Raw genomic sequence first — 224,528 nt, forward strand, 5'->3', positions numbered from 1 at the left:
CTATAACCTCACGGCCAAACTGTAATGAACGCTTGCACAAAAGGGGGCGTCCATGTACGGGGACGACGTGCTTGGGTTAGCGGTCCTTGCGGCGCATCAGATAGACGGCGGTCCCGACCACCGCCGCGCCAATCGCCGCCTTCTTCACCAGCCCGGCCTTGTTGTGCTGCCATTCTGACTTGATGCCCATCTCGGCCAGCACGTTCGGCACCTTGCCCTTGGCCAGGTCTTCGCCGATGCCCTCGACCACGTTCACGCGGTCGGCGGCCAGCAGGATCAGCCAGTGGCGCATGTCGTTCTCGGACCAGCGGAAAGCCAGGCGGCGCAGCATGCCGGACAGGCCCTTGGGCGGCTGGACGGTGCCGAAGATCGGCGTGATGCCCGGACGCTCGGTCGAGGTCAGGATCTCGACGGTTTCCGGCTGCTGCGGCAGCTTGCCTTCGTGCGCATGGATGAAGCGCGGCGGGGTGCGCTCCATCGGCACGGCCGGACGGTTCTTGCGGTCCAGGTCCGCGCCCCAGCCCTTGATGTGGGCCAGCTGTTCGCGCGAGGGCCGCTGCGGCACCATCGGGTAATCCTGCTGGTGCTCGTCGGCGTGGCCGGTGTGGTGGTGCTGGTGCGAAGTTTCGTAGACTTGTTCGTGGGTTGGCATGGGGTCTCCTTAATGCAGTGCGCTGGCCTGGACGGCGCGGACCTCGTGGGCGCGCGGCGGAATGAGGATGGTCTTGATGCAGCCGTCCAGCTTGCTCGAGAAGATGTGATAGGCATCGGCCACTTCTTCCAGCGGTACGCGGTGGGTGATGATTTCCTTCGGATTCAGGCGCCCTTCGCGGATGTGCTCGATCAAGCGCGGCAGGTGGCGCTTGACGCTGGCCTGGTTGGCGCGGATCGTCAGGCCCTTGTTCAGCACGTTGCCCATCGGGACCATATTGAAGGTCGGGCCGTAGACGCCGACGATCGAGATATTGCCGCCCTTGCGCACCGAGTTGATGCACCAGTGCAGCACGATGGAGGAACCGGCCTGTGCCTTCATCAGGCGCCCGGTCAGGGTCTGGGCGATTGAGCCGGCAGCGTCGCCGCCCACGCAGTCGATGCAGACGTCGGCGCCCATCCAGTCCGTCATCTTCTTGATGTGCTCGGCCATGTCATTGACCTCGCGGAAATTGACCACTTCGCACTGGGCCCAGCGCTTGACGAATTCCAGCCGGTACTCGACCTCGTCGACCACGATCACGCGTCCCGCGCCCATCAGCCAGGCCGACTTGGCGGCGATGATGCCGATCGGGCCGGCGCCGAAGATCACCACGGTGTCGCCTTCCTTGATGTCGCCCATTTCCGCGGCCTGGTAGCCGGTCGGGGTGACGTCGGTGAGCAGCACGGCGTCGTCGTCATGGATGTCGTCCGGAATCACCATCGGGCCGACGTCGGCCATCGGCACCCGCACGTACTCGGCCTGGCCGCCGTCGTAGCCGCCGGCCGTGTGCGAATAGCCGTAGATGGCGCCGACCGCGGTCGATTCCGGATTCGTGTTGTGGCAATTCCCGTACAGTTCGTGCTGGCAGAAGAAGCAGGAGCCGCAGAAGACATTGAACGGCACCATCACCCGGTCGCCCACCTTCAGCGTCTGCACCTCGGCGCCGACGTCCTCGACCACGCCGATGAACTCGTGGCCGAAGGTATGGCCGACACGTGTATCCGGCACCATGCCGTGATACAGGTGCAGGTCGGAACCGCAGATGCAGGTACGCGTGACACGCACGATGGCGTCACCCGGGTGTTCGATGACCGGATCGGGCTTGTGGTCGGCGCGGACGCGATAAGGTCCCCGGTAATTCATTGCCAGCATAAATCCTCCTCGATGGTTAGCGGCCCGACTGCCGAGATCAGGCCTTTCACGGAACCTTATGTCAAAACGCTAAGAAAGGCGATATGCGGATGGAAACGTGCGCAGGGTTTTCGAACAATTAACTATGCAATTGTTTTTAAAGGGAAATTTCTTAAACTCTGGAAAGAAAAGCGGCCGCACACGGCGGCCGTTTCGATGGGAAACGAGGGCCTCAGAGCTGCCTTGCCTCGAAGGTATTACACTGCTCCACCGAGCCGGTCTGCAGACCCTTGGTGAACCAGCGCACGCGCTGCGCCGAGGTGCCGTGCGTGAAGGAGTCCGGCACCACCTCGCCGCTCGCCTGGCGCTGCAGGGCATCGTCGCCGATGGCGCTGGCCGCGGCCAGGGCCGACTCGACGTCGCCCTGTTCAATGATCTGCTTGGCCTCGTTGGTATGGTAGGCCCAGACGCCGGCGAAGCAGTCGGCCTGCAGTTCCACCCGCACCGACAGCGCGTTGGCCTCGGTCTCGGACAGGCGGTTGCGCATGCCGTCAACCTTGCCCGAGATGCCCAGCAGGTTCTGCACGTGGTGGCCGACCTCGTGGGCGATCACGTAGGCCTGGGTGAATTCGCCGCCGACCTTGAAGCGCTGCTGCATCATGCGGAAGAAGGTCAGATCGATGTAGACCTTGCGGTCGGCCGGGCAGTAGAACGGCCCGACAGCGGATTGCCCCATGCCGCAGCCCTCGGTCTTGGTGCTGTTGTCGTACAGCACCAGCACCGGCGGCTGGTAGCTCGCGCCGTTGGCCTTGAAGATCTGGGTCCAGGTGGTTTCGGTATAGCGCAGCACCGTGCGCACGAACTGGGTTTCCTGGTCGTTCGCGGGGGGATGCGAAGGCGCCTGCTGCACCTGGGCCGGCGAACCGCCGGACAGCAGGTTCAGGATGGTGCTCGGCGACACGCCGAAGAACCATGACCCGAGCAGCGCAATGACGATCGAGCCGATCCCCACCGTGCCGCCGCCGATACCGAAGCCGCCGCCACCGGCGCCGCGGCGGTCCTCCACGTTATTACTCTGTTCGTCACCTTGCCAACGCATCGTCTTCTCCTTATCGCCCGGGCGGGCGCCTGAGGTTCACGGCCCCTCTTTGTTCCCGCGCATCCTTGTTGCGGAATTCCTCATCGACCGCCAGGCCCGCACGCTGCTCGTCATGCAGCTCGCGCTCATGGCGTTCGCGTTCGACCTCACGGTCCAGGCGCGCCTTCGACGCGGCCTCGTACATTCTCGTGCTCATGGTGTTCCTCCCGTTGCGCCAGTATGCGCAAGCAGGCACACCGGGTATGTTCGAACCTTCACATATGCTCGATTTTAATGGAAGGTCCGCTATGTTCGCTCGCGCACGGAGCGGCCTCGCGACGCCCGTCATGCTGGCGCCATGACCCTCGAACTTCGCTCTCCAGCCGCCCTTGCCGCCCTTGGCCGCCGCCTGCGCGACCGGGGCTTCCACTTCACCACCGTCACCCCGGCTACCCACCGGCGCGTCAACCGGCGCGCGGAAAACGCCTGGGCCCACGGCCTGCGCGACGTGTTCGGCTGGAGCCGGCCCTATCGCGAGGGCGTGCTGCCGGACGAGCTCGATATCCTGCTGGTGGAAAGCGGACTCCGCGAGGACATCGAACAGGACGGCAAGGCCGGCCACCGCGCGCGCATCCGCGCCTCGAGCATGGGCCGCCAGCTCTATTTCCACTCGGCCTTTCCAACCATTGACGACGACGCCGTGTTCTTCGGCCCCGACACCTACCGCTACGTGGCCGCCCTGAAGCGTGCGCTGGCCTCGCCGCTGCTGGGCCGCACCGTGCGCCGCGCGGTCGACATCGGCTGCGGCGCGGGTCCGGGCGCCATCGAGCTGGCGCTGTGCTGCCCGGACGCCACCGTCTACGCCGCCGACATCAACGCGGATGCGCTCGCACTCACCGAAGTCAACGCCGAGCTGAACGGCGCCACCAGGCTCATCCCCTGCCGCAGCAACCTGCTGGACGGCGTCGACGGCCACTTCGACCTGGTGATGTCGAACCCGCCCTACATCCTCGACCCGGACGAGCTGCCCTACCGCCACGGCGGCGGCGAACATGGGGCCGAGCTGTCGATCCAGATCGTCAAGGCCGGTCTTTCACGGCTGCACCCTGGTGGCAGTCTGCTGCTGTACACCGGGGTCGCCATCGTCGCCGGCGAGGATCCCTTCCTGGCGGCGATCCGGCCGCTGCTGGACGAGGCCTGCGGGAAATGGCGCTATGAAGAGTTGGATCCGGACATCTTCGGCGGCCAGCTGGCGTGCGAAGGCTATGAAAAGGTGGAGCGGATTGCGGCGGTGTGCTTGCATGCGGTGAAGCGGGGGTGATGCCTCCTGCAAGCGCAGGAAACAAAAAGGGCTCCCGAAGGAGCCCTTTTTGCTTGATGCTGGCGGAGAGGGTGGGATTCGAACCCACGGTACGGTCACCCGTACGCCTGATTTCGAGTCAGGTACATTCGACCACTCTGCCACCTCTCCTGGTAACCGGTCGCTGCATTCGCGAGAGCACGCATTATAGGGGGTGGTTGGGTTTCTCGCAAGGTGCTTTGCCGCGTATCTTTCAGCACTGGAAAGTCAGAGTAACGAACGCGCGCCCTCGGCGCGCGGCGCTGCCGCCCCTTCGGGCGGGCAGGACCGTAGGTCCAGCCCTTCGAATCCCACCCTCTCTCGCCAAAAAACAAAAGGCTCCCGATGGGAGCCTTTTGTTTTTAAACTGGCGGAGAGGGTGGGATTCGAACCCACGGTACGGTCACCCGTACGCCTGATTTCGAGTCAGGTACATTCGACCACTCTGCCACCTCTCCTGGTAACCGGTCGCTGTATTCGCGAGAGGCCACATTATAGCAGCCTCTTGCGAAAACGGAAGAGCTATTTAAGCAGCTGGGACCAGACGCTCCAGCCCGCCCATGTAGGGACGCAGCACTTCCGGCACGACCACGCTGCCATCCGCCTGCTGGTAGTTCTCCAGCACCGCCACCAGCGTACGGCCGACCGCCAGGCCGGAGCCGTTCAGGGTGTGGACGAGCTCCGGCTTGTTGCTGGCGTTGCGGAAGCGGGCCTGCATGCGGCGGGCCTGGAAGGCTTCGGTGTTCGACAGCGAAGAGATCTCGCGGTAGGTGTTCTGCGCCGGCAGCCAGACTTCCAGGTCGTAGGTCTTGGCGGCGCCGAAGCCCATGTCGCCGGTGCACAGGGACATCACGCGGTAGGGCAGGCCCAGGCTCTTCAGGATGAACTCGGCGTGGCCGACCATCTCTTCGAGAGCTTCGTACGATTTTTCCGGATGCGCGATCTGCACGAGCTCAACCTTGTCGAACTGGTGCTGGCGGATCATGCCGCGGGTGTCGCGGCCGTAGCTGCCGGCTTCCGAGCGGAAGCACGGCGTGTGGGCGGTGACCTTGAGCGGCAGCTGGTCCAGCGCCACGATTTCGTCGCGCACCATGTTGGTCAGCGAGACTTCCGAGGTCGGGATCAGGTAGAAGTTCTCGCCCTCGCCTTCGACGCCGCCCTTCTTCACGGCGAACAGGTCTTCGCCGAACTTCGGCAGCTGGCCGGTGCCGCGCAGCGAGGCTTCGTTGACCATGTAGGGGGTATAGCACTCGGTATAGCCGTGCTGGCCGGTGTGGGTGTCCAGCATGAACTGGGCCAGCGCGCGGTGCATTCTGGCAATGCCGCCCTTCATGACCGAGAAGCGCGAGCCGGTCAGCTTGGTCGCGGTATCGAAGTCAAGTCCCAGCGGGGCGCCGACGTCGACGTGGTCCTTGACCTCGAAATCGAACTGGCGCGGGGCGCCGACCTTGCGTACTTCGACGTTGCCGCTTTCGTCCTGGCCGACGGGCACGGATTCGTGCGGCAGGTTCGGGATCGCTTCCATGAAGCGCGCCAGCTTCTCCTGCACGCCGGCGAGGGCCGTTTCGTTGGCCTTCAGCTCGTCGCCGATGCCGGCCACTTCCGCCATCACGGCGCTGGTGTCTTCGCCTTTGCCCTTCAGCATGCCGATCTGCTTGGACAGGCTGTTGCGCTTGCCCTGCAGTTCCTCGGTGCGCGTCTGGATCGCCTTGCGCTCAGCCTCGAGGGCGTTGAAGCCGGCGACGTCGAGCTGGAACTTGCGGGTCGCCAGCCGGGCGGCGACGGTGGCTATGTCTTTGCGGAGAAGTTGGATGTCAATCATGTCGGGGTGTGCGTTGCGATTGGTTTTATCGAATGCGCAATTGTACCAAGCCGACAGCCTCCAGGTCCGCGAGTTTCTTCGATCGATTCCTCGACCGGTCCCGCGCTTAGTTCAGGGCGGCTTTCTCGGCGGCGCTCAGGCGATGGGCCTTGACCATGACCACCGGCACGTTTGCGTCGATGACGGCGGCGGCCGGCGCGGCGCGGACGACTTCCGGGGCCTGTGCCGAGGCCACGGCGTAGCTGGCGAAATTGGTCACGACGGCGGCGACGATGAAGACGGCTTCGAGGTTTTTACGCAGTTTCATGATGTGCTCCTTTGGGTTCGGTTGATTCGTTGGATGCTTCGGTATGGTTGAACTTTACCGATTCGAACCCCGGACCTCCACCGGCTTGCGATGGATTGCCCAAAACACGGCATGAACTGCGAAAAAGCGGCCCTATTCGTCCTTGTTCTCTCCACGCGCCTCGTCGTCCAGGCCGCGCAGCCAGGCCAGCTTGTCCGCGATCTTGGCCTCGATCCCGCGCGGCACCGGCTGGTACCAGCCCGGTTCCGGCATCCCGTCGGGCAGGTAGGTTTCGCCGGCCGCGTAGGCGTTCGGCTCGTCGTGCGCGTAGCGGTAGGCGTGGCCGTAGCCGAGTTCCTTCATCAGCCTGGTCGGGGCATTGCGCAGGTGGACCGGCACCTCGCGCGATTTATCTTTCTTCACGAAGGCCATGGCGGCGTTGAAGGCGTTGTAGCCGGCATTGCTCTTGGCGGCGACGGCGAGGTAAATGACGGCCTGGCCGAGCGCCAGCTCGCCTTCCGGCGATCCGAGCCGCTCGTAGGTCGCGGCGGCATCGTTGGCGAGCTGGATCGCGCGCGGGTCGGCGATGCCGATGTCTTCCCAGGCCATGCGCACGATGCGGCGCGACAGGTACTTGGCGTCCGCGCCGCCGTCCAGCATGCGGCACAGCCAGTACAGGGCCGCGTCCGGATGCGAGCCGCGCACCGATTTATGCAGGGCCGAGATCTGGTCATAAAAATTGTCGCCGCCCTTGTCGAAGCGGCGCGCGTTCAGGGTCAGCGCGTTCTCGACGAACTCGCGCGTGATATGCGTGACGCCGGCGGTGTCGGCCGAGGTCTTGGTTTGCTCGAGCAGGTTCAGGAAGCGCCGGGCGTCGCCGTCCGCGTAGCCGACCAGGGTTTCGACCGCGACCTCGTCGAACTGCAGGTCCTGCAGCACACGCTCCTGGGCGCGCTTGAGCAGCTGGCGCATCTCGTCGTCGTCCAGGGCCTTCAGCACATACACCTGGGAGCGCGACAGCAGCGCCGAGTTGACCTCGAAGGACGGGTTCTCGGTGGTGGCGCCGATCAGGGTCACGAGCCCGGATTCCACGAAGGGCAGCAAGGCATCCTGCTGCGACTTGTTGAAGCGGTGGATCTCGTCGATGAAGAGGATGGTGTGCTTGCCGCCGGCCAGGAAGTGCTCGGCCTGTTCGATCGAGGCGCGGATATCCTTCACGCCCGACAGCACCGCGGACAAGGCGATGAATTCGCAGTCGAAGGCGTTCGCGGTCAGGCGCGCCAGCGTGGTCTTGCCGACGCCCGGCGGGCCCCACAGGATCATCGAGTGCGGGCGGCCCGACTGGAACACCAGGTTCAGCGGCTTGCCCGGCCCCAGCAGGTGGCTCTGGCCGATGACTTCGGCGATGGTCTTGGGGCGCAGGGCTTCGGCCAGCGGTGCTGCGGGTTCGTTTCTGAAAAGGTCGCGGTTGTCCATGGGGCGTAGTGTAGCCGAACGGACGCCCGGCGGTGCTCAGCGCAGCAGCACGCGGCCATACACCGTGTCGGTGCGCTGCCCCTTGAGCTCCGGGTCGAAGCCGAAGCGGCAGCTTTCCACATACTTGATGAGCGCGTCGAAGGTCTGCGCCGGCAGGACCACGCCTTCGGTCTTGACGCCGCGCGGCTGGCCCTGCGCGTCGACCAGCAGGCGCACCTTGACGCCATCCGTGCCGCTCGGCTTGCCGTCGTAGGCCCGGAAGCCGGCAAAGCGGCCGCTGGCCGGGCAGCTGCCCGGCACCAGGTGCGGGCGGAGGCTGTGTTCGCCGTCGAGGCTCCAGACGTACTGCACCGGCAGCGAAGCCCCGCCGGCCCTCGCCGCCTGTCCGGGCGGGAAGCTGCAGGCCTGGAGGGTGCGGATCGCGGCGTCGTCGAGCAGCGCCCAGCCGCTCGATTTGGCGACCTCGACCGCGCTCACGCCGCCGCCGGGCGCCAGCTTGAAGCGCAGGGTGCTGATGCCTTCGAGTTCGTAGCGGATCGCTTCGCGCGGGTATTGCGGCCCCGGACAGGACCGGGGTGGCGTCACGGTGGTGGGCGCCGGCGGCGCCTGGGCCGCGGCGGGTGCTGCCTGAACCGTCGCCAAGGCCGCCATCGCCAGCGCGGCAAGGCCATGCCTCACTGGCTGACCACTTCGGCCCCTTTCGGCACCTCGAACTTGAACTGCTGGGCGCCCAGCTGCGGGTTGCGCTGGAAGCTGGTGAACTTCAGCACCGAGGTCTGGCCGAAGGAATCCTTCAGCTCCATCGCCTGCGGCACCCCGTCCTTCATGCCGATACCGATGCTTTCGAAGCTGGTGTCCTTGGCTTTCGGGGTGGCGGTCATCCACTCGAGGCCGTCGCGGGCGCCGGCCTCGGCAAGGGTGAAGTTCTTTTCCAGGTCGTTACTGCCGAACAGGATCGCGGCCGGCGAACTGCCCAGGGCGTTGCCGAGCTTGCGCGTGGTGACCTGGTTCAGGTCCTTGTCGTAGACGTAGAGCATGTCGCCGTCGGCCTGCAGCACCTGCTCGTAGGGCTTCTGGTAGGTCCAGATGAACTTGCCGGGGCGGGCGAACACGAAGGTCCCGGTCGACGGCGGCGGGGCCTTGGCGCCCGGCTTGCTGCGGAGCTGGGTCTGGGTGAAGTCGCCGCGGGCGGCCTTGGTGCCGGCGACGAAGGATTTGAACTGGTCGAGGGCGCCGGCGTTCGCGGCGCCGCTCAGGGCAAGGGTGGTGGCGGCCAGCAGGCCGGCCAGGGTGAGTTTCAGCTTCATGGTCATCGATATTGTCCTTATTAATATGTTCATGAAGGCGGCGAGGCGATTCGGGCGGCGGTTGGATGCGTGGGCACGTTCGCATTGAGGCCCCCGGCCTCAATGCCCCACCTTACCCGCACTTGGGTTCCCGCCTTCGCGGGAACGACGGGTGGTGTATTACTCCGTGCTGGTCGCCGGCACCAGGATGTCGCGGTTGCCGTTCGACTGCATCGGCGAGACCAGCCCGCTCTGCTCCATCTGTTCGATCAGGCGGGCCGCGCGGTTGTAGCCGATGCGCAGGTGGCGCTGCACCAGCGAGATCGAGGCCTTGCGGTTCTTCAGCACCACTTGCACGGCCTGGTCGTACAGGGCGTCGGATTCGCCGCCGCCCTCGCCCGCTTGCGCGCCGTCCGCGCCGCCGCCCCCCTCTTCGAGCGTGCCGCCTTCGAGGATGCCTTCAATGTAATTCGGTTCGCCTGTCGACTGCAGATGTTTTACAACTCGATGCACTTCGTCGTCGGAGACGAAGGCGCCGTGCACGCGGACCGGCAGGCCGGTCCCCGGCGGCATGTAGAGCATGTCGCCCATGCCCAGCAGGGTCTCGGCGCCCATCTGGTCGAGAATCGTGCGCGAGTCGATCTTGGACGAGACCTGGAACGCGATGCGGGTCGGGATGTTCGCCTTGATCAGGCCCGTGATCACGTCCACCGACGGACGCTGGGTCGCCAGGATCAAGTGGATGCCGGCGGCGCGCGCCTTCTGCGCGATACGGGCGATCAGTTCCTCGACCTTTTTGCCGACCACCATCATCAGGTCGGCCAATTCGTCGATGATGATGACGATGGTCGGCAGCTTCTCCAGCGGCTCGGGATTGTCCGGCACGATCGAGAACGGATTCGGGATGTGCTCTTCGCGCTTGGCGGCTTCGAGGATCTTGGCGTTGTAGCCGGCCAGGTTGCGCACGCCCAGCTTCGACATCAGCTTATAGCGGCGTTCCATCTCGTTCACCGCCCAGTTCAGCGCGTGGCCGGCCTGGCGCATGTCGGTGACGACCGGCGCCAGCAGGTGCGGGATGCCTTCGTACACCGACATCTCCAGCATCTTCGGGTCGATCAGGATCAGGCGCACGTCGTCCGGATCGGATTTGTAGAGCAGCGACAGGATGGTGGCGTTGATGCCGACCGACTTGCCGGAACCGGTGGTGCCCGCCACCAGCAGGTGCGGCATCTTGGCCAGGTCGGCGATGACCGGCTTGCCGGCGATGTCCTTGCCCAGCGCGACCGTCAGCGCCGAGGCGCTGTCGCCATACACCTTGGAGCCGACGATCTCCGACAGGCGCACGATCTGGCGTTTCGGGTTCGGCAGCTCGAGCGCCATGTAGTTCTTGCCGGGGATGGTCTCGACCACGCGGATCGAGGTCAGCGACAGCGAACGCGCGAGGTCGCGCGCCAGGTTGACGATCTGGCTGCCCTTCACGCCGGTGGCCGGCTCGATCTCGTAGCGGGTCACGACCGGACCCGGGTAGGCGGCGACCACCTTGGCTTCGACGCCGAAGTCGGACAGCTTCTTCTCGATCAGGCGGCTGGTGAATTCCAGGGTCTCGACGGCCACCGTTTCCTGGGCCGGCGGGGCTTCGTCCAGCAGGCCGATCGGCGGCAGCGGCGAATCGCCCGGCATGCCCTGGAACAGCACGTTCTGCCTTTCCTTCTCGGCGCGCTCGGAGCGCGGTACGCTGACCACCTGGGGCTCGATCTTGATCGGCGCCGGCGCGGCCGCAGATGCGGATGCCGCCGCGGATACCGGCGCGGCCGGGGGCGGCGTGAACGCCGGCTCGCGCGCGGCGGGCGCACGCGGCGTCACCACGCCATCCTCGTCGACCTCGTCGTCCAGCATCGGCTCGGCGCGCGGCTCGATCTTGGCGTCCGGCTTCGGCTCCTTCGCGGCCTTGTCGCCTTTCGCGGACACCCTGGACATCACCTTGGCCAGGAAGCCCGGCGCCGCGGTCTCGTCGCCCTCCTCCATCTGCGGCTCGGCCTTCGCGGCCGGGGCGGCGTGCTTCTCGACGTACTTGGCGCGCTCGTTCACCACGACTTCATCGCGGCGGCTGGCCGCGACCTCGCCGTGGCGGCGGTCTTCGCGGTCCTCGATGCGCAGGCGGAACCAGTCCACGCTGGCCTCGACCGAGGCGCCGATGCGCTCGGCCACCGCCAGCCAGGACACCTGGAAATACCAGGAGAAGCCCAGGCCGAACAGCAGGAGCAGCAGCAGCGTGGCGCCGGTGAAGCCGAAGGCGGTGTGCGCGCTGTGGCCGATCAGCTGGCCCAGCACGCCGCCGGGGGCGCGCGGCAGCTCGACTTTCAGGGTCCACATGCGCAGGTATTCGAGGCCGACGCTGCCCGCGAACATGAGCGCGAAGCCGATCCAGCGGATCACCGCCTCGCCCTGGTGCTCCGGCTCGGGCTCGGCGGCTTCGATCACGAAACGGTTGTGCAGTCGGCGGTAGCCCTTCCACACGGCGCGCGCGAAGCAGACGCACAGCCACCAGGCGGAAAAGCCGAAGATGAACAGCAGCAGGTCGGCCAGCCAGGCGCCGGCGCGGCCGCCCAGGTTGACCACGTGGGGCACGACGGCCTCATGCGACCAGCCCGGATCGGCCTTGTTATAGCTGAGCAGGATCAGGACGAAGTACAGCAGGGCCGCGGCCGTGGCCAGCCAGCGCGCTTCCGACAGCAGGCGCACCAGCCGGTTCGGCATCGGTTGCCGGGGCGGCGCGGGCTTGCGGGTATAGGTCGAAGTTGTCGATTGACTATTCTTGCTCATGCTGATTGAAACGGATGCTGCGGGGTTGTTTCCCCAAAGATCGACCATTCTAAGCGATATATTGCTGACAGGCCCCATGATTCATGCTTGGTTACACGATCGACTATAATGTCCGCCACACAAGCACTTGATAAAGCGGCTTTTCAGCCCCAGTTTCCCTCCTCACCAATAAGACGAATTCCTGCAATGACCACTCGCAAACACGCCAAAGTCCTGATCCTCGGTTCCGGCCCCGCCGGCTATAGCGCCGCCGTCTACGCCGCCCGCGCCAACCTGAATCCGATGCTGGTGACCGGCGTCGAACAGGGTGGCCAGCTGATGACCACGACCGACGTCGAGAACTGGCCGGGCGATCCGCTGGGCGTCCAGGGCCCGGAACTGATGCAGCGCCTGCTGCAGCACGCCGAGCGTTTCAATACCGAGATCGTGTTCGACCATATCCACACGACCTTCCTGAACGAGAAGCCGATCCGCCTGGTGGGCGATTCGCACGAGTTCACCTGCGACGCCCTGATCATCGCCACCGGCGCCTCGGCCCAGTACCTTGGCCTGTCGAGCGAGCAGGAATTCATGGGCAAGGGCGTGTCGGCCTGCGCCACCTGCGACGGCTTCTTCTACCGTAACCAGGAAGTCGCGGTGATCGGCGGCGGCAATACCGCGGTCGAGGAAGCGTTGTACCTGTCCAACATCGCCAGCAAGGTCACCCTGATCCACCGCCGCGACAAGTTCCGCGCCGAGCCCATCCTGGTCGACCGCCTGATGCACAAGGTCGAGGAAGGCAAGATCGTGCTGGAACTGAACCAGACCCTGGACGAGGTGCTGGGCGACGCCAGCGGCGTGACCGGCCTGCGCCTGAAATCCAGCGCTGGCGACGCCACCAAGGATCTGACCGTGCACGGCCTGTTCGTGGCGATCGGCCACAAGCCGAACACCGGCATCTTCGACGGCCAGCTGGAAATGCACAACGGCTACATCAAGACCCGCAGCGGCACCGAGGGCATGGCCACCGCGACCAGCGTCGAAGGCGTGTTCGCGGCCGGCGACGTGCAGGACCATGTCTACCGCCAGGCGATCACCTCGTCGGGCACGGGCTGCATGGCGGCCCTGGATGCCCAGCGCTATCTGGAAGCACTCGAGTAATTAACTTGGGCCCCCGCCTGCGCGGGGGCGACGTGCCGGCTATGAAAGAGTTCAGCGATCTCAAATCCTTGCGCGACCAGCTCAAGGAAGACCAGCGCCAGCGCGCCATCGAAAAGGCCGTCCGCGAGCGGCGCGAACGTATCGAGCGTGAACGCGCGGTCGAGTTCCATGCCGCCGTGAAGGACGTCACGCCGATGCCGGAGTCGGACCGCTACGTCTGGCGCCCGGCCCAGGAAGCCGAGCTGCGCGCCCTGGCCACCGGCCAGCGCGCCCCGCAATTCCGCACCGACGAGGAAGAAATCGCAGCGGTGCTGAAGGAATCGATGCTGTCCGACCAGTTCGACGTCGAGGGCCTGCTCGACGAAGATCCGACCCTCAGCTGGGCCGCGCCCGGCGTCGGCCCGGATGTCGTCAAGCGCCTGCGCAAGCGCCACTGGCAGGTGGAAGATGAACTCGACCTGCACGGCTACACGCGCGACCTGGCGCGGCGCATGGTCGATGCCTTCCTGCGCCGTTCGACCAGGAACGGGGTGCGCTGCGTGCGCATCATCCACGGCGTCGGCTACGGCTCGGCGGGCGGCGAGCCGGTCCTGCGCGGCATGGTGCACAGCTGGCTGGTGCAAACCGCCGAGACGGTCGCCTTTTGCGTGGCGAACCGTGCCGACGGCGGCAATGGCGCGCTGATCGTCCTGTTGCGCCCGGCTCTTGAAGAAGACCGCAAGGGATAGCAGCTAAAATCCCTTCATTGTCGCGTTCTACTGAAGAACCGACGACGTCTCATGGACGAAACCTGTAATATGCACGCTAAGCGGAACCGTGGTGGTTTTTGCATGAGAAGGGATGATGCGAATTGAAGTCCAGTACCCCCGTGCCGATGGGCACCCCGGCGCGTGTCGACCTGCTTACCTGTGCAGATGAACCGATCCACGTACCGGGTTCGATCCAGCCGCATGGAGCGCTGATCTTCTTCACCATGGGCGGCGAAGTGGAAGGCTGGAGCGAAAACGCCGCTGCGATGCTCGCCCTGCCGCTCGAAGCCGGCCGCCCTTTCGGCGCGCTCGGCCTGGCCGGCGAAGTCACTGAACTGATCCAGGAATGCCTGGACAACATGAGCGAAGGCGAAACCGCGCCGATGTTCACCCCCATCGTGCTCGGCGAGGCCGACTACGACTGCGTGGTGCACGCCCACGCGGACCGCGTCATCGCCGAGTTCGAGGCGCGCGAGCTCGCCTCCGACACCGTCGCCCAGTTCGCCGTCAAGGCCCACAGTTCGATCGACCGCCTGCGCCGCCAGAAATCGGTCGAGGCCCTGCTTGAAACCGCCGTGCGCCAGGTGCGCGAGTTCACCGGCTTCGACCGCGTGATGGCCTACCGCTTCCGCAGCGACGACAGCGGCGACGTGGTGGCCGAGGCGCGCCGCGAGGACCTCGCGCCCTTCCTCGGCCAGCGCTATCCGGCCGGCGACATCCCGCCCCAGGCGCGCCGCCTGTACGTGCTGAACACCCTGCGCATGATCGCCGACGTCACCTACCACGCCGTGCCCCTGCTCGGCGCGCCGGGCAGCGCGTCGCTGGACCTGAGCTTCGCGGTGCTGCGCAGCGTCTCGCCGATCCACATCGAATACCTGCAGAACATGGGCGTCGGCGCCTCGATGAGCGTGTCGATCATTGTCAACGGCCGCCTGTGGGGCCTGATCGCCTGCCACCACATGTCGCCAAAGCGGGTGCCCTACTCGATCCGGATGGCGGCCGACGTACTGGCCCAGGTGATCGCCTCCACAGTGCAGAGCCTGGAATCGCGCGAGGAATCCGGCCTGGTCGAACGCGCCGCCAAGGTGCGCACCAGCCTGGTCGAATCGCTGCTGCTGGAAGAAGACCCGCTCGAAGCCCTGATCGAGCACGCTGACGGCATGATGGAAGCCGTGGGTGCGCAGGCCATGATCGCCACCCAGTTCGGCCGCGTGGTCTGCCGCGGCATCGACCAGGACTGCGGCGAGCGGATCGTCGCCGCGCTGCCCGACACCACGCATGAACTCTTGACGCGCCGCTGCCTTGGCGACTGGCCGGAGGAGGCGCGTGACAAGCTGGGAAAGTGGGTTGGCCTGCTTGGGCTGCCCTACGACCCGCCCAGCAGCGGCTGGTGCCTGCTGCTGCGCCATGAGCAGATCGAGGAAGTCGCGTGGGGCGGCAAGCCCGACAAGAGCCGGCAGATCGGTCCGCTGGGCGAGCGCCTGACGCCGCGCGGTTCCTTCGACGCCTGGCACGAAACGGTGCGCGGCTGCGCCCACGAATGGGAAGACGGCGTCATCACGCACGCGCGCATGACCCTGGTCGAGCTGGCGCGGGTCTCGAACGCGCGCCGCGCCCAGACCGAAGCCACGCGCGCCCAGCTGCTGGCGATGCTGGGCCACGACCTTCGCGACCCGCTGCACTCGATCAACATGGCCGGCATGGTGCTGGAAAAGACCCAGACCGGCGACAAGAGCACCACCCTGGGCAAGCGCATCCAGTCGTCCAGCAACCGCATGCAGCGCATGATCGGCCAGGTACTCGACATGAGCCGCATCGACCGCGGCCTGACGCTGGGCGTGACCCTGGAGCCGGTGGACCTGGCGGCGCTGGTCGAGGACATGGTGGAAGAGGCGCGGCTGGCCTACCCGACCATCGTCTACGAGCTGGGCGTCGACAGCCCGGCCACGGTGATGGCCGACAGCGGCCGCCTGAGCCAGGTGCTGTCCAACCTGCTGAGCAATGCGCGCCACCACGGCGAGCCGAACCAGCCGATCGCGATCCGCCTGTGGCAGGACGGCGGCGAGGCCCTGGTCTCGGTGGCCAACGCCGGCGCGGCGATCCCGCACGAGATCGAGGCCAGCATGTTCAATCCCTTCAAGCGCAGCTCGCTGAACAACCCGCGCAACCGCACCGGCATGGGCCTGGGCCTGTACATCGCCCAGCAGATCGTGCGCGAGCACCAGGGCGAGATCGATTACCGCCACGACGACGGCGCCGCCGGCGGCCGTGTGCTGTTCACCGTCAGGCTTCCTTTGGCGCAGCCGGCATAGCGCGCTTACACTGTCGGGCTTGGCATGTTAGTCTAGCAACATCGCCACTCGCCCACATTGCATGAGACTGGTCACCGTCATTGAAATCACCGCCGTCCTGGTCGGCGCGTTCTCGGGCTTCATCGAGGCGCGCCGCAAGCGCATGGACCTGGTCGGCGTGTTCACCGTCGCCTTCATCGCCGCATTCGGCGGCGGCACCCTGCGCGACATCCTGCTCGACAGGCGGCCGCTGTTCTGGGTACAGCACCAGGAATACGCGATCCTGATCTTCGTGCTGGCGCTGGTGGCCTCGCCCTTGATGAAGACCTTGCGCCACATCGTTTCCGAACGCTTGATCGTGATCGCCGATGCCCTGGGTCTCGGCCTGTTCTCCGTCGCCGGCGTGTCTTCGGCACTGGAGGCCCACATGCCGATCTTCATTGCCTCGATGATGGGTGTGATCACCGGGATCTTCGGCGGGGTGCTGCGCGACATCGTCTGCAACGAAGTGCCGATGGTGTTCCGGGACGGCAAACCCTATGCGATCTGCGCCTTCCTCGGCTGCTGGCTGTTCCTGCTGATGGGGATGTATGGCATTCCCAGGGAGTTCGCCCTGTGGTCGAGCGCCTTCTTCATCAGCGGCCTGCGCCTGCTGACCTGGCGCTTCAATGTGCAGGTGGGCCGCTGATTTTCAGAGCACGGCCTGGAGATGTTCGACCAGGGTCTCGAGCGAGACCGGCTTGGGAAAGAACGCGACTTCGGCCAGGGTCGGGCCGACGTCGATCGGGTTGGCCGAGATCATCACGGCCGGCAAGCCGGGTTGCAGTGCGCGCAGGCGGCGCAGCAGTTCGTCGCCGTTCATGCCCGGCATCTTGTAGTCGGTGATGACCAGGTCGGGCAGGTCCGCCTGGAAGCTTGCCAGCGCCTGTTCCCCGCTATGGGCCACCGACACGCGGTAACCCTTGATCGCCAGGTAGCGCTCGAAAACGTAGCCGACCGCCTCTTCGTCGTCGACTACCAATATGTGTTTATCCGTCAACTCATTCACGCATCAGCCAGGCCTTCGGCCCGTGTAACATTTAAACAATGAATGTAACATGAGGCCGGCAGCCAGGACAAGAGCGATTCAGACGGCGTCCGGGCCGGTCTCCCCTGTGCGAATACGGATCACCTGCTCCACTTCCTGCACGAAGATCTTGCCGTCGCCGATCTTGCCGGTGCGTGCGGCCTTGATGATGGCGTCCACCACCTGCTCCGTCATGTTGTCGTCGACCACGACCTCGATTTTTACCTTTGGCAAAAAATCGACCACGTACTCGGCGCCGCGGTACAGCTCGGTATGGCCCTTCTGGCGGCCGAAGCCTTTCACTTCGGTCACGGTCAGGCCGGTGACGTTCACTTCGGCCAGCGCCTCGCGCACTTCGTCCAGCTTGAAGGGTTTGATCACACAGGTAATTTGTTTCATCGCTTACTCCTCATTGAATGATTATTCTTGGTCTGGAATCCGGGCCAGCTGGTCCATCCACACCGTGGCTTCCGAATCGCTGGGCGCGCGCCAGTCGCCGCGCGGCGAAAGCGAGCCGCCGTTGCCGACCTTCGGCCCGTTCGGCACGCAGGAGCGCTTGAACTGGCTGGTCTTGAAGAAGCGCCACAGGAAGATGCCCAGGTTTTTCTTGATCGCCGCGAGACCGTATTCGTTGCGCGCCGGGCTGCCGCCTTCCGGCCACGGGCCCACGCCGCGGTCGCGCCAGGCGCTGTACGAGAGGAAGGCGACCTTGGTCGGCGCGAAGCCGTAGCGCAGGATGTAGTAGAGATTGAAGTCCTGCAGCTCGTAGGGGCCGATGAAGTCTTCCGTCACCTGGGCCGGCTTGCCCTGCTCGCCGGTCTTGCCCGGCACCAGCTCCGGGCTGATCTCGGTTTCCAGCACCTTGATCAGGACGTCGGCGCCCGACTCCCCGATCTGCTGCGTGTCCGCCACCCAGCGCACCAGGTGCGAGATCAGGGTCTTCGGCACGCTGGCGTTCACGTTGTAGTGCGACATGTGGTCGCCCACGCCGTAGGTGCACCAGCCCAGCGCCAGCTCCGACAGATCGCCGGTGCCGATCACGATCGCATGATGGTGGTTCGCCAGCCGGAACAGGTGGGAGGTGCGTTCGCCCGCCTGCACGTTCTCGAAGGTGACGTCGTATTCTTCCTTGCCCTCGGCGTAAGGGTGGCCGAGGTCCTTCAGCATCTGGATGCAGCTGGGGCGGATGTCGATTTCGTGGGCGGTGGCGCCGACCACTTCCATCAGCTGGCGCGCCTGGTCCAGCGTGCGCTGGCTGGTGGCGAAGCCCGGCATGGTATAGGCGAGGATGTTGGTGCGCGGCAGGCCGAGGCGGTCCATCGCCTTGGCGCAGACCAGCAGCGCATGGGTCGAGTCCAGCCCGCCCGAGATGCCGATCACGACCTTCTGGTGGCCGGACGATTGCAGGCGCTGCAGCAGGGCCTGGACCTGGATGTTATAGACCTCGGTGCAGCGCTCGTCGCGCCGTTTGCCGTCCGCCGGCACATAGGGGAAGCGCTCGATGGTACGGCGCAGCGGCAGGTCCCGATCGAGCGGCAGTTCGAGCGCGAAGCGGGTGCTGCGGAATTTCCCGACCTCGCCGGCATGGCGGCGCACCGACTGCGCAAAGGTGGTCGTGTGCATGCGGTCGAGCGAGAGCCGCTCCAGGTCGACGTCCGCGAAGATCAGGTGCGACGCCTGCAGGAAGCGCTCGGACTGGGCCAGCAGGTCGCCCTTTTCGTAGATCAGGGACTGGCCGTCCCAGGACATGTCGGTGCTCGATTCGCCGAGGCCGGCCGAGGTGTACAGGTAGGCCGCCAGGCAGCGCGCCGACTGCTGGCTGACCAGCTGGTGCCGGTAGCCGCTCTTGCCCACCACCACGTTCGAGGCCGACAGATTGACCAGCACGGTGGCGCCGGCCAGGGCCGCGAAGGAGGACGGCGGCACCGGCACCCAGACGTCTTCGCAGATCTCGACGTGGAAGCGGAACAGCGGCAGGTTTTCCAGCTCGAACAGCTGCTCCGGACCGAAAGGCACGTCCTGTCCAAGCAGCGTAATACGGTCCACGGCCGCGTTGTCCGCCGCACTGAACTGCCGGCTTTCGTAAAATTCGCCATAATTGGGCAGGTAGCACTTCGGCACCACGCCCAGGATGCGGCCGCCGGCCACCACCACCGCGCAATTGAACAGCACATGGTTCACGCGCAGCGGCGCGCCGACGACCATGGCCAGCGGCAGGGTTTTCGAGGCCTCGACGACCTCGGCCAGGGCGTCGATGACGGCCTCGAGCAGCGCACGCTGGTGGAACAGGTCGTCGCAGCTGTAGGCGGACAGGCCCAGTTCCGGAAAGGCGACCAGCACGGCGCCCTGCTCCGCGGCTTCCTTCGCCAGGCGCAGCGTCTCCTGGACGTTGAAGGCGGGGTCGGCGACGCGGCAGCGCGGGCTGGCCACTGCAACGCGCGCAAAGTCGTGCGAGTACAGATTGAAGAATCGCTTGTCCATGTTCAGCTTTTCATTATTCGGAAGTCATCTTGAATTATCGCACGCATATCGCTTCCTCTTTGCTTGAAGTCGGCCAGGCCGCCTGGGACGCCCTGGTAGCCCGGCAGTCCAGCGCCAACCCTTTTCTCTCCTACGCCTTCCTGCACGCCCTGCACGAATCCGGCAGCGCCACCCCGGAGACCGGCTGGCAGCCGCAATTCATCGTCCTGTATGAAGGCGAGACCCTCGCCGCCGCCCTGCCGCTCTACGTGAAAGGCCACTCCTACGGCGAATACGTGTTCGACTGGGCCTGGGCCGACGCCTACCAGCGCAACGGCCTCGAGTACTACCCGAAGCTGCTGAGCGCGATCCCCTTCACGCCGGTGACGGGGCCGCGCCTGATGGCGGTCGACGCCAGCGCGCGCGCCGCCCTGGTCGCCGTGCTGCAGGGCATCCAGCAGGCGTCCGAGGTGTCCTCGACCCATATCCTGTTCCCGCCCGAGGAAGAGGCCCGGCAGCTGGCCGAGGCAGGCTACCTGCTGCGGAGCGGCGTGCAGTTCCACTGGATGAACGCGGGCTACGCGTCCTTCGACGCCTTCCTGGCCACGCTGGAGCAGAAGAAGCGCAAGAACATCCGCGCCGAGCGGCGCAAGGTGCTCGAGGCGGGCATCACCATGCGGCGGGTGCGCGGCGTCGATGCCACGGATGCCGACTGGCGCTTCTTCACGCGCTGCTACCGCCACACTTATGCCGAGCATTTCTCGAAGCCTTATCTGAACCTGGACTTCTTCCGGCGCATCGGGCGCGAGATGCCCGGGAATCTGCTGCTGGTCCTGGCCGAACGCGAGGGCGAACCGATCGCGGCCTCGCTGGTGGTACACGACGAGACCACGCTCTACGGCCGCTACTGGGGCGCTTTGGAACACGTGCCCTGCCTGCACTTCGAGACCGCCTACTACCAGCCGCTGGAATTCTGCATCGAGCAGAAGATCCAGGTGTTCGAGGGCGGCGCCCAGGGCGAGCACAAGATGGCGCGCGGCTTCCTGCCGACCCGGACCTGGTCGGCGCACTGGCTGAAGCATCCGAGCTTTGCGGACGCGGTCGAGCGCTTCCTGGAGCGGGAGAGTGGCGGGATCGACGAGTATATCGATGAGTTGAATGAGCGGAATCCGTTCAAGTCAGCCTAACGGAACGCGGCCCTTCTCGGCACGATGCTAAGCTTTTCCCACGGCTTTGAGCGCAAACTGAGGAGAACAGCATAAGCAAGACCGTCGGTGATTTCTTCGTCGAACGCCTGTACGAATGGGGTGTGCGCACCATCTTCGGCTACCCCGGCGACGGCATCAACGGCGTGCTGGGCGCCCTCCAGCGTGCGAAGCACAAGATCGAATTCATCCAGGTGCGGCATGAAGAGATGGCCGCCTTCATGGCTTCGGCCCACGCCAAGTTCACCGGCCAGCCAGGCGTCTGCCTGTCGACCGGCGGTCCCGGCGCGGCCCACCTGGTGACTGGGTTGTATGACGCCAAGCTGGACCACATGCCGGTGCTGGCCATCTGCGGCCAGGCCGCGCAGACCGCGCGCGGCGCCCACTACCAGCAGGAAGTCAATCTCGACCGCATGTTCCAGGACGTGGCCGACTACGTGCACGAGGCGGCCGTACCCTCGCAGGTGCGGCACCTGCTCGACCGTGCGATGCGCACTGTCCTCGGCCGCAACGGCATCGGCGTGCTGGTGCTGCCCAACGACCTGCAGGAAAAGCCGTATGAAGACCCGCCGCGCAAGCACGGCTCCGTGTTCTCCGGCGTCGGCTACAGCAAGCCGCGCATCGTGCCCCATGACGCTGACCTACGGCGCGCGGCCGAGGTCCTCAACGCCGGCAAGAAGGTGGCGATCCTGGTCGGCGCCGGCGCCCTGCACGCCACCGACGAAGTCATCGCCGTGGCCGACCGCCTGCATGCCGGTGCTGCCAAGGCCCTGCTGGGCAAGGCCGCCCTGCCCGACGACCTGCCCTGGGTCACGGGCTCGATCGGCATCCTCGGCACCAAGGCCAGCTGGGACATGATGACCCACTGCGACACCCTGCTGATGATCGGCACCGGCTTTCCCTACGCCGAATTCCTGCCCGAGGAAGGCAAGGCGCGCGCCGTGCAGATCGACATCGACCCGACCATGCTCGGCATCCGCTACCCGGCCGAGGTCAACCTTCACGGCGACAGCGCCGAAACCCTGCGCCTGCTGCTGCCGCTGCTGGAACAGAAGGACGGCGACTGGCGCCGCCACGTCGAGCAGCAGGTCAAGGAGTCCTGGGAACTGCTCGAGAACCGCGCGCTGCAGCCGGCCAATCCCGTCAATCCGCAGCGCGTGGCCTGGGAGCTGTCGCCGCAGTTGCCGGCGGATGCCATCGTCACCAGCGACTCCGGCTCCTGCGCCAACTGGTTCGCGCGCGATTTGCGCGTCAGGCGCGGCCAGATGTATTCCTTGTCCGGCGGCCTGGCCTCGATGGGCGCAGCGGTGCCCTACGCGATCGCGGCCAAGTTCGCGCACCAGGACCGGCCCGTGATCGCGCTGGTCGGGGACGGCGCCATGCAGATGAATAACATGGCCGAGCTGATCACGGTGGCCAAGTACTGGCGCCTGTGGAAGGACCCGCGCTGGATCGTCTGCGTCTTCAACAACCAGGACTTGAACCAGGTGACCTGGGAGCAGCGCGTCATGGAGGGCAACCCGAAGTTCGAGGCCACCCAGCAGATCCCGGACGTGCCCTACCACCGCTTTGCGGAGCTGATCGGCCTGAAGGGCATCTATTGCGACAACCCGGCGGAAGTCGCCACCGCCTGGCGCGAGGCCTTCGCGTCCGACCGTCCGGTGGTGCTGGAATTCAGGACCGATCCCGAGGTGCCGCCGCTGCCCTCGCACATCACGCTGGAGCAGGCCAAGGCCTTCATGGGCGCCATCGTCAAGGGCGATCCGAAGGAAGGCTCGATGCTGGCCGGGGTCGCGCGCCAGGTGTTGAGCAGCATTCTTCCGAAAGATAAAGACTAGCGCGATCCCAGTCTCGGCGCCACCGTCGAAGGCTGCTGCCACGGCGCCGGCGCTTCGGTGCGGGTAGCATAGTCGGCGCCGGACAGCAGGAACAGCAGGGCCATGGTCGCCAGGCCCGCCAGCGCCGTCATGCGCAGCAGCGGATGACCGGCGCGCAGGCGCATGAAAACCACCGCCACCAGCAGCGCCTTCACGACAGCCACCGCCAGGCCGGTCGCGGTATTGATCCAGCCCAGCGGGATCCAGGCCGTGGCGGCGCTCAGCGCCAGCAGGGCCAGCAGCGCCAGCCAGGTCAGGACCAGGGGACGAATGCCGCGTTCCATGCTAGCCCCCCGCCCTGCCGACCAGGTAGAGCAGCGGATACAGGAAGATCCACACCAGGTCGACGAAGTGCCAGTACAGGCCGGCGATTTCGACCGCTTCGCCGGACGGCGCCGCCGGCGCGGGGCGGCGCAGCAGGAAGGCCAGCACGATGCAGACCACGATGCCGATCGTCAGGTGCAGCGCGTGCAATCCGGTCAGGGCGAAGTAGAGGATGAAGAACAGCTCCATGCCGGCCTGCTCCTGCGGATGGCCGCCGTGTTGCGGATGAAAGTCCACGCCCGGAAACAGCTGCGCCTGGTATTCGCTGCGGTATTCGAAGCCCTTGATGACAAGGAAGGCGGTACCCAGCGCCGCCACCGCCAGCAGCAGTTTCATGGCCTGCGACCGCCGCCCGCCTTTCGCCGCATGGCCGGCCAGCGCCATCAGGAAGCTGCTGGTCAAAAGCACGGCGGTGTTGACGGTACCGAGCAGGAAGTCGGTATGGCGGCTGGCGGCCGCGCTGGCCTCTGGATAGTGCGTGCGCAGGTAGAGGTAGCCGAACAGCAGCGGCCCGAAGAACAGCAGCTCGCTGGCGATGAAGACCCACATGCCGAAGGTGGACGCGAAGTCCTGCTGCGCGCGGCTGGTGAACTGCTCGGCGTGGGGCTGCTTGACCGTGTCCATGGCGCTCATTTGCTAGCGTAAGCATAAGGCTCGCGCACCACCACCGGCTGCTGCGCGAAGTTATGTTCGGGCGGCGGCGAGGCGGTCTGCCATTCGAGGCCGGTGGCCTGCCACGGATTCGACGGCGCCTTGCGGCCGTAGCGCAGCGACCAGCCGAGGTAGCCGAGCGGCAGCAGGTAGCCGACCGCCAGCAGCACCGCGCCGGCCGAGGACAGCACGTGCAGCAGCTGGAATTCTTCCGGATAGCTGTGGTAGCGGCGCGGCATGCCGGCATAGCCCAGCAGGTATTGCGGGAAAAAGGTGAGGTTGAAGCCGGCGAAGATCACCAGCGCCGCCACCCGGCCCCAGGCTTCCGAATACATGCGGCCCGTGATCTTCGGCCACCAGAAATGGATGCCGCCCAGGTAGGCCATCACCGAGCCGCCGACCATGATGTAGTGGAAGTGGGCCACCACGAAATAGGTATCGGACAGGTGCACGTCCAGCGCCAGCGCGGCCAGGAACAGGCCGGTCAGGCCGCCCACCGTGAACAGGCCGACGAAGCCGAGCGCGTACAGCATCGGCGCGCCGAAGCTGATCCGGCCTTTATAAAGCGTGGCGGTCCAGTTGAAGACCTTGATGGCCGAGGGCACCGCCACCATGAAGGACAGCAGCGAGAACACCATGCCCGCGTACACCGACTGGCCGCTGACGAACATGTGGTGTCCCCATACCAGGAAGCCGATCACGCCGATGGCGAGGATCGCATAGGCCATGAAGCGGTAGCCGAACACCGGGCGGCGCGCATAGCAGGGGATGATCTCGCTGGCCACGCCCATCGCCGGCAGCACCATGATGTAGACCGCCGGGTGCGAGTAGAACCAGAACAGGTGCTGGAACAGCAGCGGGTCCCCGCCCAGCGCGGGGTCGAAGATCCCGACCTGGAACAGGCGCTCGATCGCGACCAGGATCAGGGTCATCGCCAGCACCGGCGTCGCCAGCACCAGGATCAGCGAGGTCGCGTAATTCGCCCACACGAACAGCGGCAGTCGGAACCAGCCCATGCCGGGCGCGCGCATGGTGTGCACGGTGACGATGAAGTTCAGGCCCGTCAGGATCGAGGAAAAGCCGACCACCAGCACCCCCACCAGGCACAGCACCACATGCGAGTTCGAGAACATGGTCGAGAACGGGGTGTAGAAGGTCCAGCCGGTGTCGACCCCGCCGGCCAGCAGCGACCACAGGACGATGGCGCCGCCCGCCATGTACAGATACCAGCTGGCCAGGTTCAGGCGCGGGAAGGCCAGGTCGCGCGCGCCGATCATCAGCGGCATCAGGAAATTCCCCAGCACCGAAGGGATAGACGGAATCAGGAACAGCCAGACCATGATCACGCCGTGGGCAGTGAACAGCTTGTTGTAGGTGTCCGCGCTGACCAGGTCGCCCTGGGGCGTGGCCAGCTCCAGGCGGATCAAGGCCGCCGCCACGCCGCCGAGGAAGAAGAACAGGGTGATCGACACCGCGTACAGGATCGCGATGCGCTTGTGGTCCTTCGTACCGAGCCAGGACCGCAGCGTGTAGCCCTCCTTCAGGTAGCTGGCGCCGGCCTTCTCGCCCTTTTCTTCGAGCTCAAGGTCGCTCTGCGCGCTCGTCATGTCCGCTCTCCCTGATGTATTCGATGATCGCCAGCAGGTCTTCCTCGCCGATCTGGCCGGCAAAGGAAGGCATGATGGCTTCGTAGCCCGCCACCACGTCCTTGCGCGGCACCAGGATGGCATCGCGCACGTAGGCTTCGTCGGCGACCAGCTCGCGGCCGTCCTGCAGGTGCACACGGCGCCCCAGCAGATTGGTGAGATCCGGCGCATGCACGCTCGACCCCGCGGCGTGGCAGCCGCTGCAGCCGTAGCGGCGGAACAGCGCGAAGCCGCGCTGCGCCATGCCGGGCTGGCGCGGCCCCTCGGCCAGCCAGCGCGCGAATTCGCTTGGTGGCTGCACCACGATCTTCCCGGTCATCATGGCGTGCTCGGTGCCGCAGAATTCGGCGCAGTACAGGCGGTACTCGCCGGCCTTGCTGGGCGTGAAGCCGATCGAGGTATAGCGCCCCGGCACCGCGTCCTGCTTGATGCGGAAGTCCGGCACGAAGAAGCTGTGGATCACGTCCTGCGAAGTGAGCACCAGGCGCACGGGCCGCCCCAGCGGCAGGTGCAGCTCGCCGACCTCGCGCCGGCCGTTGCGGTGCTCGGCCTTCCACATCCACTGCTTGGCCACCACGAAGACCGGGGTGGCGGCCGGGTCGGGCTTGTACAGGGCGGCGTAATCCACCGCGCCCCAGGCGTAAAGGCCGAGGAAGAGCAGCAGCGGGATCAGGGTCCAGGCGACTTCCAGCCCCAGGTCCTTCTCGCGCGCGCCGGCGCGGTTCGCCGGCGAGGCGGCGCGGTAGCGCACGCAGAAGACGACCATCATGACCAGCAGGATCAGGGCCACGGCGCCGGTCAGCAGCAGCAGGCACAGGGCCAGGCTGTCCAGGCGGGTGGCCGACTGGGCGCCATCGGCGGGCAGCAGGTGGAAGGGCACGCTCATGGCCGGCTCCCCGCGCGTCGATACCATATCCACCCGCCCAGGCCCAGCGCCGCCAGCAGCGCCGCCGTCCGCACTGCCATCATCGCCGCCGCGCTGTGTGCGCCGGCGCCAGGGTCGTAGTGGGAGCAGAGCAGCAGCAGGCGCTCGCCCAAAGAGCCGGCGGCGGGGGGCTGTCCGTCCTGCGCCGCCTGCAGGGCCGTGCGCAAGGCCGCCGGCTCGAAGCGCACGCCCGGAAAGTAGCGGACGATGCGCCCTGCCCCGTCGGCCACCACGAAGCCGGCGGCGTGGGCGAATTCGCCGCCGTCCGCGTCTTGCACGGCGCGGTAGCCCAGCGCCTGCTCCAGCCGCGCCAGCGTGGCCGGGCCGGCGGTCAGCATGCGCAGGTCGGCCGCGCCGCCCGGCAGCAGGGACGCATAAGCGGCGCGCTTGCCGGCCGCCGCCTGCGCGCCGTCGCGCGGGTCGATCGAGAAGCCGGCCAAACGGTAGCTGCCGGGCGCCATGCCGCTCAAGGCGAGCGCCTGCAGCACGCCTTCGAACAAGGTGCTGCACAGGTTGGGGCAGCTGTAGTAGCCGGGCACCAGCACCACCGGCGCCTTGCCGAACAGGCTGCCGAGGCGGATCGGCGCGCCGCTTTCGTCGCGCAGCATGGCGTCGAGCGGCAGTTGCGTGCCGATCGTGGGCGAGAACCCGGCGGCCGGCTGCGGCGGCAGGCGCAAGGCCTGGGCGCCGGCCGCCTGAGAGCAGCACAGGGCCATGCAGAACAGGAGCCGCAGGGCGCGCCTCATGGCTTGACCTCCTTTTGCCGGCGCGCCGCTTCGATCCGCATCGCCTCGTCCAGCGGAATGTGGGCGATGCCGGCGCCGCGGTCGACCCAGCCGGTGCTGTTCAGGCGGCGCTGCTTCTCGGCGAAATAGGCGGCGCTGTCCTGCTGCGGCGCCGGCTGCAGGCGCGGCGCAGGGATCCCGGCCGGCGGCTGCGCCGTGTTCGCGGCCGGTCCCAGGATGTGCAGCAGCCACCAGGAACCGCCCACGGCGAACACGATGCCGCCGGCGATGGCCAGCGCGCCGCGCCGGATCGCGCGGAAGTGGATGCCTTCGTCTTCGCTGTTGTCAGCCATGAACGTCCCTCCCCACCGAAGGCAGCACCAGCCACCAGCAATCCAGCACGTGGGCCGCCAGCAGCACCGCCGCCAGCACGCCCAGCACGCGCGGCGCCTGCTTCGCGCGGCGCGACAGCAGGATGACCAGCGGCCCGGCGCCATGCAGGGCCAGCAGGCCCCAGGCGACGGCATGCCAGCCGGGCGTGTCGCGCCGCAGGTACCAGGCGATCTCGCGCGGCAGGTCGGCGGCCCAGATGATCAGGAACTGCACGTAGGCCAGGTAGGCCCAGCTCAGCACGTACATCATCAGCAGGTTGCCGAGGTCCGGCAGGCGCTGGCGGGCGGCTTCCCTGTCGATCAGCAGCACCGCCAGCGCCAGCCCGGCCAGCATCTGGCCGGTGGCGGCCAGCCAGCCAAACACGCTCGAATACCATTCCGGCTGCAGCGACATGATCCAGTCGGCGGCGGCCAGACTGACGGAAAAGCCGTAGGCCAGCAGGCAGGCGGCGGCGCGTCCCGCCGAGCGGCTGCGGGCGCGGGTCTCGATCCAGGCGAGCAGGCTCCATAAGGCCAGATACAACACGCTGCGGACGACGAAGAAGACGGGGTTGAACCACCACGTGCGGAAACCGGTCGCAGGCTCCGGCACCTGCCCGTCGGCCCAGGGATACAGCAGCTGCATCCCCAGCAGCACCGGCAGGAACAGCAGGCAGGCCAGCGGCAGCCAGCGCGCGGCGCGCAGCAGCGGTGGGCGTATCGTCTCGCCCCAGGCGCCGCCGGTCAGCTGGTGCAGCCAGACGTTGGCCAGCCCGCCGAGCAGCGCGCCGGTGCCGAACCACCACAGCGCCAGGTAGCCGGCCAGCAGCGCGCGCAGGTCCGGACGCCAGGCTGTGCCGGCCACGGCCAGGACCAGCAGCGCGGCGGCGGCGACGGGCATCGTCATGCGCTTCATGGCGCGGCTCCCGGCTGCGCATCCAGCTGCGCCTTCAAGGCCGGCGGCAGGCTGTCCGCGGGCGCCTGCTGGCTCAGTTGCAGCGCGCGGATGAAGGCCACGATGGCCCAGCGGTCGGCCGGCTCGACCCGGTCCGCATAGGGCAGCATCACACCGTAGCCCTGGGTGATCACCTCGTAGATGTGGCGGTCGGGCGCCGCGCGCAGGCGGTCCTGGTGGAAGCTGGGCGGCGCCGGGAAGCCGCGCCGCACGATCATGCCGTCGCCGTCGCCCACCGGGCTGTGGCAAGGCAGGCAGTAGATCATGTAGCGGCCGCGGCCCCGCTCCAGCAGGCGCAGGTCGACCGGATAGGGATTGCTCTGCGCCTGTTCGGCCGCGATATCGGTGTTGACCGCGGCGACGCCCACCCGTCCGCCCGAGCTGCCGGCGAAGGCGCCGCGCGCACGCGGCTGGGTGCCCGCGGGCGGCATGCGCGCGCTGGCGCCGTCCGGGAACAGGGTGCTGCCGGCGAAGGTCGTGTAGCGCGGCTGGTCGTACATGTCCTGCTTGGCGCGTTCGCAGCCTGCCAATAGGCCGCAGCAGCACAGCAGGATGCTCGCGAGCGCCCTCATGCCGGCACCTCGCGCAGCAGCATGGGCTGCAGGCCTTCCAGCAGGCTGCGCGCCGGTCCCGGCGCAAACACGGGATCGTGGGCGGGCAGGCACAGGAAGAAACGGTTGCGGCTCGCCAGCTCGAATTCCTCGACCTCGAACAGCGGGTGATGGAGCCTGGGCAAGCCGTTTTGCACGAGCATGACCAGCACCGCCGCCACCGCCGCACCCAGGATCGTGATCTCGAAGGTGGCGGGAATGAAGGCCGGCCAGCTGTGCAGCGGCCGGCCGCCGGCATTGATCGGGTAGTCGACCACCGCCGCATACCACTGCAGGAAGTAGGTCCCCGCCCCGCCCAGCAGGCCGCCGGCCAGTGCGGCCGGCGCGGTGCGGTCGCTGTTGCTGCCGAGTGCTTCGTCCAGGCCCTCGATCGGGAAAGGGCTGTAGGCCTCGGCCCGCGTGTAGCCGTTTTCGCGCGCCTGGCGCGCCGCCGCGCACAAGGCCTCGGCGCTGGGGAATTCGGCCAGCAGGCCATAGCACGGCGCGCTCATGCCCGCAGTCATATCTTCCCTTTCGAACTGTCGCGCACCAGCTCGCGCATCTCGGCCATCGAGATCAGCGGCAGGAAGCGCACGAACAGCAGGAACAGCCAGACGAACAGCGCGATCGAGCCGAACAGCGTGATCCAGTCCCAGACCGTCGGATAGAACATGCCCCAGGCCGACGGCAGGTAATCGCGGTGCAGCGAGGACACCACGATCAGGAAGCGCTCCATCCACATGCCGGCATTGATGACGAGGCTGAGCAGGAACAGGGCCGGCACGCTGTGGCGCACGCGGCGGCTCCACAGCAGCTGGGGCAGCAGGATATTACAGGCCAACATCGACCAGTACACCGGCGCATAGGGTCCGGTCCAGCGGTTGATGGTCATGAAGATCTCGTATTTTTCGCCGCTGTAGAAAGCCGTGAAGATCTCGGACAGGTAGCCGTAGGCGACCATCCAGCTGGTCGCCAGCAGCACCTTGGCCGCATTCGCCAGGTGGCGGCCGGTGATGAAGTCTTTCAGCCCGAAGGCCGCGCGCAGCGGGATCGCCAGGGTCAGCACCATCGCGAAGCCCGAGAACAAGGCGCCGGCGACGAAGTAAGGCGGGAAGATGGTCGAATGGTAGCCCGGCGTGTTCCCGACCGCGAAATCAAGCGAGACGATGGTGTGCACCGACACCACCAGCGGCGTCGCCAGTCCCGCCAGCAGCAGGTAGGCGTTCTGGAAGCGCGCCCAGTGCCGGGCCTCGCCGCGCCAGCCCAGCGCCAGCAGGCCGTAGGCGATCTGCGCGCCCCGTTGCCCGCGCACGCCGGCGCGGTCGCGCAAGGTGGCCAGGTCCGGAATCAAGCCGACGTACCAGAACATCAGCGATACCGACAGGTAGGTGGCGATGGCGAAGAAGTCCCACACCAGCGGGCTGCGCCACTGCGGCCAGACGTTCATCACGTTCGGATACGGCACCAGCCAGTAGAAGAACCAGGGCCGGCCCAGGTGCAGGATGGGGAAGATGCCGGCGATGCTGGCCGCGAACAGGGTCATGGCCTCGGCGAAGCGGTTGATCGAGGTGCGCCATTTCTGGCGCAGCAGGAGCAGCACGGCCGAGATGAAGGTGCCGGCGTGGCCGATCCCGATCCACCAGACGAAATTCCCGATCGCGAAACCCCAGGCCACCGGGATGTCGACGCCCCAGATGCCGATGCCCTTCACCAGCAGCCAGCTGACCGCCACCAGCAGCGCCAGCACGCCGCCGCAGGCGACCAGGAAGGCGCTCCACCACTTCCAGCCGAAGCGCCCGGACAGCACGATGCCGGCGATCTTGTCGCTGACGTCGGCATAGTCCCAGCCGGCGCGCAGCACGGCACTGTCGCGCGAGCGCGGCTGACCGCCGCCGGGTTCAAGGGAGGAAGGCGGCGCGCTCATCCCAGCTCCGGGTCGGGGTTGATCACGCGCGTGAGATAGCTGGTGCGCGGGCGGGTGTTCAGCTCTTCGAGCAGCACGTAGTCGAGCGCCGAGGCCTTGGCCGCCACCACCGCGCTGTTCGGATCGTTCAGGTCGCCGAAGTGGATCGCCGACGTCGGACAGGCGGCCTGGCAGGCGGTCACCACCTCCCCGTCCGCGATGCGGCGGCCCTGCTTTTCGGCGTCGATGCGCGCGCGCGTGATGCGCTGCAGGCAGTAGCTGCATTTCTCCATCACGCCGCGCTTGCGCACCGTGACCTCGGGATTCTGCATGGCTTTCAGGCTTTCCTGCTTCTCGTTCGAATACTGCAGGAAGTTGAAGCGCCGGACTTTATAGGGGCAGTTGTTCGAGCAGAAGCGGGTGCCGATGCAGCGGTTGTAGACCTGCACGTTCAGGCCTTCGTCGTCGTGCACGGTGGCGCCGACCGGGCAGACTTCCTCGCAGGGGGCGTGCTCGCAATGCATGCAGGGCACCGGCTGGAACAGGCTGCGCCCATTTTGACGGTAGCGGTCGACGCGGATCCAGTGCATGCTGCGCCCGCGCATCACCTCTTCCTTGCCGACCACCGGGATGTTGTTCTCGGCCTGGCAGGCGACCGTGCAGGCGGCGCAGCCGATGCAGGCGCTCAGGTCGATCGCCATGCCCCATTTGTAGTCCTCGTAACGGCGCTCCGGATACAGCGAAGTCTTGCCGCCCTCTTCCTCCTTGCGCCGCGCCGCCGCGGGCCGCCCAAGCTCCTTCACGTGCACCGGCTCGCGCCCGTGCATGTCGACTTCGCGCTGGCGCAGCGCGAACACGTGGCCGGCATCGGTGCGCTCCATGCGCAGCAGCACCGGCGCCCGCATCGCATTCCGCGGGCGCAGGCGGTAGGCGTCGAAGCCGACCGCGTTGCCGACCGCCCCGGCGCCGCTGCGGCCGTAGCCGAGCGGCAGGGTGATGACGCCCTCGGCCTGCTCGGGCAGGACCAGCACCGGCGCCATCAGGCTGCGGCCGTCCACTTCCAGGCGCACGACCTCGCCATCGTGCAGGCCGGCGCGTTCGGCCGTGCCGGGGCCGACCAGGGCCGCGTTGTCCCAGGTGAGCGAAGTCAGAGGCCGCGGCAGCTCCTGCAGCCAGGCGTTGTTGGCGAACTCGCCGCCATCGACGGCCGGATCGGGCGCGAACACGGCCACCAGCGGCGGTGTGGGCAGGGCCGGCATCGCGATCGCCGGCACCTTGCGCACCGCCACCGCGGCCGCGGCGCTGTCCGGCACCAGGCCGCGGCGCAGCATCTCGCGCCAGGCTTGCTCGAAGTCCTCGCCCTTCTGCCAGGTCGAACGCACCAGCGTGCGGCCATCGCGGCTGCCCTCCCCCAGCGCCAGCGCCAGCACTTCGTGGGCCGAGCGCCCGCCGTACAGCGGCGCGATCAGCGGCTGCACGATACTGGCCGTGCCCTCGTGGGCGCGGGCGTCGCTCCAGGCTTCGTAGCCGTGCGCCAGCGGCAGGTGCCAGTTCGATTCGCGCGCGGTCTCGTCGCGGTACAGGCCCAGGTGAGCGCTCAGCGCCACGCGGCGCAAGGCCTTGGCGAAATCGAGCGCGGGCGGCGCGGTGTAGACCGGATTCGTGTCCAGCATCAGCAAGGTGTCGACCCGGCCTTCGCGCATGTCGGCGGCCAGTTCCGCCAGGCCCTCGGCATGCGTTGGCGCGCCCAGCGCCACCGGCTCGATATACGCCACGGCGCCATCCTCCGCGCCGAGGCGCTGGTTCAGCAGGTGCGCCAGCGCGCGGCTGGCCGGGCTCAGGGTCGGGCCGGCCACCACCAGCGCGCGCCCTTTCGCATCGCCCAGCGCCTTCGCCACCGCGGCTTCCCAGCGCGTCCCGGCCGCGCCGGGCGCCGTGCCGCCGCCAGGCGCCGCGCCCAGCAGGCCGGCGATGCGCCACAGCGCCGCCTCGATCTCGTGCGGCGCCCGTGCCAGGCGCTGGTCGGCATAGGCGCCGGTCAGGGTCGGCGTCGACTCCATCGCATACAGGCGCCTGGCGGCGGGGTCGAGGCCGAGCCGGCGCGGCGCCGTAAAGGCGCGCGCATGCGCCAGCGCGCCGCCATGCGAACCCTCGGCGCCGAACAGGTCGGCGTCCAGCGTCAGCAGCACCGCGACGTGGTCGAGCCGATACACCGGGTCGAGCGCGCGGCCGAAGGCCAGCGTGGAGGCGGCCGCGGCGCCGTCGTCGTGCAGCGGGTCCCACGCATGCCAGCGCATGGCCGGGTAGCGCTTCTGCAGCGCCGCCAGTTGCAGCGCCATGGTCGGCGAGCTCGCCGGGCCGCTGAGGATGCGCAGCCCGGCCCCGCCGTCGCGCGCGAAATGCGGGCGGCGCGCTTCCCAGGCCGCCTCGAAGGCCGCCCAGGTCGACAGTTCGGTGCCTTGTTGCACGGTCTGCGAGCGGTCCGGGTCCCACATCTGCAGGATCGAGGCCTGGGCGAAGACGTCGGTGCTGCCCTGCGCGACCGGATGCTCTGGATTGCCCTCGACCTTGGTCGGGCGGCCCATGTTGGTCTCGACCAGCACCCCGTGCGCGAAGCCGCGCCGCACGAAGGCGCTGGCGTAGAACAGCGGCAGCCCGGGCACGTCCTGCTCCGGCATGCGCACATAAGGGACGATGGTCTCGGCCGGCGGCCCGCTGCAGCCGGCGCCGGCCAGCGCCGCCGACGCCGCCATCAGCTTCAGGAAGCGGCGCCGCGCCGGCGCATCTTCACCATGCGCCTGGCCGTGGATGGGAATGACGGGATGGTGATGGTGCGTCATCGGTGGCAGGTCGAACAGTTGGTCAGCGCATTGGCGCTGCGCAGGCGGTACAGGCGGTCGAGCTGGCGCACCTCTTCCGGGGTCAGGGGCCGCTGCGGCGCCATCGACAGCACCTTGGACAAGGGCCGGATGTGCTGCGGCGCATTGCGGTGGCAGCCCAGGCACCATTGCATCTCGAGCGAGGCGGTGCGCCAGGTCAGCGGCATCTGGTCGACGCGGCCGTGGCACTCGACGCAGGCCACGCCCTTGTTCACGTGGATGTCGTGCTCGAAATAGACGAAGTCCGGCAGGTCGTGCACGCGCACCCACTGGATCGGGCGGCCGCTGCGCGCGCTTTCATGCAGCGGCGCGAGCAGGGGCGAATCGAGGAAGAGCTGGGAATGGCAGCTGAGGCAGATCGCCGTCGAGGGCATGCCGGCAAAGCGGGACTTCTCGACCGAGGTGTGGCAGTAGCGGCAATCGATGCCGTCGTCGCCGACATGGTGCTTGTGGCTGAAGGGAATCGGCTGCGCAATCGGCTCCAGCACGCCGTGGGCCGGCCGCATGCGCCAGTGCGCCGCCGCGACTGCCGCCACCAGCAGGCCGAGGATGGCAAGCAGGGCCAGTTTGACGGCGAGGACGGCGGGCTTGGAAAATGGCGCGGCCATTGCTGAGGCGTTTCAGGTCCGGGAATAGATTTGTATAATTAAAGTTGTATTTTCAACCACCCGGATTAGTATAGACTTCCGCCCGCAAAGGGCCCGCACGCTTGAACTATCGCTTGCCCAGCAAGTAGAAATCGAGCGCCTTGCGCGCGATCGGCGCCGCCGATGCGGCGCCCCACTCGCCGTTCTCGACCACCAGCGCCAGCGCGATCTTCGGCTTGTCGGCCGGCGCGAAGGCGATGAACAGGCCGTTGTCGCGCAGGCGCTCCGGCGTCATGCCGCGATTGTATTTGGCGCCATTCAGGCCGACCACCTGGGCGGTGCCGGTCTTGCCGCCGGCAAGGTAGCCGGCGCCGTGGAAGGCCTTGTAGCCGGAGCCGGCCTGCTCGCTCGTCACGCCGACCATCGCGCGGCGGATGAAGTCGACGTTCTGCTGCTTCAGCGGGATGCGCCCGGCGGCCCGCGGCGCCGTCGGCGTGCGCGCATGGCTGGCCGCATCCTCGAGCATCCTGACCAGGTGCGGCTTCATGACCGTGCCGTCGTTGGCCAGGGTCGCCACCGCATGCGCCAGCTGCAGCATCGTGTAGTTGTTGAAGCCATTGCCGATGCTGACCGAGATCGTGTCCCCGCCCACCCACTTCTGGGCGGCGCGATTGTTCCTGAATCGCGCGCGCTTCCACGCCTGCGAAGGCAGCACCCCGCTCTTTTCGTGTTCGAGGTCGATGCCGGTCGGCGCACCGAAGCCGAACTGCTTCATGAAGCCGCTGATGGCGTCGATCCCCATCTCGTTGCCGAGCTGGTAGTAATAGGTGTCGCAGGAGACGACGATCGAGCGGTACATGTCGACGTAACCGTGGCCGCCGGCGACGTCGTCGTTGAAGCGGTGCCCGCCCAGCATGAAATAGGCCGGGTCCTGGATGCCCTGCTCCGGGCGGCGCTTGCCGAGTTCCAGCGCGGCCAGGGCCATGAAGGGCTTGAAGGTCGAGCCGGGCGGATAGGTGCCGGACAGCGGGCGGTTCATCAGCGGCTTGTCGAGCGAGGTATTCAGTTCGTTCCAGCTTTGCGGATCGATGCCGTCGACGAACAGGTTGGGATCGAAGCCGGGCCGCGACACCCAGGCCAGCACCTCGCCGGTCCCGGGCTCGATCGCGACCAGCGCGCCGCGCCTGTCGCCGAAGGCCTGCTCGACGAGCTTTTGCAGTTCGATGTCGATGGACAGGATCAGGTTCGCGCCCGGCGCCGCCGGCGTGCGCGACAAGGTACGGATCGCGCGCCCGCCGGCCGAGCGCTCGACTTCCTCGTAGCCGGTGACGCCATGCAGCTGGCGCTCATAGCTCTTCTCGACGCCTTCCTTGCCGATATGGTCGGTGCCGTTGTAATTGGCCGCGTCCTCGCCGGCTTCGATCGCCTTCGCTTCGTTCTGGTTGATGCGGCCGATGTAGCCCAGCACGTGGGCGGCCACCTCGCCCAGCGGGTACTGGCGGAACAGGCGCGCCTGCACCTCGACGCCCGGGAAGCGGAAGCGCTCGGCGGTAAAGCGGGCCACCTCCTCGTCGCTCAGGCGGGTGCGGATCGGCACGCCGGCGAAGTTCTTCGATTCTTCGAGCAGGTGCTTGAAGCGCTTGCGGTCCTTGGCTTCGATCGTCACCAGCTTGGCCAGCTCGTCGATCACGGAGTCGAGGTTGGCCTCCAGTTTCGAGGGCGTGATCTCGAGCGTGTAGGCCGAGTAGTTACTGGCCAGGACCACCCCGTTGCGGTCCAGGATCAGGCCGCGGTTGGGAACGATCGGCACCAGCGCGATGCGGTTGTCCTCGGCCTGGGCCAGGTACTGGCTGTGCTTGACCACCTGCAGCCAGGCGAAACGGGCCGCCAGCAGGCCGAAGCAGATGAGTACGAACAGGCCGAGCCAGCCCAGGCGCGTGCGGAAATGGTGGATCTCGCGATCGCTGTCTCTTAGTTCGGTCATGGCGCGGCAGCATAGCAGATCATGCAATTTGGAAATACACAGAATCCCACCGTGGGACGAATGGGGGGATTGGTGCGATGAATTGCCACGACGGCGGTTGCCGGCGAACGCCGGCTCAGGCCGATGTCGGTGTCTGCCTATCCCGCGCGAGCAGCAGCGCCGGCACCGCCGCCGCCTCGACCGGGCGTGCGAACAGGTAACCCTGGGCTTCGTCGCAACCCAGCTCGCGCAAGAGCGCCAGCTGCATCTCCGTCTCCACGCCTTCGGCGACGATCCGCATCTTCAGGCCATGGCCCAGCGCCACGATGGCGCGCACGATGGCCGCGCTGTCGGCATCGCGCCCGAGATCGTGGACGAAGGCGCGGTCGACTTTCAGGCATTGCACCGGGAAGCGCTTCAGATAGGCCAGGCTCGAGTAGCCGGTGCCGAAATCGTCGATGGCCAGTTCGACCCCGAGCGCGCGGATGCCCGCCAGCAGGCGCTCGACGACGTCGATGCGGCTCATGGCGATGCTCTCCGTGATCTCCAGCTCCAGCGCGTCCGGCGCCAGCTCGGCGCCGGCCAGCGCCGAGGCGATCGTGCCCAGCAAATCCTTCTGGTAGAACTGGCGGATCGAGAGGTTGACCGCCACTCTCGGCTGGAAACCGTATTCGCGGCGCCAGGCGCTGGCCTGTTCGCAGGCGCTGCGCAGGACCCAGTTGCCGATGCCGACGATCAGGCCGGTCTGTTCGGCGATCGGGATGAAGCGCGCCGGCGAGACCTGGCCCAGCAGCGGATTGTGCCAGCGCAGCAGCACCTCGAAGCCGGTGATGCACCCGCTCGCGATGGCGATCTTGGGCTGGTAGACCAGGCTGAATTCGCCGCGCTCCAGCGCCCGGCGCAGCTGCTCCTCGACCAGCAGGCGCTCGTCGAGATGGGAATGGCTGGCGTCGGAATGGAAGTGCACCGGCTCGCCGCCGTCGCCGCGCGCGCGGTGCTTGGCAATGTCGGCCAGGCGCATCAATTCGTTGACCGAGCCGGCGTCCTGCGGATAGGCGGCGACCCCGATCACCGGCTCCAGGTGGAACTCGCGCTCGCGCACGCGCACCGGTTCGGACAGCAGCGCGTGCAGTTCGAAGGCGAGGCCGTCGACCGCTTGCCCTGCCTGCGCGCTCCGCACCAGCAGGCCGAATTCGTTGGTCTTGACGCGCGCCGGGCACATGGCCTCGGGGGCCAGGCGGCGCATGCGCGCGGCGACCTCGCGCACCGCCTCCTCGCCGGCGTCGATGCCCAGCAGGTCGCCCACTTCGTGCAGGCGCTCGAGCGCCACCAGGACCAGCACCACCTGCCCGCCCTCGCGGGCCGCGGCGTCGGTCGCCTCGCCCAGCGCGCGGCGCAGCCGGTTCTGGTTCGGCAGGCCGGTCAGCGGATCGAAATCGGCCAGCCATGTCAGCCGGTTTTCGCTGCTGGTCAGGCGCGCGATCAGGGCCGCCTGGCGCTCGGCTTCGCGCCCGATGCGCCAGGCCAGCAGCGCCAGCGTCGACGACAGCAGCAGCCAGGCCAGCACGCCCACCCACAGCCAGCCGCGCCAGACCGCCAGCGTGTCAGCCTTGTCGCGCCCGGTGATGATCACCAGCGGATAATCGCCGACCGCGCTGTAGCCGTACAGGCGGCGCTTGCCGTCGGTCGGGCTGGTGGTCTCGAAGGCGCCGGCCGGCATGCGCGGCAGGTGGACCTGGAACAGCGGCGTGTCCCGGAATGAACGGCCGATCGCACCCGGCAAGGTGGGGCTGCGCACCAGCATGACGCCGTCGCGCCGCAGCAGGGTCACCGAGCCGCCGCTGCCAAGGTCGCTGGAGGCGAAGATGCGCTGGAAGTAGGATACGTCGGTGTCGATGGCGACCCGCCTGGCGGCGCCGCCTTGCGCGGCCGGCAAGCTGCGGGCCAGCGTGATTGTCGTGCGCCGGCCGTCCCTGTCCGGCGCGCCGAGGGCGACTTCCGGTTCGCTGCCCGGCGCCGCGGCGGCGCTATCGCTGTCGCTGTCGACGGAGCGCGCCAGCCGCGTGTCGAGCGCCAGCATCGCGTAATGGGTCTGCGCCGCATAGGCCTCGGCCAGGTTCAGCAGGTTGGTCTCTTCGCGTTCTACCGTGCTGCGGTAGCTCGAGACCAGCAGTCCGGTGAGCGCCAGGGTGATGGCGACGATCAGCAGCCCCGCCACGGCGAGCGCGCGGGGAACGCGATGAGTTACGGGCAGGGGCGTGGTCGGGCTGTCCGGCATAGTTGTGAATACACGTTGATTCGTACCCAGTATAACGTGCGCGGCCCTTGGCGACGTCCGGCGCGTGCTAGGCCAGCAGCACGATTGCCGGCGAAATATCCGCGGCCGCCAGCACATAGCGCCCATACGGCACGCCGCGGATCGGCGCCAGGTCGCGGTCGCGCACGAAGCCGATCGCTTCGTACATACGCAGCGCCGATGCCATGACCGGACTCGTATGCAGGCCGACGAAAGGCGCGCCGGCTTCCTTGGCAAGCCGCAGGCAGCCCGCCACCAGCGCCCGCCCGGCGCCCTGCCCGCGCCGCGCCGGATCGACCACCAGCATGCGGATCACCGACCACTCGCCCGGGAAGAAGTCGGCGCGCGGCCGGCCCGGTCCGAGGTGCGCCACAGCGCCGGCGATGGCGCCATCCCGCTCGGCCACCAGCAGATCGGCGTTCGCCGCCAGCTCGGCCATCCGGCCGATGCCCTCGATGAAGCTGGGCCAGTCGTCGTAATCCCGCGAATACTGCGCGAACGCCGCCCGCGCCACCGCATTCACGGCTTCACGGTCCGCTTCCACGCAAGCACGGACTCGCATCAGGCCGCCCTCCCGATATCGCCCTTCACCCACCAAAGCGAAGGATTGTTGTCGGCCAGCTCGCGCAGCAGGTCCCACACCACCTTCACGCGGCGCAGGCGGTACAGGTCGGTCGGCGCGGCCAGCCAGAACGAGCGCTCGGCGTAGAAGCCGGGCAGCACCGGCACCAGGCGGCCGTCGTCCGGGATCGCGTAAGGCGGCGCCATCATCAGGCCCATGCCCAGCGCCGCGGCCTCGACCTGGGCACCCATGCCCAGCGAGCAGAAGCGCCGGCGCGGCGTGAAACCGAGCTCGTTCAGGTAGGACAGCTCGCGGCTGGCCAGGCGGTCCTGCACGTAGTCGACGAAGTCGTGGCGTTCGAGGTCGGCCTGGCTGCGGATGGGCGGATGCCGGTCCAGGTACGCGGGCGAGCCGTACAGGTAGAAGCGGAAGGAAGCCAGGCGCGTGACCACGTAGCGGCCGGTGGCGGGCGGATCAAGCATCACGCCCAGGTCGGCCTCGCGGTTGGCCAGGTTGGCGAAGCGCGCCAGCGACAGCATCTCGATCGACAAATCCGGATGGGTGTCGAGCAGCTTGACCAGCAGCGGCGCCACCACCCTGATCCCGAACACGTCCGGCACGCCGAGCCGCACCACGCCCTGGGCCCCGAGTTCGGTCCCGCCCAGCTGCTCGAGCGCGGCCAGCGAGGCGCCTTCCATCGCCTCCGCGTGCGGCAGCAGGGCGTGGCCCATTTCGGTCAGCTCGTAGCCTTCGCGCGAGCGGTCGAACAGGGTGGTGCCGAGCTGGCTCTCGAGGCGGTCGATGCGCCGCGCCACGGTCGTGTGCTCGACCTCCAGCCGGCGCGAGGCGCCCGACAGCGTGCCGGCGCGCGCCAGTTCGAGGAAGAAACGCAGATCGGTCCACTCAGGCAAGGTATGCATGTGATGATTGTCTGTTATCAGCAACAGTTATTGTGCACCAGTGCACATTTCGACGCCAATAATTTCCTCAGCTCAGCTTCAAAGCGGCACTTCACCAGAGTGAAACAGGTGCTCCCTCGGCGCGTGCATGCACCGGCTCAAAGCATGCATGTGCATTTTTGCACACCTGCTGAGCGCGTTGTTATCTATTCAACCAGTCTTGTGCGGGGCAAACTCCATCCCGTGCGCAAAACCTGAACGCATGCTGCTATCAAAAAATACTAGGAGACATACGATGCGTCGTACCGAAAACAAACTGATGTTGCTGAACCGTTCCGCCCTCTCCACCGCCGTCCTGCTGGCGCTCTATGGCGGTTCGTTCGGGGCAGCATATGCCCAGGAAGGCGCCGACAGCGCCGCCGCCACCGCCGCCGCAACCCCTGCCGCCGCCAGCGACAACATCAACCAGGTGGTCGTCACCGCCCGCCGCCGCGCCGAGCTGATCCAGGACGTGCCGGGCGCCGTCACCGCGATCTCGGCCGCCGAGCTGGAAAAAAGCGCGATCCCCGACATCACCGCCCTGACCGACACCGTCCCGAACACCACCCTGAAGGCTTCGCGCGGCACCAACACCACGCTGACCGCCTTCATCCGCGGCATCGGCCAGCAGGACCCGGTGGCCGGCTTCGAACAGGGCGTCGGCATCTACCTCGACGACGTCTACCTGGCCCGCCCGCAAGGCGCGCTGACCGACATCTACGACCTCGAACGCATCGAAGTGCTGCGCGGCCCGCAGGGCACCCTGTACGGCCGCAACACCATCGGCGGCGCGGTCAAGTACGTGACCCGCAAGCTGGCGCCGAAGCCGACCCTGGACGCCAAGGTCACCTTCGGCAACTACGGCGAGAAGGACCTGGTCGTCAAGGGCAGCATGCCGGTCTCCGACATCCTGCGCATCGGCGCCACCGTCGGCACCTTCAACCGCGACGGCTTCGGCCACAACGTCATCAACGGCCGCCAGAACTACAACAAGGACGTGATGGCCGGCCGCATCAGCCTGGAACTGACCCCGACCCCCGACCTGTTCATCCGCCTGTCCACCGACAAGACCGTCGACGATTCCGAAGCGCGCCAGGGCCAGCGCCTGACCCTGGGCCCGGCGCCGGGCAATCTCCAGCCGGCTTCCGGCACCTACGACACCCGCGCCAACCTGTACACGGTGCTGGGCCACGAGCAGCAGGTCACCACCGAAGGCAGCTCGCTGATGGCCGAATACACGATCGATCCGACCCTGTCGGTGAAGTCGATCACCGCCTACCGCAAGTCGAAGTCCTATGCGCCGATCGATTTCGATTCGCTCGAAGTGCCGCTGTGGGAAGCGCCGTCCTTCTACAAGGACAACCAGGCCAGCCAGGAATTCCAGCTGACCTACACCGGCCAGAAGGTGCAGGGCGTGGCCGGCGTGTTCTACATGAAGACCAATGCCTACAACGACTTCGACGTGCTGTACAACGCCGCCGGCGGCCTGTCGCTGCTGACCCACGACGACATCGATTCGAAAACCTGGGCCGCCTATGCCGACGCCAGCTACAACGTCACCGACGCCCTCAGCGTGACGGTGGGCGGCCGCTACACCGAGGACGAACGCCGCGCCGAGATCTTCAAGCAGACCTACCTGGGCCTGAACAGCTCGCCGCGCCTGGGCAACGCCGGCGCCGTCGCCTTCGGCAACCCGAACACCAACCTCGGCAAGGATGCGCTGCACCGCACCGACAAGAAGTTCACGCCCAAGCTCGGCTTCGGCTACAAGCTGACCCCGGAGCACAACCTGTACACCACCTGGTCGAAGGGCTTCAAGGGCGGCATGTTCGACCCGCGCATGGACCTGGCGGCCACCGGCGGCCCGACCTCCACGGTATCGCTGGCCAAGCGCGCCGGCGTGGCGCCCGAGGAAGTCAGCAGCATCGAACTGGGCGTGAAGTCGTCGATGAACGGCGGCCGCCTGCAGACCAATGCCGCGGTCTTCTACACCGACTACAAGAACGTGCAGATCCCGGGCTCGATCCCGACCTACGACGCCGCCGGCAACGTGAACGGCTTCGCCGGCTCCCTGACCAACGCCGGCAAGGCCAAGATCAAGGGCCTGGAACTGGAAGCGGTCGCGTATGTCACGCCTCAGCTCAGCGTCAACGCGATGTACAGCTACATCGACGCCAAGTACAACGAATGGATGGTGGCGAACGGCGCCAACCTGGTGAACATCGCCGGCAGCACCGAGTTCCAGAACACGCCGAAGAACTCGGCCAACATCGCCGTCAACTACGAATGGCCGATGGCGGTCATGGGGCGCTCGGGTTCCGTCAGCCTGTCGAACAGCCTGTCGTACAAAGGCAAGGTGTACCAGACCGAGATCGCCCGCAGCACCGGCGTGGCCGCGCTGGACGCCACCGTCCCCGGCAACCTGATGCTGGCCCAGGATGGCTATGCGCTGTGGGATGCGGGCCTGGTCTGGACCAGCAGCGACCGCAAGATCCAGGTCGGCCTGCATGGCCGCAACCTGACCGACAAGCGCTACAAGACCGCCGGCTATAACTTCTCCGGCTTCTTCAACACCATCACCGCGTTCTACGGCGACCCGCGCACCGTGCGCGCCACCGTCAACGTGAAGTTCTGATCCGCCCCCGTAAGACGGCCACAGGGGCGTCCCGCGGGACGCCCTCTTTTTAAGATCATAACGGGGTCCAATGTCCAATTACACTGAACTCAGCTTCACGAGCGAAGACGGCTTGCGCCTGTACGCGCGCGATTACGCCGGAAGCAGCGGGCCCGCGCGCCTGCCCGTGATCTGCATCCATGGCCTGACCCGCAACTCGGCCGACTTCGACGAACTGGCGCCCCTGCTCGCGGCCTTGTCGCGGCGCGTGATCGCGGTCGACGTGCGTGGACGCGGGCACTCGCAGCACGATCCCCGCCACGACAACTACAACCCGGTCGTCTACGCCGGAGACGTGGCCAGGCTGATGCACGAACTCGGCATCGCGCGCGCCGTCTTCATCGGCACCTCGATGGGCGGCCTGATTACCATGACCCTGGCCGCGCAACACATCGAGCTGGTGGCGGCGGCCATCCTCAACGACATCGGCCCGGTGCTGTCCGAGAAGGGCCTGGCGCGCATCGCGGGCTATGCCGGCAAGGGCGTGGCGCTCGGCAGCTGGAGCGAGGCCGCCGGCTTCATCAAGGACATCAACCTGTGCGCCTTCCCCGACAACTCCGAAGAGGAATGGGGCAAGTGGGCGCGCCGCGCCTTCGAGCAGGACGAAACGGGCAGCCTGAGTCCGCGCTACGATCCGAACATTGCGATTGCACTCCAAACCGGTAAACTGCGTCCGACGTCCCTGGCGGCGCGCATGGCCTTCCGCCGGCTGGCGCGCAAGCGTCCCGTGATGCTGGTGCGCGGCGCGCTGTCCGACCTGGTGGAAGCGCGCCAGGCAGACTGGATGCGCCGCGCCGCGCCGGACATGCAGTACGTCGAGGTGCCGCAGGTCGGCCACGCGCCGATGCTGACCGAGCCGGCGGCGCTAAAGGCGATCGCCGAATTCCTGGCGACCGTGCCCTGAACAGAACACAGCAAGAGAAACGAGGAGACCACATGAAACGCATCAAGCCCATGTCAGCCGCCCTGCTGGCAGCCTTCATCGCCACCGCGGGTTCCAGCGCCCTGGCCGCCCCGGACCTGAAGGTCGCCCTCATCGCCGGCAAGACCGGCGCCCTGGAAGCCTATGCCAAGGAAACCGAGACCGGCTTCATGATGGGCCTCGAATACCTGACCGGCGGGAAGATGGAAATCAACGGCCGCAAGCTCAAGGTGATCGTCAAGGACGACCAGGGCAAGCCGGACCTCGGGCGCACCCTGCTGGCCGAAGCCTATGGCGACGACAAGGTCGACATCGCGGTCGGCACCACCTCGTCCGGCTCGGCGCTGGCGATGCTGCCGGTGGCGAAGGAATACAAGAAGGTGCTGATCGTGGAGCCGGCCGTGGCCGACGAGATCACCGGCGCCAAGTGGAACAAGTACATCTTCCGCACCGCGCGCAGCTCGATGCAGGACGCGATGGCCGCCGCCTCCACCTTCAAGAGCGGCAGCGTGGCCTTCCTGGCCCAGGACTACGCCTTCGGCCGCGACGCCGTCAAGGCCGCGAAGGAAGCGCTGGCCGCCACCGGCAGCAAGGGGAAAGTCGTGCACGAGGAATACGCGCCGGCCGCCTCCACCGACTTCACCGCGCCGACCCAGCGCATCTTCGACGCCCTGAAGGACAAGCCGCAGCCGCGCGTGCTGCAGATCGTGTGGGCCGGCCCGAACCCGCTGAACAAGATCGCGGACATGAAGCCCGAGCGCTACGGCATCACGGTGGCCCCGGGCGGCAACATCCTGCCGGTGATGAAGACCTGGAAAGCCTTCGCCGGTACCGAAGGCACCATCTTCTATTACTACGGCTTCCCGAAGAACAAGATGAACGACTGGCTGGTCGCGGAGCACACCAAACGCTTCAAGGCCCCGCCCGACATGTTCACGGCGGGCGGCATGGCGGCGGCCGGTGCGGTGTTCGCGGCGCTGAGCAAAGTGCCGAACGCGAACGGCGACCAGCTGTCGGCGGCGATGGAAGGCATGTCCTTCGAGACCCCGAAAGGCCAGATGACCTTCCGCAAGGAAGACCACCAGGCGCTGCAGCCGATGTACCACTTCCGCATCAAGAAGGACCAGAAGAACGAGTGGGACATCCTGGAACTGGTGCGCGAGATCCCCGCCTCCGAACTGCCGCTGCCGGTGCGGAACAAGCGCTGACATGGCTGCCGCACCACAGCCATCCCTGTCCACCCGCGACCTGACGATCCGCTTCGGCGGCCACGTCGCGGTGAACGGGGTGACGGCCGAGTTTTATCCCGGCACCCTGACCGTGATCGTCGGTCCCAACGGCGCCGGCAAGACCACCTACTTCAACCTGGTGTCGGGCCAGCTGGCCGCGTCTTCCGGCAGCGTGCATGTCGCCGGCAAGGACGTGACGAAACTCGGCCCGGCGGCCCGCACCCGCCTGGGCGTGGGCCGCGCCTTCCAGCTGACGAACCTGTTCCCGCACCTGACGGTGCTGGAGAACGTGCGCCTGGCGGTGCAGAGCCGCGCTGGCATCGGCCTGAACATGTTCTCGGTGTGGTTCGGCCACAAGGCCGTCATCGAGCGCGCCGAGCACTATCTGGAGCGCGTCTCGATGGCCGCCAAGCGCGACCTGCCGGTCGGCACCCTGCCCCACGGCGACCAACGCAAGCTCGAGGTGGCGATCCTGCTGGCCCTCGAGCCCGAGATCCTGATGTTCGACGAGCCCACCGCCGGCATGAGCGTGGACGAAGTCCCGGTCGTGCTCGACCTGATCCACCAGGTCAAGGCGGAGCGCAACAAGACCGTGCTGCTGGTCGAGCACAAGATGGACGTGGTGCGCTCGCTGGCCGACCGCATCATCGTGCTGCACAACGGCGCCCTGGTCGCGGACGGCGAACCGCGCGAAGTCATGCAATCGAAAATCGTACAGGAAGCCTATCTTGGAACACCGGAACATGCCTGATCCCGCCGCTGAACCGATATTGACCCTGTCGGGCGTGCACACCCACATCGGCCAGTACCACATCCTGCAAGGCGTCGACCTGGTGGTGCCGCGCGGCGGCCTGGCGGTCCTGCTGGGCCGCAACGGCGCCGGCAAGACCACCACCCTGCGCACCATCATGGGGCTGTGGAAGGCCAGCGCCGGCAGCATCGTGTTCGACGGCCGCGACATCACGAAAATGAGCACGCCGGACATCGCGCGCGCCGGCATCGCCTACGTCCCGGAAAGCATGGCCGTGTTCTCGGAGCTGACGGTGCGCGAGAACCTCTACCTGGCCGCGCGCAACGGCCCGCTGGACCAGGCGCGCGTGGACTGGATCTGCGGCTTCTTCCCGGCCCTGAAGAAATTCTGGAATTACCCGGCCGGCAACCTCTCGGGCGGCCAGAAGCAGATGGTGGCGATCGCCCGCGCGATCGTCGAACCGCGCAAGCTGCTGCTGGTGGACGAGCCGACCAAGGGCCTGGCGCCCGCCATCGTGCAAAGCCTGATGCTGGCTTTCCGCGAGCTGAAGGACACCAATACCACCATCCTGCTGGTCGAGCAGAACTTCAACTTCGTGCGCACGCTCGGCGATACCGTCAGCGTGATGGACGACGGCCGCGTCGCCCACGCCGGCCTGATGCACGACCTGGCCAACGACGATGCGCTGCAGCAGCGCCTGCTCGGCCTTTCACTGGACTCTCACCAATGAGCGCTACTCTCCCGATGACCAAAGCGCAGGCGGACGCCCCGCTGCCGGCCGCGAAACGCGACCTCGCGCCGCTGCTGCTGGCGCCGGCGCTGGCGCTGGCCGTGCTGCCCTTCGTCTCCCTGCCGACCTGGGTGACGCTCACCGTCGCCGGCCTCGCGATGGGCATGATGATCTTCATCATGGCCAGTGGCCTGACCCTGGTGTTCGGCCTGATGAGCGTGCTGAATTTCGGCCATGGCGCCTTCGTCTCGGTCGGCGCCTTCAGTGCCACGCTGGTGCTGCTGCCGATGCGCGGCTGGCTGGAAGCCGATTCGCTGGCGGCGAACCTCGGCGTGCTGGGCCTGGCGGTGCTGGTGGCCATGCTCGTCACCGCCCTGATCGGCTGGGCCTTCGAGCGCATCGTCATCATGCCGGTCTATGGCCAGCACCTGAAGCAAATCCTGATCACCATGGGCGGCATGATCGTGTCGGAGCAGCTGATCAACGTGATCTGGGGCGCCGACCAGATCCCGCTGCCGCTGCCGGCCGCGCTGCGCGGCGCCATCTTCATCGGCGAGGCCGCGATCGAGAAATACCGCCTGCTGGCGGTGGCGGTCGGGCTGGTCGTCTTCGCGGCGATGTTTTTGACGCTCAACCGCACCAAGATCGGCCTCCTGATCCGCGCCGGCGTCGAGAACGGCGAAATGGTCGAAGCCATGGGCTACCGCATCCGGCGCCTGTTCATCGGCGTGTTCGCGGCCGGCTCCGCGCTTGCCGGCCTGGGCGGCGTGATGTGGGGCTTGTACAAGGAGACCCTGGTGGCCAGCATGGGCAGCGAGATCATGGTGATGGTCTTCATCGTCGTCATCATCGGCGGCCTGGGCTCGGTGGGCGGCTGCTTCATCGGCGCGCTGCTGATGGCGCTGCTGGCCAACTACGCCGGCTTCCTGGCGCCCAAGCTGGCGCTGGTGTCCAACATCGTGCTGATGATCGCCATCCTGCTGTGGCGTCCGGCCGGCCTGTATTCGAAGTCGCGGGGCTGAGCATGCTGATCAAACTTCTTTCCGGCGACCTGCCGCGCAGCCGCGCCCTCGGCGCCCTCCTCCTTCTGGTCCTGCTCGGCCTGCTGGCGGCGCCCTTCCTGTTCTCGGGCGCGCGCCCGCTGAACACCGCCGCCACGATCTGCGTCTACATCGTGCTGGTGGCGTCCTACGACCTGCTGCTGGGCTATACCGGCATCGTCTCCTTCGCCCACACGATGTTCTACGGGATCGGCGCCTACGGGGTCGGCATCGCCCTGGCCAGCGTCGAGGAACCCACCTGGGGCATCGTCTTCATCGGCATCGCCCTGGCCCTGCTGCTGACGATTGCGCTGGCCTTCGTGATCGGCCTGTTCGCGCTGCGCGTGCGCGCCATCTTCTACGCCATGATCACGCTGGCCGTGGCGTCCTCGTTCGCGGTGCTGGCCTCGCAGCTGTCCGATTTCACGGGCGGCGAGGATGGCCGCACCTTCAGCGTGCCGGAGATCCTGTCGCCGGCCTACACGCTGATGGAGAACGAGGTCCTGGGGCGTTCCATCGACGGCAAGCTGATCACTTATTATGTGGTGTTCTTCGGCTGCCTGCTGCTGTTCCTGTTCCTGCTGCGCCTGGTGAACTCGCCCTTCGGCCGCGTGCTGCAGGCGATCCGCGAAAACGAATTCCGCGCCGAGGCGCTGGGCTACCGCACCGTGGTCTACCGCATCTGGGCCAACGTGCTGGCCGCCGTCGTCGCCGCGCTGGCCGGCGCCCTGATGGCCCTGTGGCTGCGCTATGTCGGGCCCAAGACCTCGCTCGGCTTCGAGGTGATGACCGATATCCTCTTGATCGTCGTGATCGGCGGCATGGGCACGATGTATGGCGCGGTGGTCGGCGCCGCCCTCTTCATCCTGGCGCAGAATTACCTGAAGACCCTGATGGGGCAAGCCTCGGAGGCGCTGGCCGGCATGCCGATGCTGGCCGCCGCCCTGCACCCGGACCGCTGGATGCTGTGGCTGGGCGTGCTGTTCATCCTTTCGATTTACTTCTTCCCGATCGGGATTGTCGGCAAGCTGCGCTTCCGTCGCAAATAAGAACGCACCCGCGTTCCGACATCGCCCCCGCGTCCCTCGCCGTCGCCCCCGCGAAGGCGGGGGTCCAAGTTCGGCGAGCAGCCGCAATCGTGCACTGGCACTGATCCACCAACTTGGGTCCCCGCCTTCGCGGGGACGACGTTGCAAGTCCTCCCCTCCCCAGTCCTACTCCACGCCCCCGCCCGGCCTGCACGGCAATACCTTGCAGCGCACCTGAAGTCCAGTCCGCGACTTAGCTAAAGATCAATGCCTGTTGTCATCTCAACCATATGATGAACTCAGCATGGCCTCGTCGACTAGCCAGCGCGAGTGATTTCTCCATCCTACTGGCTTCCAAGAAAGGGCTTTCAATGAAACCCGTCAATAGTTTGTTTGCGGCAGCCACGTTCTCGCTGGCCGCACTCGGCGCCACGGCCGCGCAGGCCCAGAGCGTCGAGGTTCTCAACGAAGGATTCGGCAATGTCAGCGGCCTGAGCGGCTGGGCCCTGGTCAACAACAGCGTTCCGCCGGGTTCCGCCTGGTTCCAGGGCAATTCGGGCATCTTCCCGGCCCAGGCCGGCGCTGCGGATGCCTATGCCGCCGCCAGCTTCCTCAGCGCCGGCGGCAGCGGCGGCACGGTCGACAACTGGCTCATCACGCCGGTCCTGAACCTGTCCGGCGAATCGGTGCTGAGCTTCTACACCCGCCAGGCCGGCGACCCCGGCTTCAGCGACCAGCTGGAGGTGCTGTACTCGTCCGGCTCCGGCGCCGATATTTCCGGCTTCACCAGCCTCGGCCTCGTCGTCGCCGGCGACTACCCGGCCGACTGGTCGCAGTACAGCGCCACCGTGACGGGCAGCGGCGAAGGCCGCTTCGCCTTCCGCTACTTCGGCCCCGCCGACAGCTTGAACTATGTGGGCCTGGACACGGTCAGGGTGGTAACGGCCGTGCCCGAGCCGACCACCTGGGCGATGCTCGCGGCGGGTCTCGGCCTGTTCGGCCTGCGCCGCCGCAAATTTCACGCCTGATCGGAGATCGCCATGTCCAAGCAGAAGATGATGACCCTGAGCATGCTGGCCGCCCTGTGCGTGCTGGCCTCGCTGAGCATGCACGCCAAAGCGCAGGAAAGGAAGGAGAGCAAGGAAGGCATGGTGGTGGTGCGCGATCCGCAGACCGGCAAGATGCGCGCCCCGACCCCGGAAGAACTGCGCCAGTTGCGGGCCAAGGCCCCGCCGTCCGCCGCCGCCATGGCCGGCGCCCCGCAGGAAGGCAAGCAGCTGTCGCGGGGCGACGGCGCGCGCGGCGTGCGCCTCGGCGAGAAGACCCTGGTCTACGACGTCGTCACGCGCGGCGCCGGCGGCAAGCTGTCCGAGCAATGCGTGCAGGGCGAAGCCGCCGCCCAGGACGCCATGCAGCATCCCGCCAACGCCGAGCACAAGGAGCATCGCCATGAAGCCCGCTGATTCTGAAAAGCCCGGCCATCCGCGCCTGCAGCAGGCGGCCGCCGGCATCGTCGCCACCCTCGCCTGCGCCCTGGCCCTGGCGGTCGGCGCGATGACCACCGCGCACGCCGCCGCCAGCATCGTGATCGTCAACCAGAACGCTGCCGGCGTCGGCTTCAACGACCCCACCCCGGCCACGCCGGTCGGCGGCAACCCCGGCACCACGCTCGGCCAGCAGCGCCTGTATGCCTTCCAGCAGGCGGCCAACATCTGGGGCGCCACGCTCACCAGCAGCGTGCCGATCCGCATCGGCGCATCCTTCGTGCCGCTGTCCTGCACCGCCACCAGCGCCGTACTGGGCTCGGCCGGCGCCAACGAGATCTGGAGCGACTTCACCAACGCGCCGCGCGCCAACACCTGGTATCCGGCCGCCCTGGCCAGCAAGCTGGCCGGCGTGGACATCGCCACCCCGGGCGAGCCGCACATCATCGCGCGCTTCAACTCGCGCCTGGGCCTGTTCCCCGACTGCCTGCCGGGCAATGGCTTCTACCTCGGACTGGACCGCAATTTCGGCGACCAGATCGACCTCGTCACCGTGCTTCTGCACGAATTCGCGCACGGCCTGGGCTTCCAGACCTTCACCGACGACGAGACCGGCGAGGAAATCCTCGGCACCCCCTCGATCTGGGACTACTACCTGCTGAATAACACGACCGGCCGCACCTGGGTCGAAAGCACCGCCGCCGAGCGTGCAGCCTCGGCCGTGACCTGGCGCGGCCTGTCCTGGAACGGCGCACGCGTGACCGCCGCCGTGCCGCAGGTGCTGGATCCGATGTCGAACCTGGCGGTGTCGGGCGCAGCAGCAGGTTCAGCCGCCGGCAACTACGAAGTCGGCGACGCCTCCTTCGGTCCGCCGCTGGCCAACCCGCCGGTGCAAGGCCAGCTGATGCCGGTGGTCGACCAGGCCAACGGCACCGGCCTGGCCTGCGATCCGCTGAACGCCCTGAACGCGCTGGCGGTGCGCGGCAAGGTCGCGCTGGTCGACCGCGGCAGCTGCGACTTCGTCACCAAGGCGAAGAACGTGCAGGCCGCCGGCGCGATCGCCATGGTGGTGGCGGACAATGCGCCGGGCGACGTCGCCGGCATGAGCGGCAACGATCCGTCCATCGCCATCCCCTCGGTGCGCGTGACCCAGGCCAACGGCGCCACGCTCAAGGCCAGCCTGCAGCGGCGCTCGCGCACCCAGTCCGGCGTGGTCGCCAGCCTGGGCCTGAACACGGCCCGCCTGGCCGGCGCCGACGCCCAGGGCCGGATCCTGATGTACACACCGAGCATCTACTCGCCGGGGTCGACGGTGTCGCACTACACGACCGAGGCCAAGCCGAACCAGCTGATGGAGCCGGCCATCAACGACGACCTGACCCACGAGGTGACGCCGCCGCGCGACCTGACCTTCCCGCTGCTGCAGGATATCGGCTGGTGACCGGCGGCTGGTAAGCTGGAAAAGGAAAAGGGCCGGCCCCTCGCGGGTGCCGGCCCTTCCTGTCCTGCAGGCGGCAGACGATTACTTCGCCTGGGCTTCGTAGGTTTTCACGCCGTTGACGATTTCTTCCTTGGCGTCGTCCGGGCCGGCCCAGCCTTCGACCTTGACCCACTTGCCCTTTTCCAGGTCCTTGTAGTGCTCGAAGAAGTGCTGGATCTGGCGCAGGGTCAGTTCCGCGACGTCTTCATGGGTCTTGATATTGGCGTACTGCGGCGCCAGCTTCTCGACCGGCACGGCCAGGATCTTCGCATCGCCGCCGGCTTCGTCGGTCATCTTCAGCACGCCCAGTGCGCGGCAGCGCACGACCACGCCCGGGATCAGCGGGAACGGGGTGATCACCAGCACGTCGCACGGGTCGCCGTCGTCGGCGATGGTGTTCGGGACGTAACCGTAGTTGCACGGATAGTGCATCGCGGTGCCCATGAAGCGGTCGACGAAGATCGCGCCGGATTCCTTGTCCACTTCATATTTGACCGGGTCGCCGTTCATCGGGATCTCGATGACGACATTGAAATCGTTTGGCACGTCGCGGCCGGCGTTGACGTTGTTCAGGCTCATGGTTGGTCCTTGATTGGCTTGCTTTAGAAATAATAAAGGGGGCCATTATAGCGAATCGGCCTGGACTTGTGCGCCGCACAAGCCAGACCTTTTCCGCTTGGAATCAGAGTACGGTCGCCAGCGCGCACAGGCGGAAGTGGCGGCTCGCCTCTTCCTGCTGGCCCAGGGCTTCGTGCAGCTGGGCCAGCTTCAGGTGGGCTTCTCGCACCTGGTCCGGATCGACGGCATCGACCAGGGCCTGCTCCAGGTAGCGCTGGGCCTTGCCCCACAGCTTCTGGCGCAGGCACAGGGCGCCCAGGGTCAGCGCCAGCTCGGCGTCGCCAGGATGCGCGCGCAGCCAGCCCTCGCACTTCTCGATCTGGGCCAGCAGCGTGCCTGAACCTTCCGGGCCGGCGGCTTCGCGGTAGGCGCGCACCACGCGCTCGTCCCATTCGGACGCCAGGGCGTTCTCGACGATCACACGGGCTTCGTCGTGCAGGCCGCGGGCGTTGAAGGCGCTGGCCGCGCGCGCCGCGATGTAGGGCTTGCAACGGTCCGCGTTCGGCACCGTCGCCCACATGCGTTTCAGGCTTTCGGCATCGTGGCCGCCTTCGCCCAGCAGGGATTCGTAGGCCATCTCGCGCAGGCGGCTGGACAGGGCCGGATGCAGGGCGTTGCGCTTGTCCAGGGTGCGCACCAGGCGCAGCACCTCGGGCCAGTTGCGCGCCTGCTGGTTGGCCTTCATCGCCCACTGCAGGGCGTGGATGTGACGCTGGCCGCTCGCGTTCAGCTCCCGCACCGCTTCCAGCGCGGCTTCCGGCTTGTGCTCGTCGACCAGCAGTTCGGTGACCGTCATCAGGCGCGCGGTCTTGAGCGACTGGTCGTGCAGGACGCCGGCCAGCCAGGCGTCGCGGCGGGCCGGTTCGCGCATGCGGTGGGCGGCGCGGGCAGCAATCAGGGCGGCCAGGCCGGCGTTGTCCGGCAGCTCGGCGGCGCGCTTGGCGGCTTTCTCGGCGTGGCCGAAGCGGCCTTCGAACAGGGCCTTGAGGGCTTCGCGCAGGCCGCGGTTGGCTTCGCGCTCGCGCTTGCGCAGGCGGTACTCGGCCACCCGCGCCGGCATGCCGAGGGTGGCGCGCACCGCCCGGGCCAGCACGTAGAGCACCAGGAACAGCAGCGCCGCCAGCACCACGAACAGGTTCAGCGACAGGTCGATCCGGTGCGGCGGGTAGAAGAACACCACGTTGCCGGGGTTGAAGCGGGCGGTCACGGCGATGCCGATCGCCGCCGCCATCAGGGCGACTAACCAGAGAAGCAGGCGCATGGTCAGCTCCTCACGGTTTCGATTTGTAGTTGCGCACGGCGTTCAGGCTTTCCGACAGATCCGGCACCTCGATGGTGACGTTGTTGGCCTGGACCTGGCGCAGCAGCCCCTGCACCGACTGGGTCGAGCGGGCCTTGGTGTCGAAGTAGCGGCCCAGGGTCTGCTGGGCGCTGCCGATGTCGTCGCGGAAGGTGCCTTCGTTGCGCGACAGCAGGGCCAGGCGCGCATTCAGCAGGCGCAGCTTCAGGTTCTCGCGCACGAAATAGGCTTCGCTCGGGGACAGCATCAGCGCTTCCGGCTGGTCCACGGTGCGGACCCGGATCAGCTGGCGCATGTCGTCCCACATCTCGTGGCTCCAGTTGCGCCAGGTGTCGACCACGCGCCGGCCCAGCGACATGTCTTCGGGAGCGGCCGCGGCGGCGCCCTTGGCGGCCGCCATGCTGTTTTTCGCCGGCGGATTCACGCGGCTCGGCGCGATCGGTTCGGCCGGCTTTTCGTCGGCCAGCAGCGGCAGGTTGTCGATCTGCGAGATGACGTTATCGAGGCGCAGCGCGATGCCGGCCTGGTCGACCTGGGGCAGCGCCTTCAGCTTGTCGATGTCGCGCGCGATGGCGCGGCGGATCGTGATGAACTGCGGCTTGTCGGAGCGCGACAGCGAGCGGTCGGCGTTCTGCAGCGCGATCAGGGCGCCCTGCACGTTGCCGGCCAGCTGCAGCTGCTGGCTGGCGGTCGACAGCACCTGCTCGATCTCGGACAGCGCCCATTCGTCGCGGTTCTTCGAGATGTCCTGGTACATCTGCTCGAGCGCGGCCTGCTGGCTCTGCGACTCGGACTGGCGGCTTTCCAGCACGCCGACCTTGACCTGCAGCTCCTTGGCGGTCTCCTGGGTCTCGCGGACCAACTGGGCGGTCTCGGCGTTCGAGGCGTTGTCCTTCTGCAGGGTCTTGGCGACGTCTTCGCGCAGGCGGTTGAAGCGGCTGTGGGTCGACCAGGTCTGCAATCCCAGCAGCACGGCCAGGATGATGATGGCCACGTTCTGCGGCTTGTTCAGCAGCCCGCCGACGCGGGTCGCTTCCGGCACGCGCGGCTCGGCCGGCGCAGGCGTCACGTAAGCCTCCGGCGGGACCATCTGGCCGCCCTTGCTCGATTCTGGATGATTGGGCAATTCGTTCATGCTTGTGATTGTAACGCGGCAAGGAGACGTTCGTCGCCGGAACCGGTCAGGAGCAGGCGGCCGAAGCCGAGCGCGAGGGCTGTTTCATGGATGCGCGCATGCGGAACGATCAGGCGCTGCTGCCGCAGTTGCGTCGTCAATTCGCTTGATGCCAGTCCGTCCACCAGGGACACCAGCCCGCGCAAGGCTTCCGAACTCGTGATTATCCAGTCGTTCGGTCCGGCCAGCAAGCCGCGCAGCCTGGCCGCCAGTTCCGGCGTTGCCTCGGGAACGGCGCGGCGGTAGCTGGCCACCGCCTCGACCGTGGCGCCGGCCTGGCGCAGCGCGTCCGGCAGCAGCTCGCGCCCGCCCTCCCCGCGCACCACCAGCACGCGGCGGCCGGCCAGTTGCGCCAGGTCGAGCGCCTGCAGCAGGTGCTCGGAATCGCTGAAGGCGGGGTCTTTCGGGCAATGGATGCGGACTTCGCCGCCAATCCCGTGCTTGGCCAGCGCCGCGCGGCTGCCCTCGCCGACCACGGCGATATCGACGCCGGCCGGCCAGGCGTCGATGTGGGCGAAGGCTGCGTCGATCGCGTTAGGCGAGACGAAGGCCACCAGCGCATACGAAGCGAGCCCGCTCAACACGCGCCGCAGAGGGGCGTCGTCCGCCAGCGGCGAGATCTCCAGCAGCGGCAGCAGCACAGGCTCGCGGCCGAGGGCGGCCACGGCGCGCGCCAGCGGCTCGGCCTGCTGGCGGGGTCGGGTGATGACGACCGCCCCGGTCATCAGGGCGCGGCCGCTTCGGCCTTGCACTCGGCCAGGATGGCGTCGGCGTCCTGTTCGCGCAGCAGCGCGGAGACCTGCTCGCCCAGCTGTTCCGGCAGGTTGGCCGGGCCGCTGCCTTCGGCGAAGGCGCTGCGGCGGCCGTCCGGCGTCGCGACGATCGCGCGCAGCTGCAGCTCGCCGCCCTCGACGATGGCATGGGCGGCCAGCGGGATCTGGCAGCTGGCGCCGAACACGCGCGAGACCTTGCGCTCGGCGGCGACGGCGCGCGCGGTGTCCTCATGGTTCAGCGGCGCCAGCACTGCGCGCAGGTCGACGCCGTCGCCGCGCTCGCCCGAGACGATCTCGATCGCCATCGCGCCCTGGCCGGCGGCCGGCAGGCTCTCGTCCGTTTCGAGGTAGGCGCGGATGCGGCGCTCCAGGCCCAGGCGCTTGAGGCCGGCGGCGGCGAGGATGATGGCGGCATAGTCACCGCGGTCCAGCTTGCCCAGGCGGGTGTCGAGGTTGCCGCGCAGCGGCTTGATCACCAGCTGCGGGTAGCGCGCGGCAATCAGGGCCTGGCGGCGCAGGCTGCTGGTGCCGACCACGCTGCCGGCCGGCAGTCCGGCCAGACTGTCGAAGTCGTTCGATACGAAGGCGTCGCGGGCATCCTCGCGTTCGAGAACGGCGGCAAGTTCGAAGCCGTCCGGCAATTCCATCGGCACGTCCTTCAGCGAGTGCACGGCCAGGTCGGCGCGGCCTTCGTGCATGGCCACCTCGAGTTCCTTCACGAACAGGCCCTTGCCGCCGACCTTGGACAGGGTGCGGTCGAGGATCTGGTCGCCGCGGGTGGTCATGCCGAGAATGTCGATTTGGCAATCCGGATATAATGCAGCGAGGCGGTCGCGCACGTGGGTGGCCTGCCACATGGCCAGCCGGCTTTCGCGCGATGCGATAATGAGGCGAGAGGGTAGGCGCTGCGTCGTGTCCTTAGTCTTCAAAACAATTTCTTTCACTGTCGTTGTGCCTGGATCGGCCGACGCCGGTTGGCGGCATGCCTGCAACCACAAATTCTAGCATGCGGTCCCTTGCAGAAACCGTGGCATCCACCACGGCAACGTTGTACACGAGAGCCCCCTTCCGGGACCCCCGAACATCCAACCTGTGCTCGATTATGAACAAAGCTGCAAACCCTGATCCCCTGGCCGCCCCGCAAGTCCAGGCCCCCGCATCGATCCCGACCCCGTCCAGCGACAAGGACGCGCCACTCAAAGAAGATATCCGCCTGCTCGGCCGCCTGCTGGGCGACGTGCTGCGCAGCCAGGAGGGCGAGGCCGTGTTCGACGTGGTCGAAACCATCCGCCAGACCGCCGTGCGCTTCCGCCGCGAGGACGATCCGCAGGCCGGCGAGGAATTGACCAGCCTGCTCAAGAAGTTGACGCGCGAAGAGACCAACTCGGTGGTGCGCGCGTTTTCCTACTTCTCGCACCTGGCCAACATCGCCGAGGACCAGCACCACGTGCGGCGCCGCCGCGCCCACCAGCTGGCCGGTTCGAAACCCCAGCCGGCCAGCGTGGCCTACGCGCTGGCGCGCCTCGAAGATGCCGGCGTCGACCGCGAGCAGGCGGCAAGCTTCCTGCGCGACGCCTTCATCTCCCCGGTGCTGACCGCCCACCCGACCGAGGTGCAGCGCAAGTCGACGCTGGACGCCGAGCACGACATCGCGCGCCTGCTGGCCGAGCGCGACCTGCCGCTGACGCCCAAGGAGCGTGCCCACAACATGATGCTGCTGCAGGCGCGCGTGGCGACGCTGTGGCAAACCCGCATGCTGCGCTACGAGAAGCTGACGGTGGCCGACGAGATCGAGAACGCGCTGTCCTACTACCGCACCACCTTCCTGCGCGAGCTGCCGGCCCTGTACGACGACATCGAGGAGGAACTGCAGGTGTCGACCAAGGGCGCCACCTACCTGCAGATGGGCAGCTGGATCGGCGGCGACCGCGACGGCAACCCGAACGTCAACGCCGCCACCATGCAGCGCGCGCTGGTGCGCCACGCCACCACCATCTTCGACTTCTACCTCGACGAGGTGCACACGCTGGGCGCCGAGCTGTCGACTTCGACCCTGCTGGTGCCGGCCGACGCCGCCCTGGAAGCGCTGGCGGCGGCATCGCCCGACAACTCGCCGCACCGCAGCGACGAACCCTACCGGCGCGCCCTGATCGGCATCTACGCGCGCCTGGCCGCCACCGCGCGGCTACTGGGCGCCACCAACCCGCTGCGGAAAGAGGTCGGCCACGCCGATGCCTACGGCGGCCCGGCCGAGTTCCAGGCCGAGCTGCAGGTGCTGGCCGATTCGCTGAACAACAACCACGGCGCCATCCTCATCAAGCCGCGCCTGGCCGGCCTGCTGCGCGCCGCCGCCATCTTCGGCTTCCACCTGGCTTCGCTGGACATGCGCCAGAGCTCGGACATCCACGAGCGCGTGCTGGCCGAGCTGTTCAAGCAGGCCGGGGTCGAAGCCGATTACGCGGACCTCGACGAAGCCGCCAAGGTCCAGCTGCTGCTGGCCGAGATCGCCCATCCGCGCCTGCTCTACACGCCCTACGCCGAATATTCCGACGAGACCCAGTCCGAGCTGGGCGTGCTGCGCGCGGCGCGCGAGATCCGCGAACGCTACGGCGCGCGCGCGATCCGCAACTACATCATCTCGCACACCGAGACCGTCTCGGACCTGCTGGAAGTCCTGCTGCTGCAGAAGGAAACCGGCCTCCTCCGTCCAGGCGAGAAGCAGCACGACGTGATGGTGATCCCGCTGTTCGAGACCATTCCCGACCTGCAGCGCGCCAGCGAGATCATGGGCGACTGGATGGCGCTGCCGATCGTGAAGGAGCTGATCCGGCACCAGGGCCAGCTGCAGGAAGTCATGCTGGGCTATTCGGACTCGAACAAGGACGGCGGCTTCCTGACCTCGAACTGGGAGCTGTACCAGGCCGAGCTGAAGCTGGTGAAGATCTTCGAAGAGGCCGGCGTCAAGCTGCGCCTGTTCCATGGCCGCGGCGGCACCGTCGGCCGCGGCGGCGGCCCCAGCTACGACGCCATCCTGGCCCAGCCGCCGGGCACCGTGAACGGCCAGATCCGCCTGACCGAACAGGGCGAGATCATCTCCTCGAAGTTCTCGAACCCCGAGATCGGCCGCCGCAACCTGGAGCTGCTGGTGGCGGCGACCCTGGAAGCGGGCCTGATGCCGCATGGCGAAGACCGCGAACAGGTGGCGCGCCTGCAGCGCTACGAAGCGGTGATGGCGGAGCTGTCCGAGCGCGCCTACAAGGCTTACCGCAACCTGGTCTACGAGACCCCGGGCTTCACGGACTACTTCTTCGCGGCCACGCCGATCGCCGAGATCGCGGAGCTGAACCTCGGCTCACGCCCGGCCTCGCGCAAGTCGACCCGCCGCATCGAAGACCTGCGCGCCATCCCCTGGGGCTTCTCCTGGGGCCAGTGCCGGCTGCTGCTGCCGGGCTGGTACGGCTTCGGCGCCGCCATCGCCGGCTGGCTGGCGGATGGCGAGCGCGAAGAACGCCTGGCGCTGCTGCGCGAGATGTTCCAGCAATGGCCCTTCTTCGCCACCCTGCTGTCGAACATGGACATGGTGCTGGCCAAGACCGACCTGCCGATCGCCCGCCGCTACGCCGAACTGGTGCCGGACGCCGCGCTACGCGAGACCATCTTCAAGCGCATCGCGGCGGAATATGGCGAGACCCTGCGCTGCCTCGAGCAGGTGACAGGCAATGCCGAGCGCCTGGCCGCCAACCCGCTGCTGGCGCGCTCGATCCAGAACCGGTTCGCCTACCTGGATCCGCTGAACCACTTGCAGGTGGAGCTGATCCAGCGCCACCGGGCGCTGGCCAGGGATCCGGAGCAGATCGATTCGCGGGTGCATCGGGGGATTCACTTGTCGATCAATGGGGTGGCGGCTGGCTTGCGCAATACCGGCTGACTCACCTCTGCCGTCGTTCCCGCGAAGGCGGGGACGACGGATCAGCTTCGCCCCCTTCCGCAGCATCGCCGGCACCGCATTCTCGCTCACGCACACCTGGCTGCCCGGATTGCCCTTCATGCCGGTCGCCTTGTCGTGGTCGAGGATGGCGGTGAGCGCCGCGCGCTGCCGGGCCGTGCTCAGCGCGCTTTCTCGGCCGGATACGCCTCGGCGATCATCTTGATGATCTCCTGGCTCTGGCCGATATAGCTCTGGTAGCGCTCGTACAGCTGCGGCGTCGTGTTCATATCGCGCAGCAGGCGCTTGCCCTTCGGCGTGGTCGTCACGCGGAACAGCGACTGCTCGTCGTCGCCTTCGAGCTGGTCCTCGCGGTAGTCGCGCAGCTTGCGCTGGCGGGTGGACCAGCCGCCTTCCGAAGTCTGGATCTGCGGCAGCTGCATCTGGTACAGGGACAGGATGGCGGTCAGCAGCTTCTCGTTTTCGATGTTGGTCAGCCGGCCGCTCATCAGGAAACCCTCATAGCGGCTCTTGACCGGGATGAAGTACCAGTTCGCGTCGCTCTTCGCATAGGCTTCCTTGAACTTTGCCCAATCCGGCTGCCGCCCGGGATCGAGGCTGGCGAGATAAGCGTAGTTCGCGTCGAAGCCCCTGTACCCTTCCTTGATATTGTCGAGCTGCCTGACGTCGGCTTCCAGGTCGCCCTTCAGGCCCAGCAGGAAGGTCTTCACTTCCTGCTGCTTGTGGTGATGCTCGCTCAGCCCATGCAGCCAGATGCTCATGCTGACGGCAAACACGATGATCGCGATCTCGAGGGCGATCTCGCGGAGCTTGTGCGCGAGCTCGTGTTCCTTCTTGCCCATCAAATGGATGACGTTCTTGCCATGTTTTGCGACTTCGAGCTCAGCCATATCTTGCCTGCACGGGATGTTAAGTTAAAAATATCCTAACATGCTTAATGGCAATACGGCAATTTCCAAGCCCTGGAATCGCGCCCATGCAACACCGACTTCGCGCTGCCGCGCAAGCCGGCGCCTGCTTTCAACGCGCCAGGGCCAGGCGCACGGGCTGCGAAGCGTCTGCAGCCGGGGTCTCGAGCTTGAACACGCTCACCACCTGGGCCAGCCTGCCGGCCTGCTCCTCGAGCGCGCCGGCGGCCGCCGCGGCTTCTTCGACCAGGGCCGCGTTCTGCTGGGTCACGTCGTCCATGGTCGCCATCGACTGGTTGACCTGGCCGATGCCCTGGCTCTGTTCGCGGCTGGCCGAATCGATTTCGTTCATCAGGTCCGCCACCCTGCGCACGGCCTGCACGATGCCGGTCATGGAGGCGCCGGCCGCGTCCACCAGCTTGGCGCCGGTCTCGACCTGGCCGACCGATTCGCCGATCAAGACCTTGATTTCCTTGGCCGCCGCCGCCGAGCGGTGGGCCAGGTTGCGCACCTCGGTGGCGACCACCGCAAAGCCGCGTCCCTGCTCGCCCGCGCGCGCCGCCTCGACGGCCGCGTTGAGCGCCAGGATATTCGTCTGGAAGGCGATGCCGTCGATGACGCCGATGATGTCGGCGATCTTGCGCGAGCTCTCGGTAATCGAGCCCATGGTGCTGACCACTTCGCCCACCACCTGGCCGCCCTTCTCCGCCTCGCCGCTGGCCGACATCACCAGCTGGTTGGCCTGGCGCGCGTTCTCGGCATTCTGGCGCACGGTGGACGTGAGTTCCTCCATCGCGGCCGCGGTTTCCTCGAGGCTGGAGGCCTGCGCCTCGGTGCGGCTCGACAGGTTCATGTTGCCGGCGGCGATTTCGGCCGAAGCGCCGGCAATCGCGTCGGTGCTGCGGCGCACCTCGCTCATCGTATGGTTCAGCGACGAGACGAAGCGGTTGAAGGCGTCCGCCAGCATGCCGACTTCGTCGGAGGATTCGACCGGCATGCGGCGCGTCAGGTCGCCCTTGCCATCCGCGATCTCGCCCAGCATGGCGGCGGCGCGCGCCACCGGCGCGGCGATCGCGCGGCTGACCAGGAACACCACGAACAGGCCGATGCTGCCGCCGACCACGCCCGCCACGACGGCGGCGATGGTCGCCGACCGGGCCAGGCCGCCCAGCACTTCCGATTCCGGCACTTCGGCAATCACGTACATGTCGAGTTCCGGCACATAGGACGAGGACACGATGGTCTGCCCCTGGCCGCCGGCATAGACCGCGTGCGCGAACTTTTCCTTCTTCATCAGGCCGGCGATGACCTCCGGCGTATAGCCCGGCAAGTCCTGCACCTTGTGCTTGCCGTCCGCCAGGGCGGGGCTGCGGTGCAGGATGATGGTGCCGTTCGGGCGCGCCAGATAGACGAAGCCGGACTTGCCGATCGTGTAGGCGCGCACGTTGTCTGCCATTTCCTTGACCGACAGGCCAAGGCCGGCCGCGGCCAGCTTGCCGTCGCCGGCGTCGACGCGTGCGTTAATGAACAACATCATTTCGCCGGTCTTGGCGTCCGGGTCGAGGTTCAGTTCGTGCGACCGGCCGCCGGCCAGAAAAGCGTCCAGCCACTGGTCGCGCGGCGCGTTCTTTTCCATGGCGTGGTCGAGGCCATCCTCCGTCAGGAATTGCATCTTGCCCGGCGAGGCCCAGAACACGCTGCCCGCGTGATAGACGCTCTTCATCTTTTTCGCGTAGGCGGTCCAGGCCTCCATGCCGCTTTCCGGCAGGCCATCGCGTTCCCAGGCTTGCAGGAAGGTGTTGTTGGCGACCGCCAGCGAAGCGCTGACCGGACCGCCGATCTGGCGCAGGATATCGTTGCGGATGGTGCCGACCACCGCCGGCAATTCCTGCTCGACGGCACGGTCATGCATCCCCCGGCCGGTCAGCGTCACGCTGAGCAAGGAGGAAATCAGCGTGAACAGCAGCAGGCAGGCAGCCATGCTGAGCATGAGCTTGGTCTTGATCGACAAGCGGCGGGAAAACTGGGCAAGCATGAGAGACCTTGGGAATAGGTGAGAATTTGCAATAATGTTGCTTTGCAGCATCCTCACCCGTCTTCATGCCTGCGTCAACCGATTTACGGAAAACCGTTTATACAGTTTCAACGAAGTGTTGGAATTTCGTCAGATCGAGCCCTGCTCTTCCAGCCGGAAGGCCGCCACCACCTGCGCCAGGCGCGCCGACTGGTCCTGCAGCGCCATCGCGGCCGCTGCCGCTTCCTCGACCAGGGCGGCGTTCTGGCGGGTGGCGTCGTCGATCGCGCCGATGGTCTGGTTGACGCGGGCGATGCCTTCGCTCTGCGCTTCGCTGGCGCCGGCGATTTCGCCCATCAGGTCGGCCACGCCGCGCACCGCGTCGACGATGCCGGCCATGGCGACGCCGGCACTGTCGACCAGCTTGCCGCCGGCCTCCACCTGGTCCACCGATGCCGAGATCAGGGCCTTGATTTCCCTGGCCGCGGCGGCCGAGCGCTGCGCCAGGTTGCGCACCTCGGAGGCGACGACCGCGAAGCCCCTGCCCTGCTCGCCGGCGCGCGCCGCTTCCACCGCGGCGTTCAGGGCCAGGATATTGGTCTGGAAGGCGATGCCGTCGATGACGCCGATGATGTCGGCGATACGGCGCGAGCTGTCGCTGATCGCGCCCATGGTCTGCACCACTTCGCCGACCACTTCGCCGCCCTTCTCCGCCTGCCCGCGCGCCGCCAGCACCAGCTGGCTGGCGTTGCGCGCGTGGCCGGCGTTCTGCTTCACGGTGGCGGCCAGCTCGGTAATGGTATGCACGGTTTGCTCGAGGCTCGCGGCCTGCTCCTCGGTGCGGTTCGAGAGGTCGCCGTTGCCGGCCGCGATTTCGCTCGAGGCCCCGGCAATCGCCTCGGTGCTGCCGCGCACTTCGCTCATGGTATGGTTCAGCGAGGAGACGAAGCGGTTGAAGGCTTCGGCCAGCAGGCCCACTTCGTCGCGACCCTCGACCGGCATGCGGCGCGTCAGGTCGCCCTTGCCGTCGGCGATCTCGCCCAGCATGGCGGCGGCGCGCGCCACCGGCGCGGCGATCGCGCGGCTGACCATGAAGATCGCGAACAGGCCGACCGCGCCGCCCACCAGGGCCGCGGCCAGCGCCGCGATGCTGGCCGAGCTGGCGATGCCGCCCAGCGCCTCGGCTTCCGGCACTTCGGCGATCACGTACATGTTCAGGTCCGGCACGAAGGACGCGGCCACCAGGCGGCGGCCGCCCGGCGCCGCATAGCTGGCGTGGACGAAGCGCTGCCTGGCCAGCAGCTTGGCGCGCAGTTCCTCGCCGAAGCCCGGCAGGTCCTTGATGTTGTGGGCGCCGTCGGCCAGCCTGGTGTCGCGGTGCACGAGGATGTTGCCGTCATCGCGCACCAGATAGACGAAGCCTGACTCGCCGATTTTATAAGCGCGCACGGCGTCGGCCATGGCGTTGACCGACAGGCCGATGCCGGCCACCCCGGCCTTGCCGGCGCCGGCGTCGAAGCGGGCGTTGATGTAGAGCGTGGTGGTGCCGTCGTGGGCGATGTTCGAGCCCAGGCGCATGCTGTAGGGCTTGCCCCCGGCGAGGAAGTCGTAGAACCAGGCATTGCCGGCATCCGACCTGGTCATCACCATGTTCAGGCCCTTGTCGGTGTAGTACTTGCCGGTGGCGCCGGACACCCAGAACACGGCGTCGGCCTTGTTCTTCTGCTTGACCGCCCTGGCGTAGGCCAGCCAGGCCGGCAGGCCGGCTTCCGGCAGGTCCTCGTTTTCCCAAGCCTGCAGGAAGGTATTGTCGGCCACCGCCAGCGAGGCCGTCAGCGGCACCGCGATCTGGCGCAGGATGTCGTTGCGGATGCCGTCGACCACCGCCGGCAATTCCTGGTCGACCACCCGGGTGCGCAGGCTGCGGCCGGTCAGGTTGATGCTGAGTCCGACGGAGACGGCCAGGAACACCAGCAGGCACGCGGCCATGCTGAGCATGAGTTTGGTTTTGATGGACGCGTGGCGAAAGGTGGAGAGCAGCATGGCCTGGATTGCGGGGACTGAAACGGGAACCCGCCATGTTCCGGGTGTTGTTGCCAACAGTCAAGTTTTACGACCGCGGCGTTGCACCTGCCCTACAGCCGGAACGACAGGCCGAACGCCAGGCTCAGCTCGGGCGTGCGGCGGTTCAGGCCGCGAACCACCATCGCATCGGCCTGCACATCCTTGCTGATCAGGTAAGTCAGGCCGGTGTCGGCCAGGACCTGGGTGCCGCCATGCGAGGCGGGCGCGATCTGCGGCGCCGCCAGCTCGACGAAACCGTGCAGGCGCTCGCTGAATTCCTTGCCCATGGCCGCAGCCAGGATGCCGTAGCCGTAGCGGGCGCCGTCGTCGTCGCTGCCGAGCGCCACCCCGGGCATCAGGCCCAGCGACAGGCCGTTCGCCAGTTCCCACTCGGCGGACAGGCGCAGCGACGGGCGCACGCCATGGCCACGCAAGGCGCGGCTGCCGCTCGGCAGGTCGGCATGCAGCAACACGCCCAGCGACGGCGCGTTGTCCTGTTGGTCCTGCAGATGCCACTTCAGGCCCAGCGCGGTGTCGGCATAGCCGGCGGTGACCGTGTGCAGGCCGCTGGCCGGATCGGCATCGTGGATCACGCTGCGGCCATCGGTCTCGATGCGCAGCTCGGTGCTGTCGCTCAGTCCGATGCGCAACAGGCTCGGTGTCGTCAAGGTACGCTCATGCAGCGTCTCGTCGCGCCGGCGGTCCCACTGCAGCCCGGTCTCGAGCTGGACCCGGCCCTTGCCGATGACCTGGCTGGATTCGGCGACGTTCGGGCGATCGGTCGAGATCGCATCGTCGCCGCCGGCTGCCGCCGCGGCGAACGGCAGGCAGAGCGTGGCAAGGAGAAGGGCAAGCTTGCTTGGTGAAGGCATGGGGCGGAATCCGGGCGTGTCATCGGGAGCCGCCAGTATCCATGAGCATGGGGCAGGATGCCAATACTGTTGCACGTCCGTTGCGCGCGACCCATCTGCGAACCGTCGACATAAAAAAACTCCCCGGCCGCTTCCAGCCGGGGAGTCCTGGTTCTGCCGCCGATCCAGCCGGCCTGGCTTACTGGTTCTGCAGGAAGGTCTTCAGCTTGTCCGAGCGCGAAGGCTGGCGCAGCTTGCTCATCGCCTTGGCTTCGATCTGGCGGATACGCTCGCGGGTCACGTCGAACTGCTTGCCGACTTCTTCCAGCGTGTGGTCGTTCGACATCTCGACGCCGTAGCGCATGCGCAGGACCTTGGCTTCGCGCGGGGTCAGCGAGTCCAGCACTTCCTTGATCACGCCGCGCATCGAGGCGTGCATCGCGGCTTCCAGCGGCGCCAGGGTCGCGTTGTCCTCGATGAAGTCGCCCAGCTGCGAATCGCCGTCCTCGCCCATCGGGGTCTCCATGGAGATCGGCTCTTTCGCGATCTTCATGATCTCGCGGACCTTCGATTCCGGCATCTCCATCTTGGCCGCCAGGGTCGCCATGTCCGGCTCGCTGCCGGTTTCCTGCATGATCTGGCGCGAGATGCGGTTCATCTTGTTGATCGTCTCGATCATGTGCACCGGCACGCGGATGGTGCGGGCCATGTCGGCGATCGAGCGGGTGATCGCCTGGCGGATCCACCAGGTCGCGTAGGTCGAGAACTTGTAGCCGCGGCGGTATTCGAACTTGTCGACCGCCTTCAGCAGGCCGATATTCCCTTCCTGGATCAGGTCGAGGAATTGCAGGCCGCGGTTGATGTATTTCTTCGCGATCGAGATCACCAGGCGCAGGTTGGCGACGGTCATTTCGCGCTTCGCGGTGCGGGCGCGCTTTTCGCCGGCCGCCATCTGCTTGTTGATCTTGCGCAGATCGGCCAGCGGCAGCGCGACGCGCGCCTGCAGGTCGATCATGCGGCGCTGCAGTTCCATGATGGCCGGGGCGTTACGCGACAGCACCGCGCTGTACGGGTAGGCGCAATCGACTTCGCGCTGCACCCATTCGAGGTCCGTCTCGTTGCCCGGGAAGACCTTGATGAAGTGGGCGCGCGGCATGCCGCAGCGGTTCACGCAGATGTCCAGCACGGCGCGCTCGATGGCACGCACTTCGTCCATCTGGCCGCGCAGGGTGTCGCACAGCTTTTCGACGATCTTGGCGGTGAAGCGGATGCCCAGCAGCTCGGTCGAGATCACGTCCTGGGCCGCGATGTACTGCAGCGAACCGTAGCCTTGGGTCTTGAAGGCGTGGCCCATCTTGTCGAACTGCTTTTCGATGGTGGCGAACTTTTCCATCGAGGTCTTCTTCAGCGCGGCCAGCTGCTCGGCCGAATAGCCGGCGGCGCCGCTGGCGCCGGTGCCGCCTTCTTCCTCTTCCTCGTCCTCGAGTTCTTCCTCGTCCTCGTCATCCGAGGCGGCGGCGCTTGCCGCCGGCGCGGCGCTGCCTTCGTCGGGCGACATCAGGCCGTCGACCACGTCGTCGATCTTCAGCTCGTCGCTGGCGATCTTGTGCGACAGGGCGATGATTTCCGAGATCGTCACCGGGCAGGCGGAGATGGCCTGCACCATGTCCTTCAGGCCTTCTTCGATGCGCTTGGCGATCGCGATCTCGCCTTCGCGGGTCAGCAGCGAGACCGCACCCATTTCACGCATGTACATGCGGACCGGGTCGGTGGTGCGGCCGAAGTCGGAGTCGACGGTCGACAGCGCGGTCGCGGCCGCGGCCTCGACTTCGTCTTCGCTGGTCGGGGTCACGACGGCGTCCGACAGCAGCATCATTTCCGCTTCCGGGGCGCGCTCGTAGACGGCGATGCCCATGTCGTTGAAGGTCGCGATGATGCTTTCGATCTGTTCCGGATCGATGATGTTTTCCGGCAGCTGGTCGTTGATCTGCGCATGGGTCAGGTAGCCGCGCTCCTTGCCCATGTTGATCAGGTTCTTCAGCTGGGTGCGGCGCTTTTCCAGTTCCTCGGCCGAGAAGCCCTGCTCGGCGCCCAGCATGCCAGGCGTGCCCTTGGCCTTGCGTTCGCGCAGCTTGGAGGCCGCCTTCATCTCGGCGCGTTCGACCGCGTTCAGCGCGGCGATCTCGTCGTTCTCCGGCACGAACTCGCTCGGCTTGCGGCCGCGGCGCCCCGGGACCTTCACTTGCGGCAGCAGGTAGCCCGAGGTGTCGATCGCGGCCAGCGTGGCGGCGTCGGTGGTGGTGCTGACGGTGCCGGTCGGGGTGGCCGGGGCGGCGGCGCCCGGCTCGACGCGGCGGGTGCGGGTGCGCACCACGCGCGGGGCCGGGGCGACTTCGGCGGCCGGCGCCGGCTCGGCGGCGGGTGCGGCGGCCGAGGTGGTGTCGACGCCGGTTTCGGCAGCGGCGGCCGCTTTCATGGCTGCCAGCTTCGAGGTGCGCTTGCGCACGATGACCGGCGGCGCTGCGGGCGCGGTCGGGGTCGGGATGACGTCGGCATCGTCGGCGGCGACGGCAGCCACGGCGGCGACGGGCGCCGCATCGTGCACGGCTTCGGCCACGGTTTCGGCCACGGCGTCGGCGGCTTCGACGCCCGCCTCGACGGCTGCCGCAGCGGCGGACCGTTCGAACTGCTCAGGCTGGAGTTGCGCTGCCTGTTGTGCTTTTTCGTGCAGCCTTTCGGCTGCACCCTGCTCGGCCTGAACCGCTTTCAGCGAGGCCAGGCGCGAACGCGTTTTAACCACCGTTACCTTGGCCGCCGGCGCGCCGTCCGCCACTTCCGTTTCCAGGAAGTAGGAGGTCGCGGTTTTCGGCACTGCCAGCTGGGCCGTGCTCTTGGCCGGCGCCTTCTTGGCGGTCAGTGTCAAGGTCTTGGCGGTGTTTTTCATGATTCACATTCTCCAGTCGAGGCGAGATGCGCGCCTGCGAAGTCAATAAGCCACCTGGTCCGCTTGCGGACCCTTTGGCGAGGAATTACGGGATGGCCCTAACTAAGGGCAGACGGGCCGAATATCAAGCACAATCAAACGCCCTCTCCGGCGTCCAGCTGCGTGGACGGGTGGCAAGGAACATTCGGTTTGTGACTGAAATCGCGGCTTAGCATGTCGGAACGAAAAAAAGCCCGTCAAGGAACGGGCTTGAGCTATTTTCCCAAGAGAGAAATAGAGGAGACAGGCATATTATGCACTAGGGAAAGATTTAGTGATAATTGAAATATCCGATAAGGGATATAACGAATTCACATACTCCCAGGCTTTCATCCGGCCCCTGACCGTCTGCGTCGGCGCAAGCCCTACGCAAGGAAAGGGGCGGATCATACACGATTTCTTGCTGACGCGCCCGCCGCACACGAAGGAAATCACGGTCGGCCGGCAGCGACGACGAACCCTTACACGGCTCAGCGGTACATCCACCGCCTTGCCATGCTATCCTTCCGCTTCCCGTTCTTACCATGAAGTCAATGAATACGATTAGTAACGCCGCCGAAACCCCTGAGGCCAACGAAAACACTGCCGCCAACGCCACGCCCGAGACCGTGGAGGCCGTCGACAGCGCGGCCCCGGCCGCTGCCGAGCCCGCTGTTGCGCCTGCTGCTGCGCCCGCCGCGGATTCCCCGCGCGCCCTGCTCAAGCAGCTGCAACAGGAATTCGAGGCTTTCCGCAACTGCCTGCCGCTCGAAATCGGCATCGACAAGCAATTGCTCGCCCGCATGCCCAACCTGAACCGCAAGCTGATGCGCGCCGCGCTGGGCATCCACACCGGCTCGATGCGCTACCTGCGCGCAATGGAAAAGGCCACCGTGCGCTACGACCTGGACGGCAAGCCGGGCGCCGAGGTGACGGACACCCATCGCCTGCACGCCAAGGAACTGCTGCAGCAACGCTTCAAGAAAGAAGCCGAGCGCAAGAAAGCCGAGCGCGACGCCGTCATCCAGCAGGAAGCGGAACGCAAGCGCCAGGAAAAACTGCAGCAACTGGCGTCGAAGTTCTCGAAAAAATAATCATTCGAGCGACTGGAACTACTCAAGTGAGCGAAAACCTACCGGACACCGAGGACACATTGCCGCCCTATACGGGCATCGCCCTGTCCAAAGTGCGCCTGGTGCGGACCAGGGAGGATGTGCAAGCCGCCCTGGACGCCTTGCTCGCCTGCGACGCCATCGGTTTCGATACCGAGTCGAAGCCGACCTTCCAGAAAGGCGAAGTGTCGACCGGGCCGCACCTGGTGCAGCTGGCGGACGACACGAACGCCTGGCTGTTCCAGATCGGTTCGCCATCCTCGCCGGGGGTCGCCCTGTGCGTGGAAGTCCTGCGTCCGGTGCTGGAATCGCCGGACGTCCTGAAAGTCGGCTTCGGACTCGGCGACGACCTGCGCCGCCTTCGCGCCAAGCTCGGCATCGAGACCCGCAACGTGGTCGACCTCGCCACCGCCCTGCGCCGCGGAGAGAAAAACGCCTGGGGCGCGAAGACCGCCGTCGCGCGCTTCTTCGGCCAGAAGCTGCAGAAGTCGCGCCGCATCACCACCACCAACTGGGCCATGCCGCGCCTGTCCGAGCAGCAGATCCAGTACGCCGCCGACGACGCCCATGTCGCCCTGCGCATCTACCGCCACTGGCGCCAGCATTTCGCGGCCGCCGCGGAGACTGCCGTCGCGAATGCCGCCCGCCTTGCCACGCGCGATGCGGCCAAGACGCAGGCCGAGGCCCAGGCCTGAGCTTGCCGCTTGCCGGCGGCTTCGCCAGGCGCCGCCTATAATCGCGGCATGAAGCTTCTTTCCCTGCTGCTCTTCCTGCCCGTACTGCAAGCCTGCGCCCCCTCCGGCACCGACGCCGCCACCGGCGAGCACGTTTTCAAGCAGTGCGCCTCCTGCCACCAGGTCGGCGCCAACGCGCGCGCCGGCTTCGGCCCGCAACTGAACGGTCTGTTCGGCCGCCGCGCCGGCGCCGCGCCCGACTTTGCCTACTCCGAGGCGATGAAGGCCTCAGGCATCGTCTGGGACGAGCGCAGCCTCGCCGCCTTCGTGCGCGATCCCGGCAAGCTGGTGCCGGGCACCAGGATGCGTTTCTGGGGCATCGGCGACGAAAACGAGATCAAGGCGCTGCAAGCCTATCTGCGCACTTTCCAGGACATCCATTAGCGCTCGCTGCCCGCAAGCATCCCGGTCGTTTATTCGATTACAATATTGCGTGGTAGATAAACAACGCACCGGGACTGGACTATGCGTGGCTTAACCCGATTACCTGTTTTCCTGGCCGCCGTCGCCGTATGGACGGCGATGCCGGCCTCGGCCCAACAGCAGACGGTTCCCGCTACGCCTGCCCAGCGGCTGGCCGCCTGCATTTCCTGCCACGGCGGCGCAGGCAAGCTGCAAAGCGCGCCACCGGGCGGCACGCGCCAGTACTACCCGCGCATCGCCGGCAAGCCGGCCGGCTATCTCTACAACCAGCTGACGAATTTCCGCGACGGCCGCCGCCAGTACCCGCTGATGACCTGGATGGTGCAGCACCTGTCGGATGACTACCTGCACGAGATCGCGGATTACTTCTCCACCCAGCACGCGCCGGCGACCGTGCTCGAGCGCGCCGGCCTGCCGGCCGCCGAGCTGGAGCGCGGACGCCAGCTCGTCACGCGCGGCGACACCGCCCTCAAGGTCCCGGCCTGCATCGCCTGCCACGGCGAACGCCTGACGGGCGCCCTGCCCGCCATCCCCGGCCTCACAGGCCTGCCGCGCGACTACATCAACGCCCAGTTCGGCGCCTGGCGCAACGGCAGCCGCCACGCGCTGGCGCCCGACTGCATGAGCGGCATCGCCCAGCGCCTGAGCCTGGCCGACGTGTCCGCGATCTCGGCCTGGCTGGCCAGCGAGCCGCTGCCGGCCGATCCCAGCCCGGCGCCATCCCTGAAGCATCCCTTGCCGCTGGCCTGCGGCAGCGCACCGGCGCCGCAGCCATGAAGCACCGCCTCCCGCTGGCGCTTGCCAGCTTCGTGCTGCTCGCCATTGCCGCCCTGCTGCTGGCCTGGCCGCGCGCCCAGCATGTTCCGTCGGGATCAAAGCAAGCCTGGGCGCCCACCGCCGGCAACATCGCACGCGGCGCCTACCTGGCGAAAGCCGGCGACTGCGCCGCCTGCCACACGGCGCGCGGCGGCCAGGCCTATGCCGGCGGCCGCGCGGTCGACACGCCCTTCGGCCGCGTGATGGCGCCCAACATCACGCCCGACCGCGAGACCGGCATCGGCGCCTGGACCGCCGACGATTTCTGGAACGCCCTGCACAACGGCATCGGCAGGGACGGCCGCCTGCTCTACCCGGCCTTCCCCTACCCGAACACCACCAAGGTCTCGCGCGACGACGCCGACGCCCTGTTCGCCTACCTGCGCAGCCTGCCGCCGGCGCGCCAGCCGAACCAGCCGCACGCACTGCGCTTCCCCTACGACAGCCAGGCGGCGCTGGCGGCCTGGCGCCTGCTCTATTTCAAGCCCGGCGTCTTCCAGGCCGAGCCGGCGCGCGGTGCGGACTGGAACCGCGGCGCCTACCTGGTCGAGGGCCTGGGCCATTGCGCCGCCTGCCACAGCCCGCGCAACCAGCTGGGCGCGAGCGGCCAGGGCCTGCAAGGCGGCCTGATCCCGGTACTGGGCTGGTACGCGCCTTCGCTGGCCTCGAAGGACCCGCACCTGGCGCAGCTGCTGCAGACCGGCGTCTCGCCGAACGGCGCCGTCTACGGGCCGATGGCGGAGGTGGTCGGGCGCAGCCTGCAGCATCTGTCCGAAGGCGACATCGGCGCGATGACGGCCTACCTGGGCTCGCTGCCGGCGGAACGCGGCGCACCGCGGCCGGCGCCGCTGCCGTCGGAATCGCTGATGAAGCTGGGGGAGCGGATCTACGACCGGCATTGCGTCGACTGCCATGGCAAGGACGGCCGCGGCGCCCTCGGCGCGGACGGCGCGCCCGCCTATCCGCCGCTGGCCGGCAACCGCACGCTGGCCACGCGGGAGCCGGTGAACGCCATCCGCATCGTGCTGAACGGCGGCTTCGCGCCGTCCACGAAAGGCAATCCGCGGCCCTACGGCATGCCGCCCTTTAGCCAGGTGCTGGACGATGCCGAGGTGGCGGCGGTGGTGAGCTATGTGCGCGCCAGCTGGGGCAACGCGGCGCGCATGGTGACGGCGCCGGAGGTCAACGGCTACCGGGCGGTGCCGCTGGATTGAAGCGGGAGATCCATCCGGATCTTCAGCCGGGGCCAGGTGGCTTGCCAGTTCTTGCCGCGTATCCGGTCCAGATAAACGGCATGCTTTTCCCCCTCAAAGCGCCGGGTCGGCCTGACGATCAAGCCGAACAGATCGTCCAGGCCAAGCGGCGCCGCCACTTCGACCGCCCCTCGATCGTCCAGCCGCACGCCGACCGCGGTCGCGGTCTCCGGCCAGTAGCGCATGGCGTCGCCAGCCGAACGATAAGGCAGGTCGGCGTTACGGCCGTGCATGCGCGCCTGGTTCTTGACCGACCACGCGAGCGACGCGTCGCGGCGGCGCAAGGCCAGTTCCAGCGCCGCATCGCGCTCCGCCGAGGCTTGTGCCGGTTCGAACCAGATCACATCGATATCTTGCGGCAGTGGCGACGGCGTGCGGCCGTGCAGATGGTCCCAGACGCAGTTGCGGACAAAGCCCGCCGCGACCCAGCAATCGGACAAGGCGAGCTCCCTCACCAGTTCGAGGACGCGCATGCGCCGCGCGTCCGACCCGATCAATGCACGGAGTTCGGCGAAGCGCTCGCTCGGCATCGCAGGCGGCGGCGCCTTACACCATCTCCGCAAACCCGATGCGGTCGGTGGTCGCCGCACGCGCATCGCTCACATCCACCTTGTGCGAGGCCAGCAAGCCTTCAAGCACGCTGTTCATCGTGTGGCAGCCCGGCTCGCGCGCGGCGTTCATGTGCGCGCGGATCGCGCCCAGGTCGCCGGCTTCGATCATGCCGGCCACGGCCGGGCTGATGCTCAGGCACTCGGTGGCCAGGTGATAGCGGTTGCCCTGCCTGGACGGCAGCAGCGCCTGGCACAGCACGCCGCGCAGGGCGTGGGCCAGGGCCTGGCCCTGGGCGTCGGAATTGCCCAGCAGGCGCAGCATCTTCTGCAGGCCGAGTTCGGTCGAGCGCGCGTGCAGGGTCGCCAGCACCAGCGGGCCGGATTCAGCCAGGGCCAGCGCTTCCTGGGCGGTCTGGGCGTCGCGGATCTCGCCGATGACGATCACGTCCGGGCGCTCGCGCAGCGCATCCAGGGCGCCGAGGTAGTAGCTGTCGACGTCGCCGTCCACGCCGACTTCGCGCTGGGTGATGATGCACTTGCGCTGCGGGATCAGGGTCTCGACCGGGTCTTCGATGGTGATGATGTGGCCCGAGCGCTGGCGGTTGATCTCGTCGAGGATGGAGGCGATGGTGGTCGACTTGCCCTGGCAGGTGTCGCCGATGATCAGCACCAGGCCGCTGGTCATGCGCGCGAATTCCTGCTCGTCCGGATGCAGGCCCAGTTCGGCAAGCAGCAAAGGCTCCTTCGGGAAGCGGCGGATCACGCAGCCCAGGCGCTTCTTGCCCTGGAAGCTGAAGCAGTTGGCGCGGATGCGCGCCGTGTGCAGGTCGATCGAGCGGTCGAAGGCGCGTTCCTGGATGCGTTCGGCCCAGTTCGGCTCTATGACGTCGAAGAACTCTTCCAGCTCCTCCTTCGTGATCGGCGAATCCGTCACCGCCACCAGGCCCTTCGGCTGGCGCAGCATCAGCGGGCTGTTCTGGTGAATGATGATGTCCGAGAACACCAGCTTCGAGTTCAGCAGGTGCAGGATCTGCTCGACCAGGGTGCCGAAAACCGGATGGTCTTCGTTTTCGATGTACGAAAGAGTGGGGATCTGCGAGGACTGGTGGTATTCCATCGGGTGGTCGATGTTAAAAGTGGAACTGACGATGCATTAATTATAAAACCAGCAGCATCGTAAAGTTCCACTTGGAAAGATAATTTTTCGTGTGAAAAACTTACAACAACTCAGCTTTCCAGCCACGCCGCGATGCGGTCGCCGAACAGGGCCAGCGCCACGCCGACGATCATGACCGCCGCGCCCAGCAGCCTCAGGGTCGAGACCTTGCGCATGGCGACATTGACGAGGCCGAAGTGGTCGATCGCCATCGAGGTGATCAACTGGCCGGCGATGACGAGCACGACCAGGTTCAGCAGGCCGATGCGCGGCACCAGCATCACGGTGCAGAAAATGAAAGCGGCGCCGAGGAAGCCGCCGGAGAATTTCCACAGCGGCTGCTGCGGCAGGGCCGCCAGGGCGTCGGGCAGGCCGCCGCGGGCGAATGCGACCACGGCCAGCGCGGCGGTACCGCACAGGAAGGAGATCAGGGCGGCCACCACGGAGTTGGCGCCGACGGCCGCCGCCATCTGGCTGTTGATGGCGGCCTGGAAGGAGACGGCGATGCCGGCGCCGAATGCGACGAGGAACAGCAGGAGATTCATGGGGCGTGGAATGTGCGGAAAAAAGCCGGCGATTGTAACGAAAACGGCAGCGCTTGCGAAGGCGGACTTGCATATAATGCACGCTGTTTTCCTTCCTCTTGACGCAATGACCAGGCTCCAAGATCCTTCCGCCTCCGACCAGCCGCTCCGCTGGCCGGTCCTGTTCTTCATGTTCGGCCTGCTGGCCCTGAGCCTGATGGTGTGGCGCTGGGGCGGCACGATCGAGGATTCCCAGGCCTATTTCGACACCGCCCGCTGGTTCCGCGGTGAAATCGGCATCGAGACGCTGCGCGCGCCCTTCCCTTACCGTACCCTGGTGCCGGCGCTGGCCGCCGCCCTGCCCGGCGACCTGCGCCAGGTGTTCGCGGCGCTGAACTGGCTGTGCATGACGGCCAGCGCCTGCCTGATGACGGCCACGGCGCTGCGTGCCGGCATGGATAGCAAGCGCGCCACCGGCGCCGGCGTGCTCATGCTGTTCGCGCTGCCGACCTTCTGGTACGCGCCCTACCTGCTGGTCGACCCGGGCTCGATTCTGGCCCGCAGCGCCTTCGTGCTGGCGGTGCTGTCCGGCCAGCCCTGGCTGGCGGCCCTGGCTGGCCTCGCCGGCACGGCGGTGCGCGAGGAAAACATCCTGCTGCTGGTCTGGCTGCTCGCCAGCCGCCGTATTTCCGTCGCCGGCGGCCTGGCGGTGCTGGCCGCGGCCGGCGCCTGGCTGCTCGCCGTACGCTTCTGGCTGATCGCCGGCCTGCCTTCGTACACCTGGGAGCCCAGCTGGTGGACCGTCAATCACGCGCTGCACGACCTGCGCTCGCTGCTGTCGATCGCCGGCGCCGCGCTGACCGTCGTCCCCGCGGCCGTGATGGGCTGGCGCCATGCGCCGGCGGCGCTCAAGCCCCTGCGCAGCCTGCTGTTCCTGATGGCGCTGCCGCCGCTGTACGCGGCCCTGTGCGTGCGCGTCGAAGGCCGCATCGTCTGGGGCCTCTACCCCTTCCTGATCCCGTTCGCGGCGGCCTGCGGCCTCGATAAAGCAGTTCGTCGCAAAACCGATGCGCCGCCGGGCGGGCTTGCTTAAGATGGACCCATCGATCACCGACAACTAGACCAAGGAGAACACAGCATGACCACCAGCCTTTCCCGCCGCCGCCTGCTGGCCGCCTGCACCCTCGCCGCCGCCGCTGCCGCCATCAGCGCGCCGCCGGCCTTCGCCTTCGAATGGCGTTTCGGCAGCGGCGAGCAGGTGAAGGGCAACGGCAACATCAAGCGCGAGACGCGCCAGGTCGCCAACTTCAAGGGCGTGGGCTTTTCCCTGCCGGGCCAGCTCGAGGTCCGCACCGGCGGCAGCGAAGGCATCACCATCGAGACCGACGACAACCTGCTGCCCCTGATCGAAACCGTGGTCGAGAACGGCACCCTGCAAATCCGCAACAAGAAGAAAGTCAACATCAACACCCGCAACCTGAAGATCGTGGTGCAGACGCGCGGCGTCGACCGCCTGTCGCTGGGCGGTTCCGGCAACATCGACGCCGACCGCGTGCAGGGCTCAGGCCTGCAGTTCGACATCGGCGGCTCGGGCGGCATCAAGGTCGGCAAGGCCGAAGGGCAATCGGTCAACATCAACCTGGGCGGCAGCGGCAAGCTGAGCGTCCTCGACGGCGCCGCGCGCGAGCTGAATGCGACCATCGGCGGCTCCGGCAACATCGACATGGCCCGGGTGCGCTTCGACACCGCCAACGTGACCATCGCCGGTTCGGGCGACGCCACGATCTGGGTGAACAAGAGCCTGGACATGACGGTGGCCGGCTCCGGCGACGTCAACTACTACGGCGACCCGCAGGTCAACAAGACCGCGGTCGGGTCGGGCAGCGCCCGCCGTCTGGGTGCAGCACCGCGGTGATGGCGTAACGCGGGCACGGGGTGCCCGCCCTACGGAACGTGGCCATGGATGCCGTCCGACGGATGTAGGGTGGGGTAAATCAGTCCGGGGGACTGATTTACGTGCCCACGCAGCGATTCAGTGAGCGGCCGGCGCCGTGTAGGTCAAGGGCTTCACCGGCACCGTCACCGCAACATTCTCCCGCTTGCCCGCCGCATCCTGCACCACCAGCGTGAGCGGCACCTGCTCGCCATCCTTCAGCTGCCGCTTCAGCTCGAACAGCATCACGTGGTAGCCGCCCGAGGCCAGGTTCACGGTCTGGCCGGCCGGCAGCTCGATGGCGTCGACCGCGCGCATGCGCATGGTCTGGCCTTCCATCGCCATCTGGTGCAGCTCGACGCGGCCGGCGACCGGGCTCTTCACCTCGACCAGTTTCGCGGCCTTGGCCGACTTCAGCTGCATGAAGGCGCCGGCCACCTTGGCCTGGGGCACGGTGGCGCGGATCCACGGGTCGCTGACGCTGACCTGGGCCAGGGCCGGGAGGGAAACGAGGCTGGCCAGCGCCAGCGCGACGAGACGTCGGTTCATGTTCGGGTATCCGGTTAATACTTGCGTTCCGCAAGCAGGGTTTCGCGCTCGACCTGCACGGTGTCGGTGCCGTCGGTCAGCCATACCTGGCCGTCCTGGATCGTGCACTGCAGCTGCATGTTGCGCTTGGCCATGCGCTCCAGCGCGGCGCTGGACTCGGCGGCGATGTTCACGATGGTGATGTTGCGCGCGCGATCGATCTGCTTGGCGATCTGCTTGAACCAGATGTGGCTGACGGCGCTGTAGCTGTACACGACCACGTGCTCGGCGCGGCCGCTGGCCTTCATCAGGCGGCGTTCCTCGGGCTGGCCGACCTCGATCCAGGTATCGATCGCGCCGGTCAGGTCCTTCAGCCACAGCGCCGGCTCCTCGACGTCGAACAAGTCCTTGCCGTAGGCGAGCGCCTCATGCGCGTGCAGGGCGAAGGCGAGCAGGCGGATCATCACCCGCTCTTCGGTTTCCGAAGGATGGCGCGCGATGGTGAGCGCGTGCTCCTGGTAGTAATTGCGGTCCATGTCCGCAATATTCAGTTCTGCCTTGTAGATCGTTGCTTTCAGGGCCATGCTGTATTTATCTTTCTGTTCAGCTGAAGACGACGGTCTTGTCGCCATTCAGCAGGATGCGGTGTTCCACGAACCACTTGACCGCGCGCGCCAGCACCACGCTTTCGACGTCGCGCCCGATCGCCGTCAGCGCATCGACGCTCATCGCGTGGTCGACCCGCTCGACGTCCTGCTCGATGATCGGCCCTTCGTCCAGGTCGCCCGTGACGAAGTGGGCGGTGGCGCCGATCAGCTTGACGCCGCGCCGGTGCGCCTGGGCATACGGGCGCGCGCCCTTGAAGCTGGGCAGGAAGGAGTGGTGAATATTGATCGCCCTCCCCCGCAATGCCTCGCACAGTCCCGGTGTCAGGATCTGCATGTAGCGCGCCAGCACGACCAGGTCGACCTGGTGCCGGTCCAGCAGCTCGATGATGCGGCTTTCCTGCGCCAGCTTGTCGGCTTCGCTGGCGCCGGCCTCGAGCGGCAAGTGGTGAAAGGGGATATTGTAACTGGCCGCGAGCTGGTAGAACTCCATGTGGTTCGAAACGATGGCCGGAATCTCCACCGGCAGCAGCCCGCTGCGGTAGCGGAACAGCAGGTCGTTCAGGCAGTGGCCGATCTTCGAGACCATGATCATGACGCGCGGCTTGCGCCTGGCGTCGTGCAGCTGGCCCTGTGCGCCCAGGTGCGCGCACAGGGCGTCGAAGCCGGCGCGCAGGGTCGCGTCCGCAACGTTCGGCTCTTCGAGCGCGAAGTGGATGCGCATGAAGAACAGCTTCGATTCCGGGTCGCCGAACTGGCCGGAGTCGATGATGTTGCAGCCGTGCTCGGCCAGGAAGCCGGACACGCGCAGGACGATGCCGCGCTGGTCCAGGCAGGACAGGGTCAGGATGTATTCGGGGTGCGTCATGGGGCGCTCAAGGGTGGTGTGGATGGGGACGGTCGGAGCATTGTCGCATGAGTTGCCGATACGGTAAGGACGTCACGAAACTCGTCGTTCCCGCGTAGGCGGGAACCCAAGTTCGACGAGCTATCGAAACGCATCCAACCTGGGTCCCCGCCTGCGCGGGGACGACGTGCGCATCTTTCCGCTATAGTTGAACGAACGTTCACTTTTAATGAAAGGGATGCCATGCCTGATACCGTCCAGACCAACCAGCAGTTCCGCCTCGCCTCCCGCCCCGTCGGCCTGCCGACCGACGCCAACTGGCAGCTCAGCGACGAAGCACTGGCCCCGCTGGAAGACGGCCAGGTGCGCGTCAAGGTGCTCTACCTGTCGCTCGACCCCGCCATGCGCGGCTGGATGAACGAAGGGAAGTCGTATATCCGCCCGGTGGCGATCGGCGAGGTGATGCGTGCCGGCGCGGTGGGCGTGGTGGCCGAGTCGCGCTCGCCCCGGTTCACGGTTGGCGAGCACGTTAGCGGCGGCTTCGGCGTGCAGCGCTACTGGACCGGCGCGGCCGATGACAAAGCCAATCCGCTGGTGAAGATCGATCCGGCGCTGGCGCCCCTGCCCGCCTGGCTGAACGTGCTGGGCATGCCGGGCATGACCGCATATTTCGGCCTCACCGACATCGGCCAGCCCAAGGCCGGCGAGACGGTGCTGGTGTCGGCCGCCGCCGGCGCGGTCGGGGCGACGGTCGGCCAGGTCGCGAAGCACCTGGGCTGCCGCGTGGTTGGCATCGCCGGCGGCGCCGACAAATGCCGCTTCGTGGTCGAAGAACTCGGCTTCGACGCCTGCATCGACTACAAGGAAGGCGCGATCGGCCCGGGGCTGAAGCAGCACTGCCCGAACGGCGTCGACGTCTATTTCGACAATGTCGGCGGCGAGATCCTGGACGCCGTCCTCACGCGCATCAACATGAAGGCGCGGATCGTGATCTGTGGCGCGATCTCGCAGTACAACAACACCACGCCGGTGCGCGGCCCGGCCAACTACCTGTCGCTGCTGGTGAACCGGGCGCGCATGGAAGGCATGGTGGTGTTCGACTACGCCCAGCGCTATCCGGAAGGCGTGGCCAAACTGGCCCAGTGGCTGCGCGAGGGCAGCTTCAAGCACCGCGAGCACGTGGTCGAGGGCCTGGAGAACTTCCCGTCCGCGCTCCTGATGCTCTTTGAAGGGAAAAACTTCGGCAAGCTGGTATTGAAGATCGCCGAGGCCTGAAGGGGTTTGCCACTGAGCGCGCGGCCGGCGCAATCGAGATTCACGCCAAAAGAGCACTCGGCCGGAACTATCGCATTTCCTATGTCTCTAATCGCACGAGCGCATCCGTGACGCTCTCGGGTTGATTGTTCACCGACAGGCACAAGGAGATCGATATGGCCACAAGCAAGGACGGCGGCAAGAGCGCGAGCTCGGGCGGCAGCGAGCAGAAAAGCCAGCCTGCCAAGCGCGGTTTCGCTGCGATGGACCAGAACCAGCAGCGTCAAATCGCCAGCAAGGGCGGCCAGGCCGCCCACCAGAAGGGAACGGCGCACGAATTCGATTCGGAGGAAGCGCGCCGCGCAGGCCAGAAAGGCGGGGAAGTGGTCAGCCGTAACCGCGCCCACATGGCCGACATCGGCCGCAAAGGCGGGGAAAGCCGGCAATCGGCCAACCGCGCCGCGGCCGCCGCCAAGGGGGGCAACCGCCAGGGCGGCAAGGCGGAGTGAGACAGGAACAGCGGCAACGCAGGCTCCTGGCCTGACCAGGAACGGCATCCCCGGGTGCCATTCCGTTACCGGTTGAACTGCGCCGGCTTCCTCACCGGGTGCGCACTCTGGCGCGGCATCATGTGCTAGAGTGCGCACCGCATGTCCGACTTCAAATACCTCAACGCCTACCCCGCCCACCTGCTCGACCAGGTCCGCCGCCTCATCGCCGACGGCAAGCTGGCCGGCCACCTGCGCGGCCGCTATCCGCACGCCCACGCCGTCCGCACCGACAAGGCGCTGTACAGCTACGTGCAGGACCTGAAGGACGAATACCTGCGCAACGCCGAGCCCGTCGCCAAGGTCGCCTACGACAGCAAGATCGGCATCGTCCAGCAGGCGCTCGGCCTGCACACGGCCATCTCGCGGGTACAAGGCGGCAAGCTGAAAGCCAAGCACGAGATCCGTATCGGCAGCGTGTTCCGCGATGCACCGCCGGCGTTCCTGCGCATGATCGTCGTGCACGAGCTGGCCCACCTGAAGGAAAAGCAGCACGACAAGGCTTTCTACAAGCTGTGCTGCTGGATGGAGCCGGAGTATCACCAGTTCGAGTTCGACGTGCGGTTGTACCTCACCCAGCTGGAGCTGGGCGGCGAGCGCTTGTGGGACTGAGAACCTAAACGAGCGCCGCCAAATGTGCCAGTGCACGCTCTACACTCGGAACGTCGTTCCGGCTTCTTAAAATGACACCGCGTGTCCGGTAATCGACCCTGAGCAAAATCCCTGGGTCGATGATTTGCATCGCCCTCTTCAAGCGATAGCCGCAAAACATGCAATGAATGGCAGGCACTGGATACGCAAACATGATCGTTCCTTCTAAAGACATTCAGGAAAGCCGAGCGTCGACCTTCCAATCATGGGAAGGTCAAGCTTTTCGCTTCCTGTCCGGCGTCATTTCGACTATATTAGAAATATCGAATTCAAACGGGGAGCGGAAATGGAAAACAAAGGCGCTGTTGCCGCCCTCGCGGCCCTCGCCCAGGAATCGCGGCTGGCAGCCTTCCGTCTCCTCGTGCAGGCAGGTCCAGGCGGCCTGGCGGCCAGCAGGATCGCGGAAGCGCTCGGCATGCCGCCGTCGTCGCTCTCCTTCCACCTGAAAGAGCTGTCCAACGCAAACCTCATCGTGCCGCGCCAGGAAGGCCGGTTCATCATCTACGCCGCGCAGTTCGATGCGATGCATGCCCTGCTCGGCTTCCTCACCGAGAACTGCTGCGGCGGCAAGCCATGCACGCCGGCCGGCAACCGGGCGTGCGAACCCGATGCATCCACCTGCGGCGCCTGAGACCCTTTTCCTTTTGCGAGACCCGACGTGAACCTACTTTTCCTTTGCACCGGCAACTCCTGCCGCTCGCTCATCAGCGAAGCCGTCTTCAATCACCTGGCGCCGGACGGCTGGCACGGCATCAGCGCCGGCAGCCAGCCCACCGGCAAACTGAACGAACGGGCGCTGGCTCTGCTGGCCAGTAAAGGCATCCCGACCGAGGGCTACTTCAGCAAGTCCTGGGACAAGCTGCCGGTGACGCCGGACATCGTGGTGACGGTCTGTGCCGGCGCCGCCGGCGAAACCTGTCCGGCCTATCTCGGCCCGGTCCTGCGCACGCACTGGGGCGTCGAGGACCCGAGCCATGTCGCCGGGACGGAAGAGGAGATAGACGCCGCTTTCGAGAAGGCCTATGCGATCCTGCGCGCGCGCATCGAAGCCTTCCTGGCCTTGCCTCTCGACGAACTGAAAGGCGAAAGCGCTGGCCTCAAGGCGGAGCTGGACCGCATCGGCACACAGGAAGCCAATCGATGACTTTCGCAAGACGCATCGTCGCCGAAGGCCTCGGCACGGCCTTCCTGCTGGCCGTGGTGGTGGGCTCCGGCATCATGGCCGAGCGCCTGGCCGGCGGCAATATGGCCATTGCCCTGCTGGCCAACGCAATCGCGACCGGCGCCGGTCTGGTGGCCCTGATCCTGATGTTCGGAACCATCTCGGGCGCGCACTTCAACCCGCTCGTCACCCTGTCGGAAGCGTGGCAGAAAAACCTGCCGCCCGCGGAAGTCATGCCCTACATCGCCGTGCAGGTGGCCGGCGCCTTCGCCGGCGTGGCCGCCGCACACCTGATGTTCGATGTCCCGGTGTTCGCCGCTTCGGAACACGTGCGCACCGGCGCCGGACAGTGGTGGAGCGAATTCGTCGCGACCTTCGGGCTGATCGCGCTCATCATCGCCTGCTCGCGCAGCCGGCCTGGCGTGACGCCGTTCGCGGTCGCTGCGTACATCACGGCAGCCTACTGGTTCACCGCGTCGACTTCGTTCGCCAACCCCGCGGTGACCCTGGCCCGCAGCGCGACGACTACCTTCGCCGGCATTCGCCCCGCGGATGCCGGCGGTTTCATCCTGGCCCAGCTTCTTGGCGCCGCAGCCGCAACGCCCCTGTTCTGCTGGCTGTACCCGGCGGCGCATCGCGATGCGACGGTGGCCGGCACGGTGGCGCCCAGCGATTTTGTGAATGCAGCAGACCATCCGGAGGCCAGACATGGCTGAAACGCTACCGAATCTCCCCAACATCAAGCCGGCGCTTCTCGACCTGCCCACGTCCGAAAAGCTCGAGCCGGCCGGCGCCATGGACCACCCGCCGCGCATCCTGATGCTGTACGGCTCGCTGCGCGAACGCTCCTTCAGCCGCTTCCTGACCTGGGAGGCCGCGCGCATCCTGGAACACTTCGGCGCCGAGGTCAAAATCTTCGACCCGATGGCGCTGCCGATGGCCGGCAGCGTGCCGGAGACGCACCCGAAGGTGGTCGAGCTGCGCGAACTGTGCCTGTGGTCGGAAGGCCAGGTATGGTGCAGCCCGGAGCGCCATGGCGCGATCACGGCGGTGATGAAGAACCAGATCGACTGGATTCCGCTGGAAATGGGCGCGATCCGGCCAAGCCAGGGCCGCACCCTGGCGGTAATGCAGGTCTGCGGCGGTTCGCAATCTTTCAACGTGGTGAACACCCTGCGCCTGCTGGGACGCTGGATGCGCATGTTCACGATCCCGAACCAGTCCTCGGTGCCGATGGCGTACAAGGAGTTCGACGACGCGGGGCGCATGCGCCCGTCAGCGTATTACGACCGCGTCGTCGACGTGATGGAAGAACTGGTCAAGATCACGCTGCTGATGCGCGGGCGTACCGGCTATCTGACGGACCGCTATAGCGAGCGCAATGAGCGTGCGCGCAAGGCGATCGATCGTCAGATCGAAAAGCTCTAGCCGCCTCGCACATGACGAACTGTCAAGGCGCCCACGCAACAAAGTCACAAAAGGTATCCACGCGGAAATAGTTTCCATGCGGCATGCATGCTAGGATGTGCTCATCGGTAGCCCACACCCCCGGCGCCGCGTCTCCAACCGGCCCTGACCCCGCCGTTCTCCGCCTGGATTACCGGAGTGGCCATGCACCATCCCATCATTTCTTCCGAACAAGACCGCCTCAAGGCACTCGACTCGCTGGACGTTCTCGACACCCCCGCGGAACAACGTTTCGACCGCTTCACGCGCCTGGCATCGCGCGCCTTCGGCGTGCCGATCGCGCTGGTGTCGCTGGTCGACGGCGAGCGCCAATGGTTCAAGTCGCGCTGCGGCCTGGACGTGGCCGAGACGCCGCGTTCGATCGCCTTCTGCAGCCACGTCGTGGCCCGGGGCGACATGATGGTGATCGAGGATGCCGTGCAGGATACGCGCTTCGCCGCCAATCCGCTGGTGCTGGGTGCGCCGCACCTGCGCTTCTATGCCGGCCAGCCGCTGTTCAGCGATGGCCAGCCGGTCGGCACCCTGTGCATCATCGACCGCGCGCCGCGCCGCTTCGATGAAGAACAGCGCCAGGCCCTGCGCGAGCTGGCCGAGCTGGTCGAGAACGAGCTGCAACACGTGAAGGTCGCCACCGCGCGCCTGATGGCCGAGCAGGCCCTGAAGTCGCTGAACAAGGAACTGGAACAACGGGTCGCGGCGCGCACCGCCGAACTCGAGCGCAAGGTGGGCGAGCTGTCGCAGGAAATCGCGCGCCGCAAGGAGATCGAGGTTTCGCTGCAGCACAGCGAAGACTGGAACCGCACCATCGTCGCCGCCTCGTACAGCGGCTTCGTCGGCGCCGATGCCGATGGCCGCGTGATCGAATGGAATGCCTCGGCCGAGCGCATTTTCGGCTGGCCGCGCGCGCAGGCGCTGGGGCGCAAGCTGTCCGAGCTGATCGTGCCGCACGCCCTGCGCCATGCCCATGAAGCGGGCATGCGGCGCTGCCTCGAAACCGGCCATGGCAGTGTCTTGAACAGCAAGATCGAGCTGCCGGCGCTGACCGCGAGCGGCCGCCAGATCACGGTCGAGATGACCATCAGCAGCTACGAATGGAAGGGAAAACGCTGCTTCGGCGCCTTCCTGAACGACATTTCGGAACGCATCCGTACCCGCCAGCAGCTGGAAGAAAAGCAGGAAATGCTGGACGCAGTCCTCGAGTCGATCGACGTCGGCGTGATCGCCTGCGACGCGATCGGGAATCCATCGCTGTTCAACCGCGCGGCGCGCGACATCGTCGGACGCGACCTCAAGACGCTGGTGCCTGCCGAGTGGTCGGCATATTATTCGCTGTACCACACCGATGGCCGCACGCCGCTGGCGATGGACGAGATTCCGCTGGTGCGCGCGCTGAAGGGCGAGACGGTGCGCAACGAGGCGCTGGTGATCGCGCCGGACGGCGGCGCGCCGCACACCCTGCTGGCCAGCGGCCGCCCGCTGCGCAGCGCCGCCGGCCGGCCGCTCGGCGCGGTGGTGGCGATGAAGGACATCACCGAACTGAACGCCGCGCGCGAGCAGATCGAAGCCAGCGAACGCCGCCTGCGCGCCATCACCGAGAACCTGCCGGCGATGATCGGCAAGGTCAATGCGGAAGGCCGCTTCGTGTACCTGAACGGCCACGCGCTGGCGGCCTATGGCAAGAGCGCCGCCGAGCTGCTCGGCCAGGATGTCTCGGCCGCCTACCACCCCGAGGACTACGCGCGCCTGCTGCCCTGCCTCGAGCGGGCGGCGGCCGGCGAGCATGTCGACTTCGAATACGCCGGCGGCGCGCCCGGGCGCGAGCTGCACTACCAGTGCTGCTTCGTCCCGCAGCGCACCGCCGGCGGTGCCCCGGATGGCTATTACGCGATGGCCATCGACGTCACCCAGCGCAAGCTGGGCGAACTGCGCCTGGCCGACAGCGAAGAACGCCTGCGCACCATCACCGACAACGTGCCGGTGCTGATCGCCCACCTCGACAGCGCGCGCCGCTACGTGTTCGCGAATGCCGTGCACCAGTCCTGGCTCGGCAAGCCCGCGGAGCAAATCCTCGGCAAGACCATGGAGGAAGCCTTCGGCGCCGACTACGTCGAGCCCCAGGCCAGGGCCCTGGCCCAGGCCTGGAGCGGGCAGGCTTCGCAGTGCGAACATGAGATCGTGCGCAAGAAGCACACCCGCATCGCCCACACGACCTTCCTGCCGCAGCTGCGCGAGGGCCAGGTGGCCGGGGTCTACGTGCTGACCCTGGACGCCACCGCCTCGCGCCTGCACGAGCGCAGCCTGCACGCGCTGGCGCACACCGACACCCTGACCGGCCTGCCGAACCGGCGCCACTTCGAAAGCGCGCTGCAGGGCGCGCTGAAGCGCACCTCCCGTCCGGAGCGCGGCACCGCCCTGCTCTACCTGGACGTCGACCACTTCAAGCGGATCAACGACCGCTACGGGCACGCCGTCGGCGACGCCGTGCTGGTCGAGTTCGCGCGGCGCCTGGGCAGCGCGGTGCGCAGCTCGGACCTGGTCTCGCGCCTGGCCGGCGACGAATTCACGGTGCTGCTGAACGACGTCGCCGGCGAGGCCGACGTCGAGGCGGTGGTGCGCAAGATCCAGGCCGCGATGCGCCCGCCCTTCGAGCTGGACGCCGTGGTGCTGCAGGTCGGCACCTCGATCGGCGCCGCGCTGGCCGAGCAGGGGGCGGCGCCGCCCGAGCGCCTGCTCGACACCGCCGACCGCGCCCTGTACATGGCCAAGGAAGCCGGCCGCAATACCTGGGCCATGCTGCGCCTCGGGCGCAGCCATCATCTGGCGCTGGCCCACGGCTGACAAGAGCGTCTTACAACCCACATGGCGGCGTTGCGTCGTCTCGCCGTACTAGCGTACTGTCTTCGACGACGCGCCTTGCCCTGTGGCTCGTAAGACGCTCTTGGTTTTCAGGCGCGCCGCTGCCGCCAGTGCAGCGCCGCTTCGATCGCGATCACGGCGGCCGCGCTCCAGGCCAGCAAAGGCATCAGCGCGCACATGCCGATGCCAATCACCACGCCCACCGGCGGCGCCGCGCGCCAGGCGCCGGGCAGCAGCTTCGGCAGCCCGAGCGCGCCGGCGCGGCGGCGCTGGAAGAACATCACCCAGCCCGACACCAGCGAGAACAGCACCCCGGCCGCGAACACGAACAGCAGCAGCTGGTTCCAGACACCCAGCTCGCCGCGGTGGAAGGGAATGCCGACCGCGGTGGCCTTGCCGAAGGCCGTCTGATCGTCCCAGCCGGCCCGGTACAGCACCTGGCCGTCGTAGGCGTTCAGCACCAGGTCGAAGCGGCTTGCTGGATGGCGGCGGTCGGCCGAGCCGGCGCGCCACACCCCGTGCGGCCCGCGCGGCGGCGTCAGTTGCGGCGGCGCGTCCGGCACCAGCGCGCGGGTACGGTCCCAGGCCTGCTGGTAGCTCAGTTGCTGCCCCTGCGGCATCGAATGCAGGCGCGCCGGCGCCTGCGGCGAGGCCTGGCCGGACCAGTCGCGCAGCGCGCGCACGTTCTCGCCCGCGTATTTGCTCCAGGTGATCCCGGTCAGGACCATGGCGAGGCTCAGCACGCCCAGCAGCACGCCGATGAAAGCATGCCACTGCTTCCAGCCCGCCCTCCCGCGCGCGCCGGAGCGCGGCAGCGCCGGCTGGCCGGGCCGGGGCCACCACAAATAGAGACCGGTCAGCAGCATCACCAGCATCCAGCTGGCCGCCAGCTCGATCATCCAGCGCAGCGACTCGCCCTGCAGCAGGCGCGAATGCAGGCGCCGCGCCCATTCGCTGAAGCGGTCCTGGTCGCGCTGGCTGCCCAGCACCTGCCCGCGGTAGGGGTCGACGAACACCGTGATGCGTTCGCCGCCCTGCCCCGGCCGCGCTGCGGGCGCCGCCGTTGCGGCCGCCGCTTCGCCATGCCCGGCATGCGCACCGGCGCCAGGTCTTGGCGGGCCGAAGCCGACCCGGACCGCGTCCCCGGCGCGCGCCGGCGGCGTCACCGCCAGCACCTCGAAGCCGGCCGGCGCCGCCTTGCGCGCGGCCTCGACGGCGGCGTCGAGCGGCAGGCGCGCCTCTTGCGGCGCGACCCGTTCCAGCTGGCCGTACAGGGCGGCTTCGATCTGCGGCGTGAAGATGTAGAGCATCCCGGTCGACACCGCGATGAACGCGAACGGCGAGGCGATCAGCGCCGCCCAGAAGTGGATGCGCCAGAACAGGCTGCGGCGCCGCGCGGCGATCGTCACAGGTCCCATTTCAGCTCCGCCACCCAGGTGCGCTGGGGATAAGGATGGAAGTTCCAGTACTTGTCATTGTTCAGGTTGTCGATGCCGACAGCGGCCGCCCAATGCCGGTCGATCCGGTAGACCATGCGCAGGTCGGCGCTGAAGTACTTGCTGGCGCCCTGGTAGGCGAAGCCGTTCGGGTCCGAATTGTCCAGGGTCGAGTACTGGCGGCCGCTGTAGCGCGCCGCCAGCGTCGCCGCCAGCCGGTCATTGGCGCGCCAGGTCGCCTGGGCCGCCGCGCGCCATTCGGGAATGCGCGGCTGCCACTTGCCGACGCTGGCCGGGAACTTGTCGTTGCGGTCTATCTTCGAATCGGTCCAGGTCAGGCTGGCGTTCAGGTCCAGGCCGCGGATCGCGATGTCGCCGGCGCCCCAGGCGGCTTCGAGGCCCTTGGTATCGATGCGGTCGACGTTCTGGACGTTGGTGACATTCGGCGTGACCAGCACATTGGTCTGCGAGTACAGGGCGTCGCGGGTGCGCTCGCCGAAGGCGGTCAGGCGCAGCTGGCCGGTCTCCAGTTTGCGCTCGGCCGTCAGTTCACCGGTCCAGGATTTTTCCGGCTTCAGGTTTGGATCGTTGTTGATCAGGGCGCCGGCCGCGTTGATGCCGCCCTGGTACAGCTCGGACACCGTCGGCATGCGCACCGCGCGTCCCAGCGAGGCTTTCAGCAGCCAGTCGTCGGTCAGCTGGAACGCCAGCGCGGCCTTCGGCGACAGGTAATTTTCGCTGCGGTTGCCATGGACGACGGTGGCGCCGGCGTTCGAGGTCCGGCCCTCGCGCGCCTCCCAGTGCTCGAAACGCAGGCCCAGCACCGTCTTCCAGCGTGGCGCGAACTTCCAGCTGTCCTGGGCATACAGGGCGTCGATGCCGGTGCGGCCGCTGAAAGCCTGGTTGCGGGCGCCCGGACTGCCGGCGAGCCAGTCCGCCGTCGCGTTCTCGATGCTGCGCAGCCTGTAGGCTTCGCGCTGCCAGCCGAATTCCGCCACATGCGCGGGCGCCGGGCGCCACACGCCCTTGGCCGCGAAGGTATGCCAGCCGGTGCCGCCCTGGTCGACGATGCGCCCCGCCCCGCCGCTGGCGGCCGCCGGCAGCGCGACGGTGGGCGCGCGCAGCTGGTCGCGGTCATAGTTGTACAGGCTGGCGGCCAGCTCCCAGTCGAAGACGCCGTGGGTGTTGCTCTTCAGGGTCAGCCCGTGCATCAGGTGGCGCAGGCTTTCGTTGGACTGGTTGAAGTCCGTGGGCGCCAGCGTGTAGGCGCGGCCGGCGATGTTCACGGCGCCGCTGTAGACCGGCTGGCCGGCGCCGTCGCGCAGATAGCTTTGAGGACGTCCCTGCGCATCGTTGTCCCACAGGCCGAACACATAAGTCGCGCGCAGGCTGGGAGAAAAGTCGTAGGCCAGCTTGGCCTTCAGGTGTTCCTGGGTGGTGTGGTACTGGGTCGCGGCGCCGAGGATCAGCCAGTCGCGCCCCGTGCGGTCCTGGCCGGGCACGGCGCCCGTCACCGCCGCGCCGGCCGTGGATGCCGCCGCGGCCGGGTAGCGGGTCGGGAAGGTCAGCGGCTGACCCTCGCTTTCCAGGCGGCTCAGGTCCAGGTACCAGGACCAGGCGCCGGCGCGGTTGCCGAGCGAAATGCTGCCCTGGCGGCCGTGGTAGGTATCGTCGGTGCCGTACAGCTTGAAGGGCTGGTACGATGCCGCCAGCTTCGCGTGGGCCTCGAAGCGCGAAGGCATGCGGGTCACGTAGTCGACCACCGCGCCCACCGAGTTGCCGCCATAGGCCGCCGAGAAGGGCCCGTACAGCACGTCGACGCGCTCGATTTCTTCCGGGCTGACCATGCCCCAGCGCGGCGCGAAGCTGGCGCCGTTGCCGAGGTAGTTGGACAGCAGGATGCCGTCCGCGTACACCGCCGAGCGCGCGCTGTTGCCGGTGCCGGAAGCGCGGGTGGACAGCACCGCGTGGTTGTAGTCGCCGATGTAGCGCTTCCTCACCAGCAGGCTGGGCAGGTATTTGAGCGCGTCCTCGGCGTCGCTGGCGTTGATGCCGCGGGCGATCTCCTCGCCGGTGACGGTTTCGATGGTGGTCGGGATCCGGGTCGGCAGCGAGGTGGGCCGGTTGCCGGTGACGATCACGGTGCCCATCTCGCGTTCCTGGCGCGGCCCTTCCTGGGCCCAGGCGCTGGACATGGCGGCGGCCAGCGCCGTCAGCGTGCACAAGGCCGCCGTCGTTCTACTTGCATGTTTCATTCTTGTTCCTGGTTCAGTCGCCCGATGGGGCAATCGGCAAGCGTCGAGACCCATCCGGATGCGGACGGTTGGCGTGACGGTGCGCTGCGATGCGGAGCGGCGCAGGGCCGCGATCAGGCGGGAGGCGGCGCGCGCGATTGCGCCAGCGACCACGGGAACAGCGGGCGCGGGGCGTGGTAGTACAGGGGCGGATAGACATCGCGGCCGGCGGGGGCGGCGAAGGCGATGGCGGCAGGCGGCGGCAGGCCGTGGCTGGCCGCGTGGGACACGCAATAGCCGCAGTGGTTCATGGCCTTGTGCAGCTTGCCGGCGCCTGAAGAATCGGCATCGTCCTGGGCCAGGACCAGCGGCATGGTGGTCATGCCCATCGCCGTGCAGACCTCCACCGTCATGGCGGCGGTGGCGGGAGCCGCCATGGCATGCGACACCAGCGGCGCGAACGCATTGAACAGGATGGCCAGGCAGGCGATCCAGGCAATGCGTGCGCGCATGAAGCGATGCCGTGTCGGGGTATGCATGCTTGCATTATAGGCCACGAGCCCCTCCCTTGCGCCACGTTGCCAATGCACAACGAATATTGCCTTCCATTCGCCAGCATGAGAACTTATCTATCGACTTTCGGTATTCCTCCGTATAAAGTCAATCTCGCGCTTCCTGCGTCCACGTTCAGCCCTTTGCCTGCCCCCATGATGCCGCCACACCCGCCTGGCCGTTTTCCCTTCCTTCCCCTGTGCGCGCCCGGCATGCTGCCCGGCGCCGCCGCGGGCGCGCAGGACGGCGGCGCATGGCCGAGGATCCGGCGTTGATCGGCCATACCGGCCGCGCCGCGCCGGACCCGAGCGTGCGCCCGGTGCCGATGGTGCGACGATGAATCGAACCGTCAACACCAGGCGCTTTTCCCGCCGACTGGGCCGCGCGCTCGAAACCCATATCGTGCTGCCGCTGTTCGCGCTGCTGCCGCTGGTCGCGATCTGGATCGCCACCTTCCACTTCATCGCCGTCGAACGGGAGGGCGCCATCGCCGCCGCGCGCGACGAGGCCCGCAAGCAGGTCGACACCTACGAAGCGCAGGTGGTGCGCAGCCTGACCGCCATCGACCAGACCCTGAAGGTGCTCAAGTACGCGGTTGAGCAGCACGGTCCGGATGTGGCGCTCGACAAGCTGCGCGGCCAGGGCCTGCTGCCGCCGGCGCTGGTGTTCGTGGCCGCCATTGCCGACCGCGACGGCCATATCGTGGCCAGCAACCCGGGCTCGGCGCCGCACGACGTGGGCGCCGAACGCTATTTCACGGTGCACCGCGACGGCGCGACCGGCGCGCCCTTCGTCAGCGAGACCATCGCCGACCGCATCAAACCCGAACACCACCTGCATTTCACGCGCCGCATCGACGACGCCGCCGGCGGCTTCGCCGGCGTCGCCATCGTCGAAGTCGACCCGGCCTATTTCACCAGCGCCTACGAGCGCTCGCGCGCCGGCGAGCGCGGCCTCATCGGCCTGATCGGCAACGACGGCGTGGCCCGCGCGCTGCGCGTCGGCGACAAGGTGAGCTGGGGCCAGCGGGTCGCGCTGGAGCGCATGCACGACGACGCCATCGATCCCTACCCCACCGCGCCGGACGGCGTGCGGCGCTTTGCCAGCGTGCGCCGCCTGCATGGCTTCCCGCTGGCGGCCGTGACCGGCCTGGCCGAGAGCGAGGAGATGGCGCAGTATCGCGATCGCCGCGCCAACTACCTCGTCGCGGCGGTCGCCGCCAGCGCCCTGCTGCTGGCCGTGGTCGGCATGATCAGCGCCTGGGCCTGGCAGCTGTCCAAGGCCAGGCGTCGCGAGCGCCGCGCCCAGGAAACCTATGCCGCCGCCTCGGAGGCCAGCCTGGACGCCTTCTTCGTGCTGCGCAGCGTGCTCGATGAAGACGGCAAGGTGGTCGACTTCCTGGTCGAGGAAACCAATTCGCGCGCCGAGCAGGTCACCGGCATCCCCAAGGAACAGCTGCGCGGCCGCCTGATGAACGAGCTGCTCCCCTTCTACCGCGTGAACGGCATGTTCGAGGAACTGGTGGCCGTGGTCACCGATGGCAAGGCTGTCGAGAGCGAATGGCAGGCCGCCACCTCGCCGGCCGTCGGCCGCTGGCTGCAGCGCCAGATCGTGCCGGTCGAAGGCGGCGCGGTCGCCACCGTGCGCGACATCACCGAGCGCAAGCTGGCCGAGGAACGGATCCGCCACCTGGCCCACCACGACGAGCTGACCGGCCTGCCGAACCGCAGCCTGATCCGCGACCGCCTCGACCAGGCGGTGCTGAACGCCCAGCGCAACGGCAAGCACCTGGCGCTGGCCTTCGTCGACCTGGACGGCTTCAAGCTGGTCAACGATGGCCTCGGCCACAGTGCCGGCGACGAGCTGCTGAAAGTGGTCGGCCGCCGCATGGGCGCCTGCCTGCGCCGCAACGACACCCTCGGCCGCCTGGGCGGCGACGAATTCGTGATCCTGCTGCCGGACGTGTCCGGCGAGGCGCTGGCGTTGACGCCGGTGCTGGAAAAGATCCGCCAGGCGGTGACCGAGCCGGTGCTGATCGGCGACCAGGCGGTGCAGGTCAGCTGCAGCATGGGCGTGGTCATGTACCCGCGCGACGGCGAGGACCCGAAGACCCTGATGATGAACGCGGATGCGGCGATGTACCGCGCCAAAGACCTGGGCAGCAACAACTTCCAGTTCTATACGCGTGAAATGAACGCGAGCGTGGAGGAAAAGCTGATGCTGCTGGAAGGGATGCGCAAGGCCTTCGACGCCACCCAGTCGGGCGCCCCGGCGGCGGGCCAGGCCGGCCATTTCTTCCTGATGTACCAGCCCAAGGTGGACCTGCGCACCGGCCGCATCTTTGGCGTCGAAGCCCTGATCCGCTGGCGCCATCCGGAACACGGCATGGTGCCGCCGCCGCGCTTCATCGGCCTGGCCGAGGAGTCCGGCCTGATCGTGGCGATCGGCGAATGGGTGCTGCGCACGGCCTGCCGCCAGGCCCGGCTCTGGGTCGATGCCGGGCTGGATCCGCTGACGGTGTCGGTGAACGTGTCGGCGCGCCAGTTCGAAGAAAAGCACCTGGTCGAGCGCATCGCCGTGGCCCTGCGCGACACCGGCCTGGCCCCGGGCGCGCTGGAGCTGGAAGTGACGGAATCGCTGCTGATGCGCGACCTGCACCAGGCCATCGGCCGCATGCGCGAACTGAAGGACATGGGCGTCTCGCTGTCGATCGACGACTTCGGCACCGGCTATTCGAGCCTGTCGGCGCTGAAGTCCTTCCCGATCAGCACCCTCAAGATCGACAAGTCCTTTGTCCGCGACCTGGCCACCAGCGCCGACGACCAGGCGATCGCGCTGGCCGTGATCTCGCTTGGCCATCGCCTGCACCTGCGCGTGATCGCGGAAGGCGTGGAGACCGAGGAGCAGCGCGAATTCCTGGCCGCCAACGAGTGCGACGAGATGCAGGGCTATCTGTTCTCGCCGCCGGTGCCGGCCGACGCGATCACCGCGATGCTGCGGGCGCAGTTGCAGCCGGCGGAGCCCGCATGAGTCCGGCGGGACTGTCCCGGCTCCTGTTCGGCGCCGACCCCAAGCTGCGCCGGATGCTGTCCTACTGGGGCGCGACCGCGACCCTCTACTCCGCCTTCATCGTCATGCTGCTGAACGTGGGCAACCGGCACCTGATCGAGCGCCAGGCGGTGCTCGGCCTGGCCGTCTATGGCGCGTGCGGCATGGCCGCCACCTATCTGCTGGTGCGTTTCGGCAGCCGCCTCGGCCTGACGCCGACCGTGCTGGCGGCGCTGCAGGGCGTGTTCGGCATCAGCTGCAACATGTATGCCTATTCGATCGCCGGGCCGCTGCGCGGCGCCACCCTGATGGGCCTGATGGTGGTGGTGGTGTTCTGCACCTTCGCGCTGCGGCCGCGCCAGACCCTGGTCCTGGCGGCGGCCGGCCTGGCCTGCATGGGCCTGACCATGTGGTGGCACCAGGCCCGCGATCCGGTTCATTACCCGCCCGCAGTGGAAGCGGTCACCTTCGCGATCATGGCGGCCTGCTCGCTGACCGTGACCCTGCTGACCGGCGAGATGACCAAGCTGCGCGCCCGCCTGAAAGCCCAGAAGGAAGAGCTGATGAAGGCGGTCGAGACGATCCGCACCCTGGCCACCATCGACGAACTGACCGCGCTGGCCAACCGGCGCCACATGAACGAGGTGCTGGCGCAGGAAGAGCGCCGCCATGTCCACGGCGCCGGGGCGCCGGACCGGGCAAGCTGCATCGCCCTGCTCGACATCGATTTCTTCAAGCAGATCAACGACCGCCACGGCCACGCCGCCGGCGACGAAGTGCTGCGCGGCTTTGCCGCCGCCGCGCGCACCGAGCTGCGCGCGAACGACGTGCTGGCGCGCTGGGGCGGCGAGGAATTCCTGCTGCTGCTGCCGGATACCGGCGAAGCGGCGGCGAAGTCGGTGGTCGAGCGCATCAGCGCGCGCGTCGGCAGGCTGCTGGTGGACGGGGTGACGGAGGAACGCGGCATCAGCTTCTCGGCCGGCCTGACGGCGCGCCGCGGCGCGGAGGCGCTGGCGGATACCGTCAACCGCGCCGACAAGGCGCTGTATCAGGCCAAGTCTTCAGGGCGGGACCGGGTGGTCGTAGCGTAGGGTGGGCACGGAGTGCCCACCCTACGCCAAAGGTTCGATACGCGGCGGCGCGGCGGCTTGCAGCTTCGCCACCAGCGCATCCGGATCCGCCTCCAGCATCATCAGGCCGGCATGCGCCGGCCGCACGAAGCCCTGCTCCACCATGTGGTTCACGAAGCCGGCCAGGCCGTCATAGAAACCCTGCGCGTTCAGCAGGCCGATCGGCTTGGCGTGGATGCCCAGCTGGGCCCAGGTGACCATCTCGAACAGCTCTTCCAGCGTGCCCATCCCGCCCGGCATGGCGATGAAGCCGTCCGCCAGGTTCGACATCATCGCCTTCCGCTCGTGCATGTCCTTCACGACGAACTGCCGCGTCAGGCCGGTGTGGCCGACTTCGCGCTCGAGCAGCGCGCGCGGGATCACCCCGGTGGCTTCGCCGCCGAGGCGCAGGACCTCGTCGGCGATCACGCCCATCAGGCCGACCTTGCCGCCGCCGTAGACCAGGCCGATGTTACGCTCGACCAGCACCCGCGCCAGGCCGCGCGCGGCTTCCGCGTACACAGGGTCGAGGCCCGGCGAGGCGCCGCAATAGACGGCGATGGCTTTCATGCTTTCCCTTCCAGCGGCAGCTGCTTCAGATAGTCTTCCGAGAGGCGCTGGAACAGCTCGCGGGTCTCGCCGCGCAGGTAGGGGCCGACCATCGACAGCACCTGGTAGCAGCCGCGCGCGAGGGCGTCGGCGATTGCCTGCTGCTCGCTGTACTTGCGCGGATTGCGGACGTATTCGTAGGACAGCCAGTAGGTCGCCACCACCACCATGTTGGTCGCCATGGCGCCGATCTGGGCCTCGCCCGCTTCCAGCGAGCCTTCGCTGCGCAGGTCCTCGCACAGCTGGCGCGCGACCTTGATCTTGTGCGCCAGGATGGCCTTGAAGTGCAGTTCCAGCTTGCGGTTGCGCGACAGGAGGTCGTTCAGGTCGCGGTAGAAGAAGCGGTAGCGCCAGATCAGTTCGAACATCATGCGCAGGTAGAGCCAGACGTCTTCCAGGTTCGAGCGGCGCCCGGCCGGCACGGTCAGCATGCGCCCGATCTCGGCCTCGAACTGGGCGAAGATCGAATTGACGATGTCGTCCTTGTTTCGGAAGTGGTAATACAGATTCCCCGGAGAGATGTTCATCTCTTCGGCGATCACGGTGGTCGTGATGTTCGGCTCGCCGAATTCGTTGAACAGCCTGAGCGACAATTCGAGAATTCGTTCGCGGGTCCGGCGGGGAGCTTTCTGTTGCATGGAAGACGGCATGGTTGAACTCACCCGCAAGGATAACACCGACGGTCGGCCGCGGCCACATCGGCGGCGCGCCTTTGCCTCAATGCCTGGCGGCGCGCGTGCGCTGCAGCTGGAAGGCGGCGCGCAGGTCGTCGCGCAGGGCGCCGGCGGCCCAGGGCTTGACCAGGTGGCGGTCGGCCTGGCCGGCGGCGCAGGCGCGTTCGATCGCTTCGAGTTCGGAGGGCCCGGACAGCCCCGACAAAATCAGGCGCACGGTATGCGGATAGTCGCGGCTGACGCGGGCCATCAGTTCGCTGCCCTGCATGCCGGGCATGCTCTGGTCGGACAGCACCACCTGGATCGGATGGCGCGCCAGCAGCGCCAGCGCCTCCTCGGCCGAGCCGGCGCTGAGGATGCGCCAGGGTTCGCTCTCGAGGGCGTCGACCAGCACCTCGCGCATGAAGGCGTCGTCGTCGACCACCAGCAGGGTCGGCAGCGCCGGCGCCGCCGCTTCGGCGGGTGCGGCCGGCAGGAAGGCCTCGACCTCGGCGACGAAGCTGGCCGGTTCGATCGGCTTGCACAGGTAGCCGTCGAAGCCGGCCTGCCTGACCCGCTCGCGGTCGCCGTCCTGGACCAGGGCGCTCACGGCCAGCAGCGGGATGTGCGCGCAGCCGGCATCCGCCTTGAGCGTGCGCGCCACCGACCAGCCGTCCAGCGAAGGCAGGCGCAGGTCGCAGATCAGCAGGTCCGGGCGGGTGGCCAGGGCCAGCTGCAGGCCGGCCGCGCCGTCGGCGGCATCGCTGACTTCGTGCCCGGCTTCCCGCAGCAACAAGGCCATCAGCTCGCGAGTGGAAGGGTCGTCTTCGACGATGAGTATGCGCGCGGGCATGGCTGTCTCTCCGTGGGTGTTTTTGTATTTACTGTCTTTTGTATTTACTCTAACACCGCGGGGCTCAGGAAACCAGTGCGGCAAGCTCCCGCATGACGGCGGCCAGAACGCGCGGATTGCTGCCGAGGGCGACGTGGCCGACGCCGCCGAATTCCAGGTTGCGCGCCCCTTCCAGGCGGCTCGATTCCCGCGGCGAGACGATGTTGTCGTGATGGGTGTAGAGCGAGCTGACGAGAGCCCGTGTGGCGGCATCCTCGCCGTCCGCCAGCGCGCGCAGCCAGGCGCTGTCGTCGCGCATCTGCAGGGCGTTCCGTCCCAGGCCGAAGCGCGCCAGCGCGGTGCCGTGGTGCGGCGAACCGAGGGTGATCACGCGCGCCACCGCGGCCGTGCCATGCGCGCGCATCCAGGCGCGGGCGACCAGGCCGCCCATGCTGTGGGCGACGATCGCGATTTGTCTGGCGCCTGTCGCTGCCTGAAGCGCGTGCACCGCGCGTTCGACCAGCGGCACGTAGCCGTCGATGTCGCCGGCCACCGGCTCCAGGTCGACGCTCGCATGGCTGATGCGGGCGGCGTCCAGCAAGGGCGTCAGGTGCGCCCAGTAGCCGCTGTTGCAGCCGTAGCCGTGGATCAGAAGTACAGGTGGGTGGCGGCTATCCGGATAGATGCGGGTGGCGGCGCCGGCGCGCGGCAGCTGCCAGGAGGTGACCAGCATGCTGGCCCTGAATTCTTCGGCGAGCAGGCGCAGTCGGCCCATGAAGCCGAGGTGGAAACCGGGCGGCGTGGCGCTGGCGAAGCGCGCCGCCATCGCGAAGTTGTTCATGTTGATGAGCAGGCGCACCAGCACCACGCTGGCGGCGCCGGTCAGCGCCGCCTGCCAGCCGGCCATCCCGAAGCGCGCCATTGCCGCCCAGGCGATCAGGGTCGCCGCGCCCAGCTGCACCAGCAGCAGGGTGCGCGACAGCTGGCGGGCGCTTTTCATGGCTTCACGCGGCTTTGATCGGGATCGGTCCGGCGCCTGCGCCGGACGCGGCCGGCGCAGGCGCCGCTGCCGGACGCGCCGCCGGATGGCCGGTGAGCGTCTGCGCCAGCTGGCTGGCCAGGCGCGCCGTGATGCCGTAGATCGACAGCTGCGGATTGGCGCCGATCGAGGTCGGGAACAGCGAACCGTCGTGCACCGAGAGATTCGCCAGGCCGTGGTAGCGCCCGTCCGGGCCGGTGACGCCGGCGCGCGGATCGCCGGCCATCATGCAGCCGCCCATCACGTGGGCCGAAGCCACCCTGGCCAGGTGCGGCTTGTACGGCAGCGCGGCGATGCCCTGCTGCGCCTCTTTCCACGACAGATAGCGCGGCGCGCTTTCGTGCGCCACCTGCACGCCGCCGGCGCCGGCCGCGAACTGGATCTCGGACATGGTCAGCAGCGCGCGGCGGGCGCCATCCCAGAGCGGCTCGTTCAGCGGGTAATCGAGCAGCGGCGCGCCATTCTTCAGTTCCACCGCGCCGCCCTGCGAATCGGGATGAAAACCGTCGCGCAGCAGCGCCAGCGTGCCCTGCAGGTGCGGGAACTGGCGCATCATCTCCGCGTGCTGGACGCCGAAGCCGGTCATGGTGGTCGACAGCAGCACCGGATGCAGCGGCGGCGCTTCCAGCTTGTAGCCGATCGGGCCGTCGATCGCCTGGGTGTGCAGGAAGTGGTCCGAGTAGACGGTCTGCGGTGCGCCGGCATAGCCGTCGACGCGCTGCGTGAACAGCCCGGCCGAGATCAGGGTCGGGTGCAGGAAGGTGCGCTTGCCCAGCAGCCGGTTCGGATCGGGCGCCTTCGAGCGCAGCAGCAGCGCCGGCGAATTGATGGCGCCGCCGGCCAGCACATAGTGCCTGGCGCGCAGGCGCAGCCGGCGGCCGGTCGCGTGGATGCCGGCGGCGTCGATCGCACTGCATTCGAGGGCCTCGATCTTCTCGCCCTGGATCAGGAAGCGCTCGGCGCGGGCGCGCGTGACCAGGGTGGCGCCATGGTCGAGGGCCGACGGTATCGTCGAGACCAGCATCGACTGCTTGGCATTGGTCGGGCAGCCCATGCCGCAATAGCCGAGGTTCCAGCAGCCGTTGACGTTGCGTCGGATGAAACCGGTCGGGATGCCCAGCTTTTCCGCGCCGCGCCGCAGCAGGTCGTTGTTTTCGTTGGGCGGCGCCTGCCAGTCGCCGACGTGCAGGCGGGCTTCCATCAGTTCGAACCAGGGCTTGAGTTCCTGTTCGCTGTAGCTGGTCAGGCCGTAGCGCTGCTGCCAGAACCTGAGCGTGTCGGGCGGGGTGCGGAAGCTCGAGGTCCAGTTGACCGTGGTCGAGCCGCCCACCGTGCGGCCCTGCAGGATGTTGATCGCCTTGTCCTTGGTCTTGCGCGCGGCCGATTCCTGGTAGAGCGTGGGATAGGCCTCGGCTTCGCGCATGCGGAAGTCGCGCGAGGACTGCAGCGCGCCCTCTTCCACGATGATGACGGACAGGCCGCTGAGCGCGAGAATCTCGGCCGTCACGCCGCCGCCGGCGCCGCTGCCGACGATGACGACGTCGGCGTCGAGACTGCGGTCGGCATCCAGGCGGGCGCCGTCGACGACCTTCCAGCCGCGCGCCAGGCCGGCCTCGATCGGATCGGGGATGATGTTCGGGTTGCTCATGCCAGCTCCTTCAACGGACCAGGATAGCCGATCGCCGCCCAGTTGGCGGGATCGCTGTACCAGCTGCCCAGCACCAGGTCGTGCAGCGCCTGGTAGGCCGTGCGCAGCAGCGCCAGGCGGTGGGTGCGCCAGTCCTGCAGCCAGTTTGCCACCTCGGCGCCGGTGGCCTCGCTCCAGCCGTGCGGGATACCGGTCAGCAGGCGCCGCGCCGGTCCCAGTGCCAGGAGGCCGAACAGGTCCTGCACCTCCTGCTGGGTGGCCAGCGGGAGGCCGAGGATGGTCTGGTTCAGGCGCTCGGCGGTCGCCGCGATGGCCTGCTTGCGTGCGCTCGCTTCCGTCGGCAGCACCCCGGCCAAAATCGCCGGCACGATCGCCTGCATGGCGGCGCGCGCCTCGCCGTCGAGCACGAAGCCCTTGGGCGGCGGCGGATTGGCATAGCGGTAAATGCCGCCGCCGGCGGCAAGCACGAGCGCAGCCAGGGCGCCGGCCTTGAGGAAGGATCTGCGGCTAGTCTCCATGTCGAACCTTTAACTTGCTTTTTTGCCTAGTGTAAGCGAAAGATTCGTGTGGAAAACACCGAAAACTAGAGCCCTTCGTCTAGCCGCCCACATTCGGGGTCAGACCACTAACGGCAGCCCAGGGACCGAATATCGTGTGCCCCATGGCACGGAAAGGCAAAGTTTCTGTGCAATCCGTTCCTAGGCACCATTACCAAAAAAAGGGGTCTGACCCCGAATTCACGAATTCATTCGCGGTGTTTTTGCATGTGGCGGGCGATGCCGCGGAGGATGTTGACTTCTTCGGTTTCGAGCTGGGTGCGGGCGAACAGGCGTTTCAGGCGCGGCATCAATTTCTTGGGGTTGTCGGCATTCAAAAAGCCGATCGCGACCAGGGCTTCTTCCAGGTGGGCGTACATGCCTTCGATCTGGGCCATGCTGGCCGCTTCGCCCTGGAAGCCGACGCCGGCCTGGGTCCGGTTCTCCCCTTCCGCCGCCAGGCGGCATTCGTAGGCCAGCACCTGGGCCGCCTGCGACAGGTTGAGCGAGGAATAGGCCGGGTTGGCCGGGATGTTGATCAGCACGTTGCAGCCGGCGACGATGTCGTTCGGCAGGCCGGCGCGCTCGTTGCCGAGGATGAGCGCCGGGCGCAGCTCCGCCGCCGGGGCCACGTGCGCGGAAAATTCGCGCGGGCTCCAGACCGGCGGCGAAAATTCGCGCAGGCGGGCCGACACGGCGGCGGCGAAATTGCAGCCTTCCAGCGCCTCGGCGACGCTGCCGACGATGCGCGCGCCCTCCAGGACGTCGATCGCGCCGCTGGCGAAAGCCACCGCTTCTGGATCGCTCAGCGGATTTGCGCAGCGCGGCGCCACCAGCACCAGCTCGGAAAAGCCCATGGTCTTCATGGCGCGCGCGACCGAGCCGACATTGCCCGCGCGGCTGGTTTCCACTAGCACAAAGCGTAGGCGTTTGAAAAGAGAGATGTCAGTTTCGGTCGGGTTCATTGTAAAATAGCGCCATCGCGCGGTGACGAGCGGTTGAAATGCGGCCTGGATCAAGTATCCGGCGGCGATTTTAACGGTTTCGGCACCGCTTTGCTCTTTGTCATTCTCATCGCTATTTGATCGTTCACGGCTCGCAGGCATTCCACTGCGGCAGTGGGCGTCAGCATTCTTCAGGAAGCTCTTATGCACCCAATGCTCAATACGGCCATCAAGGCCGCCCGCCGCGCCGCCACGGTCATCAACCGCGCTTCGTTCGATCTCGACCGCATCACCATCAGCGAAAAAAACCACAACGATTTCGTCACCGACATCGACCAGGCATCGGAGCAGGCGATCGTCGAGACCCTGCTGAAGGCCTACCCCGACCACGCCATCCTGGGCGAAGAGTCCGGCCCGACCGCCAACCTGAACGACGATAGCGAATACGTCTGGATCATCGATCCGATCGACGGCACCACCAACTTCATGCACGGCTACCCGAACTACTGCGTCTCGATCGCGCTGCAGCAGCGCGGCGTGATCACCCAGGCCGTGGTCTACGATCCGGTCCGCAACGACCTGTTCACCGCCACCAAGGGCGCCGGCGCCTACCTGAACGAAAAGCGCATCCGCGTGCGCAATCCCGACCGCATCAACAAGGCCCTGATCGGTTCCGGCCATGGCGCCGACCCGCGCGCGCTGGCCGAATACCTGCGCATGTATGAAGTCGTGGCGGCGCGCTGCCACGGCGTGCGCTCGAGCGGTTCGGCGGCGCTGGAACTGGCCAACGTGGCCGCCGGCCGCGTCGACGGTTACTACGAAAAGGGCCTGAAGATCTGGGACATCGCCGCAGGCTCCCTGCTGGTGACCGAAGCGGGCGGCATCGTCGGCGAATTCAGCGGCGAATCCGAGTACCTGAACAAGGGCGACATCATTGCCGCCGGCCCGAAGGTCTTCGCGGGCATGGTCCAAGTGCTCAAGCCGTTTGCGTGATAGAGGGTCGGCAAACCTGCTGCGCGTTGCGGTTCCGGCCTGCGATGCGCGCGACGGTTTGCCGCCCCCTCCGAAACGATATTGGCCCGCGTGCAGCGGACTTGATCGCTTTCGCGTAAAATACCTGTCTGCTTCCGGCGCCCTGCACCGTTGCACTGCGCCGCGTCTCCCTGCCTCATCAGCCCGACGGCTGCGCTAAAATTTCCCTAGCGAAACATTTTGAATTATAATTCGAGCGGTCCTTGACATTTGTGTTGATGGCTGCGACACGGCGTACCGGCACCAGTACCGGCCGCCCTGCCTTGTGTAATCCGATCGGCCTGACTGGCGCCTTCGAAGCGAAAGCGACGCGCCGATCCCTACAGAAAATCTATGTCATTCAATACTCTCGGTCTGACCGACGCCCTCGTCCGTGCCGTAACTGAAGCGGGCTACACCTCGCCGACTCCGATCCAGGCACAGGCCATCCCCGCCGTGCTCGGCGGCGGCGACCTGCTGGCCGGCGCCCAGACCGGCACCGGCAAGACCGCCGGTTTTACCCTGCCCATGCTGCACCGCCTGTCGACCGACAAGGCCGGCATGGCGCTGACCAATAAATCCTCGAAGCGCGCGATCCGCGCCCTGGTGCTGGCCCCGACCCGCGAACTCGCGGCCCAGGTCGAGGAAAACATCCGCACCTACGCCAAGTACACCAACCTGAACTCGGCCGTGATCTTCGGCGGCGTCGGCATCCACCCGCAGATCAAGATGCTGGCCAACGGCGTCGACATCCTGGTCGCCACCCCGGGCCGCCTGCTCGACCACGTCGGCCAGGGCACCATCAAGCTCGACAAGATCGAGATCCTGGTGCTGGACGAAGCCGACCGCATGCTGGACATGGGCTTCATCCACGACATCAAGAAGGTGCTGGCGGTGCTGCCGCCGAAGCGCCAGAACCTGCTGTTCTCGGCCACCTTCTCGGACGAGATCAAGGCCCTGGCCGACAAGCTGCTGAACAACCCGGCACTGATCGAAGTGGCGCGCCGCAACTCGACCGTCGACGTCATCGAGCAGATGATCCACCCGGTCGACCGCGACAAGAAGCACCCGATGCTGGCCCACCTGATCAAGACCAACGACTGGAAGCAGGTGCTGGTGTTCACCCGCACCAAGCACGGCGCCAACAAGCTGGTCGAACAGCTGGGCAAGGACGGCATCGGCGCGATGGCGATCCACGGCAACAAGAGCCAGTCGGCGCGCACCAAGGCGCTGGCCGAGTTCAAGGACGGCAGCCTGACCGCCCTGATCGCCACCGACATCGCGGCGCGCGGCATCGACATCGACCAGCTGCCACAGGTCGTCAACTACGACCTGCCGAACGTGCCGGAAGACTATGTGCACCGTATCGGCCGCACTGGCCGCGCCGGCGCCACCGGCCGCGCTGTGTCGCTGGTCTGCGTCGACGAGCACCAGATGTTGAAAGACATCGAAAAGCTGATCAAGCAGACCTTGTCGCGTGAAGTGATCCCGGGCTTCGAGCCCGACCTGAACGCCAAGGCCCAGCCGATCCAGCTGCGCAGCGGCGCGCCGGGCCACGGCAACCGTGGCGGCCGTCCGGGCGGCGGTCGTCCTGGCGGCGGCAAGCCGCGCGTGGCGGGCGCCACCCCTGCCCCGAACGGCCAGCGCAGCAGCGCCCCGGCAGGCGGCGGAGCGCGTAACGGCGGCGGCGGCCAGCCAGGCAACCGTAACGGCGCCAACGCCGGCGGCCGTGGCAACGGCGGCGGCAACGGTGGCGGCGGCCGTAGCGGCCAGGGCCGCGGCCCGCGTCCCGCAGGCGCACGCAGCGGCGGCGATCGCTGATCGCTGATCGCTGATTCACGCGCACTGAATAAAGCCGCGCTACCTGCAAACGGGTAGCGCGGTTTTTTTGCGCCCCATCAAACCGGGGTCAGAGCCCGATTTTTGGAAATGTCCTGTTGGCTGTTTCTAAAATCCGGGCTCTGACCCCGGTTTGATTTTTGTCGTGTCGGAAATACTTGATAACTCAAGTACTTGCCAAGTGTCGAAAAACAGGGATATACTTGATCAATCAAGTACTCTTCAATTATCAGGAGACCCTCGTGGAAGACACCCTCACCACCGAATTCTGCCTGCGCATGGGCCGCGCCTGGGCCACGCTCTCGCGCCGCCTGGACAGCGCGCTCGGCAGCCATCACGGCATCAGCTTTGCCGACTACCAAATGCTGCTGCAGCTGCAACGCGCGCCCGGCGGCCGCCTGCGCCGGGTCGACCTGGCCGAGAAAATGGGCCTGACCGCCTCCGGCGTTACCCGTTCGCTGTTGCCACTGGAAAAGATCGGCCTGGTCGACCGCCAGAGCGATCCGCGCGACGCCCGCGTCGGCTACGCCATCATCACCGCCACCGGCAGCGAGCTGGTCACGAACGCGACGACCGTGGTCGACAACGTCAGCCGCGCGATGCTGGGCGCCCCTTCGCGGGCCCAGCTGGAAGCGACTTCGAACCTGCTGGCCCAGTTGGCAGGTACCGGACAATAAACGACATCCTGAAGAGACATGAATAATAAAAACCTGCTCCGCGATCCCAATTTCGCCTGGCTGATGAGCGGCGGCGTGATTTCCGCCCTCGGCGACCAGTTCACCATGATCGCCCTGCCCTGGCTGGTCCTGCAGCTGACCCGCGATCCGCTGGCGCTCGGCGCGATGGTCGCCCTGCTGGGCGTGCCGCGCGCGGTGCTGATCCTGTTCGGCGGCGCCCTGGTCGACCGCCATTCGCCCAAGCGCGTGCTGATGCTCACCAAGCACGTCAACACCGTGCTGCTGGGCCTGCTGGCCGCGCTGGTGCTGAGCGGCCGTGCGACCTTGCCGCTGGTGACGCTGCTGGCCGTGATTCTCAGCCTGGCTTCGGCCTTCAGCATCCCGGCCGGCACCTCGATGCTGCCGCATGCGGTCAAGCCCCAGCAGTTGCAGGGAGCGAATGCGATGATGATGGCGGTGCGCCAGGTGACCATGCTGGCCGGGCCGCTGCTGGCGGGCCTGCTGTTCGCGCTGGCCGGCGACGGCAGCAGCGGCATGCAGGACGGCCACGCGCTGGGCCTGGGCCTGGCCTTCGCCTTCGACGCCTTCAGCTTCGCGCTGTCCGCCTGGACCCTGGCCAAGGTCAGGCCCCTGATTCCCGGACCGGCCGCCGACCAGGGCCAGGCCGCGCCGGCGCCATCGGTGCTGCGTTCGGTCGGCGCCGCCCTCGGCGCGCTGTGGCGCGACCTCACCCTGCGCACCGCCTTCCTGTACTGGGGCCTGTGCGCCTGCATCACGGGCGGCGTCATGCAGGTGGGCATGCCGCTGCTGGCCAGCGAGCGCCTGCACGGCGCCGCCGCCCTCGGCCTGCTGATGGGCGCGCATGGCGCCGGGGCGCTGGCCGGCATGGCCCTGTCCGGCATTCTCAAGAGCCGCCGCCTGGGCAATCTCGGCCTGACCCTGCTGGTGGTGGACGGCCTGGCCGGCGTCCTGCTCCTGCCGCTGGGCCTGATCACCAGCAGCTGGCAGGGGATGCTGGTCCTGGGCACGATCGGCGTCCTCGGCGGCTATATCCAGGTGGCCGTGTTCACCTGGATCCAGCAGCGAGTGGCACCGAATATGCTGGGCCGCATGATGAGCATTTTCATGTTCGTCTTCATGGGTCTGGCGCCGCTGACGGCGGCGCTGGCCGGCTGGCTGGCCAGCTTCGTCGGCCTGGCGACCCTGTTCATCGGCGCGGGGCTGGGCCTGAGCATGGCGGCGCTGGCGGCCTGGCTGCTCACGCCGATGGCACGCCTGGCCGACGTCATCCCGGAGAAATCCGACACGGCTACGCCCACGCCGACACGCTGACAAGCCGGCATCCGACAGGCAATCGCGCCGTGGCCGCCCACGTCGCATTGCCATTTCGGCTACACTATGGCATGCCAAAATTTGCTGCCAACCTGAGCCTGATGTTCAATGAACGCGGCTTTCTCGAACGCTTCGCCGCGGCCCGTGCGGCCGGCTTCGACGCGGTCGAGTTCCTGTTTCCCTATGCCTTCGAGCCGGAACAGATCGCCGGCCGCTTGCGGCGCTACGGCCTGCAGCTGGTGCTGCACAATTTCCCACCCGGCGACTGGGCCGCGGGCGAACGCGGCTTCGCCTGCGATCCGCGCCGCATCGCCGAATTCCAGAACAGCGTGGAACTGGCCATCGACTACGCCACCGAACTCGGGGTGCCGCGCCTGCACTGCATGGCCGGCAAGCTGCCGCCCAAGGTCGAACCCGAGCGCGCGCACGCCACCTTCGTCAGCAACCTGCGCTTCGCCGCCGAGGCTTGCGCCCGGCACGGTATCGAAGTCCTGATCGAGCCGATCAACGACCGCGACATTCCCGGCTATTTCCTGACGCGCAGCCGCCAGGCCGCGGAGATCATCGCCGAATGCGGCGCGGACAACCTGTTCCTGCAGTACGACTTCTATCACATGCAGCGCATGGAAGGCGACCTTGCCCACACCCTGCGCGAGCGCCTGCCCATCATCCGCCACGTCCAGTTGGCCGACGTGCCCGGCCGCCACGAGCCCGGCACCGGCGAAATCAATTTCCCCTTCCTGCTGAAGCTGCTGGACGAGCTCGGCTATGAGGGCTGGGTCGGCTGCGAATACATCCCCCAGGGCGACACCGTCGAAGGCCTGGCCTGGCTTTCACAGTTTGACTTGATACGAGGCAAGGTAGCCAGCAGGCAACTTTGAAAGAATGGACTTTTCGGGCTCGGCCTTTTGCCGCCTAGAAAGGACCCATGAACATCAAACTGTTTTGGCGCCCTTGGCTGCTTGTCCTCGTCGCCAGCCTGCTGCTGGGCGGCTGCGCCAGCACCGGCGGACCGGTCAGCCTCGCGGAAGTACGGGAATTCGCCGACGCCTCGGCCCGCCTTGGGGGTTATGCCGAGCTGTCGAAACGCTACCGCGACACCTACGAGCGCGAGCAGCCCTATCTGTCGCCGGCCGCCGACCGCATCGCCAGGGAAAACGATACGCGCCGCAAGGCCGTCTACGAGGACTTCATCGCCATCCAGAAGAGCCTGGTGCTCTACATGCAGACCCTCAGCCTGCTGGCCGGCGAAGCCCGCTACGACCTGTCGACCCAGCTCGACGATCTGGGCAATGGCCTGAAGGCGAACAGCGAATCCGGCCTGCAGCAGCGCCACATCATCGCCTATACCGGCCTGACGCGCTTGCTGACCCGGGTGATCGCCTCCGGCTACCAGAACCGCAGCGTCGAGACCATGGTGCGCGACGGCGACGCCGACGTGCAGGTGCTGCTGGAGGCGATGATCAACCTGACCCGCCTGTACGCCAAGACCAACGAAAACGAGAAAAAGACCATCCTCGGCATCTTCGACGTCGAAATTCCCTTCTCGACCAGGAACTCGGACCGCATGCTGGTGACCCTGGCGAAGGTCCATTACCTGAACAAGTCGACCGAATACAAGCTGATCGACAAGCGCTACGACCTGGCGCTGCAGGGACTGACCAAGGTCGCGCTCGCGCACCAGAAACTGCGCGAACACCTGCACGACCTGCGCGCCGACGAGACGCGCAAGATGATCGCCGCCTATGGCCGCGACCTGCGCGCCTTGCGCGACGCCATCTCCGAATAAATCCGAGGAAACCACATGGCTAACGACAAACCCGCTACCCTGCCGGCGGCGCCCGGCAAGCCGGAACCGCAGACCCCGGCCCAGGCCCTCTCCACCGCGAAGCAGGTCGAAGAACTGGCCGATCGCCTGTCCGCCTGCGCCGACAGCATCCACGAACGGGTCATGCGCGACATCCGGCGCAACCAGGAGCAGCACCATGGCGAGGTGCCGGAAGCGGAGCAATCCGTGGCGCGCGCCCTGCTGGACGCCGAGATCGAGCTGCGCCAGCGCGCCAACCGCCTGTATGCCGACGCCGCGGCCTGCATCGTCGCCCCCCTCGGCCAGTCGCAGGCCCATCTGGTGGCGCTCACCGCGGATGCCGCCGACAAGATCAGGAAGATCACCCGCATCGGCGACGGCATTACCCTGGTCGCGCGCCTGCTGGGCCTGGCCGCCGCTGCCGCCACCGGCCAGGTCTTCCCCATCCTGGCCGCGGTGGACCAGCTCAAGACCCAACTGGACGTGGTGGCCGTGCACGCGGCGCCGCCGGCGTAAAGGCATCAAAGCGCTGCGGGTTTGCGCTACACTGGTCTCCGCGAGTTTGTTATCGGGGGGCCATCCAAATGAGCGTCAATCCCATCGTCCAGTCCCAGGCGCTGGACCCGGACCAGTTGCCCCTCCTGAAAGCCATGCTGGAACAGCGCCTGCGCGCGCTGGAAAGCATGGAGGCGGCGCCCGCCGTCGAAGGCGAACTGCCCGTCTCCGAAGTGGAATCTTCCCCGCTCGACCGCGCCACCGTGCGCCTGCTGAACGACCTCAGCCGCGAGGCCGCCGGCCACCACGCGGCCGAGCTGCAGGTCCTGCGCCATGCGCTGGCCAAGTTCGAGGATGGCAGCTACGGGCTGTGCGAAGTCTGCGGCCAGCCCATAGGCGCCTCGCGCCTGCTGGCCCGTCCCGAAGCGCGCCTCTGCATCGCCTGCCAGACGCGCGCTGAACGTACGCGCACCTGACACGACCTCATGGCTGCGTTGCATCGTCTCGCCGTACTGACGTACTGTCTTCGTGGTCTGCCACTGCGGCGATGCGCCTTGCACTGAGGCCGTCTCAGGCGCGCGCCGATGTATTAATGCATGTGCTGCCCGCCATTGATGGCCAGGTTGGCGCCGGTCATGAAGGCGGCCTCGTCCGACACCAGATAGGCCACCAGCCCCGCCACCTCGTCAGGCTCGCCCAGGCGGCCCATCGGGATCTGCGGCAGGATGCGCCCGTTCATGACGTCGGCGGGGACCGCCTCGGCCATCTTCGTGCGCAGGTAGCCGGGCGAGACCGTGTTCACGGTAACGCCATGGCGCGCCATTTCCAGCGCCAGCGCCTTGGTGAAGCCGTGCATGCCGGCCTTGGCGGCGGCGTAATGGGCCTGGCCGAAGGCGCCCTGCTGGCCGTTGACGGAGGAAATGTTCACCACCCGGCCCCAGCGCCGCGCCATCATCGGCTCGATCGCCTGCTTGCTCAGGTTGAAGACGCTGTCGAGGTCGGCCCGCAGCACGGCCTGCCAGTCATCCAGGCTCATCTTGCGCAGGCTGCGGTCGCGGGTGATGCCGGCGTTGTTGATGAGCACGTCCAGCCGTCCCATCTCGGCCAGCAGCTTCTGCATCATCCATTCGCAATCGCCGTAGTCGGTGACGTCGACCTTGTAGGCCTTGAAGCGGTAAGCGTCGTCGCGCTGGGCCGCCAGCCAGGCTTCCGGCGTGGGATTGGACGGCGAATACGTCGCCGCCACCCGGAAACCCTCGTCGTGCAGGCGCCGGCAGATCGCCGTGCCCAGCCCACCCATTCCGCCCGTTACCAAGGCTACTTTCGTCGTCGCTTTGTCATCGTGCATGGCTGTCGTCCTGTCGTCGGTAAGGCCGCACACGCGGCGGGAAATACCGAGTCTAGGAGCGCCATCGGGCTCAGCTTTTGACCTGGGTCAAACGAAAATCTTGCCTAGCGGATGATGTCCGGTGCGCTGCCAGGGTCGAAGTCGGCCCAGTCGCCGTCGACGATATTGCCGCGCGCACGCTCGATCTGGGTCGCGCCCAGGCCGCGCAGCACATCGACCGCCTTGCCTTCCAGGCCGGTGTCGTCGAAGGCCACGGCGACCAGCATGCCGGCATGGCGGTTCTCGACCGGTGCGCGGCCGCCCTCTTCGCGCTCGCCGGCTTCCTTCATCTTGGAAAAGCTGAACAGCGAGCCGACATGCGCGCCGACCAAGCCGCCGACGATGGTGCCCAACGGCCCGGTCACCGGCGCCGTCGCCGCGCCCGCCACCGCACCGACCGCGGCGCCGGTGGCCGCGCCCTGGGCCAGCCCCTCCGGCGTCTCCTTGGCGCCCGGCGACTGGATATGGTCGCCGCCGATCGGGGTCTGGTCGTGCTGGCCCGGCTGGCTGAGATAGAAGCGGCTGATGCGTTCGCTTGCGAAGCCGGCGTCGAGGAGCGCGCGGCGAGCTTGCTCGACCTCCTCCTGCAGCTGGAAGTGCCCTGCAATGATCATGGACATGTGTGATCCTCCTGGATTCGTCAGTACTGCAGAGCATGCGCGTGCGGCGTTTACTTCTCTGTTCGCAAACGCACGCTGTCTACTGCCACTGTCCGTAGACCAGCCCGTGCGGCTCCGCTTCCTGCCATTGCGGCTGCGGGAACCAGGTGCGCGGGTCGACGCGGAAATAGCGTTCGAACTCGGCGTAGAGCTCGGGATGGCGGGCCGCCAGCGCGTGCGGCTGCTCGAAGAAACTCTCGGTGGCGACCGCGAAGAATTCGGCCGGGCTGCTGGCGCCGTAGGGGTCGAGCACGTCGCGCTGGCCCCAGTATGTGTCGCGCTGCAGCAGCGCGAAATCGCGCGCCAGGGTTTCCGACCAGCGCTTGTAACGCGCGGCGCTGCCGAGGACGGGCGCGCCGTTGGTGCTGCCCGATTCGCTGTCCAGCTGGTGCGCGAACTCGTGCAGCACCACGTTCTGCGCGCCTTCCGGGTCATGGCCGGCGCGGCGCACATGGTCCCAGGACAGGATCACGCGGCCGTCGCCCCAGGATTCGCCGAGCAGGTCCTGGCGCGTCTCGGTGACCACGCCGCCGGCGTCCACCTGCTTGCGCGGCACCAGGAAGGCGCCGGGATACACCAGCACCGCATGCAGGCCGGGATAGACGCCGGTCGACCGGTTCAGCAGCAGCAGGCAGGCCTGGGCCGCGATCGTCACCCGCATCTCCTCGGTCAGCTCGAGCCCGGCGCAGCCGACGAAGGTCTTCTCGTGCAGGAAGCGCTTGACCAGGCCCTGCAGCTGCTCGCGCATGGCCGCCGGCATGCCGCGGTATTGCACGACGTTGCGCTCGATGATGGCCAGCTGGGCGCTGCTCAGCGGACGGGACAGCGCCTGGCGCAGGCGCCAGCGCGGCAGGCCCCAGGCCAGCAGCAGCCCGCTTGCGATGGCGGCACAGACGAGGGCGGCGCCGGTGTCCATCAGGATGCCGCCGATGCGTCGGACGCCGGCGCGCCCGGCGCGGGCGCAAAGTGCGCCTCGACCGCCTCCGCGCCGCCGATCCGTTTGCCGCCGATGAAGACTTGCGGCCAGGTCATTTCCCCGGACACGGCGCGCAGCACACTGGTATTGATCTTCTGGTCCTGGGAAATGTCCGTGTAGGTAATCCCTTTCGCCTTCAGCACGGCCTTTGCGCGCGCGCAGTAAGGGCAGCCGGGCTTGGAGAACATGACCACCGGCTCGCGCGGCCTGGCGTCCGGATTGATATGGCGGAGCATGGTGTCGGCATCCGACACCTCGAAGGGGTCGCCTTCCTTGTCCGGCTCGATGAAGATCTTGTCGACGATGCCGTCCTTCACCAGCATCGAATAGCGCCAGGAGCGCTTGCCGAAACCGAGCTCGCGCTTGTCCACCAGCAGGCCCATGCCTTCGCTGAAGTCGCCATTGCCGTCCGGGATCATGGTGATGTTGTCCGCTTCCTGGCTGCGCTGCCATTCGTTGACGACGAAGGGATCGTTGACGGTGATGCAGACGACGTCGTCGACGCCATTTTCGCGCAAAACCGGCGCCAGTTCGTTATAGCGTGGCAGATGGGCGCTCGAACAGGTGGGCGTATAGGCGCCCGGCAGGGCGAACACGACCACGGTCTTGCCCTTGAACAGCTCGTCGCTCGTGATGTCGCGCCACTCGTCGCCGGGGCGGGCCTTGAACGTCACTTGGGGTACGGGCTTTCCTTCCAGCGATGCGGCACTCGGTAACATGGGTTCTCCTTTGTTGGCAGCGCGGCGGTTGCCGCTTCCCGCCGCATATGGGAACCCTTATCGGTTTTTCAATTGCAAAAAAAAACCACCGCCCGTGGGCGGTGGCGTGCATCGTGCCGTTTCCTCGCATGGCAGCCGTCAAGGCCGCTTACGGGTCAGGGCAGATTCTTACTTGGCCATCTGGCTCGGGGCCGGGCCGAACAGGGCGGCGACCAGCGGATCGCGGGTGACCGGGCTACGGTTCACGCGGATGGCGTAATGGGTGTCGTCGGCCAGGATGTGGAAGTGGCGGCCGGTGCCGGCCATGCTCTGCTCGCGCAGGCCCGGACGCTCCTTGCGCGGGGCGGCGCCTTCGCGCTTCGGCTGGCAGATCGCGGCCAGGAAGGCCTTGACGCGCTCCGGATCCGGGGAGATACGGTAGACCGCCTTGCCCAGGTAGGTGGCGGTGCCCTCGATGTAGCGGGCCAGTTCGATCACGCCGGCTTCGCGCAGGTCGCGGATGTATTTGCGGGCGCCCGACGGCGAGAATTTCAGGAACCAGGCGATCTCGTCGGCAAGCATTTCATGCGTTTGCAGCTCGCCAATCAGCTTCTGCATGTTTTCGATACGGCGCTGGGTGGCCGAGGTCGACCGCACGCGCTCGATCGGCGCCAGCGAAATGGGGGCGCGCTCGGTCGGCTGGGGCGGGACACGTTCGATCAGTGCAGAGTTGCTGGACGTGTGCACTGCGCCGATGTCGCCTTGCACCGCATTGTGGTGAGTCGCTGCATGCATGTTGGTTTACTCCATGTTATGAGACTGTGTTCTGTATGGCCCGGACCGGCGTTTATCTGTATGACCCTGAGACAACTTGCCGGTTCCGCTTAACTGGATACAAGATTGCCTGCATCAGACCGGGCCTTCTGTGCGCCAGCCAACATTGCCGAAAATTTCTCAAAGTTATTTTTCCCACACCGTATTGACGCAGCGCAGGCGCTCAATTGCGAAAACCAGGGAAAGGCGACGGTTTTTATGGCATGCCCGGCCAAGGGCTCGCGATAAGGAGCGACGAGCGTCCGCGGCCGGCTGAAGGCTCTTGACTTGCCGATCCATCAATTATTACAAATAGAAACAATTCAATTTAGAAATACTTCCGCGCGATCAATCTTCCGTACAGGAAATAATTAGCCGACAAAGCGCGACGTTGAGGCATCTTAAACCACATTTCACGGCTGAGCAGACGTGAAATGGAACTGCCGCGTTGCGGAATTGTCACAGATACGGATAGCTTGGTGCGGTACCGCACGGACCCTTCGAAAGGCGGGCTTGTATTCTTGACCACAACATCACTGCTAGGCACGCGATGTCTGTACTTTTACAACCTATGGGAGTTACCTGTGAATAATATGAAGAAGATTGCTCTTGCTGCTGCCCTGCTCTGCTCGGCTGGTTCGACGCTGGCTCAAGAAGTCATCAATCCATCGTGGTACATCGCGCCGACCGTCGTCGGCATCAAGCCGGACCACGACTTCGGCGTCGGCGACAAGGACTGGGGCGGCGGGTTGAAATTCGGTAAGCCGGTGACCCCGCTGTGGGACATCCAGATCGGCGCCACCGAAGCGCGTGCCGACAACAATCTCACCAAGTACCGCCAGACCGTGGTCGGCGTCGACGCCCTGCTGATGCTGTCGCGTAAGCAGATTCGTCCGTTCCTGCTGGTCGGCGTGGGCGGCGAGCGTGACCGTGCAACCCGTCCGGGCTTCAAGGCGTCCGGCTGGTCGCCTTACTACACCGCCGGCCTCGGCGTGCAGGCCAGCCTGAACGACCGCTGGTCGGTGCAGCTGGACGGCCGCGCCATGAAGAGCAACCTGAACGACGACGACAAGTTCGGCTTCTCGAAGGCCCTGACCAAGTACGTCAGCTTCAGCCTGATCTACGCCTTCAACCCGCCGCCTGCACCGCCGGCACCGGCCCCGGTGATCGAGCCGACCCCGGTCGCAGAAGCCCCGGCCCCGGCGCCGGAACCGGCACCGGCCCCGCCGCCGCCGCCGGCCCGCTTCGAGAAGGTGACCCTGTCGGCGACCGAACTGTTCGCCTTCGACAGCGCCACCCTGTCGATGCCGCAGCCTAAGCTGGACGACATCGCCGCCGCCCTGCAGGCCGATCCGTCGATCAGCGACGTCGACATCGTCGGCTACACCGACCGCCTGGGTTCGACCAAGTACAACCAGAAGCTGTCGCAGCGCCGCGCCGACGCCGTGCGCGAATACCTGGTCGGCAAGGGCATCGACGCCAAGCGCCTGCAGGCGCATGGCAAGGGTGAGACCAACCCGGTCGTCACCGACTGCAAGCAGAAGAAGCGTTCGGAGCTGATCGAGTGCCTGGCGCCGAACCGCCGCGTCGAGGTCGAGCAGATCACCGTCGAACGCCGCGTGCAGTAACAGGGTCATCGGGAGCGTCCGCGCTCCCGCCATGGCCACATCGACGCGCCTTCGGGCGCGTTCCTGTTTGGAGGAAGCGATATGGATGTCAAAAACTGGGTGCCGTTCTCGAAGAAAGTCGTCCACGTGATGCGTTGCGCGGTGACCGAATGGATAGAACACCGCGCCGCGAGCAAGGGCGCGGCCCTCGCCTACTACTCCCTGTTCTCGCTCGCCCCCATCCTGGTGCTGGTGATCGCCGTCGCCGGCTTCTTCTACGGCACCGAGGCGGCGCAGGGCCAGCTGCTGGGCGAGCTGCGCCGGCTGGTCGGGCCGCAGGGCGCCGAAACCATCCAGGCCATCCTGGCCGGCGCGCGCAACAAGGACAGCGGCCTGTTCGCCACCATCGTCGCCTCGGTGCTGTTGGTGGTCGGCGCGACCAGCGCCTTTTCCGAGCTGAAGGACAGCCTGGACGAGATCTGGGGCGTGCCGCCGCCCAAGGATGCGGGCTGGTGGGACACGGTGCGCACGCGCCTGCTGTCGTTCGGCCTGATTCTCACCCTGGCGCTGCTGCTGATGACTTCGCTGGTGGTGTCGGCGGCCCTGGCCGTGGCCGAAAAATTCATCGGCGGCATGTGGCATGACGCCACCATCATCCTCGGCTGGGTCGCCTGGGGCTTCAGCTTCCTGGTGATCGCCGTCCTGTTCGGCGTCATCTACAAGCTGCTGCCGCGCATCAAGCTGTCCTGGCACGACGTCACCATCGGCGCCCTCGGCACCGCGGTCATGTTCACGCTGGGCAAATACGTGATCGGCCTGTACATCGGCAACAGCGGCACCACCAGCAGCTTCGGCGCGGCCGGCTCGCTGATCGCGCTGCTGCTGTGGGTATATTACTCGGCGCAGATCTTCTTCCTCGGCGCCGAGTTTGCGCGCCAGTACGCGATCCAGATGGGCAGCTTGCGCAAGGACGCCAAGGAGAAGGAAGTATCGCCGCTGGGCGATTTGCCGGATGGCCGGCCGGAGCGGCGGATTCGCGAGCGCAGGACCTCGGGGTCGCGGGACCGGCGTACGGGGGAGTCACGCGATCGGCGTCTCGGCGCGGCGGTCAATCAAGCGGCTTGAGAGGACCCGGCCGGGCCGAATCGTTCCATGACGAGTCTGACTGCCTCGGCCACGCCATCCTCGTTTTTCATCGCGGCCGCCATCGCCCCGGCCTTGGCGGCCATCGACGGCGAGGCAAGCACGTCTGCAATGCGTCGGGCCAGCGCCGCTGCCGTCACGCTGCGCCGCCTTGCCGGTTTGGCGCCGATACCCAGGCGGCGCAGTTCTCCACCCCAATGCTCCTGCTCACCGATATGGGCGACGACGATGGAAGGCTTGCCCGCCAGCGTCGCCGACTGTGTCGTTCCAGCCCCGCCGTGATGCACGACGGCGCGGCAGTGCGGAAAAATCAGGTGGTGCGGCGCGGTGGGGATATACAGGATCTGCTGGTCCGAAACGAAGCCGCAGTCCTGCGCCGAATGGCTCTGGATGATGGCCCGGCAGCCCGCCCTGTGCGCGGCCTCCGTCAGCAGCCGCAGAGCCCTGGCCTGGCCGCCCGGGTCCCTGGGCATCCAGCTGCCGAAACTCATGTAGACCGGCGCTTCACCTGCGTCGAGGAACGCACGCAGTGCCGCCGGAATGACGCCTTCGATGTCGAGGTTCGGCATATCGAGAAAGCCGCACACCCGCACCGATGCCTGCCAATCCGGCTGAGCCTGGCAGAGCTGTGGACTCACGCCAAGCAGGGTCAAGGATTCCGATAGCCAGACCCCGGTCATGATGTCCTTCGCCGGCGGCATGCCGAGCTGGCGGCGCAGGCGGTTCGGATAGTGTCCCAGCGCCCTGTTCAGCAGGAGCCGGGTCAGCTCCCACAGCAGGCGGTGGCCGGTCTTGCCCAGGAAAGGCAGGCCAGCCGGGTGCTTGAACGCGCTGGGAATCGTCGAATGCGACAGCACAACGCTGACGTAGGGCTTGCCCGCACGCTCTGCAGCAATCTGCAAGGGGTGCATGAAGAAATGGCCGATCAACACGTCGGACTCCGCGACCAGGCGCTGCGCCGCCGCAAACATGATGTCCTCGACAGGGGCGAAACACAGGCCGAGAATGCTCGCCATCTGCGTGAAGGGATTACGGATGCCATAGGCGAACTCGGCGATCCTTTCCTGCTGCACCGGCAGGAGCACCGGGGAAGCGAGCACGCTCACCCTGACGCCATGCACCGACACGAACTCCTCGTAAACTGCGCTGTCGACGCAAGTGATCACCAGGTGCACCTCGTTGCCGGCGGCCTGCAGTCCTTCCGCCAGCGCCAGCAAAGGTCGTATATCGCCGTGACTACCCCACGTCTGCATGCCGATTTTCATGTTCCGCCTCAGAAGCTCATTTCAAGCGTGGCGCGGCCCCATGCCTTGCCGGAGTAGGCCGCGGTCGTGTGATGCGAGCCCTGGACGTCCCGATAGGTATGGTCGGACAGCCAGTCCTGCTGCAGGAAGTTGGAGGCCGCCAGGCGCAGTTTGTATTCCGGCGCGATCTGCCACAGGGCGTACAGGTCAATGTCACTGCGACGCGAATCGTAGGTCCACTCGTGTAGCGAAACCCGGCTTTTGCTGGCGGCCCGGTAAGTCACGGTGCCGCCCATGGACAGCGCGCCGGCGCGGTAGTCCAGGCCGAAGGTCGAGGAAAACGGGGCCTGCTGGGCGAGGCGGTTGTCCGGACCGGGAAGGTCATCGACCCTGGACCAGTTGCGGCTGGCGCTCGCCCGCACATCCAGCGCCGGGGCCGCGGCAAACACGCTCCTCAAGGGAAAGCGCGTTTCCAGTTCCAGGGTATGTACCAGGGCATGCCCGGCATTGCGCGGACGCGCGACCCAGCGGCCTTCTTCCAGCATGACCGTCTGCACCACCCGGTCGGCGATGCGGCGCGTCGATCCGCTCAGCGACAGCCGGCTTCCCTTGTCCCAGTCATGTTCCCAGGAGGCGTCCAAGCCGGTCGCCAGCTCGGGCCTGAGGCCGGGATCGCCCATATAGTCGGGGCTGGTGGAAGAATTGAAAATGGCGAGAGAACGGCGCGGCACGAGTTGTCCGGTTTCCGGCGCCTTGTAGGTACGCGTCAACGCCAGCCGCACCTGATCGCTTTTCGTGCCAGGGATCTTGACCAGCGCGTGCAGCAAGGGGCTCAGGACGTTCGAACGCGACGCGCTCCCGGCCAGTCCGTCGCCGCTGGTGCGGGTGCGCACCGTCTCCCAGCGCCCGCCCAGGGAAAGCGACAACAAGGCGTTCAACCGCCATTCATCCTGCCCGTACAGGGCAAGCCTTTCGACGCGGGCCCGGTAGCGTTCATGGGACGGGATAGCGCTTTCAATCTGGTCACGGCCGGTGCCGTTGCTTGCCAGTCCCGTATCCCAGCCGGTGGCAAAGACGTGGTCTTCCCCGACCGGCGCCGAATACTTGCCGATCGACGTCACGCCGCGGTCGTGCAGGAGCGTGTTCACCTTGCGCGCGAACGTCGGATCGCCGTCCGCCGCAAAGTTCTGCTGAGAAGTTTCCTGTTCGATGTTACCGGCACTGCCCGCCAGACGCGTCTCCAGCTTGCGGCCATCGCCGAGCTTGTGGGTCCAGCTCACATCGGTCCGGAAAAGCAGGTTCAGGTTGCGTAGTCCAGTATCCACCATGGGATCGACCGGGGCCATCCCGGCCAGGTAGGCGGTCAGGTTCCGGTTGCCGTAGCGGTTACGGCTGGCATTGAAGAAAGACTGGAAACTCAGGGTGTCGCCGTTTGCCAAAGTCCAGTTCAGGCTTGGGGCCATGTTGAACAAGGCGTAGTCGCCGTCGTCCGAGCGTCGCGTGACATATTCGTAGTTCAGGACGCCGCCGGCGCCGCGATCCCATTCATCGGTGACGACCGGCCGGCGATAGGTATTGCGCGAGAAGCTCAGCGGCACAGCGTACGAAAAGCCGCCGTCGCGATCGGACAACAGCAGGGTCGCCTTGCCCTCGCCCATGCCTTGCGATTTGCCGGCGCCGAGTTTCAGTTCGCGCCGGGCTTTGGACACGGCGCGCATCTGCACGATATTAATGGACCCGGCGATACCCTGGGTCGACATGTCGGCGGTGGCGGTGCGCAGGATTTCGATGCGTTCGATCGTCTCCGGCGCAATCGAGTCGATCGTGAAGCCCGCGGGTGCACGTTCGCCGTTGAGCAGCAACTGCGTATAGCCATTGCCCAGTCCGCGCAATTGCACGAACGAGCCTGCAACCGTCACGCCGGGAGCACGCCTGAGCACGTCGGCAAGCGTGGCATCGCCATACCGATCGATGTCCTCCCGCTTGATGACGATGCGGCTGGCCACATCGTCGCGCCGGGGATCGTAGCTGTCGATACTGCCTTTTACCTGGACCGACTGCAGGGCCGGCGCAGTTTCCACGGTCCGCAGCGCCTGGTCATCGGCAACAGGGAAAGTACGGGCCACTGCCGGCGCAGTGGCGGTCACGACGGCAACGCCGGCAAGTTCCCACACAAGCATTCTCACAGCAGACCCCATCATTGCACTTTAGACAAATAATACCGGATCTACGCGAAAATTTATTCTTCATTGAAAAAATACTTCTCTCCAAGCGTACATTTCACTTCACTCGCCTAGCAACTCGGCCACCACCTCCATTCCCTCCACCCGTTCCGCCACCACCTTCACCACCACCACCATCGGCACCCCCAGCAGCAAACCCCACATCCCCCACAGCCAGCCCCAGAACAGCAGGCTGACGAACACCGCGGCCGGGTTCATCTTGGCGATCTTGCCGGTCATCCAGGTTGTGACGACCATGCCGACCAGGGTCGCGATGGCCAGCGAGGCGCCGGCCACCAGGATCACCATGCGCAGGGATTCGAACTGCAGGAAGGCGACCAGGCCCGTGGCCAGGGTGATCAGCAGCGGGCCGAAGTAAGGCATCACGTGGGCGACGCCGGCGAAGATGGCCCAGGCGCCGGCGTTCTCCAGGCCGACCATGCGCAGCACGCCCCACATCAGCAGGGCCAGCAGCCCGTTGGTGACGAGCAGCATGAACATGTAGTTCTGGATCGAGGTGTTGATGTCCTCGAGGATGTGCACGGTGACCTTCTTGCGTGTCAGCGAGGGGCCGGTCAGCTTGACCAGCTTGCGCTTGAAGGTGTCCCCCGCCAGCAGCAGGAAGAACACCAGGAAGACCACCATGGTGGCCTGCGAGATGAAACTGGCCAGGCCCACCGAACCGGCCAGCAGCCAGTCCATCACGCGGAAGTTGCTGCCGCCGGGCGCGTTGGCCGGCGCCGGGCGGCGCTGCTGGGCCGCGCGCCGCGTGTCGGCGCCCGACGCGTTGGCGGCCGCCTGCTCGATCTCGGCCGCCGCCGCCTGCACCTGCTGGATGGTCGAGGGCTGGCCGTCCGAGGCCTGCGTGATCAGCCTGGTGACCTTGTGGGTGAGCGAGGGCAGTTCGTCGACGATGTTGAAGAATTCGCCCTGCACGCGCTGGATGGTGAGCGCCATGCCGGCCAGGATCGCGGCCGAGACCAGGGTGGCGCCGATCGCGCGCTTGATGTGCCAGCGTTCCAGCCAGCGCACCACGGGGCTGAGCGTATAGGCGATGAAGATGCCGAGCAACAGCGGCACGAAGAAATTCTTGGCCCATTGGAGGCCGAATACGAAAGCGACGGTGGCCAGGATGCCGAGCGACATGCCGCGCGCGTTCACGTGCACGGGCAGGCGCAGGGCGCCGTGCACGGCCCCCAGCTCTTCGCCGGTGGGCGCGCCCTCCTCGTTCAGCAGGCCGGCTTCGCGCGCCGCGTCTTCGGGCGAACGCGGTTCGGGCGGTGCTGGCGGCGCGGGCTGCGGCGCGGGGGAATCGGACTGCCTGGTACTGGTGTTGCCGGGTGGAGCGAGCTGCATATCGTGTCCTGCAAAAAGAAAAGGCCAACCCCAGGGCTGGCCGTCGATTCCATTCCAGCCGACGCGCCGGGCGACCGTTAGCGGGTCGCCCACGCGGCCGGAGTGCGATCCGGCGTCAGCTCATTCTACTGAGTTACTTGACGCGGATGTCGTTCTTCACCGAGCTCACGCCCTTCACGCCACGAGCGATGTCGGCAGCGCGCTGGGCATCGCCCGGCTGGGCGACGAAGCCCGACAGCTGCACCGCACCCTTGTAGGTTTCGACGTTGATTTCGGTAGCCTTGACGTTCGGGTCGGCGGCGAAGGCGGCCTTCACCTTGCCGGTGATGGCGGCATCGTCGAGGTACTCGCCGGTGCTTTCCTTGGTCGGGCCCGATGCGCAGCCGACCATGGTGAAGGCGACGGTGGCGGTGAAGACGGCGGTAGCGATACGTTTGGTCATGTTCATGATGAGCTCCTTGTTGTCAATGCATCACACAGGTGATACGAAGTGGCCGATACGGCCGGTTATAAATCCTTGCACTACTTACTGAATTACTTTCCGAACTGGACTTTGGCATCCGAGACGCACTGGTCCTTGGCTGCGCCGGCAAAGGCGTCGCAGCGTTCCATGGCGATTTTCCAGGCCGCGGCCAGTTTGTCGTCGCGCGCCTCGTTGCGCGCCTCGATGGTCTTCTGGTCGGCCTTGGCGTCGGCGCGCGCTGCAACCAGCGTCGCCTTGGCCTGCGCCTGGCAGACGTCCTTGTCATTGCCCACGAAACCGTCGCAGCGTACTTTATCGCGGTCGTAGTTGGCGTCCGCGATGCGCAGGCGGGCACGGGTAAAGGCATTCAGCGTGTCCTCGTACTTGGCGCGCGCTTCTTCTTCCATGCGCACGCGCGCCGCCTTGGCTTCGGCGATGCACAGGTCCTTCGGGTTGCCGGTCACGGCATCGCACTGGGCGCGGGCATTCTTGTAATTGGCCGCGGCCAGCTCGCGCGCCTGCTGGTAGGCCAGCTTCACTTCCGGCGCGACCCGCCGGATCAGGGGTTCGGCGGCGCGGGCATGGGCCGCCCATAAGGTTGCCGCACCGAGCAGCAAGATGACATGTGGTGGGGTCCGCATTTTTTGTTCTCCTTTTTGCAATGCACAGATGACGTTTTACTCTGCTGTAAGAGAGTGTTCTGTACGGTGCCGAACATTGAATAAAAGTGTTGTATGGACATGGATGAGTTACAAGTAAAGACGGTGCGTCATCGCACAGACCTCAAGTGTCTGGCTGCTTAATCTGACCCTACATCTTTTGCCAGGAGAACAAGTCATGAAAGCTACCCGCTCTATTGCCGCGCTGGTCGCGGTCGGCGCCATTCTCGGCGGTTGCGCCAGCAGCAATCCGGATCCCTACTACGGCAACAACAACGGCTACCGCGACGGCTATAACACCAGCTACCGCGACAGCGCCTCGGCCGGCTACGGCACCATCGAATCGATCCAGGTGACCAATGTCGAAGGCCGTACCAGCGGCGCCGGCGCCATCGTCGGCGGCCTGGTGGGCGCGCTGGCCGGCAACCAGGTCGGCAGCGGTGGCGGCCGTACCGCGGCCACCGTGGCCGGCGGCGTGGCCGGTGCGGCGATCGGCAACAATGTCGAACGCAACCGCGATGCCAACGGCGCCCAGGGCTATGCCGTGAACATCCGCCTCGACAATGGCGAATACCGCACCGTGGTGCAGGACAACGTATATGACCTGCGCGTGGGCAACCGCGTGCGCATCGTCGACGGCCGCGTCTACCGCTATTAAGATGTGATCAAGCCAGCCGGCGCCTTGTGCGCCGGCTTTCGCTCGTCCAGAGGAAGGAGGATGCTATGAGACAACAACAAGGAAGCTGGCGTGCACTTGCACTGGCCGGCATGCTGGCCGCTGCTGCGGCCCAGGCTCAGCCGCAGGCCCAGGCCCAGGCCAACGACGACAGCACGGTCGCCCCGGCCGTGAAAGCGAAACAGGCCAGCGAGATCCAGCGCGGCGATCCGGCGCGCTGGCACCAGGGCGACCCGACGCAGCAGGCGCGCCTGCGCACCCTGCAGAAGGAAATCGGCGCGGCCTATGCGGAAGCGAAGAAGGCCTGCGGCGAGAGCCCGGCGGCCGAGCGCAGCGCCTGCCTGAAGGATGCGCGCGCCACCTGGGAGCAGGACATGAAGAATGCGCCGTCCCAGCTGGAAACGGCGCCGCAAGGATCGGTGCAGACCACCGTCCAGACCACCACCCCTGCCTCGCGCTGATCGACGCGCCAGGCGGCGGCAAAAAGACGGCGTCCAATCCGAAGATTGCGACGCCGCTCAAGCCCCACCATATTTTGTGAGAATTCGCTATCAGTATGCCATTTGCTGCGCGCGTTTGCGCTGTACGTACCATGCGGCAATACCCGCCAGCGCTGCGACGCCCAGTGCCTGTTTACCGAGCTTGCGCTTACGGATGAAGCCTAGCACGGTCAGGGCATAAGGAGCCAGCACCGATACACTAGTGCCGGTCGGTTTCAGCAGCGCGTCGGCGCGCGTGCGCAGGACCCAGGTCGCGTGGTCGAGCACCGAATGGAACATCACTTCGGGACGCGCCGCATGCGAGATCTGGGCGCGCGAATGCGCCACGCCTGCGCGGTAGAACTCGCCGTCGCGCAGCAGCGCGCGCTTCTTTTCTTCGTGGCTGCGATGATCGTTCTTGTCCATGTCTTTTTCCTTTACATCAGCATGTCGCGGTCATTGCGCAATTCCTTCATCGTCTCGGGAAAGGCGAGCTTGCCCTGCTTCAGCATGGACAGGCCCTTGGCCACGAGGATGCCGGTGATGACGAGGAAGACGATGAACATGACCAGCAGGATCTTCCAGCCCATTTCGTCCCAGGCCAGGGCGACGATGGTCGCGGTGCCGTAGGCAAGCGCGAACCAGGTAGCGAGTACGGCCATCGCGAAGATGGCGACCAGCTCGATCGCGTGGTTGCGCACCTCGGTCATTTCGAGCGCGGCGAGCTCCACGCGCGACACCACCAGGCCGAACAGGTTCTTCGCCAGGCCAGTGATACCACCCATGAGGCCGGGGCCATGCACGACAGTTTCCTTATTTTCCATGGCTGCCCCCGGCTCTTGTTATTTGCGGCCCAGAAGGATACCTACCAGCAGGCCGACACTGGCCGCCGCGGCCACGGTGCGCCACGGATTGTCCTTAACGTAGACATCGGCGTTCTTTGCCAGTTCCTTGCCCTTGACCATGGCTTGATCCTTGTACTCGCTGCTCTTGCCCAGGGCGGCGTCCAGCATGCGCATGCCGCGTGCGCGCAGTTCGTCGGCTTTGACGCCGGTCAGGGAAGCGGCCGAGGTCAGCAGCGACTGGGCGTCCTTGACCAGGGTTTTCATGTCGGCGGCGGCGTCGTCCATCTTGTTGTCGATGGAAGAAGCGGTGGCCTTGGCGCGGACGGCGTCGGTATTGGCGCGGATGGAATCGAGCATGTTGTACTCCTTGTTGTTTGCTAGGTGGGTTGAATGGGATTGCTTATGCCAGCAGGTCGCTCATGTCGTCGGCGTGTTCTTCTTCGACGGCAAGGATCTCGGTCAGCATGTGCTTGGTGGTCGGGTCCTTGTCGCCGATCGCCTGGATCATCTGGCGGTAGGATTCGATCGCCACGCGCTCGGCGATCAGGTCGGCGCGGATCATCGCCTGCACGTCTTCGGAATCGTCGTACTCCGCATGGCTGCGCTGGGTCAGCGTGGCCGGGTTGAAGTTCGGCGAGCCGTTCAGCTGGACGATGCGCTCGGCGATGCGGTCGGCGTGGTCCTGTTCCTGCTGTGCATGCTCGAGGAACTCGGCCTTGATGTGGCCGGTGTTCGGGCCGCTGACCGTGTAGTAGTGGCGCTTGTAGCGCAGCACGCACAGCAGCTCGGTGGCCAGCGCGGCATTCAGCATCGCGATCACCGCCTCGCGGTCGGCGGCGTAGCCTTCGGTCACGGCGCCGTCCTCGAGGTTGGCGGCGGCACGGCGGATTTCCTCGATGTCGAAGCCGTGTCCCAGTTTGCTAGTCGTCTCGTTCATGGTCTGTCTTCCCTTCTTCTCAATAAAGCCAATACAAAATCAGCGCGTCGCCGCGCGCGGCGGGATGGACGCGTTCTCGTTCGACAGCACGATCTCGACGCGGCGGTTCAGCTGGCGGTTGGCGGCGCTGTCGTTCGACGCCACCGGATAAGCCTCGCCGTAGCCGCGCATCGCCACGTGGTCGCGCGGCACGCCGAGGCTGGTCAGGGCCTGGGCCACGGATTGCGCGCGGCGCTCCGACAGGTCCTGGTTATGGGCCGTGCTGCCGGTGCTGTCGGTGAATCCTTCGACCAGCACGGTGCGGTCGGGGTTCTGCATCATGACCTCGGCCAGTTTGCGCACGGTCGCCATGCCGTTCGCGTTCAGCTCGGCCCGGTCGGTGGCGAACAGGACGTCGCCGATCGTGACCACCATGCCGCGTTCGGTCTTCTTCGCATGCAGCTCGACCAGGATCGCTTCCAGGCGCGCCGAGCGCTCGGCCAGCTGGGCAGCCTGCTGCTGGGCCGCGGCGGCCTGGGCCTGGGCGTCCTGGGCTTGCTGCTGGGCGTTCTGGGCCTGCTGCTGCGCAACGGCGATCTGTGCGTTGGCGGCGGCGGCTTCGCGCTTGGCGCGCTCGGCCTCGGCGGTGCGGGCTTCCAGCTGCACGCGGTCGCGCTGGCGGCTGGCATCGGCGATCTCCGCCTCGGCCGACTTGGCCTTGGCGATTTCCTGGGCGGTGGCGATACGCTGCTTGGCCACATAGGCCAGGCGATCGATGGCGTCGAGGCTCTCGCGCTTGGCGGCGGCCTGGTTGGCGCGGTCCAGGGCTTCGCTGGCCTGGCGGAATTCCAGCGGCGCGTAGCTCGCAACCGCCGGGTTGTTGCTGGCGGCAACGTAATCGGCGCGCGCCTCGTCGAGGGTGGCGGTGGTGGTCGGGACGGTGCTGCAGGCGCCCAGCAGCACCGCGCAGGCGAAGACCGCCGATTTCAGAAACGTCGATTTCATCGTGCTTCCTTTCTTATTGTGTGTGCCGAAATAGTTATTGCTGATCGGAATTCGCGCGATCCACTTCCTGGCGCAGCACGCGCAGGTCTTCGTTCAGGGCATTCGATGCCGCGGTGGCCTTGGCCGAGCTGGCCTTGGCCTGCGCAAGCTTGGCGTCGGCCTGGGCCTGCACCGCGAGTTCGCGCGCCGTCTTGTAGTCCTTGGCGGCCAGCGCCTGGTTGGCGCGCATCATCTTGTCGCGCGCCGCGGAGATTTCTTGCGGCGCCAGTTCCGGTGCGCCGGCCGACACCGCGTTATCGACGGCGTTGTGCGACACCGCGACGGCCGCCGTGGCCGGGGTCTTTTCCGGGTTGGCGCAGGCGGCCAGGCTCAAGACCGCGGCGGCCGCGCCAACCCGCACCAGCAGGTGCATCGATTTCATGTCCATCTGTGTTCTCCCACTGAAGAAAGATTGTGTTGGTAACGTTATAAGCCTCTTGCTTGAAGAGATCGGTTCGCTGCCGCACATAGAGCGGCCTTGGCGCAAGGCCTGGCCCGCCACGGTGCGGCACCGCACATTGACGGGATGAGCTTTACGTTAATCTGGTCTCAACAGACTCCCACCAGAAGGATTGCCATGACAACCCAACAGCATGAGGAGAACAGGCCGGCGGACGAGACGAACCGCGGCAACGCATCCGGCAAGCACAAGGACCAGCGCCCGAAGTCGCGGGCGCTGAAGGCCGTGCTCTGGATCGTCGGCATATTGATCGCCATCCCGGTCATCGCCATCATCATCCTCCTGAGCTTCGACTGGAACCGCGTCAAACCCTGGCTCAACGCCAAGGTCAGCGAGGCCATCGAGCGCCCCTTCGCCATCGTCGGCGACCTCTCCGTCAAATGGGAGCGGCCTTCCCAGAGCATCGTTCCCGGCCAGCGCACCTGGCGCGACCACATTCCCTGGCCGCACCTGTACGCAAACGACATCCACGTCGGCAATCCGGCCAACATGCAAAAGGGCGACACCGCCAGTGTGCGCCAAATCTCGTTTTCGCTGAATCCCTTTCCGCTGCTCAGCCACACGATCAACATCCCGGTGCTGCGCGTCGACGGTCCGCGCCTCGAGCTGCTGCGTACCGACGCCACGCACTACAACTGGGCGTACAAGCACGAGAAGAAGGCATCGAAGTGGGAGCTCGATCTCGAACGCCTGGTGCTGGCGAAAGGCGTCATCCACATCAAGGATGCGGTCACCGACGCCGACATCACGGCCGACGTCGACACCATCGCCAACGACCCGACCTACGGCATCGGCTTCAAGGTTCACGGCACCTACAACGATGCGCCGGTGACGGGCGGCGGCAAGACAGGGGGCGTGCTGACCCTGAAGGAGAACATGGATGCGCCCTTCCCGATCCAGGCCGACGTGCATTCCGGCCCCTATGCGCTGGCGGTCCAGGGCACGGTCACGCGTCCCGCGAAACTGGCCGGGCTCGACCTGCGCCTGAAGCTGGCAGGGCCGAGCATGGCGCGCCTGTACGCCTTCACCGGCGTGGTGCTGCCCGAGACCCCGGCCTTCTCCACCGAGGGCCACCTGACCGGCTCGCTGGGCGACGGCAAGGACGGCAAGCAGAGCAGCTGGACCTACGAGAAGTTCAAGGGCAAGGTGGGCGAGTCCGACATCAACGGCAGCCTGACTTTCCACACCCACAAGCCGCGCAACAAGCTGACCGGCACCATCCATTCGAACCAGTTGCGCTTTGCCGACCTGGGGCCGCTGATCGGCGCCGATTCCAACGCCAGCAAGCGCGAACGCGGGGTGGCCGCGGTGCAGCCGAATAGCAAGGCGCTGCCGGTGGAAAAATTCAACACCGCGAAATGGAAGGTGCTCGACGCCGACGTGCGCTTCACGGCGGACCGCATCGTCAAGACCGCCCAGCTGCCGCTCAACAAGCTGAATACCCACCTCACCATGGACAACGGCGTGCTGAAGCTGCGGCCGCTGGACTTCGGCCTGGCCGGCGGCACCGTGACCTCGAACATCACGCTGGACGGCAGCGGCAGCGCCGGCAAGGATGCGATCAAGGCCACGCTGGACGCCACCGGGCGCCACATCGAGGTCAAGCAGCTGTTCCCGCAGATCCAGAAGATCCAGCAGGCCACCGCCGGCGACATCTACGCCCAGGCCAAGCTGACCGCCACCGGCGACTCGGTCGGCGAGATGCTGGCGAAATCGAATGGCGAGGTAAAAGGCCTGGTGAGCGAAGGCGTGGTCAGCAAGCTGCTGCTCGAGGAAGCCGGTTTGAACGTCGGCAACGTCATCATCACCAAACTGTTCGGCGACAAGCAGGTCAAACTGAATTGCCTGGCCTCCGACCTCGACGTCAAGAACGGCGTGGCCTCGACCAATACCTTCGTGCTGGACACCGAGGAAGCGATCGTCGACATCAACGGCACCGTCAACCTGAGCAGCGAGCAGATGGACCTGCGCGTGAAGCCGGAGACCAAGGCGCTGCGCCTGTTCACCCTGCGCACGCCGTTCTACGTGCGCGGCACCTTCAAGAAACCGGACCTGCAGCTCGACAAGAAAGTGCTGGCCATGAAGGGCGGCGCCGCGGTTGCGCTGGCGGTGGTGGCCGCGCCGGCCGCCGCCCTGCTGCCGCTGATCAACACCGGTCCGGGCAAGGACAGCCCCTGCGCCGCGCTGCTGGCCGAAGCCAGGGCCAAGCCGCAGGCGCCGCCGCCGGGCAAGCAGAAACCTTGAGTGCGGTAGTGTGAGATGTCGTACAGACCTTGCTTTCGTGCGTTGTTATTCTGGTATCACTGCATCACGCAACAAAGCAAGGACGCAAGATGAAGCAATTCGGATGTACCGCGACGCTGCTGGCCGCCTTGGTGCTGGGATTGGCGACTGTCTCGGGATGTGCCGCAACCGGTAGTTCAACCGGCCAGGCCATCGACGACGCCGCCATCACGACCGGAGTCAAGGCAGCTATCAACGGGAATCCGAAGCTCTCGGTGTCCGAGCTGGATGTGGACACCGAGAGAGGAGTCGTCCAGCTGAGCGGATTCGTCAGCTCGGCGGACGACGTGGCAGCAGCAGCGAACGCTGCCAGAACCGTCAGGGGCGTGAAATCGGTCAGGAATGACCTGCGCCTCAGGTAATGAAACCCACCGTAAGGAGATCACTATGAAAACCATCAAACAAATCGTCGTTACCGCTTCGCTGGCTACCGCTGCCCTGGCCCTGACCGGCTGCGCAGGCATGTCCAACCAGGACCGTAACACCGCTGTCGGCGCAGGCGTCGGCGCGGTGGCCGGCTCGGTCCTGACCGGCGGCTCCGCTGTCGGCACCGTGGGCGGCGCAGCCGTCGGCGGCGTGATCGGCAACCAGACCAGCAAGACCCACTAAGTCTTCCTGGCTCGCGCAAGTCAAGCGCCCCGCTTCGGCGGGGCGTTGTCGTTTACGGGGCGGAATGGGAACAGAAAACCAGGGCCGGGACGGCCCCGGTTCAGACGAACAAGGGTGCGGGCACGCCGGCGCCGGCTTCGCGCACGATCTCGTAGCAGGTGCAGGCCGCCTGCGCCAGGCCCTCGGGATCGAGGATCTCGATATTCCCGCGGCTGTAGTCGATCAGTCCCTGCTGCTGCAGCGCGCTGGCGGCCTTGGTGACGCCGACCCGGCGCACGCCCAGCGCGTGGGCCAGGAATTCGTGCGTCAAATGGAAGCGGTCGGACTGCAGGCGGTCGCGCGTGACCAGCAGCGAACGCGCCAGGCGCGCCTCCAGCACGTGGTAGCGGCTGCAGACGGCAATCTGGATGGCCTGGGCCAGCAGCGTGTCCGTGTAGCGGTAGAGCACCCGCTGCAGGGCCGGGCTGCGCGCGAATTCGGTGCGGAACAGATTGGCGTCGATGCGGCTGGCGCTGCCGGCGCGCTGCACCACGGCGCGCACCTGGGTGGTGTCGTGGCCGAGGGCGACGGTGGCGCCCAGCATGCCCTCGCGGCCGACCAGGCCGACCTCGAGCGTCATGCGCACTTCGGCCACGGCCATCATCGAGACCAGGCAATCGTGTGGAAAATAAATGTGGCGGATGGGGTCGCCCGGTTCGCACAGCACGGCCCCCAGCTCCACCTGGACCTGGTCGAGCGCCGGCAGCATGCGTGCCAGGTCTTCCGGCGGAAGCGCGGCCAGCAGCAGGTTGGCGTTATGCTCGGCGACCATCGGTGCAGCAGGATAATTCATCGGACCCTCGCGGTTGGACGCCAGGGAAATTGCGCCTGGCGTCGCGGTATCATTTGCTAACAACTTTCAGTCAGCGTAACGGCGCGGGCAGGCGGAGTATGTACGGTGACGCACGGAACCGGGTGTTGTTGACAGGGACAATGGCTCCACCAGACTGAAGAAGAAAAGGAACCTCCCATGAACACGCACCCGACACCACCGACATCCCCTGCCCGCAAGGGCCAGCATCCGCTCCTGATCCTGGCGGCGCTGGCCGTCATCCTGTTCTGCGCGGTCGGCACCGCCGCCATCATGGGCTGGCTGCCGAGCTCGAAAGGACGCACCGCGAACGGCGGCCTCAGCGAGGCCGAGCGCGCCGCGCTGTCGGCCAGCCTGCAGCAGCCGGGCGCCCCCGCGCCGGGCGGCATGGCGGCCGGCGCGCTGCCGCCCGCCTACCCGGCCCAGCCGGCCGTCGGCAGCTATGTGCCGGCCACGCCTTCCTCCACAGCCCCGCTGCCGGCCATGCCGCCGGCGACGATCGCGCCGACCACCGCCAGCACCTACCCGCCGGGCTACGCCGTCCCGGCCGGCACGGCCTACGGCAGCAGCGCCGCCGGCGCCACGGCGGCCGGCTACGATGAACCAGCCCCGGTGCGTGAAAGCCATCCGAAGGCCAGGACCACGACCCGCGTGGCGCAGGCCGAGCCTTCGAGCAACTGGTGCGGCAACTGCGGCAACGTCGAATCGATCCGCCAGATCACGACCCGTGCGCAAGGCAGCGGCGTCGGTGCGGCCGGCGGCGCCATCCTCGGCGGCCTGCTGGGCAACCAGGTCGGCAGCGGCCATGGACGCCAGCTGGCGACGGTGGCCGGCGCGGTCGGCGGCGCCGTGATGGGCAACCAGGTCGAAGGCAACATGAAGGCCAACCACAGCTACGAGATCCGGGTCCGCCTGGACGACGGCAGCCTGCGCACCTTCCACCAGCAGAGCGTGCCGGGATGGCGCACCGGCGACCGCGTGCGCATCGTCAAAGGGGCGCTGCGCTCGGCATAAGGACGTTCCATGCATACCGGCCATGCAGGCCGGGTCGTTTCCAACGGGGCTGCGGCCCCGTTTTTAATTTCTTTTTCGCAATGTGCGCCAGCGCACGGAACGCGGCCGTCCGGCGGTCAAGAATCAGGGCAAACCACACGAAAGGGAGTCCACATGAACAGCATCGCATGGATGGGTATCATTCTCTGGGGTCTGCTTCTCACTGCCTTCGGCCTGCTCAGCGCCGGTCCCGCGCCCCAGCCCGGCGCCGAGATCGCGGCCCACGACGTGTTCTTCCTGATCACCGGCGGCATGTTGACCTGCCTCATCGGTTTCATCGGTTTGACGGGCTTCATGGGCTGGGTCCCGGCATTGCGAAAAGAACAAAAATCCGTGGCTTAATGTACGGCAGCGTACGGAGCACAGCCACGGATCCCGAGATACTGAATTCACGGCAAAGACATCGCCGGTTCAAACAAAAGAGGACACTATCATGCTCTATACTATCGCTGTCGTACTCATTATTCTTTGGCTGCTGGGCCTGGTAACTTCCTATACCGTCGGCGGCTTCATCCACATCCTGCTGGTCGTCGCCGTCATCATGATCCTGGTTCGCCTGATCAGTGGACGCGGCATATAAGGCCCGCCACGCATTAGCAGCAACACTGACCGATCCGTTTCGCGGTCGTGCCCAGCCAAGGGGTGCGACTACGAAACGGATACTTTCTTTGAAGGAGCACATCATGCATAAACACACTGCCTTCATCCGGTCCACCCTGTGCGCGACCGCCCTCGCCGTGGCCGCCAGCGGCTGCGCGGACATGAACGCGACCCAGCGCGGCACCGCCACCGGCGCCGGCGTCGGTGCGGGCCTGGGCGCCATCCTCGGCGCCAGCACGGGCGGCGGCGGCAGCGGCCGCGCCACCCGCGGCGCGGTCCTGGGCGGCCTGGCCGGCGCGGTGGCCGGCAACGTCTGGTCCAGGCACATGGAGCAGCAGCGCCAGGCGATGGAGCAGGCTACGCGCGGCACCGGCGTGCAGGTCTCGCAGACCGCCGACAACCGCCTCAAGCTCGAGATCCCGAGCGACATCTCGTTCGACACCAACCGCGCCGACATCAAGCCGAATTTCCGGCCCATCCTCGACCGCTTCGCGACCACCCTGAACGAGAATCCGGCAACCTATGTGACCATCATCGGCCACACCGACAGCACCGGCGGCGACGGCATCAACCAGCCGCTGTCGCTCGACCGCGCCGCCCATGCGCGCGACTACCTGGCGGCGCGCGGCATCGATCCGAACCGCATTACCGTCGAAGGCCGCGCGGCGCGCGAGCCGGTCGCCTCGAACGACGATCCGGCCGGCCGCGCCCGCAACCGCCGCGTCGAAATCTACGTCAACGAACCGGCCCGCGCCGGCTGATGCCGCGCCGGACGCCGCCCGCCCTGGCGCGGCGTCCGGTGAGTTTGCGTGACAATTGCAGCCTTATTGCAATGCAGCGCCGACTATGCGCCTGTCACCAGAATTCTTGTTTCCGCACAAGCAAAATCGCTGTCGCTAAATTGTTTCCAAGGCATGCATATGTGTATGCATTAGTTTTTCTTATGCATATACAGAAATATTGCCATCTCTGCATAGCACCATTACTATTGTTTATACCCGTTGTATTGACCACACAAAATCACGAATCCAATTTGACTTTTTCTCATCAGAAATGGTTTGATCGTCACCCTTGGCAGGAATAAATACCCGCCGAGGTTGACAAAGAGAAGCCCCGGCTTCGAGATAAAGCATTGGAGAGATTTTGACTAAGCAATTCGCAGTTAAGCACAGCGTCATCGCTGTCGCCCTCACCCTGGCAGCCCCAGGCTTCGTATTCGCACAGGCCGAGCAGCCCGTGACCCAGAAGGTCTACGTGACCGGCTCGAACATCAAGCGCGCCGACAAGGAAGACTCCTCGCCGATCACCGTGATGACCGCCAAGGAAATCACCGCCACCGGCGCCAACACCGTTGCCGAACTGCTGCACAACATCCCGGCTTTCGGTTCGGGCACCTCGAACGACATCACCGACGGCGGCTTCTCGAAAGGCGTTTCGACCGCCTCGCTGCGCGGCCTGGGCTCGTCCTCGACCCTGATCCTGCTGAACGGCCGCCGCATCGCCGCATCGGCCTACGCCGACCCGAACAACGGCAAATCGACCGTCTATGACCTGAACAACATCCCGGTGTCGGCCATCGCCCGCGTCGAAGTGTTCAAGGATGGCGCTTCGGCCGTGTACGGCTCGGACGCGATCGCCGGCGTCATCAACTTCATCACCAAGGACGACTACCAGGGCGCGCAGATTTCGGCCTCGACCTCGGCCAACGATGACGGGCAGTTCAACCGCAACAACATCAACGGCGTGGTCGGCTTCGGCGACCTGGAAAAGGATCGCTACAACGCCTTCATCAGCTTCGACGTCGCCAAGCGCGGCCACACCGGCATCAAGGATGTCAAGGACATCGAAAAAGACGAGCTGGCCAAGATCAACAGCCGCCTGAACGGCTACGGCAGCTACGTCTCGGCCAACCCGTTCATCTTCCGTGAACTGACCGCCGGCGCCGCCAACTTCTCGACCAGCGCCGCCAACGGCAAGTACGTCGTCAACAGCACCGCTGGCTGCCAGGGCAACGTCATCACCGGCGGCCCGCAGTACAACATCGCCTCGACCTCGATGCTGTACAACCGCCAGTTCTGCAACTACGACATCTACGACAACTACGAAGCGCAGTCGAAGGGCACCGACGTCAACCTGCTGTCGAAAGTCACGTTCAAGCTGGGCGAGAACGTCACCTCGTTCACCGAAATCGGCTTCTCGCGCGTCGAGCGCGAATACGTCGGCCTGCCGAAGACCATCTCGTCGACCGCACCGACCACCGTGTTCCGCGTCAACGGCCTGCCGACCAGCTACCAGCTGCTGCTGCCGTCCGGCCACCCGGACAACCCGTTCACCGGCTACCGCGCAGCGGCGGCATTCCGCTTCGTCGGCACCGACGCCAGCGGCGAGAACGTCAACAAGGCCTACCGCTTCCTGACCGGCCTGAAAGGCACCACCGGCGCCTTCGACTGGGAAACCGGCTTCCTGTACAACCGCACCGAGCGTGACGATCTGGGCCACGGCTACCTGTACCGTCCGGTCATCGACCGCATCGTGACCGAGAACCGTACCATCGCCGCGACCATCGCCGACCCGAACGCGGTCCGCGACGTCAACAACCTGGGCTTCTCGCAAGTCGCGCAGATCGACGCCAAGGCCTCGACCACCTTCGGCAAGCTGGCCGGCGGCGACATCGGCTTTGCCTTCGGCGGTGAAGTCCGCCAGGAAAAGATCGGCCTGACCTCGGATCCGGAACTGGCCAAAGGCAACATCATCGGCCTGGCCAACTCCGTGATGGACGGCCGCCGCATCGTCAAGTCGGGCTTCGTCGAACTGCGCACGCCGTTCACCAAGACCTTCGAGATGGACTTCGCCGGCCGTTACGACAAGTACCCGACCGCGAAGAGCTTCGTGCCGAAGGTCGGCGCCAAGTGGGAAGCGACCGAGCAGGTCACCTTCCGCGGCTCGTACGCCAAGGGCTTCCGCGCTCCGGCGCTGTCGCAGGTCTCGCCAGGCGGCGTGCAGTCGTTCAACAACGGCTTCGTCGATCCGATCCGTTGCCCGGACGGCGTGAACCCGCTGCCGGGTGCGGACAAGCTGGATTGCTCGCGCAGCATCTCGGCCATGTCGACCCCGAACGCCAACCTGAAGAACGAAACCTCGAAGAGCTACTCCTTCGGTTCGATCATCAACGCGACCAAGAACCTCGACATCCTGATCGACTATTACCGTATTCGTAAGGAAAACGAGACCGCCCTGCTGTCGGCAACCTTCGTGGCCGAGCACCCGGACCTGTACCCGGGCCTGGCGATCCGCGACAACAACAACCTGGTCGACGCGACCGGCAAGGTGATCCCGAATTCGGGCCAGCTGCTGGCGATCAACCGCACCTTCGTGAACCAGGGTTCGACCGACACCTCGGGCATCGACCTCGAAGTCGCACACCGCCTGAACCTGGGCGAGAACGGCCGCCTGTCGACCCGCCTGAACTACACCTACGCGCTGACCTACAAGCGTTCGGAGCGTCCGGGTGAAGTCGCGACCAACGTCGTCGGCACCAACGGCGGCCTGTCCGACTGGGCGACCTCGGTGGGCGATATCCCGCGTCACCGCCTGAACCTGGCGACGACCTGGACCCGCGGCGAGCACGCGGCGACCCTGTCGGCGGACTACGTGTCGTCGGTCTCGCTGATGCGCCGTACCGACAACACCACGACCTACCCGGTTCCGTTCTGCTACTACGGCACCAACACCGTGCCGGTGCCGAAGGGCGTGTCGACCGGCGGCCTGCCGAACTACCTGTACTCGAACTCGGACTGCAACGTCGACGAATGGCTGACCTTCGGCGCGTCGTACTCGTACACCGGCTTCAAGAACTGGACCCTGTCGGCCAACATCAAGAACCTGCTGGATACCAAGGCGCCTTATGATCCGCGTTATCCGAACGAAGGCTTCAACACCCAGCTGCACAACGGTATGGGCCGCTACTTCCGCCTGACCGCTTCGTACAAGTTCAAGTAATTTGCGCTTGGTATGAACAAGAGCCGCCCCGCGCAAGCCGGGCGGCTTTTTTCATGCCCGCGGTGTATGCTCGGCTGACGTCTTGATCGGGAGAGGCCATGGCAGAAGCACGCATCCGCATCGTCGGCGAAAAGATCCTCGCGGACGACCACTATCCGCTGAAGAAAGTGAAGTACGAACAGCTGCGCAGCGACGGCGGCCGGCAGCAACAGGAGCGCGAGATCTACGACGCCGCTTCCGGCGCCGCCGTGCTGCTGTACAACCGCGAACGCCGCACGGTGGTGCTGACGCGCCAGTTCCGCCTGGGGGCGTTCTTGAATGGCAGCGACGGCTTTCTGCTGGAGGCGGTGGCCGGCGTGCTGGAGGGCGCCGCGCCTGCCGACCGGGTGATTGCCGAGGCGCGCGAGGAAACCGGCTACGAGATCGACCATGCCGATCCGGTCCTGCAGCTGTTCGCCAGCCCCGGTGCGCTGACCGAGCGCATCCATTTGTTCGTCGCCGAATACGATCCCTCGAAGCGCAGTGGCCCAGGCGGCGGCAAGCCCGAGGAAGGCGAAGACATCGAGGTGGTCGAAATGGACTTCGACGATGCGCTGGCCCTGATCGACACCGGCGGCATTGTCGACGCCAAGACCGTGCTGCTGCTGCTGCACCTGGAGCGCCGGGTGCTGGGCCGGCACGAGGCCTCCTGAATTCTTTTCCCCCCATCGGTGGTGCTGCCGGGAAACCGGCGCGCCCGCCACAATGCATCCCATTACAGGAGAACATCCCCATGAAGAAACCCCTTGCCGTCTTGTCCGGCGCGATGGTCCTGGCTTGCGCGGCCCTGCCGGCCGGCGCCCAGACCATGAAGCCGGGGCTCTGGGAGCTGAGCAACACGGTCAGCTCCGGCGACGGCCAGATGCAGTCGGCCATGGCCGAGATGCAGAGGCAACTGGCCAGCATGCCGCCGGAACAGCGCAAGGCCATGCAGCAGATGATGGAACGCAACGGTGTGCAGATGAACATCGGCGCCGGCGGGGCGCTGACGACGCGCCTGTGCATGACGAAGGAAATGATCCAGCGGAAGGAATTCCCGGTGCAGGAAGGCGACTGCAAGCAGAAGCTCACCCAGCAGTCCGCCAGCAAGATGAAGATCGCCTTCAGCTGCACCAGGCCGCCCACCAGCGGCGAAGGCGAAATGACCCTGGACAGCGACACCAGCTACCGCGCCAAGATGCACATCAAGGGCACGGAAGGCGGCAGGCAACAGGTCGTGGACATGGACGTCGCCGGCAAATGGCTGAGCGCCGACTGCGGCACGCTCCGTCCAATCGGTATCCCGCAAGCGAAGTAGCAGCAACGACCCCCACGGGATTTCAGCCGGGACTGGCGCAAGCCGATCCCGGCTTTTTTTTAACCTACCTCAAACCGGGGTCAGACCCCGATTTGAGGCAATTTCCCACAAGCCGTTTCCAAAAACCGGGGTCTGACCCCGGTTTGATTCCACGCAAAGTTACGTGGTTTCGGTGTAGGCCATGTACAGGTCGCGTGCTTGTTTTGCGACTGGGCCGGCCGGCAGTTCGCGCGCGTTGTAGCGGACGCAGGGGGTGACTTTGCCGTAGTTGCCGGTGCTGAAGATTTCGCGGGCGGTGTCCAGCTCTTCCGGCTTGACCGTACGTTCTTCGACCGTCACGCCCGCCTCTTTCAGCAGCGCCATCACGCGGGCGCGGGTGATGCCGGCCAGGAAGGTGCCGTTCAGGGCCGGCGTCACCACCGCGCCGTCCCCGGTGACCAGGAACAGGTTCGAGGACGCGAACTCGGCCACGTTGCCGGCCAGGTCGAGCATGATGGCATTGTCGAAGCCGCGGGCGCGCGCGTCGCGCAGGGCGCGGGCGGTGTTGGCGTACAGGGCCGAGGCCTTGGCGTCGGTTGGCGCCATGGTCGGCTGCGGGCGGTGCAGGTCCGACAGGCAGGCCGAGAAGCCGGCGAAAGGCGGCAGCGGCGCGTCGAACAGGGTCAGCGCGAAGCCGGCTTTCTCGGGCACCGGGATCAGGAAGCCTTCGGAGGCGAACACCAGCGGACGGATATACAGCTCGGCGTCAAGCGGGAACTTCGCCACGCCTTCGCGCACCAGCGTTTCCATCCGGTCCACCGACAGCGGGCAGGTCAGCCCCAGCTTCTCGGCCGAGTCGATCACGCGCTGCAGGTGCGGGCGCAGGTCCGGCAGGTGGCCACGCAGGGCGCGCGCGCCGTCGAACACGGAGGAGCCCAGCCATACACTGTGGTCCATCGCGCCGAACAGCGGCGTATTCCCTTCGGCCCATTCGCCGTTGTAGTAAGTCAGATACATATCTTCTCCCTATGTGGACCCCACAAGTGTAACCCGGCAGGCGCAGCACCGCAGCGCCCCGGCCCGCTCAGTTCGGTGGCGTACACAGCGCAGGGGTGTCCGCGGGTACACTAGCCTTCATGCTCGACATCCTTGAACGCCTCGATCCCGACAGCGACCGCGTCGACCTGCTGGTCGGCCTGGTCGACAAGCTGCGCCCGCGCCGCGCGCTGGACGCCGCCTATGCGCGCGCCCAGGTGCGCACCCTGACCCAGCTGCTGAAGGGCGATCCCGCCCACGCCTGGGCCCTGCGCCGCTACCTCACCACCCTGCTCGAAACCCGCCGCCACACCAGCCTGTACTCCGACGTCGGCATCCTGTCGAACGACGGCTTCTTCACCGAGCTGAAAAAGCGCATCGCCTACCGCATGCTGCCGCCGGCCCTCGACGAAATCTACCTGTCCGACACCCTCGACCGCCTGCTGTGCCGCGAAGACGATTACCTCTGGATCCGCGCGGTGCCGAACGCCGACTGGCTGGAGCTGTTCGACACCGTCGCTGACGCCCCGCCGCCCGCGGATGCGTCGACCGGCCGCGCCCGCCACGTCACCCTGCTCGGCCTGCTGGATGCGATCCGCACCCTCTCCTGCCGCGTCTGCGCGCTGGGCCTGGAGCCGAAGCTGATCCATGCCCACATGGAGATCGAGGAAGTCGACTCGCCCTTCCTGATGCAGAACATCGAGGCCAACAACTACCTCGACCAGTACGGCCGCCTGCTGGCCGGCGAGCTCGATCGCATGGAAGACGCGCGCCACCTGCTGGTGATGCTGGACCAGTGCGAAGAAGTGGTGCTGAAAGTACGGCGACGTGCGCTGGCGGCCGGCACCAGCGTCTCCCTCACTTACCTGCTGCTCGCCATCACCCAGAGCGTCGACCGGCTGCGCAAGCTGCTGTTCCTGGTCGACACCAGCGGCGAGCTGCCGGGCGCGCCGAGCGTCGACCTGCTTGCGCTGGCCATCGAATCCACGGCGCCGGCCGAGCCGACGATCTCGCCGCGCCGCGCCGCCGCGATCGACCTGGCCCAGGAGCTGGCCGAAGCCCACAACACCAAGTACCAGGTGCGCGGCCTGGTGCGCGACAACATCGACCTGCTGGCGCGCAACGTGACCGAAAACGCCAGCCGCACCGGCGAGCATTACATCGCCGAGGAGCGCAGCGCGCTGCGCCAGATGTTCAACGCCGCCGCCGGCGCCGGCTTCATCATCAGCGTCATGGCGGTCATCAAGATCCTGATGTCCTACCTGCACCGGGCGCCGCTGATCGAAGCCGCCCTGTACAGCATGAACTACGCGTTCGGCTTCATGCTGATCCACGTGCTCCATTTTACGGTCGCCACCAAGCAGCCGGCGATGACCGCCGCGCGCATCGCCGCCGCCCTGCACGAAAGCGACCAGAAAAGCAGCCGCTACAGGCAGGCCGACGCCGACAGCATGGCGGCCCTGGTCAACAAGGTGTTCCGCACCCAGGTGGCGGCGGTGCTGGGCAACCTGGCCACCGTGATCCCGATCTCCTTCCTGCTGGCGCTCGGCTACTGGTACCTGACCGGGCACCACCTGGTGAATGTGTTCAAGGCCCGCCACCTGATCGAAGACAGCCATCCCTGGCAATCGCTGGCCCTGCTGCATGCTGCCATCGCCGGGGTCTGGCTGTTCGTCTCCGGCCTGGTGTCCGGCTATTACGACAACAAGGCCCTGTACACCCGCATGGCCCTGCGCGTGCAGCAGCTGCACGGCTTGCGGCGCCTGCTGGGCAAGGAACGCCTGGCGCGCTTCGGCCGCTACGTCGAAGACAATCTCGGCGGCCTGATGGGCAATGCGGTGTTCGGTCTCCTGATGGGCGTCACGGCCATGCTCGGCTTCCTGCTCGGCCTGCCGCTCGACGTGCGCCACGTGACCTTCTCCTCTGCCAACTTTGCGATCGGCTTCGTCGGCCTCGACTACCAGGTCGACCGGGAAACCATCGTCATCACGGTGCTGGGCATCGTCCTGATCGCCATGGTCAACCTGCTGGTCAGTTTCGGGCTGGCGCTGTGGGTCGCGCTGCGCGCCCGCAAGATCCGCTTCTACCACGGCTTCGCGCTGCTGCGCGCGCTGGGCCGGCGCCTGCGCATGGCGCCGCTGGACTTCTTCATCGGCCCCAAAGCCGATTTTCTGAACGAACAAGCAAAAGGTGCCGAATGAACTCCCCTAGCAAGCAAAGCCGGCAAGCCTGGCAATCCTGGATAAGCGCCCTGTGCCTGGGGCTGTGCCTGATCGCCTGCAAGTCCCTGCCCGAGGTCGACCCGGCCGCACCGGACAAGGCCACGCCCGCCGTCGCTACGACCCGCGGCACGCTGGCGCCGAAGCAGGCTTCGGCGCTGGTCTCGAAGCGCTGGGCCAGTGCCACGACCGACCTCAAGGCCATGGCATTGCTGGAGGAAGAAGCGACCGGGGTGCCGCTCATCGCCGGCAACCGCGTGACCCTGTTGTTCGACGGCCCAGCCACCATGCGCGAGATGATGGCCGCGGCGCGCGCCGCCACCAGCTCGATCAACCTCGAGACCTATATCTTCGACCAGGACCAGATCGGCAACGAATTCGCCGACGTGCTGATCGAGAAGCAGCGCCAGGGCGTGGCCGTGAACATCATGGTCGACGCGGTCGGTGCGATCGCCACCCCGGCCGCCTTCTTCGAGCGCATGCGCGCGGCCGGCATCCGGGTCCTGGTCTTCAACCCGGTCAACCCGGCCAAGGCCAAGGGCAACTGGGACCTGAACAACCGCAACCACCGCAAGCTGATGGTGGTCGACGGCCGCATCGCCTTCACCGGCGGCATCAACATCAGCTCGACCTATGCCAACAGCTCGCTGTTCCGCTCGAAATTCAAGAAGGAAACCGCGGACGGGAAAAAGGTCGGCTGGCGCGACACCCACGTCAAGATCGAGGGGCCGGCGGTGGCGCCGCTGCAGTGGTCCTTCGTCAACCTGTGGGTGGAGCAGGAAGGCGGCGAGCTGCCGAACGCCGAGTACTTCCCCACCCTGAGCGCCGCCGGCGACAAGCTGGTCCGCGTCCTGGCCGGCAATCCGGAAGGCGACTCGAGCATCTACAAGGCGCTGATGGTCGCCATCCAGGAGTCCAAAAAAAGCATCCACATCACCTCGGCCTACTTCGTGCCCGACCAGCAGATCGTCGACGCCCTCGGCGCCGCCGCCCGCCGCGGGGTGGACGTCAGGCTGGTGCTGCCGGGCGTGTCCGACCACAGCATGATCCGTTACGCCGGCCAGGGCTTCTACGACCAGCTATTGAAGGCCGGTGTGAAGATCTTCGAGCTGCAGGTGGCGGTGCTGCACGCCAAGACGGCGGTGATCGACGGCGCCTGGTCGACCATCGGCTCGGCGAATATCGACCGCCGCAGCTTCCTGCACAACTATGAGTTGAATGTGGTGGTGCTGGATCCGGCCTTCGGGCAGGCGATGGAGAGCGCCTTCAATGAGGATTTGCGGGATTCGAAGGAAGTGACGCTGGAGCGGTGGAAGCACCGGCCGTGGATGGACAGGATCCGGGAGTGGGCGGCAAGGTTGGGGGAATACTGGATCTGATATCGTCGTCCCCGCGAAGGCGGGGACCCAAGTCGGACGAGCAGTCGAAACGCATGCAAACCTGGATTCCCGCCTTCGCGGGAATGACGTTTGTGGGCAGCGGGCCTAGATCCCTGCCGCCAGCATCCCTTCATTCACCTCCGTCCAGATATTCCCGCTCCGCATGAACTTCTCGGTCGCCAGCAACTGGAACTGCTTGTGCACCGCATCCCAGCCATACCGGTCCACCTCGATCTTTTGCGGGTCGGTCCGGATCACATTGAAGGAATTCACCTCGCCCCGGCCCCGGGTCGAGGTCGCGGTCCCGGCCTGCACCACCAGCGCCGCGTACTCGCTGATCTTGTAGCGCGCCTGGGTGTTGCCGGCGTGGCTCTTGTGCAGGTGGCCGGCCATCAGCAGGTCGACGCCGGTCTCGGCGAAGGCGTCCATCGCCATCTGGGCGCGATCGACCAGGTCGTCTTCTTCGGCGCCCTCCGGCAGGTCGAAGGGATGGTGCGTGACGACCACCCGCACCACCCCGGGCGGGAGCCCGGCCAGAGTCTCGCGGATCTTCGCCACCTGTTCCCGGTTGACGCGCCCGTCCTTCCAGGTGAGCGAGCGCGCGGTGTTCACGCCCAGCACCGCCACCTCTTCGTCGATGTAGACCGGGTCGAGGTCGTCGGTGATGTAGCGCTTGTAGCGGTCCAGCGGCAGCACGAAGCGGCGGAACACGTTGTACAGCGAGATGTCGTGGTTGCCGGGGACGATGACCTGCGGTCCCGGCAAGGTGTCGAGCCAGGCCTTGGCTTCCTCGAACTGCTCGCTTTTCGCGCGCTGCGTCAGGTCGCCGGAGACCACCACCACGGTCGGCGCGATCTTGTGGACCAGGTCGCGCAGCGGGTCCAGGAGTTCGGCGTCGACGCGGCCGAAATGCAGGTCAGAGAGGTGTACGAGTGTGCGCATGGGGGTCAAGCTCCTTTCCCGAAGTCTTTGTCGTTGTCGTCGATACGATTGTCGCAGCCGGGACCAGCACCGTCAGTGCGCCAGGCCGCACCCGGTAGCGCAAGGGCGTGTCCATCTGCGTGACTTCGCCATCCAGGGCCACGTGCATCCGCTTGTGATGGGTGCCGATCTCGAAGCCCTCCGCTTCCAGCACGTCGAAGTCGCGCTCGCTGCCCAGCTTGCCCAGCAAGGCGTCGACGGCAAAGCGCAGCAGGCCGAGGCGGGTCGGATGCTGGGCCACGTACAGGCTCAGTAGTCCGTCGTCGAGGCGGTCGCGCTCGCCGATCGCCAGGCCCTGCATGGTGTAGCGGTTGTTGCCGATGAAGACGAAGGGCGTGCGCCGCGCCAGCGTTTCGCCCTTGACGGTCAGGCGCATCGACAGGAAGGGATAGCGGCGCAGCGCGGCCAGGGTCGCCCACAGCGCCGCCGGCCACTTGCCGCGGCCCAGGCGGCGCTGCTGCTTCTCGCGGTCGCGCACGATGTCCGGATACAGGCCGAGGCTGGAGTTGTTCAGGAAGATGCGGCCGTTGACTTCGCCGGCGTCGACCTGGCGCGGCACGCCGCCGGCCAGGTTGCGCACGGCCTCGTCGAGGTCGAGCGGAATGCCGAGGTCCTTCGCGAAATGGTTCAGGGTCCCGAGCGGCAGCACGCCGAAGTGCACGCCGCTGCCCGCCATCACGGAGGCGACCGCGTTGATGGTGCCGTCGCCGCCGCCGGCCGCCACCATCTGCGCGCCGTTCTCCAGTGCGCGCCGCGCGGCGGCGATCATCTCTTCGCCGTCCTTGGCCAGCACCAGTTCGGCGTCCAGGCCGGCCTCGCGCAGTTTGGCGCGCAGGTCCTCCGCGGCCTGGTCGTCATGGCCATGGCCGGCGCCGCCGTTGACGATCACGGTGACCGGTTTCGTGCGCGCGTTCATGCCGATACCTCCTGCCCGCGCGCACGCGCGATGCGGCGCCGGTGAAGGGTCGAGATGGCGGTGATACAGACCGCCAGCCAGGCCGCGCCTTCCGCGGCGGCGGCCAGCACGTCGGACAGGTAGTGCACGCCCAGGTACATGCGCGACAGCGCCACCAGCATCACCATCGCCACGCAGGCGGCGACGATGGCGGCGCGCGCCGGCCAGGTCCGCACGCGGCGCACCAGGTAGCAGGCCAGCAGGCCGTAGAACACGGTCGCGGCCGCCGTGTGGCCGCTGGGGAAGCTATACGTGGACAAGGTCAACAGGGGATCCTCCAGGCTGGGACGGGCGCGTTGAAAAATATTCTTGAGGGCGAGGTTGAGCAGCATCCCGCCCGGCACCGCCGCCAGCACCACCACCAGCCAGTAGTGCGCCTTACGGTACCAGAACCAGGCGGCCAGCAGCACGCCCATGACGCTGGAACCGGCGATGCCGTTCCAGTGCGTGATGAAGAGCATGAGCTCGGTGAAGCCGGCGGTGGCGCGCTCGCGGAACCAGTGCGCCAGCTGGACGTCGATGAGGGTGATCTTGTCGCCCTCGACCACGTCCTCGGCGATCTCACCGAAGGCCAGGGCCGCAAGCAGGATCAGCGCCACGCCGATGGTGAAATGCAGGCCCGTCTCCCCTTCTGGAGAGAAGCGCGCGGCGACGAAGCGGTGCAGTCTGGAGACGGGATTCAGCATGCCGCTCCAGATGGGGCGATTTGGTGAAAATACAACAGTTGCGAAAAAGAACTGGGGATGCGTACAGTAACTGTGGATTTATACAGTACTTGTGATATTCTAGCTTCACTGCAACACAACATTGACCAACATAATTCGATTAAGGGATCGTCATGACTACTCTGAACAGCTCCTTCGGCCTGGAATACGCACCGACCCCGTTCCTTGTCCGCCTTGGCCGCCGCGAGATTCTGGTTACCCGTGATTTCCGCAAGCGTTTCTATGCAGTCAACCCGATCATCGAATTCGACACCGGCGTCGTGCCGGGTCACCTGGAAGTGCTGCTGTTCCGCCGCTGGCTGCTGATCCTGTCCAAGGCGCATTAAAAGTCGGCGCACTGAAAAGCGCATAAGGTTCATCGTTTTAATTCGTTTTCTTTCGCTGAGCAGGAACCTAATCTAAGGCTTCCTCACTGCACCGAAAGAAAACGATGGTTCATAAAAAAATCGCCGCTGCGCTGGCCCTGTTCGCGCTTCTCGGCTCTACCCTGGGCCAGTCCGCCGCCTACGCCGCCGACATCACCCTGCTGAACGTGTCCTACGACCCGACGCGGGAGCTGTACCAGGACTTCAACCAGGCCTTCGCCCGCCAGTGGAAGGCCAGGACCGGCGACAACCTCACCATCAAGCAGTCGCATGGCGGGTCCGGCAAGCAGGCCCGCTCGGTGATCGACGGCCTGTCCGCCGACATCGTCACGCTGGCGCTGGCCTATGACATCGATGCTATCAGCGAACGCGGCCTTATCGCGCACAACTGGCAGGGCCGCCTGGCGCATCGCAGCGCCCCCTACACCTCGACCATCGTGTTCCTGGTGCGCAAGGGCAATCCGAAGGCGATCCGCGACTGGGGCGACCTGGTCAAGCCGGGCGTCTCCGTCATCACGCCGAATCCGAAGACCTCGGGCGGCGCCCGCTGGAACCACCTGGCGGCCTACGGCTATGCCCTGCGCCAGCCGGGCGGCAACGACGCCAAGGCGCGCGACTACCTCGCCAAACTGTACAAGAACGTGCCGGTGCTGGATTCCGGCGCACGCGGCGCCACCACCACCTTCGTGGAGCGCGGCATCGGCGACGTCCTGATCGCCTGGGAAAACGAAGCCTTGTTGGCCGTCAAGGAGCTCGGCCCGGACAAGTTCGAAATCGTCGCTCCCTCCGTCAGCATCCTGGCCGAGCCGCCGGTGGCGGTGGTCGACAAGGTGGTCGACAAGCACGGTACCCGCGCCGTTGCGGAAGCCTATCTGCAATACCTGTACAGCGCCGAAGGCCAGCAGATCGCCGCCAAGAATTACTACCGCCCGGTGGTCGAGCCCTACGCCAAGCAATACGCGGCGCAATTCCCGAAGGTCGCGCTGTTCACCATCGCCGACATCGCCGGCGACTGGACCAAGGCGCAGAAGACCCACTTCGCGGATGGCGGCGTGTTTGATCAGATCTATCAGCCTGGCAAGAAATAATAGTTGACCCGTCGTCCCCGCCTTCGCGCCTTCGCGGGGACGACGTTTTGACGCGTGCGACTTGAATTCCCGGACTTGGTCACGATTGTCGTGTTCACAAGCTAACCACAGGGGGCATTCATGTCAGTGCAATTACGCAAGATCGACGAACAGGTGGTGGTCATCACCGGCGCCACCAGCGGCATCGGCCTGACCACCGCGCGCCTGGCCGCCGAGCAGGGCGCCAGGCTGGTGCTGGCGGCGCGCAACGGCGAGGCGCTGGACCAGCTGGCCGGCGAGCTGCGCCGCAAAGGCACGCAGGTCGCCACCGTCACGGCCGATGTCGGCAAGGCCGAGGACGTAGCCCGCATCGGCAGCACGGCGATGGCGCGCTTCGGCCGCATCGACACCTGGATCAACAATGCCGGCATCTCGATCTTCGGCCGCAACGAGGACGTGGCGCTGGAAGACATGCAGCGCCTGTTCCAGACCAATTACTGGGGCGTGGTGCACGGCTCGCTGGAAGCCGTCAAGCACATGAAGGCGCGCGGCGGCGGCGCCATCATCAACCTCGGCAGCGAGCTGTCGGAACGCGCGGTGCCGCTGCAGGGCCTGTACTCGGCCTCCAAGCACGCCGTGAAAGCCTTCACGGACGCCCTGCGCATGGAGCTGGAAAAGGAAGGCGCGCCGCTGGCCGTCACTCTGATCAAGCCCGCCGCGATCGACACCATGTTCACCGTGCACGCCAGGAACTACATGGAGAAGGAACCGGCTCTGCCGCCGCCCATCTACGCGCCGGAAGTGGTCGCCAAGGCCATCCTGTACGCGGCCCAGCACCCGAAGCGCGACGTCTACGTGGGCGGCGCGTCGAAGGCGATCGCCTCGAGCGGCTTCGCCATGCCGCGCGCGCTCGACAAGTTCATGAACGCCTCGATGTTCGAGCAGCAGCAGTCCGACGTGCCGAGCTCGCCGAACCGCAAGGACGCGCTGCACGAGTTCGATCCGCGCAACGAGCTGCGCCAGCGCCAGGGCATGGACGACAAGCATCATGTGGCCGAATCCAGCGCCTACACGGCCGTCTCGCTGCGCGCGAACAAGATCATGCCCGCCCTGCTCGGCGCCGGCGCCCTGTTCGCCGCGTGGAAACTAAGCCGACGCAATCATCTGCGCAGCGCCTTCTGAACACCCGGATGGGAAAGGAACGACCATGTCAGTCAAACTCAAGAAACTGAATGAACAAGTGATGGTCCTGACCGGGGCGACCAGCGGCATCGGCCTGGTGACCGCGCGCCAGGCGGCCGAGGCCGGCGTCAAGCTGGTGCTGGCCGCGCGCGACGCCGATGCGCTCGACACCCTGGCGCACGAGATGCGCCAGCGCGGCGTCGACGCGATCACGGTGGCGGCCGACGTCGGCAACCCGGCCGACGTCGAGCGCATCGGCCAGGCCGCGATCGAGCGCTTCGGCCGCATCGACACCTGGGTCAACAATGCCGGCATCGGCGTCTACGGCACCCTGGAGCAGACCCCGCTGGAAGACATGCAGCGCGTCATGCAGACCAATTTCTGGGGCGTGGTGCACGGCAGCCTGACCGCGGTCAAGCACATGAAGATGCACGGTGGCGGCGCCATCATCACCATCGGCAGCGAAGCCTCGGACCGCTCGGTGCCGCTGATGGGCACTTACGCCGCCTCCAAGCACGCGGTGCGGGCCTTCACGGAATCCCTGCGCATGGAGCTGGAAAAGGACAAAGCGCCGATCTCGCTGACCCTGGTGAAGCCGGCCGCCATCGACACGCCCTTCCCGGCCCACGCCAGGAACTACATGGAGCACGAGCCCGACCTGCCGCCGCCGATCTACGCGCCGGAACTGGTGGCGAAGACCATCCTGCACGCGGCCGTGACGCCGGAGCGCGACCTGTTCGTGGGCGGACGCGCCAGGCTGCTGTCGGTGATGGGCAATGTGCTGCCGCGTCCGCTGGACGGCCTGATGCGGGCGATGGTGTTCCGCCAGCAGCAGCAAATGGACGTGCCGAACAATCCGGACCGGAAGGATGCCCTGTATGCGCCGGATCCGGCGCGCGAGCTGCGGCAGCGGAACAATTTGCCGCACAAGACCAGCGAGCGCAGCGTGTACCAGGCTTATCAGTTGCGCTCGACACCGGTGAAGGCGGTGATCGTCGGCGGGGCCTTGCTGGCGGCCTGGGGCATGATGCGCCGGCCGACGGCGCGAAACATATGGCACGCATGACCTGAAAAAAAACCGGGCAATGCCCGGTTTTTTTACGTTCGGCAAAACTTCACCGCTTATTTTCCCTTCGGCGGACGGGTCCCCAAAAAGTCCACATCCTCATCCGTCAGGGGCAAATCCGGAATCGATTCGATGTGGTCGGTATCGATATCCGCGCCGTCCTTGATGTTCAGATCGCGCCCCGCGGCGGCGCGTTCGCCGGTGCCGCCGAAGTCGCTGTCGCTCTCCAGGTTGGGATCGCCCATGTCGGCGCCGGCAGTGTCGTGGGCGTAGCCTTCCTCGTTGTCCGAGGTCGTGCCGCGGTCCAGGTCCAGGATCTGGTCATCGTCCAGGTTGCTTGCGAAGCCGGGGCCGCCGACCACGTCGCTGCCGCTGTCGGTCACATCGCTCGGGCCAAGGGCGTCGATGCCGTGGCCTTTGCCCAGGCTACGGTCTGGTGCGCCGGGAAAGTTATCCGGATCTAGTGTGCTCGAGCCAGTCATAGTTCCTCCAATTGAATGCAAAAAATCATGGGGTCAGGCTACCCCAATTTCAAAACGCATGGCGCATGCCGATATTCACCGCGGAACTGCCGTTCGGGTGGGCGATCAGCACGCCATTGCCATTGGTCGTGATCGTGTGCGAGAGCGCCGCGTAGAAGTCGGTCTTGCGCGAAACCACGTAGCTGGCGCCCACCGCGATCTGGTTGGCGTCGCGGTTCGCGAGGTCGCGGTCGTTCTTGTGGATGAAGGACGCCAGGAAAGTCGTCGCGCGCGTCATCGGCACCGCCACGCCCACCAGGGTGTCGCGGCTGTCCGTCGACGAAGTGCTGGCCACGCCCGCGCCGTAGGGATTGTCCGGGTTGTACAGCGGCGAGCTGCCCCAGCCGCGATTCGCCGCGTAGGCCGCGTAGGCCGTGCCCCAGCGCATGCGCAGGTTGGCGGCGATCAGCGAGTTCTTGGCATCCATGTTGGCGCCGGCCAGGTCGTACAGGTGGACCTGGGCCACGTGGCGGTTCTGGTGCGCGGCGCGCAGTGCGAAGGCGCCCATGTCGACGCCCACCGTCATACCCCAGGCACGGTCGCCGGTGGTGTCGCCGCCGAGGGTGTCGACGGTCCAGGAGCTGCCGGTCGACAGGCCCGCGCGGCTGGTGCTGAAGTAGCGCACGTTGTTGTTGGTGGGCATGCCGTTCTGCAGCAGCAGATTGCTGGCGCGGCCCGCCGTGCCGGTGTGGAAAGGATCGCCGACGTCGGCCAGCGCCAGGTATTCGAAGTTGTACTGGCGGCCCAGGCTGAAGCCTTCGATGCCGCCAAGGGGTGAACGGCCGAGCTGGCCGTAGACGCGGCGCGGCGGCGTCGCCCAGTCGGCGCCGCGGGTCCGGGTCGGTACGCCGGTGAAGACGGCGACATCGTGCCCGCCGTCCGGCGTCGAAGCGGCCTCGGCCGGCTGTGCGGAAGATGCGGGCGGATCTCCGGCGGCGGCCGCGTCCTGGGCGAACGCGAGTCGCGCGGCTCCGCAGAATACGATGGCGATGATGGGCGGCGTTTTCATGATCGATTCCTCTATGCGCCTACAGTAGCCGGTCTCTACCAGTCTACTCTGTCCAATATCGCACACATACATACTCAAGTTGGCTCGACTTTTTGTCGGCGAAATCCGACGCTACAGCCACGATCCGGTTTAGAATCGTCCTACCGCTGTAACTAAACTACAGGAAAACAAGCCCAATGAGACAATTGACCCGTACCCTTGCTACAACCGTACTCGCCCTCAGCGGCGCCTTCGCCTACGTTCACGCCGCCGCCGCGGAACCGGACGGCGCACCCGCGCCGGTGAAGCATGTGGCCTGGTCGAAGAACGCCAACCTCTACGAAGTCAATATTCGCCAGTACACGAAGGAAGGGACGTTCAAGGCCTTCGCCGCCCACCTGCCGCGTTTGAAAAAGATGGGCGTCGACATCCTGTGGCTGATGCCGGTCCAGCCGATCGGCGAGAAGAACCGCAAGGGCACGCTGGGCAGCTATTACGCGGTGCGCGACTACACGGCGGTGAATCCGGAGTTCGGCACCCTGGCCGACTTCAAGGCCCTGGTGAAGCAGGCGCACGGTCTCGGCATGAAAGTGCTGATCGACTGGGTCGCCAACCACACCGCCTTCGACAACCGCTGGACCGTCGAGCACAAGGACTGGTACCTGCTGAACGACAAGGGCGAGATCTTCCCGGTCACCTACACGGAAGGCGCGGAGCCGGAATACTGGACCGACGTCACCGGCCTCGATTACCGGAATAAAGCCCTGTGGAAGGGCATGACGGATGCGATGGCCTACTGGGTGCGCGAGACCGACGTCGACGGCTTCCGCTGCGACGTCGCCGGCAAGGTGCCGACCCCGTTCTGGAACCAGGCGCGCGATGCCCTCGACCGCATCAAGCCGGTCTTCATGCTGGCCGAGGCCGACAAGCCCGAGCTGCAGGAACACGCCTTCGACATGAGCTATGGCTGGGACACCAAGGACTTGTTCAAGGATATCGCCAAGGGCAAGAAGGACGCGAAGGCGCTGAAGGACTTCCTCGAGCATCCGCCGAAAGCCTTCCCGCCGGGCGCCTACCGCATGCGCTTCACCTCCAACCACGACGAGAACTCATGGGCCGGCAGCGACGTCGAACTCTACGGCCCGGCCTTCAAGGCGATGGCCGTGCTGGCCGCCACCCTGCCCGGCATGCCGCTGATCTACGGCGGCCAGGAAGCCGGCCTGGACAAGCGCATCGAGTTCTTCGAGAAAGATCCTATTAACTGGAACAACTACCCCTACGCGGACTTCTACGCCAGCCTGCTCAAGCTGAAGCACGACAACCCGGCGCTGTGGAACGGCCAGTACGGCGGCGGCATCGAGGTGATGGAGACCGGCAACGACAAGGTCTTCGCCTTCCTGCGCAAGCGCGAGGGCAATGCGGTGAAGGTCAGCGTCAACCTGTCGAACGCGGCCCAGAAGTTCGCGCTGCCGGGCGGGAAACAAGCTTCGCTGGCAGCCTGGGATTACCGGATCGAGGCGCCCGCCTCGAGCCGCTGATCGCCTTCGGCACGCCACGGGTCGCCCGCCTTCACCAGATAGTGGACGACCAGGTAGCGCCAGGGCAGCACGAAGGGAATCAGCAGCGCGAACGCGCAGGCGAAGGCATTCGCCTGCGTCGCCTCGTCCATTCCGCCGCCCAGCCAGGCCGGCAGTCCGACCGCCAGCAGCCACACCATCTTCCACACGAATTCCCACAGCAGCACCGGCAGCATCTGCAGCGGATAGCGCAGACCGAAGATGGCCAGGGTCCAGAAAGCGATCAGCATGCAGTTCACCACGCCCTGCATCAGCTCCCACGGGCCCCGGTGATGCAGGATGCCCGGCCAGATGAACATGCCGAAGCCGGCGACGATGAACAGATACATTGCGCGCAGCAGGTAAAGCCGGAACAGGGATACCTTGACCATGATGGCCTCCTGGGTTGTCATTCGACTTGCTTCAGAATCTGTTCGACGCTCGCCGTGCGCGACTCCAGCCGCGCCAGCGCCGCGCCGATGGCCGCCAGTTGCGCCGCCGTCTCGGCCTGGGTCTGCGCGGCCTGGGCCGCCAGCTGGCGGTAGGCATCGTCCTGCGCAAACCTGGCCCGCGCCTGCAGCACGGCCGAGACATGCTTGATCGCGAACACCAGCAGCACCGTCAACAGCGGCAGGCACAGGGTCAGCAGATAATTACTTGTGGACATAGGAACCTCTACTCTTCCTTGTTGTTCAGGGTCTTGACCGCTTCCGCGATCAGTCCCGGGGCCAGCGGCAGCGCGAAATCCGCCACCTCGAAATAATTCAATGCCTTGCCGTCCGCCGACAGCTCCATCCGGCTGGTGACGAGGCCCGCGTCCGCCAGCTTCTGCAGGTGCAGGTGCAGCAGCGGACGGCTCAGGCCGATGTCGCGCGCCAGCTGGCTGACGTAGTTCCGCCCGCCCGTCGCCAGCGCCGCGACGATGCGCAGCCGGTGCGGATTCGCGAGCGCCGCCAGCATGGCCAGCAGGCGGTCGCCGTCGATTGGTTTGGTTTCGTCTTTCACGTGTCAATAATTCCTTACACGTGAAAACAAGTCAAGCGATTTTTCGCCATCACAGGCGCGCGGGGATTCGTCCCACGGTGCTTGTCCGGTCTTCCAGCCGCATCGCATAGTTGCTCCATGACTAAGACACGCACCGCCCTTTCCGCCGCACTGCTGCTCGCCTTCCACGCCAGCGCCTCTTCGCAAACCCAGCCCATGCAGCAGGTGACGATCACGGCCAGCACGATCGAACAGCGCGCGCAATCGACCACCACCGCCATCGTCGTCGGCCGCGAGGAGATCCTGCGCCAGGGCGACGCCAGCCTCGTCGAGGTGCTGAAGCGCCAGCCCGGCATCAGCATCGACGGCGCGCCCGGCAAGCCGGCGATCCGCATGCGCGGGCTGGGCGCCGGCTACGTCGCCATCCTGCTGAACGGACTGCCCGCCCCGGGCGGCTTTTCGCTGGAGACCATGGATCCGGCGCTGGTCGAGCGCATCGAGATCATGCGCGCGCCCACCGCCGAGACCAACGGCCAGGCCGTGGCCGGGGCCATCAACATCGTGCTGCGCAAGCCCGGCAAGGCGGCGGCGCCGCAGACCGAGCTGAAAGCCGGCAGCTTCATCGCCGACGGCCGCCGCCTGTCGCCGACCCTGAACGCCCAGCATTCGGGGCGCCTGGGCGCCGTGGCCTACACGCTCACGCTCGCCTACAGCCACAAGCAGGAGAGCTTTCAAGGCCTCGCGACCGAGGAAAGCCTGGCGCGCCCGCTGCTGCGCCACCTGGCCTGGATCGACCGCCAGGTCAACGACCGGCTGGAACTGACGCCGCGCCTGGACTGGCAGCCGTCGCCGCGCGACACCCTGTCCTCGCAAAGCTGGGTGCGCTGGAAGCGCATCAATAACGCCAAGCTCGAACGCGAGGACACGGCCATCGGCGAATCCACCAGCTTCCCGCGCGGCGCGAGCAGCTACCGCGCGCGCTCGCCCGCGCAGGGCTATGCGGACCTGTCCTGGACCCGCAAGCTGGACGCGGGCGCGCGCTTCAGCGCCAAGCTGTCCGGCTATTCGAAGTCCATAGCCGCCGATTTCCTGTACCGCGGCACGGACGCCCTCGACACCCTGCTCGAGACCCACCATGTCGATTCCGGCCAGCTCGAGCGCGGCCTCAACCTCAACGGCAGCTACCGCCGGCCCATCTTCAAGACCCATGCGCTGGCCCTGGGCTGGGACCTCGGCCGCACGCAGCGCGAGGAATTCCGCCGCGAGCACCAGGCCGACGCCGGCGGACGCCCGCTGCTGGACAGCGACGAAGACTTCCAGGCGACGGTCCGGCGCAGCGCCTTCTGGATCCAGGACGAGTGGGACCTGAGCGAGGCCTGGTCGGCCTATCTGGGCCTGCGCCGCGAAGACTTGCATACCGCCGGCGCGGGCAGCGCGCACGCCGGCGTCGACGTCGATGCCGGCGTCTGGAGCCCGATCTTCCAGACCCTGTTCAAGCCCGGCGGCGCCGGCAACAAGGGCGACCAGTTCCGCTTCGCCCTCAGCCGCACCTACAAGGCGCCTGACATCATCCAGCTCATGCCGCGCCGCTACACGGTGGACAACAACAACAGCGCCACCAACCCGGACCAGCAGGGCAACCCCAACCTGCGCCCGGAGCTGTCGCTGGGCGTGGACCTGGCGTGGGAACGCTATTTCGGAAAAGAGGACATGCTCAGCGTGAGCGCCTTCGCCAAGCGCATCCGCGACATCACACTGGACCGCGTGTTCGAGCAGAACGGCGTGTGGATCGTCACGCCGTCGAACGAAGGCGCGGCCCTGGTGCGCGGGCTGGAATTCGAAGCGAAGACGCATCGCGGCGCGCTGGCCGGACGCATGAACCTGGCGCGCAACTGGTCGCGCCTGGAAGCGGTGGCGGGGCCGGACAACCGCATCGCCGGCCAGCCGGCGTGGACCGGCAACCTGGGGCTGGATTACGCGGCGAGCCCGCTTGCCGACCTGGGCGGCACTTACACGGTTCGCAGCGGCTTCGCCTCGCGCCAGAGTCCCCTGCTGGCCGACTACGGCGGCCCCAAACGCCAGCTCGACCTGTACGCCGTGTGGAAGCGCGACGCCCGCTCCAGGCTGCGCCTGTCGGTGTCGGACCTGCTGCACCCCAACTACCTCGGCCGCAGCGTGTATGCCGGCGACCCGGACCTGAGGACCAGCTACGTATACCGCAACCGCACCGTGTGGCGCGTGCAATGGGAGCAGAGCCTTTAAAGTCCGAGCGCTTCCGCCACCTGGGCGCGCAGCAGATACTTCTGGATCTTCCCGGTGACCGTCATCGGAAAGCCCGGCACGAAGCGGATGTAGCGCGGCACCTTGTAGTGCGCGATCTGCCCCTTGCAGAAGGCGCGGATCTCGTCCTCGGAGGCGGCCATGCCCGGACGCAGGACGATGCAGGCGCACAGCTCCTCGCCGTATTTCTGGTCCGGCACGCCGACGCACTGCACGTCGAGCACCTTCGGATGCCGGTACAGGAACTCCTCGATCTCGCGCGGATAGATGTTCTCGCCGCCGCGGATCACCATGTCCTTGGCGCGGCCGACGATGGCCGCATAGCCGTCGTCGTCGATGACGGCCAGGTCGCCGGTGTGCATCCAGCCGGCGGCATCGATCGCCTCGCGGGTCTTGTCCTCGTCGCCCCAGTAGCCGAGCATCACCGAGTAGCCGCGCGTCAGCAGCTCCCCTTTCACGCCGCGCGGGACGATGCGCCCTTCCGTATCCACGATCTTGACCTCCAGGTGCGGATGCACGCGGCCGATGGTCGACACGCGCAGCGCCACCGGGTCATCGGTCGAACTCTGGAAGCTGACCGGCGAGGTCTCCGTCATGCCGTAGGCGATCGTGATCTCGGCCAGGTGCATCTTGTCGATCACGCGGCTCATCACCTCCGCCGGACAGGGCGAACCGGCCATGATGCCGGTGCGTAGCGTGGACAAATCGACGCTGTCGAAGTCCGGATGATCGAGCAGGGAAATGAACATCGTCGGCACGCCATGCAGGCCGGTGCAGCGCTCGGCCTGGACTGTCTTCAGCACCGCGGCCGGCTCGAAGCTCTCGCCCGGGAAGACCATGGTGGCGCCATGCGTGACGCAGGCCAGGTTCCCGAGCACCATGCCGAAGCAGTGATACAGCGGCACCGGGATGCACAGGCGGTCGCGGTCCGTGAGCTTCATCGCCTCACCGACGAAGAAGCCGTTATTCAGGATGTTGTGGTGGGTGAGCGTGGCGCCTTTCGGCGAGCCGGTGGTGCCGGAGGTGAACTGGATGTTGACCGGGTCGTCGAACTGGAGGCTGGCTTCGATGGTTTTCAGGTCGGCCAGTTGTGCTTCGTCTGGCTTCGTGAGCAGGTCGTCGAAATTCCACATACCCGGGGTCTGGCCTGCCCCCAGCCTGATCACATGTCTTAGATGCGGCAGGGCCCTGGCTTGCAAGCTGCCCGGCTGGCTATCGGTCAGCTCCGGCACGACATCGCCGACGATGGCGAGGTAGTCGCTGGACTTGAAGCTTGGGGCCAGGATCAGGGCGGCGCACTGCACCTTGGCGAGCACGTATTCGAGTTCCGAGCGGCGGTAGGCCGGATTGATGTTGACCATCACCAGCCCGGCGCGCGCGGTGGCGAACTGCACCAGCACCCACTCCGCGCAGTTCTGCGACCAGATGCCGACCCGGTCGCCGGGACGCAGGCCCAGCGCCAGCAGGCCGGCCGCCAAGTTCGTGACCCGCTCGTCCAGCTCCGTGTAGGTCCATCTGACTTGCTGGTGCGGCACGACGAGGGCCTCGTTGCCGCCGTAACGTTCCGCGATATCCGCGAGGAAGCTGCCGATGGTCTGCCCGATCAGCGGGACATCGTGGGCGCCGTGCACGTAGCTTGGTCTGGCTTGCATCTCGTCGTCTCCCTTTTCAGGCCTGGTCAGGCCTGGTCAGCGCCGCAGCGCAGTGAATGCCGCCGGCTCCCACTCGCGCAGCGCCAGCAGCAGGCCGCTGCCGCGGCGCTTGGGCAGCGGCGAGGCCAGGCTCTCCTGGTGCAGCTCGGCGAAGCGGGCGCGCAGCTGGCGCAGCTCGGCCTGCATGCGCGCCAGCGCGCTCTCCGTCAGCATACCGTGCGTGAAGGCCAGCGACTGCTCCGGTTTGTCGAAGCCGCTGTCGAGGAAATCGTCCAGGCCCTCGGTACGGAAATAGCGGCGGATCGGCCCATCCGGCAGCCAGTCGAAATCACGCGCCACGTTCAGCCGGATGCGGTTGCCGGGCATCAGGGCGATCAGGTGCAGGCGGTCCAGGTGCAGCAGCTTCTGCAGGCACTCCGCCTCGGTCAGCTTGTACACGGCCAGCATGTCCTGCAGGGTCCAGTGGTTCAGCGCGCACACCGCGATTAAAAGCAGCCGCGTGTCGGAGACCAGATCCTTTTCCTGTGCCGTCGTCAGCGTCCTGAGGCGCGTCCCGGTCAACGCGGCTTCCTGGGCCAGCTCGGCCAGCGTGAAGCCCAGCATGTTGCCGATCTCGATTAAGCGGTCGACGCCGAGCGTGTCCGAGGTAAGGAGGCGCTTGACGCTGGCTTCCGACAGCTGCAAGGCGGCGGCGACGTCGCGGTAGGTCTTGCCCTGCAATTTCAGCTGGCGCTTGATGGTGTTGAGGAGTTGGGAAACTTCGGACATTGCGGTTGGGTTTCTTCTATGACAATATCAGTGTTAAATTACATCATAACAACAATGGAGACGCCGAATGGATTTTGCCGATTACCTTGGGTGTGATGCGACTGCCCTCGCCCAGCTTGTGGCGCGGGGCGAGGTGAGCGCCGGCGAGCTGCTGGATGTGGCGCTGGCGCAGAATCGGCGGGTGCATGGGGATGTGAATGCGCTTGTGCGCTTGATGGAGCCGGAGGCGCGTTCGCAGCTCGCGGCCGGTCCGCTGAGCGGGCCGTTTGGCGGCGTGCCTTTCCTGCTCAAGGATCTGGTGCAGGACTATGCCGGCATTCCCACCACTTACGGCAGCCGCACGATGGCTGGCGTGGTCCCGTCCAGGCACGCGCACGTGGTCGAGCGCTACCTGAAGGCGGGGCTGGTCATCTTCGGCAAGACCAACCTGCCCGAGTTCGGGATTCGCGCGGTGACCGACCCCGAGCTGTTCGGCCGCACCAACAATCCCTGGGATTTGACGCGCACGCCTGGCGGGTCCAGTGGCGGCGCGGCGGCGGCTGTCGCGGCGGGCATCGTGCCGATGGCGGCCGGGAACGATGGCGGCGGGTCCTTGCGCATTCCGGCGGCCTGCTGCGGCCTGTTTGCCTTGCGTCCCTCGCGCGGGCGGGTGTCGCCTGGCCCGGAGATCGGCGAGGTGTGGTTCGGGGCCTCGAGCGAAGGCGTGATTTCGCGCAGCGTACGGGATTCGGCCCTGGCGCTGGATGTGCTGCAGGGCGCCGAGCCGGGCGATCCGTTCGTGATCGCGCCGCCTGCGGCGCCTTATGTGCAGGCGATGCAGCGCGAGCCGGGGCGCTTGCGGATCGGTTTCACGTCCGTTTCGCCGATCGGGACGGCGGTGCATCCGGAGGCGGTGCTTGCGGTCGAGCGCACGGCCAGGCTGTTGGCCAGTCTCGGCCATCATGTCGAGGAAGCCGCGCCGCGGATCGATGGCGCGGCGCTGGCGCAGAGCTATCTGCACCTGTATTTCGGGCAGATTCCGGCGGCGGTGGCGCGGGCCAGGGAGCTGGGTGGAAACGCGAATGACCTGGAGCTGATGAACCGCATTCTCGTTACCCTTGGCTCGAGCGTGTCCGCCACCAAACTGACCACGCAGCTCAACAAGTGGAACGAGTTTTCACGTGCGTTGGCGGCATTCCACGCGCAGTACGACTTGCTGCTGACGCCGACCTTGGCCGCGCCGCCGGTCAAGCATGGCACCGGTGATCCTTCGGGCTTCGAGAAGTCCTTGTTCGGCTTCCTGCACGGCACCGGCATCATGGGCCTGCTGGCGAAAATGGGGCTGCTCGACGCCACAGTGCAAAAGATCGCCACCGACAACCTGCGCCATGTGCCCTTTACCCAGCTGTCGAACCTGACCGGTACGCCCTCGATGAGCGTGCCGCTGCACTGGACCGCAGACGGCCTGCCGCTGGGCGTGCAGTTCGTCGGCCCCTTCGGCAGCGAGGACCGCCTGCTGCAGTTGGCGCACCAGCTCGAACAGGCGCAGCCCTGGTTCGCGCGCCTGCCGGCCTCCGTGACCGGCAGCGACATTCACTGCCCGCGCTCCACGGTCTCGGGCAGGAACCAGGGCAGCGCCATGCCGACGATGTAGATGCAGCCAAAGGCCATCGCGGTCGGGGCGATGCCGCCGAAGGCCTTGATCATCGAACCGGCCGCGATCGGGAAGAACCAGGCCACCAGGCGCGCCGAGTTGAACACGAAGCTGACCGCGGTCGAACGCACCGCGGTGTTGAACAGCTCCGACGGATAAATGGCCAGCCAGGCGAAGGCGCAGCCCAGGGTAAAGAAGCCGTTGATGGGTGAGAACACCAGCACCTGCAGCGGCGTCGTGGCGAAACCGTAGATCAGGAAGGTCGTGACCAGGGAGCCGGCAAAGGTGAGGAACAGGAACCAGCGACGGCCCATGCCGTCGGCCATGAAGCCCGAGACCATGTAGGCGACGATCGCGCCGACCGTGTACAGCAGGGACACGTAGGAATCCCAGTGGAATCCGCCGCCCTGCGCCGCGGCGAGCGTACGGGTGTATTCGGTCAGCCAGCTCGACACCGCCCACCAGCCGGCGATGCTGACGACGGACAGGATCGAGGTCAGGACAATGCGGCGCACTGCTTCGCGTTCCGTGAACAGCTGTTTCAGGGTGAAGGGACGCTTGCCACCCTTCTCTTTCGACGCCTTCGACGCTTCGGTCGCGCCCCACTGCTCGTTCTTGACGGCGGCGATCCACTCTTCCGATTCGTCGACGTCCTTGCGGATGTAGAGCACGAACAGGGCCGGCACGGCGCCAACCAGGAACATGATGCGCCAGGCGTCCACGCCGAGCGGACCGACCAGCTGCAGCAGATACCAGATGAACGCGGCCGCCAGCGTGCCCCAGCCGAAGCCGGATTGCAGGAAACCCGCGCCTTTCGCCTTCGCTTCCGGCGGCCAGGTCTCGGCCACCAGGGCGATGCCGGTGCTCCATTCGCTGCCCATCGCCAGGCCGGTGATGAAGCGCAGGGCGCACAGCATGGCGATGCTGTCGGAGAACGCGGTCATCCCGGTGAACAAGGCATACAGCAGGACCGACCACATCATCACCGTCTTGCGGCCGACATAATCGGCCAGCACGCCGCCGATCAGGCCGCCGATGCCCCAGCCCAGCAAGGTCGTGCCGATCACCAGGCCGGCGTAGAAGGGTTTCGAGGCCGCCTGCGCCGGCGTCATCAAGGACGCCAGCAGCGGCGACAGTACCACCACCAGCGCCAGCGCTTCATAGCCGTCGAAAATCCAGCCCAGGAAAGCGCCCCTCAGGGTCTTCCAGTGCTTCGGGGTCAGCCGCGCATTCCACTTTCCTTGCGCCTGCGCGAGTTGCTGCGTTTGGGTTGCTTCCAACATCATCGTCTCCTCTTCCGCATTCGGAATGTTTATTTTCTGAGCCAGTGTTCCTGTGCGAAGCGGCGGCTTTCCAGCGCTTCGATCGCTGCTCTGTTCTCCGCCAGGATGCGGTCGATCTCGTCCAGACCCTGGCTCAGCGTGGCCTTGTGGCGCTCCTCGATCCCGAAGCCGTGGTGTTCGACATGCGCGCCATCCTCGACGCTCAGCTGCTGGGCCTCGAGGTCGATGCAGACCTGCAGCCGGGGGTTCGCCGCCAGTCGCGCGAACAGGCCATCGACGACATCGGCTGGCAGCCGTACCGGTAACAGGCCGTTGCGGATGCAGTTACCGTAAAAGATGTCGGCAAAGCTGGGCGCGACCAGGGCGCGGATGCCGTACTGCTGGATCGCCCACACCGCGTGCTCGCGGCTGGAGCCGCAGCCGAAGTTCCGGCGCGCCAGCATGATCTGCGCGCCCTCGTAGGCGGACTGGTTCAGGGCGAAGTCCGGATTCGGCGTCCGCCGTGCATTGTCCTGGCCGGGGGCGCCGGGCTCGCGGTAGCGCCAGCTGTCGAACAGGTAGTCGCCGAAGCCGAGCCGGGTGATGATCGCCATGTACTGCTTCGGCAGGATGGCGTCGGTATCGACGTTGTCGCGGTCGATCGGCACCAGGTTCGAGCACAGGGTGTCGAAGGGCTTCATTGCAGTTCTCCCGGCAGGCAGAAATGCCCGGCGATGGCCGTCGCCGCCGCCACTGCGGGGCTGACCAGGTGGCTGCGGCCGCCATGGCCTTGCCGCCCTTCGAAATTGCGGTTCGAGGTGGATGCGCAGCGCTCCCCCGCCGACAGGCGGTCGTCGTTCATGCCCAGGCACATCGAGCAGCCGGCGTCGCGCCATTCGAAACCGGCGTCGATGAAGATGCGGTCCAGTCCTTCGGCTTCGGCCTGCTGCTTGACCAGGCCGGAACCGGGCACCACCAGCGCCTGCTTGATGCTGGCGGCGACGGTCTTGCCGCGCACGACCTGGGCTGCCGCACGCAGGTCTTCGATGCGCGAATTGGTGCAGGAGCCGATGAAGATCTTGTCCAGTCTGATGGCACGGATGGCCTCGCCGCCACGCAGGCCCATATAGGCCAGCGCATTCTCGGCCGCCTTGCGCGCGGACGGGTCGGCGATGCTGTCCGGGGTCGGCACCGTTTCGTCGATCGAAGCCGTCATCGCCGGGGTCGTGCCCCATGTGACCTGCGGCGCCAGCGTGTTCGCATCGAAGCGCAGCTGCTTGTCGTAAATAGCGCCGGGGTCGGAGTTCAGCGTCCTCCAATAAGCTGCGGCCGCATCCCATTCGGCGCCGCTCGGCGCCAGCGGGCGGTCCTTGAGATAGGCAAGCGTGACCTCGTCGACGGCGATCAGCGCGGCGCGGGCCCCGGCTTCGGTCGCCATATTGCACAAGGTCATCCGTGCTTCCATGCTCAAGGCCGAAATGGTGCTGCCCGAAAATTCCAGCACGTGGCCGGCGCCGCAATCGGTGCCGAAGGCGCGGATGATCCCCAGCGCCAGGTCCTTGGCGAACACGCCTTCCGGCAAGAGCCCGTCCACCTGGATGTTCAGCGACTTGAGCTTGGGCATGCTCAGGGTCTGGGTCGACAGCACCTGCTCGATATCCGAGGTGCCGACGCCGAAGGCCAGCGCGGCGAAGGCGCCGTGGGTGGTGGTATGCGAGTCGCCGCAGGCGATGGTGGTGCCGGGCAAGGTGTCGCCGAGTTCCGGCGCCACCACATGCAGAATGCCCTGGCGCGGATCCTGCAGCGAAAAGTAATTGACCTTGAATTCGGCGCAATTCCCCTCCAACGCCTCCAGCTGCTGCTGGGCTACGCGGTCGTGCATGCCGGCCTGCCGGTTCTTGGTGGGAATGTTATGATCGGCCGTTGCCATGACCGAATTCGGACGCCACAGCATTCTGTTGGCAAGCCGCAGTCCATCGAAGGCCTGGGGACTCGTCACTTCGTTGACGAGGTGCTTGTCGATATACAGCAGCGCCGACGATGCATAATCCGCGACGACATGGCGCTCCCAGATTTTCTCGAACAGTGTCTTTTGCTTGGGCATTTCGGATGTCTCCTGTCTGGTAGGAAGACTAACAGGGTGCATCCTTGACGTGGAGTGATGATTCGTCAGCGGAGCTATCGCAATTCGGCAAATCACTGGATATCAATGCGCTACGATCTGGATACCTTGCGCCTGTTCGTGCTCGTCGTCGAGCACGGCAGCATTTCCGCCGCCGCCGAGCCAGGCAATGTGGTGACCTCCGCCATCAGCCGCCGCCTGTCGGAGCTGGAAAACGCTGCCGGCGTCGCCTTATTGCGGCGCAAGAGCCGGGGCGTGGAACCGACTGCGGCCGGCCTGACCGTCTACAAGCATGCCAAAGCCATCCTCGGCCAGCTGCGCCAGATGGACTGCGACATCAGCGAGCACCACGCGGGCGTTTCCGGCAGCGTGCGCGTGTGGGTGAACATGACGGCGCTCTGCTATTACCTGCCCCCGCAGCTGAATACCTTCATGGCGCAATACCCGGGCGTCTCGGTCGAACTGGTGGAAAAGCTGAGCGATTCGATCGCCCATGCCGTCAAGGCAGGCGAAGCCGACCTGGGCATCTGCGCCCCTTCCGACAGCGTGCCCGGCGTCTCGGAAGCAAACTACGTGACCGACCAACTGGTGCTGATCGTCCCGCGCGCCCATCCATTCGCCCAGCGCAAGCGCATCGCCTTCGAGGAAACGCTGGACGAAAAACACATCATGATGCAGAGCGGCGCCTCGATCCACACCATGTCGCAGGCCGCCGCCCAAGTGCTCGACCGCCAGATCCAGAAGTCCGTCCTCGTCACCAATTTCGAGGCCATGCGCAACATGGTGGCCGAAAGCCTGGGCATCGCCCTCATCCCCGAGATCGCCTTGAAAGGCGTGGACAACGCGCGCTTCCGCGTCGTGCGGCTGGTCGACAAGTGGTGCGTGCGGAAATTCAAGATTCTTTGGAACGAGCATTTGCCGCAGTCGCCGGCGGCGGCGCGCTTGTTGAAGCATTTGCAGAGCGATGGAGAGTGAGAGCGCCTATTTCTTGTCGAGCGTCTCGCACACGACGCAGGCGATCCCTCGCTTCATGTTGCGATAACGGGTTCCGATGAAGAGGGCGGATGCGATTGCGGCCCAGATCAGTGCCGAGGGCCAGGCGCGGGCGAAGGTTTCGTCGCGCATCAGGAGGTCGATGACGAGCAGCAGGCCGAACATGGAGACGACGGCGAACAGGTACTGAACGATCCAGTGCGATGGTTTGGGCATGGCCTTGGTCCTCGGTGGGTTCATGGGATGTAAAGCATGCTTTACATCCTAGGCGTGCTTGGGCTGTATGTCAAGTAGCCTTTACATCGCTTCTTTGGTACGGCAAGCGCACGATGGCGGGCGCCGTGCCGGGCTCCGGCAGGGATCGGTCTGGCTCAGGCGGTCTTGACGCTCTCCTCGTCCTCGTGGCCGCCCTTCCATTGCATGAGCATCCAGGCAAACGCTTCCTCGATCTTTTCGCCGATGTGCAGGAAATGCGCCCCCAGCGGGAACAGCGCGTACTCGACCCATACCATGGGCCCGAGTTCGAGCACTTCATAGCTCACGTAGATCAGCAGGAATACGACGGCGAGCGCCGCCGTGCCGAACATCAGGCCTGGCACGAGGCGAGAGCGCAGGCTGCGGCCGATCGCGCGCAGCAAGCCCTTCAGCCGCCTCCATGCCGTAGGCTCGACATGGTCTTTATCGGCGATCCCATGCGATGCGCTCCTCGCTTCGTCACTGCCCTTCTTCAGCCTCGGCGACACCCTTTCCTTGACCGCAATGAAGCCGCAAATCACGACCAGGGCGAACAAGGTGAATGCCGTGACCGCGCCACTGCCCGGCTCCGCGAACTCGCCGGCCCGGCGCGGCCTGCCCTCGAAGGACAGGAGGTTGTCCAGCGCCATCGCGTGCAGGTAAGCGCCGGCGACGCGTCCGTGGTAGGGGGTCGTGATGGTGTCCGCAGTGCTCTGCAGATGGGTGCCGTAAATGACGTATTTGCCGGCCAGCGCCTTGTGCAGTCCACCCGCATCGAGTCCGTTTGCGAGGTTCAGGGTACGCAGCGGCAGCGTGCGCTGGTAAGGGCACAATGGCGGCCCCATTTTCCCGAACGGCAGCACGCGCCACATGCTCCAGTTGGCAGCGCAGGGCCGGCCCGTGCCGACATCATGCTCGTCGTTGCGCATCCAGGAAAGATTGAAGGGATCGGTTTTCATTCCCCACACCAAGGCCATCGGCTCCTCGAGGACTTCCTTGTCGAGTTGGTGATCGATGGCATACAGGCGCGCCGCCGGCGAGGGATAACGCACTGCGTCCGCATGGCGCCCATGTTCGGCTTCGTGCCCGTCCTGACTGCCTTCGGGCAGGCCGACGTCGTATTCCCACACCGACTGGTCGAAGCCGTCGATCTTGAGGTTCAGGTAGGCCGCCTCGATGCAAGGCAGGCTCTTTCCTTGCACCTCGACGCGGCGCTTGAGCATTTCCGTCTCGACGCGCGACGGCGTCAGTCCTGCGTTGGCAAACGATCCGATAAAGACAGGCACGCCCTGCTGCCTGGCGCGGCAGGCAGTATCGATGAAACCGTCGAGATCGGGATCCCGGCGGTCGTCCAGGAATGCGATGTCGAAGAACACCGCTTTCGGCCCATACTTCAGCAGATGCTGCAGGCGGCGCTGGTGAAATCCGAGCGACACCGGCCACATCTCTTCGTATTGGCGCAAGTCGAGGTCGTCGATCAGCATGACCGTCACCTGGTCGCGCCCCGTGGCGGGATAGGTCTGGGTAACCACCGGCCCCCAGATGCGGGTGACGATGCGCTTAGCGCCCTCGCTCGAAGGCAACCATTGCGCAAAGAACGCGAACGCCACGCCGATCACCAGATTGATCGTGAACGCTGCGCCCCAGTGCAATTTATGCGAGTGATTCGAATGACTCATTTGATTTGCGAAGCCTTCGCGCATTCGTCGCGCATGTCGATGTATTTCTTCTGGCAGAGACTCACCAGTTCGGTAGCGCGCTCGGCCTTGCCGGCGCGGGCGTAGAACCCGATGGTCCCGGGCAGCGTGCTGCGCGCGAGCTCGAATTTCTTGTCGGTCCTGGCCAGGATGGACAAGGCAAGGTCGCTATGGCCAGATTGCAAGGCCAGTTTGATCCGGTCCTGATAGGGCTTGAAGCTCATGGCGGTTTCACCCACGGTCAATGCTTCTTCGACCTCTTCCAGTTTCAGCACCGGCGCGGCAGCCGGACTCGCCTTTTTGCGTCCGGCCTTCGGTGGTGGCGCCGCCGGCAGCGCGGACGCCAGCGGCGCTTGCTGGCCCAGGTCCGAGGCGTAGCGCATCGTGCGCGCGTATTCGTAGAACAGCAGCCAGTTGTTGCGGTCGACGTTCTTCAGTCCGACCTTGCGTGTCAGCTTTTCGCCCTTGCCCAAGGCCTCGCGCACACCCTCCGTGGTCAGGGAAGCGAACATGCCTTCGAGCTCGAATGCGCCGTTGTACATCTCGATCAGCTCGAGGTTGTCCTTCGACATCGCCACCTTGCGGTATTGATCGGAAACCGGCGCTTCCGCATCCTCGATCCATTCGCGGGGATAGAACTTCTCCGCATAGGCACTGGTCTTCGTGATGCGCGCGGTCGAGTCCGGATGCGTCGCCGTCAACAGTCCTTGCAGTTGCTGGCTGAGCTGGGTGCCGATGCCATTGATCGCCACGTCGACCTTGCCGACCTTGAGCGAGGCGTCGACGTCCGCCTGCAGGGCCGCGAGACGGGCCGTCTTGCGCTGGTTCTGGACTTCTTCCGCGCTGTTGTTCAGTTCGAGGAAGCGCTTCACGCCTTCCTGATAGGTGTAGCCGGCGGCATGGGTCAGGTCGATGGCGAAGGCGTCGGCGTCTTCTTCCTGCCCGCGCTTCCAGGCGGGGTGCGCCATCGAGTCGATGATCTCGACGACATACTGCATCTTCACGAGATTCTTCTTCGCCTGTTCCGGCAAGGGGATCTGGCCATCGAGCTTCTTTTCGAGGGCCGCCTTCACCAGCATCGCTTGGGCGTAGTAGCTTTGGGCCCATTTTGCCGCGTTGGCGAAGAAATCGCTGTTGTGGTGGCCGAGCGCGATATGGCCCAGCTCGTGCGCCAGCAAGGCGGCCAGCGTGTCTTCCTGGCCGCGCTTCAGGCGCGGATTGTTCAGGTTGTCGAACCAGCGGTAACTAATGAAGATGTTACCGTCCGCGGTCGTCTGCGCCGCCATGTCGTCGGTGGCCGAGATGTAGACGGTTCCCGGCAGGCCAGGAATGCCGGAAGCCTCCTTCAGCTTGCGCAGCACCGCGTTTGCGTACTGCTCCAGGGCCGGCGCCGACACCAGTCCGTAGCCCGCTGCGCGGCGGTCGAGCAGGTCGAGGTCCACGCCGATCGCCTGGTTGGACGTTTGATACGGTACGCCGCGCAGCTTGCTCAATTGGGTCTTGTCGGCACCGCCGAAAAACCTGGACAGGAAGTTCGATTCGCCGGCCGGCTGCGCAGGCGGCGTTTCCTGGGCAGAGCAGATGCCGGCCAGCGCCAGAAGCAGCGCCCCTGCAAGCGATGCCGGCCTCATTTCTTGCAGCCTTCGTTTGCGCCGCGGATCGTCGCCCCCTCGACGGGTGCACTGGCCTGCGCCAGGCAGCCAACGGAGACGGCCCGTGTCACGGAAACCTGTTTACGGCTGAGCCAGTAAACTTCGCCGTCGAGTTTGACCTTCAGGAACCTTTCTTCCTCATCCGTTTCATTCACAGGCAAGGGCAGCTTGATCTCTTCCTTCGGCACCTCCTTCACCTTCCTGGCCTGCGCCGGCCCCGAATATAGCGCAAGCTTCGACGACGTGACTGCGCTTACACCGGTAATCGCCCCCTCCTCGCTACCGGATGCCATGGCGACGGGGGCGGCCAATACCGTCATGGTCGCCAGGATTACCATCAGCTTGCCATTCAGTGCCATTCTGATCTCCACCGGAAGTGTTAGGTCGTTGCAAAAATGACAGTTTATTGTTTGTTCGATATTTACTCAATTTATTATTAACGCATAGCAAGAGGGGTGTTGATTTCTTGCAACGCCATGCTTCCGGGGTAGTGGTTGATTCCGTGGCGAAGCTGTGGCGCGACAGGTGCCAAACGCGGGCCGAATCGCCGCACTTTATGCGGTGAATGGAGGGCGTAATCGCCGCATTGGCGGTGAGTGCAAGGATTGGCGCAACGCCGATTGGCTTGGCCATTTCTGGACACCTGGACTCGTCGAAGCGAAAAAAAGCCCCAACTTGTGGGGCTCTGGTTCAATATGCTTGGCGGAAGCGGTGTCAGCAGTAGTTTGTCTATGAAAATCGAGACATGTTTTTTGGTCTACCCACCTGGGTGCCCACTGGGCCATTAAGGTTGCGCGTGCGAACTAGTTGCCAATATGGATTCGCTAAGTTTTTTTACCGAAGTATACTTTTCCGTGGATTCAACTGGTGAACGCACTATTTTATGACGACTGTTAGGCATTTTTAGTCATCACATCTCAGTTGCCACTGATACGTAGCGGCATAGCAACCGCGGACAAAATAAGTCTCTTAAACTGGGTGCTTGACTCATCGCTCCCCAGTCCCCTCTTGAGCACGCCAAATATTACGGACGAAGGTGCGCGCATCCTCCAACTCGGGATCGTTCTCCAGATTACGCTCCTCGAGAATCTTTTCCACGAATGCAGGCCCATGTTTCGCCTCAATGCTACGACAGAAACCCTCGAGTTCTCCTACGGGAACAATCCAAAGCCCTTTCTCTGCACATTTAGAACATAGCTGATCGAACTGGCCGATCGTACCGCCTCCCCGCAGTGCACTACGCCCGACGTGCTTAACGTTATCCCAGGGCGATAACATACTAAAGATGCTTTTGATGCCTTTCTCAACATCTTTCGGGAAAGTTGCCATCCCATTAATATTTTCAAGCTTCTCAAGGATTAGAGACTTTACCTGCTCGGCCCGCAGTGGCGGCCCTAGCGCCTCTACACTGTTTTTTACTGTTTGATAATGAGCACGAATATCCTCCCAAGTGCCACCGAGGGTTTCGTAGAGTCGACGAAATGTCCCCTCATCATTAAGGATGTCGATATCAGCGATAACCGACAATGACACGTCTAAATCGCGCAACGTGGAAGCCAACTTACCCATACGATGCTTTCCAGAAGCATGAATGAACAAGACATCAGGGTGAATATCGCCACTAATAGACGGAAGATTCAAAATCGAATTATAGAATAAGCAATCACCGTCAGACTCTGTGATAAACACATGCTTATAAAAGATGCCAGCAAACACCCCGGAATATTGGGTCAACGTATCGTTCGCTATGGCCGCAGTTTTTTCGCGGCTTAGCTCTTTCACTTTATTGATATTACCACTTCGTTGCAATCGAATAATCCGAACCTTATTATTACCCCCTGCGATTAATCCATCCAAGATATCAGTACTATGGGTAGCAATGAAAAGTTGAGAACGAGTACGCCGATGCGCCGCAATGTACTCACCCAACAATTTAGCCTGCGGGGGATGCAGGAAAGCCTCAGGTTCATCCAGAAATTGCACAGAGTGATTCTCTGTCGCGAGTGCGTGAATTAGCACGGTGGCGAAACTTCTCATGCCATCGCCTTGTGTCTGAAGCGGAACTGCTGTCGCAAGCAGCTTATCGATGTACGATCTTGAAAATTCCGTCTCGCCGTCATCCAATAATGGTTTCTCTCCGACATACAAAGGAAAATGAGAGCCGCCATTACGAAATACAATTAAGTCCTTACCGAATGCGCGCCTGAAAAGCTCGCTAATAGATGCCGTGAGCTTATCATCCATTAAGAGATAGTGGATGGGATGTGAGGGTGCATCTCGGTATAACGCAATAGCGCCACCGGGGTCTGCACCATTAATGCGATTCTCCGTAGCTACCCGACTACAAAAAAATGGCGATATAACGTGAAAGTTTTGTTCGGTTTCAAAAAACTGCAAGTGTGTATGATGAATTGAAAAGCCTAACCCCCCATACTGCACATTTTCAAGCGGGCCAATCTTCTGGGTATTGCGTTCGAGATATTCGCGGAATTGCTCCCCGGTCCCAACTTTCTTTATCCTCGCATCTTTTACGATCATCTGAGGCGTAGGTATACCAAGCCGACTCTGCAACTCACGTAGGGTTGCACTCTTCCCTGCATTGTTCGGCCCGACAAATACTACAATCTCATCCTCTTCAAACGAAAGGGTTTGTCCGTCAGAAAAGGTAATACTAGAAAAAGAAATCGCGGGACGCTCAACAATTGGCGCTACTGCCCCGTAACCAAGAATTTCGGTCATCAGTGAATAACCTACGATGAGTTAATAAAAATTTTGATTGTGCGGTACCACAACAGCAATCGAAGAGCATTCGACCTTCCGATATTTGCTATCGACAACATAAACTACAACTCTACCATACATTTTGTTAAGCCGGGAATGCGCCAAAGCGATTTAATTCTTGCAAGAAATAATTGTCATTTTTTTCACATTTGATGCCGAAATTGCGGAGACTTGCCGTCCTCCTAAATGATTACGTTACGACCATTGGCTAAGTATGGGGACCCGCATGTTTAATCTCGTAGAGATTAAACATTTAAGACGTTAGTCTATCCTGCCTGCCTGCCTGCCTGCCTGCCTGCCTGCCTGCCTGCCTGCCTGCCTGCCTGCCTGCCTGCAAAACCTAAACCCCAATAAACCGTCTTCAACGCGTTCGATCCTTCTGCTATGAAGCGTGCACAGGTACTGGCGCAATGTCTCAGCAACCACATGACGTCAAACTGGTACGCATTGTGGGTACTCGACTCTATGTCTATCGGTAAGCCTTATAGACACAGGAATATTTCGGTCCCTGACCACTGGCCTGACGTAGCCACGACGTCTCATTCACTTTCGTTTGGAGGCATCCATGGATCAACTAGCTCCTAATGTTGCTGTAGAACGCCGTGTATTGAGTAGTCGCCCAGCCGTGCAATTCATCAGACTCAAGGAAGTGCTTGCCATCTGCGGAAGATCGCGCAGCAGCATCTACGATGCGATCAAGAAAGGAAATTTCCCGAAACCTGTGAAGCTTCAAGGCAGGTCGTCGGCCTGGATCAGATGTGAAGTCGAACAGTGGGCAGTCCAGTGCATCCGCGCCAGTCGGCCTGATTCGTAGCGCAGCACGTGGAGAAAAAAGTTCGTCATGACGAACTCCGCGATTTCGTCATGACGAAAATTGGACGCCGCCGACAAGCCGGTACCGCCCTCAATCCGCGTCAACTTGTCACAATACTCAGGGTAGTGGAGACACTGGCCGTCTCACCAAGTCATAGCTTGTACTGCGCCCGCCAGCACCGGACCGCTGCAGGATGCCCACCTCAACCAACTCGTTGATGTCACGCAGCGCAGTGTCCATCGACGATTTCGCGATCGCAGCCCACTTGCTGCTAGTTAGCTTGCCCTCGAACCCATCGAGCAGCCGATTGATGATCTTAACTTGCCGCTCGTTGAGCGCCACGCCCGAGACCCGCTGCCAGAAGTGAGCCTTCTCCAGCACGGCGTCGAGCGCATGGTGGGCCAGGTCCACGGCCTCGCCGAGCATCTGCAGGAACCACAGCAGCCATTCGGTCACGTCCATGCCGGCCTTTTGCGTGCGCTCGAGGATGTCGTAGTACGCCTTGCGCTCGCGCTGGATCTGCGCCGACAGGCTGTAGAAGCGCTGCGGGCTGCCATCGGCACGCGCCAGCAGTAGGTCGCCGATGGCGCGCGCGATACGGCCGTTGCCATCGTCGAACGGGTGCAGGGTCACGAACCAGAGATGCCCGAGTCCGGCGCGGATCAGTGCCGGCTCGGCCTGGACCGGTGCGTTGACCCAAGCGAGGAAGCGCTCCATCTCGCCAGCCAAGCGCTGCGCCGGTGGGGCTTCGTAGTGGACGCGCTGCCGCCCAATGGGTCCGGACACGACTTGCATCGGACCGTGAGCATCGTCGCGCCACATGCCGGTACTGATATTGCTCAGGCCAGAGTAGCCGGTCGGGAAAAGCGCGGCATGCCAGGCAAACAAGCGCTCCGGGGTCAACGGCGACGAACTGTTGATGGTAGCATCGAGCACCATCTCGACCACGCCCTCGACGTGCCGGTCGACCGGCGCCAGCGAACCAATCTCGACGCCGAGGCGCCGTGCAATGGATGAACGTACTGAGGCGACGTTCAAGTGCTCACCCTCGATTTCGCTGGTCTTGATGACGTCGTCGGTCAATGCGGCCAGACTGGCCTGATCGCGCAGGCCCAGGCCGATATCGGCAAGCCTGCCCAGCAGAAGGCCCTGCCGCTGACTGACCTGCGCAAGCGGCGACACCAGCGCCGCCAAGTCGTAGCGCCAGTTCGGCCAGTCCGGAGCCTGCCAGATATAAGTGTAATCGCCGCAATTCATGCGGTGATTGTACGGATTAATCGCCGCATTGCCAATGCCGAAGAGAGCAGCCGTCTACTCCACGCTGCCGCAATAGTCGGCCCACGCCTGCATCAACACTACCCGCTTCTCGAGCAGGTCGCCACGTCGGTACGCCGCCTCGACCTTGTCCGGCAAGCCATGCGCCAACGCATGCTCGCAAACCTCGCGCGAGAACGAGTTCTTATCGTACTCCGAGCACCAGTCGCGGAAGGTCGAACGAAAGCCGTGCACGGTGATATCCGTCCTCCCCATGCGCCTCAAAACGCTCGTAAGGCTCATATCGGAAAGAAGCGTCTCCTTGTCCCGGCCGGGAAAAACAAAGCCGCTACGGCCCTCTATCGCGGCCAGGATGAAAACGGCGCCGGTAGACAGCGGAACCCGATGCTCCTTCCCCGCCTTCATGCGCTCGGCCGGGATCGTCCACAGCTTGGCGTCCATGTCGATCTCGGACCAGCGCGCCCCGCGCACCTCTCCCGACCGGCATGCGGTCAGGATGGCGAACTCAATGGCCCGCGCCGACACGCCCTCCCGTTTGCGCAGCTCCGTGATGAACGCCCTGATCTCGCGCCACGGCAGCGCCGGATGGTTCTTGACCGGCGCGATCTTGTTCGGGTTGGCGAGCAGGTTCTCCAGATGCCCGCGCCACCGCGCCGGATTTTCGTCATGACGAAATTTGTGTGTCGTGGCCCAGTCGAGGATGGACTCGATGCGTCCACGCAGGCGCGTAGCCGTCTCGGTCTTCGTAGTCCAAATCGGCCTGAGCACCTTGACGACAAGGGCCGTGTCCACATCGGCCACCGGCATCGCACCGATGATGGGGCTCACGTAGGCCGCGATCGTCGTCTCCCACTGCGCCGCATGCTTGGCGCTCTTCCAGCTGCCGCGGTGCGCCGAGATGTAAGCTGAGGCGCATTCGTCGAAGGTGACGCGCTTGGCCTGCTGGTGCACATACTCGGCCCGCGCCTTATCGCGCTCATCGATCGGATCGCGCTTTTCCAGCAGCACGAGGCGGCATTGCTTCGCCTTCTCGCGCGCCAGCGCCAGGTCGACGGTGTGACAGGAGCCGAGCCCCATCTCGCGGCGCCGGCCACAAAAGTCGTAGCGGAAGATCCAGCTTTTGGCGCCACTCTTCGACACCTGCAGCCAAAGCCCGGCGCCGTCGCCGTACATGCCAGGCCGTGTCACCGAACGGACCTTGATCGCGGAAAGCTTGTTGATCGTGTAGCTCATCGGTATCTACCCACCTTTCGGCATGGTCTCCGCCAAGATTTTCACTCTTGAAACGACCCATATTCCTACCCACCCCTCGTGCGTGGATGTGGGTAGATTCTAGTGGACGTCGGTGGACACCGATTTTGACTTTTCCCCTATGAGAAGACGAAAAAAAGCCCCATCGTGTGGGGCTCTTGTTCAGTATGCTTGGCGGAAGCGGTGAGATTCGAACTCACGAACGGGTTCCCCCGTCGGCAGTTTTCAAGACTGCTGCCTTCAACCACTCGGCCACGCTTCCTGGGGAACCGCATTATACATAAATCGTTGCTTGGCAGGCAGGGTTCGTGCTGTCGGCGGTTCAACCAAACTTGGATTCCCGCCTTCGCGGGAATGACGGCGTGGAGTGCGCGAGGATGACGGCATAACGTGCGAGGGGACGACGGCGCGACCGCCTCACGCGACGAGCAGCCAGTTCTCCCTGAGCGCCTTCTCGAAGTCGTACGCCGCCATCGGCTTCCCATACAAATACCCCTGCACCTCATCGCACCCGGCCTGGCGCAGGAACTCCATCTGCTCCAGCGTCTCCACACCCTCGGCGATGACCCGGTGCCCCAGCTTGCGCCCCATGCTGATGATGGTACTGGCAATCGCACAGTCACTGACGTCCGAAGGAATCCCGGTAGTGAAGGACCGGTCGATCTTCAAGGTGTCGATCGGGAAGCGCTTCAGGTACGAAAGCGAAGAGTACCCAGTCCCGAAGTCATCCAGCGACAGCGCCACGCCCAGCGCACTGATGTGATCCATGATCCCGATGACGTAATCGATATCATGCATCAGCGTACTCTCGGTAATCTCCAGCTCCAGCCAGGACGCATCGATGCGATAACGCTTCAAGGTATCCGCCACCCGTCCCGGCAGCGAAGACGTGAACTCGCGCGCCGACACGTTCACCGCCAGCCGGAACGGCGGCAGGCCGGCGCGCTGCCAGATCGCGGCCTGGGCGCAGGCCTGCTCCAGCACCCACTCGCCCACCTGGACGATCAGGCCGGTGGTCTCGGCCAGCGGAATGAAATCGCTGGGCGGGATCATGCCGCGCTGCGGGTGCATCCAGCGCACCAGGGCTTCGGCGCCCACCAGGCGCGAGCTGCCGATCTCGAATTTGGGCTGGTAGTGCAGCAGCAGTTCGCCGTGGCCCAGCGCGTGGCGCAGGCCGGTTTCGATCTGCATGCGCTGCTGCATGCCCTCGTTCATGTCGAGGCGGTAGAAGGCGACGTTGTGGTCCGGGTTGTCGACGCGCTCCTTGGCACGCTGCATCGCGATGTCGGCCATGCGCAGCAGCGTCTCGGCGTCGGCGCCGTCCTGCGGGTAGACGCTGATGCCGATGCTGGCGCCGACGCGCAGGTCGTGGCCGCCGATCAGGAAGGGGGCCTCCAGGACCGCCTGCAGTTTCTGCGCCACCGTGGTGGCTTCGAAGTGCTGGCGCACGTCGAACAAGCCGATCGCGAATTCGTCGGCGGCCAGGTGCGAGACCACGTCTTCGTCGCGCAGGGTCTTGCGGAAGCGCTGGGCGACCTGGCGCAGTAGCTCGTCGCCGACGGTGCGGCCGAGGGTGCCGTTGATCAGCTTGAAGCGGTTCAGGTCGATGTACAGCACGCAGGCCGTGCCCTCGTTGCGCTGGGCGGACATCAGGCCCTGGTCGACCAGGCGCGCGAACAGGGTGCGGTTCGGCAGGCCGGTCAGCTCCTGGTAGTAGGCCAGGTGGTGCAGGCGTTCCTCGGCCAGCTTGCGCTCGGTGATGTCGGTCAGGTAGGCGATCAGGCCGACCGGGTTGTCCTCGAGGTCGCGCAGCGGCGACAGCGACAGGCTGGCCCAGAAGATTTCGCCGGACTTCTTGCGGCGCCGGACTTCCATCATGCGGCCGCCCTGCTCCGCGAAGGCGTCCGGGAAGTCGGCGCCCTCCTCGCCGCCGTCGTCGACGTAGAGGAACAGGACGTGCCGTCCCACCGCTTCCACCGCCGTGTAGCCGAACAGCTGCTCGGCGCCGCGGTTCCAGCTGGTGATGTAGCCCATGCGGTCGGTGGTCAGCACCGATTCGTGAATCTGGTCGAGGATCTGCGACTGGTGCGCCAGCTGGGCCTCGACCTGGGCGTAGGCGTGGGTGGTGCGCTGGGCCAGGCCGTGCATCTGCAGCAGGGTGCCGGTCAGGGTCGCCAGGGCGTCGAGCTGGCGCCGGTCGGCGTCGCCGAAAGTGCGGCCGCCGAGCTGGTAGTGGCCGAGCACATCGCCATTCAACATGACCTGCGAAGCCAGCACACCATCGCCCGCATCGCTGCAACCGGCCACGAACACCGCCAAGGAACAAGCCAGCAGTTCGCCGGCGACGCGTCCCAGTTCCGCGTGCAGCGCGTCGCCGCGCAGGCCGAGTACCGCCTGGCAAAGCGCAGCGCTGCTGGCGGCGATGTCAAATGGCGGCACTGGCGGCGCGGGCGGCAGCTTAGACATTGCGCGCCACCTGTATCGCCCAGTGATAGGCACGGAGCTGGGCCTGCCACCAGGACAGGCTGTCGACGCCGGCGCCGTCCAGCACCGCGCGCGCCGGGCGGGAGATCTCGCACAGGCGCAGGCGCTGGCCGAGGCGGCCTTCGCGCGCCAGCAGGGCCGCTTCGACGTCCGGCGGCAGGTTCAGGTCGCGCAGCAGCGCGGCCATCGGGGTCCGGAACAGGCGGTCGAGCAACGAGAACACGCCCGTCATGAAGGCCAGGTCCTGTTCGTCGCGGTCGCCGCCGTCGCGCTTGCAGAGTTCTTCCAGCACCGCGCCGCGGCGCGCGGCGACCGGCAGCAGCAGGTTGGGCGGGCCGTCCGGGTCGTGGCGCGCATACAGCAGCAGTTGCAGCCAGCGCTGCAGCTGGCGCCGGCCGATGCGGCTGATGGCCTGGCCGAAGCTGGTGATCTGCAGGCCGCTCGAAAACGCGGCCGAGTTGACCAGCTTGAGCAGGTGGTAGGACAGCGCCGGGTCCTGCTTCAGCTGGGTTTCGAGTTCGTGCGAATCGGCGTCGCGCGAGAGCAGCGCCAGCATGGTCATCAGGCGCCGGCGCGTGGTGCCGTCGTCGTGCTGCTGCGGGTCTTCGGCATCGGCTTCGGCCTCGTCGAGCGCATAGCCGCCCGAGAACCAGCTGAAGCCCGCGTTCGCGCAGGCGCGCAGGGATGCCAGCGTGTCGACGCCGCGCGCCAGGTGCGGCCCGAACAGGGCCGGCAGCGAGGCCGGCGGCGGCGGGAAGGCATCGCCGCCCACCAGACGCGACACGCTGCGCAGCGCCAGCGGCGGCGCCGTCCCCTCGGGCAGCGGGCCGTCCAGCAGCACGCGGTAGCCGTCCAGCTGCAGGCCGGCCAGGCGTTTCGCCACGCCCTCCTCCGCCAGCGAGCGGGCGTCGACCGCCAGCACCACGCGGTTCGGCGGCAGCAGTTTCAAGACGGGAGGCGTCAGCAGCGCCGGCGAGTCCAGCAGCAGGATGCAATCCAGGGGCGCGACGGCGGCCAGCAGGTCGGGCGCGCCGAACATGGCCTGCAGGGTGGCGTCGTCGAAGCTGCCCTCGGCCGCGCGCAACAGCAGCGCGACCCATTCGTTCTGCGCGTTGGCCACGGAACGGATGTCAACCAACGGGAATGGGACAGCAGGCATTAGCTATTGATGTTTATGCATGATTGGTCAATTCATCAATATTAGTGCAGGCATTATCGGAAAGCAACTCAAATGTTTCCACATGGATACACTTTATCCGAGAATATTTACAATGCGTGCTGGACCGCGAATTTGATGAGCTCAGCCTGCCCTTCGATGCCCAGTTTGCGCTTGATGTTCAGGCGGTGGGTCTCGACGGTGCGCACCGACAGGTCGAGCGCGCGGGCGATCTGCTTGTTCGATTCGCCGTTGGCGATATGCCGCAGGACTTCCTGTTCGCGCGTGGTCAACTGGTTGTCCGGCATCGCCGGGCGGGCAAGCTGGCGCGCCACCGGGGCGCTGTAGTAGATGCCGCCGGCCATCACGGTGTCGATCGCCAGCACGATGTCCCTACCCGGCGCATCCTTCAGCACGTAGCCGCGCGCGCCGGCCTGCATCGCCTGGCTCACGTATTCGAGCTTGTCGTGCATGGACAGGATCAGCACGGCGACTTCCGGGTGGCTGCGGCCCAGCTGCGCGGTGGTCTCGATGCCGCTGCCGTCGCGCATGGTGATGTCCATCAGCACCAGGTCGACCCGGGCGCCGGCGACCATCGCGAGGGCCTCGGCGCCGGAGCCGGCTTCGGCCGCCACGCGGAAGTGCGGCACCGCTTCCAGGCGCGCGCGCAGGCCGTCGCGCACCAGGGGGTGGTCGTCCACCAGCATGATATGGACGGGCTTGTCGGAGAGTTCAGTCATCGTGGTTCCAGTGGCTTAGGTCGACGGTCGCGCGCACCGTGGTGCCCGTGTTCGATGATGCGATCCGGAGCGCGCCGCCGATCGCGTCGAGCCGCTCCATCATGTTGCGCAGGCCGATGCCGCGCTGCGGGTGCACGGCGACGTCTTCCGTGTCGAAGCCGGCGCCGTCGTCGGCCACCGCCAGCGTCAGTTCCTGGCGCCGCCGTTCCAGCGACAGCGAGATCGTCGATGCATGCGCATGCCGCTCGATATTCGTCAGCGCTTCCTGGGCGATGCGGAATAGCACCGTGCCCACCACCTGCGGCAGCTTCTCGACCCGGCCGGCCGCCGTGAACGACACCGGCATGCCGCTGTGCTGGCTGAATTCCTCGGCCAGGTGTTCCAGGGCGGCGCCCAGGCCCATGTCGTCGAGCAGGGTCGGGCGCAGGTCGTGCGAGATGCGCCGCACTTCGCCCAGCACCTTGTTGAGCTCCTCCGCGGTGCGCTCGAAGCTGGCGCGCGCCTGCTGTTGCTGTTCGGCGTTGCCGGCCAGGCGGATCACGCCGGCCTCGATCTGCAGCTTGATCGACACCAGCCACTGGCTGATGCCGTCGTGCAGGTCGCGCGACAGGCGCGCGCGTTCCGTCTCCTGCGAGTCGACCACGCGCTGGGCCAGCACCTTCAGCTTGGCGTCGGCGACCCGCGATTCGCTCACGTTCAGCGCCAGCCCGGAAGCGCCGATCGCCAGCGCCGCCAGGATGGCCAGGCCGGCGATCCACCACATCGTGGTCTCGATATTCTTCGACTGCTGGACATCGACCTTGGCCAGGGCGGCGTCGACGTCGTCCAGGTACAAGCCGCTGCCCATCATCCAGCCCCAGTCGGCGATCGGCACCACATAGCCCAGCTTGGGCGCGGCCACGCCGCTCGAGGGCTTGGCCCAGTTGTAGCGCACCAGTCCCCCGCCCTTCCTGGCCACGGCGATCAGGTTCTGGATGGTCGGCGCGCCGAACTGGTCGTGCAGGTTCCACAGGTCGCGCCCGACCAGCTCGGGCTGGCGCGGGTGCATCAGGTTGCGGCCGTTCAGGTCGTAGACGAAGAAATAGCCGTCGTTGCCGAAGCTGAGCGAGGCCAGCACGCGCTTGGCTTCCTCCAGCGTGGCCGGGTCCTTGCGCCCGGAGGCGGTCAGATGCGCGATGGCGTGCGAGGCCAGCTCGACGTAATGCTCGAGCTCGGCCTGCTTGGTGGCCAGGTAAGCCTGCTGGATGGTGGCGCGCTGCTGCTGGGCCAGGGTCACGGCCTGCTGGCGGATGAACAGGGCGATCGCGCACAGGGCCAGGATCAGGGGCGCGATCGCAAGAAAGATGAACTTCTGCCGTAACTTCATTCCGTGCGCATGGATTTCGTCGTAACATGAAATTGTACGCCTGATCACGCGGCCGGCCCTACGTAATGCTACGGAGGCGCCTGCGTAATCATGCGCTTGTTGTCAGCAAGGCGGTGCAAGATACTCACCGATAGCTTGTCAGTAATGTAGGCAATAAAAAGCATTTACAGAATAAGCAATCACTTGGAGGAGTCATCATCATGAATCGTCTTACGAGCCGGCTCGGTTGGGCCGCGCTTTCGCTGGCGGGCGCCATTTCGCTCGCCTATGTCGCGTTGAACCGCGGCGAATCCATCAATGCGGTCTGGGTGGTGGTCGCCGCCGTGTGCGTCTACCTGATCGCCTACCGCTTCTACAGCCTTTATATTTCCGACAAGGTGATGGGCCTGGACCCCCGCCGCCAGACCCCGGCCTACAAATTCAACGACGGCCTCGACTTCGTGCCGACCAACCGCTACGTGCTGTTCGGCCACCACTTCGCCGCGATCGCCGGCGCCGGCCCGCTGGTCGGCCCGGTCCTGGCGGCCCAGATGGGCTACCTGCCCGGCATGCTGTGGATCCTGTCCGGCGTGGTGCTGGCCGGCGCGGTCCAGGACTTCATGGTGCTGTTCATGTCGATGCGCCGCGACGGCCGTTCGCTGGGCGACCTGATCAAGTCCGAGATGGGCGAGATTCCCGGCGTCATCGCCCTGTTCGGCACCTTCATGATCATGGTGATCATCCTGGCCGTGCTGGCGCTGATCGTCGTGAAGGCCCTCACCGGCTCGCCGTGGGGTTCCTTCACCGTGATGGCCACCATCCCGATCGCCCTGTTCATGGGCGTCTACTCGCGCTTCATCCGCGTCGGCCGCATCGGCGAAGTCTCGCTGATCGGCTTCGTGCTGCTGATGCTGGCGATCATCGGCGGCCAGTGGGTCCACGATTCGCCGACCCTGGCCCCGATGTTCACCTTCACCGGCGTGCAGCTGACCTGGATGCTGATCGGCTACGGCTTCGTCGCGTCCGTGATTCCCGTGTGGCTGCTGCTGGCCCCGCGCGACTACCTGTCCACCTTCTTGAAGATCGGCACCATCGTCGCCCTGGCGCTGGGCATCGTGTTCGTCGCGCCGATGCTGCAGATGCCGGCGCTGACCCGCTTCATCGACGGCTCCGGCCCGGCCTGGTCCGGCAAGCTGTTCCCCTTCCTCTTCATCACCATCGCCTGTGGCGCCGTCTCCGGCTTCCACGCGCTCATCTCCTCGGGCACCACGCCCAAGATGATCGAGAACGAATCCCACGCCCGCTTCATCGGCTACGGCGGCATGCTGATGGAGTCGTTTGTCGCCATCATGGCGCTGGTGGCCGCGTCGACCATCGATCCGGGCGTCTACTTTGCGATGAACAGCCCGGCCGCGCTGGTCGGCACCACCGCCCAGACCGCAGCCACCGCGGTGTCCAACCTCGGCTTCGTGATCACGCCTGAAACGCTCACCCAGATGGCCAAGGACGTCGGCGAGAACACCATCATCTCGCGCGCCGGCGGCGCCCCGACCCTGGCGGTCGGCATGGCCCACATCCTGTCCAACGTCATCGGCGGCAAGGCGATGATGGCCTTCTGGTACCACTTCGCGATCCTGTTCGAGGCCCTGTTCATCCTGACCGCGGTGGACGCGGGCACCCGCGCCGGCCGCTTCATGCTGCAGGACCTGCTGGGCGCCTTCATGCCCTCGTTCAAGCGCACCGAGTCGCTGCCGGCCAACCTGATCGCCACCGGCCTGTGCGTGGCGGCCTGGGGCTATTTCCTGTACCAGGGCGTGGTCGATCCGCTGGGCGGCATCAACACCCTGTGGCCGCTGTTCGGCATCGCCAACCAGATGCTGGCGGGTATCGCGCTGACCCTGGGCACGGTCGTGCTGTTCAAGATGAAGCGCGGCCAGTACGCCTGGGTCACCATCGTGCCGACCATCTGGCTGCTGATCTGCACCCTGACCGCCGGCTGGCAGAAGATCTTCGATCCAAACGTCAAGGTCGGCTTCCTGGCCCACGCGAACAAGTTCCAGGCCGCCCTCGACCAGGGCCAGGTGCTGGCGCCGGCCAAGAGCCTGGACCAGATGGGCCGCGTGATCTTCAACGACTACGTCGACGCCACCCTGTGCGGCTTCTTCATGTTCGTGGTGGTCGCCGTGCTGCTGTTCGGCATCCGCACCGCCATGCAGGCGAACAAGCAGGCTCGTCCGAGCGCCAAGGAAACCGAGTATGTGCCGGCCGAGCCGGCGGTCGAGGCATAGCATGTTCAGCACGCTCGCACAGGCAGGCAAATACCTCGGGCAAAGCATGCGCCTGATGGTCGGCCTGCCGGAATACGACACCTATGTGGCGCACATGGAAAAGACCCATCCGGATCAACCCATCATGAGTTACGAGGAGTTCTTCCGCGAGCGCCAGCAGGCACGCTACGGCAACGGCAAACGCGGTGGATGCTGCTGAGATGAATCCGTAACGCATAGCCAACAAAGGGACGCCAATGTGCGTCCCTTTGTACTTTGATGCACCACAAATGCGGGGAACAAACGCTCCCCTATAGTCCCTTCTTGCGGGAAAGCTCTTTCCCTATGGATTTGCGGACTATGCCGACATTCGAGCGTTCCAGCCTCAGCCATAAACTGACGACCATGTGCCTGCTGTCGGCCGCGAGCGCATTGCTGATTGCGTTCGCCGCGTTCGCGCTGGCCACCGTGTCGGAGCATCGCCGCAACGAGACGGCGGGCCTGAGCGCGCTGGCCCAGGTGCTGGCCCGCAGCAGCCAGGATGCGCTGCAGTTCAACGACCGCAAGCTGGCGGCCCAGATCCTGTCGGCCGCCCAGGAAAGGCCGGCGCTGCAGTCGGCCGTGCTGTACGACCGCAAGGGCCGTCCCTTCGCAAGCTGGCGTGCGGAAGGCAGCGAGAGCGTCCACCTGGACTCCCTGCCCGAGCTGGGCCAGAGCGCGCTGGACGAAGCGACCCTGGCCGCCAGCCGTCCCTGGCTGCCCAGCATGCGCGTCTACCGCCAGGTGGCGCCGGACGCCAGCGGCCAGCCTGCCGGCGTGGTGATGGTCGAAGCCGACCAGCGCCCGGTCTGGCTGCGCCTGGCGCGCGCGATCGGCGCGATGGCGGTGGCGCTGGCGAGCGGCATGCTGGTCTCCTGGATCCTGGCGCGGCGCATACGGCGCAGCATCGCCGACCCGATCGCCAAGCTGATCAACACCGCGCAAAAGGTCGCCGCCAGCCAGAACTACACGCTGCGCATCGCCCACCAGCGCGACGACGAGCTGGGCGCCCTGATCGACAGCTTCAACAACATGCTGGCCCAGGTCGAGGGCCGCGGCCAGGCCCTCACCCACCACCGCGACGAGCTCGAACGCCAGGTCTCGGTGCGCACCGAGCAGCTGGAAAAGGCCAAGAACGCGGCCGAAGCGGCCAGCCGCGCCAAGAGCGCCTTCCTGGCCACCATGAGCCACGAGATCCGCACCCCGATGAACGGCGTGCTGGGCATGGCGGAAATGCTGCTGGGGACGGAATTGAGCGAGACCCAGCGCAACTACACCCAGCTGGTCAAGCAGTCGGGCGAGCACCTGCTGGTGATCATCAACGACATCCTCGATTTCTCGAAGATCGAGGCCGGCAAGCTCACCGTCGAGTACATCAACTTCAACCTGTGGGACCAGCTGGACGACATCCATACCGTCTACACGCCCCAGGCCGAAGCCAAGAACATCGCCATGCACTTCGATATCGCCAACGACATCCCGGTGGCGATCTGCGGCGACCCCAACCGCCTGCGCCAGATCATGGCCAACCTGCTGGGCAATGCGATCAAGTTCACCAACGAGGGGCGGATCCTGGCGCGGGTGCGCATCGCCAGCGAGGACAACCAGGCCGTGATGCTGCGCTTCGAGGTGCACGACACCGGCATCGGTATCTCGCGCGATGCCAGGGGCCGCATCTTCGAAGCCTTCTCCCAGGCCGACGACTCGACCACCCGCAAGTTCGGCGGCACCGGGCTCGGGCTGGCGATCTCGAAGCAGCTGGTCGAACTGATGGGCGGATCGATCGGCGTCGACAACGCGCGCCCGCAAGGCTCGGTGTTCTGGTTCACGGTGGCCTTCGACAAGCGCCGCGTCGATCCGGACGCGCCGGGCGACCACCAGCACACCATCGACGGCCTGCGCGTGCTGGTGATCGACGAGAACGAGAGCAGCCGCGTCGGCCTGGAGCGCCACCTCGCCGCCTGGCATGTCGAATGCGACGGCGCCGAATGCGCCGACGAAGCCCTGGAGCGCCTGCACGACGCCGCGCGCGAAGGCCGCCCCTACGATGCCGCGGTGCTCGACATGGAGCTGGAACAGGTCAGCGGCCTGCTGCTGGCGGCGTCGATCAAGAGCGAGCCCGCCACCAGGGCGACGCGCCTGATTTTACTGAGTCCCGAAAAGCTGGCCGCCGACCCGGTCCAGCGCCGCGAGGCCGGCGTGGCCTACCAGCTGATCAAGCCGGCCCGCGCCGCCGACCTGTTCGCCTGCCTGGCGACCCGCCCGCGCGGCCAGGTGGCGCCGGCGCCGCGCTTCGTGCCGCCGAATCCCCTGCACCAGGACGGCAGCCGTCCGCGTGCGCGCCGCGTGCTGCTGGCCGAGGACAACCCGGTCAACATCGAGGTCGCGCGCGCCATGCTGGAAAGCCTGGACCTGCGCGTCGACTGCGCCCGCAACGGCGAAGAGGCCCTGCACGCGGTGCGCGCCGGCGCCGATGCGGCCCAGTACGACTGCGTGCTGATGGATTGCCAGATGCCGGTGATGGACGGCTTTGCCGCCACCGCCGCGATCCGCCGCGAGGAGCGCGAGGCCGGCCGCGGACGGGTGCTGCCCATCATCGCGATCACCGCCAACGCGCTGCAGGGCGACCGCGAAGCCTGTCTCGCCGCCGGCATGGACGACTATTTGTCGAAGCCTTTCTCGCAGCAGGACCTGGCCGCCGTGATCGGGCGCTGGATGGCGCTGCCGCTGGCGGCCACCGTGCACCACGACGACGAGCCGCCGCGCCTGCCGCGCGAATCGGTCGAGGTGATCCAGCGCGACGTCATCAACCGCGCGGCGCTGGAAAAGATCCGCATGCTGTCGCGCGAACGCGGCGACGCCCTGGTGCAGAAGGTGATCAACGCCTACGTGGACGACACGCCGCAGCAGCTCTCCACCCTGCGCCGCGCGATCGGCGTCATGGCCACCCACGACGTGCGGCGCATCGCCCACACCCTGAAATCCGCCAGCGCCAACGTCGGCGCCGAGGCCCTCGCCGCCCTGTGCAAGGAAATGGAGCACCTCGGCCGCGCCGACACCACCGAAGGGGCGGATTCGCTCCTGACCAATATGGAACAGGAGTTCGAGGCCGTCCGGGACTCGCTCACCGCCCTCCTTGAGAAGGAAACCTGACATGCCAGCCCCTTCCTCCAAACACCGCGCGAACCGGCCCGGCGTCGTGCTGGTCGCCGACGACGATCCGGTGATGCGCTTGCTGATGGTCGAGATGCTCGATGGCGTCAACCTGGACGCCATCGAGGCCGAGGACGGGCTGCAAGCGGTGCAGCTCGCGCGCGAGTGCGCGCCGGACCTGATCCTGATGGACGTCGAGATGCCGCACATGGACGGCTTTGCCGCCTGCCGCGCGATCCGCGATTCCGAGAACGGCGCCACCGTGCCGATCGTGATGGTGACCGGCGGCGACGACCTCGAAGCCGTCACCAATGCCTACGAGGCCGGCGCCACCGACTTCGTCTCCAAGCCGATCAACTGGCCCATCCTCGGCCACCGAGTGCTCTACGTGCTGCGCGCCAGCGACGCCATCGTGCGCCTGCGCATTGCCGACGCCCAGAACCGCGCGGTGCTGGCGGCGATTCCCGACACCTTCTTCCGCATGGACCAGAACGGGGTCTATCTCGACTATGAGACGGGACATACGGGCGGCCGCCATATCGGCAACCGGCGCGAGAGTGCAAGCGGCGAGGATTTCGCCGCCGACGAATGCGTGGGCAAGCATGTGAGCGAGGTGCTGCCGCGCGATATCGCCGAGCGCATGCTGGAGCAGGTCGAGATCGCGCTGCGCATCCGGCAGGTGCGCTCGGTGGAATATGAGCTGATCCGCTTCGGCCAGGTCCAGCACTACGAAGCGCGCCTGGTCGCCACCGGTTCGTCCGAGGTGCTGGGCCTGGTGCGCGACATCAGCGAACGCAAGCGCGCCGAAGAGCAGATCCGACGCCTGGCCTACTGCGACAGCCTGACCGGCATCCCCAACCGCCAGGCCTTCCTGGAGATGCTGGAGCGCGAGCTGCAGCGCTCGAAGATCGGCAACAAGAAGTTCGCCGTGCTGTTCATGGACCTGGACGCCTTCAAGCGCATCAACGACACCCTCGGCCACAACGTCGGCGACCAGCTGCTGCAGCAGGTCTCGGACCGCCTGCGCGACACCATCCGCCCCAGCGACCTGCTGTCGCGCGGCGACTCGCTCACCCGCGAAGGCTTTGATCCACGCCCGGACCAGGGCAGCAACCTGGCGCGCCTGGGCGGCGACGAGTTCACGATCCTGATCCCGGACCTCGACCGCGTCGAGCATGCGCTCAACGTCGCCCATCGCGTGAAGGATGCGATGCGGCGTCCCTTCATCATCGAGGGCAACGAGATCTTCGTGACCGCCTCGATCGGCATTTCGCTGTTCCCGGAAGACGGCGACGATTGCAACTCCCTGCTGAAGTTCGCGGACACCGCGATGTACCACGCCAAGAACTGCGGCAAGAACAACGCCAAGCTGTATTCGTCCTCGCTGACGATGCAGATCATGAGCCACGTGAAGCTCGAAGTCGGCCTGCGCAAGGCATTGCAGAACGACGAACTCTACCTGCTGTACCAGCCGCAGCTGGACGTGCGCTCGTCCGAGATCGTCGGCGTCGAGGCCCTGGTGCGCTGGCGTCACGCCGAACGCGGCATCATCTCGCCCACCGAATTCATCCCGCTGGCCGAGGAGACCGGGCTGATCGTGCCGATCGGCGAGTGGGTGCTGCGCACCGCCTGCAGCCAGGCCCGCGCCTGGCAGAAGCTGACCCGGCGCCCGGTGCGCATGGCGGTCAACCTGTCGGCCAAGCAGTTCAAGGACGAGAACCTGAGCCAGATCGTGCTCTCGGCCCTGCACGACACGGGGCTGGACCCGCGCCTGCTGGAGCTCGAGCTGACCGAAGGCACCTTGATGGACGACGCCAAGGCGACCCTGGCCACGCTGGAGCAGCTGCGCGGCATCGGCGTCTACCTGTCGATCGACGACTTCGGCACCGGCTACTCGTCGATGAACTACCTGAAGCGCTTCGACGTGCGGGCCCTGAAGATCGACCGCAGCTTCATCAGCGGCCTGCCGCAGGATTCCGAGAACGCCGCCATCACGCGCGCCATCATCGCGATGGCGCACGGGCTCAAGATGGTGGTGGTGGCCGAGGGGGTGGAGACCGGCGAGCAGCTGGTGCTGCTCGAGCAGTACGGCTGCGACCTGGTGCAGGGCTTTTACCTTGGGCGGCCGTCGCCGGCGGAGTCGGTGACCGGGATGCTGCAGTCGCTCTGGGTGCCGGTGGCGGAGAAATAGCGCAGGGTGGGCACCCCGTGCCCACCCTACCTGGAAAACACCAGCGTATGCTCGGTTGGCCCCGGCAGCAAAGGCGTCGGCCTCCCTTTCACCCAATCCTCATGCCCCCGCAGGAACCACGGCGACAGCGGATGCCCGCTCTGCCCCCCGGGCATGTCGAACAGCCCCTCCTCCTCCCGTCCCGGCGACACCGTCAGCCGCTCCGACTGCCCGAACTTCGGCCCCGCCACGCGCGGCATGTTGGCGTCGCCGGGCAGTTGATCCGGCGGCGCGCTCAGCCAGCGTTTCAGGAAAGGCAGCGCCATGCTGATCGGATGCGCGATCGCCGCCGTGTTGCGCTTGCCCCAGGTGGCCTGGGCCAGCGGCGAGCCGTCCTTCGTGACATCGAGAATGGTGCGGTCGATGGCCGCCAACTGCAGGTCCTGCCAGCTGGCGTAGCCCGGCGGCAGCCAGGCGGCCGGGCGCTCGTCGAGCAGGCGCGCCAGCACCGCGCCCCAGCGCGAGGTGGCGCCCAGCACGCTGGCCTTGGGATCGAGCTTCTCGATCTCCGCATTCGCGCCGGCGAACACCAGCTCGTACAGCGACCAGCGGAACTGCTGCGCCAGGCGGTAGCCGCTTGATGCGGTGCTGGCATGGCCATCCCAGCTCTCCTTTAAAAGCCGCCGGAACTCGGCGCGCGCCGGGTGGCCGGCCACGCCGCGCTCGTCCAGCGCCGCCAGCGCGCGTTCGCGCCAGCCTTCCACGTAGAGCGCGCGGTCGTCGAGGGCGGCGCGGAAGGCGGCCGGTACATCGGTCTTGTCGCCCAGCTTGCGCACGCCTTCGCCCAGCTGGCGCGCACGGGCGCCGAGGTCGAAGCCGCCGTCGCCGAGCAGCTGCGCCTCCGCGCCGGCCAGCTGGCGGCTGTTGGCGGTGACCAGCTGGCCGCCGGCCGGATTCACCACCCGCGGATGTTCGCCCGGCGCCAGCAGCGCCTGCCAGCTCGGCACGGCGCCGTCCGCGTCGAGGGGGAAGGACACGGCCAGGCCGCGGGCGGCATCGCCGCGCTGCGGCAGCGCGCCGGCGACGGTCCAGCCGATGTTGCCGCGGTCGTCGCCGGCCAGGATGTTCTGCGCCGGGATGCCGTCGGCAGCCGCCGCGGCGAGGGCTTCGTCCAGCGTCGTGGCGGTCTCCAGCTTCAGGTGCTCGAGGTTCAGCGCCTGCGGCGAATGCGCGACCCAGTGGACGGCATACAGTGCGCCGCCGGCCTCGCGGATCGGACCGAGGCTGGTCTCGCGCACCACCAGGCGCTCGGCCGGCTGGCCTTTCACCAGGATGGTTTCAAGATGCTCGGCCGGGGTCTCCCAGCCGGCGGGCGTGCGCACCTGGCCGGCGCGCGACGCATCGGTATCCAGGCGCACCAGGTCGAGCGTATCGGCGTAGCTGTTGGTGAAGGACCAGGCCACGTGGCCGTTGCTGCCGACGATGACCAGCGGTGGCGCGCCCGGCAGGCTGACGCCCACCACGCGCCGCTGGGCGCCTGCCGCATCCGGGAAGCGCAGCGCCAGCCGGTACCAGATGTTCGGCAGTTGCAGGCCCAGGTGCATGTCGTCCGAGACGATCGCCGCGCCACTGGCGGTGCGCGTGCCGGCCACCGCATAATTGTTACTGCCGACGGCATCGGTAAAGCCGATGCCGGCGACCTGGGTCGGGGGCAGCGCATCCTTGCGGCCCCACCAGCCGGGCGCCGTGGCCGGCACCGGCGCCGGCGCCGCGGCCAGGCCGGGGGCGTCCAGCGGCGCGTCCCAGCTGCTCGCCTCCGGCATCAGGAAGGCGCGCTGCTCGGCCGTCGTGTGGCGCGCCAGCCAGCCGCGCGCCAGCTCGCGCGGCTCCTGGTTGCCTTGCAGGTCGAAGTACATGGCCCACACCACCAGCAAGGAATCGGCCGCGGTCCAGGGCCGCGGCGGCGCGCCGGTCAGCGCGTATTCGAAAGGCCGTGCGCCCAGCGCGTTCACGCCGTCGTTGACGCCGGCGGCGTAGCGCTCGACGAACTGGCGCTGGTCAAGCGTCATGTGCGCCAGGATATCTGCGGCGCGGGCGCGGAAGCGGTGCAGGCGATGCGCGCGGTCGAGCGGCAGGGCCTTGGGTCCGAACAGCTCGGCCAGCTCGCCGGCGGCGCTGCGGCGCAGCAGGTCCATCTGGAAAAAGCGTTCCTGGCCATGCACATAGCCGGTCGCATAGGCCAGGTCGAGGCGCCTGGCGCCGCTGATGGTGGGCACGCCGCTGGCGTCGCGCGTGACGGTGACGGCACTCGACAAGAGCGGCGATGTCACCTTGCCGTCCAGCTGGGCCAGGCTGGCGCGCAGGAACAGCCACACGCCCAGCAGCGCCAGCACCAGCAACGCGGCAAGCAGCAGCAGAGTGCGCCGCCCCCAGATCAGCCAAGCCCGTCGCGCCATCTTCGTCTCCCCTGTGGAAAACGGCGATCTTGCCAGAAATCCTCTTGCTCAGCGAGTCTTGCGCGTCCGCCTGCGCCCGGGCGCACGCGTCCGATTGCGCGAATCCGTGCACGTCCGGCCCGCCTGCGCTATGCTCGACGCATGGCGCATGGCGCCGTCTACACGGAGGCAATCATGTCCTTCCCCACACTTCGAACACCATCGCCCGCCGCTGCCGGCGCCCTGCTCTGCCTGGCCCTCGCCACGGCAGCCTGCAGCACGCCGCAGGAACGCGCAGCGCAAAAGCAGGCCGAGATGGCGAACCTCATGCAAATCTACGGCCCTGCCTGCGCGCGGCTGGGCTATGCGCTCGATTCCGACCCCTGGCGCAGCTGCATCCTGAGCCTCAGCACCAAGGACGAGATGCAGCGTTACGGACCGGGTCCGGGCTGGGGTCCGGGTTACTGGGGAGGTGGAGGCTACTGGGGCCGCCGCTGGTGACGCTTTCGGCGCCGGCCAGGCGCCGTGCGCACTCGGCCTTGGTGACGGCGCTGCGCCGCGCCAGCAGCTTTTCCAGCACGCGCTGGGTATGGCGCATCAGCTCGGGATAGCGCGCGTCCGGCGGATGCAGGCTGAAACGGACCAGGGGCGAGTCCGCGAGCATCGCCGCGGTGGCGTCGGCGACTTTCGGCGACAGCCAGCGGCCGCTGCGGTTGCGCGCCGCGTAGACCATCGACGGCGATTTGATCGTCGGCCCATCGCGCAGGCAGTGGAAGTGGCTGAAGGTGGTCGTGTAGGCGAAAGGGGCTTCGCGCAGCGCCTGCCAGGCGCCCTCGCCCAGCAGCCAGGCCGGCGGCACGAAGCCGGCCGGCGTCCAGCCGCGTTCGGCAAACCAGCCGAGTCCCAGCCCCAGCCGGCGCCGCGCCTCCTCCAGGCTCAGGGCCGCGAACTCGCCTTCGCGCCGCGTGTACACATTGCGCAGGAAGCGCGCGCGCAGGCCGCCTTTGTCGGCCTCGGTGTCGAGGTGGCTGTAGCCGTGCAGCGCCAGTTCGTCGCCGCGCGCCAGCGCCGCATCCAGCCCCGCTTCCATCGCCGCCGAGCGCTCGGGCCGGAAGTGGTAGTGCGGCACCACCAGCCAGGTCAGCGGGATGTCGGCCACGGCGCGGATCGCCTGCACCAGGCGCTGGCAGTCCGCCCAGGTGGCCGGCGCCACGTCGTGGATCGACACGCACACCATCCGCGCCCCGGCGCCGGCGGCGTCAGTGGCGTCAGTCGGTGACACAGATGCCCTCCGGCGCGCGCGGGATGGGCCGGTAGCCGCCCAGCAGGCTGTCGTAGCGGCCCAGCACCTGGGGCAGGATCTCGTTCCAGTCGTAGCGCCCGGCCGCCTTGCGGCGCGCGGCCTGGCCCATGCGCGCCATGTCGCGGTAATAGATGGCTTCGATGGCGCCGGCCAGGCTGTCGGCGTTGTCCGGCTCGGCCAGGATGCCGGTCTCGCGATCGACCAGTTCGGCCACGCCGCCGCGCCGGGTGCCGACGATGGGCAGGCCGCAGGCCATGGCTTCCAGTACGATCAGGCCGAAGGTCTCGCAGTCGCCGGGGTGGACCAGCATGTCGCAGCTGGCCAGCAGGCGCGCGAGCTGGCGCTGGTCGCGCTTGTACGGGATGATGGTCATGTTGTCCGCCAGCGGCAGCACGCCGCCGCCGCCCACCAGCACCAGGTGGTAGCGCGCGCCCAGCTTGCGCACCGCCTCGACCAGCACGTGCAGCTTCTTCTCCGGCGTGAAGCGGCCGGCGTAGACCAGCAGGCGGGTGCCGGGATCGAGGCCGAGCTGCGCGCGCAGGGAATCGTCGCGGCGGTCGGGATGGAATACGCTGGCGTCGATGCCGAGCGGCTGGTGCACCGCGCCGCGCACGCCGATCTCCTCGAGCTGCTCGACCATCACGCGGCTGGGCGCCATCACCAGGTCGAACTGGCGGTACAGGTTGACCAGGTAGCGGCAGGTGCCGCGCGCGATCCAGCGGCCCAGTCGCGGCCGCACCAGGCGCGGCAAATCCGAATGGTAGAAGGCGACGGCGGGAATGTCGTAGCGCTTGCGCATGCGCAGCGCGGCCCAGGCACAGTGGCCGGCGTCGCCCGCCTCGACCAGGTCGGGGCCAGCGGCTTCCAGCAGGCGCGCCGGACCCGACACCGAGAGCGGCATGCGGAAGCCGTGGAAGCCCGGCAGGTTGGCGGCGGGAATGCGCACCAGCGCCGGTACGGCGTCGTCGCAGGTCTCGACGTTGGAGCTGAGAATGGTGTGTTGAACCTGGCTGCGGCGTGCCAGCCATTGCGCCTTGGCATTCAGGTAGGTGCTGACGCCACCGCCTTCGGCCGCGTAAAACATCGTGATGTCGACAAGGTGCATGCTCGATTCCTGTCAAACTGCGGTCAGGAGGCCCACGATATCAGCGGACCCGGCATGCAGTTTGCGTACCGTCAACCGTGAACCGCTACCGCAAGAGATTCCCTTTTGGGAAGATCATTATGCACTGCGCCTGTCGAGCATGGCGCGCGCAATCGTGCCCGCGTCCACGTATTCGAGTTCCCCGCCGACCGGAACCCCGCGCGCCAGGCGGCTGACCTTCAGCCCGCGCGCCTTCAGCATTTCGCTGATGTAATGGGCGGTGGCCTCGCCCTCGTTGGTGAAATTGGTGGCCAGCACGACCTCGCTGACGACGCCATCGGCGGCGCGGTTGACCAGCTTTTCGAGGTGCAGGTCGCGCGGGCCGATGCCGTCCAGCGGCGACAGCCGGCCCATCAGCACGAAGTACAGGCCCTTCCAAGTCAGGGTCTGCTCGATCATCAGCTGGTCGGCGGGGGTCTCGACCACGCACAGCAGCGCATGGTCGCGCTCGGGGTCCGCGCACAGCTCGCAGATCTCGAGTTCCGAGAAGGTATTGCACATGGCGCAGTGGTGCACCGCCTCGACCGCCTGGTAGAGGGCGCGCGACAGCATGGACGCGCCTTCGCGGTCGTGCTGCAGCAGGTGGAAGGCCATGCGCTGCGCCGACTTCGGTCCGACGCCCGGCAGGCGGCGCAAGGCCTCGGTGAGGAAGTCGAGCGATTTGGACATAATGGATCCCGGTTCCCGGTGAAGCGCCTTACCCGGCGCGGAAGGCGGCCAGCGCCTCGGCCGTCATGGTGGGCACGAATTCGGTGATCTCGTAGCTTGCCACGCCGGCATGGTGGAAAGGATCGTCGCGCAGCACGGCGTCGAGCTCGGCGCGGCTGGCGGCATGGGCGATGATGATGCCGCCGTCGCGCGGCTCCTTGCGCCCCGACATCAGGAACAGCCCGCGCGCATACTGCTCGGCCAGGAAGGCGCGGTGCGCCGCCAGGTAGCCGTCGATGCGCGCCAGCGGCGCCGTGTAGGTCAGGGCAACGATGAACATCAGAACGGCATCTTGAAGCCTGGCGGGATCGGCAGGCCGGCGGTCAGGCCGCTCATTTTTTCCTGGGTCGTGGCTTCGGCCTTGCGCACCGCGTCGTTGAATGCGGCGGCCACCAGGTCTTCCAGCATGTCGCGGTCGTCGCCCAGCAGCGAGGGATCGATCGCGACGCGCTTGACGTCGTTCTTGCAGGTCATGACCACCTTCACCAGGCCGGCGCCCGACTGGCCTTCGACTTCGATCAGCGCCAGCTGGTCCTGCGCCTTCTTCATGTTGTCCTGCATGGACTGGACCTGCTTCATCATGCCTGCGAGCTGGTTTTTCATCATGGTGGTGTTCTCCAAAAAAGTCGGTGAAACGAAAGAGTATCAGGTGCCGATCGGGCGCACCGAACCGGGCACCACGAAGGCGTCAAAGGTGTTTTCCAGCGCCTGGATGAAGGGGTCGGCGCCGACCGTTTCCTCGGCTTCGCGCTGCAGCTGCTCGCGGCGCGCGCGGGCCTCGGCGCTGGCGGTGTACCAGACCGGTCCGATCTCGGTGTCGATGTTCACGCGCACCGCCGGGAAGCGCTCCTGCAGGGCCGCGCACAGCTTCTCGCTGTTGCCGCTGGCGCGCAGGGTATCGACCGGCACGCGCAGGCGGAAGGTGGCGGACGAGCCGTCCGAGGTACAGCCGATCAGCTCGGTCTGGAAGGCCAGCTGCTGGGACACGCCGCGCAGCGGCAGCGAGGCCGCCAGCGCCGGCCAGTTGCCGTCCCAGCCGATGGCCGGCACCGGCGTGACCACATAGGCATGCGTGGGCGCGCTCGGCGCCTGCGCGCGCGCAGGCGGCGGCGCGGTCACCGCGGCCGGGGCCTCGGCGGCGACGGCGGTGTCGTCGGAAAATTCCGTGACCCAGGATGGCGGCTCGTCGTCGGCCACCGCCTGGTCATGGCCTCCCTGCTGGGCCTGGGCTTGCGGCTGCGCCTGGCGCATTGTGGCTTGCGGCTGGGCGGCGGATTGGGCCTGCGGGCGTGCGGCCGGCTGGTCCCAGGGCGCCGGTGAAGACGGGCGCGCGGCTGCCGGCGCGGCGCTGGCCATCGGGGCCGGGCCGGGATGCGGTGCCGGAGCGGGAGCCGGGGCCGGCGCGGCGGCCTGTGCGGCCGGCGCTTCGGACGGTCCCGGGCGCGGGCGGGCGGCGGCGCCCCGCATGCCCGAGGCGGCGCGCGCCGCTTCCAGCGCGGCATTGATGGCGGCGCGGGCCGGGCTCAGGGCGGCGCCGGCGCCGGCTGGCTGGGGCGCCGCCGGCGCTTGATGTGCTTGCGGCGCAGGCCGCGGCGCCGGTGCATGCTGTGCCGCCGCCGCGGCCTGCGCGGATGCGGAGACAGGCGCGGCGGCGGCCTGCGCAGCCGGGCGGGCCGGTGCGGACGCGGCCGAGGCAGCCGCCGCGGCCGGGCGCGCGGCCTGGGCCTGCGGCATGCTACGCGCGATCGCGGCCGGCGCCGGGCTGGCTAGCTGTTCCGCCCCGCCCTGTCCCGGGCGGAAGGCCAGCATGCGCAGCAGGGTCATCGTGAAGCCGGCGTACTCGTCCGGCGCCAGGCCGATCTCGTTACGGCCGTGCACCGCGATCTGGTAGTAGAGCTGCACTTCCTGCGGATCGAACACGGTCGCCAGGCGCTGGATGTCGGCCAGCTCGGGCAGGTCTTCCGGCACCGCGGTCGGCACGGTCTGGGCCAGCGCGATGCGATGCAGCAGCGTGCCGAGGTCCTGCAGGGCGCCGTTGTAGGACAGGCTGCGGCTGGCCATCTCGTCGGCCACGGCCATCAGGTCGGCGCCGTCCTGGCGCGCCAGCGCATCCAGCAGGCGCACCAGGTAGGACTGGTCGAGCGCGCCCAGCATGCCCTGCACGGCGTCGAGCGTGACGGCGCCGGCGGCGTAGGCGATGGCCTGGTCGGTCAGCGACAGCGCATCGCGCATCGAACCGTGGGCGCCTTGCGCCAGCAGGCGCAGGGCCGGCTGCTCGAAGGTGACGCCTTCCTGGCCGAGGATGTTTTCCAGGTGGCCGACGATGTGACCCGGCGGCATCTGCTTGAGGTTGAACTGCAGGCAGCGCGACAGCACCGTGACCGGGATCTTTTGCGGGTCGGTGGTCGCGAGGATGAATTTCACGTGCTCGGGCGGTTCCTCCAGCGTCTTCAGCATGGCGTTGAAGGCGTGGTTGGTGAGCATGTGCACCTCGTCGATCATATAGACCTTGAAGCGTGCATTGCTCGGCGCATACACCGCCTGCTCCAGCAGCTGGGCCATCTCGTCGACGCCGCGGTTCGAGGCCGCGTCCATCTCGACATAGTCGACGAAGCGGCCGGCGTCGATCGCGCGGCAGGGTTCGCAGACCCCGCACGGCTCGGCGGTGATGCCGCCCTGCCCGTCCGGGCCGACGCAGTTGAGCGACTTGGCCAGGATGCGCGAGAGGGTCGTCTTGCCCACCCCGCGGGTGCCGGTGAACAGGTAGGCGTGGTGCAGCCGCCCGGTGCGCAGGGCGTGGCTCAGCGCACGGACGACGTGCTCCTGGCCAACCAGCGTTTCGAAGTTCCGGGGACGGTATTTGCGGGCGAGGACTTGATAGGACATACAGGAATTTTACCGTAGACCGGGCCTGCGGAGCCAGAAAACAAAAACAGCTGCCGAGGCAGCTGTTTTCAGGGAATTAAGAGGCGAGCCTTGTCTGCGGCACTTGCGGTGAACGGCTTTGGCTGCTTCGTTCCCGACCTGACCAGGTAAACCATGCCACAATGCGCAGGGGCCCGCCAGCAGTCATTATAACTGACAACGGGGTGCGGGGGCAACGCACCCCGTTGTCGTCCCCGGCATTGCCGGATACGACTCCCCGCGAAGGCTGGGACCTTCCTTGCATGCCGGCACCATATATATATTAGTTACAGCCCCAGCTGCTGCCAGATGTCGTCCACGCGCGCCTTCACTTCCGGCGCCATGACGATGGGCGTGCCCCACTCGCGGTTGGTCTCGCCCGGCCACTTGTTGGTGGCGTCGATGCCCATCTTGCTGCCGAGTCCGCTAATCGGGGAGGCGAAGTCGAGGTAGTCGATCGGCGTGTTATCGACCAGCATCGTGTCGCGGGTCGGATCGACGCGGGTCGTGATGGCCCAGATTACTTCCTTCCAGTCGCGCACGTTGACGTCCTCGTCGACGACGACGATGAACTTGGTGTACATGAACTGGCGCAGGAAGCTCCACACGCCCATCATGACGCGCTTGGCGTGGCCGGCGTACTGTTTCTTCATCTGCACCACCGCCATCCGGTAGCTGCAGCCTTCCGGCGGCAGGTAGAAGTCGGTGATCTCGCTGAATTGCTTCTGCAGCAGCGGAATGAAGACTTCGTTCAGCGCCACGCCCAGCACGGCCGGCTCGTCGGGCGGTTTGCCGGTATAGGTCGAGTGGTAGATCGGATCGCGCCGCATGGTGATGCGGTCGACGGTGAACACCGGGAACCAGTCCTGCTCATTGTAATAGCCGGTATGGTCGCCGTAGGGGCCTTCCAGCGCGTGCTCGAAGCCGCTCGGGTGGTTTGCATCTGGATAGATATGGCCTTCCAGCACGATCTCGGCGGAGGCCGGCACCCGCAACTCGCTGCCGATGGCTTTCGTCAGCACCGTGCGCTGGCCGCGCAGCAGGCCGGCGAACTGGTATTCGGACAGGGTGTCCGGCACCGGCGTCACGGCGCCGAGGATGGTGGCCGGGTCGGCGCCCAGCGCCACCGCCACCGGATAGGGCTTGCCCGGGTTGGCGATGGCGTGCTCGCGGAAATCGAGGGCGCCGCCGCGGTGCGCCAGCCAGCGCATGATGAGCTTGTTCGGCCCCAGCACCTGCTGGCGATAGATTCCCAGGTTCTGCCGCTTCTTGTGCGGCCCCTTGGTGATCACCAGTCCCCAGGTGATCAGGGGCGCGACGTCGCCCGGCCAGCAATGCTGGATCGGCAGGCGCGCCAGGTCGACATCCTGGCCCTCCCACACGATTTCATGGCAGGCCGCGCCCTTCACTTCCTTCGGCGACATGTCCCAGACCGCTTTCACGAGCGAGCCCAGGTCCATGATGTCCCTGAAGCCCTTGGGCGGCTCCGGCTCCTTGAGGCGCGCCAGCACGTGGCCGATCTTCTTGAGCTCGCTGACGTCGTCCGCCCCCATGCCCAGCGCCACGCGCTGCGGCGTGCCGAACAGATTGCCGAGCACGGGAACTTTATGACCGGTCGGGTTCTCAAACAGAAGAGCTGGCCCACCTGCCCGGAGCGTCCGGTCGCAGATTTCGGTCATCTCAAGATTCGGCGACACCGGCACCGAAGTACGTTTTAATTCACCAATCGCTTGCAACTTGGCAATAAAATCTCGCAAATCTGAATAGTTCATCTAGTTTTTAATTCTTTTTTACATCTTTTGAGCAAGGCTAACAATCGGCGGCAAGTGGTTGATTTGCCAAAGAATTGATGAGCTAGGCAAGAAAAGTTAGATTTAAAAGTAATAAAAGCCTATCGTGCTAGTATTGACTTGATATAAACCAGCTTCTACAATCCGGCTACCAAGTGAGACAGGCCCGTCCAGGACGTGATTTTAGCCGGTCTCATTCTTTCACGGGGTCGGGGCCCCAAATGACATTTTAGGAGTGTTTTCACTGGGCGTCTGCCCAACCTAACCCCGAGACAGTTGTTAGCCACTGGGCACCTCCACTGCAGCGCTGCCCAGCTGTAGCAAGCAATGACGGCGTTCCTCGACCGCTACGAGCGGCGACGGACGGTTTTCTGATGCACGGCATTAGGTACCCAACGAGCAGCGCTTTTGCGCCGCATGGGGACGCTTTTTCCGCGACAAAGGAGAGACGATGATCCATCGCTTCATCGGCACGAGCGCAAAGCTTGTCCAAAACATGGCCAGCCAGCCTGTCACGTGGTCTTCCGTGACGAAAACGGTACGTGGTCTGTTAACGACCGCACAACATACCCTGACCGTATTCGGTCTATCCGCAGTTGCAATGCTTGCCCTGCTGTACAACCGCCCCGATCTGGCAAAACGGGTGTCGGGTTTCCTGAGCCCGCAACAAAGCGTCCAGGCCGCGGTTGCCCCTGCCCGCGCCCAGCTGGTCGCCAAGGGCCGCGACGCCGTCGAAATCGGCAACAGCGACGACAAGCAGGGCGTGCGCGCCACGCGCCAGCAGAAGTACGTGACCGAATGGCTGTCGCGCCGTTACCGCGTTGCCGGTGACGCCGCCAACATGCTGGTCGCCACCGCCTACAGCACCGCACACGAGATCAAGCTCGACCCGCTGCTGATCCTGGCCGTGATGGCGATCGAATCGGGCCTGAATCCGTTCGCGGAAAGCCCGATGGGCGCCCAGGGCCTGATGCAGGTGATGTCCAAGGTCCACAGCGACAAATTCGAGGAAGTCGGCGGCTCGAAGGCCGCCCTGAATCCGGTTGCCAACATCCGTGTCGGTTCCCAGATCCTGAAGGATTACGTGACCCGCACCGGCTCCGTCGAAGGCGGCCTGAAGACCTACGTCGGCGCCGCCGCGTTCGAGGACGACTCGGGCTACGGCAACAAGGTGCTGGCCGAGTACCGCCGCCTGAAGCAGGTCGCGAGCGGCAAGAACGTCCCGATCTATACCCCGCCGTCGGCGCCTGCCCCGCAACTGGTGCAGAAGTCCGCACCGGCGCCCGCCAAGGCCGACATCACCACCGTCGACGCCGCGCACGGCGCGAGCGAGGCTGGCGAGACTGTCGCCGGGCTGTAAGCGACCTCAGTACCGATCCCTGGTCGAAGGCCACTGTCGGCGCAAGCCGCGGTGGCCTTCTTTTTTGGCCTGCGGCCTCAGCACGTCATTCCCGCGCAGGCGGGAATCCAGGTTCAGCAAACAAACTTGGGTCCCCGCCCGCGCGGGGACGACGGGCAAAAAAAACCGCCCCGGTCTCCCGGGGCGGTTTTCACTCATATATATCCAGCGAACCGATCAGCGCTTCGCATCCGCCGCCGCCTCATCCGGCCGCAGCTTGCCCGCCATGCGGTCCAGCACGCCATTAACGTACTTGTGACCGTCGATGCCGCCAAAGGACTTGGCCAGCTCGACCGCCTCGTTGATCACGACGCGGTAGGGGATCTCGATCTTGTTCTTCAGCTCCCAGGCGCCCAGCAGCAGCACCGCGTGCTCGATCGGCGACAGCTCGGTGATCGGGCGGTCGACGGTCGGGGCCAGGGTTTCGCGCAGCTCGACCGATTGGGCGATCGTACCGTTCAGCAGCTCGGTGAAGTACTCGCTGTCGGCCTTGTCGAAGCCGTGGGCCGAACGGATGTGCTTGGCGACCGTGGCGGCCGGCTCATTGTTCAGCAGCCATTGGTACAGGCCCTGCAGCGCGAACTCGCGCGCGCGGTGACGCGGCGTGCGGTTCTTGTTCGGGTTGGCGTGCGTGCTCTTGTCAGTCGTATTCATGGTTCGATGCTCACTCTTCCTCGGCCTGCAGCTCGTCCAGGCCGAGCAGCAGGTTGGCCATCTCGACCGCGACGCGGGCGGCGTCGGTGCCCTTCTCCGCCATGCGCGCTTCGGCCTGCTCGTCGTTCTCGGTGGTCAGCACGGCATTGGCGATCGGCATGCCGTAGTCCAGGCCGACGCGGGTGATGCCGGCGCCGGACTCGTTCGAGACCAGCTCGAAGTGGTAAGTCTCGCCGCGGATCACGGCGCCCAGGGCGACCAGGGCGTCGAACTGCTGGGTTTCAGCCATTTTTTGCAGGGCCAGCGGGATTTCCAGGGCGCCCGGCACGGTCACGTGCAGGATGTCCTCGTCGGCCACGCCCAGGTGCTTCAGTTCCGACAGGCAGGCCGACAGCAGGCCATGGCCAACGTCGGCATTGAATCGCGCCTGCACGATCCCGATGCGCAGGCCTTCACCCTGCATATTGCTTTCAAAAGTTCCTACCGTCATGGCTGCCTCTTTTTCTGTTTACTGTAAATGAATAGTTGAATGGTACCGCGCGGGCTGTCCAGCCCGCGCCTGATTCGCTCAGGCCTCAGGCTTGGCCAGGTAACCCGTCACTTCCAGGTCGAAACCGACCATGGAAGGCATCTTGCGCGGATTCGCCAGCAGCTTCATCTTGCGCACACCGACCTGTTTCAGGATCTGGGCGCCGATACCGTAGGTGCGCAGGTCGAGATTGGCCGCGCGGCCGGCCGGGCGGGCCGCCGACTTGTCCTCGAACTGGCCGAACAGCTGCTCGGCCGTCTCGCTGCAGTTCAGCAGGACGATGACGCCGGCCTCCGCCGCCTTGATCGCCTGCATCGCCGCCGACAGGTTCCAGGAGTGCGAGGTTGCGCGCTTGTCCAGCAGGTCGAGGATGGACACCGGCTGGTGCACGCGCACCAGGGCTTCCTTGTCGCCCTGCGGCTCGCCGTGCACCAGCGCCAGGTGGGCGCAGCCGCTCGGCTTGTCGCGGAAGGCGACCAGGCGGAAATCGCCGTGCTCGGTCGACAACTGGCGCTCGCCCACTTGCTGGACCAGCGATTCGGTCTGGCTGCGGTAATGGATCAGGTCAGCGATGGTGCCGACCTTCAGGCCATGCTCCTGCGCGAACTCGAGCAGGTCCGGCAGGCGCGCCATGGTGCCGTCTTCCTTGATGATCTCGCAGATCACCGAAGCCGGGCGCAGACCCGCCATCTCGGTCAGGTCGCAGCCCGCTTCGGTATGGCCGGCGCGCATCAGCACCCCGCCCTTGACCGCGCGCAGCGGGAAGATGTGGCCCGGCTGCACCAGGTCTTCCGGCTTCGCGTTCTTCGCCACCGCCACCTGGATGGTGCGGGCGCGGTCGGCCGCCGAGATGCCGGTGGTGACGCCTTCGGCCGCCTCGATCGAGACCGTGAAATTGGTGCCGAAGGAGGTGCCATTCCGGGTCGTCATCATCGGCAGCTCGAGGCGGTCGCAGATCTCTTCCGACAGGGTCAGGCAAACCAGGCCGCGCGCGTGGCGAATCATGAAGTTGATCGCTTCCGGCGTCACGTGCTCGGCGGCGAGCACCAGGTCGCCCTCGTTCTCGCGGTCTTCCTCGTCGACCAGAATGACCATGCGCCCGGCGCGCAGTTCCTCGACGATTTCCTGGGTAGTGGAGATGGGCATGCGAAATCCTGTGCTGAAACCCGTTATTTTAATGGATTTGCCAGTCTTTCACCGGGCCGGATGGCGGTAATCGCGGCCGGCCGCGCCCCATGCCGGCCATGGCCGCGGCATCTTGTTGCATTCTGACAACGACCATTGCCGCCATCCTGCACTGCGCTGGTGCAAGAATGGTGTTCAGCAATAACTGTGCAGCACGATGCACAGGTTAGAATGGTTTTTTATTGCTCAACCGGAGCACCTGCGCATGACCGCCCGCCTTGTCCGTATCACCCTGATTTCCGCCATGTTGCTCGCATCGTCCCTGGCCGCACCGCTTGCCTGGACGGCGCCCCTGGACCTGAACGCCCCGCTGCCGGTCGCGCCCCAGCTCAAGGTCGGCAAGCTGCCGAACGGCCTTACCTATTACATCCAGAAGAACCGCAAGCCCGAGCACAAGCTCGAGCTGCGCCTGGTGGTGAAGGCCGGCTCCATCCTCGAGGACGAAGACCAGCAAGGCCTGGCCCACTTCACCGAGCACATGGCCTTCAACGGCTCGACCCACTTCAAGAAGCACGAACTGGTGTCCTACCTGCAGTCGATCGGCGTGAAGTTCGGCGCCGACCTGAACGCCTACACCTCCTTCGACGAAACCGTCTACGTGCTGCCGGTGCCGGCCGAGCGCAAGCAGGACGTGGATAAAGCCTTCCAGGTGCTGCAGGACTGGGCCCAGGGCCTGACCCTGAACGACGCCGACATCGACAAGGAGCGCGACATCGTGCTCGAGGAACTCCGCCTCGGCAAAGGCGCGGGCGACCGCATGCAGAAGGTCCTGATGCCGAAGATGTACAACGGCTCGCGCTATGCCGAGCGGCTCCCGATCGGCAAGGAAGACACGCTGCGCAGCTTCGCGCCGGACGCCCTGCGCCGCTTCTACCGCGACTGGTACCGTCCCGACCTGATGGCCGTGGTGGCGGTCGGCGACATCGACCCGGCCCAGGCCGAGCAGCTGATCAAGCGCCACTTTTCCGGCCTGAAGAACCCGGCCTCACCGCGTCCGCGCAGCTACGCCCAGATCCCGCCGCGCGCCGGCACCGAGGCGGTGGTGGTCACCGACAAGGAAGCCGGGCCGGCCTCGGTCCTGATCCGCTATCCGGTCACGCCCTTCAGCGAGCGCGCCACCATCGGCGGCTACCGCGAACAGCTGATCGAAGGCCTGTTCGCGGGCATGCTGAACCAGCGCCTGTCCGAACTGGCGCAGCTGCCCTCCCCGCCCTTCATGGGCGCCAGCAGCGCGCTCGGGCGCCTGACGCCGCGCTACCGCTCCTACAACGCGGCGGCCGCGCTGGGTGAAAAAGGCGCGACGCCGGCCATCGACGCGCTGGTGCAGGAGAACGAGCGCGCGCGCCGCTTCGGCTTCGGCGAGGCCGAACTGGATCGCATGAAGAAAGGCGTGATGCGCAACTACGAACGCATCTACAACGAGCGCGACAAGACCGATTCGGGCGCCCACGCCGCCGAGTACATCCGCAACTTCCTGGAAGGCGAATCGATCCCCGGCATCGAGAATGAATACCGCTACGCGAAAGAGCTCCTGCCCGGCATCACGCTCGATGAAATCAACGCCTACGCGCGCCGCACGATTCCCGCGGACTCCGGCAAGCTGGTGATCTATACCGGCCCGGCCAAGCAGGACGCCACGGTGCCGACCGGCGAGCAGCTGCTGGCCGCCGTCTCCGCCGCCGAGCGGCTCGAGGTCAAGGCCCACGACGAGAAGGCCGTGGCGGCGCGCCTGATGGACCAGCCGCCCGCGCCGGGCAGCATCGTCGGCGAAAACCGCGACGAGCATCTCGGCACCACCAGCCTGCTGCTGTCGAACGGCGTCAAGGTGATCCTCAAGCCGACCCGCTTCCGCAACGACCAGGTGCTGATGAGCGCCGCCCGTTTCGGTGGCCAGAGCCTGTTCGACACCGAGGACATGTACAACGCCCGCTATGCCGATTCGATCGTCGCCGCGATGGGCCTGAAGGACTTCTCGCCGCTCGACATGCGCAAGATCCTGGCCGGCAAGGCGGCCGCCGTCAGCGCGGGCCTCGGCAACAACACCGACGTCGTCGCCGGCACCGCGGGCGCCACCGACGTCGAGACCATGCTGCAGATGGTATGGCTGAAGTTCGCCGGCGTGCGCCGCGACGAAGACCTGTACAAGTCCTATCTCGGCAAGCAGATGGAGCTGGCGCGCAACCGCGCCTCGCAGCCCGGCGCCCATTTCGGCGACGTGCTGATGTCGACGCTGTACGGCGACAACCCGCGCGCGCCGCGCGCCCTGCGCCCCGAGGACTTCGCCAGCATCAACCTGGACCGCGCGATCGCCATCTATCGCCAGCGCTTCTCGAGCGCGAAGGACCTGACCTTCATCTTCGTGGGCAGCTTCGACGTCGCCGCCATCAAGCCGCTGCTGGCGACCTACCTGGCCAGCCTGCCGACCCCGGACATCCCGGTGGCCTACCGCGACCTCGGCATCCGCCCCGTCAAGGGCGTGGTCAAGAAGGAAGTGAACAGCGGCTCGGAAGACAAGAGCACGGTTTCGCTGACCTTCACCGGCGCCACCGACGTCAACGAACTCGAGGAACTGCGCCTGTCGGCCCTGGCCGAGGTGATGAACATCCGCATCATCGACCTGCTGCGCGAGAAGCTGGGCCTGATCTACGGCGGCGGCATGGAAGCCTCGATGACGCGCATCCCCTACGCCCACTACACGGTCGGCGTGACCCTGCCGACCGGTCCGGACAACGTCGACAAGGTGGTCAAGGCGACCTTCGACGAGATCGAGCGCATGCGCACCCAGGGCCCGGACCAGGCCGACCTCGACAAGGTGAAAACGAACTGGCTGCAAACCTACCGCAAGTCGCTGCAGGAAAACGGCTACTGGCTGGCGGCGCTGCAGACTTCGCTGACCGAAGGCACCGACCCGGCCACCATCCTTACCTTCGACAAGGAAGTGCAGAACCTGAGCGTGGCGGACCTGAAGCTGGCGGCGCAGCGCTACCTGAAGCCGGACAACTATGTGCAGGTGGTGCTGAATCCTGAGAAGGCGCAGGCGCCGGTGCAGATGGCGGCTGGGGCGCAAAAAGCCCCGCAGTAACGCACCACCGTCGCCCCCGCGCAGGCGGAGGCCCAATTCCGCCAACGATTCCTTAGCCCACGCAGAACTTGGGTCCCCGCCTTCGCGGGGACGACCAGCGATATGGTTTAAATCTTCAACTCCAGCCTGACCCCCAGCGTCGTATAAGTCCGCACGGACGTATCCAGCGCCTGCACCAGCTCGCCGAGATCGACCACCCGCGCCGTTTCATAGCGACGCGGCAGCAGGTTGCTCCCCGAAATCCGCAACTGCGTATTCGCGCTGAACTTCCACAAGCCGTACAAATCCAGCTGGCGCTTCATGCCGGTCGTGACCAGCTCGGCCACATCGGCCTGGACCAGCGTCAGCGGCGTCCAGTTGAAGTTGCCCCCTATCGTCAGCGGCGCCGCCTTGGTGCGGTAATCGAGCCCGAAGTTGGCGGTCTGCTTCGCCTGCCGCTCGAGGCGGTTGTTCGGGCCGGGGATGTCGTCGACGCTCGACCAGTAGCGGCTGTAGTTCGCGCGCAGGTCCAGGTCCGGCGCCCCGGCCATCACTTCGGCCAGCTGGAACTTGGCTTCCAGCTCGACACCGCTGGTACGCGCGTGGCCGATATTGGCCGGCGTGGACACCCAGCGCGGGCCGATGCTGGTCGATTGCAGCGAAGTCTGGCGGCGCATCAGGTCGTCGATGTCGCGCAGGAAGGCGCTGGCCGACAGGATGCCGCTGCGGCTCAGGTAGTGCTCGTAGGCCAGGTCGACGCCGGTCGCCAGTTCCGGCTTCAGGTTCGGATTGCCGGTGCGGTCCGGACGGGTCGGGTGGTTATCGCTGGTGAAGGACGGCGCCGCGACCAGGTCGTCCAGGGAGGGCGCCTGGTAGCTGCGGGTCAGGCTGGCGCGCACCTGGTCGCGCTTGGCGCCGGGAATGCGGTACACGGTGTGCAGCACCGGGCTCCATACGCTGCTGGTGTTCTTCACCGCGCGGCCCGGGCTGTCGCTGGTGCTGCGGATGCCTTCCCAGCGCAGGCCCAGGTAGCTGGACCACTGGCTGTTGATGTCCCACTCGTCCTGCGCGAACAGGGCCAGGCGGCGGGTGTCGGCGGACAGGTTCGCGCCCGAGGCCTCGTACAAGGCGGTGCTGTCGCCTTCGGCGCGGTGGACCAGCGCCAGGCGCCCGGCCTCGCCGTCCCAGCCGGCCGCGAAGTGATGGCCTTCACCCAGCGGGCGGCTGTATTTGCCGCTGTTCGAGACGCTGTGCTGGCGCTCGCGGTCGACGTCGGTCAGGACGCGATTCAGCACGCCGCCCTCGCCGTAGTTGTTGCGCAGGCTGTCGCTGTCGCTGCGGTTGATGCCGGCGCTGAACTTGAGCTCCAGCTTGGCGCCGCCGGCCATCTTGTGGGTCCAGTCGCCAAGTCCGCGCGCCATCGTCGCGCTCGAACGCGAGTCCGCGTGCTGGAGCACGAATTCCGGCGGAACGATGCCAAAGACCTGGTCGACCGGGGCGTCGTTCACGCTGTGGTTGCGGCTGGCGGAAACGAAGGGCTGGAAGTTCAGCGTGTCGCCGCTGTCGAACTTCCAGGACAGGCGCGGCGCCAGGTTCAATGCACGCGACCTGCCCTCGCCTTCGCTTTTGATCAGCTGCAGGCGTTGATAGCGACCGTCGGCCAGCAGGTCGGCGTCGCGGGCGCTGACGTCGGTGTGCGGCCGGCTTTCCGACACGGTGGCGTTCAGCGTCCATGTGAGCTGGCCGCTCTTGCCCGGCACGGTCACGGACAGGTTGGCGCCATGGCGGCCCTGCTGGATATTGTCGGCGATGCGCAGCTGCGTGTCCTTCTGCCGGTAGCCCTGGCGCAGGATCACGTTGACGGTGCCGGCGATCGCCTGCGTGCTGTGCTCGGCGACCGGGCCGCGCATGATCTCGATGCGCTCTACCTGGTCGGGGGGAATCGACTCCACCGAGAAGCCCGGCGGCGGGCGGTCGCCATTGACCAGCACCTGGGTGTAGCCGTTGCCAAGGCCTCGCATCTGCACGCTGCCGCCGGTCCCCGGCGCACCGGACATCGTGATGCCGGGCAGGCGCTTGAGCACTTCGCCGAGGCTGGTGTCGCCGTTGCGCTCGAGCTCCTCGCGCCCGACGACCAGCTTGGCCGCGGTGGACAGGCGGCGCGTTTCGGTATCGTCGGCGCGGGTGCCGGCGACGGTCACTTGCTGTACGCTCTGCTGCGCCTGGCCCTCGGCCTTGACGGGGGGCGAGTTGGCGCTGTCCTGCGCCAAAGCGCCGCCAGCCCCGCACATGGCGAGGCAGGCGGCCGGTAAAAGCTTTTTCATCGCGTTCTTATTTCAGGTACTTGTTGAACCAGCCGATTTCGCGCGCGCGCAGGTCCTTCTGGTGCTCCGGCTTGCGGAAGGCATGGCCTTCGCCTTCGTAGATCACCAGGGTGGTCGGCACGCCCATCGCCTTCAGGCCGTGCCAGAACTCCATCGACTGCGCCGGCGGACATTCGACGTCGCGCTCGCCCACGTAGATCAGGGTCGGGGTCTTCGCCGCCTTGATTGATTCGATCGGCGAGGCCGCGCGGTAGACGGCCGGGTCGTCGTACATGGTGGCGCCGAAGAACGGGACCATCCACTGGTCGATGCCGTTCTGGCCGTAGTAGCTGATCCAGTTGGCGATGCCGGCGCCGGCCACCGCGGCCTTGAAGCGCGTGCTGTGCGTGACGCCCCACATGGTCATATAGCCGCCGTAGGAGTGGCCCATCAGGCCGAGGCGGTTGCCGTCCACCGGCGCCTGCTTGATGGCGGCGTCGACGCCGGCCAGGATGTCGCGCCAGTCGCCGCCGCCGAAGTCCTTGCGGTTGGCGCTGGTGAAGCTCGAGCCCTGGCCGTAGCTGCCGCGCGGGTTCGGCATGAACACGAAATAGCCCTGGTTGACGAGGTCGCGCACCAGCGAATTGCCGCCCTCGCCGCCGGAGATGTAGCGCGGGGTGCTTGCCGCCGCCGGGCCGCCGTGCACCTGCACGATCATCGGATGCTTCTTGCCGGCGTCCACCTGGCGCGGGCCGACCAGCCAGCCCTGCACCTTGTAGCCCTCGTTGGTCCAGCTCACGCTCTGCGCCGACACCACCGGCGCGAAGGATTCGTTGTCGCGGGTGATCGCGTTCATCTCCGGCAGGCGGCCGGCGACGATGCGCGGCGCGTGCTCGTAATCCTCATGCACCGAGGCCGCGACCTTGCCATCGAGGCTGAACACGAAGCGGCCGTCGCGCGATGCCGAGGCCGAGACCGGCCCTTTCCACAGCACGCGGCTGCTGCGCGCCGCGGGGTCGATCGCCACCACGCCGGCGTCGGCGCCGGCCAGCACCGAGGCCATCACCTGGTTGCCGCGCCAGGCGATGCCGTTGAAGGTGCCGGCAAAATTCGGGGTCACGTCGACCGGCTCGCCGCCATTGATCGAGACCGTGTAGACGTCGCCGCCGACCGAGCCGAAGTCGCTCATCAGGCCCCCGATGAAGGCGACCGTGCGGCCGTCCGGCGAGACGTGCGGCATGTTCATCTGCATCTTCGGCGCGGCCAGCACACGGAGCTTGCCGGACGCAAGCTCGACGTGGCCGAGGGTCGCGATCCACCAGTTGTTGTCGCCGTTGCCCTTGGCGCTGGTGACGACAAAGCCCTTGCCGTCCGGGGTCCAGTCGTATTCGTAGATGAAGGTGTCGTTCGGGGAAACCAGTTTGTAATCCCCGCCCGATGCCGGGACCACGGCGATGCGCTGCTCGTCCTCCTGCTCGGCCACGCCGATCTCGCCGATCTGGCGCGCGCCCGCTTCCACCGCGCCGGTCAGCTTTTTGGCGCCGACGGTGGCGAGGAAGGCCAGCTGGCGGCCATCCGGCGACCAGCGCACGGTGTTCGCCACGCCCTTGACGCTGGCGACCGCGCTCAGCTTGCCGTCGCGCAGGACATTGACGGTGGCGACGCCGGTCTTCGCATCGGTGCTGATCAGCGCCATCGCGCTGCCGTCCGGCGACCATACCGGCGCCTCGATGCGGCAGCCGCTGCAGTCGGATTGCTGGAAAGTCGAGACGATCTTGCCGGTGGCGGTGTCGCGCACGACGATGCGCGGGCCGTTCTTCGCCTCGCCCTCGACCGCTTCCAGCGCGGCCAGGCGTTCGCCATTGCCGGACATCGCCAGCGAACGGTAGCTGTGCATGCCTTCGGCCGAGCTGATGCCGGCCGCGGTCAGCAGCGCCAGCAATACCAATGGCTTCACGCCACGCATCCTCGTGTTCATCCTGGTCCCCTTTGTTTTATTCTGTAGTAAATACAGGCGAGCGAATGCCCTGCCTACTGATGATGTTGCCAGCAGGCAGTCTACGCCAAACGGAAGAGAAACGGAGAAAATTTGTCCGGCCGAGGTTGGACATAAGAGCGCCCAAGAAACCTCCAGGGCAAGGCGCATCGCCGCAGTGGCGGACCACGAAGACAGTACGTTAGTACGGCGAGACGATGCAACGCCGCCATGGAGGATTTATTGGGCGCTCTTGCTTACTTGGCGGCCGTGAGCATGCGCTCCACGTAGCGCGCGATCAGGTCGATTTCCAGGTTCACTTTCGCGCCCGCATGCAGGTGCTTGAGGGTGGTGACGGCGATCGTGTGCGGGATCAGGTTGATGGCAAAGCGGCAGACCCTGGCGCCGTCCGCTTCCAGGTCCTCGACGCTGTTCACGGTCAGCGATACGCCGTTCACCACAATCGAGCCTTTATAGGCCAGGTATTTGCCCAGCTCCACGGGCGCATCGATCACCAGTTTATAGGATTCCCCGACCGGCTCGAAGCTGTGGACCGTGCCCAGGCCGTCGACGTGGCCCGACACCAGGTGGCCGCCCAGGCGCTCGGCCAGGGTCAGCGCCTTTTCCAGGTTCACTTCGCCCGGCTGGTCCAGGCCCGCGGTGCGGTTCAGGCTTTCGCGCGAGACGTCCACGGCGAAGGCGGTGCTGGTCTTTTCGACCACGGTCATGCAGGCGCCGTTGATGGCGATCGAGTCGCCCAGCGCGACGTCGTCCAGCCCCAGGCCGCCGGCCTCGATCTGCAGGCGCACGCCCGCGAACGAACCGCCTTCGAGCGGCTTGACCGATTGGATGCTGCCGACGGCAGCGACGATTCCAGTAAACATCCTTATCCTTTCGAATGATTAAAGCGCGCCAGGATGCGCAGGTCGGGACCGACCTGCTGCACGCCGTGGAAGCGCAGCGCCAGCTTGTCCTGCAATTGCGCCAGCGGCGGCAGCGCGAACATGCCCTGCCCCGGCCCGATCAGGCTGGGAGCCAGGTAGACCAGCAGCTCGTCGACGCAGCCTTCGCGCACCAGCGAGGCGTTCAGCTTGCCGCCCGCCTCGACGTGCAGCTCGTTGATTTCGCGGCGGCCCAGCTCCAGCATCAGTTTCGGCAGATCGACCTTGCCGGCGCCGTTCGGCAGCATGATCACCTCATGGCCCGCGCTGCGCAAGGCCGCTTCCTTTTCCGTGTCGGCCTGCGCCGCCACGATCCAGCACGGCGCGCCCTGCAGGATGCAGGCGCCGGTGTCGATCTCGAGGCGGCTGTCGACGATGACGCGGCGCGGCTGCATCGGGGTCTCGATGCCGCGCACCGTGAGCTGCGGATCGTCGGCCTTGACCGTGCCGATGCCGGTCAGGATCGCCTGCGCGCGGGCGCGCCAGGCGTGGCCGTCGGCGCGCGCCTCGGGGCTGGTGATCCACTGGCTCTCGCCGCTGTCCAGCGCCGTGGCGCCATCCAGGCTGGCGGCCGTCTTCAGGCGCACCCAGGGCTTCCCGAAACGCATGCGCGTGAAGAAGCCGATATTCAGTTCGTAGGCCTGGTCCGCCATCGGGCCGGAGGCGACCGCGATGCCAGCCGCTTCCAGCTGCGCCAGTCCGCGTCCCGCCACCAGCGGGTTCGGATCTTCCATCGCCGCGACGACCCGCTTGATCCCGGCCTGGATCAGGGCGTTCGAGCACGGCGGCGTGCGGCCATGGTGGCTGCAGGGCTCCAGCGTGACGTAGGCGGTGGCGCCGCGGACGTCGTTGCCGCGCGCCTGGGCGTCGCGCAGGGCCTGGACCTCGGCATGCGCCTGTCCGGCCGGCTGGGTATGGCCGGCGCCGATCACTTCGCCGTCACGCACGATCACGCAGCCGATGCGCGGGTTCGGCGCCGTGATGTACATGCCCCTGGCTGCCCATTCCAGGGCCAGGGCCATGCTTTCGGTATCGCTCAGTATCAGCACTTTTTCATTCGCTCAAGTTCATGGCGGCGCCGCGGGACCGTCGCAGGACGCGTCGCGTGCCGGGTCGCAGCTGCGGGCCCGGCCCAGCATGTTGATTTTAATACGGCGGATGCCGCCGCCGTGGAACAGCGACAGCGTGCCATAGCGCGCAGCCGCCGGGTTGCTGTCGCGGCAGCTGCGCCCGGCGCCATTGTAGGCGATATAGAAAGGCGGCGCCGGGGTGGTGAAGGAAAAGCCGACCGCGATGTCCTGCGCCAGCGGGCCGTGCTCGGCCAGGATGGTGTCGCCGGGGCCGGGCTGGCGGTCGCCGTCGCGGTCGAGGAACACGGTCCAGCCTTGCCGCCAGTCGGCGCCGCCGGCGCCCTTCGGCAATACGCTCACGACCTCGCCGCGCGCCAGCGCCTGGGCGCGCGCCTGCCCGATCGCCGCGAACAGGTCGGCCGCGGCGGCTTTCAGTTGCTGGTTGCGGATGAACTGGCGCAGGTCGGGCGCGCCGGCGGCCAGCAGGATGGCGGCGATCGCCAGCACCGCGAGCAGTTCGATCAGCGTGAAGCCGCTCCGGGGCTGCCTGAAGCGCGCACGCTTCATGGCCAGCAGCGGCCCGCCCGCTCCGAACCGTGCACACCCAGGCTGTCGAGGCTCAGTGCGCCGCAGTCCTGGTCGCGAAAGCGCCCGTCGACCTTGGCCGTGCCCGGGATGGCGCGGACTTCGACGCAATCGGCGATGTCGCGGCCCGGACAGGCGTGCGCCGCCAGCTCGTAATAGCTGACGGCGGCGCTCACGCCCGACCACCAGGGAAAGCCCGCCGGCGCCGCATCGCCGCTGTCCGCGGAGAATTCGACGTAGGTGTTGTGCTGCAGGTGGTAGCGCTCCTGCTGCTGCATGGCGTCGATCAGGGCGATCTGCCCTTCGGTGCGCCTGGTGCGCGTGATGTGGCTGGTGTAGCCCGGTATGGCCACCGCCGCCAGGATGGACAAGATCGCCAGCACCACCAGCATTTCGATCAGGGTAAAGCCGCGCTTCATGTTCATGCCTTTCTCGCTTTTTCGTCCGGGTTCGCGTTCGTGTGCTGGCATTGCCTACTCCAGTGCCTGGGCGTGCAGCTGCGGCCAGTTGGCGATTTCGCGCCAGCCGATGCGGCCGGCCAGGAGCTGGACCGCTGGCGGCGCGGCCTCCGGCGGCCCCGTCCCGCCCGCAGGCGCCGGCGGCGGCTTGCGCACCACCGACTGCAGCACCACGCGTGTCGCATCCCGGCTGCCGAAGCCGATCGCCGTGATCCGGTAAAAGCTGCCGAGCGACGCGCCGGCGCCCGGCGGCGCGATCTTTTCGATGAGGTATGCCGGCGGGCGGGCCGGCAACAGGCCGCGGCCCGTCGCCAGGCTCGCGCCGGTGTAATACCCGTAGGGCACCAGCGCAGGGTTATCGGCGTCGGCCAGGTCCTGCAGCTGCCACGCCGGCGGCGAGCTCGCCAGGCACAGTCCGCGCGCCGAGCCGGCTTGGCCGCAGCCGTCGACGAAGCTGGCGGCGCCGGCTTCCGTGAACTGCGTGGCCCGGGCCGGCGGGACGATGCCCGAGGCCGCGGCGATGTCCCGCTCGGCATCGCGCAAGGCGGCTTCGGCGGCCTCGTGCGCAATGCTGCGCTCGCGCTCGGCGCCTGCCGAGGCAATCGACGCGAAGACCGTGCTGCATACCGAGATGCCGATCAGCATGGCCGCCATCATCAGCATCAGCGCGCAGACCAGGGCCGCGCCTCGTTGACGCCGTGGCCGCAGCCCGCAGCAAGGCCCGCGCGCGCTCATAAAGCGCCCGCCGGCAAGGCGACCGTCATCGTGAACAGCCTGCGCTCGCGCCGCCGCAGGCTGTCCGGCAGCGCATCCTCGCGCACCACGGTCCCCAGGTCGCCGTCCCCAAGACTGGCCGCATGCACAGCCCCGAACAGCTGGAACTCGCCATCGCCACCCGCAGGCCGCGTGGCCCGCGTACCGTGCAGCAGCAGCCCGATGCGCACGCTGACCACCCGCTTCCACCATGTACGGCGGTTCAGCTCCGGTGCCGGCAGGCCGGCGTAGGCCGCGTCCAGCGCCCTGATCGCATCGGCGTTCAGGTAGCGGTTGGCGGCGCCGTCGCGCGGGGTGTCGGTATCGAGGCCGTACAGGACCTGGAAGCTGTCGACGCCGGCGAGCACCGCGTCGGCGCTCCAGTTGGCGGCGCCGCGGTACTTGCAGCGCAGCTCGGGCTCGCCGGCGCCGTTGTTCGCGACGTAGAAGATGCTCCAGCCCTCCTCGCCCGAGCCGACCGCAAAGCCGGCGCAATTCACCACGCTGCCGTCGCCACTGGCGCCGCCGCCGGCGCCGGGAAAGCGCACGGCCAGCACGTCGCTGCCGTTCGCCACCGCGGCGAGGGGAATGTCGATGCCGCTGCTCGTGCTGCCGAGCGAGCGCGCATCCAACCCCGCCAGGCGGGCCGGCAGGACATCGACGGGGCCCGACAGGTCCAGCTGGAGCGGATCGGCATGGGCGGCCTGGCGCACCGCGCGGCCGACGATATCGAGGGCGTAGCGGCCGGCATCTTCGAGGACGGCCGCTTCCATCTGCGCGGCGTAGGCGCCGTTGGCCAGGCCCAGCAGCCGCGCCGCGGCCAGCACGACCGCCAGGCCGATGGACATGGCCACCATCATCTCGACCAGCGTGAGGCCGGCCTGGCGCAGGCGGAGACGGCGGCGATGCTTCATGGCGCCCCCGCCCCCAGCGTCAGGAACACCGCCGGCGCATAGACAGTGTCCGGCGCCGCCTGCCGGTCGCGCCAGCCCAGCTTGATGGCGACGGGCGCGCCGGGTCCGCCGCTGCAGTCCCAGGCCAGCAGGCCGCCTGCGTCGGGCTGCTGGGCATCGCGGCAGACGCGGATGCGTCCTCCGGGAAAGCGGCTGCCTAGCTGGGCCGAAGTCTCCATCAGGTCGAAGTTCGCCAGCTCGACCGGGCCGCAGCCGGACGCGCCGTAGCAGGATGCAGCGGCAGCCGACGGGGCGCCGGCCGCGGCATCGAACTGGAGATAGGGATTGTCGGCATCCGGCAGCGCCATCGCGGCGGGATTCGCACGCATGCGCTCGGCCAGCGAAGAAGCCAGCCGCAGGCCGTCGGCCAGGCGCCCGGCCTCGCCCGCGGCGCGCACCGCCACCGCCTGCACGGCCGCGGCCCCGGCAAGGCCAAGGGCGACGACGAACAGGGCCACCAGCACTTCCACCAGCGTAAAGCCGCCGGGGAAAGCGCCAGCAAGTGAGCGGCCGCGCATGCCACACCTCCAGGTCTCGGATCAGGGAGACCAGAAGGTAGCAGGCGGACTCAGGTCAGCCGTGGCGGGCGCTCAAGCCCATGGAGGGAACTTCTTCAGCCGGGATTGGTTTTCGCGCCGGGACCGACTTCCGCAATCGCTTCCTGGAACTCGGCCAGGTCTTCGAAGTTCTTGTAGACGGAGGCAAAGCGGATATAAGCGATCTTGTCGAGACGCTTGAGTTCCTGCATCACGAGTTCGCCGACGTAGACACTGTCGACTTCGCGGCGGCCGCTGGTGAGCAGTTTTTCCTCGATCGAGGCGATGGCGGCGTCGATCGCGCCGGCGGCGACGGGCCGCTTGCGCAGGGCCAGCATCAGGCTGCCGCGCAGCTTGGAGGCTTCGAATTCGGTGCGGCTGCCGCTCTTCTTGACGATGATCGGCATCGAGAGCTCGACCCGCTCATAGGTGGTAAAACGTTTGTCGCATTGGGCGCAGCGGCGCCGGCGGCGGATAGAATCGCCCTCCTCGGATACGCGGGTATCGAGGACCTGGGTGTCTTCATGCTGACAGAAAGGGCATTTCATCGTTGCCGGCGCCGCTGTGCGATCGAGAGATTACGAAGCGTAGACCGGGTACTTGTCGGTCAGCTTCTTCACCTCAAGCTTGACGCGCTCGATGGTCGCGGCGTCGTGCGGGTTGTCCAGCACGTCGGCGATCAGGTTGCCCACCGTGGTCGCATCTTCTTCCTTGAAGCCGCGGGTGGTGAAGGCCGGGCTGCCGAGGCGGATGCCGGAGGTCACGAAAGGCTTCTGCGGGTCGTTCGGGATGCCGTTCTTGTTGCAGGTCATGTGCGCCTGGCCCAGGATCGCTTCCGCTTCCTTGCCGGTCAGGCCTTTCGAACGGAGGTCGACCAGCATCACGTGCGACTCGGTGCGGCCCGAGACGATGCGCAGGCCGCGCGCGATCAGCGCTTTGGCCAGGGCCTTGGCGTTCTTCACGACTTGCTGCTGGTATTCCTTGAATTCCGGTGACAGCGCTTCCTTGAAGGCGACGGCCTTGCCGGCGATCACGTGCATCAGCGGACCGCCCTGGATGCCCGGGAAGATCGCCGAATTGATGGCCTTCTCGTGCTCGGCCTTCATCAGGATGATGCCGCCGCGCGGGCCGCGCAGGGACTTGTGGGTGGTCGAGGTGACGAAATCGGCGAACGGCACCGGGTTCGGGTACTCGCCCGCGGCGATCAGGCCGGCGTAGTGGGCCATGTCGACCATGAAGTAAGCACCGATTTCCTTGGCGATCTTTGCGAAGCGCTCGAAGTCGATGCGCAGCGAGAAGGCGGAGGCGCCGGCGATGATCAGCTTCGGCTTGTGCTCGCGCGCCAGGGCTTCCATCTGCTCGTAGTCGATGTCTTCCTGCTCGGTCAGGCCGTAGGAGACGACCTTGAACCATTTGCCCGACATGTTCAGGGCCATGCCGTGGGTCAGGTGGCCGCCTTCGGCCAGCGACATGCCCATGATGGTGTCGCCCGGCTTCAGCATGGCGAAGAACACGCCCTGGTTGGCCTGCGAGCCCGAGTTCGGCTGCACGTTGGCGGCTTCGGCGCCGAACAGCTGCTTGACGCGGTCGATCGCCAGCTGCTCGGCGACGTCCACGTATTCGCAGCCGCCGTAGTAGCGCTTGCCCGGATACCCTTCGGCGTACTTGTTGGTCAGCTGGGAGCCCTGCGCCTGCATCACTGCCGGCGAGGTGTAGTTCTCGGACGCGATCAGCTCGATGTGATCTTGCTGGCGGGTGTTTTCCTTCTGAATGGCATCCCACAGTTCCGGGTCGACGTTGGCGAGCGTGTGATCTTTTGCAAACATGAAAAAAACTCCAATCGATGTGAATACCAGGCGGCAGGCAGCGCTGACTTGAGGCGGGAGCCGGTGAACGGCCTACGGTGATGCGTAATGGAACTGTCGATTGTAAGGGATGACACATGGGGTAAGCAATGATCATTTCGGCTACAATCTTGCAGTTCCATCTTCACCATCCATCATCCGGGATCCCATCATGATCGTATTCATTACCGGCGCATCGGCCGGCTTCGGCGCCGCGATGGCGCGCACCTTCGTCAAGAACGGCCACCAGGTGGTGCTGGCCGCAAGGCGCAAGGAACGCCTGGAGTCGCTGGCGCGCGAGCTGGGCGAATCCGCCCTGCCGGTCGCGATGGACGTCACCGACAAGGCCTCGATCGAGGAAGCGCTGTCGATGCTGCCGCAGTCCTGGCGCCAGATCGACGTCCTGATCAACAATGCCGGCCTGGCGCTGAACACCAAGCCGGCGCACGAAGTCCCGCTGGAAGACTGGGACACCATGATCGCCACCAACGTCAAGGGCCTGGTGACCATGACCCACGCCGTGCTGCCTTCGATGGTCGAGCGCGGCAGCGGCCTCGTGATCAACCTGGGCTCGGTCGCCGGCCACTACCCCTACCCGGGCGGCAATGTGTACGGCGCCACCAAGGCCTTCGTCGAGCAGTTCACGCTGAACCTGCGCGCCGACCTGGTCGGCACCGGCGTGCGCGCCACCAATCTCGCGCCCGGCCTGTGCGGCGGCACCGAGTTCTCGAACGTCCGCCTGAAGGGCGACGACGCCGCAGCCGCCAAGGTCTACGAAGGCACGCAGCCGCTGACCGCCGAAGACATCGCCGAGACCGCCTACTGGATCGCCACCCTGCCTCCGCACGTCAACATCAACCTGATCGAAATGATGCCGACCTGCCAGGGCTTCTCGCCTTTCAACATCAAGCGCACCCAGGCTTGACGGTCATAAACCGGGGTCAGACCCCGATTTTGGGCAATTTCCTAAATTCGGGGTCTGACCCCGGTTTGCGTTCGCTCAGCCAAATGTCGGGAGCGACGAAGCTTGTTAGAAAGTGTTACAGTTGTTGGCTGAGTATGCATGCTTAGCGTTTACTCATGCCCGCTAATCATCGAGAGTTTATGTACGCGACCGCACATAAGCTTTTCGAAAATCGCGTAAAATGTTTCCCATTTTCATTTATGGCAGCTGAAATGCCTTCAGTTTTCACCTGGACGGTACGGGTCTATTACGAAGATACGGACGCCGGCGGCATCGTGTACTACGCCAATTACCTGAAGTTCTTCGAACGCGCGCGCACCGAATGGCTGCGTTCGCTGGGCATTCATCAGCAAAGCCTGCTCGACGAGGAAAGCGCCGCCTTCGTGGTGCGCAGCGCAGCCGTCGACTACCTGGCGTCCGCGCGCCTGGACGATGAAGTGACCCTGACACTGCACGTGGAAAAGCTCGGTCGCGCCTCGGTCCAGTTCGCCCAGCAAGCCTGGCGCGGCGAAACCCTGCTGTCGACCGCGAACGTGAAAGTGGGCTGCGTCGATGCCCAAACCATGCGCCCCCGTTCCCTTCCTGCAAGTACCGCTGTTAAAATGCGGACCGACTGACACATTTGAACAAATATACTGATGAACGCAGTCCAAGACCTCTCTTTCGTTGAACTGATCCTTCACGCGCACTTCCTCGTCAAGCTGATCATGCTGCTGCTGTTCGCGATTTCCGTGATCAGCTGGACCTATATTTTCCGCAAGGTGTTCGCGATCCGCGCCGCCCGCCGCCTGACCGAGCAGTTCGAGCGCAGCTTCTGGGCCGGCGGCAACCTGCACACCCTGCACCAGAGCGCCAGCACCCAGCGCGACCAGAGCGGTCCGCTGGCCCGCATCTTCGAAGCCGGCATGGGCGAGTTCATCAAGGGCAAGCAGGCCGCCCGCGACGCCCTCGATGTCGGCGCCGTGCTGGATGGCGCCCGCCGCGCGATGCGCGCCGCCTTCCACCGCGAACTGGATCACCTCGACACCCACCTGAACTTCCTGGCCTCGGTCGGCTCGGTGTCCCCGTACATCGGCCTGCTCGGCACCGTGTGGGGCATCATGAACGCCTTCCGCGGCCTGGCCAACGTGCAGCAGGCCACCCTGGCCGTGGTCGCCCCCGGCATCGCCGAAGCGCTGATCGCCACCGCGATCGGCCTGTTCGCCGCGATCCCGGCCGTGGTCGCCTACAACCGCTTCACCCACGATATCGACCGCCTCGCGATCCGCTTCGAAAGCTTCGTCGAGGAATTCTCGAACATCCTGCAGCGCCAGTCGCGCTGAACGCAACGGGATAGTGAGGTAAGAACATGGCATTCAACAGCAACCTGCGCAACGGACGCCGCAAGCTGAAGTCCGAAATCAACGTCGTGCCCTACATCGACGTGATGCTGGTGCTGCTCATCATCTTCATGGCGGTGCCGCCGGCGCAGAACCCCAGCGAGATCAAGCTGCCCAGCGCCGAGCGCTCGACCCAGCCGCCGGACGACTACATCAACATCTCGGTGAAGAGCAATGCCCAGCTGCAGATCGGCATCAATGGCAAGAACAGCAGCGCGCCCGAGGACATGTCCAGCCGCAGCGCCGTGATCGAGCGCCTGCGCGCGATGCACGCCGAGCATCCCGACTATCCGGTGATGATCTCGGGCGACCGCGAAAGCAAGTATGACGATGTGATCCAGATGATCTCGGAAGCCAAGAAGATGGGCATCAACCGCGTCGGACTGGCCACCAAATAATGTCGGCAACGAAGCACAACGGCAAGGCCATCGGCGGCTCGCCCTACCAGGTGCCGCCGGAACCGAACCGCATGTCCTCGATCGGACTGGCGGTGGGCGTGCACGCCCTGCTGCTGGCTTTCCTGGTGATCGGCATTAACTGGACCAACAACCAGCCGATCGCGGTCGAAGCCGAAGTGTGGGATACCAGCGTCCAGCAGGCCGCCCCGCCCGCGCCGCAGCCGCCGCCGCAAGTTGAACCCGAGCCGGAACCGCAGCCGGAAACGCCGCCGCCGACGCCGCGCGTGGTCGAGCCGCCGCCCGTGGCCGAGCCGGCGCCGCCGAAGCAGCCGGATATCGCCCTCGAGCGCGAGAAGAAGCGCAAGCAAGAACAGAAACGCAAGGAAGAAGAGCGGGTCGAACGCGAGCAGGAAATCGCCAAGCAGAAGCGCGAGGAAGAGAAGAAGGAAAAGGCGCTGGCCGAGAAGAAAGCGCGCGAAGACCAGAAGAAGAAAGAGCAGGAGCTGGCGAAGAAAGAAGAAGAAGCCCAGAAGAAAAAGGAAAAGGCCGAAAAGGAAAAGGCCGAGAAACTCGCCAAGGCAAAAGCCGAGAAGGCGGAAGCCGACAAGCGGGAAAAAGCGCGAGCCGATGAAATGAAACGTCTGATGTCGGGCGCTGGCAATCCGGGCAGCAGCGGAAATGCTGCGAAGTCGACCGCGCCGCGCATCGATCAGGGCTATCTGGCTTCCCTTGCCGCACAAATCAAGAGCAATACGAGTTATCCGGGCAGTACCGATGTACCGGGTAATCCGGAAGTCGTTTTCCAAGTGGAGCAATTGCCGACTGGTGAGATTCTTTCGGTACGCAAGGTCAAGAGCAGCGGCATCCCTGCGTTTGACGATGCCGTTGAACGGGGCATTAACAAATCGTCACCGCTTCGAAAGAAAAAAGATGGTACGGTAGAGCGATCACTTCCAGTCAGCTTCAAACTGAAAGACCTGAACTGATCGGCTCGAACCCAAACTTAGCTGAGACATTATGAAGAAGAAACTACATTCCCTGCTGTTTTCGGCCACCCTGCTGATGGGCGTGGCTGCACATGCCCAGGTGCGCGTCGAAATCGCCGGCGTGAGCGGCACCCAGATTCCGGTCGCGGTGGCGGCCTTCGCCGACGAATCGGTGGCGCCGGACCAGATTTCAAGCATCATCCGCGCCGATCTCGAGCGCAGCGGCGTGTTCAAGGTGATCGATGCGCGCCAGGCCATTTCGGATTCCGCCAGCGTCGACCTCGGCGCCTTCAAGGCCAGCGGCGCCGACGCCCTGGTGGTGGGCTCGGTCAGCCGCATGCCCGACGGCCGCTTCCAGGTGCGCTACAAGCTGATGGACACCGTCAAGCAGACCCAGCTCTCGCAACTGTCGGACGCGGTCGGCGCGCGCAACACGCGCCTGGAAGGCCACCGCATCGCCGACGACATCTATGAAAAGCTGACCGGCGTACGCGGCATCTTCTCGACTCGCATCTCCTACGTGAAGGTCAACCCCGGCAGGGGCAACCACAGCTACGAGCTGGTGGTGGCCGACGCCGACGGCGAAAACGAACAGATCGCCGCCTATGGCCGCGAGTCGATCTTCTCGCCGTCCTGGTCGCCCGACGGCACCAAGGTCGCCTATGTCTCGCTGGAAAAGCAGAAGCCGATCGTCTACGTGCAGAACCTGGTGACCGGCCAGCGTCAGATCCTGTCCAACGAAAAGGGGAACAACTCGGCGCCGGCATGGTCGCCGGACGGCACTAGGCTGCTGCTGTCCCTGTCGAAGACCGGCAATACCCAGATCTTCATCGTGAATGTCGACGGCAGCGGCCTGCGCCGCCTGACGAACGGCGCCGACATCGATACCGAAGGCCAGTTCTCGGGCGATGGCCAGACAGTTTACTTCGTGAGCAACCGCAGCGGTGGCGCACAGATTTACAAGATGAGCGTGAACGGTGGCCAACCCACCCGCGTCACGTTCAATGGTCGTGAAAATATTTCCCCTCGCATTTCCCCGGACGGCAAGACGCTGGCGTGGATTTCGCAACGCGATGGGGTGTACTGCCTTTACGCGATGGACCTGGCCAGCGGCCAGGAACAGCGCCTGGCCGAAGGGGCCACCGAACCGAGTTTTTCGCCGAACGGCAAATACATCATGTATGCCAACAAAGGCGGCGGGCGTGCCTCGCTGGCTGTGGTGTCCGTCGACGGTCGGGTAAAGCAGCGTCTATCGACGCAGGCGGGAAACATCAAGGAGCCCAGCTGGGGCCCCTTTATGAAGTAAATATTTTTTGACCAGGAGAAAACCCATGCGCAACATTAAAACCGTAGCCTTCATCGCGTCGGCCGCAGCCCTGCTGTCGGCTTGCTCGTCGACCAAACTGCAAGAAACCCCGGTGGTCGAAAAGACCCCGGTCGCCCAGACCCAGGCGCCGGTCGACGACAGCCGCAACGTCCGTCCGATCGAGACCACCGCTGTGGACCCGCTGAACGACCCGAAAGGCGTTCTGGCCAACCGCAGCGTCTACTTCGACTTCGACAGCTACGTCGTCCGTGACGACGGCAAGCCGGTCGTCGAGAACCACTCGGCTTACCTGACCAAGAACAAGCAGCGTAAAGTGCTGATCCAGGGTAACACCGACGAGCGCGGCGGCACCGAGTACAACTTGGCCCTGGGCCAGAAGCGCGCCGAAGCCGTGCGCAAGTCGATGGCCGCCCTGGGCGTGTCGGACAACCAGATGGAAGCGGTCTCGCTGGGCGAAGAAAAGCCGAAAGCAACCGGCAGCAACGAAGCCGCCTGGGCTGAAAACCGCCGCGCCGACATCGTCTATCAATAATCGGTCATCCGGTTGATTGACAGTGGGGCGGGATGCAGTGCAGACTGCATCCCGCCCCGTATCGCTTAGGAAGAGCCAGAAATGATCAAAACGTCCCAGTCCCGCCTTGCTGCCCTTGCCCTCGCCTTTGCCGCCTGGCTGCCCCTGCATGCGAGCGCCGGCATCCTCGACGACGATGAAGCGCGGCGCGCCATCCTCGACCTGCGCGCCAAGGTGGATGCGCTGTCCCGCGACGTCAACGCCCGCCTCGACACCAAGTCGGACAAGACCGCGACCATCGAGATCCTGAACCAGCACGAGCAGACGATGCAGGAAATCGCCCGCCTGCGCGGCCAGCTCGAAGTGCTGGCAAACCAGATCGCCGGCGCGCAGAAGAACCAGAAAGACCTGTACGCCGACCTCGACGCCCGCATCCGCAAGCTCGAGCCGCGCCAGGAAGTCGTCGACGGCCAGACCGTCGAAGTCAAGCCGACCGAGAAGCAGGCCTACGATACCGCCATGGACCTGTTCAAGTCGGGCGACTACAAGGCCGCCGCCAACGCGCTGCAGGACTTCGTCCGCCGCTATCCGGACTCCGCCTTCGCCGCCAACGCCCAGTATTGGCTCGGCAACACCTATTACGCCCAGCGCGACTACAAGAACGCCATCGCCGCGCAGGAAGCCGTCGTCTCGAACTACGGCAACAGCACCAAGGTGCCGGACGCGATGCTCAACATCGCCAGCAACTACATCGAGCTGAAGGACAACAAGAAGGCCAAGAAGATCCTGCAGCAGCTGGTGTCGAAGTACCCGGACACCTCGGCCGCCGCCACCGCCAAGGATCGCCTGGCCAGCCTGAAGTGACGACGCTCCGGCGCATTTGACAGCCCGGCAGATAGCCCCTATAATCTTGTTTCTTTCGGGTCGTTAGCTCAGTTGGTAGAGCAGCGGACTTTTAATCCGTTGGTCGCAGGTTCGAGCCCCGCACGGCCTACCACGAATATGCAGTATCAAATCAAGGCGTTACGAGTGATCGTGACGCCTTTTTTTGTATCCCCTCTTCTACCGACAGTGCCGCGTTTGTGACGCGCAGCAGTCCCTCTACGTATCGCTACGCCATCGCGGCCGACCTCCACTCGCCCATCGCCTGCACGTTGTACAACGGGCTGCCGTTTTGGATCGCCCATCCGGCCTAAGTGCGTCCCAAATCGTGCCAGCGGAAATCTGCAATGCCGACTGGCTTCCTCGTATTACGCCAAGCCTTGGTGTTCGTGCAGCTGAGAATGGACACCCGTTGCCATTATGCCTCCTGCCATACAAATGCTGAATCCAGCTTTTGCTTTTTATCAAGGTCGCCCAAAACCTGTTCGTTACCTTAACCGATGGAAAATTTGATAGCCGTTACACCATCGGAGGCCCTACATGATTGGCAGCCAAGCGATCGCGGCGGGAGCTGCGCTGTCGGCGTTCAGTCTCGATGCGCAGCACGACCGCCTGATGCGCCTGGATTTCCCTCGCAACGACGGGCCGGATCGCATCCTCCTGCCGAACCGCTTGAAAGCGCACGAGGAAGTCTCGCGCTGCTTCCGCTTCGAGGTCGAACTCCTGTCGGACAACGTAGAGATTCCCCTGAAGGCGATAATGGCCAGGATGGTCACGATCTCGCTCGTGCGCGAAGACGGCTCGCTGCGCTACTTCAACGGCTACGTCACTGAATTATTGGCTTTGGGTACGCGCTGGCTAAAGATAAGGCTAGCCGCAATCCGTTGGATCTGTTCTGGATGTCAAATCTGAACGTTATCGGCGGTCCGCCTATAGGAGTAACAGACGTGTCGCCAAAACGTTGGGGAGCGCCTAACGCGGCCATGCTTGAAGAGAAAGAAGTTATTCGCGTGGCCAACTGTCTATATCCAGTCCATGCAATGGGATATAACTGGCTCCAAAGCAACGCTGTGTCCGCCAAGAAGACGGCTGTCCGTATCAGAGATCTCATCAAGACATATCAAGCACATGGTCACAAGTGTGACAAAGTGATTCTGGTTACCCATTCAATGGGTGGCATCCTGGCGCGCGCTCTAATTCATCCTGAGATGGGCGGCTTGAATGATTGCGTTCTAGGCATCTATCACAGCGTACAACCGGTTTACGGTTCTGCAGCAGCATACAAACGCGTCCGTAGCGGAGTAGACGGCCATTTGCCTGCTCCGGCTATCATCGGAAATACGGGGCAGGACGTCACCGCGGTATTTGCCAATGCCCCCGGCCCTCTTGAACTTTTACCAACGCCAGAGTACGGCCATAACTGGTTAAAAGTCCAAGACCTCAATGGGAAAACCTTGGCGCAGTGGCCCGCAGACGCGGGCGTATCGGCACCACCCTCCAACGCAACCAACGCGATGTCGATGAGTGGAGTACCACTGTCCGATATTTACACGCAGAAACCTGAAAGCTGGTGGCGCTTGATCAATCCTGAATGGATAAACCCGGCAGGGAAGACATTAAAGGTGTCATCGACAACGAAGTTGGTTAATGAAAGGATCGCCGACGCCCAGGCATTTCACGCCAAAATCAAAAATACGTTCCACGCCCATACGTACGCCAGCTACGCAGCCGATGTAAAAAACCCGACACATGGCAGCGTGATTTACAAAATCGAGCCTTTATCCCATGCAGACATTCACGTCAATGCGGCAATTGCAGCTGCAAAAGAGTCGCCACTGTTGTGGAGACTGGTAAGCGAGGACGGGACAGGCGATCTGATCGTTTCCTTGAAAGACCAGCGCAGGTTTAAATTGAAACTCCTGCCGCCGCAGGACGCGGGAGATGGTACTGTCCCTTCCGATTATTCGGCAGCGAAAGTGAAAGCGGCTGTGCACTTTGTCCAGGCCGGGTATGACCATCAAGGGAGCTACAAGGCGGATGCGGTCAGTGTCTCGATGCTATATGCGATGATAAAGATTGCCAATACCGCCGAGGGGTGGAAGACCTGAAGCGAATATGGACGTACTCTGTTGTAAAGACCTGATTCAGCAATTCAAAAAGAATCAGGACATCGTTGCCCAAGTAGTTTTCTCATTCATCAAAAATGACGAGCCCTATTTCAAAATCAGAATCAAAAAAACGACTTATCTTCACGGCCTTAGCTGGTGTCGTCGCCGCTGCAGGCCTCTACCTCTTTCTTCATCATCAGGCCTATTCTTACGAGGACACTGGCGTGCCAACTCAAACCGAAATGTCTCCACGATTGAAAAAATTGTTTGCAAGAACAAAAGCTGTCTGTTTTGGCCGGTATGTGCTCGAAGTTCCTGAAGAAGCGCAGCTCATCCTAGGCAATCAAGAAATGCCAGCAGAAATAGTTACGCATCAGAACGCGGCTGGAAAAGAGAAAGATCTGGTAGATGCATTTCGCAAAGAAACTCTTATGAAACGAGAGAACGCGGAATTTACATCCCTCTCAGCCGGCCCGGTTCCAAATAGCTTGTTACTGCGTTACTTCGGTAGCCCTTATCTGAAATCTGTTGGCGGTGAAGGAATTATAAATTTCGTCCCCGCAGGCACCCATGTTTTCGAGTTCGGCTGGGGATCCGGAGATGAAGAAAGTGCTGATCAAATAATAAGAAAATCGGCTGACATTGCGCGCAGCCTGCGCGCTCGAGATAATGAGGAAGTACCAGCGGGTCCAGGTGTTTGCATCGACTTGGGATTCATTGCAGAAGCCACCGGACAGTTCCAGGAGATATTCTCGGCTGGCTTGCATTTTCCAAGCCTGCCCGATGTGAGTTTCTCCGTAATGTCAAATAAAAATGCCCGCACCGATGGCCCCAATGGCGTAGGCATCATCGCGCGTCACGAAGCAGCCATGCGGGATCAAGGCGTTGTTTTCCCAACTGATTCCGATCTAGCACGTCTGCGCATCGGCAAGCATATCGTCAATGGTTGGAATGGCGAAGAAGTCTTATTGCGGCATAACGGAAAAGATGGCGTGATGATCCACGAGTTCATGTGGGAGGCTATCGGAAAAACTGGTGATTTGCGTCATCCCGCGGCTGTCGACATCAATCTCGATACCGGTGTGGCTGCAAACACAAAGTACGCAACAAAAGGTTCACTGACGGATGACGAAGCCGTTGCTCTCTGGGACAAACTTCTTTCTAGCCTCCGTTTTCGGGATTGATAGGCAAAGGCATACCATCCGTTTTAGTAACTACTGGATTTAACCAGCAGCGTGGTCGAAATAATGAAACTGCTGCGGAGAGGGTGCGAAACATGTCAATGAAAATCATCGTCGTGGGCGATTCTACCGATCATGGCGGCAAAGTGATCAGCGGCTCGCCACAGCATGACGTAGACGGGAAGCCCATCGCGCGGCTTGGCGACCAGGTGGATTGCCCTCAGTATTACCCAGGTGGTAAACCACACGGAGTCAACAAGATCATTACCGGCCACTCCAGCGTGACCGTGGGAGGTATAGCGGTAGCCGTGGAAGGCTGTGTCACGGAATGTGGATGCAAGCTGATCGGCTCGCACCGGGCCAGCGTGGGCTGACCGGGCTCGATTACTGTGCCGCGAGCCCACCATGTGACGTACTTGTGACGTGACTCCCGATAAGTTACCATCCCTCCCCTTTAGTGTGACTGGTTATCGCATCTGGCAAGCATTACAAGTCATTGATCAATAAAGAATGTCCGTACCGACCCAGCGACTTTTAATCCCTTGGTCGCAGGTTCGAGCCCCGCACGGCCTACCAAAGAATTTAGTTGTAAGCATTGAAGGCGTTGCGATTTTTTCGTAACGCCTTTTTGTTTTGGTCGCCGCAAAAGCTGCGAGCCGCCGGTTGGCGCTAGCTTTCGAGCACCCTCAGCGCCTCGATGCTGTCCGGGTCACGCTTCAGCTTCTGCGCCGCCGCCCGGATCTTCTCGTAATACACCCCGTTCCTCACCCCGCGATAATCCCTGTAGGCTTCGGCGACCGGGTCCGCGCTTCCCTCCCGCCTGGCCTTGTCGATCAGGGCCTGCAGGTAGCGGGTGCCGAGGCGGATATTCGTCGCCTCGTCGACGAAGGCCGGGCTGTCGTGGAAGA

207 protein-coding genes, 4 tRNA genes and 1 other RNA gene (1 of these 212 running past the window's edge) are annotated in these 224,528 nt (G+C 66.1%); 88 read left to right on the top strand and 124 right to left on the bottom strand.

Going from position 1 to position 224,528, the window contains the following annotated elements; all coding sequences use genetic code 11:
• Positions 1-76 precede the first annotated feature (76 nt).
• The 4 genes from ACFPO9_RS17665 to ACFPO9_RS17680 all read right to left on the bottom strand — a co-directional run bounded on the left by ACFPO9_RS17665 (position 77) and on the right by ACFPO9_RS17680 (position 3,120).
• A complete protein-coding gene (locus ACFPO9_RS17665; protein ID WP_379772810.1) occupies positions 77-652 on the bottom strand; it encodes a hypothetical protein in 576 nt (191 codons plus the stop codon).
• Between the two features lie 9 nt (positions 653-661).
• Positions 662-1,846 carry a zinc-dependent alcohol dehydrogenase gene (locus tag ACFPO9_RS17670; RefSeq protein WP_379772813.1) on the bottom strand — a complete coding sequence of 395 codons (1,185 nt, stop codon included), beginning with the start codon at positions 1,844-1,846 and terminating at the stop codon, positions 662-664.
• A 211-nt stretch (positions 1,847-2,057) separates the two neighbouring features.
• Positions 2,058-2,924 (bottom strand): KPN_02809 family neutral zinc metallopeptidase, encoded by an 867-nt coding sequence (gene ypfJ / locus ACFPO9_RS17675; RefSeq protein ID WP_379772816.1) that lies wholly within the window; start codon positions 2,922-2,924, stop codon positions 2,058-2,060.
• Positions 2,925-2,934: 10 nt separating this feature from the next.
• The gene (locus ACFPO9_RS17680) at positions 2,935-3,120 is read right to left on the bottom strand and encodes a hypothetical protein (RefSeq protein ID WP_379772819.1); all 186 of its coding nucleotides are present in this window, start codon (positions 3,118-3,120) and stop codon (positions 2,935-2,937) included.
• A gap of 141 nt (positions 3,121-3,261) precedes the next feature.
• Here ACFPO9_RS17680 and ACFPO9_RS17685 point away from each other — a divergent pair, with 141 nt between their 5' ends.
• On the top strand, positions 3,262-4,224 hold the full coding sequence (locus tag ACFPO9_RS17685; protein ID WP_379772821.1) for a methyltransferase: 963 nt from the start codon (positions 3,262-3,264) through the stop codon (positions 4,222-4,224).
• Positions 4,225-4,284: 60 nt separating this feature from the next.
• On the opposite strand, the gene ACFPO9_RS17690 is transcribed toward ACFPO9_RS17685, so the two are convergent.
• The 8 genes from ACFPO9_RS17690 to ACFPO9_RS17725 form a co-directional block, all read right to left on the bottom strand.
• Positions 4,285-4,374, bottom strand: a tRNA-Ser gene (locus ACFPO9_RS17690).
• Positions 4,375-4,610: 236 nt separating this feature from the next.
• Positions 4,611-4,700, bottom strand: a tRNA-Ser gene (locus ACFPO9_RS17695).
• A 68-nt stretch (positions 4,701-4,768) separates the two neighbouring features.
• On the bottom strand, positions 4,769-6,064 hold the full coding sequence (gene serS, locus ACFPO9_RS17700) for a serine--tRNA ligase (RefSeq protein ID WP_379772824.1): 1,296 nt from the start codon (positions 6,062-6,064) through the stop codon (positions 4,769-4,771).
• Between the two features lie 106 nt (positions 6,065-6,170).
• A complete protein-coding gene (locus tag ACFPO9_RS17705; RefSeq protein WP_379772828.1) occupies positions 6,171-6,371 on the bottom strand; it encodes a hypothetical protein in 201 nt (66 codons plus the stop codon).
• Between the two features lie 132 nt (positions 6,372-6,503).
• Entirely contained in the window at positions 6,504-7,826 is a 1,323-nt protein-coding gene (locus ACFPO9_RS17710) for a replication-associated recombination protein A (RefSeq protein ID WP_379772831.1), read from the bottom strand.
• A gap of 36 nt (positions 7,827-7,862) precedes the next feature.
• Complete coding sequence (locus tag ACFPO9_RS17715; protein ID WP_379772833.1) at positions 7,863-8,504, bottom strand: energy transducer TonB; 642 nt, start codon at positions 8,502-8,504, stop codon at positions 7,863-7,865.
• Positions 8,501-9,139: an outer membrane lipoprotein chaperone LolA gene (gene lolA / locus ACFPO9_RS17720; protein WP_379772835.1), complete on the bottom strand. Its 639-nt coding sequence runs from the start codon at positions 9,137-9,139 to the stop codon at positions 8,501-8,503. Before lolA ends, ACFPO9_RS17715 begins: the two co-directional genes overlap by 4 nt.
• A 153-nt stretch (positions 9,140-9,292) precedes the next feature.
• Positions 9,293-11,935: a DNA translocase FtsK gene (locus tag ACFPO9_RS17725; RefSeq protein ID WP_379772837.1), complete on the bottom strand. Its 2,643-nt coding sequence runs from the start codon at positions 11,933-11,935 to the stop codon at positions 9,293-9,295.
• Positions 11,936-12,121: 186 nt separating this feature from the next.
• Here ACFPO9_RS17725 and trxB point away from each other — a divergent pair, with 186 nt between their 5' ends.
• The 4 genes from trxB to ACFPO9_RS17745 all read left to right on the top strand — a co-directional run bounded on the left by trxB (position 12,122) and on the right by ACFPO9_RS17745 (position 16,803).
• Positions 12,122-13,075 (top strand): thioredoxin-disulfide reductase, encoded by a 954-nt coding sequence (gene trxB / locus ACFPO9_RS17730; protein WP_379772840.1) that lies wholly within the window; start codon positions 12,122-12,124, stop codon positions 13,073-13,075.
• Positions 13,076-13,116: 41 nt separating this feature from the next.
• Positions 13,117-13,803 carry a Smr/MutS family protein gene (locus ACFPO9_RS17735; RefSeq protein ID WP_379772843.1) on the top strand — a complete coding sequence of 229 codons (687 nt, stop codon included), beginning with the start codon at positions 13,117-13,119 and terminating at the stop codon, positions 13,801-13,803.
• Positions 13,804-13,925: 122 nt separating this feature from the next.
• A complete protein-coding gene (locus ACFPO9_RS17740; protein ID WP_379772846.1) occupies positions 13,926-16,136 on the top strand; it encodes an ATP-binding protein in 2,211 nt (736 codons plus the stop codon).
• 61 nt (positions 16,137-16,197) lie between these two features.
• The gene (locus ACFPO9_RS17745) at positions 16,198-16,803 is read left to right on the top strand and encodes a trimeric intracellular cation channel family protein (RefSeq protein WP_230027170.1); all 606 of its coding nucleotides are present in this window, start codon (positions 16,198-16,200) and stop codon (positions 16,801-16,803) included.
• A 3-nt stretch (positions 16,804-16,806) separates the two neighbouring features.
• Here ACFPO9_RS17745 and ACFPO9_RS17750 read toward each other — a convergent pair whose 3' ends face one another.
• From ACFPO9_RS17750 to ACFPO9_RS17760, 3 genes are all read right to left on the bottom strand, one after another.
• Complete coding sequence (locus tag ACFPO9_RS17750) at positions 16,807-17,136, bottom strand: response regulator (RefSeq protein WP_379772848.1); 330 nt, start codon at positions 17,134-17,136, stop codon at positions 16,807-16,809.
• A 105-nt stretch (positions 17,137-17,241) separates the two neighbouring features.
• Positions 17,242-17,580, bottom strand: a complete 339-nt coding sequence (locus ACFPO9_RS17755; RefSeq protein WP_230027168.1) for a P-II family nitrogen regulator — start codon at positions 17,578-17,580, stop codon at positions 17,242-17,244.
• A gap of 21 nt (positions 17,581-17,601) precedes the next feature.
• The gene (locus ACFPO9_RS17760; RefSeq protein WP_379772851.1) at positions 17,602-19,662 is read right to left on the bottom strand and encodes an NAD(+) synthase; all 2,061 of its coding nucleotides are present in this window, start codon (positions 19,660-19,662) and stop codon (positions 17,602-17,604) included.
• A 29-nt stretch (positions 19,663-19,691) separates the two neighbouring features.
• Between ACFPO9_RS17760 and ACFPO9_RS17765 the strand changes: the two genes are divergently transcribed.
• Positions 19,692-20,828: a GNAT family N-acetyltransferase gene (locus ACFPO9_RS17765; RefSeq protein WP_379772854.1), complete on the top strand. Its 1,137-nt coding sequence runs from the start codon at positions 19,692-19,694 to the stop codon at positions 20,826-20,828.
• A gap of 71 nt (positions 20,829-20,899) precedes the next feature.
• Entirely contained in the window at positions 20,900-22,684 is a 1,785-nt protein-coding gene (locus tag ACFPO9_RS17770; protein WP_379773689.1) for a thiamine pyrophosphate-requiring protein, read from the top strand.
• Here the strand turns inward: ACFPO9_RS17770 and ACFPO9_RS17775 are convergent.
• From ACFPO9_RS17775 to ACFPO9_RS17850, 16 genes are all read right to left on the bottom strand, one after another.
• Positions 22,681-23,007: a cytochrome C oxidase subunit IV family protein gene (locus tag ACFPO9_RS17775; RefSeq protein WP_379772857.1), complete on the bottom strand. Its 327-nt coding sequence runs from the start codon at positions 23,005-23,007 to the stop codon at positions 22,681-22,683. The two genes, ACFPO9_RS17770 and ACFPO9_RS17775, sit on opposite strands and share 4 nt — an antisense overlap.
• Position 23,008: 1 nt before the next feature.
• The gene (locus tag ACFPO9_RS17780; RefSeq protein ID WP_379772859.1) at positions 23,009-23,680 is read right to left on the bottom strand and encodes a cytochrome c oxidase subunit 3 family protein; all 672 of its coding nucleotides are present in this window, start codon (positions 23,678-23,680) and stop codon (positions 23,009-23,011) included.
• Entirely contained in the window at positions 23,677-25,305 is a 1,629-nt protein-coding gene (gene ctaD, locus ACFPO9_RS17785) for a cytochrome c oxidase subunit I (protein ID WP_379772862.1), read from the bottom strand. Before ctaD ends, ACFPO9_RS17780 begins: the two co-directional genes overlap by 4 nt.
• On the bottom strand, positions 25,280-26,230 hold the full coding sequence (coxB, locus tag ACFPO9_RS17790; protein WP_379772865.1) for a cytochrome c oxidase subunit II: 951 nt from the start codon (positions 26,228-26,230) through the stop codon (positions 25,280-25,282). Before coxB ends, ctaD begins: the two co-directional genes overlap by 26 nt.
• Positions 26,227-27,015 carry an SCO family protein gene (locus tag ACFPO9_RS17795; protein WP_379772868.1) on the bottom strand — a complete coding sequence of 263 codons (789 nt, stop codon included), beginning with the start codon at positions 27,013-27,015 and terminating at the stop codon, positions 26,227-26,229. The genes coxB and ACFPO9_RS17795 overlap by 4 nt, the downstream gene beginning before the upstream one ends.
• A complete protein-coding gene (locus ACFPO9_RS17800; RefSeq protein WP_379772871.1) occupies positions 27,012-27,347 on the bottom strand; it encodes a hypothetical protein in 336 nt (111 codons plus the stop codon). Before ACFPO9_RS17800 ends, ACFPO9_RS17795 begins: the two co-directional genes overlap by 4 nt.
• Positions 27,340-28,281 (bottom strand): hypothetical protein, encoded by a 942-nt coding sequence (locus ACFPO9_RS17805; RefSeq protein ID WP_379772873.1) that lies wholly within the window; start codon positions 28,279-28,281, stop codon positions 27,340-27,342. Before ACFPO9_RS17805 ends, ACFPO9_RS17800 begins: the two co-directional genes overlap by 8 nt.
• Complete coding sequence (locus ACFPO9_RS17810; protein WP_379772876.1) at positions 28,278-28,892, bottom strand: c-type cytochrome; 615 nt, start codon at positions 28,890-28,892, stop codon at positions 28,278-28,280. Before ACFPO9_RS17810 ends, ACFPO9_RS17805 begins: the two co-directional genes overlap by 4 nt.
• Positions 28,889-29,422: a DUF3341 domain-containing protein gene (locus ACFPO9_RS17815; protein WP_379772879.1), complete on the bottom strand. Its 534-nt coding sequence runs from the start codon at positions 29,420-29,422 to the stop codon at positions 28,889-28,891. Before ACFPO9_RS17815 ends, ACFPO9_RS17810 begins: the two co-directional genes overlap by 4 nt.
• 8 nt (positions 29,423-29,430) lie before the next feature.
• Entirely contained in the window at positions 29,431-30,834 is a 1,404-nt protein-coding gene (gene nrfD, locus ACFPO9_RS17820) for an NrfD/PsrC family molybdoenzyme membrane anchor subunit (protein ID WP_379772881.1), read from the bottom strand.
• Positions 30,831-33,653 (bottom strand): 4Fe-4S dicluster domain-containing protein, encoded by a 2,823-nt coding sequence (locus ACFPO9_RS17825; RefSeq protein WP_379772884.1) that lies wholly within the window; start codon positions 33,651-33,653, stop codon positions 30,831-30,833. The genes nrfD and ACFPO9_RS17825 overlap by 4 nt, the downstream gene beginning before the upstream one ends.
• The gene (locus tag ACFPO9_RS17830; RefSeq protein WP_379772887.1) at positions 33,650-34,300 is read right to left on the bottom strand and encodes a cytochrome c3 family protein; all 651 of its coding nucleotides are present in this window, start codon (positions 34,298-34,300) and stop codon (positions 33,650-33,652) included. The genes ACFPO9_RS17825 and ACFPO9_RS17830 overlap by 4 nt, the downstream gene beginning before the upstream one ends.
• A 106-nt stretch (positions 34,301-34,406) precedes the next feature.
• Positions 34,407-36,263, bottom strand: a complete 1,857-nt coding sequence (mrdA, locus tag ACFPO9_RS17835) for a penicillin-binding protein 2 (protein WP_379772889.1) — start codon at positions 36,261-36,263, stop codon at positions 34,407-34,409.
• 115 nt (positions 36,264-36,378) lie between these two features.
• Entirely contained in the window at positions 36,379-38,520 is a 2,142-nt protein-coding gene (locus tag ACFPO9_RS17840) for a putative bifunctional diguanylate cyclase/phosphodiesterase (protein WP_379772892.1), read from the bottom strand.
• A gap of 67 nt (positions 38,521-38,587) precedes the next feature.
• Positions 38,588-39,100, bottom strand: a complete 513-nt coding sequence (locus ACFPO9_RS17845; protein WP_379772894.1) for a GNAT family N-acetyltransferase — start codon at positions 39,098-39,100, stop codon at positions 38,588-38,590.
• Positions 39,100-40,020 (bottom strand): LysR family transcriptional regulator, encoded by a 921-nt coding sequence (locus ACFPO9_RS17850; protein WP_379772897.1) that lies wholly within the window; start codon positions 40,018-40,020, stop codon positions 39,100-39,102. Before ACFPO9_RS17850 ends, ACFPO9_RS17845 begins: the two co-directional genes overlap by 1 nt.
• A 274-nt stretch (positions 40,021-40,294) precedes the next feature.
• Between ACFPO9_RS17850 and ACFPO9_RS17855 the strand changes: the two genes are divergently transcribed.
• The 10 genes from ACFPO9_RS17855 (at position 40,295) to ACFPO9_RS17900 (ending at position 51,337) form a co-directional block, all read left to right on the top strand.
• Positions 40,295-42,673: a TonB-dependent receptor gene (locus tag ACFPO9_RS17855; protein ID WP_379772899.1), complete on the top strand. Its 2,379-nt coding sequence runs from the start codon at positions 40,295-40,297 to the stop codon at positions 42,671-42,673.
• Positions 42,674-42,743: 70 nt separating this feature from the next.
• Positions 42,744-43,616 carry an alpha/beta fold hydrolase gene (locus ACFPO9_RS17860; RefSeq protein ID WP_379772901.1) on the top strand — a complete coding sequence of 291 codons (873 nt, stop codon included), beginning with the start codon at positions 42,744-42,746 and terminating at the stop codon, positions 43,614-43,616.
• Between the two features lie 32 nt (positions 43,617-43,648).
• Positions 43,649-44,842, top strand: coding sequence for a substrate-binding domain-containing protein (locus tag ACFPO9_RS17865; protein WP_379772904.1), 1,194 nt, complete (start codon positions 43,649-43,651; stop codon positions 44,840-44,842).
• 1 nt (position 44,843) lies between these two features.
• Entirely contained in the window at positions 44,844-45,614 is a 771-nt protein-coding gene (locus ACFPO9_RS17870) for an ABC transporter ATP-binding protein (RefSeq protein WP_379772905.1), read from the top strand.
• Positions 45,607-46,344: an ABC transporter ATP-binding protein gene (locus tag ACFPO9_RS17875; protein WP_379772908.1), complete on the top strand. Its 738-nt coding sequence runs from the start codon at positions 45,607-45,609 to the stop codon at positions 46,342-46,344. Before ACFPO9_RS17870 ends, ACFPO9_RS17875 begins: the two co-directional genes overlap by 8 nt.
• Positions 46,341-47,366 (top strand): branched-chain amino acid ABC transporter permease, encoded by a 1,026-nt coding sequence (locus ACFPO9_RS17880; protein WP_379772911.1) that lies wholly within the window; start codon positions 46,341-46,343, stop codon positions 47,364-47,366. Before ACFPO9_RS17875 ends, ACFPO9_RS17880 begins: the two co-directional genes overlap by 4 nt.
• 2 nt (positions 47,367-47,368) lie before the next feature.
• Positions 47,369-48,433 (top strand): branched-chain amino acid ABC transporter permease, encoded by a 1,065-nt coding sequence (locus ACFPO9_RS17885; protein ID WP_379772914.1) that lies wholly within the window; start codon positions 47,369-47,371, stop codon positions 48,431-48,433.
• 350 nt (positions 48,434-48,783) lie between these two features.
• Positions 48,784-49,440: a choice-of-anchor J domain-containing protein gene (locus tag ACFPO9_RS17890; protein ID WP_379772917.1), complete on the top strand. Its 657-nt coding sequence runs from the start codon at positions 48,784-48,786 to the stop codon at positions 49,438-49,440.
• A gap of 12 nt (positions 49,441-49,452) precedes the next feature.
• Positions 49,453-49,875, top strand: a complete 423-nt coding sequence (locus tag ACFPO9_RS17895; RefSeq protein WP_379772920.1) for a post-PEP-CTERM-1 domain-containing protein — start codon at positions 49,453-49,455, stop codon at positions 49,873-49,875.
• Positions 49,862-51,337, top strand: a complete 1,476-nt coding sequence (locus tag ACFPO9_RS17900; RefSeq protein WP_379772923.1) for a PA domain-containing protein — start codon at positions 49,862-49,864, stop codon at positions 51,335-51,337. The genes ACFPO9_RS17895 and ACFPO9_RS17900 overlap by 14 nt, the downstream gene beginning before the upstream one ends.
• 81 nt (positions 51,338-51,418) lie before the next feature.
• On the opposite strand, the gene ppa is transcribed toward ACFPO9_RS17900, so the two are convergent.
• From ppa to hemC, 5 genes are all read right to left on the bottom strand, one after another.
• A complete protein-coding gene (gene ppa, locus ACFPO9_RS17905; RefSeq protein ID WP_379772925.1) occupies positions 51,419-51,955 on the bottom strand; it encodes an inorganic diphosphatase in 537 nt (178 codons plus the stop codon).
• A gap of 103 nt (positions 51,956-52,058) precedes the next feature.
• The gene (locus tag ACFPO9_RS17910; protein ID WP_379772927.1) at positions 52,059-53,255 is read right to left on the bottom strand and encodes a heme biosynthesis HemY N-terminal domain-containing protein; all 1,197 of its coding nucleotides are present in this window, start codon (positions 53,253-53,255) and stop codon (positions 52,059-52,061) included.
• A 10-nt stretch (positions 53,256-53,265) separates the two neighbouring features.
• Entirely contained in the window at positions 53,266-54,429 is a 1,164-nt protein-coding gene (locus tag ACFPO9_RS17915) for a uroporphyrinogen-III C-methyltransferase (RefSeq protein WP_379772930.1), read from the bottom strand.
• The gene (locus ACFPO9_RS17920) at positions 54,426-55,193 is read right to left on the bottom strand and encodes a uroporphyrinogen-III synthase (RefSeq protein WP_379772933.1); all 768 of its coding nucleotides are present in this window, start codon (positions 55,191-55,193) and stop codon (positions 54,426-54,428) included. The genes ACFPO9_RS17915 and ACFPO9_RS17920 overlap by 4 nt, the downstream gene beginning before the upstream one ends.
• Positions 55,193-56,170 (bottom strand): hydroxymethylbilane synthase, encoded by a 978-nt coding sequence (gene hemC / locus ACFPO9_RS17925; protein ID WP_379772936.1) that lies wholly within the window; start codon positions 56,168-56,170, stop codon positions 55,193-55,195. The genes ACFPO9_RS17920 and hemC overlap by 1 nt, the downstream gene beginning before the upstream one ends.
• A gap of 77 nt (positions 56,171-56,247) precedes the next feature.
• Between hemC and ppc the strand changes: the two genes are divergently transcribed.
• Positions 56,248-59,169 carry a phosphoenolpyruvate carboxylase gene (gene ppc / locus ACFPO9_RS17930; protein WP_379772939.1) on the top strand — a complete coding sequence of 974 codons (2,922 nt, stop codon included), beginning with the start codon at positions 56,248-56,250 and terminating at the stop codon, positions 59,167-59,169.
• A 179-nt stretch (positions 59,170-59,348) separates the two neighbouring features.
• On the opposite strand, the gene ACFPO9_RS17935 is transcribed toward ppc, so the two are convergent.
• The 5 genes from ACFPO9_RS17935 to rpoD form a co-directional block, all read right to left on the bottom strand.
• Entirely contained in the window at positions 59,349-60,077 is a 729-nt protein-coding gene (locus tag ACFPO9_RS17935; RefSeq protein WP_379772941.1) for a hypothetical protein, read from the bottom strand.
• Positions 60,078-60,207: 130 nt separating this feature from the next.
• Positions 60,208-62,130 carry a methyl-accepting chemotaxis protein gene (locus ACFPO9_RS17940; protein ID WP_379772944.1) on the bottom strand — a complete coding sequence of 641 codons (1,923 nt, stop codon included), beginning with the start codon at positions 62,128-62,130 and terminating at the stop codon, positions 60,208-60,210.
• A 129-nt stretch (positions 62,131-62,259) separates the two neighbouring features.
• Positions 62,260-64,152: a methyl-accepting chemotaxis protein gene (locus ACFPO9_RS17945; RefSeq protein WP_379772946.1), complete on the bottom strand. Its 1,893-nt coding sequence runs from the start codon at positions 64,150-64,152 to the stop codon at positions 62,260-62,262.
• A 92-nt stretch (positions 64,153-64,244) separates the two neighbouring features.
• The gene (locus ACFPO9_RS17950; RefSeq protein ID WP_379772949.1) at positions 64,245-65,045 is read right to left on the bottom strand and encodes a transporter; all 801 of its coding nucleotides are present in this window, start codon (positions 65,043-65,045) and stop codon (positions 64,245-64,247) included.
• A 178-nt stretch (positions 65,046-65,223) separates the two neighbouring features.
• Positions 65,224-67,968: an RNA polymerase sigma factor RpoD gene (gene rpoD / locus ACFPO9_RS17955; RefSeq protein ID WP_379772952.1), complete on the bottom strand. Its 2,745-nt coding sequence runs from the start codon at positions 67,966-67,968 to the stop codon at positions 65,224-65,226.
• Positions 67,969-68,540: 572 nt separating this feature from the next.
• Between rpoD and ACFPO9_RS17960 the strand changes: the two genes are divergently transcribed.
• The 5 genes from ACFPO9_RS17960 to ACFPO9_RS17980 all read left to right on the top strand — a co-directional run bounded on the left by ACFPO9_RS17960 (position 68,541) and on the right by ACFPO9_RS17980 (position 72,285).
• Positions 68,541-69,080: a ProQ/FINO family protein gene (locus tag ACFPO9_RS17960; RefSeq protein ID WP_379772954.1), complete on the top strand. Its 540-nt coding sequence runs from the start codon at positions 68,541-68,543 to the stop codon at positions 69,078-69,080.
• A 26-nt stretch (positions 69,081-69,106) separates the two neighbouring features.
• On the top strand, positions 69,107-69,793 hold the full coding sequence (locus tag ACFPO9_RS17965; protein ID WP_379772957.1) for a 3'-5' exonuclease: 687 nt from the start codon (positions 69,107-69,109) through the stop codon (positions 69,791-69,793).
• Positions 69,794-69,841: 48 nt separating this feature from the next.
• Positions 69,842-70,216, top strand: coding sequence for a c-type cytochrome (locus tag ACFPO9_RS17970; protein WP_379772959.1), 375 nt, complete (start codon positions 69,842-69,844; stop codon positions 70,214-70,216).
• An 81-nt stretch (positions 70,217-70,297) separates the two neighbouring features.
• Positions 70,298-71,032, top strand: a complete 735-nt coding sequence (locus tag ACFPO9_RS17975) for a c-type cytochrome (RefSeq protein WP_379772962.1) — start codon at positions 70,298-70,300, stop codon at positions 71,030-71,032.
• Positions 71,029-72,285, top strand: coding sequence for a c-type cytochrome (locus ACFPO9_RS17980; protein ID WP_379772964.1), 1,257 nt, complete (start codon positions 71,029-71,031; stop codon positions 72,283-72,285). Before ACFPO9_RS17975 ends, ACFPO9_RS17980 begins: the two co-directional genes overlap by 4 nt.
• On the opposite strand, the gene ACFPO9_RS17985 is transcribed toward ACFPO9_RS17980, so the two are convergent.
• The 3 genes from ACFPO9_RS17985 to ACFPO9_RS17995 form a co-directional block, all read right to left on the bottom strand.
• Positions 72,261-72,854 (bottom strand): nucleotidyltransferase family protein, encoded by a 594-nt coding sequence (locus tag ACFPO9_RS17985; protein ID WP_379772968.1) that lies wholly within the window; start codon positions 72,852-72,854, stop codon positions 72,261-72,263. The two genes, ACFPO9_RS17980 and ACFPO9_RS17985, sit on opposite strands and share 25 nt — an antisense overlap.
• A 16-nt stretch (positions 72,855-72,870) precedes the next feature.
• Positions 72,871-73,992, bottom strand: a complete 1,122-nt coding sequence (locus tag ACFPO9_RS17990; RefSeq protein WP_379772970.1) for a type IV pilus twitching motility protein PilT — start codon at positions 73,990-73,992, stop codon at positions 72,871-72,873.
• Positions 73,993-74,102: 110 nt separating this feature from the next.
• Positions 74,103-74,576: a DMT family transporter gene (locus ACFPO9_RS17995; protein WP_379772973.1), complete on the bottom strand. Its 474-nt coding sequence runs from the start codon at positions 74,574-74,576 to the stop codon at positions 74,103-74,105.
• 106 nt (positions 74,577-74,682) lie between these two features.
• On the opposite strand from ACFPO9_RS17995, the gene ACFPO9_RS18000 reads away from it, so the two are divergent.
• Positions 74,683-75,648: a hypothetical protein gene (locus ACFPO9_RS18000; protein WP_379772975.1), complete on the top strand. Its 966-nt coding sequence runs from the start codon at positions 74,683-74,685 to the stop codon at positions 75,646-75,648.
• Positions 75,649-75,693: 45 nt separating this feature from the next.
• A complete protein-coding gene (locus ACFPO9_RS18005; RefSeq protein WP_379772978.1) occupies positions 75,694-76,470 on the top strand; it encodes a head GIN domain-containing protein in 777 nt (258 codons plus the stop codon).
• A gap of 117 nt (positions 76,471-76,587) precedes the next feature.
• Here ACFPO9_RS18005 and ACFPO9_RS18010 read toward each other — a convergent pair whose 3' ends face one another.
• Genes ACFPO9_RS18010 through purU form a run of 3 tightly spaced genes read right to left on the bottom strand, consistent with a single transcriptional unit; the run spans position 76,588 to position 78,489 of the window.
• Positions 76,588-77,037, bottom strand: coding sequence for a copper chaperone PCu(A)C (locus ACFPO9_RS18010; protein ID WP_379772980.1), 450 nt, complete (start codon positions 77,035-77,037; stop codon positions 76,588-76,590).
• Positions 77,038-77,051: 14 nt separating this feature from the next.
• Positions 77,052-77,600, bottom strand: a complete 549-nt coding sequence (locus ACFPO9_RS18015; RefSeq protein ID WP_230027109.1) for a YaeQ family protein — start codon at positions 77,598-77,600, stop codon at positions 77,052-77,054.
• 19 nt (positions 77,601-77,619) lie between these two features.
• Positions 77,620-78,489, bottom strand: a complete 870-nt coding sequence (gene purU / locus ACFPO9_RS18020) for a formyltetrahydrofolate deformylase (protein WP_379772983.1) — start codon at positions 78,487-78,489, stop codon at positions 77,620-77,622.
• 222 nt (positions 78,490-78,711) lie between these two features.
• Between purU and ACFPO9_RS18025 the strand changes: the two genes are divergently transcribed.
• The 8 genes from ACFPO9_RS18025 (at position 78,712) to ACFPO9_RS18060 (ending at position 86,388) form a co-directional block, all read left to right on the top strand.
• On the top strand, positions 78,712-79,743 hold the full coding sequence (locus ACFPO9_RS18025; RefSeq protein ID WP_379772985.1) for an NADP-dependent oxidoreductase: 1,032 nt from the start codon (positions 78,712-78,714) through the stop codon (positions 79,741-79,743).
• 155 nt (positions 79,744-79,898) lie between these two features.
• Positions 79,899-80,231: a KGG domain-containing protein gene (locus tag ACFPO9_RS18030; protein ID WP_230027106.1), complete on the top strand. Its 333-nt coding sequence runs from the start codon at positions 79,899-79,901 to the stop codon at positions 80,229-80,231.
• A gap of 141 nt (positions 80,232-80,372) precedes the next feature.
• The gene (locus ACFPO9_RS18035; RefSeq protein ID WP_379772988.1) at positions 80,373-80,882 is read left to right on the top strand and encodes a YgjP-like metallopeptidase domain-containing protein; all 510 of its coding nucleotides are present in this window, start codon (positions 80,373-80,375) and stop codon (positions 80,880-80,882) included.
• Positions 80,883-81,207: 325 nt separating this feature from the next.
• Entirely contained in the window at positions 81,208-81,552 is a 345-nt protein-coding gene (locus ACFPO9_RS18040) for an ArsR/SmtB family transcription factor (RefSeq protein ID WP_379772990.1), read from the top strand.
• A gap of 27 nt (positions 81,553-81,579) precedes the next feature.
• Positions 81,580-82,065 carry an arsenate reductase ArsC gene (locus ACFPO9_RS18045; protein WP_379772992.1) on the top strand — a complete coding sequence of 162 codons (486 nt, stop codon included), beginning with the start codon at positions 81,580-81,582 and terminating at the stop codon, positions 82,063-82,065.
• Positions 82,062-82,799: an aquaporin gene (locus ACFPO9_RS18050; protein WP_379772994.1), complete on the top strand. Its 738-nt coding sequence runs from the start codon at positions 82,062-82,064 to the stop codon at positions 82,797-82,799. Before ACFPO9_RS18045 ends, ACFPO9_RS18050 begins: the two co-directional genes overlap by 4 nt.
• Positions 82,792-83,511 carry an arsenical resistance protein ArsH gene (gene arsH / locus ACFPO9_RS18055; protein ID WP_379772997.1) on the top strand — a complete coding sequence of 240 codons (720 nt, stop codon included), beginning with the start codon at positions 82,792-82,794 and terminating at the stop codon, positions 83,509-83,511. The genes ACFPO9_RS18050 and arsH overlap by 8 nt, the downstream gene beginning before the upstream one ends.
• A 183-nt stretch (positions 83,512-83,694) precedes the next feature.
• Complete coding sequence (locus ACFPO9_RS18060; RefSeq protein ID WP_379772999.1) at positions 83,695-86,388, top strand: PAS domain-containing protein; 2,694 nt, start codon at positions 83,695-83,697, stop codon at positions 86,386-86,388.
• A 107-nt stretch (positions 86,389-86,495) separates the two neighbouring features.
• Here ACFPO9_RS18060 and ACFPO9_RS18065 read toward each other — a convergent pair whose 3' ends face one another.
• The 3 genes from ACFPO9_RS18065 to ACFPO9_RS18075 all read right to left on the bottom strand — a co-directional run bounded on the left by ACFPO9_RS18065 (position 86,496) and on the right by ACFPO9_RS18075 (position 90,588).
• Entirely contained in the window at positions 86,496-87,824 is a 1,329-nt protein-coding gene (locus tag ACFPO9_RS18065; protein WP_379773002.1) for a PepSY-associated TM helix domain-containing protein, read from the bottom strand.
• Positions 87,812-90,097: a TonB-dependent receptor gene (locus ACFPO9_RS18070; protein WP_379773003.1), complete on the bottom strand. Its 2,286-nt coding sequence runs from the start codon at positions 90,095-90,097 to the stop codon at positions 87,812-87,814. Before ACFPO9_RS18070 ends, ACFPO9_RS18065 begins: the two co-directional genes overlap by 13 nt.
• A gap of 113 nt (positions 90,098-90,210) precedes the next feature.
• Positions 90,211-90,588, bottom strand: a complete 378-nt coding sequence (locus tag ACFPO9_RS18075; protein WP_379773006.1) for a DUF2946 domain-containing protein — start codon at positions 90,586-90,588, stop codon at positions 90,211-90,213.
• Between the two features lie 376 nt (positions 90,589-90,964).
• On the opposite strand from ACFPO9_RS18075, the gene ACFPO9_RS18080 reads away from it, so the two are divergent.
• Positions 90,965-93,658: a bifunctional diguanylate cyclase/phosphodiesterase gene (locus ACFPO9_RS18080; RefSeq protein ID WP_379773009.1), complete on the top strand. Its 2,694-nt coding sequence runs from the start codon at positions 90,965-90,967 to the stop codon at positions 93,656-93,658.
• A complete protein-coding gene (locus tag ACFPO9_RS18085; protein WP_379773012.1) occupies positions 93,655-94,767 on the top strand; it encodes a diguanylate cyclase in 1,113 nt (370 codons plus the stop codon). Before ACFPO9_RS18080 ends, ACFPO9_RS18085 begins: the two co-directional genes overlap by 4 nt.
• Positions 94,768-94,788: 21 nt before the next feature.
• Here the strand turns inward: ACFPO9_RS18085 and ACFPO9_RS18090 are convergent, their stop codons facing one another.
• The 7 genes from ACFPO9_RS18090 to ACFPO9_RS18120 form a co-directional block, all read right to left on the bottom strand.
• Positions 94,789-95,355 carry an LOG family protein gene (locus tag ACFPO9_RS18090; protein ID WP_379773015.1) on the bottom strand — a complete coding sequence of 189 codons (567 nt, stop codon included), beginning with the start codon at positions 95,353-95,355 and terminating at the stop codon, positions 94,789-94,791.
• Positions 95,352-96,032, bottom strand: a complete 681-nt coding sequence (locus tag ACFPO9_RS18095) for a TetR/AcrR family transcriptional regulator (RefSeq protein WP_379773017.1) — start codon at positions 96,030-96,032, stop codon at positions 95,352-95,354. Before ACFPO9_RS18095 ends, ACFPO9_RS18090 begins: the two co-directional genes overlap by 4 nt.
• Before the next feature lie 79 nt (positions 96,033-96,111).
• Entirely contained in the window at positions 96,112-96,900 is a 789-nt protein-coding gene (locus ACFPO9_RS18100) for a response regulator (RefSeq protein WP_379773019.1), read from the bottom strand.
• A 64-nt stretch (positions 96,901-96,964) separates the two neighbouring features.
• Positions 96,965-97,879, bottom strand: coding sequence for an esterase/lipase family protein (locus ACFPO9_RS18105; RefSeq protein ID WP_379773021.1), 915 nt, complete (start codon positions 97,877-97,879; stop codon positions 96,965-96,967).
• Between the two features lie 4 nt (positions 97,880-97,883).
• Positions 97,884-99,566, bottom strand: coding sequence for a GMC family oxidoreductase (locus ACFPO9_RS18110; RefSeq protein WP_379773024.1), 1,683 nt, complete (start codon positions 99,564-99,566; stop codon positions 97,884-97,886).
• A complete protein-coding gene (locus ACFPO9_RS18115) occupies positions 99,563-100,084 on the bottom strand; it encodes a twin-arginine translocation signal domain-containing protein (RefSeq protein WP_379773026.1) in 522 nt (173 codons plus the stop codon). The genes ACFPO9_RS18110 and ACFPO9_RS18115 overlap by 4 nt, the downstream gene beginning before the upstream one ends.
• A gap of 227 nt (positions 100,085-100,311) precedes the next feature.
• Positions 100,312-101,067 carry an RNA methyltransferase gene (locus ACFPO9_RS18120; protein WP_379773029.1) on the bottom strand — a complete coding sequence of 252 codons (756 nt, stop codon included), beginning with the start codon at positions 101,065-101,067 and terminating at the stop codon, positions 100,312-100,314.
• A gap of 192 nt (positions 101,068-101,259) precedes the next feature.
• Between ACFPO9_RS18120 and ACFPO9_RS18125 the strand changes: the two genes are divergently transcribed.
• The 8 genes from ACFPO9_RS18125 (at position 101,260) to ACFPO9_RS18160 (ending at position 108,683) form a co-directional block, all read left to right on the top strand.
• Entirely contained in the window at positions 101,260-102,039 is a 780-nt protein-coding gene (locus ACFPO9_RS18125) for an inositol monophosphatase family protein (RefSeq protein ID WP_379773692.1), read from the top strand.
• Between the two features lie 372 nt (positions 102,040-102,411).
• Positions 102,412-103,878, top strand: coding sequence for a DEAD/DEAH box helicase (locus ACFPO9_RS18130; RefSeq protein ID WP_379773031.1), 1,467 nt, complete (start codon positions 102,412-102,414; stop codon positions 103,876-103,878).
• A gap of 260 nt (positions 103,879-104,138) precedes the next feature.
• A complete protein-coding gene (locus ACFPO9_RS18135; protein WP_379773033.1) occupies positions 104,139-104,573 on the top strand; it encodes a MarR family winged helix-turn-helix transcriptional regulator in 435 nt (144 codons plus the stop codon).
• Between the two features lie 18 nt (positions 104,574-104,591).
• Positions 104,592-105,905 (top strand): MFS transporter, encoded by a 1,314-nt coding sequence (locus ACFPO9_RS18140; RefSeq protein ID WP_379773035.1) that lies wholly within the window; start codon positions 104,592-104,594, stop codon positions 105,903-105,905.
• Between the two features lie 71 nt (positions 105,906-105,976).
• Complete coding sequence (gene otnI / locus ACFPO9_RS18145) at positions 105,977-106,786, top strand: 2-oxo-tetronate isomerase (RefSeq protein ID WP_379773038.1); 810 nt, start codon at positions 105,977-105,979, stop codon at positions 106,784-106,786.
• 47 nt (positions 106,787-106,833) lie between these two features.
• Positions 106,834-107,694, top strand: coding sequence for a hypothetical protein (locus ACFPO9_RS18150; RefSeq protein ID WP_379773041.1), 861 nt, complete (start codon positions 106,834-106,836; stop codon positions 107,692-107,694).
• 15 nt (positions 107,695-107,709) lie between these two features.
• On the top strand, positions 107,710-108,228 hold the full coding sequence (locus tag ACFPO9_RS18155) for a hypothetical protein (RefSeq protein ID WP_379773043.1): 519 nt from the start codon (positions 107,710-107,712) through the stop codon (positions 108,226-108,228).
• A gap of 68 nt (positions 108,229-108,296) precedes the next feature.
• A complete protein-coding gene (locus ACFPO9_RS18160) occupies positions 108,297-108,683 on the top strand; it encodes a TraR/DksA family transcriptional regulator (RefSeq protein ID WP_379773045.1) in 387 nt (128 codons plus the stop codon).
• A 113-nt stretch (positions 108,684-108,796) separates the two neighbouring features.
• Here ACFPO9_RS18160 and phbB read toward each other — a convergent pair whose 3' ends face one another.
• The 5 genes from phbB to ACFPO9_RS18185 all read right to left on the bottom strand — a co-directional run bounded on the left by phbB (position 108,797) and on the right by ACFPO9_RS18185 (position 112,722).
• Positions 108,797-109,555 (bottom strand): acetoacetyl-CoA reductase, encoded by a 759-nt coding sequence (phbB, locus tag ACFPO9_RS18165; RefSeq protein ID WP_379773048.1) that lies wholly within the window; start codon positions 109,553-109,555, stop codon positions 108,797-108,799.
• A 104-nt stretch (positions 109,556-109,659) separates the two neighbouring features.
• Positions 109,660-110,214 (bottom strand): hypothetical protein, encoded by a 555-nt coding sequence (locus tag ACFPO9_RS18170; RefSeq protein ID WP_379773050.1) that lies wholly within the window; start codon positions 110,212-110,214, stop codon positions 109,660-109,662.
• A gap of 79 nt (positions 110,215-110,293) precedes the next feature.
• Positions 110,294-111,169 carry a M90 family metallopeptidase gene (locus ACFPO9_RS18175; RefSeq protein WP_379773053.1) on the bottom strand — a complete coding sequence of 292 codons (876 nt, stop codon included), beginning with the start codon at positions 111,167-111,169 and terminating at the stop codon, positions 110,294-110,296.
• On the bottom strand, positions 111,169-111,948 hold the full coding sequence (locus tag ACFPO9_RS18180) for a glutathione peroxidase (RefSeq protein ID WP_379773056.1): 780 nt from the start codon (positions 111,946-111,948) through the stop codon (positions 111,169-111,171). The genes ACFPO9_RS18175 and ACFPO9_RS18180 overlap by 1 nt, the downstream gene beginning before the upstream one ends.
• Before the next feature lie 168 nt (positions 111,949-112,116).
• Positions 112,117-112,722 carry a winged helix-turn-helix domain-containing protein gene (locus ACFPO9_RS18185; RefSeq protein ID WP_379773059.1) on the bottom strand — a complete coding sequence of 202 codons (606 nt, stop codon included), beginning with the start codon at positions 112,720-112,722 and terminating at the stop codon, positions 112,117-112,119.
• A gap of 611 nt (positions 112,723-113,333) precedes the next feature.
• Here ACFPO9_RS18185 and ACFPO9_RS18190 point away from each other — a divergent pair.
• Entirely contained in the window at positions 113,334-114,368 is a 1,035-nt protein-coding gene (locus ACFPO9_RS18190; protein WP_379773062.1) for an OmpA family protein, read from the top strand.
• Positions 114,369-114,449: 81 nt separating this feature from the next.
• A complete protein-coding gene (locus ACFPO9_RS18195) occupies positions 114,450-115,472 on the top strand; it encodes a YihY/virulence factor BrkB family protein (RefSeq protein WP_379773065.1) in 1,023 nt (340 codons plus the stop codon).
• On the opposite strand, the gene ACFPO9_RS18200 is transcribed toward ACFPO9_RS18195, so the two are convergent.
• The 5 genes from ACFPO9_RS18200 to ACFPO9_RS18220 form a co-directional block, all read right to left on the bottom strand.
• The gene (locus ACFPO9_RS18200) at positions 115,460-116,755 is read right to left on the bottom strand and encodes a glycosyltransferase (protein ID WP_379773067.1); all 1,296 of its coding nucleotides are present in this window, start codon (positions 116,753-116,755) and stop codon (positions 115,460-115,462) included. The genes ACFPO9_RS18195 and ACFPO9_RS18200 overlap by 13 nt on opposite strands.
• Positions 116,756-116,763: 8 nt before the next feature.
• Positions 116,764-118,908: a TonB-dependent receptor plug domain-containing protein gene (locus ACFPO9_RS18205; protein WP_379773069.1), complete on the bottom strand. Its 2,145-nt coding sequence runs from the start codon at positions 118,906-118,908 to the stop codon at positions 116,764-116,766.
• Positions 118,909-119,019: 111 nt separating this feature from the next.
• Complete coding sequence (locus tag ACFPO9_RS18210; protein ID WP_379773072.1) at positions 119,020-120,312, bottom strand: AI-2E family transporter; 1,293 nt, start codon at positions 120,310-120,312, stop codon at positions 119,020-119,022.
• Positions 120,313-120,445: 133 nt separating this feature from the next.
• Positions 120,446-120,760, bottom strand: a complete 315-nt coding sequence (locus ACFPO9_RS18215; protein ID WP_379773075.1) for a BON domain-containing protein — start codon at positions 120,758-120,760, stop codon at positions 120,446-120,448.
• Between the two features lie 86 nt (positions 120,761-120,846).
• On the bottom strand, positions 120,847-121,416 hold the full coding sequence (locus tag ACFPO9_RS18220) for a hypothetical protein (RefSeq protein WP_379773078.1): 570 nt from the start codon (positions 121,414-121,416) through the stop codon (positions 120,847-120,849).
• Positions 121,417-121,612: 196 nt separating this feature from the next.
• Between ACFPO9_RS18220 and ACFPO9_RS18225 the strand changes: the two genes are divergently transcribed.
• Both ACFPO9_RS18225 and ACFPO9_RS18230 read left to right on the top strand, forming a co-directional pair.
• Positions 121,613-122,092 carry an outer membrane lipoprotein gene (locus tag ACFPO9_RS18225; RefSeq protein ID WP_379773081.1) on the top strand — a complete coding sequence of 160 codons (480 nt, stop codon included), beginning with the start codon at positions 121,613-121,615 and terminating at the stop codon, positions 122,090-122,092.
• 65 nt (positions 122,093-122,157) lie between these two features.
• Positions 122,158-122,571: a hypothetical protein gene (locus ACFPO9_RS18230; RefSeq protein WP_379773084.1), complete on the top strand. Its 414-nt coding sequence runs from the start codon at positions 122,158-122,160 to the stop codon at positions 122,569-122,571.
• A 90-nt stretch (positions 122,572-122,661) separates the two neighbouring features.
• Here the strand turns inward: ACFPO9_RS18230 and ACFPO9_RS18235 are convergent, their stop codons facing one another.
• The 6 genes from ACFPO9_RS18235 to ACFPO9_RS18260 form a co-directional block, all read right to left on the bottom strand.
• Complete coding sequence (locus ACFPO9_RS18235; protein ID WP_379773085.1) at positions 122,662-123,015, bottom strand: hypothetical protein; 354 nt, start codon at positions 123,013-123,015, stop codon at positions 122,662-122,664.
• A gap of 11 nt (positions 123,016-123,026) precedes the next feature.
• Positions 123,027-123,413 (bottom strand): phage holin family protein, encoded by a 387-nt coding sequence (locus ACFPO9_RS18240; protein ID WP_379773088.1) that lies wholly within the window; start codon positions 123,411-123,413, stop codon positions 123,027-123,029.
• Between the two features lie 18 nt (positions 123,414-123,431).
• Positions 123,432-123,719: an ElaB/YgaM/YqjD family protein gene (locus tag ACFPO9_RS18245; RefSeq protein WP_379773695.1), complete on the bottom strand. Its 288-nt coding sequence runs from the start codon at positions 123,717-123,719 to the stop codon at positions 123,432-123,434.
• A 115-nt stretch (positions 123,720-123,834) separates the two neighbouring features.
• Complete coding sequence (locus ACFPO9_RS18250) at positions 123,835-124,371, bottom strand: ferritin-like domain-containing protein (RefSeq protein ID WP_379773090.1); 537 nt, start codon at positions 124,369-124,371, stop codon at positions 123,835-123,837.
• A 39-nt stretch (positions 124,372-124,410) separates the two neighbouring features.
• The gene (locus ACFPO9_RS18255; RefSeq protein WP_379773092.1) at positions 124,411-125,355 is read right to left on the bottom strand and encodes an OmpA family protein; all 945 of its coding nucleotides are present in this window, start codon (positions 125,353-125,355) and stop codon (positions 124,411-124,413) included.
• A 34-nt stretch (positions 125,356-125,389) separates the two neighbouring features.
• Positions 125,390-125,782 carry a DUF4398 domain-containing protein gene (locus ACFPO9_RS18260; protein WP_379773095.1) on the bottom strand — a complete coding sequence of 131 codons (393 nt, stop codon included), beginning with the start codon at positions 125,780-125,782 and terminating at the stop codon, positions 125,390-125,392.
• Positions 125,783-125,971: 189 nt separating this feature from the next.
• Here ACFPO9_RS18260 and ACFPO9_RS18265 point away from each other — a divergent pair, with 189 nt between their 5' ends.
• The 3 genes from ACFPO9_RS18265 (at position 125,972) to ACFPO9_RS18275 (ending at position 128,746) form a co-directional block, all read left to right on the top strand.
• On the top strand, positions 125,972-128,098 hold the full coding sequence (locus ACFPO9_RS18265; protein ID WP_379773098.1) for an AsmA family protein: 2,127 nt from the start codon (positions 125,972-125,974) through the stop codon (positions 128,096-128,098).
• 89 nt (positions 128,099-128,187) lie between these two features.
• A complete protein-coding gene (locus tag ACFPO9_RS18270) occupies positions 128,188-128,499 on the top strand; it encodes a BON domain-containing protein (RefSeq protein ID WP_379773101.1) in 312 nt (103 codons plus the stop codon).
• A gap of 25 nt (positions 128,500-128,524) precedes the next feature.
• Positions 128,525-128,746, top strand: a complete 222-nt coding sequence (locus tag ACFPO9_RS18275) for a glycine zipper 2TM domain-containing protein (RefSeq protein WP_379773103.1) — start codon at positions 128,525-128,527, stop codon at positions 128,744-128,746.
• Positions 128,747-128,846: 100 nt separating this feature from the next.
• Here ACFPO9_RS18275 and ACFPO9_RS18280 read toward each other — a convergent pair whose 3' ends face one another.
• On the bottom strand, positions 128,847-129,578 hold the full coding sequence (locus ACFPO9_RS18280) for a Crp/Fnr family transcriptional regulator (protein WP_379773105.1): 732 nt from the start codon (positions 129,576-129,578) through the stop codon (positions 128,847-128,849).
• 177 nt (positions 129,579-129,755) lie between these two features.
• Between ACFPO9_RS18280 and ACFPO9_RS18285 the strand changes: the two genes are divergently transcribed.
• The 7 genes from ACFPO9_RS18285 (at position 129,756) to ACFPO9_RS18315 (ending at position 136,584) form a co-directional block, all read left to right on the top strand.
• Complete coding sequence (locus tag ACFPO9_RS18285; RefSeq protein ID WP_379773108.1) at positions 129,756-130,610, top strand: glycine zipper 2TM domain-containing protein; 855 nt, start codon at positions 129,756-129,758, stop codon at positions 130,608-130,610.
• Positions 130,611-130,763: 153 nt separating this feature from the next.
• Entirely contained in the window at positions 130,764-130,991 is a 228-nt protein-coding gene (locus ACFPO9_RS18290) for a hypothetical protein (RefSeq protein ID WP_379773110.1), read from the top strand.
• Between the two features lie 91 nt (positions 130,992-131,082).
• Positions 131,083-131,229 (top strand): lmo0937 family membrane protein, encoded by a 147-nt coding sequence (locus tag ACFPO9_RS18295; RefSeq protein WP_230029538.1) that lies wholly within the window; start codon positions 131,083-131,085, stop codon positions 131,227-131,229.
• A gap of 103 nt (positions 131,230-131,332) precedes the next feature.
• Positions 131,333-132,010 (top strand): YiaD family glycine zipper/OmpA-like lipoprotein, encoded by a 678-nt coding sequence (locus ACFPO9_RS18300; RefSeq protein WP_379773113.1) that lies wholly within the window; start codon positions 131,333-131,335, stop codon positions 132,008-132,010.
• Positions 132,011-132,392: 382 nt separating this feature from the next.
• Complete coding sequence (locus ACFPO9_RS18305; protein ID WP_379773116.1) at positions 132,393-135,248, top strand: TonB-dependent receptor domain-containing protein; 2,856 nt, start codon at positions 132,393-132,395, stop codon at positions 135,246-135,248.
• Between the two features lie 98 nt (positions 135,249-135,346).
• The gene (locus tag ACFPO9_RS18310) at positions 135,347-135,940 is read left to right on the top strand and encodes an NUDIX domain-containing protein (protein ID WP_379773119.1); all 594 of its coding nucleotides are present in this window, start codon (positions 135,347-135,349) and stop codon (positions 135,938-135,940) included.
• Between the two features lie 80 nt (positions 135,941-136,020).
• Complete coding sequence (locus tag ACFPO9_RS18315) at positions 136,021-136,584, top strand: DUF3617 domain-containing protein (protein ID WP_379773121.1); 564 nt, start codon at positions 136,021-136,023, stop codon at positions 136,582-136,584.
• 159 nt (positions 136,585-136,743) lie between these two features.
• Here ACFPO9_RS18315 and ACFPO9_RS18320 read toward each other — a convergent pair whose 3' ends face one another.
• On the bottom strand, positions 136,744-137,580 hold the full coding sequence (locus ACFPO9_RS18320) for a branched-chain amino acid aminotransferase (RefSeq protein WP_379773123.1): 837 nt from the start codon (positions 137,578-137,580) through the stop codon (positions 136,744-136,746).
• Between the two features lie 119 nt (positions 137,581-137,699).
• Between ACFPO9_RS18320 and ACFPO9_RS18325 the strand changes: the two genes are divergently transcribed.
• Both ACFPO9_RS18325 and cls read left to right on the top strand, forming a co-directional pair.
• Complete coding sequence (locus ACFPO9_RS18325) at positions 137,700-139,799, top strand: site-specific recombinase (RefSeq protein ID WP_379773125.1); 2,100 nt, start codon at positions 137,700-137,702, stop codon at positions 139,797-139,799.
• On the top strand, positions 139,796-141,196 hold the full coding sequence (gene cls, locus ACFPO9_RS18330) for a cardiolipin synthase (protein WP_379773128.1): 1,401 nt from the start codon (positions 139,796-139,798) through the stop codon (positions 141,194-141,196). The genes ACFPO9_RS18325 and cls overlap by 4 nt, the downstream gene beginning before the upstream one ends.
• A 105-nt stretch (positions 141,197-141,301) precedes the next feature.
• Here cls and ACFPO9_RS18335 read toward each other — a convergent pair whose 3' ends face one another.
• Genes ACFPO9_RS18335 through ACFPO9_RS18345 form a run of 3 tightly spaced genes read right to left on the bottom strand, consistent with a single transcriptional unit; the run spans position 141,302 to position 143,818 of the window.
• The gene (locus ACFPO9_RS18335) at positions 141,302-142,138 is read right to left on the bottom strand and encodes a metallophosphoesterase family protein (RefSeq protein WP_379773131.1); all 837 of its coding nucleotides are present in this window, start codon (positions 142,136-142,138) and stop codon (positions 141,302-141,304) included.
• Positions 142,113-143,093, bottom strand: coding sequence for a diacylglycerol/lipid kinase family protein (locus ACFPO9_RS18340; protein ID WP_379773133.1), 981 nt, complete (start codon positions 143,091-143,093; stop codon positions 142,113-142,115). The genes ACFPO9_RS18335 and ACFPO9_RS18340 overlap by 26 nt, the downstream gene beginning before the upstream one ends.
• Positions 143,090-143,818: a phosphatase PAP2 family protein gene (locus ACFPO9_RS18345; protein ID WP_379773136.1), complete on the bottom strand. Its 729-nt coding sequence runs from the start codon at positions 143,816-143,818 to the stop codon at positions 143,090-143,092. Before ACFPO9_RS18345 ends, ACFPO9_RS18340 begins: the two co-directional genes overlap by 4 nt.
• Before the next feature lie 152 nt (positions 143,819-143,970).
• Here ACFPO9_RS18345 and ACFPO9_RS18350 point away from each other — a divergent pair, with 152 nt between their 5' ends.
• The 4 genes from ACFPO9_RS18350 (at position 143,971) to ACFPO9_RS18365 (ending at position 147,537) form a co-directional block, all read left to right on the top strand.
• Entirely contained in the window at positions 143,971-144,183 is a 213-nt protein-coding gene (locus tag ACFPO9_RS18350) for a hypothetical protein (protein ID WP_379773138.1), read from the top strand.
• A gap of 104 nt (positions 144,184-144,287) precedes the next feature.
• Positions 144,288-145,310: a sulfate ABC transporter substrate-binding protein gene (locus ACFPO9_RS18355; protein WP_379773140.1), complete on the top strand. Its 1,023-nt coding sequence runs from the start codon at positions 144,288-144,290 to the stop codon at positions 145,308-145,310.
• A gap of 120 nt (positions 145,311-145,430) precedes the next feature.
• Positions 145,431-146,471 (top strand): SDR family oxidoreductase, encoded by a 1,041-nt coding sequence (locus tag ACFPO9_RS18360; RefSeq protein ID WP_379773143.1) that lies wholly within the window; start codon positions 145,431-145,433, stop codon positions 146,469-146,471.
• Positions 146,472-146,496: 25 nt separating this feature from the next.
• The gene (locus ACFPO9_RS18365) at positions 146,497-147,537 is read left to right on the top strand and encodes an SDR family oxidoreductase (protein ID WP_379773146.1); all 1,041 of its coding nucleotides are present in this window, start codon (positions 146,497-146,499) and stop codon (positions 147,535-147,537) included.
• Between the two features lie 56 nt (positions 147,538-147,593).
• On the opposite strand, the gene ACFPO9_RS18370 is transcribed toward ACFPO9_RS18365, so the two are convergent.
• Positions 147,594-148,019 (bottom strand): hypothetical protein, encoded by a 426-nt coding sequence (locus tag ACFPO9_RS18370; RefSeq protein ID WP_379773148.1) that lies wholly within the window; start codon positions 148,017-148,019, stop codon positions 147,594-147,596.
• Positions 148,020-148,068: 49 nt separating this feature from the next.
• Entirely contained in the window at positions 148,069-149,067 is a 999-nt protein-coding gene (locus tag ACFPO9_RS18375) for a porin (RefSeq protein WP_379773151.1), read from the bottom strand.
• Between the two features lie 176 nt (positions 149,068-149,243).
• Here ACFPO9_RS18375 and ACFPO9_RS18380 point away from each other — a divergent pair, with 176 nt between their 5' ends.
• A complete protein-coding gene (locus ACFPO9_RS18380; protein WP_379773154.1) occupies positions 149,244-150,584 on the top strand; it encodes an alpha-amylase family glycosyl hydrolase in 1,341 nt (446 codons plus the stop codon).
• On the opposite strand, the gene ACFPO9_RS18385 is transcribed toward ACFPO9_RS18380, so the two are convergent.
• Genes ACFPO9_RS18385 through ACFPO9_RS18395 form a run of 3 tightly spaced genes read right to left on the bottom strand, consistent with a single transcriptional unit; the run spans position 150,551 to position 151,607 of the window.
• Positions 150,551-150,994, bottom strand: coding sequence for a hypothetical protein (locus tag ACFPO9_RS18385; RefSeq protein WP_379773157.1), 444 nt, complete (start codon positions 150,992-150,994; stop codon positions 150,551-150,553). The genes ACFPO9_RS18380 and ACFPO9_RS18385 overlap by 34 nt on opposite strands.
• Positions 150,995-151,011: 17 nt before the next feature.
• Positions 151,012-151,269, bottom strand: a complete 258-nt coding sequence (locus ACFPO9_RS18390; protein ID WP_379773160.1) for a hypothetical protein — start codon at positions 151,267-151,269, stop codon at positions 151,012-151,014.
• A gap of 8 nt (positions 151,270-151,277) precedes the next feature.
• Positions 151,278-151,607 carry an ArsR/SmtB family transcription factor gene (locus ACFPO9_RS18395; RefSeq protein WP_379773162.1) on the bottom strand — a complete coding sequence of 110 codons (330 nt, stop codon included), beginning with the start codon at positions 151,605-151,607 and terminating at the stop codon, positions 151,278-151,280.
• A 117-nt stretch (positions 151,608-151,724) separates the two neighbouring features.
• Here ACFPO9_RS18395 and ACFPO9_RS18400 point away from each other — a divergent pair, with 117 nt between their 5' ends.
• The gene (locus ACFPO9_RS18400; protein WP_379773165.1) at positions 151,725-153,848 is read left to right on the top strand and encodes a TonB-dependent receptor plug domain-containing protein; all 2,124 of its coding nucleotides are present in this window, start codon (positions 151,725-151,727) and stop codon (positions 153,846-153,848) included.
• Here the strand turns inward: ACFPO9_RS18400 and ACFPO9_RS18405 are convergent.
• Entirely contained in the window at positions 153,845-155,518 is a 1,674-nt protein-coding gene (locus tag ACFPO9_RS18405; RefSeq protein ID WP_379773168.1) for an AMP-binding protein, read from the bottom strand. The two genes, ACFPO9_RS18400 and ACFPO9_RS18405, sit on opposite strands and share 4 nt — an antisense overlap.
• 36 nt (positions 155,519-155,554) lie before the next feature.
• Entirely contained in the window at positions 155,555-156,286 is a 732-nt protein-coding gene (locus ACFPO9_RS18410; protein ID WP_379773170.1) for a transcriptional regulator, read from the bottom strand.
• Positions 156,287-156,353: 67 nt separating this feature from the next.
• On the opposite strand from ACFPO9_RS18410, the gene ACFPO9_RS18415 reads away from it, so the two are divergent.
• Positions 156,354-157,919, top strand: coding sequence for an amidase (locus ACFPO9_RS18415; protein ID WP_379773172.1), 1,566 nt, complete (start codon positions 156,354-156,356; stop codon positions 157,917-157,919).
• On the opposite strand, the gene ACFPO9_RS18420 is transcribed toward ACFPO9_RS18415, so the two are convergent.
• From ACFPO9_RS18420 to leuC, 3 genes are read right to left on the bottom strand one after another with little or no spacing between them, the layout of a single operon-like run.
• A complete protein-coding gene (locus ACFPO9_RS18420; protein WP_379773174.1) occupies positions 157,859-159,202 on the bottom strand; it encodes an MFS transporter in 1,344 nt (447 codons plus the stop codon). The two genes, ACFPO9_RS18415 and ACFPO9_RS18420, sit on opposite strands and share 61 nt — an antisense overlap.
• Before the next feature lie 29 nt (positions 159,203-159,231).
• Complete coding sequence (gene leuD, locus ACFPO9_RS18425; protein ID WP_379773177.1) at positions 159,232-159,882, bottom strand: 3-isopropylmalate dehydratase small subunit; 651 nt, start codon at positions 159,880-159,882, stop codon at positions 159,232-159,234.
• Complete coding sequence (leuC, locus tag ACFPO9_RS18430) at positions 159,879-161,285, bottom strand: 3-isopropylmalate dehydratase large subunit (RefSeq protein WP_379773180.1); 1,407 nt, start codon at positions 161,283-161,285, stop codon at positions 159,879-159,881. Before leuC ends, leuD begins: the two co-directional genes overlap by 4 nt.
• 105 nt (positions 161,286-161,390) lie before the next feature.
• Here leuC and ACFPO9_RS18435 point away from each other — a divergent pair, with 105 nt between their 5' ends.
• Positions 161,391-162,278 (top strand): LysR family transcriptional regulator, encoded by an 888-nt coding sequence (locus tag ACFPO9_RS18435; protein ID WP_379773182.1) that lies wholly within the window; start codon positions 161,391-161,393, stop codon positions 162,276-162,278.
• Positions 162,279-162,284: 6 nt separating this feature from the next.
• Here the strand turns inward: ACFPO9_RS18435 and ACFPO9_RS18440 are convergent, their stop codons facing one another.
• From ACFPO9_RS18440 to ACFPO9_RS18460, 5 genes are all read right to left on the bottom strand, one after another.
• Positions 162,285-162,512, bottom strand: a complete 228-nt coding sequence (locus ACFPO9_RS18440) for a hypothetical protein (protein WP_230029509.1) — start codon at positions 162,510-162,512, stop codon at positions 162,285-162,287.
• Positions 162,513-162,667: 155 nt separating this feature from the next.
• On the bottom strand, positions 162,668-164,233 hold the full coding sequence (locus ACFPO9_RS18445) for a CHASE2 domain-containing protein (RefSeq protein WP_379773185.1): 1,566 nt from the start codon (positions 164,231-164,233) through the stop codon (positions 162,668-162,670).
• Positions 164,206-165,858: a M48 family metalloprotease gene (locus ACFPO9_RS18450; RefSeq protein WP_379773188.1), complete on the bottom strand. Its 1,653-nt coding sequence runs from the start codon at positions 165,856-165,858 to the stop codon at positions 164,206-164,208. The genes ACFPO9_RS18445 and ACFPO9_RS18450 overlap by 28 nt, the downstream gene beginning before the upstream one ends.
• Entirely contained in the window at positions 165,855-166,238 is a 384-nt protein-coding gene (locus ACFPO9_RS18455; RefSeq protein ID WP_379773190.1) for a hypothetical protein, read from the bottom strand. Before ACFPO9_RS18455 ends, ACFPO9_RS18450 begins: the two co-directional genes overlap by 4 nt.
• A 628-nt stretch (positions 166,239-166,866) precedes the next feature.
• Positions 166,867-168,618, bottom strand: a complete 1,752-nt coding sequence (locus ACFPO9_RS18460; RefSeq protein ID WP_379773193.1) for an ATP-dependent nuclease — start codon at positions 168,616-168,618, stop codon at positions 166,867-166,869.
• Positions 168,619-169,225: 607 nt separating this feature from the next.
• Here ACFPO9_RS18460 and ACFPO9_RS18465 point away from each other — a divergent pair.
• Positions 169,226-169,474 (top strand): helix-turn-helix transcriptional regulator, encoded by a 249-nt coding sequence (locus tag ACFPO9_RS18465; RefSeq protein ID WP_379773196.1) that lies wholly within the window; start codon positions 169,226-169,228, stop codon positions 169,472-169,474.
• 117 nt (positions 169,475-169,591) lie between these two features.
• Here ACFPO9_RS18465 and ACFPO9_RS18470 read toward each other — a convergent pair whose 3' ends face one another.
• The 7 genes from ACFPO9_RS18470 to ACFPO9_RS18500 all read right to left on the bottom strand — a co-directional run bounded on the left by ACFPO9_RS18470 (position 169,592) and on the right by ACFPO9_RS18500 (position 177,746).
• Positions 169,592-170,731 carry a Fic family protein gene (locus ACFPO9_RS18470; protein ID WP_379773199.1) on the bottom strand — a complete coding sequence of 380 codons (1,140 nt, stop codon included), beginning with the start codon at positions 170,729-170,731 and terminating at the stop codon, positions 169,592-169,594.
• A 54-nt stretch (positions 170,732-170,785) separates the two neighbouring features.
• Complete coding sequence (locus tag ACFPO9_RS18475) at positions 170,786-171,982, bottom strand: tyrosine-type recombinase/integrase (protein WP_379773201.1); 1,197 nt, start codon at positions 171,980-171,982, stop codon at positions 170,786-170,788.
• A 190-nt stretch (positions 171,983-172,172) separates the two neighbouring features.
• Positions 172,173-172,262: transfer RNA gene (locus tag ACFPO9_RS18480), tRNA-Ser, on the bottom strand.
• A gap of 155 nt (positions 172,263-172,417) precedes the next feature.
• On the bottom strand, positions 172,418-174,466 hold the full coding sequence (locus tag ACFPO9_RS18485) for a putative bifunctional diguanylate cyclase/phosphodiesterase (RefSeq protein WP_379773204.1): 2,049 nt from the start codon (positions 174,464-174,466) through the stop codon (positions 172,418-172,420).
• On the bottom strand, positions 174,459-175,643 hold the full coding sequence (locus ACFPO9_RS18490) for an HDOD domain-containing protein (RefSeq protein WP_379773207.1): 1,185 nt from the start codon (positions 175,641-175,643) through the stop codon (positions 174,459-174,461). Before ACFPO9_RS18490 ends, ACFPO9_RS18485 begins: the two co-directional genes overlap by 8 nt.
• 107 nt (positions 175,644-175,750) lie before the next feature.
• The gene (locus ACFPO9_RS18495) at positions 175,751-176,380 is read right to left on the bottom strand and encodes a response regulator (protein ID WP_379773210.1); all 630 of its coding nucleotides are present in this window, start codon (positions 176,378-176,380) and stop codon (positions 175,751-175,753) included.
• On the bottom strand, positions 176,373-177,746 hold the full coding sequence (locus tag ACFPO9_RS18500; RefSeq protein WP_379773213.1) for a cache domain-containing protein: 1,374 nt from the start codon (positions 177,744-177,746) through the stop codon (positions 176,373-176,375). The genes ACFPO9_RS18495 and ACFPO9_RS18500 overlap by 8 nt, the downstream gene beginning before the upstream one ends.
• A gap of 200 nt (positions 177,747-177,946) precedes the next feature.
• Here ACFPO9_RS18500 and ACFPO9_RS18505 point away from each other — a divergent pair, with 200 nt between their 5' ends.
• The 4 genes from ACFPO9_RS18505 to ACFPO9_RS18520 all read left to right on the top strand — a co-directional run bounded on the left by ACFPO9_RS18505 (position 177,947) and on the right by ACFPO9_RS18520 (position 185,375).
• Positions 177,947-180,013, top strand: a complete 2,067-nt coding sequence (locus ACFPO9_RS18505; RefSeq protein ID WP_379773215.1) for a carbon starvation CstA family protein — start codon at positions 177,947-177,949, stop codon at positions 180,011-180,013.
• A 1-nt stretch (position 180,014) separates the two neighbouring features.
• The gene (locus tag ACFPO9_RS18510; RefSeq protein ID WP_230029486.1) at positions 180,015-180,212 is read left to right on the top strand and encodes a YbdD/YjiX family protein; all 198 of its coding nucleotides are present in this window, start codon (positions 180,015-180,017) and stop codon (positions 180,210-180,212) included.
• 140 nt (positions 180,213-180,352) lie between these two features.
• Positions 180,353-183,184, top strand: a complete 2,832-nt coding sequence (locus ACFPO9_RS18515) for a response regulator (RefSeq protein ID WP_379773217.1) — start codon at positions 180,353-180,355, stop codon at positions 183,182-183,184.
• A 1-nt stretch (position 183,185) separates the two neighbouring features.
• Entirely contained in the window at positions 183,186-185,375 is a 2,190-nt protein-coding gene (locus ACFPO9_RS18520) for a putative bifunctional diguanylate cyclase/phosphodiesterase (protein ID WP_379773220.1), read from the top strand.
• A 26-nt stretch (positions 185,376-185,401) separates the two neighbouring features.
• On the opposite strand, the gene ACFPO9_RS18525 is transcribed toward ACFPO9_RS18520, so the two are convergent.
• Entirely contained in the window at positions 185,402-187,810 is a 2,409-nt protein-coding gene (locus ACFPO9_RS18525) for a penicillin acylase family protein (RefSeq protein WP_379773223.1), read from the bottom strand.
• 174 nt (positions 187,811-187,984) lie between these two features.
• Here ACFPO9_RS18525 and ACFPO9_RS18530 point away from each other — a divergent pair, with 174 nt between their 5' ends.
• A complete protein-coding gene (locus ACFPO9_RS18530; protein ID WP_379773225.1) occupies positions 187,985-188,290 on the top strand; it encodes a hypothetical protein in 306 nt (101 codons plus the stop codon).
• Here ACFPO9_RS18530 and ACFPO9_RS18535 read toward each other — a convergent pair.
• The 8 genes from ACFPO9_RS18535 to ubiD all read right to left on the bottom strand — a co-directional run bounded on the left by ACFPO9_RS18535 (position 188,196) and on the right by ubiD (position 195,620).
• Complete coding sequence (locus ACFPO9_RS18535; protein WP_379773227.1) at positions 188,196-189,071, bottom strand: DUF2334 domain-containing protein; 876 nt, start codon at positions 189,069-189,071, stop codon at positions 188,196-188,198. The two genes, ACFPO9_RS18530 and ACFPO9_RS18535, sit on opposite strands and share 95 nt — an antisense overlap.
• Positions 189,058-190,197, bottom strand: a complete 1,140-nt coding sequence (locus tag ACFPO9_RS18540) for a glycosyltransferase (protein ID WP_379773230.1) — start codon at positions 190,195-190,197, stop codon at positions 189,058-189,060. Before ACFPO9_RS18540 ends, ACFPO9_RS18535 begins: the two co-directional genes overlap by 14 nt.
• Positions 190,198-190,314: 117 nt before the next feature.
• Complete coding sequence (gene recR, locus ACFPO9_RS18545; RefSeq protein WP_379773234.1) at positions 190,315-190,905, bottom strand: recombination mediator RecR; 591 nt, start codon at positions 190,903-190,905, stop codon at positions 190,315-190,317.
• A gap of 28 nt (positions 190,906-190,933) precedes the next feature.
• Complete coding sequence (locus ACFPO9_RS18550; protein WP_379773236.1) at positions 190,934-191,224, bottom strand: YciI family protein; 291 nt, start codon at positions 191,222-191,224, stop codon at positions 190,934-190,936.
• Positions 191,224-191,550, bottom strand: coding sequence for a YbaB/EbfC family nucleoid-associated protein (locus ACFPO9_RS18555; RefSeq protein ID WP_230029477.1), 327 nt, complete (start codon positions 191,548-191,550; stop codon positions 191,224-191,226). Before ACFPO9_RS18555 ends, ACFPO9_RS18550 begins: the two co-directional genes overlap by 1 nt.
• A gap of 39 nt (positions 191,551-191,589) precedes the next feature.
• Positions 191,590-193,830, bottom strand: coding sequence for a DNA polymerase III subunit gamma/tau (locus ACFPO9_RS18560; protein WP_379773239.1), 2,241 nt, complete (start codon positions 193,828-193,830; stop codon positions 191,590-191,592).
• Between the two features lie 79 nt (positions 193,831-193,909).
• Positions 193,910-194,008: signal recognition particle sRNA small type (gene ffs / locus ACFPO9_RS18565), an RNA gene on the bottom strand.
• 127 nt (positions 194,009-194,135) lie between these two features.
• On the bottom strand, positions 194,136-195,620 hold the full coding sequence (gene ubiD / locus ACFPO9_RS18570; RefSeq protein WP_379773241.1) for a 4-hydroxy-3-polyprenylbenzoate decarboxylase: 1,485 nt from the start codon (positions 195,618-195,620) through the stop codon (positions 194,136-194,138).
• A 514-nt stretch (positions 195,621-196,134) separates the two neighbouring features.
• Between ubiD and ACFPO9_RS18575 the strand changes: the two genes are divergently transcribed.
• Positions 196,135-196,998, top strand: a complete 864-nt coding sequence (locus ACFPO9_RS18575) for a transglycosylase SLT domain-containing protein (protein ID WP_379773698.1) — start codon at positions 196,135-196,137, stop codon at positions 196,996-196,998.
• A 216-nt stretch (positions 196,999-197,214) separates the two neighbouring features.
• Here ACFPO9_RS18575 and nusB read toward each other — a convergent pair whose 3' ends face one another.
• The 3 genes from nusB to ribBA form a co-directional block, all read right to left on the bottom strand.
• Positions 197,215-197,691 carry a transcription antitermination factor NusB gene (gene nusB, locus ACFPO9_RS18580; RefSeq protein ID WP_379773244.1) on the bottom strand — a complete coding sequence of 159 codons (477 nt, stop codon included), beginning with the start codon at positions 197,689-197,691 and terminating at the stop codon, positions 197,215-197,217.
• Between the two features lie 10 nt (positions 197,692-197,701).
• Positions 197,702-198,181 (bottom strand): 6,7-dimethyl-8-ribityllumazine synthase, encoded by a 480-nt coding sequence (gene ribH / locus ACFPO9_RS18585; RefSeq protein WP_379773246.1) that lies wholly within the window; start codon positions 198,179-198,181, stop codon positions 197,702-197,704.
• A gap of 78 nt (positions 198,182-198,259) precedes the next feature.
• Entirely contained in the window at positions 198,260-199,366 is a 1,107-nt protein-coding gene (gene ribBA / locus ACFPO9_RS18590) for a bifunctional 3,4-dihydroxy-2-butanone-4-phosphate synthase/GTP cyclohydrolase II (RefSeq protein WP_379773248.1), read from the bottom strand.
• 244 nt (positions 199,367-199,610) lie between these two features.
• Between ribBA and ACFPO9_RS18595 the strand changes: the two genes are divergently transcribed.
• Positions 199,611-202,487 (top strand): M16 family metallopeptidase, encoded by a 2,877-nt coding sequence (locus ACFPO9_RS18595; protein WP_379773251.1) that lies wholly within the window; start codon positions 199,611-199,613, stop codon positions 202,485-202,487.
• Positions 202,488-202,594: 107 nt separating this feature from the next.
• Here the strand turns inward: ACFPO9_RS18595 and ACFPO9_RS18600 are convergent, their stop codons facing one another.
• The 11 genes from ACFPO9_RS18600 to glyA form a co-directional block, all read right to left on the bottom strand.
• A complete protein-coding gene (locus ACFPO9_RS18600; RefSeq protein WP_379773254.1) occupies positions 202,595-204,790 on the bottom strand; it encodes a TonB-dependent receptor plug domain-containing protein in 2,196 nt (731 codons plus the stop codon).
• Positions 204,791-204,797: 7 nt separating this feature from the next.
• Positions 204,798-206,726 carry a S9 family peptidase gene (locus tag ACFPO9_RS18605; RefSeq protein ID WP_379773257.1) on the bottom strand — a complete coding sequence of 643 codons (1,929 nt, stop codon included), beginning with the start codon at positions 206,724-206,726 and terminating at the stop codon, positions 204,798-204,800.
• 275 nt (positions 206,727-207,001) lie between these two features.
• On the bottom strand, positions 207,002-207,628 hold the full coding sequence (locus ACFPO9_RS18610; RefSeq protein WP_379773260.1) for a riboflavin synthase: 627 nt from the start codon (positions 207,626-207,628) through the stop codon (positions 207,002-207,004).
• A 2-nt stretch (positions 207,629-207,630) separates the two neighbouring features.
• Positions 207,631-208,707, bottom strand: a complete 1,077-nt coding sequence (gene ribD / locus ACFPO9_RS18615; protein ID WP_379773702.1) for a bifunctional diaminohydroxyphosphoribosylaminopyrimidine deaminase/5-amino-6-(5-phosphoribosylamino)uracil reductase RibD — start codon at positions 208,705-208,707, stop codon at positions 207,631-207,633.
• A 45-nt stretch (positions 208,708-208,752) separates the two neighbouring features.
• Positions 208,753-209,322, bottom strand: a complete 570-nt coding sequence (locus tag ACFPO9_RS18620) for a GspH/FimT family protein (protein WP_379773262.1) — start codon at positions 209,320-209,322, stop codon at positions 208,753-208,755.
• Positions 209,319-209,810: a type IV pilin protein gene (locus ACFPO9_RS18625; protein ID WP_379773265.1), complete on the bottom strand. Its 492-nt coding sequence runs from the start codon at positions 209,808-209,810 to the stop codon at positions 209,319-209,321. Before ACFPO9_RS18625 ends, ACFPO9_RS18620 begins: the two co-directional genes overlap by 4 nt.
• 3 nt (positions 209,811-209,813) lie before the next feature.
• Positions 209,814-210,533 (bottom strand): pilus assembly PilX family protein, encoded by a 720-nt coding sequence (locus ACFPO9_RS18630; protein WP_379773267.1) that lies wholly within the window; start codon positions 210,531-210,533, stop codon positions 209,814-209,816.
• A complete protein-coding gene (locus ACFPO9_RS18635) occupies positions 210,530-211,465 on the bottom strand; it encodes a PilW family protein (RefSeq protein ID WP_379773269.1) in 936 nt (311 codons plus the stop codon). Before ACFPO9_RS18635 ends, ACFPO9_RS18630 begins: the two co-directional genes overlap by 4 nt.
• On the bottom strand, positions 211,462-212,022 hold the full coding sequence (gene pilV, locus ACFPO9_RS18640) for a type IV pilus modification protein PilV (RefSeq protein WP_379773272.1): 561 nt from the start codon (positions 212,020-212,022) through the stop codon (positions 211,462-211,464). The genes ACFPO9_RS18635 and pilV overlap by 4 nt, the downstream gene beginning before the upstream one ends.
• 95 nt (positions 212,023-212,117) lie before the next feature.
• On the bottom strand, positions 212,118-212,588 hold the full coding sequence (gene nrdR / locus ACFPO9_RS18645) for a transcriptional regulator NrdR (protein WP_230027862.1): 471 nt from the start codon (positions 212,586-212,588) through the stop codon (positions 212,118-212,120).
• A 30-nt stretch (positions 212,589-212,618) separates the two neighbouring features.
• Positions 212,619-213,866, bottom strand: a complete 1,248-nt coding sequence (gene glyA, locus ACFPO9_RS18650; RefSeq protein ID WP_379773276.1) for a serine hydroxymethyltransferase — start codon at positions 213,864-213,866, stop codon at positions 212,619-212,621.
• A gap of 190 nt (positions 213,867-214,056) precedes the next feature.
• Here glyA and ACFPO9_RS18655 point away from each other — a divergent pair, with 190 nt between their 5' ends.
• The 13 genes from ACFPO9_RS18655 to ACFPO9_RS18715 all read left to right on the top strand — a co-directional run bounded on the left by ACFPO9_RS18655 (position 214,057) and on the right by ACFPO9_RS18715 (position 223,994).
• A complete protein-coding gene (locus tag ACFPO9_RS18655; protein WP_379773279.1) occupies positions 214,057-214,809 on the top strand; it encodes an SDR family oxidoreductase in 753 nt (250 codons plus the stop codon).
• A 251-nt stretch (positions 214,810-215,060) separates the two neighbouring features.
• Positions 215,061-215,465, top strand: coding sequence for a tol-pal system-associated acyl-CoA thioesterase (gene ybgC, locus ACFPO9_RS18660; protein WP_379773282.1), 405 nt, complete (start codon positions 215,061-215,063; stop codon positions 215,463-215,465).
• Positions 215,466-215,486: 21 nt separating this feature from the next.
• Positions 215,487-216,170 carry a protein TolQ gene (gene tolQ, locus ACFPO9_RS18665; protein ID WP_230027871.1) on the top strand — a complete coding sequence of 228 codons (684 nt, stop codon included), beginning with the start codon at positions 215,487-215,489 and terminating at the stop codon, positions 216,168-216,170.
• 26 nt (positions 216,171-216,196) lie between these two features.
• Entirely contained in the window at positions 216,197-216,625 is a 429-nt protein-coding gene (locus ACFPO9_RS18670) for a biopolymer transporter ExbD (protein WP_379773286.1), read from the top strand.
• 71 nt (positions 216,626-216,696) lie between these two features.
• Positions 216,697-217,611: a cell envelope integrity protein TolA gene (gene tolA, locus ACFPO9_RS18675; RefSeq protein ID WP_379773289.1), complete on the top strand. Its 915-nt coding sequence runs from the start codon at positions 216,697-216,699 to the stop codon at positions 217,609-217,611.
• Positions 217,612-217,642: 31 nt separating this feature from the next.
• Positions 217,643-218,917: a Tol-Pal system beta propeller repeat protein TolB gene (tolB, locus tag ACFPO9_RS18680; protein ID WP_379773292.1), complete on the top strand. Its 1,275-nt coding sequence runs from the start codon at positions 217,643-217,645 to the stop codon at positions 218,915-218,917.
• 25 nt (positions 218,918-218,942) lie between these two features.
• Positions 218,943-219,470, top strand: a complete 528-nt coding sequence (gene pal, locus ACFPO9_RS18685) for a peptidoglycan-associated lipoprotein Pal (RefSeq protein WP_379773295.1) — start codon at positions 218,943-218,945, stop codon at positions 219,468-219,470.
• Positions 219,471-219,551: 81 nt separating this feature from the next.
• Positions 219,552-220,313 carry a tol-pal system protein YbgF gene (gene ybgF / locus ACFPO9_RS18690; RefSeq protein ID WP_379773298.1) on the top strand — a complete coding sequence of 254 codons (762 nt, stop codon included), beginning with the start codon at positions 219,552-219,554 and terminating at the stop codon, positions 220,311-220,313.
• Positions 220,314-220,370: 57 nt separating this feature from the next.
• Positions 220,371-220,446: transfer RNA gene (locus tag ACFPO9_RS18695), tRNA-Lys, on the top strand.
• 425 nt (positions 220,447-220,871) lie between these two features.
• Positions 220,872-221,243 (top strand): contractile injection system protein, VgrG/Pvc8 family, encoded by a 372-nt coding sequence (locus tag ACFPO9_RS18700; protein ID WP_379773301.1) that lies wholly within the window; start codon positions 220,872-220,874, stop codon positions 221,241-221,243.
• A complete protein-coding gene (locus tag ACFPO9_RS18705) occupies positions 221,231-222,439 on the top strand; it encodes an esterase/lipase family protein (RefSeq protein ID WP_379773304.1) in 1,209 nt (402 codons plus the stop codon). Before ACFPO9_RS18700 ends, ACFPO9_RS18705 begins: the two co-directional genes overlap by 13 nt.
• Before the next feature lie 95 nt (positions 222,440-222,534).
• Positions 222,535-223,623, top strand: a complete 1,089-nt coding sequence (locus tag ACFPO9_RS18710) for a T6SS immunity protein Tli4 family protein (RefSeq protein ID WP_379773307.1) — start codon at positions 222,535-222,537, stop codon at positions 223,621-223,623.
• Between the two features lie 92 nt (positions 223,624-223,715).
• Positions 223,716-223,994, top strand: coding sequence for a PAAR domain-containing protein (locus ACFPO9_RS18715; RefSeq protein ID WP_379773310.1), 279 nt, complete (start codon positions 223,716-223,718; stop codon positions 223,992-223,994).
• A 295-nt stretch (positions 223,995-224,289) separates the two neighbouring features.
• On the opposite strand, the gene ACFPO9_RS18720 is transcribed toward ACFPO9_RS18715, so the two are convergent.
• Positions 224,290-224,528 carry the end of a lysozyme family protein gene (locus ACFPO9_RS18720; protein ID WP_379773312.1) on the bottom strand. The gene runs 271 nt beyond the window's last position, so the window shows 239 of its 510 coding nt (coding positions 272-510); the start codon falls outside the window, past its right edge; it ends in the stop codon at positions 224,290-224,292.

The sequence above is a fragment of the Massilia aerilata genome, from assembly GCF_042656905.1.
In the GTDB taxonomy this organism is placed as follows: domain Bacteria; phylum Pseudomonadota; class Gammaproteobacteria; order Burkholderiales; family Burkholderiaceae_D; genus Telluria; species Telluria aerilata.

Bases quoted from the DNA above. Each gene is read 5' to 3' on its own strand.
- ACFPO9_RS17665 (WP_379772810.1), bottom strand. From the start codon at position 652: ATGCCAACCCACGAACAAGTCTACGAAACTTCGCACCAGCACCACCAC.
- ACFPO9_RS17670 (WP_379772813.1), bottom strand. From the start codon at position 1,846: ATGCTGGCAATGAATTACCGGGGACCTTATCGCGTCCGCGCCGACCAC.
- ypfJ (WP_379772816.1), bottom strand. From the start codon at position 2,924: ATGCGTTGGCAAGGTGACGAACAGAGTAATAACGTGGAGGACCGCCGC.
- ACFPO9_RS17680 (WP_379772819.1), bottom strand. From the start codon at position 3,120: ATGAGCACGAGAATGTACGAGGCCGCGTCGAAGGCGCGCCTGGACCGT.
- ACFPO9_RS17685 (WP_379772821.1), top strand. From the start codon at position 3,262: ATGACCCTCGAACTTCGCTCTCCAGCCGCCCTTGCCGCCCTTGGCCGC.
- serS (WP_379772824.1), bottom strand. From the start codon at position 6,064: ATGATTGACATCCAACTTCTCCGCAAAGACATAGCCACCGTCGCCGCC.
- ACFPO9_RS17705 (WP_379772828.1), bottom strand. From the start codon at position 6,371: ATGAAACTGCGTAAAAACCTCGAAGCCGTCTTCATCGTCGCCGCCGTC.
- ACFPO9_RS17710 (WP_379772831.1), bottom strand. From the start codon at position 7,826: ATGGACAACCGCGACCTTTTCAGAAACGAACCCGCAGCACCGCTGGCC.
- lolA (WP_379772835.1), bottom strand. From the start codon at position 9,139: ATGACCATGAAGCTGAAACTCACCCTGGCCGGCCTGCTGGCCGCCACC.
- ACFPO9_RS17725 (WP_379772837.1), bottom strand. From the start codon at position 11,935: ATGAGCAAGAATAGTCAATCGACAACTTCGACCTATACCCGCAAGCCC.
- trxB (WP_379772840.1), top strand. From the start codon at position 12,122: ATGACCACTCGCAAACACGCCAAAGTCCTGATCCTCGGTTCCGGCCCC.
- ACFPO9_RS17735 (WP_379772843.1), top strand. From the start codon at position 13,117: ATGAAAGAGTTCAGCGATCTCAAATCCTTGCGCGACCAGCTCAAGGAA.
- ACFPO9_RS17745 (WP_230027170.1), top strand. From the start codon at position 16,198: ATGAGACTGGTCACCGTCATTGAAATCACCGCCGTCCTGGTCGGCGCG.
- ACFPO9_RS17755 (WP_230027168.1), bottom strand. From the start codon at position 17,580: ATGAAACAAATTACCTGTGTGATCAAACCCTTCAAGCTGGACGAAGTG.
- ACFPO9_RS17760 (WP_379772851.1), bottom strand. From the start codon at position 19,662: ATGGACAAGCGATTCTTCAATCTGTACTCGCACGACTTTGCGCGCGTT.
- ACFPO9_RS17775 (WP_379772857.1), bottom strand. From the start codon at position 23,007: ATGGAACGCGGCATTCGTCCCCTGGTCCTGACCTGGCTGGCGCTGCTG.
- ACFPO9_RS17780 (WP_379772859.1), bottom strand. From the start codon at position 23,680: ATGAGCGCCATGGACACGGTCAAGCAGCCCCACGCCGAGCAGTTCACC.
- ctaD (WP_379772862.1), bottom strand. From the start codon at position 25,305: ATGACGAGCGCGCAGAGCGACCTTGAGCTCGAAGAAAAGGGCGAGAAG.
- coxB (WP_379772865.1), bottom strand. From the start codon at position 26,230: ATGAGCGTGCCCTTCCACCTGCTGCCCGCCGATGGCGCCCAGTCGGCC.
- ACFPO9_RS17795 (WP_379772868.1), bottom strand. From the start codon at position 27,015: ATGAGGCGCGCCCTGCGGCTCCTGTTCTGCATGGCCCTGTGCTGCTCT.
- ACFPO9_RS17800 (WP_379772871.1), bottom strand. From the start codon at position 27,347: ATGGCTGACAACAGCGAAGACGAAGGCATCCACTTCCGCGCGATCCGG.
- ACFPO9_RS17805 (WP_379772873.1), bottom strand. From the start codon at position 28,281: ATGAAGCGCATGACGATGCCCGTCGCCGCCGCCGCGCTGCTGGTCCTG.
- ACFPO9_RS17810 (WP_379772876.1), bottom strand. From the start codon at position 28,892: ATGAGGGCGCTCGCGAGCATCCTGCTGTGCTGCTGCGGCCTATTGGCA.
- ACFPO9_RS17815 (WP_379772879.1), bottom strand. From the start codon at position 29,422: ATGAGCGCGCCGTGCTATGGCCTGCTGGCCGAATTCCCCAGCGCCGAG.
- nrfD (WP_379772881.1), bottom strand. From the start codon at position 30,834: ATGAGCGCGCCGCCTTCCTCCCTTGAACCCGGCGGCGGTCAGCCGCGC.
- ACFPO9_RS17825 (WP_379772884.1), bottom strand. From the start codon at position 33,653: ATGACGCACCATCACCATCCCGTCATTCCCATCCACGGCCAGGCGCAT.
- ACFPO9_RS17830 (WP_379772887.1), bottom strand. From the start codon at position 34,300: ATGGCCGCGCCATTTTCCAAGCCCGCCGTCCTCGCCGTCAAACTGGCC.
- mrdA (WP_379772889.1), bottom strand. From the start codon at position 36,263: ATGACCGAACTAAGAGACAGCGATCGCGAGATCCACCATTTCCGCACG.
- ACFPO9_RS17840 (WP_379772892.1), bottom strand. From the start codon at position 38,520: ATGCCGGACAGCCCGACCACGCCCCTGCCCGTAACTCATCGCGTTCCC.
- ACFPO9_RS17845 (WP_379772894.1), bottom strand. From the start codon at position 39,100: ATGCGAGTCCGTGCTTGCGTGGAAGCGGACCGTGAAGCCGTGAATGCG.
- ACFPO9_RS17850 (WP_379772897.1), bottom strand. From the start codon at position 40,020: ATGCATACCTTGCCTGAGTGGACCGATCTGCGTTTCTTCCTCGAACTG.
- ACFPO9_RS17855 (WP_379772899.1), top strand. From the start codon at position 40,295: ATGCGTCGTACCGAAAACAAACTGATGTTGCTGAACCGTTCCGCCCTC.
- ACFPO9_RS17860 (WP_379772901.1), top strand. From the start codon at position 42,744: ATGTCCAATTACACTGAACTCAGCTTCACGAGCGAAGACGGCTTGCGC.
- ACFPO9_RS17865 (WP_379772904.1), top strand. From the start codon at position 43,649: ATGAAACGCATCAAGCCCATGTCAGCCGCCCTGCTGGCAGCCTTCATC.
- ACFPO9_RS17870 (WP_379772905.1), top strand. From the start codon at position 44,844: ATGGCTGCCGCACCACAGCCATCCCTGTCCACCCGCGACCTGACGATC.
- ACFPO9_RS17875 (WP_379772908.1), top strand. From the start codon at position 45,607: ATGCCTGATCCCGCCGCTGAACCGATATTGACCCTGTCGGGCGTGCAC.
- ACFPO9_RS17880 (WP_379772911.1), top strand. From the start codon at position 46,341: ATGAGCGCTACTCTCCCGATGACCAAAGCGCAGGCGGACGCCCCGCTG.
- ACFPO9_RS17885 (WP_379772914.1), top strand. From the start codon at position 47,369: ATGCTGATCAAACTTCTTTCCGGCGACCTGCCGCGCAGCCGCGCCCTC.
- ACFPO9_RS17890 (WP_379772917.1), top strand. From the start codon at position 48,784: ATGAAACCCGTCAATAGTTTGTTTGCGGCAGCCACGTTCTCGCTGGCC.
- ACFPO9_RS17895 (WP_379772920.1), top strand. From the start codon at position 49,453: ATGTCCAAGCAGAAGATGATGACCCTGAGCATGCTGGCCGCCCTGTGC.
- ACFPO9_RS17900 (WP_379772923.1), top strand. From the start codon at position 49,862: ATGAAGCCCGCTGATTCTGAAAAGCCCGGCCATCCGCGCCTGCAGCAG.
- ppa (WP_379772925.1), bottom strand. From the start codon at position 51,955: ATGAGCCTGAACAACGTCAACGCCGGCCGCGACGTGCCAAACGATTTC.
- ACFPO9_RS17910 (WP_379772927.1), bottom strand. From the start codon at position 53,255: ATGCGCCTGCTTCTCTGGTTAGTCGCCCTGATGGCGGCGGCGATCGGC.
- ACFPO9_RS17915 (WP_379772930.1), bottom strand. From the start codon at position 54,429: ATGAACGAATTGCCCAATCATCCAGAATCGAGCAAGGGCGGCCAGATG.
- ACFPO9_RS17920 (WP_379772933.1), bottom strand. From the start codon at position 55,193: ATGACCGGGGCGGTCGTCATCACCCGACCCCGCCAGCAGGCCGAGCCG.
- ppc (WP_379772939.1), top strand. From the start codon at position 56,248: ATGCGGTCCCTTGCAGAAACCGTGGCATCCACCACGGCAACGTTGTAC.
- ACFPO9_RS17935 (WP_379772941.1), bottom strand. From the start codon at position 60,077: ATGGCTGAGCTCGAAGTCGCAAAACATGGCAAGAACGTCATCCATTTG.
- ACFPO9_RS17940 (WP_379772944.1), bottom strand. From the start codon at position 62,130: ATGCTTGCCCAGTTTTCCCGCCGCTTGTCGATCAAGACCAAGCTCATG.
- ACFPO9_RS17945 (WP_379772946.1), bottom strand. From the start codon at position 64,152: ATGCTGCTCTCCACCTTTCGCCACGCGTCCATCAAAACCAAACTCATG.
- ACFPO9_RS17950 (WP_379772949.1), bottom strand. From the start codon at position 65,045: ATGCCTTCACCAAGCAAGCTTGCCCTTCTCCTTGCCACGCTCTGCCTG.
- rpoD (WP_379772952.1), bottom strand. From the start codon at position 67,968: ATGAAAAACACCGCCAAGACCTTGACACTGACCGCCAAGAAGGCGCCG.
- ACFPO9_RS17960 (WP_379772954.1), top strand. From the start codon at position 68,541: ATGAATACGATTAGTAACGCCGCCGAAACCCCTGAGGCCAACGAAAAC.
- ACFPO9_RS17970 (WP_379772959.1), top strand. From the start codon at position 69,842: ATGAAGCTTCTTTCCCTGCTGCTCTTCCTGCCCGTACTGCAAGCCTGC.
- ACFPO9_RS17975 (WP_379772962.1), top strand. From the start codon at position 70,298: ATGCGTGGCTTAACCCGATTACCTGTTTTCCTGGCCGCCGTCGCCGTA.
- ACFPO9_RS17980 (WP_379772964.1), top strand. From the start codon at position 71,029: ATGAAGCACCGCCTCCCGCTGGCGCTTGCCAGCTTCGTGCTGCTCGCC.
- ACFPO9_RS17985 (WP_379772968.1), bottom strand. From the start codon at position 72,854: ATGCCGAGCGAGCGCTTCGCCGAACTCCGTGCATTGATCGGGTCGGAC.
- ACFPO9_RS17990 (WP_379772970.1), bottom strand. From the start codon at position 73,992: ATGGAATACCACCAGTCCTCGCAGATCCCCACTCTTTCGTACATCGAA.
- ACFPO9_RS17995 (WP_379772973.1), bottom strand. From the start codon at position 74,576: ATGAATCTCCTGCTGTTCCTCGTCGCATTCGGCGCCGGCATCGCCGTC.
- ACFPO9_RS18000 (WP_379772975.1), top strand. From the start codon at position 74,683: ATGACCAGGCTCCAAGATCCTTCCGCCTCCGACCAGCCGCTCCGCTGG.
- ACFPO9_RS18005 (WP_379772978.1), top strand. From the start codon at position 75,694: ATGACCACCAGCCTTTCCCGCCGCCGCCTGCTGGCCGCCTGCACCCTC.
- ACFPO9_RS18010 (WP_379772980.1), bottom strand. From the start codon at position 77,037: ATGAACCGACGTCTCGTCGCGCTGGCGCTGGCCAGCCTCGTTTCCCTC.
- ACFPO9_RS18015 (WP_230027109.1), bottom strand. From the start codon at position 77,600: ATGGCCCTGAAAGCAACGATCTACAAGGCAGAACTGAATATTGCGGAC.
- purU (WP_379772983.1), bottom strand. From the start codon at position 78,489: ATGACGCACCCCGAATACATCCTGACCCTGTCCTGCCTGGACCAGCGC.
- ACFPO9_RS18025 (WP_379772985.1), top strand. From the start codon at position 78,712: ATGCCTGATACCGTCCAGACCAACCAGCAGTTCCGCCTCGCCTCCCGC.
- ACFPO9_RS18030 (WP_230027106.1), top strand. From the start codon at position 79,899: ATGGCCACAAGCAAGGACGGCGGCAAGAGCGCGAGCTCGGGCGGCAGC.
- ACFPO9_RS18035 (WP_379772988.1), top strand. From the start codon at position 80,373: ATGTCCGACTTCAAATACCTCAACGCCTACCCCGCCCACCTGCTCGAC.
- ACFPO9_RS18040 (WP_379772990.1), top strand. From the start codon at position 81,208: ATGGAAAACAAAGGCGCTGTTGCCGCCCTCGCGGCCCTCGCCCAGGAA.
- ACFPO9_RS18050 (WP_379772994.1), top strand. From the start codon at position 82,062: ATGACTTTCGCAAGACGCATCGTCGCCGAAGGCCTCGGCACGGCCTTC.
- arsH (WP_379772997.1), top strand. From the start codon at position 82,792: ATGGCTGAAACGCTACCGAATCTCCCCAACATCAAGCCGGCGCTTCTC.
- ACFPO9_RS18060 (WP_379772999.1), top strand. From the start codon at position 83,695: ATGCACCATCCCATCATTTCTTCCGAACAAGACCGCCTCAAGGCACTC.
- ACFPO9_RS18065 (WP_379773002.1), bottom strand. From the start codon at position 87,824: ATGGGACCTGTGACGATCGCCGCGCGGCGCCGCAGCCTGTTCTGGCGC.
- ACFPO9_RS18070 (WP_379773003.1), bottom strand. From the start codon at position 90,097: ATGAAACATGCAAGTAGAACGACGGCGGCCTTGTGCACGCTGACGGCG.
- ACFPO9_RS18075 (WP_379773006.1), bottom strand. From the start codon at position 90,588: ATGCGCGCACGCATTGCCTGGATCGCCTGCCTGGCCATCCTGTTCAAT.
- ACFPO9_RS18080 (WP_379773009.1), top strand. From the start codon at position 90,965: ATGAATCGAACCGTCAACACCAGGCGCTTTTCCCGCCGACTGGGCCGC.
- ACFPO9_RS18085 (WP_379773012.1), top strand. From the start codon at position 93,655: ATGAGTCCGGCGGGACTGTCCCGGCTCCTGTTCGGCGCCGACCCCAAG.
- ACFPO9_RS18090 (WP_379773015.1), bottom strand. From the start codon at position 95,355: ATGAAAGCCATCGCCGTCTATTGCGGCGCCTCGCCGGGCCTCGACCCT.
- ACFPO9_RS18095 (WP_379773017.1), bottom strand. From the start codon at position 96,032: ATGCAACAGAAAGCTCCCCGCCGGACCCGCGAACGAATTCTCGAATTG.
- ACFPO9_RS18100 (WP_379773019.1), bottom strand. From the start codon at position 96,900: ATGCCCGCGCGCATACTCATCGTCGAAGACGACCCTTCCACTCGCGAG.
- ACFPO9_RS18105 (WP_379773021.1), bottom strand. From the start codon at position 97,879: ATGAAAAGCGCCCGCCAGCTGTCGCGCACCCTGCTGCTGGTGCAGCTG.
- ACFPO9_RS18110 (WP_379773024.1), bottom strand. From the start codon at position 99,566: ATGAGCAACCCGAACATCATCCCCGATCCGATCGAGGCCGGCCTGGCG.
- ACFPO9_RS18115 (WP_379773026.1), bottom strand. From the start codon at position 100,084: ATGGAGACTAGCCGCAGATCCTTCCTCAAGGCCGGCGCCCTGGCTGCG.
- ACFPO9_RS18120 (WP_379773029.1), bottom strand. From the start codon at position 101,067: ATGAACCCGACCGAAACTGACATCTCTCTTTTCAAACGCCTACGCTTT.
- ACFPO9_RS18125 (WP_379773692.1), top strand. From the start codon at position 101,260: ATGCTCAATACGGCCATCAAGGCCGCCCGCCGCGCCGCCACGGTCATC.
- ACFPO9_RS18130 (WP_379773031.1), top strand. From the start codon at position 102,412: ATGTCATTCAATACTCTCGGTCTGACCGACGCCCTCGTCCGTGCCGTA.
- ACFPO9_RS18140 (WP_379773035.1), top strand. From the start codon at position 104,592: ATGAATAATAAAAACCTGCTCCGCGATCCCAATTTCGCCTGGCTGATG.
- otnI (WP_379773038.1), top strand. From the start codon at position 105,977: ATGCCAAAATTTGCTGCCAACCTGAGCCTGATGTTCAATGAACGCGGC.
- ACFPO9_RS18150 (WP_379773041.1), top strand. From the start codon at position 106,834: ATGAACATCAAACTGTTTTGGCGCCCTTGGCTGCTTGTCCTCGTCGCC.
- ACFPO9_RS18155 (WP_379773043.1), top strand. From the start codon at position 107,710: ATGGCTAACGACAAACCCGCTACCCTGCCGGCGGCGCCCGGCAAGCCG.
- ACFPO9_RS18160 (WP_379773045.1), top strand. From the start codon at position 108,297: ATGAGCGTCAATCCCATCGTCCAGTCCCAGGCGCTGGACCCGGACCAG.
- phbB (WP_379773048.1), bottom strand. From the start codon at position 109,555: ATGCACGATGACAAAGCGACGACGAAAGTAGCCTTGGTAACGGGCGGA.
- ACFPO9_RS18170 (WP_379773050.1), bottom strand. From the start codon at position 110,214: ATGTCCATGATCATTGCAGGGCACTTCCAGCTGCAGGAGGAGGTCGAG.
- ACFPO9_RS18175 (WP_379773053.1), bottom strand. From the start codon at position 111,169: ATGGACACCGGCGCCGCCCTCGTCTGTGCCGCCATCGCAAGCGGGCTG.
- ACFPO9_RS18180 (WP_379773056.1), bottom strand. From the start codon at position 111,948: ATGTTACCGAGTGCCGCATCGCTGGAAGGAAAGCCCGTACCCCAAGTG.
- ACFPO9_RS18185 (WP_379773059.1), bottom strand. From the start codon at position 112,722: ATGCATGCAGCGACTCACCACAATGCGGTGCAAGGCGACATCGGCGCA.
- ACFPO9_RS18190 (WP_379773062.1), top strand. From the start codon at position 113,334: ATGAAGAAGATTGCTCTTGCTGCTGCCCTGCTCTGCTCGGCTGGTTCG.
- ACFPO9_RS18195 (WP_379773065.1), top strand. From the start codon at position 114,450: ATGGATGTCAAAAACTGGGTGCCGTTCTCGAAGAAAGTCGTCCACGTG.
- ACFPO9_RS18200 (WP_379773067.1), bottom strand. From the start codon at position 116,755: ATGAAAATCGGCATGCAGACGTGGGGTAGTCACGGCGATATACGACCT.
- ACFPO9_RS18210 (WP_379773072.1), bottom strand. From the start codon at position 120,312: ATGCAGCTCGCTCCACCCGGCAACACCAGTACCAGGCAGTCCGATTCC.
- ACFPO9_RS18215 (WP_379773075.1), bottom strand. From the start codon at position 120,760: ATGAACATGACCAAACGTATCGCTACCGCCGTCTTCACCGCCACCGTC.
- ACFPO9_RS18220 (WP_379773078.1), bottom strand. From the start codon at position 121,416: ATGCGGACCCCACCACATGTCATCTTGCTGCTCGGTGCGGCAACCTTA.
- ACFPO9_RS18225 (WP_379773081.1), top strand. From the start codon at position 121,613: ATGAAAGCTACCCGCTCTATTGCCGCGCTGGTCGCGGTCGGCGCCATT.
- ACFPO9_RS18230 (WP_379773084.1), top strand. From the start codon at position 122,158: ATGAGACAACAACAAGGAAGCTGGCGTGCACTTGCACTGGCCGGCATG.
- ACFPO9_RS18235 (WP_379773085.1), bottom strand. From the start codon at position 123,015: ATGGACAAGAACGATCATCGCAGCCACGAAGAAAAGAAGCGCGCGCTG.
- ACFPO9_RS18240 (WP_379773088.1), bottom strand. From the start codon at position 123,413: ATGGAAAATAAGGAAACTGTCGTGCATGGCCCCGGCCTCATGGGTGGT.
- ACFPO9_RS18245 (WP_379773695.1), bottom strand. From the start codon at position 123,719: ATGGACGACGCCGCCGCCGACATGAAAACCCTGGTCAAGGACGCCCAG.
- ACFPO9_RS18250 (WP_379773090.1), bottom strand. From the start codon at position 124,371: ATGAACGAGACGACTAGCAAACTGGGACACGGCTTCGACATCGAGGAA.
- ACFPO9_RS18255 (WP_379773092.1), bottom strand. From the start codon at position 125,355: ATGAAATCGACGTTTCTGAAATCGGCGGTCTTCGCCTGCGCGGTGCTG.
- ACFPO9_RS18260 (WP_379773095.1), bottom strand. From the start codon at position 125,782: ATGGACATGAAATCGATGCACCTGCTGGTGCGGGTTGGCGCGGCCGCC.
- ACFPO9_RS18265 (WP_379773098.1), top strand. From the start codon at position 125,972: ATGACAACCCAACAGCATGAGGAGAACAGGCCGGCGGACGAGACGAAC.
- ACFPO9_RS18270 (WP_379773101.1), top strand. From the start codon at position 128,188: ATGAAGCAATTCGGATGTACCGCGACGCTGCTGGCCGCCTTGGTGCTG.
- ACFPO9_RS18275 (WP_379773103.1), top strand. From the start codon at position 128,525: ATGAAAACCATCAAACAAATCGTCGTTACCGCTTCGCTGGCTACCGCT.
- ACFPO9_RS18280 (WP_379773105.1), bottom strand. From the start codon at position 129,578: ATGAATTATCCTGCTGCACCGATGGTCGCCGAGCATAACGCCAACCTG.
- ACFPO9_RS18285 (WP_379773108.1), top strand. From the start codon at position 129,756: ATGAACACGCACCCGACACCACCGACATCCCCTGCCCGCAAGGGCCAG.
- ACFPO9_RS18290 (WP_379773110.1), top strand. From the start codon at position 130,764: ATGAACAGCATCGCATGGATGGGTATCATTCTCTGGGGTCTGCTTCTC.
- ACFPO9_RS18295 (WP_230029538.1), top strand. From the start codon at position 131,083: ATGCTCTATACTATCGCTGTCGTACTCATTATTCTTTGGCTGCTGGGC.
- ACFPO9_RS18300 (WP_379773113.1), top strand. From the start codon at position 131,333: ATGCATAAACACACTGCCTTCATCCGGTCCACCCTGTGCGCGACCGCC.
- ACFPO9_RS18310 (WP_379773119.1), top strand. From the start codon at position 135,347: ATGGCAGAAGCACGCATCCGCATCGTCGGCGAAAAGATCCTCGCGGAC.
- ACFPO9_RS18315 (WP_379773121.1), top strand. From the start codon at position 136,021: ATGAAGAAACCCCTTGCCGTCTTGTCCGGCGCGATGGTCCTGGCTTGC.
- ACFPO9_RS18320 (WP_379773123.1), bottom strand. From the start codon at position 137,580: ATGTATCTGACTTACTACAACGGCGAATGGGCCGAAGGGAATACGCCG.
- ACFPO9_RS18325 (WP_379773125.1), top strand. From the start codon at position 137,700: ATGCTCGACATCCTTGAACGCCTCGATCCCGACAGCGACCGCGTCGAC.
- cls (WP_379773128.1), top strand. From the start codon at position 139,796: ATGAACTCCCCTAGCAAGCAAAGCCGGCAAGCCTGGCAATCCTGGATA.
- ACFPO9_RS18335 (WP_379773131.1), bottom strand. From the start codon at position 142,138: ATGCGCACACTCGTACACCTCTCTGACCTGCATTTCGGCCGCGTCGAC.
- ACFPO9_RS18340 (WP_379773133.1), bottom strand. From the start codon at position 143,093: ATGAACGCGCGCACGAAACCGGTCACCGTGATCGTCAACGGCGGCGCC.
- ACFPO9_RS18345 (WP_379773136.1), bottom strand. From the start codon at position 143,818: ATGCTGAATCCCGTCTCCAGACTGCACCGCTTCGTCGCCGCGCGCTTC.
- ACFPO9_RS18350 (WP_379773138.1), top strand. From the start codon at position 143,971: ATGACTACTCTGAACAGCTCCTTCGGCCTGGAATACGCACCGACCCCG.
- ACFPO9_RS18355 (WP_379773140.1), top strand. From the start codon at position 144,288: ATGGTTCATAAAAAAATCGCCGCTGCGCTGGCCCTGTTCGCGCTTCTC.
- ACFPO9_RS18360 (WP_379773143.1), top strand. From the start codon at position 145,431: ATGTCAGTGCAATTACGCAAGATCGACGAACAGGTGGTGGTCATCACC.
- ACFPO9_RS18365 (WP_379773146.1), top strand. From the start codon at position 146,497: ATGTCAGTCAAACTCAAGAAACTGAATGAACAAGTGATGGTCCTGACC.
- ACFPO9_RS18370 (WP_379773148.1), bottom strand. From the start codon at position 148,019: ATGACTGGCTCGAGCACACTAGATCCGGATAACTTTCCCGGCGCACCA.
- ACFPO9_RS18375 (WP_379773151.1), bottom strand. From the start codon at position 149,067: ATGAAAACGCCGCCCATCATCGCCATCGTATTCTGCGGAGCCGCGCGA.
- ACFPO9_RS18380 (WP_379773154.1), top strand. From the start codon at position 149,244: ATGAGACAATTGACCCGTACCCTTGCTACAACCGTACTCGCCCTCAGC.
- ACFPO9_RS18385 (WP_379773157.1), bottom strand. From the start codon at position 150,994: ATGGTCAAGGTATCCCTGTTCCGGCTTTACCTGCTGCGCGCAATGTAT.
- ACFPO9_RS18390 (WP_379773160.1), bottom strand. From the start codon at position 151,269: ATGTCCACAAGTAATTATCTGCTGACCCTGTGCCTGCCGCTGTTGACG.
- ACFPO9_RS18400 (WP_379773165.1), top strand. From the start codon at position 151,725: ATGACTAAGACACGCACCGCCCTTTCCGCCGCACTGCTGCTCGCCTTC.
- ACFPO9_RS18405 (WP_379773168.1), bottom strand. From the start codon at position 155,518: ATGCAAGCCAGACCAAGCTACGTGCACGGCGCCCACGATGTCCCGCTG.
- ACFPO9_RS18410 (WP_379773170.1), bottom strand. From the start codon at position 156,286: ATGTCCGAAGTTTCCCAACTCCTCAACACCATCAAGCGCCAGCTGAAA.
- ACFPO9_RS18415 (WP_379773172.1), top strand. From the start codon at position 156,354: ATGGATTTTGCCGATTACCTTGGGTGTGATGCGACTGCCCTCGCCCAG.
- ACFPO9_RS18420 (WP_379773174.1), bottom strand. From the start codon at position 159,202: ATGTTGGAAGCAACCCAAACGCAGCAACTCGCGCAGGCGCAAGGAAAG.
- leuD (WP_379773177.1), bottom strand. From the start codon at position 159,882: ATGAAGCCCTTCGACACCCTGTGCTCGAACCTGGTGCCGATCGACCGC.
- leuC (WP_379773180.1), bottom strand. From the start codon at position 161,285: ATGCCCAAGCAAAAGACACTGTTCGAGAAAATCTGGGAGCGCCATGTC.
- ACFPO9_RS18435 (WP_379773182.1), top strand. From the start codon at position 161,391: ATGCGCTACGATCTGGATACCTTGCGCCTGTTCGTGCTCGTCGTCGAG.
- ACFPO9_RS18440 (WP_230029509.1), bottom strand. From the start codon at position 162,512: ATGCCCAAACCATCGCACTGGATCGTTCAGTACCTGTTCGCCGTCGTC.
- ACFPO9_RS18445 (WP_379773185.1), bottom strand. From the start codon at position 164,233: ATGCGCGAAGGCTTCGCAAATCAAATGAGTCATTCGAATCACTCGCAT.
- ACFPO9_RS18450 (WP_379773188.1), bottom strand. From the start codon at position 165,858: ATGAGGCCGGCATCGCTTGCAGGGGCGCTGCTTCTGGCGCTGGCCGGC.
- ACFPO9_RS18455 (WP_379773190.1), bottom strand. From the start codon at position 166,238: ATGGCACTGAATGGCAAGCTGATGGTAATCCTGGCGACCATGACGGTA.
- ACFPO9_RS18460 (WP_379773193.1), bottom strand. From the start codon at position 168,618: ATGACCGAAATTCTTGGTTACGGGGCAGTAGCGCCAATTGTTGAGCGT.
- ACFPO9_RS18465 (WP_379773196.1), top strand. From the start codon at position 169,226: ATGGATCAACTAGCTCCTAATGTTGCTGTAGAACGCCGTGTATTGAGT.
- ACFPO9_RS18470 (WP_379773199.1), bottom strand. From the start codon at position 170,731: ATGAATTGCGGCGATTACACTTATATCTGGCAGGCTCCGGACTGGCCG.
- ACFPO9_RS18475 (WP_379773201.1), bottom strand. From the start codon at position 171,982: ATGAGCTACACGATCAACAAGCTTTCCGCGATCAAGGTCCGTTCGGTG.
- ACFPO9_RS18485 (WP_379773204.1), bottom strand. From the start codon at position 174,466: ATGTCTAAGCTGCCGCCCGCGCCGCCAGTGCCGCCATTTGACATCGCC.
- ACFPO9_RS18490 (WP_379773207.1), bottom strand. From the start codon at position 175,643: ATGCCTGCTGTCCCATTCCCGTTGGTTGACATCCGTTCCGTGGCCAAC.
- ACFPO9_RS18495 (WP_379773210.1), bottom strand. From the start codon at position 176,380: ATGACTGAACTCTCCGACAAGCCCGTCCATATCATGCTGGTGGACGAC.
- ACFPO9_RS18500 (WP_379773213.1), bottom strand. From the start codon at position 177,746: ATGAAGTTACGGCAGAAGTTCATCTTTCTTGCGATCGCGCCCCTGATC.
- ACFPO9_RS18505 (WP_379773215.1), top strand. From the start codon at position 177,947: ATGAATCGTCTTACGAGCCGGCTCGGTTGGGCCGCGCTTTCGCTGGCG.
- ACFPO9_RS18510 (WP_230029486.1), top strand. From the start codon at position 180,015: ATGTTCAGCACGCTCGCACAGGCAGGCAAATACCTCGGGCAAAGCATG.
- ACFPO9_RS18515 (WP_379773217.1), top strand. From the start codon at position 180,353: ATGCCGACATTCGAGCGTTCCAGCCTCAGCCATAAACTGACGACCATG.
- ACFPO9_RS18520 (WP_379773220.1), top strand. From the start codon at position 183,186: ATGCCAGCCCCTTCCTCCAAACACCGCGCGAACCGGCCCGGCGTCGTG.
- ACFPO9_RS18525 (WP_379773223.1), bottom strand. From the start codon at position 187,810: ATGGCGCGACGGGCTTGGCTGATCTGGGGGCGGCGCACTCTGCTGCTG.
- ACFPO9_RS18530 (WP_379773225.1), top strand. From the start codon at position 187,985: ATGTCCTTCCCCACACTTCGAACACCATCGCCCGCCGCTGCCGGCGCC.
- ACFPO9_RS18540 (WP_379773230.1), bottom strand. From the start codon at position 190,197: ATGCACCTTGTCGACATCACGATGTTTTACGCGGCCGAAGGCGGTGGC.
- recR (WP_379773234.1), bottom strand. From the start codon at position 190,905: ATGTCCAAATCGCTCGACTTCCTCACCGAGGCCTTGCGCCGCCTGCCG.
- ACFPO9_RS18550 (WP_379773236.1), bottom strand. From the start codon at position 191,224: ATGTTCATCGTTGCCCTGACCTACACGGCGCCGCTGGCGCGCATCGAC.
- ACFPO9_RS18555 (WP_230029477.1), bottom strand. From the start codon at position 191,550: ATGATGAAAAACCAGCTCGCAGGCATGATGAAGCAGGTCCAGTCCATG.
- ACFPO9_RS18560 (WP_379773239.1), bottom strand. From the start codon at position 193,830: ATGTCCTATCAAGTCCTCGCCCGCAAATACCGTCCCCGGAACTTCGAA.
- ubiD (WP_379773241.1), bottom strand. From the start codon at position 195,620: ATGAACTATTCAGATTTGCGAGATTTTATTGCCAAGTTGCAAGCGATT.
- ACFPO9_RS18575 (WP_379773698.1), top strand. From the start codon at position 196,135: ATGGCCAGCCAGCCTGTCACGTGGTCTTCCGTGACGAAAACGGTACGT.
- nusB (WP_379773244.1), bottom strand. From the start codon at position 197,691: ATGAATACGACTGACAAGAGCACGCACGCCAACCCGAACAAGAACCGC.
- ribH (WP_379773246.1), bottom strand. From the start codon at position 198,181: ATGACGGTAGGAACTTTTGAAAGCAATATGCAGGGTGAAGGCCTGCGC.
- ribBA (WP_379773248.1), bottom strand. From the start codon at position 199,366: ATGCCCATCTCCACTACCCAGGAAATCGTCGAGGAACTGCGCGCCGGG.
- ACFPO9_RS18595 (WP_379773251.1), top strand. From the start codon at position 199,611: ATGACCGCCCGCCTTGTCCGTATCACCCTGATTTCCGCCATGTTGCTC.
- ACFPO9_RS18600 (WP_379773254.1), bottom strand. From the start codon at position 204,790: ATGAAAAAGCTTTTACCGGCCGCCTGCCTCGCCATGTGCGGGGCTGGC.
- ACFPO9_RS18610 (WP_379773260.1), bottom strand. From the start codon at position 207,628: ATGTTTACTGGAATCGTCGCTGCCGTCGGCAGCATCCAATCGGTCAAG.
- ribD (WP_379773702.1), bottom strand. From the start codon at position 208,707: ATGGCCCTGGCCCTGGAATGGGCAGCCAGGGGCATGTACATCACGGCG.
- ACFPO9_RS18620 (WP_379773262.1), bottom strand. From the start codon at position 209,322: ATGAAGCGTGCGCGCTTCAGGCAGCCCCGGAGCGGCTTCACGCTGATC.
- ACFPO9_RS18625 (WP_379773265.1), bottom strand. From the start codon at position 209,810: ATGCCAGCACACGAACGCGAACCCGGACGAAAAAGCGAGAAAGGCATG.
- ACFPO9_RS18630 (WP_379773267.1), bottom strand. From the start codon at position 210,533: ATGAGCGCGCGCGGGCCTTGCTGCGGGCTGCGGCCACGGCGTCAACGA.
- ACFPO9_RS18635 (WP_379773269.1), bottom strand. From the start codon at position 211,465: ATGAAGCATCGCCGCCGTCTCCGCCTGCGCCAGGCCGGCCTCACGCTG.
- pilV (WP_379773272.1), bottom strand. From the start codon at position 212,022: ATGCGCGGCCGCTCACTTGCTGGCGCTTTCCCCGGCGGCTTTACGCTG.
- nrdR (WP_230027862.1), bottom strand. From the start codon at position 212,588: ATGAAATGCCCTTTCTGTCAGCATGAAGACACCCAGGTCCTCGATACC.
- glyA (WP_379773276.1), bottom strand. From the start codon at position 213,866: ATGTTTGCAAAAGATCACACGCTCGCCAACGTCGACCCGGAACTGTGG.
- ACFPO9_RS18655 (WP_379773279.1), top strand. From the start codon at position 214,057: ATGATCGTATTCATTACCGGCGCATCGGCCGGCTTCGGCGCCGCGATG.
- ybgC (WP_379773282.1), top strand. From the start codon at position 215,061: ATGCCTTCAGTTTTCACCTGGACGGTACGGGTCTATTACGAAGATACG.
- tolQ (WP_230027871.1), top strand. From the start codon at position 215,487: ATGAACGCAGTCCAAGACCTCTCTTTCGTTGAACTGATCCTTCACGCG.
- ACFPO9_RS18670 (WP_379773286.1), top strand. From the start codon at position 216,197: ATGGCATTCAACAGCAACCTGCGCAACGGACGCCGCAAGCTGAAGTCC.
- tolA (WP_379773289.1), top strand. From the start codon at position 216,697: ATGTCCTCGATCGGACTGGCGGTGGGCGTGCACGCCCTGCTGCTGGCT.
- tolB (WP_379773292.1), top strand. From the start codon at position 217,643: ATGAAGAAGAAACTACATTCCCTGCTGTTTTCGGCCACCCTGCTGATG.
- pal (WP_379773295.1), top strand. From the start codon at position 218,943: ATGCGCAACATTAAAACCGTAGCCTTCATCGCGTCGGCCGCAGCCCTG.
- ybgF (WP_379773298.1), top strand. From the start codon at position 219,552: ATGATCAAAACGTCCCAGTCCCGCCTTGCTGCCCTTGCCCTCGCCTTT.
- ACFPO9_RS18700 (WP_379773301.1), top strand. From the start codon at position 220,872: ATGATTGGCAGCCAAGCGATCGCGGCGGGAGCTGCGCTGTCGGCGTTC.
- ACFPO9_RS18705 (WP_379773304.1), top strand. From the start codon at position 221,231: ATGTCAAATCTGAACGTTATCGGCGGTCCGCCTATAGGAGTAACAGAC.
- ACFPO9_RS18710 (WP_379773307.1), top strand. From the start codon at position 222,535: ATGACGAGCCCTATTTCAAAATCAGAATCAAAAAAACGACTTATCTTC.
- ACFPO9_RS18715 (WP_379773310.1), top strand. From the start codon at position 223,716: ATGTCAATGAAAATCATCGTCGTGGGCGATTCTACCGATCATGGCGGC.